The sequence below is a fragment of the Rhizobium atlanticum genome (genome assembly GCF_030182485.1).
Classification (GTDB): Bacteria; Pseudomonadota; Alphaproteobacteria; order Rhizobiales; family Rhizobiaceae; genus Rhizobium.
The window spans coordinates 57,076-287,761 of record NZ_JAQJCJ010000004.1 but is presented as its reverse complement, the minus strand read 5'-3'; the positions used below and the strand labels follow the sequence as shown (position 1 = coordinate 287,761).

207 protein-coding genes, 1 tRNA gene, 1 other RNA gene and 3 pseudogenes (2 of these 212 running past the window's edge) are annotated in these 230,686 nt (G+C 61.5%); 114 read left to right on the top strand and 98 right to left on the bottom strand.

Going from position 1 to position 230,686, the window contains the following annotated elements:
• The 10 genes from glmM to ybgC all read right to left on the bottom strand — a co-directional run.
• Positions 1 to 264, bottom strand: partial view of a phosphoglucosamine mutase gene (gene glmM / locus PH551_RS08600; protein ID WP_011426682.1) — the 5' end (the start) only. Its footprint begins 1,089 nt before the window's first position; the window shows 264 of its 1,353 coding nt (coding positions 1-264); it begins with the start codon at positions 262 to 264; its stop codon lies beyond the left edge, outside the window.
• 240 nt (positions 265 to 504) lie between these two features.
• Positions 505 to 2,436, bottom strand: coding sequence for an ATP-dependent zinc metalloprotease FtsH (gene ftsH / locus PH551_RS08595; RefSeq protein WP_085779317.1), 1,932 nt, complete (start codon positions 2,434 to 2,436; stop codon positions 505 to 507).
• A 97-nt stretch (positions 2,437 to 2,533) separates the two neighbouring features.
• Positions 2,534 to 3,997, bottom strand: a complete 1,464-nt coding sequence (gene tilS / locus PH551_RS08590; RefSeq protein ID WP_285192655.1) for a tRNA lysidine(34) synthetase TilS — start codon at positions 3,995 to 3,997, stop codon at positions 2,534 to 2,536.
• Positions 3,998 to 4,008: 11 nt separating this feature from the next.
• On the bottom strand, positions 4,009 to 4,995 hold the full coding sequence (gene ybgF / locus PH551_RS08585; protein ID WP_285192654.1) for a tol-pal system protein YbgF: 987 nt from the start codon (positions 4,993 to 4,995) through the stop codon (positions 4,009 to 4,011).
• Positions 4,996 to 5,155: 160 nt separating this feature from the next.
• Positions 5,156 to 5,692 carry a peptidoglycan-associated lipoprotein Pal gene (gene pal / locus PH551_RS08580; RefSeq protein ID WP_011426686.1) on the bottom strand — a complete coding sequence of 179 codons (537 nt, stop codon included), beginning with the start codon at positions 5,690 to 5,692 and terminating at the stop codon, positions 5,156 to 5,158.
• Positions 5,693 to 5,844: 152 nt separating this feature from the next.
• Positions 5,845 to 7,155 carry a Tol-Pal system beta propeller repeat protein TolB gene (gene tolB / locus PH551_RS08575; RefSeq protein ID WP_221157189.1) on the bottom strand — a complete coding sequence of 437 codons (1,311 nt, stop codon included), beginning with the start codon at positions 7,153 to 7,155 and terminating at the stop codon, positions 5,845 to 5,847.
• 21 nt (positions 7,156 to 7,176) lie between these two features.
• On the bottom strand, positions 7,177 to 8,313 hold the full coding sequence (locus PH551_RS08570; protein WP_285192653.1) for a hypothetical protein: 1,137 nt from the start codon (positions 8,311 to 8,313) through the stop codon (positions 7,177 to 7,179).
• 8 nt (positions 8,314 to 8,321) lie between these two features.
• Positions 8,322 to 8,777, bottom strand: coding sequence for a protein TolR (gene tolR / locus PH551_RS08565; protein ID WP_008536277.1), 456 nt, complete (start codon positions 8,775 to 8,777; stop codon positions 8,322 to 8,324).
• Between the two features lie 18 nt (positions 8,778 to 8,795).
• Positions 8,796 to 9,515, bottom strand: coding sequence for a protein TolQ (gene tolQ, locus PH551_RS08560; RefSeq protein WP_004671617.1), 720 nt, complete (start codon positions 9,513 to 9,515; stop codon positions 8,796 to 8,798).
• Positions 9,516 to 9,878: 363 nt separating this feature from the next.
• Complete coding sequence (gene ybgC / locus PH551_RS08555; protein WP_085779323.1) at positions 9,879 to 10,334, bottom strand: tol-pal system-associated acyl-CoA thioesterase; 456 nt, start codon at positions 10,332 to 10,334, stop codon at positions 9,879 to 9,881.
• 162 nt (positions 10,335 to 10,496) lie between these two features.
• On the opposite strand from ybgC, the gene PH551_RS08550 reads away from it, so the two are divergent.
• From PH551_RS08550 to PH551_RS08525, 6 genes are all read left to right on the top strand, one after another.
• Entirely contained in the window at positions 10,497 to 11,717 is a 1,221-nt protein-coding gene (locus PH551_RS08550; RefSeq protein ID WP_285192652.1) for an NAD-dependent epimerase/dehydratase family protein, read from the top strand.
• Positions 11,718 to 12,090: 373 nt separating this feature from the next.
• Positions 12,091 to 12,915, top strand: coding sequence for a glycosyltransferase (locus tag PH551_RS08545; protein WP_285192651.1), 825 nt, complete (start codon positions 12,091 to 12,093; stop codon positions 12,913 to 12,915).
• Complete coding sequence (locus tag PH551_RS08540; protein ID WP_285192650.1) at positions 12,912 to 13,832, top strand: NAD-dependent epimerase/dehydratase family protein; 921 nt, start codon at positions 12,912 to 12,914, stop codon at positions 13,830 to 13,832. The genes PH551_RS08545 and PH551_RS08540 overlap by 4 nt, the downstream gene beginning before the upstream one ends.
• A 131-nt stretch (positions 13,833 to 13,963) precedes the next feature.
• Positions 13,964 to 14,551, top strand: a complete 588-nt coding sequence (locus tag PH551_RS08535) for a 5-formyltetrahydrofolate cyclo-ligase (protein WP_285192649.1) — start codon at positions 13,964 to 13,966, stop codon at positions 14,549 to 14,551.
• Between the two features lie 3 nt (positions 14,552 to 14,554).
• Positions 14,555 to 15,379 carry a TIGR00282 family metallophosphoesterase gene (locus PH551_RS08530; protein ID WP_221112575.1) on the top strand — a complete coding sequence of 275 codons (825 nt, stop codon included), beginning with the start codon at positions 14,555 to 14,557 and terminating at the stop codon, positions 15,377 to 15,379.
• 101 nt (positions 15,380 to 15,480) lie between these two features.
• Complete coding sequence (locus PH551_RS08525) at positions 15,481 to 16,326, top strand: MBL fold metallo-hydrolase (protein ID WP_285192647.1); 846 nt, start codon at positions 15,481 to 15,483, stop codon at positions 16,324 to 16,326.
• Positions 16,327 to 16,358: 32 nt separating this feature from the next.
• Here PH551_RS08525 and PH551_RS08520 read toward each other — a convergent pair whose 3' ends face one another.
• Positions 16,359 to 16,862 carry a pyridoxamine 5'-phosphate oxidase family protein gene (locus tag PH551_RS08520; protein ID WP_285192646.1) on the bottom strand — a complete coding sequence of 168 codons (504 nt, stop codon included), beginning with the start codon at positions 16,860 to 16,862 and terminating at the stop codon, positions 16,359 to 16,361.
• 140 nt (positions 16,863 to 17,002) lie between these two features.
• On the opposite strand from PH551_RS08520, the gene PH551_RS08515 reads away from it, so the two are divergent.
• Positions 17,003 to 17,437 carry a DUF6636 domain-containing protein gene (locus PH551_RS08515; protein ID WP_285192645.1) on the top strand — a complete coding sequence of 145 codons (435 nt, stop codon included), beginning with the start codon at positions 17,003 to 17,005 and terminating at the stop codon, positions 17,435 to 17,437.
• A gap of 116 nt (positions 17,438 to 17,553) precedes the next feature.
• A complete protein-coding gene (locus tag PH551_RS08510) occupies positions 17,554 to 18,300 on the top strand; it encodes a YebC/PmpR family DNA-binding transcriptional regulator (protein ID WP_285192644.1) in 747 nt (248 codons plus the stop codon).
• A gap of 68 nt (positions 18,301 to 18,368) precedes the next feature.
• Here PH551_RS08510 and PH551_RS08505 read toward each other — a convergent pair whose 3' ends face one another.
• Positions 18,369 to 19,370 (bottom strand): LLM class flavin-dependent oxidoreductase, encoded by a 1,002-nt coding sequence (locus PH551_RS08505; protein ID WP_285192643.1) that lies wholly within the window; start codon positions 19,368 to 19,370, stop codon positions 18,369 to 18,371.
• 123 nt (positions 19,371 to 19,493) lie between these two features.
• A complete protein-coding gene (locus PH551_RS08500) occupies positions 19,494 to 21,809 on the bottom strand; it encodes a methyl-accepting chemotaxis protein (protein WP_285192642.1) in 2,316 nt (771 codons plus the stop codon).
• Positions 21,810 to 22,038: 229 nt separating this feature from the next.
• Here PH551_RS08500 and ruvC point away from each other — a divergent pair, with 229 nt between their 5' ends.
• From ruvC to PH551_RS08460, 8 genes and pseudogenes are all read left to right on the top strand, one after another.
• Positions 22,039 to 22,548, top strand: coding sequence for a crossover junction endodeoxyribonuclease RuvC (gene ruvC, locus PH551_RS08495; RefSeq protein ID WP_097597323.1), 510 nt, complete (start codon positions 22,039 to 22,041; stop codon positions 22,546 to 22,548).
• A 54-nt stretch (positions 22,549 to 22,602) separates the two neighbouring features.
• Positions 22,603 to 22,866: an AbrB/MazE/SpoVT family DNA-binding domain-containing protein gene (locus tag PH551_RS08490; protein WP_085779335.1), complete on the top strand. Its 264-nt coding sequence runs from the start codon at positions 22,603 to 22,605 to the stop codon at positions 22,864 to 22,866.
• Positions 22,847 to 23,263, top strand: a complete 417-nt coding sequence (locus tag PH551_RS08485; RefSeq protein WP_285192641.1) for a type II toxin-antitoxin system VapC family toxin — start codon at positions 22,847 to 22,849, stop codon at positions 23,261 to 23,263. Before PH551_RS08490 ends, PH551_RS08485 begins: the two co-directional genes overlap by 20 nt.
• A gap of 13 nt (positions 23,264 to 23,276) precedes the next feature.
• On the top strand, positions 23,277 to 23,891 hold the full coding sequence (gene ruvA, locus PH551_RS08480; protein ID WP_285192640.1) for a Holliday junction branch migration protein RuvA: 615 nt from the start codon (positions 23,277 to 23,279) through the stop codon (positions 23,889 to 23,891).
• An 82-nt stretch (positions 23,892 to 23,973) separates the two neighbouring features.
• On the top strand, positions 23,974 to 25,014 hold the full coding sequence (gene ruvB, locus PH551_RS08475) for a Holliday junction branch migration DNA helicase RuvB (protein WP_064694410.1): 1,041 nt from the start codon (positions 23,974 to 23,976) through the stop codon (positions 25,012 to 25,014).
• Positions 25,015 to 25,917 carry a metallophosphoesterase gene (locus PH551_RS08470; protein ID WP_285192639.1) on the top strand — a complete coding sequence of 301 codons (903 nt, stop codon included), beginning with the start codon at positions 25,015 to 25,017 and terminating at the stop codon, positions 25,915 to 25,917. It abuts the gene before it with no gap.
• 7 nt (positions 25,918 to 25,924) lie between these two features.
• Positions 25,925 to 26,431 (top strand): annotated as a pseudogene (locus PH551_RS08465) (NUDIX hydrolase).
• 38 nt (positions 26,432 to 26,469) lie between these two features.
• Positions 26,470 to 27,033, top strand: a complete 564-nt coding sequence (locus tag PH551_RS08460) for a DinB family protein (protein ID WP_285192638.1) — start codon at positions 26,470 to 26,472, stop codon at positions 27,031 to 27,033.
• On the opposite strand, the gene PH551_RS08455 is transcribed toward PH551_RS08460, so the two are convergent.
• From PH551_RS08455 to PH551_RS08435, 5 genes are all read right to left on the bottom strand, one after another.
• A complete protein-coding gene (locus PH551_RS08455) occupies positions 27,030 to 28,412 on the bottom strand; it encodes a virulence factor family protein (RefSeq protein WP_285192637.1) in 1,383 nt (460 codons plus the stop codon). The genes PH551_RS08460 and PH551_RS08455 overlap by 4 nt on opposite strands.
• A complete protein-coding gene (gene mprF / locus PH551_RS08450) occupies positions 28,409 to 31,012 on the bottom strand; it encodes a bifunctional lysylphosphatidylglycerol flippase/synthetase MprF (RefSeq protein ID WP_285192636.1) in 2,604 nt (867 codons plus the stop codon). Before mprF ends, PH551_RS08455 begins: the two co-directional genes overlap by 4 nt.
• Positions 31,013 to 31,233: 221 nt before the next feature.
• Entirely contained in the window at positions 31,234 to 33,348 is a 2,115-nt protein-coding gene (locus PH551_RS08445; RefSeq protein ID WP_285192635.1) for a mechanosensitive ion channel family protein, read from the bottom strand.
• Positions 33,349 to 33,549: 201 nt separating this feature from the next.
• Positions 33,550 to 34,581 (bottom strand): phosphogluconate dehydrogenase (NAD(+)-dependent, decarboxylating), encoded by a 1,032-nt coding sequence (gene gnd / locus PH551_RS08440; RefSeq protein ID WP_285192634.1) that lies wholly within the window; start codon positions 34,579 to 34,581, stop codon positions 33,550 to 33,552.
• 112 nt (positions 34,582 to 34,693) lie between these two features.
• On the bottom strand, positions 34,694 to 35,176 hold the full coding sequence (locus tag PH551_RS08435) for an SRPBCC domain-containing protein (protein ID WP_085779345.1): 483 nt from the start codon (positions 35,174 to 35,176) through the stop codon (positions 34,694 to 34,696).
• Between the two features lie 55 nt (positions 35,177 to 35,231).
• On the opposite strand from PH551_RS08435, the gene PH551_RS08430 reads away from it, so the two are divergent.
• The 4 genes and pseudogenes from PH551_RS08430 to PH551_RS08415 all read left to right on the top strand — a co-directional run.
• Positions 35,232 to 35,567, top strand: coding sequence for an ArsR/SmtB family transcription factor (locus PH551_RS08430; RefSeq protein ID WP_085779346.1), 336 nt, complete (start codon positions 35,232 to 35,234; stop codon positions 35,565 to 35,567).
• Between the two features lie 76 nt (positions 35,568 to 35,643).
• A complete protein-coding gene (locus tag PH551_RS08425) occupies positions 35,644 to 36,180 on the top strand; it encodes a helix-turn-helix transcriptional regulator (protein WP_285192633.1) in 537 nt (178 codons plus the stop codon).
• Between the two features lie 98 nt (positions 36,181 to 36,278).
• Positions 36,279 to 37,262, top strand: coding sequence for an NAD-dependent epimerase/dehydratase family protein (locus PH551_RS08420; protein WP_285192632.1), 984 nt, complete (start codon positions 36,279 to 36,281; stop codon positions 37,260 to 37,262).
• Between the two features lie 37 nt (positions 37,263 to 37,299).
• Positions 37,300 to 37,478, top strand: a pseudogene (locus PH551_RS08415) (esterase-like activity of phytase family protein); the annotation flags it as partial.
• 83 nt (positions 37,479 to 37,561) lie between these two features.
• Here the strand turns inward: PH551_RS08415 and ssrS are convergent.
• From ssrS to PH551_RS08400, 3 genes are all read right to left on the bottom strand, one after another.
• Positions 37,562 to 37,720: non-coding RNA, 6S RNA (gene ssrS, locus PH551_RS08410), on the bottom strand.
• A gap of 69 nt (positions 37,721 to 37,789) precedes the next feature.
• A complete protein-coding gene (locus tag PH551_RS08405; protein WP_285192630.1) occupies positions 37,790 to 38,167 on the bottom strand; it encodes a cell division protein ZapA in 378 nt (125 codons plus the stop codon).
• A gap of 16 nt (positions 38,168 to 38,183) precedes the next feature.
• Complete coding sequence (locus PH551_RS08400; protein ID WP_011426717.1) at positions 38,184 to 38,459, bottom strand: DUF4164 domain-containing protein; 276 nt, start codon at positions 38,457 to 38,459, stop codon at positions 38,184 to 38,186.
• Between the two features lie 332 nt (positions 38,460 to 38,791).
• Between PH551_RS08400 and tkt the strand changes: the two genes are divergently transcribed.
• The 8 genes from tkt to PH551_RS08360 all read left to right on the top strand — a co-directional run bounded on the left by tkt (position 38,792) and on the right by PH551_RS08360 (position 48,508).
• Positions 38,792 to 40,765, top strand: a complete 1,974-nt coding sequence (gene tkt, locus PH551_RS08395) for a transketolase (RefSeq protein WP_285192628.1) — start codon at positions 38,792 to 38,794, stop codon at positions 40,763 to 40,765.
• A gap of 84 nt (positions 40,766 to 40,849) precedes the next feature.
• Complete coding sequence (gene gap / locus PH551_RS08390; protein WP_221157199.1) at positions 40,850 to 41,860, top strand: type I glyceraldehyde-3-phosphate dehydrogenase; 1,011 nt, start codon at positions 40,850 to 40,852, stop codon at positions 41,858 to 41,860.
• A gap of 129 nt (positions 41,861 to 41,989) precedes the next feature.
• Positions 41,990 to 42,304, top strand: a complete 315-nt coding sequence (locus PH551_RS08385; RefSeq protein WP_285192627.1) for a hypothetical protein — start codon at positions 41,990 to 41,992, stop codon at positions 42,302 to 42,304.
• Between the two features lie 165 nt (positions 42,305 to 42,469).
• Positions 42,470 to 42,646, top strand: a complete 177-nt coding sequence (locus PH551_RS08380) for a hypothetical protein (RefSeq protein WP_198175465.1) — start codon at positions 42,470 to 42,472, stop codon at positions 42,644 to 42,646.
• Between the two features lie 400 nt (positions 42,647 to 43,046).
• Complete coding sequence (locus PH551_RS08375; protein WP_085779352.1) at positions 43,047 to 44,921, top strand: potassium/proton antiporter; 1,875 nt, start codon at positions 43,047 to 43,049, stop codon at positions 44,919 to 44,921.
• A gap of 70 nt (positions 44,922 to 44,991) precedes the next feature.
• On the top strand, positions 44,992 to 46,194 hold the full coding sequence (locus PH551_RS08370) for a phosphoglycerate kinase (protein ID WP_285192626.1): 1,203 nt from the start codon (positions 44,992 to 44,994) through the stop codon (positions 46,192 to 46,194).
• A 222-nt stretch (positions 46,195 to 46,416) separates the two neighbouring features.
• Entirely contained in the window at positions 46,417 to 47,442 is a 1,026-nt protein-coding gene (locus tag PH551_RS08365; RefSeq protein WP_085779354.1) for a class I fructose-bisphosphate aldolase, read from the top strand.
• Between the two features lie 142 nt (positions 47,443 to 47,584).
• The gene (locus PH551_RS08360; RefSeq protein WP_285192625.1) at positions 47,585 to 48,508 is read left to right on the top strand and encodes a PhzF family phenazine biosynthesis protein; all 924 of its coding nucleotides are present in this window, start codon (positions 47,585 to 47,587) and stop codon (positions 48,506 to 48,508) included.
• A gap of 28 nt (positions 48,509 to 48,536) precedes the next feature.
• On the opposite strand, the gene PH551_RS08355 is transcribed toward PH551_RS08360, so the two are convergent.
• Entirely contained in the window at positions 48,537 to 48,701 is a 165-nt protein-coding gene (locus PH551_RS08355; protein WP_285192624.1) for a hypothetical protein, read from the bottom strand.
• Positions 48,702 to 48,874: 173 nt separating this feature from the next.
• On the opposite strand from PH551_RS08355, the gene PH551_RS08350 reads away from it, so the two are divergent.
• The 3 genes from PH551_RS08350 (at position 48,875) to rcdA (ending at position 51,413) form a co-directional block, all read left to right on the top strand.
• Positions 48,875 to 50,155, top strand: a complete 1,281-nt coding sequence (locus tag PH551_RS08350; RefSeq protein ID WP_097597302.1) for an MFS transporter — start codon at positions 48,875 to 48,877, stop codon at positions 50,153 to 50,155.
• A 160-nt stretch (positions 50,156 to 50,315) separates the two neighbouring features.
• The gene (locus PH551_RS08345; protein WP_285192622.1) at positions 50,316 to 50,507 is read left to right on the top strand and encodes a DUF1192 domain-containing protein; all 192 of its coding nucleotides are present in this window, start codon (positions 50,316 to 50,318) and stop codon (positions 50,505 to 50,507) included.
• Between the two features lie 390 nt (positions 50,508 to 50,897).
• Positions 50,898 to 51,413, top strand: a complete 516-nt coding sequence (rcdA, locus tag PH551_RS08340) for a protease adaptor protein RcdA (protein ID WP_085779357.1) — start codon at positions 50,898 to 50,900, stop codon at positions 51,411 to 51,413.
• Between the two features lie 135 nt (positions 51,414 to 51,548).
• On the opposite strand, the gene rpmE is transcribed toward rcdA, so the two are convergent.
• On the bottom strand, positions 51,549 to 51,770 hold the full coding sequence (gene rpmE / locus PH551_RS08335; protein ID WP_003566413.1) for a 50S ribosomal protein L31: 222 nt from the start codon (positions 51,768 to 51,770) through the stop codon (positions 51,549 to 51,551).
• 192 nt (positions 51,771 to 51,962) lie between these two features.
• Between rpmE and PH551_RS08330 the strand changes: the two genes are divergently transcribed.
• The 5 genes from PH551_RS08330 (at position 51,963) to PH551_RS08310 (ending at position 57,080) form a co-directional block, all read left to right on the top strand.
• Complete coding sequence (locus tag PH551_RS08330) at positions 51,963 to 53,765, top strand: ABC transporter transmembrane domain-containing protein (RefSeq protein ID WP_285192619.1); 1,803 nt, start codon at positions 51,963 to 51,965, stop codon at positions 53,763 to 53,765.
• 140 nt (positions 53,766 to 53,905) lie between these two features.
• Positions 53,906 to 54,898 (top strand): Bug family tripartite tricarboxylate transporter substrate binding protein, encoded by a 993-nt coding sequence (locus PH551_RS08325; protein ID WP_285192618.1) that lies wholly within the window; start codon positions 53,906 to 53,908, stop codon positions 54,896 to 54,898.
• Positions 54,899 to 55,043: 145 nt separating this feature from the next.
• Positions 55,044 to 55,232 (top strand): YegP family protein, encoded by a 189-nt coding sequence (locus tag PH551_RS08320; RefSeq protein ID WP_064694384.1) that lies wholly within the window; start codon positions 55,044 to 55,046, stop codon positions 55,230 to 55,232.
• A gap of 251 nt (positions 55,233 to 55,483) precedes the next feature.
• Positions 55,484 to 55,822, top strand: a complete 339-nt coding sequence (locus PH551_RS08315) for a YciI family protein (RefSeq protein WP_085779360.1) — start codon at positions 55,484 to 55,486, stop codon at positions 55,820 to 55,822.
• Between the two features lie 7 nt (positions 55,823 to 55,829).
• Complete coding sequence (locus PH551_RS08310; RefSeq protein ID WP_285192617.1) at positions 55,830 to 57,080, top strand: RNA polymerase sigma factor; 1,251 nt, start codon at positions 55,830 to 55,832, stop codon at positions 57,078 to 57,080.
• Here the strand turns inward: PH551_RS08310 and PH551_RS08305 are convergent, their stop codons facing one another.
• From PH551_RS08305 to PH551_RS08245, 13 genes are all read right to left on the bottom strand, one after another.
• Positions 57,081 to 58,112 (bottom strand): peptidoglycan -binding protein, encoded by a 1,032-nt coding sequence (locus PH551_RS08305; protein WP_085779362.1) that lies wholly within the window; start codon positions 58,110 to 58,112, stop codon positions 57,081 to 57,083.
• Positions 58,113 to 58,115: 3 nt separating this feature from the next.
• The gene (locus PH551_RS08300; protein ID WP_097597296.1) at positions 58,116 to 59,219 is read right to left on the bottom strand and encodes a MotA/TolQ/ExbB proton channel family protein; all 1,104 of its coding nucleotides are present in this window, start codon (positions 59,217 to 59,219) and stop codon (positions 58,116 to 58,118) included.
• Between the two features lie 112 nt (positions 59,220 to 59,331).
• Positions 59,332 to 60,132: an inositol monophosphatase family protein gene (locus PH551_RS08295; protein WP_285192615.1), complete on the bottom strand. Its 801-nt coding sequence runs from the start codon at positions 60,130 to 60,132 to the stop codon at positions 59,332 to 59,334.
• A 199-nt stretch (positions 60,133 to 60,331) separates the two neighbouring features.
• Entirely contained in the window at positions 60,332 to 61,429 is a 1,098-nt protein-coding gene (locus tag PH551_RS08290; RefSeq protein ID WP_285192613.1) for a protein-glutamate methylesterase/protein-glutamine glutaminase, read from the bottom strand.
• A gap of 8 nt (positions 61,430 to 61,437) precedes the next feature.
• Positions 61,438 to 62,292 (bottom strand): CheR family methyltransferase, encoded by an 855-nt coding sequence (locus PH551_RS08285; RefSeq protein ID WP_285192612.1) that lies wholly within the window; start codon positions 62,290 to 62,292, stop codon positions 61,438 to 61,440.
• Positions 62,293 to 62,321: 29 nt separating this feature from the next.
• The gene (locus PH551_RS08280) at positions 62,322 to 62,804 is read right to left on the bottom strand and encodes a chemotaxis protein CheW (RefSeq protein ID WP_285192611.1); all 483 of its coding nucleotides are present in this window, start codon (positions 62,802 to 62,804) and stop codon (positions 62,322 to 62,324) included.
• A complete protein-coding gene (locus PH551_RS08275) occupies positions 62,801 to 64,606 on the bottom strand; it encodes a methyl-accepting chemotaxis protein (protein WP_285192610.1) in 1,806 nt (601 codons plus the stop codon). Before PH551_RS08275 ends, PH551_RS08280 begins: the two co-directional genes overlap by 4 nt.
• 205 nt (positions 64,607 to 64,811) lie before the next feature.
• Positions 64,812 to 66,734: a HAMP domain-containing methyl-accepting chemotaxis protein gene (locus PH551_RS08270; RefSeq protein WP_285192608.1), complete on the bottom strand. Its 1,923-nt coding sequence runs from the start codon at positions 66,732 to 66,734 to the stop codon at positions 64,812 to 64,814.
• A gap of 265 nt (positions 66,735 to 66,999) precedes the next feature.
• Positions 67,000 to 68,703: a methyl-accepting chemotaxis protein gene (locus PH551_RS08265; RefSeq protein ID WP_285192607.1), complete on the bottom strand. Its 1,704-nt coding sequence runs from the start codon at positions 68,701 to 68,703 to the stop codon at positions 67,000 to 67,002.
• 29 nt (positions 68,704 to 68,732) lie between these two features.
• On the bottom strand, positions 68,733 to 69,242 hold the full coding sequence (locus tag PH551_RS08260) for a chemotaxis protein CheW (protein ID WP_285192605.1): 510 nt from the start codon (positions 69,240 to 69,242) through the stop codon (positions 68,733 to 68,735).
• Entirely contained in the window at positions 69,239 to 71,278 is a 2,040-nt protein-coding gene (locus PH551_RS08255) for a chemotaxis protein CheA (protein WP_285192603.1), read from the bottom strand. Before PH551_RS08255 ends, PH551_RS08260 begins: the two co-directional genes overlap by 4 nt.
• Positions 71,275 to 71,643: a response regulator gene (locus tag PH551_RS08250; RefSeq protein ID WP_085779372.1), complete on the bottom strand. Its 369-nt coding sequence runs from the start codon at positions 71,641 to 71,643 to the stop codon at positions 71,275 to 71,277. The genes PH551_RS08255 and PH551_RS08250 overlap by 4 nt, the downstream gene beginning before the upstream one ends.
• Entirely contained in the window at positions 71,640 to 71,969 is a 330-nt protein-coding gene (locus tag PH551_RS08245) for an STAS domain-containing protein (protein ID WP_285192600.1), read from the bottom strand. Before PH551_RS08245 ends, PH551_RS08250 begins: the two co-directional genes overlap by 4 nt.
• Before the next feature lie 339 nt (positions 71,970 to 72,308).
• Between PH551_RS08245 and PH551_RS08240 the strand changes: the two genes are divergently transcribed.
• A complete protein-coding gene (locus tag PH551_RS08240; protein ID WP_285192599.1) occupies positions 72,309 to 74,048 on the top strand; it encodes a chemotaxis protein in 1,740 nt (579 codons plus the stop codon).
• A gap of 18 nt (positions 74,049 to 74,066) precedes the next feature.
• Here the strand turns inward: PH551_RS08240 and PH551_RS08235 are convergent, their stop codons facing one another.
• On the bottom strand, positions 74,067 to 75,149 hold the full coding sequence (locus PH551_RS08235; protein WP_285192597.1) for a tetratricopeptide repeat protein: 1,083 nt from the start codon (positions 75,147 to 75,149) through the stop codon (positions 74,067 to 74,069).
• Between the two features lie 10 nt (positions 75,150 to 75,159).
• Positions 75,160 to 75,813 (bottom strand): thiamine phosphate synthase, encoded by a 654-nt coding sequence (locus PH551_RS08230; protein ID WP_285192596.1) that lies wholly within the window; start codon positions 75,811 to 75,813, stop codon positions 75,160 to 75,162.
• A gap of 107 nt (positions 75,814 to 75,920) precedes the next feature.
• On the opposite strand from PH551_RS08230, the gene PH551_RS08225 reads away from it, so the two are divergent.
• Both PH551_RS08225 and PH551_RS08220 read left to right on the top strand, forming a co-directional pair.
• The gene (locus PH551_RS08225) at positions 75,921 to 76,685 is read left to right on the top strand and encodes a sulfite exporter TauE/SafE family protein (RefSeq protein ID WP_285192594.1); all 765 of its coding nucleotides are present in this window, start codon (positions 75,921 to 75,923) and stop codon (positions 76,683 to 76,685) included.
• A gap of 70 nt (positions 76,686 to 76,755) precedes the next feature.
• The gene (locus PH551_RS08220; RefSeq protein WP_285192593.1) at positions 76,756 to 77,016 is read left to right on the top strand and encodes an ArsR/SmtB family transcription factor; all 261 of its coding nucleotides are present in this window, start codon (positions 76,756 to 76,758) and stop codon (positions 77,014 to 77,016) included.
• Positions 77,017 to 77,216: 200 nt separating this feature from the next.
• Here the strand turns inward: PH551_RS08220 and PH551_RS08215 are convergent, their stop codons facing one another.
• Positions 77,217 to 77,390 (bottom strand): YdcH family protein, encoded by a 174-nt coding sequence (locus tag PH551_RS08215; RefSeq protein ID WP_008533139.1) that lies wholly within the window; start codon positions 77,388 to 77,390, stop codon positions 77,217 to 77,219.
• Positions 77,391 to 77,618: 228 nt separating this feature from the next.
• Here PH551_RS08215 and PH551_RS08210 point away from each other — a divergent pair, with 228 nt between their 5' ends.
• From PH551_RS08210 to PH551_RS08185, 6 genes and pseudogenes are all read left to right on the top strand, one after another.
• Positions 77,619 to 77,822, top strand: coding sequence for a YdcH family protein (locus PH551_RS08210; protein ID WP_010028538.1), 204 nt, complete (start codon positions 77,619 to 77,621; stop codon positions 77,820 to 77,822).
• 16 nt (positions 77,823 to 77,838) lie between these two features.
• Positions 77,839 to 78,333 carry a 5-(carboxyamino)imidazole ribonucleotide mutase gene (gene purE, locus PH551_RS08205; RefSeq protein WP_064811306.1) on the top strand — a complete coding sequence of 165 codons (495 nt, stop codon included), beginning with the start codon at positions 77,839 to 77,841 and terminating at the stop codon, positions 78,331 to 78,333.
• Positions 78,330 to 79,406 (top strand): 5-(carboxyamino)imidazole ribonucleotide synthase, encoded by a 1,077-nt coding sequence (locus PH551_RS08200; RefSeq protein WP_285192586.1) that lies wholly within the window; start codon positions 78,330 to 78,332, stop codon positions 79,404 to 79,406. Before purE ends, PH551_RS08200 begins: the two co-directional genes overlap by 4 nt.
• Before the next feature lie 165 nt (positions 79,407 to 79,571).
• On the top strand, positions 79,572 to 79,697 hold the full coding sequence (gene ykgO, locus PH551_RS08195; protein ID WP_003582204.1) for a type B 50S ribosomal protein L36: 126 nt from the start codon (positions 79,572 to 79,574) through the stop codon (positions 79,695 to 79,697).
• A 107-nt stretch (positions 79,698 to 79,804) separates the two neighbouring features.
• Entirely contained in the window at positions 79,805 to 80,419 is a 615-nt protein-coding gene (locus tag PH551_RS08190; protein ID WP_097597281.1) for a tetratricopeptide repeat protein, read from the top strand.
• 110 nt (positions 80,420 to 80,529) lie between these two features.
• A pseudogene (locus PH551_RS08185) lies at positions 80,530 to 81,558 on the top strand (alpha/beta fold hydrolase); the annotation flags it as partial.
• 84 nt (positions 81,559 to 81,642) lie between these two features.
• Here the strand turns inward: PH551_RS08185 and PH551_RS08180 are convergent.
• Complete coding sequence (locus PH551_RS08180; RefSeq protein ID WP_285192585.1) at positions 81,643 to 82,359, bottom strand: SDR family oxidoreductase; 717 nt, start codon at positions 82,357 to 82,359, stop codon at positions 81,643 to 81,645.
• Between the two features lie 114 nt (positions 82,360 to 82,473).
• On the opposite strand from PH551_RS08180, the gene PH551_RS08175 reads away from it, so the two are divergent.
• The 3 genes from PH551_RS08175 to PH551_RS08165 all read left to right on the top strand — a co-directional run bounded on the left by PH551_RS08175 (position 82,474) and on the right by PH551_RS08165 (position 86,247).
• Positions 82,474 to 83,340 carry a helix-turn-helix transcriptional regulator gene (locus tag PH551_RS08175; protein ID WP_285192584.1) on the top strand — a complete coding sequence of 289 codons (867 nt, stop codon included), beginning with the start codon at positions 82,474 to 82,476 and terminating at the stop codon, positions 83,338 to 83,340.
• 75 nt (positions 83,341 to 83,415) lie between these two features.
• Complete coding sequence (gene ggt / locus PH551_RS08170) at positions 83,416 to 85,152, top strand: gamma-glutamyltransferase (protein WP_285192582.1); 1,737 nt, start codon at positions 83,416 to 83,418, stop codon at positions 85,150 to 85,152.
• A 120-nt stretch (positions 85,153 to 85,272) separates the two neighbouring features.
• A complete protein-coding gene (locus tag PH551_RS08165; protein WP_285192580.1) occupies positions 85,273 to 86,247 on the top strand; it encodes a threonine ammonia-lyase in 975 nt (324 codons plus the stop codon).
• Between the two features lie 54 nt (positions 86,248 to 86,301).
• Here the strand turns inward: PH551_RS08165 and PH551_RS08160 are convergent, their stop codons facing one another.
• Positions 86,302 to 87,198, bottom strand: a complete 897-nt coding sequence (locus PH551_RS08160; RefSeq protein WP_285192579.1) for a LysR substrate-binding domain-containing protein — start codon at positions 87,196 to 87,198, stop codon at positions 86,302 to 86,304.
• A gap of 117 nt (positions 87,199 to 87,315) precedes the next feature.
• Here PH551_RS08160 and PH551_RS08155 point away from each other — a divergent pair, with 117 nt between their 5' ends.
• From PH551_RS08155 to PH551_RS08145, 3 genes are read left to right on the top strand one after another with little or no spacing between them, the layout of a single operon-like run.
• Positions 87,316 to 87,735, top strand: a complete 420-nt coding sequence (locus PH551_RS08155; RefSeq protein ID WP_285192578.1) for a tautomerase family protein — start codon at positions 87,316 to 87,318, stop codon at positions 87,733 to 87,735.
• A complete protein-coding gene (locus tag PH551_RS08150) occupies positions 87,732 to 88,133 on the top strand; it encodes a cupin domain-containing protein (RefSeq protein ID WP_285192577.1) in 402 nt (133 codons plus the stop codon). The genes PH551_RS08155 and PH551_RS08150 overlap by 4 nt, the downstream gene beginning before the upstream one ends.
• Positions 88,130 to 88,681, top strand: a complete 552-nt coding sequence (locus PH551_RS08145) for a DUF4865 family protein (RefSeq protein ID WP_285192576.1) — start codon at positions 88,130 to 88,132, stop codon at positions 88,679 to 88,681. The genes PH551_RS08150 and PH551_RS08145 overlap by 4 nt, the downstream gene beginning before the upstream one ends.
• A 2-nt stretch (positions 88,682 to 88,683) precedes the next feature.
• On the opposite strand, the gene PH551_RS08140 is transcribed toward PH551_RS08145, so the two are convergent.
• The 3 genes from PH551_RS08140 to PH551_RS08130 form a co-directional block, all read right to left on the bottom strand.
• Positions 88,684 to 89,316, bottom strand: a complete 633-nt coding sequence (locus tag PH551_RS08140) for a LysE family translocator (protein ID WP_285192574.1) — start codon at positions 89,314 to 89,316, stop codon at positions 88,684 to 88,686.
• Between the two features lie 126 nt (positions 89,317 to 89,442).
• Positions 89,443 to 90,882, bottom strand: a complete 1,440-nt coding sequence (gene pyk, locus PH551_RS08135; RefSeq protein WP_285192707.1) for a pyruvate kinase — start codon at positions 90,880 to 90,882, stop codon at positions 89,443 to 89,445.
• Positions 90,882 to 91,367 carry a DUF1036 domain-containing protein gene (locus tag PH551_RS08130; RefSeq protein ID WP_011426762.1) on the bottom strand — a complete coding sequence of 162 codons (486 nt, stop codon included), beginning with the start codon at positions 91,365 to 91,367 and terminating at the stop codon, positions 90,882 to 90,884. Before PH551_RS08130 ends, pyk begins: the two co-directional genes overlap by 1 nt.
• A gap of 198 nt (positions 91,368 to 91,565) precedes the next feature.
• On the opposite strand from PH551_RS08130, the gene PH551_RS08125 reads away from it, so the two are divergent.
• The 3 genes from PH551_RS08125 to PH551_RS08115 all read left to right on the top strand — a co-directional run bounded on the left by PH551_RS08125 (position 91,566) and on the right by PH551_RS08115 (position 93,041).
• A complete protein-coding gene (locus tag PH551_RS08125; protein ID WP_285192706.1) occupies positions 91,566 to 92,354 on the top strand; it encodes an N-formylglutamate amidohydrolase in 789 nt (262 codons plus the stop codon).
• A gap of 26 nt (positions 92,355 to 92,380) precedes the next feature.
• Positions 92,381 to 92,686 (top strand): DUF1244 domain-containing protein, encoded by a 306-nt coding sequence (locus tag PH551_RS08120; protein ID WP_285192573.1) that lies wholly within the window; start codon positions 92,381 to 92,383, stop codon positions 92,684 to 92,686.
• 91 nt (positions 92,687 to 92,777) lie between these two features.
• Positions 92,778 to 93,041: a DUF2312 domain-containing protein gene (locus PH551_RS08115; RefSeq protein WP_285192572.1), complete on the top strand. Its 264-nt coding sequence runs from the start codon at positions 92,778 to 92,780 to the stop codon at positions 93,039 to 93,041.
• A gap of 159 nt (positions 93,042 to 93,200) precedes the next feature.
• Here the strand turns inward: PH551_RS08115 and PH551_RS08110 are convergent, their stop codons facing one another.
• Together PH551_RS08110 and PH551_RS08105 are read right to left on the bottom strand one after the other, a co-directional pair.
• Positions 93,201 to 95,042 carry a peptidoglycan L,D-endopeptidase MepK gene (locus tag PH551_RS08110; RefSeq protein WP_285192571.1) on the bottom strand — a complete coding sequence of 614 codons (1,842 nt, stop codon included), beginning with the start codon at positions 95,040 to 95,042 and terminating at the stop codon, positions 93,201 to 93,203.
• A 178-nt stretch (positions 95,043 to 95,220) separates the two neighbouring features.
• Entirely contained in the window at positions 95,221 to 96,765 is a 1,545-nt protein-coding gene (locus PH551_RS08105; RefSeq protein ID WP_285192570.1) for a sigma-54-dependent transcriptional regulator, read from the bottom strand.
• Positions 96,766 to 96,972: 207 nt separating this feature from the next.
• Between PH551_RS08105 and PH551_RS08100 the strand changes: the two genes are divergently transcribed.
• The 10 genes from PH551_RS08100 (at position 96,973) to PH551_RS08055 (ending at position 108,381) form a co-directional block, all read left to right on the top strand.
• Positions 96,973 to 98,829, top strand: a complete 1,857-nt coding sequence (locus tag PH551_RS08100) for a M3 family oligoendopeptidase (protein WP_285192569.1) — start codon at positions 96,973 to 96,975, stop codon at positions 98,827 to 98,829.
• A gap of 292 nt (positions 98,830 to 99,121) precedes the next feature.
• The gene (locus PH551_RS08095; RefSeq protein WP_285192705.1) at positions 99,122 to 100,228 is read left to right on the top strand and encodes an aminodeoxychorismate synthase component I; all 1,107 of its coding nucleotides are present in this window, start codon (positions 99,122 to 99,124) and stop codon (positions 100,226 to 100,228) included.
• On the top strand, positions 100,225 to 100,854 hold the full coding sequence (locus tag PH551_RS08090) for an aminotransferase class IV family protein (protein ID WP_285192568.1): 630 nt from the start codon (positions 100,225 to 100,227) through the stop codon (positions 100,852 to 100,854). The genes PH551_RS08095 and PH551_RS08090 overlap by 4 nt, the downstream gene beginning before the upstream one ends.
• A 2-nt stretch (positions 100,855 to 100,856) precedes the next feature.
• Positions 100,857 to 101,141 carry a YciI family protein gene (locus PH551_RS08085; RefSeq protein ID WP_285192567.1) on the top strand — a complete coding sequence of 95 codons (285 nt, stop codon included), beginning with the start codon at positions 100,857 to 100,859 and terminating at the stop codon, positions 101,139 to 101,141.
• 166 nt (positions 101,142 to 101,307) lie between these two features.
• Complete coding sequence (locus PH551_RS08080; RefSeq protein WP_183698754.1) at positions 101,308 to 102,759, top strand: homospermidine synthase; 1,452 nt, start codon at positions 101,308 to 101,310, stop codon at positions 102,757 to 102,759.
• 170 nt (positions 102,760 to 102,929) lie between these two features.
• The gene (gene omp10, locus PH551_RS08075; protein ID WP_085779399.1) at positions 102,930 to 103,298 is read left to right on the top strand and encodes an outer membrane lipoprotein Omp10; all 369 of its coding nucleotides are present in this window, start codon (positions 102,930 to 102,932) and stop codon (positions 103,296 to 103,298) included.
• Between the two features lie 282 nt (positions 103,299 to 103,580).
• A complete protein-coding gene (locus tag PH551_RS08070; protein ID WP_285192566.1) occupies positions 103,581 to 105,590 on the top strand; it encodes a 5'-nucleotidase C-terminal domain-containing protein in 2,010 nt (669 codons plus the stop codon).
• 123 nt (positions 105,591 to 105,713) lie between these two features.
• Positions 105,714 to 106,748, top strand: a complete 1,035-nt coding sequence (hemH, locus tag PH551_RS08065; protein WP_285192564.1) for a ferrochelatase — start codon at positions 105,714 to 105,716, stop codon at positions 106,746 to 106,748.
• A 142-nt stretch (positions 106,749 to 106,890) separates the two neighbouring features.
• Complete coding sequence (locus PH551_RS08060) at positions 106,891 to 107,922, top strand: SPFH domain-containing protein (protein WP_285192563.1); 1,032 nt, start codon at positions 106,891 to 106,893, stop codon at positions 107,920 to 107,922.
• A gap of 3 nt (positions 107,923 to 107,925) precedes the next feature.
• A complete protein-coding gene (locus tag PH551_RS08055) occupies positions 107,926 to 108,381 on the top strand; it encodes an NfeD family protein (protein WP_285192562.1) in 456 nt (151 codons plus the stop codon).
• On the opposite strand, the gene PH551_RS08050 is transcribed toward PH551_RS08055, so the two are convergent.
• Positions 108,382 to 109,377, bottom strand: a complete 996-nt coding sequence (locus PH551_RS08050) for a KpsF/GutQ family sugar-phosphate isomerase (RefSeq protein WP_285192561.1) — start codon at positions 109,375 to 109,377, stop codon at positions 108,382 to 108,384.
• Positions 109,378 to 109,517: 140 nt separating this feature from the next.
• Between PH551_RS08050 and PH551_RS08045 the strand changes: the two genes are divergently transcribed.
• Positions 109,518 to 111,050, top strand: coding sequence for an outer membrane beta-barrel protein (locus PH551_RS08045; RefSeq protein WP_285192560.1), 1,533 nt, complete (start codon positions 109,518 to 109,520; stop codon positions 111,048 to 111,050).
• Positions 111,051 to 111,106: 56 nt separating this feature from the next.
• Here the strand turns inward: PH551_RS08045 and galU are convergent, their stop codons facing one another.
• Positions 111,107 to 111,994, bottom strand: coding sequence for a UTP--glucose-1-phosphate uridylyltransferase GalU (gene galU, locus PH551_RS08040; RefSeq protein WP_085779406.1), 888 nt, complete (start codon positions 111,992 to 111,994; stop codon positions 111,107 to 111,109).
• 204 nt (positions 111,995 to 112,198) lie between these two features.
• Between galU and PH551_RS08035 the strand changes: the two genes are divergently transcribed.
• Together PH551_RS08035 and PH551_RS08030 are read left to right on the top strand one after the other, a co-directional pair.
• Entirely contained in the window at positions 112,199 to 113,422 is a 1,224-nt protein-coding gene (locus PH551_RS08035) for a lytic murein transglycosylase (protein ID WP_285192559.1), read from the top strand.
• Between the two features lie 64 nt (positions 113,423 to 113,486).
• Positions 113,487 to 114,704: an SGNH/GDSL hydrolase family protein gene (locus PH551_RS08030; RefSeq protein ID WP_285192558.1), complete on the top strand. Its 1,218-nt coding sequence runs from the start codon at positions 113,487 to 113,489 to the stop codon at positions 114,702 to 114,704.
• A 21-nt stretch (positions 114,705 to 114,725) separates the two neighbouring features.
• Here PH551_RS08030 and PH551_RS08025 read toward each other — a convergent pair whose 3' ends face one another.
• From PH551_RS08025 to gltB, 3 genes are all read right to left on the bottom strand, one after another.
• Positions 114,726 to 115,352: a hypothetical protein gene (locus PH551_RS08025; RefSeq protein WP_285192557.1), complete on the bottom strand. Its 627-nt coding sequence runs from the start codon at positions 115,350 to 115,352 to the stop codon at positions 114,726 to 114,728.
• 214 nt (positions 115,353 to 115,566) lie between these two features.
• On the bottom strand, positions 115,567 to 117,021 hold the full coding sequence (locus tag PH551_RS08020; RefSeq protein WP_085779410.1) for a glutamate synthase subunit beta: 1,455 nt from the start codon (positions 117,019 to 117,021) through the stop codon (positions 115,567 to 115,569).
• Between the two features lie 220 nt (positions 117,022 to 117,241).
• Entirely contained in the window at positions 117,242 to 121,963 is a 4,722-nt protein-coding gene (gene gltB / locus PH551_RS08015; protein WP_285192556.1) for a glutamate synthase large subunit, read from the bottom strand.
• A gap of 539 nt (positions 121,964 to 122,502) precedes the next feature.
• Between gltB and PH551_RS08010 the strand changes: the two genes are divergently transcribed.
• Entirely contained in the window at positions 122,503 to 123,555 is a 1,053-nt protein-coding gene (locus PH551_RS08010; RefSeq protein WP_285192555.1) for a threonine aldolase family protein, read from the top strand.
• A 41-nt stretch (positions 123,556 to 123,596) separates the two neighbouring features.
• Here PH551_RS08010 and PH551_RS08005 read toward each other — a convergent pair whose 3' ends face one another.
• The gene (locus PH551_RS08005; RefSeq protein WP_097597251.1) at positions 123,597 to 124,451 is read right to left on the bottom strand and encodes a LysR substrate-binding domain-containing protein; all 855 of its coding nucleotides are present in this window, start codon (positions 124,449 to 124,451) and stop codon (positions 123,597 to 123,599) included.
• A 92-nt stretch (positions 124,452 to 124,543) separates the two neighbouring features.
• Here PH551_RS08005 and PH551_RS08000 point away from each other — a divergent pair, with 92 nt between their 5' ends.
• Positions 124,544 to 125,548: a bile acid:sodium symporter family protein gene (locus tag PH551_RS08000; RefSeq protein WP_285192554.1), complete on the top strand. Its 1,005-nt coding sequence runs from the start codon at positions 124,544 to 124,546 to the stop codon at positions 125,546 to 125,548.
• A 71-nt stretch (positions 125,549 to 125,619) separates the two neighbouring features.
• On the opposite strand, the gene PH551_RS07995 is transcribed toward PH551_RS08000, so the two are convergent.
• The gene (locus PH551_RS07995; RefSeq protein ID WP_097597249.1) at positions 125,620 to 126,090 is read right to left on the bottom strand and encodes an Hsp20 family protein; all 471 of its coding nucleotides are present in this window, start codon (positions 126,088 to 126,090) and stop codon (positions 125,620 to 125,622) included.
• A gap of 398 nt (positions 126,091 to 126,488) precedes the next feature.
• Here PH551_RS07995 and PH551_RS07990 point away from each other — a divergent pair, with 398 nt between their 5' ends.
• The gene (locus tag PH551_RS07990) at positions 126,489 to 127,463 is read left to right on the top strand and encodes an alpha/beta fold hydrolase (protein WP_285192553.1); all 975 of its coding nucleotides are present in this window, start codon (positions 126,489 to 126,491) and stop codon (positions 127,461 to 127,463) included.
• A gap of 68 nt (positions 127,464 to 127,531) precedes the next feature.
• Here the strand turns inward: PH551_RS07990 and hisN are convergent, their stop codons facing one another.
• Together hisN and PH551_RS07980 are read right to left on the bottom strand one after the other, a co-directional pair.
• Positions 127,532 to 128,305, bottom strand: coding sequence for a histidinol-phosphatase (hisN, locus tag PH551_RS07985; RefSeq protein ID WP_085780191.1), 774 nt, complete (start codon positions 128,303 to 128,305; stop codon positions 127,532 to 127,534).
• Positions 128,306 to 128,572: 267 nt separating this feature from the next.
• Positions 128,573 to 129,454, bottom strand: a complete 882-nt coding sequence (locus PH551_RS07980) for an N-formylglutamate amidohydrolase (protein WP_085779417.1) — start codon at positions 129,452 to 129,454, stop codon at positions 128,573 to 128,575.
• 188 nt (positions 129,455 to 129,642) lie between these two features.
• On the opposite strand from PH551_RS07980, the gene cpdR1 reads away from it, so the two are divergent.
• The 5 genes from cpdR1 (at position 129,643) to PH551_RS07955 (ending at position 132,797) form a co-directional block, all read left to right on the top strand.
• Positions 129,643 to 130,005 (top strand): response regulator CpdR1, encoded by a 363-nt coding sequence (gene cpdR1 / locus PH551_RS07975; RefSeq protein ID WP_003542883.1) that lies wholly within the window; start codon positions 129,643 to 129,645, stop codon positions 130,003 to 130,005.
• Positions 130,006 to 130,089: 84 nt separating this feature from the next.
• Positions 130,090 to 130,164, top strand: a tRNA-Val gene (locus PH551_RS07970).
• A gap of 100 nt (positions 130,165 to 130,264) precedes the next feature.
• A complete protein-coding gene (locus PH551_RS07965; RefSeq protein WP_085779454.1) occupies positions 130,265 to 130,546 on the top strand; it encodes a hypothetical protein in 282 nt (93 codons plus the stop codon).
• Positions 130,547 to 130,946: 400 nt separating this feature from the next.
• On the top strand, positions 130,947 to 131,990 hold the full coding sequence (locus tag PH551_RS07960; protein WP_285192548.1) for a porin: 1,044 nt from the start codon (positions 130,947 to 130,949) through the stop codon (positions 131,988 to 131,990).
• A 312-nt stretch (positions 131,991 to 132,302) separates the two neighbouring features.
• On the top strand, positions 132,303 to 132,797 hold the full coding sequence (locus PH551_RS07955) for a hypothetical protein (RefSeq protein WP_183698729.1): 495 nt from the start codon (positions 132,303 to 132,305) through the stop codon (positions 132,795 to 132,797).
• 6 nt (positions 132,798 to 132,803) lie between these two features.
• Here PH551_RS07955 and PH551_RS07950 read toward each other — a convergent pair whose 3' ends face one another.
• The 3 genes from PH551_RS07950 to PH551_RS07940 form a co-directional block, all read right to left on the bottom strand.
• A complete protein-coding gene (locus PH551_RS07950; protein ID WP_285192547.1) occupies positions 132,804 to 133,529 on the bottom strand; it encodes a hypothetical protein in 726 nt (241 codons plus the stop codon).
• Between the two features lie 148 nt (positions 133,530 to 133,677).
• A complete protein-coding gene (locus PH551_RS07945) occupies positions 133,678 to 133,857 on the bottom strand; it encodes a hypothetical protein (RefSeq protein ID WP_085779457.1) in 180 nt (59 codons plus the stop codon).
• A gap of 59 nt (positions 133,858 to 133,916) precedes the next feature.
• Entirely contained in the window at positions 133,917 to 134,147 is a 231-nt protein-coding gene (locus tag PH551_RS07940) for a hypothetical protein (protein ID WP_285192546.1), read from the bottom strand.
• Positions 134,148 to 134,496: 349 nt separating this feature from the next.
• Here PH551_RS07940 and PH551_RS07935 point away from each other — a divergent pair, with 349 nt between their 5' ends.
• Positions 134,497 to 135,588 carry a DUF475 domain-containing protein gene (locus PH551_RS07935; protein ID WP_285192545.1) on the top strand — a complete coding sequence of 364 codons (1,092 nt, stop codon included), beginning with the start codon at positions 134,497 to 134,499 and terminating at the stop codon, positions 135,586 to 135,588.
• A 114-nt stretch (positions 135,589 to 135,702) separates the two neighbouring features.
• Here the strand turns inward: PH551_RS07935 and PH551_RS07930 are convergent, their stop codons facing one another.
• From PH551_RS07930 to PH551_RS07910, 5 genes are all read right to left on the bottom strand, one after another.
• Positions 135,703 to 135,873, bottom strand: coding sequence for a hypothetical protein (locus PH551_RS07930; RefSeq protein WP_285192544.1), 171 nt, complete (start codon positions 135,871 to 135,873; stop codon positions 135,703 to 135,705).
• A gap of 156 nt (positions 135,874 to 136,029) precedes the next feature.
• Positions 136,030 to 137,547, bottom strand: coding sequence for a tripartite tricarboxylate transporter permease (locus PH551_RS07925; protein WP_011426797.1), 1,518 nt, complete (start codon positions 137,545 to 137,547; stop codon positions 136,030 to 136,032).
• 87 nt (positions 137,548 to 137,634) lie between these two features.
• Positions 137,635 to 138,126 carry a tripartite tricarboxylate transporter TctB family protein gene (locus PH551_RS07920; protein WP_285192543.1) on the bottom strand — a complete coding sequence of 164 codons (492 nt, stop codon included), beginning with the start codon at positions 138,124 to 138,126 and terminating at the stop codon, positions 137,635 to 137,637.
• Positions 138,123 to 139,067 (bottom strand): Bug family tripartite tricarboxylate transporter substrate binding protein, encoded by a 945-nt coding sequence (locus tag PH551_RS07915; RefSeq protein ID WP_020922265.1) that lies wholly within the window; start codon positions 139,065 to 139,067, stop codon positions 138,123 to 138,125. The genes PH551_RS07920 and PH551_RS07915 overlap by 4 nt, the downstream gene beginning before the upstream one ends.
• Positions 139,068 to 139,359: 292 nt before the next feature.
• Positions 139,360 to 140,406 carry an ABC transporter substrate-binding protein gene (locus PH551_RS07910; protein WP_285192542.1) on the bottom strand — a complete coding sequence of 349 codons (1,047 nt, stop codon included), beginning with the start codon at positions 140,404 to 140,406 and terminating at the stop codon, positions 139,360 to 139,362.
• A gap of 322 nt (positions 140,407 to 140,728) precedes the next feature.
• Here PH551_RS07910 and PH551_RS07905 point away from each other — a divergent pair, with 322 nt between their 5' ends.
• The 14 genes from PH551_RS07905 (at position 140,729) to PH551_RS07840 (ending at position 164,741) form a co-directional block, all read left to right on the top strand.
• Positions 140,729 to 142,597, top strand: coding sequence for a TPR end-of-group domain-containing protein (locus PH551_RS07905; RefSeq protein ID WP_097597240.1), 1,869 nt, complete (start codon positions 140,729 to 140,731; stop codon positions 142,595 to 142,597).
• A 93-nt stretch (positions 142,598 to 142,690) separates the two neighbouring features.
• Positions 142,691 to 143,368, top strand: coding sequence for a response regulator (locus tag PH551_RS07900; RefSeq protein WP_085779464.1), 678 nt, complete (start codon positions 142,691 to 142,693; stop codon positions 143,366 to 143,368).
• Complete coding sequence (locus PH551_RS07895; protein WP_285192541.1) at positions 143,365 to 144,747, top strand: sensor histidine kinase; 1,383 nt, start codon at positions 143,365 to 143,367, stop codon at positions 144,745 to 144,747. The genes PH551_RS07900 and PH551_RS07895 overlap by 4 nt, the downstream gene beginning before the upstream one ends.
• A gap of 110 nt (positions 144,748 to 144,857) precedes the next feature.
• The gene (locus PH551_RS07890) at positions 144,858 to 148,181 is read left to right on the top strand and encodes a transglutaminase family protein (protein ID WP_285192540.1); all 3,324 of its coding nucleotides are present in this window, start codon (positions 144,858 to 144,860) and stop codon (positions 148,179 to 148,181) included.
• 37 nt (positions 148,182 to 148,218) lie between these two features.
• Positions 148,219 to 150,636, top strand: a complete 2,418-nt coding sequence (locus PH551_RS07885) for a circularly permuted type 2 ATP-grasp protein (protein WP_285192539.1) — start codon at positions 148,219 to 148,221, stop codon at positions 150,634 to 150,636.
• Positions 150,633 to 151,520, top strand: coding sequence for a transglutaminase family protein (locus PH551_RS07880; protein ID WP_285192704.1), 888 nt, complete (start codon positions 150,633 to 150,635; stop codon positions 151,518 to 151,520). The genes PH551_RS07885 and PH551_RS07880 overlap by 4 nt, the downstream gene beginning before the upstream one ends.
• Before the next feature lie 114 nt (positions 151,521 to 151,634).
• Entirely contained in the window at positions 151,635 to 152,870 is a 1,236-nt protein-coding gene (locus PH551_RS07875) for a pilus assembly protein (protein WP_285192538.1), read from the top strand.
• A gap of 271 nt (positions 152,871 to 153,141) precedes the next feature.
• Entirely contained in the window at positions 153,142 to 155,604 is a 2,463-nt protein-coding gene (locus PH551_RS07870; protein WP_285192537.1) for a glycogen/starch/alpha-glucan phosphorylase, read from the top strand.
• Positions 155,601 to 157,808, top strand: coding sequence for a 1,4-alpha-glucan branching protein GlgB (gene glgB / locus PH551_RS07865; protein WP_285192536.1), 2,208 nt, complete (start codon positions 155,601 to 155,603; stop codon positions 157,806 to 157,808). The genes PH551_RS07870 and glgB overlap by 4 nt, the downstream gene beginning before the upstream one ends.
• Before the next feature lie 18 nt (positions 157,809 to 157,826).
• Positions 157,827 to 159,089, top strand: a complete 1,263-nt coding sequence (gene glgC, locus PH551_RS07860; RefSeq protein ID WP_285192535.1) for a glucose-1-phosphate adenylyltransferase — start codon at positions 157,827 to 157,829, stop codon at positions 159,087 to 159,089.
• Positions 159,090 to 159,092: 3 nt separating this feature from the next.
• Positions 159,093 to 160,535: a glycogen synthase GlgA gene (gene glgA, locus PH551_RS07855; protein ID WP_085779473.1), complete on the top strand. Its 1,443-nt coding sequence runs from the start codon at positions 159,093 to 159,095 to the stop codon at positions 160,533 to 160,535.
• Between the two features lie 6 nt (positions 160,536 to 160,541).
• Complete coding sequence (locus PH551_RS07850; protein ID WP_085779474.1) at positions 160,542 to 162,173, top strand: alpha-D-glucose phosphate-specific phosphoglucomutase; 1,632 nt, start codon at positions 160,542 to 160,544, stop codon at positions 162,171 to 162,173.
• 13 nt (positions 162,174 to 162,186) lie between these two features.
• Positions 162,187 to 164,163, top strand: a complete 1,977-nt coding sequence (glgX, locus tag PH551_RS07845) for a glycogen debranching protein GlgX (protein ID WP_285192534.1) — start codon at positions 162,187 to 162,189, stop codon at positions 164,161 to 164,163.
• Between the two features lie 89 nt (positions 164,164 to 164,252).
• Positions 164,253 to 164,741 carry a MaoC family dehydratase gene (locus tag PH551_RS07840; protein ID WP_285192533.1) on the top strand — a complete coding sequence of 163 codons (489 nt, stop codon included), beginning with the start codon at positions 164,253 to 164,255 and terminating at the stop codon, positions 164,739 to 164,741.
• A 16-nt stretch (positions 164,742 to 164,757) separates the two neighbouring features.
• Here the strand turns inward: PH551_RS07840 and PH551_RS07835 are convergent, their stop codons facing one another.
• The 5 genes from PH551_RS07835 to PH551_RS07815 form a co-directional block, all read right to left on the bottom strand.
• Entirely contained in the window at positions 164,758 to 165,156 is a 399-nt protein-coding gene (locus PH551_RS07835; RefSeq protein ID WP_285192532.1) for a VOC family protein, read from the bottom strand.
• A 30-nt stretch (positions 165,157 to 165,186) separates the two neighbouring features.
• Positions 165,187 to 165,735 carry a sarcosine oxidase subunit gamma gene (locus PH551_RS07830; RefSeq protein WP_285192531.1) on the bottom strand — a complete coding sequence of 183 codons (549 nt, stop codon included), beginning with the start codon at positions 165,733 to 165,735 and terminating at the stop codon, positions 165,187 to 165,189.
• The gene (locus PH551_RS07825; protein WP_285192530.1) at positions 165,728 to 168,721 is read right to left on the bottom strand and encodes a sarcosine oxidase subunit alpha; all 2,994 of its coding nucleotides are present in this window, start codon (positions 168,719 to 168,721) and stop codon (positions 165,728 to 165,730) included. The genes PH551_RS07830 and PH551_RS07825 overlap by 8 nt, the downstream gene beginning before the upstream one ends.
• Positions 168,718 to 169,059 carry a sarcosine oxidase subunit delta gene (locus tag PH551_RS07820; RefSeq protein WP_085779479.1) on the bottom strand — a complete coding sequence of 114 codons (342 nt, stop codon included), beginning with the start codon at positions 169,057 to 169,059 and terminating at the stop codon, positions 168,718 to 168,720. The genes PH551_RS07825 and PH551_RS07820 overlap by 4 nt, the downstream gene beginning before the upstream one ends.
• A gap of 109 nt (positions 169,060 to 169,168) precedes the next feature.
• Entirely contained in the window at positions 169,169 to 170,422 is a 1,254-nt protein-coding gene (locus tag PH551_RS07815; protein WP_085779480.1) for a sarcosine oxidase subunit beta family protein, read from the bottom strand.
• A 307-nt stretch (positions 170,423 to 170,729) separates the two neighbouring features.
• Here PH551_RS07815 and PH551_RS07810 point away from each other — a divergent pair, with 307 nt between their 5' ends.
• A complete protein-coding gene (locus PH551_RS07810) occupies positions 170,730 to 171,779 on the top strand; it encodes a FecR family protein (protein ID WP_483315410.1) in 1,050 nt (349 codons plus the stop codon).
• Between the two features lie 6 nt (positions 171,780 to 171,785).
• Here the strand turns inward: PH551_RS07810 and PH551_RS07805 are convergent, their stop codons facing one another.
• Positions 171,786 to 173,957, bottom strand: coding sequence for a CHASE2 domain-containing protein (locus tag PH551_RS07805; protein WP_285192702.1), 2,172 nt, complete (start codon positions 173,955 to 173,957; stop codon positions 171,786 to 171,788).
• A 330-nt stretch (positions 173,958 to 174,287) separates the two neighbouring features.
• Here PH551_RS07805 and PH551_RS07800 point away from each other — a divergent pair, with 330 nt between their 5' ends.
• The 5 genes from PH551_RS07800 to PH551_RS07780 all read left to right on the top strand — a co-directional run bounded on the left by PH551_RS07800 (position 174,288) and on the right by PH551_RS07780 (position 179,828).
• Positions 174,288 to 175,838 (top strand): adenylate/guanylate cyclase domain-containing protein, encoded by a 1,551-nt coding sequence (locus PH551_RS07800; RefSeq protein WP_285192701.1) that lies wholly within the window; start codon positions 174,288 to 174,290, stop codon positions 175,836 to 175,838.
• Between the two features lie 156 nt (positions 175,839 to 175,994).
• Entirely contained in the window at positions 175,995 to 176,207 is a 213-nt protein-coding gene (gene rpsU / locus PH551_RS07795; protein WP_003585885.1) for a 30S ribosomal protein S21, read from the top strand.
• A 134-nt stretch (positions 176,208 to 176,341) separates the two neighbouring features.
• The gene (locus tag PH551_RS07790) at positions 176,342 to 177,208 is read left to right on the top strand and encodes a tetratricopeptide repeat protein (protein ID WP_085779483.1); all 867 of its coding nucleotides are present in this window, start codon (positions 176,342 to 176,344) and stop codon (positions 177,206 to 177,208) included.
• Between the two features lie 425 nt (positions 177,209 to 177,633).
• Positions 177,634 to 179,286: a sensor histidine kinase gene (locus PH551_RS07785; protein ID WP_285192529.1), complete on the top strand. Its 1,653-nt coding sequence runs from the start codon at positions 177,634 to 177,636 to the stop codon at positions 179,284 to 179,286.
• A gap of 59 nt (positions 179,287 to 179,345) precedes the next feature.
• The gene (locus PH551_RS07780) at positions 179,346 to 179,828 is read left to right on the top strand and encodes a DUF992 domain-containing protein (protein ID WP_285192528.1); all 483 of its coding nucleotides are present in this window, start codon (positions 179,346 to 179,348) and stop codon (positions 179,826 to 179,828) included.
• Between the two features lie 30 nt (positions 179,829 to 179,858).
• On the opposite strand, the gene PH551_RS07775 is transcribed toward PH551_RS07780, so the two are convergent.
• The 6 genes from PH551_RS07775 to PH551_RS07750 all read right to left on the bottom strand — a co-directional run bounded on the left by PH551_RS07775 (position 179,859) and on the right by PH551_RS07750 (position 186,658).
• Complete coding sequence (locus PH551_RS07775; RefSeq protein WP_285192527.1) at positions 179,859 to 181,253, bottom strand: NAD(P)(+) transhydrogenase (Re/Si-specific) subunit beta; 1,395 nt, start codon at positions 181,251 to 181,253, stop codon at positions 179,859 to 179,861.
• A gap of 7 nt (positions 181,254 to 181,260) precedes the next feature.
• The gene (locus tag PH551_RS07770) at positions 181,261 to 181,659 is read right to left on the bottom strand and encodes a proton-translocating transhydrogenase family protein (protein ID WP_085779487.1); all 399 of its coding nucleotides are present in this window, start codon (positions 181,657 to 181,659) and stop codon (positions 181,261 to 181,263) included.
• Positions 181,659 to 182,807: a Re/Si-specific NAD(P)(+) transhydrogenase subunit alpha gene (locus tag PH551_RS07765; protein WP_285192526.1), complete on the bottom strand. Its 1,149-nt coding sequence runs from the start codon at positions 182,805 to 182,807 to the stop codon at positions 181,659 to 181,661. Before PH551_RS07765 ends, PH551_RS07770 begins: the two co-directional genes overlap by 1 nt.
• 207 nt (positions 182,808 to 183,014) lie before the next feature.
• Entirely contained in the window at positions 183,015 to 183,239 is a 225-nt protein-coding gene (locus tag PH551_RS07760; protein WP_011426827.1) for an aa3-type cytochrome c oxidase subunit IV, read from the bottom strand.
• A 224-nt stretch (positions 183,240 to 183,463) separates the two neighbouring features.
• Positions 183,464 to 184,216, bottom strand: a complete 753-nt coding sequence (locus PH551_RS07755; protein WP_085779489.1) for an N-acyl amino acid synthase FeeM domain-containing protein — start codon at positions 184,214 to 184,216, stop codon at positions 183,464 to 183,466.
• A 138-nt stretch (positions 184,217 to 184,354) separates the two neighbouring features.
• The gene (locus PH551_RS07750; RefSeq protein ID WP_285192525.1) at positions 184,355 to 186,658 is read right to left on the bottom strand and encodes a putative bifunctional diguanylate cyclase/phosphodiesterase; all 2,304 of its coding nucleotides are present in this window, start codon (positions 186,656 to 186,658) and stop codon (positions 184,355 to 184,357) included.
• Positions 186,659 to 186,975: 317 nt separating this feature from the next.
• Here PH551_RS07750 and PH551_RS07745 point away from each other — a divergent pair, with 317 nt between their 5' ends.
• Together PH551_RS07745 and PH551_RS07740 are read left to right on the top strand one after the other, a co-directional pair.
• Positions 186,976 to 187,515, top strand: a complete 540-nt coding sequence (locus PH551_RS07745) for a TRAP transporter small permease subunit (RefSeq protein WP_085779491.1) — start codon at positions 186,976 to 186,978, stop codon at positions 187,513 to 187,515.
• A gap of 20 nt (positions 187,516 to 187,535) precedes the next feature.
• On the top strand, positions 187,536 to 189,029 hold the full coding sequence (locus tag PH551_RS07740; RefSeq protein WP_085779492.1) for a TRAP transporter large permease: 1,494 nt from the start codon (positions 187,536 to 187,538) through the stop codon (positions 189,027 to 189,029).
• An 81-nt stretch (positions 189,030 to 189,110) separates the two neighbouring features.
• Here the strand turns inward: PH551_RS07740 and PH551_RS07735 are convergent, their stop codons facing one another.
• Complete coding sequence (locus PH551_RS07735; RefSeq protein ID WP_064804998.1) at positions 189,111 to 190,217, bottom strand: TRAP transporter substrate-binding protein; 1,107 nt, start codon at positions 190,215 to 190,217, stop codon at positions 189,111 to 189,113.
• A gap of 289 nt (positions 190,218 to 190,506) precedes the next feature.
• Between PH551_RS07735 and PH551_RS07730 the strand changes: the two genes are divergently transcribed.
• Complete coding sequence (locus PH551_RS07730; protein ID WP_221112653.1) at positions 190,507 to 191,286, top strand: gamma-glutamyl-gamma-aminobutyrate hydrolase family protein; 780 nt, start codon at positions 190,507 to 190,509, stop codon at positions 191,284 to 191,286.
• On the opposite strand, the gene PH551_RS07725 is transcribed toward PH551_RS07730, so the two are convergent.
• The 3 genes from PH551_RS07725 to PH551_RS07715 all read right to left on the bottom strand — a co-directional run bounded on the left by PH551_RS07725 (position 191,283) and on the right by PH551_RS07715 (position 193,948).
• On the bottom strand, positions 191,283 to 192,266 hold the full coding sequence (locus tag PH551_RS07725) for a 2-hydroxyacid dehydrogenase (RefSeq protein ID WP_285192524.1): 984 nt from the start codon (positions 192,264 to 192,266) through the stop codon (positions 191,283 to 191,285). The genes PH551_RS07730 and PH551_RS07725 overlap by 4 nt on opposite strands.
• A gap of 27 nt (positions 192,267 to 192,293) precedes the next feature.
• On the bottom strand, positions 192,294 to 193,316 hold the full coding sequence (locus tag PH551_RS07720; RefSeq protein ID WP_020922290.1) for a LacI family DNA-binding transcriptional regulator: 1,023 nt from the start codon (positions 193,314 to 193,316) through the stop codon (positions 192,294 to 192,296).
• Between the two features lie 119 nt (positions 193,317 to 193,435).
• Complete coding sequence (locus PH551_RS07715; RefSeq protein WP_285192523.1) at positions 193,436 to 193,948, bottom strand: MarR family winged helix-turn-helix transcriptional regulator; 513 nt, start codon at positions 193,946 to 193,948, stop codon at positions 193,436 to 193,438.
• Between the two features lie 85 nt (positions 193,949 to 194,033).
• Between PH551_RS07715 and PH551_RS07710 the strand changes: the two genes are divergently transcribed.
• From PH551_RS07710 to cysE, 4 genes are all read left to right on the top strand, one after another.
• Entirely contained in the window at positions 194,034 to 194,822 is a 789-nt protein-coding gene (locus tag PH551_RS07710) for a creatininase family protein (RefSeq protein ID WP_285192522.1), read from the top strand.
• 145 nt (positions 194,823 to 194,967) lie between these two features.
• On the top strand, positions 194,968 to 196,056 hold the full coding sequence (locus PH551_RS07705) for a CobW family GTP-binding protein (protein WP_285192521.1): 1,089 nt from the start codon (positions 194,968 to 194,970) through the stop codon (positions 196,054 to 196,056).
• Positions 196,056 to 197,045, top strand: a complete 990-nt coding sequence (locus PH551_RS07700) for a WD40 repeat domain-containing protein (protein ID WP_285192520.1) — start codon at positions 196,056 to 196,058, stop codon at positions 197,043 to 197,045. Before PH551_RS07705 ends, PH551_RS07700 begins: the two co-directional genes overlap by 1 nt.
• 178 nt (positions 197,046 to 197,223) lie before the next feature.
• Positions 197,224 to 198,042, top strand: coding sequence for a serine O-acetyltransferase (cysE, locus tag PH551_RS07695; RefSeq protein ID WP_285192519.1), 819 nt, complete (start codon positions 197,224 to 197,226; stop codon positions 198,040 to 198,042).
• Here cysE and PH551_RS07690 read toward each other — a convergent pair.
• The 3 genes from PH551_RS07690 to odc2 all read right to left on the bottom strand — a co-directional run bounded on the left by PH551_RS07690 (position 198,039) and on the right by odc2 (position 201,154).
• On the bottom strand, positions 198,039 to 199,142 hold the full coding sequence (locus tag PH551_RS07690; protein ID WP_285192518.1) for a serine hydrolase domain-containing protein: 1,104 nt from the start codon (positions 199,140 to 199,142) through the stop codon (positions 198,039 to 198,041). The genes cysE and PH551_RS07690 overlap by 4 nt on opposite strands.
• 191 nt (positions 199,143 to 199,333) lie before the next feature.
• Positions 199,334 to 199,924 (bottom strand): GNAT family N-acetyltransferase, encoded by a 591-nt coding sequence (locus tag PH551_RS07685; RefSeq protein WP_285192517.1) that lies wholly within the window; start codon positions 199,922 to 199,924, stop codon positions 199,334 to 199,336.
• Positions 199,925 to 200,020: 96 nt separating this feature from the next.
• Entirely contained in the window at positions 200,021 to 201,154 is a 1,134-nt protein-coding gene (odc2, locus tag PH551_RS07680; protein ID WP_085779503.1) for an ornithine/lysine decarboxylase, read from the bottom strand.
• A gap of 532 nt (positions 201,155 to 201,686) precedes the next feature.
• On the opposite strand from odc2, the gene PH551_RS07675 reads away from it, so the two are divergent.
• From PH551_RS07675 to PH551_RS07665, 3 genes are all read left to right on the top strand, one after another.
• Positions 201,687 to 202,580 carry a LysR family transcriptional regulator gene (locus tag PH551_RS07675; RefSeq protein WP_064805022.1) on the top strand — a complete coding sequence of 298 codons (894 nt, stop codon included), beginning with the start codon at positions 201,687 to 201,689 and terminating at the stop codon, positions 202,578 to 202,580.
• 130 nt (positions 202,581 to 202,710) lie between these two features.
• Positions 202,711 to 203,352, top strand: a complete 642-nt coding sequence (locus PH551_RS07670; protein WP_097597208.1) for a DUF1007 family protein — start codon at positions 202,711 to 202,713, stop codon at positions 203,350 to 203,352.
• Positions 203,346 to 204,422 (top strand): nickel/cobalt transporter, encoded by a 1,077-nt coding sequence (locus PH551_RS07665; RefSeq protein WP_285192516.1) that lies wholly within the window; start codon positions 203,346 to 203,348, stop codon positions 204,420 to 204,422. The genes PH551_RS07670 and PH551_RS07665 overlap by 7 nt, the downstream gene beginning before the upstream one ends.
• Position 204,423: 1 nt before the next feature.
• On the opposite strand, the gene PH551_RS07660 is transcribed toward PH551_RS07665, so the two are convergent.
• The 4 genes from PH551_RS07660 to PH551_RS07645 form a co-directional block, all read right to left on the bottom strand.
• The gene (locus PH551_RS07660; protein ID WP_085779506.1) at positions 204,424 to 204,630 is read right to left on the bottom strand and encodes a hypothetical protein; all 207 of its coding nucleotides are present in this window, start codon (positions 204,628 to 204,630) and stop codon (positions 204,424 to 204,426) included.
• A complete protein-coding gene (locus PH551_RS07655; protein ID WP_085779507.1) occupies positions 204,627 to 205,322 on the bottom strand; it encodes a GNAT family N-acetyltransferase in 696 nt (231 codons plus the stop codon). The genes PH551_RS07660 and PH551_RS07655 overlap by 4 nt, the downstream gene beginning before the upstream one ends.
• 75 nt (positions 205,323 to 205,397) lie before the next feature.
• Entirely contained in the window at positions 205,398 to 206,117 is a 720-nt protein-coding gene (locus PH551_RS07650; RefSeq protein ID WP_285192515.1) for a tellurite resistance TerB family protein, read from the bottom strand.
• Positions 206,118 to 206,229: 112 nt separating this feature from the next.
• Positions 206,230 to 206,868 carry a 2-dehydro-3-deoxy-phosphogluconate aldolase gene (locus PH551_RS07645; protein WP_085779509.1) on the bottom strand — a complete coding sequence of 213 codons (639 nt, stop codon included), beginning with the start codon at positions 206,866 to 206,868 and terminating at the stop codon, positions 206,230 to 206,232.
• 155 nt (positions 206,869 to 207,023) lie between these two features.
• Here PH551_RS07645 and PH551_RS07640 point away from each other — a divergent pair, with 155 nt between their 5' ends.
• From PH551_RS07640 to trhO, 3 genes are all read left to right on the top strand, one after another.
• A complete protein-coding gene (locus tag PH551_RS07640) occupies positions 207,024 to 207,512 on the top strand; it encodes a CYTH domain-containing protein (RefSeq protein ID WP_285192514.1) in 489 nt (162 codons plus the stop codon).
• A complete protein-coding gene (locus tag PH551_RS07635; protein WP_285192513.1) occupies positions 207,490 to 208,398 on the top strand; it encodes a CHAD domain-containing protein in 909 nt (302 codons plus the stop codon). The genes PH551_RS07640 and PH551_RS07635 overlap by 23 nt, the downstream gene beginning before the upstream one ends.
• 87 nt (positions 208,399 to 208,485) lie before the next feature.
• Positions 208,486 to 209,415 carry an oxygen-dependent tRNA uridine(34) hydroxylase TrhO gene (gene trhO / locus PH551_RS07630; protein WP_285192512.1) on the top strand — a complete coding sequence of 310 codons (930 nt, stop codon included), beginning with the start codon at positions 208,486 to 208,488 and terminating at the stop codon, positions 209,413 to 209,415.
• A gap of 25 nt (positions 209,416 to 209,440) precedes the next feature.
• Here trhO and PH551_RS07625 read toward each other — a convergent pair whose 3' ends face one another.
• Together PH551_RS07625 and PH551_RS07620 are read right to left on the bottom strand one after the other, a co-directional pair.
• Positions 209,441 to 211,654, bottom strand: coding sequence for a bifunctional diguanylate cyclase/phosphodiesterase (locus PH551_RS07625; RefSeq protein ID WP_285192511.1), 2,214 nt, complete (start codon positions 211,652 to 211,654; stop codon positions 209,441 to 209,443).
• Between the two features lie 81 nt (positions 211,655 to 211,735).
• A complete protein-coding gene (locus PH551_RS07620; RefSeq protein ID WP_285192510.1) occupies positions 211,736 to 213,130 on the bottom strand; it encodes a GH1 family beta-glucosidase in 1,395 nt (464 codons plus the stop codon).
• A 269-nt stretch (positions 213,131 to 213,399) separates the two neighbouring features.
• Here PH551_RS07620 and PH551_RS07615 point away from each other — a divergent pair, with 269 nt between their 5' ends.
• The gene (locus PH551_RS07615) at positions 213,400 to 213,801 is read left to right on the top strand and encodes a DoxX family protein (protein ID WP_097597199.1); all 402 of its coding nucleotides are present in this window, start codon (positions 213,400 to 213,402) and stop codon (positions 213,799 to 213,801) included.
• A 73-nt stretch (positions 213,802 to 213,874) separates the two neighbouring features.
• Here PH551_RS07615 and PH551_RS07610 read toward each other — a convergent pair whose 3' ends face one another.
• The 5 genes from PH551_RS07610 to PH551_RS07590 form a co-directional block, all read right to left on the bottom strand.
• On the bottom strand, positions 213,875 to 215,062 hold the full coding sequence (locus PH551_RS07610; RefSeq protein ID WP_097597198.1) for a Gfo/Idh/MocA family protein: 1,188 nt from the start codon (positions 215,060 to 215,062) through the stop codon (positions 213,875 to 213,877).
• Between the two features lie 195 nt (positions 215,063 to 215,257).
• Positions 215,258 to 216,310 (bottom strand): sugar phosphate isomerase/epimerase family protein, encoded by a 1,053-nt coding sequence (locus tag PH551_RS07605; protein WP_285192509.1) that lies wholly within the window; start codon positions 216,308 to 216,310, stop codon positions 215,258 to 215,260.
• Between the two features lie 248 nt (positions 216,311 to 216,558).
• On the bottom strand, positions 216,559 to 217,506 hold the full coding sequence (locus PH551_RS07600) for a substrate-binding domain-containing protein (RefSeq protein WP_183698640.1): 948 nt from the start codon (positions 217,504 to 217,506) through the stop codon (positions 216,559 to 216,561).
• Positions 217,507 to 217,592: 86 nt separating this feature from the next.
• Positions 217,593 to 218,597 (bottom strand): ABC transporter permease, encoded by a 1,005-nt coding sequence (locus PH551_RS07595; RefSeq protein WP_085860497.1) that lies wholly within the window; start codon positions 218,595 to 218,597, stop codon positions 217,593 to 217,595.
• Between the two features lie 75 nt (positions 218,598 to 218,672).
• A complete protein-coding gene (locus PH551_RS07590; RefSeq protein WP_097597196.1) occupies positions 218,673 to 220,199 on the bottom strand; it encodes a sugar ABC transporter ATP-binding protein in 1,527 nt (508 codons plus the stop codon).
• A 256-nt stretch (positions 220,200 to 220,455) separates the two neighbouring features.
• Between PH551_RS07590 and PH551_RS07585 the strand changes: the two genes are divergently transcribed.
• On the top strand, positions 220,456 to 221,487 hold the full coding sequence (locus PH551_RS07585; protein ID WP_285192508.1) for a LacI family DNA-binding transcriptional regulator: 1,032 nt from the start codon (positions 220,456 to 220,458) through the stop codon (positions 221,485 to 221,487).
• A 61-nt stretch (positions 221,488 to 221,548) separates the two neighbouring features.
• On the opposite strand, the gene xylA is transcribed toward PH551_RS07585, so the two are convergent.
• The 5 genes from xylA to PH551_RS07560 form a co-directional block, all read right to left on the bottom strand.
• On the bottom strand, positions 221,549 to 222,859 hold the full coding sequence (gene xylA / locus PH551_RS07580) for a xylose isomerase (RefSeq protein ID WP_085779520.1): 1,311 nt from the start codon (positions 222,857 to 222,859) through the stop codon (positions 221,549 to 221,551).
• Between the two features lie 195 nt (positions 222,860 to 223,054).
• Positions 223,055 to 224,509, bottom strand: coding sequence for a xylulokinase (gene xylB / locus PH551_RS07575; protein ID WP_085779521.1), 1,455 nt, complete (start codon positions 224,507 to 224,509; stop codon positions 223,055 to 223,057).
• A 20-nt stretch (positions 224,510 to 224,529) separates the two neighbouring features.
• Positions 224,530 to 225,552: a LacI family DNA-binding transcriptional regulator gene (locus PH551_RS07570; RefSeq protein WP_285192507.1), complete on the bottom strand. Its 1,023-nt coding sequence runs from the start codon at positions 225,550 to 225,552 to the stop codon at positions 224,530 to 224,532.
• A 205-nt stretch (positions 225,553 to 225,757) separates the two neighbouring features.
• On the bottom strand, positions 225,758 to 227,359 hold the full coding sequence (locus PH551_RS07565; protein ID WP_285192506.1) for a DHA2 family efflux MFS transporter permease subunit: 1,602 nt from the start codon (positions 227,357 to 227,359) through the stop codon (positions 225,758 to 225,760).
• A gap of 26 nt (positions 227,360 to 227,385) precedes the next feature.
• Entirely contained in the window at positions 227,386 to 228,600 is a 1,215-nt protein-coding gene (locus PH551_RS07560; RefSeq protein WP_285192505.1) for an HlyD family secretion protein, read from the bottom strand.
• 151 nt (positions 228,601 to 228,751) lie between these two features.
• On the opposite strand from PH551_RS07560, the gene PH551_RS07555 reads away from it, so the two are divergent.
• The 3 genes from PH551_RS07555 to PH551_RS07545 form a co-directional block, all read left to right on the top strand.
• On the top strand, positions 228,752 to 229,432 hold the full coding sequence (locus tag PH551_RS07555) for a TetR/AcrR family transcriptional regulator (RefSeq protein WP_285192504.1): 681 nt from the start codon (positions 228,752 to 228,754) through the stop codon (positions 229,430 to 229,432).
• Positions 229,433 to 229,539: 107 nt separating this feature from the next.
• A complete protein-coding gene (locus PH551_RS07550) occupies positions 229,540 to 230,376 on the top strand; it encodes an AraC family transcriptional regulator (protein ID WP_285192503.1) in 837 nt (278 codons plus the stop codon).
• Positions 230,377 to 230,483: 107 nt separating this feature from the next.
• Positions 230,484 to 230,686: the start of a TerC family protein gene (locus PH551_RS07545; RefSeq protein ID WP_085779527.1), read on the top strand. Its footprint extends 547 nt past the window's final position; only the first 203 of its 750 coding nucleotides appear in the window; its start codon is at positions 230,484 to 230,486; its stop codon lies beyond the right edge, outside the window.

Here is a 230,686-nt window from a genome sequence, read left to right as displayed (position 1 = left end):
CGTCAGCATGGCGACGGCAGGCGTCGGGATCGGGCCGAGAATGAAGGCGTCGAGGCCCGCAGCCGTAAAGCCTGCCACCATCGCATTCTCAAGCATATAGCCGGAAAGGCGCGTATCCTTACCGATGACGACGCGATGACGGTGGTTGCCCCGGCGGAAGATCGTGCCGGCGGCGATGCCGACCCGCATGGCAAGATCCGGCGTCATCGGGAAGACGTTGGATTGACCGCGAATACCGTCCGTACCGAAATAGCGTCTTTTCATCTGCACTCCTGCGCTTTGGCGCGCCATTCAAGGCAGCGCATCGTTCCAAGCAAATCCGGCTTCAATGGATTGTCGTCAGTCCAGGAGCGTGATTTATGCTTGCTTCTCTTCAGCGGAATGCCACAAATTGTGGCAATCGGCACGTAAATTAGCGAGAAAAATGATTATATCCCGTTACCAATGAAAAAGGCCGGATCTCCCATCGCGGAAATCCGGCCTTTTTCGAGATCGTGTCGCAGCTCAATGCGGCTGCGGTTCAAGGCCGCCTTCGGGCTCATCGCCCTTGGTGGCTGGCCGCACCCCAGCCTTCGGAACGGCCGATCCGCGGCTCGGCGGCGAATCGTCGCCGAGGTCGCGGGAGGGCTTCTCGCCCCGGATCAGCGCCTTGATCTCATCGCCGGTCAGCGTCTCGTACTCAAGCAGGCCTTCAGCAAGCGCGACGAACTCATCGTGCTTTTCCGTTAGGATCGTGCGGGCCTGGTCGTAGGCTTCGTCGATCAGGCGGCGCACCTCATTGTCGATCTTCTGCGCGGTCGCTTCCGAAACATTCTTCGACTGCGAGACCGAGTGACCGAGGAAGACTTCCTGCTGGTTCTCGCCATAGGCGACCTGCCCGAGCTGGTCGGAGAAGCCCCACTGCGTGACCATGGCGCGGGCAAGCTTGGTCGCCTGCTCGATGTCGGAGGAGGCGCCCGATGTGATGTTCTCCTTGCCGAAGGTGAGCTCCTCGGCGACGCGCCCGCCCATCATGATGCAGAGGCGCGAGACCATCCATTTGTAGCTCATCGAGTAGCGATCGCCCTCGGGAAGCTGCATGACCATGCCGAGCGCACGGCCGCGCGGAATGATCGTCGCCTTGTGCAAGGGATCGGCAACAGCAACGTTCAGCGCGGTGATGGCGTGGCCGGCCTCGTGATAGGCGGTGAGCTTCTTCTCCGCTTCGGTCATTGCCGAGGAACGGCGCTCGGCGCCCATCATGATCTTGTCCTTGGCGTCCTCGAACTCCTGCATGGTGACGACGCGCTTGTTGCGACGGGCAGCCATCAGGGCGGCTTCGTTGACGAGGTTCATCAGATCGGCGCCGGAGAAACCGGGCGTGCCGCGGGCGAGAACCTTCAGATCGACATTCGGCGCCAGCGGAACGTTGCGGGCATGCACTTTGAGAATGCGCTCACGGCCGACGATGTCGGGATTCGGCACGACGACCTGGCGGTCGAAACGGCCGGGGCGCAGCAGCGCGGGATCGAGAACGTCAGGGCGGTTGGTGGCAGCGATCAGGATCACGCCTTCATTCGCCTCGAAGCCGTCCATTTCGACGAGCAACTGATTCAGCGTCTGCTCGCGTTCATCATTGCCGCCGCCGAGACCGGCGCCGCGATGGCGGCCGACGGCATCGATTTCGTCGATGAAGATGATGCAGGGCGCATTCTTCTTCGCCTGCTCGAACATGTCGCGCACACGGCTTGCACCGACGCCGACGAACATCTCGACGAAGTCGGAACCGGAAATGGTGAAGAAGGGCACGTTGGCTTCGCCGGCGACCGAGCGGGCGAGCAGCGTCTTACCGGTGCCAGGAGGGCCGACCAGCAGCACACCGCGCGGGATCTTGCCGCCGAGACGCTGGAACTTCTGCGGATCACGCAGGAATTCGACGATTTCCTCGAGATCCTGCTTGGCCTCGTCGACGCCGGCGACGTCTTCAAAGGTAACGCGGCCATGCGCTTCCGTCAGGAGCTTGGCCTTGGATTTGCCGAAACCCATCGCGCCGCGCGAGCCGCCCTGCATCTGCCGCATGAAAAACAGCCAGACGCCGAGGATGAGAAGCATCGGCAACAACGTGCCGAGATAGCTCAAAAAACCCGAAGAACCATCCGTTTCAGGACGGGCGGACACCAGCACATTCTTCTGCTGCAGGCGATCGAGCAGGCTGTCGTCGATGACAGGCGAATAGGTCTGGAAGGTGGAGCCATTTTCAACATAGCTTCCGGAGACCCGGTTGCCCGTGACCACGACTTCCTTCACACGGCCCGCATCAACCTCACGCAGAAACTGCGAATAAGGGATATCGCGGGAGCCCGTCTGCGCCGGCGCCGTCTGAAACATGCTGAAAAGGGCGATCAGCAAAAGCGCGATGATCGCCCACAATGCGAAATTACGTAAGTTAGGGTTCATTGAACTCCCCAGCACTGCAACAGCCGCCTCATGGCGACCGTCTTATTAGGTTCTAACATAGGGTTGCGCCGCGCCATTGCCAAGGCAATCCCCCAAGTCAGATGGTTTTTCCGTCAATACTTCTTAAAGGCAGCCCCGCATAGGGCGCCATCGCGAAAACCGCCGACAGCCTGTCGGCAAAGATGAAATCAAATCGTGTCAAAAAGCGGTCGAAGGGTGCGAAATAAGGCGTCAGTTCAACCATTGAAGCGGATTCTGGAGATAAATAGGCTCCATCTGAGGATAAGGCAGGCGCCGACGCGATTGCGCGTTTCCATGCGGATGTGGGAAACTCCCTGCCGCGCCCTCCCTCGTTCCTGTGCTCGTCACAGGGATCCAGCGCGCCCAAGCCCTTGGACGCAGAAGACTCGTTACGCATCGGTGAGTCATTCACCGCGCCGACGCGCGGTGGCTGGATTCCTGTGACGGGCACAGGAAGGAGGGAGGAGCGCGCGGCCTGAGCTTCCACCCTCATGGTCGTTCCTGACCGGTTTTCAACACGGAACCTGCCATCCCAAACCCCCGTCTCCCCCGACTGCAATATCAGCGGCACCATCCCTCGGTACTCGCGCGCCAGATAAAGCCCGTCGCGCCTCAGATCGAACACCACTCTGCCGGCGGTCATCCGTCCCGGCGCGCTGCTGCCGGCGGCGAATGCGAGAATACGTTCCATCTTCACCCTGCCCGGCGCGAATGGCTGCCCGCCGAATACCGCCGTCAGGCGGCCGAGCGTATAGTCGAGGACCGCAGGGTCCCGCCGCAACCCGCCAGGCATCACCTGCCCAAGCACGCCGCCGTGAAGCTGGAAATGGCGATCCAGCCATTCGGCGGCTCGAGACGAGAGAGTGAGCCGCTCCGCCCAGGCGGCGCGTATATCCTTCTCCACAGATGTATGGGCCGAAAGTTGCCGGCGCATCCGCACACGCTCGTAATTCGTATCCTCATTGCTCGGATCGTCGATCCACTGCACGCCCCGCGCCCGCAGGAAAGCGCGGATATCCATCCGAGTGGAAAATAGAAGCGGGCGCAAAATCCAGAATCGCCGGTCGAAAAGCACGGCATCGGCAATACCGGTCGAAACCTGCTCCGTTCGCATGCCACGCATGGCAAGCGTTTCGCGCTGGTCGTCCAGCGTATGGCCGGTGACGATGAGGTTGGCGCCGAGCGCTTCGGCTGCCTCGGCTAGAAGGCTGTAACGGGCCTCGCGTGCCGCGGCCATGATGCCGGTTTTCGGTTTTTCGCCCTGCCATGTGGCGCTCATATGGGGAATGCCGAGGGCTGCACAGAGGGCTGCGACCTCTCGCGCCTCGTCTGCGGAACCGGCACGCAGCGCGTGGTCGACGGTCGCGGCACAAAGGGAAATTTCAAGATGGGGCGCGGCCTTCACGACTTCATCGAGGAGGAGAAGCAGGCCGGTGGAATCGCTGCCGCCAGAGATCGCGACGAGAATGCGCGCAGGACTTCGAAGCGATGCGAGAAACTGGCGGATCGCCTGTCGAGGCGATGCGGCGTCCGGAGACATTCCGGAAGACCTCAGCAGGCGAGGCGTTTCTGTTCGCTCGCAACCTTGCTTATGACGGCGCGTGACGCCTTCGGATAACGCTTCGAGACTTCGCGCAGGGTCGCGCAGGCGGTTTCCTTGTTGTCAAGGGCAGCAAGCGACATGCCAAGCTTCAACAGCATTTCCGGCGCCTTTTCTGAGCTGCCGTATTTCTGATGTGCGTTGAGGAAAGTCTTGGCCGCCTCGTTATATTTGCCCTGCGAATAGAGCGCTTCGCCGAGCCAGAAATTGGCGTCCGCCGCGCGTGCGCTGCTCGGGTAACGTGCGATGTACTGATTGAATTCCTGCTCGGCCGTGCCGTAATCGCCCGAGAGCACGTGGCCATATGCTGACTTGTACTGATCCGCCTCGCCGCCGAGCGAGGCCGTCTGCTGCGGCGTGCCGCTGTTGGCAGTGGGAACCGGGCCGGAACCGATGGTGGCTTTTTCATCGACGCTTCCGCCGATCGCATTGCCGTTCTGGTCGAACTCGATCGAGCCGAGCTGCTTCGGCGGCTGGCCGAGGCCGGTATTGGCAGGCACATCGGTGGAGGGAGCCGTTTCGGCCCCCTGCGGTGCTTGAATCACTCTGGCGACGTCGTCGCTGCCGGACGCTGCCGGAGCGGGATCGATCTCGCTCTTTTTGACCGGAGCCTTGGCGCCGCCACCGCTACCGGTTTTTTCGAGCTGCTGGAAGCGGAATTCATTGTCTTCCTGCTGCTTTCGGATCGTCTCCTGCATCTGCAGAAGCTGAAAGCTCATCTCCTCGATTCGGCCATTCAGCTGCCGCATCTGCTCTTCGAGCTGCTGCACGCGGATTTCCGCGTCTCCGCTCTGCACCTTGACGACGGGCGGGGCCGGCTGCTGTTCCGCGGATCGGCCGCCGAGATGCAGCCCGAAGAACGAGGCCGAATAAGCCGCCCGTTCGCTCCCGGTGATAGCCGCCAGGCACAGCATGCCTGCCACGACAAGTTTCTTCATATGTATCGTCCTGTCCCAGTGATTCTTCGCGCCATGAGGCACGAACAGGAGATTTTTCCAATTGCTGTCAAAAAGCAACGGAGTCTGGCCAAAGTGTGGTCAAAAAGAAAGGCGGCCCGCTGCGGGACCGCCTCTGCGAAAACGAATTATATCCCGAAGATTACATGCCGGCGCCGCCGAGCACGGTGACCGCGCGGCGGTTCTGCGACCAGCAGGAAATATCGTCGCAGACGGCGACCGGACGTTCCTTGCCGTAGGAGATCGTCTTCATGCGCTGTGCCGGAACGCCGCGCGAAGCGAGGTAGTCCTTGGTGGCAGCAGCGCGACGGGCGCCGAGTGCGAGGTTGTATTCGCGGGTGCCGCGTTCGTCGGCATGGCCTTCAACGGTGATCTGGTAGTTCGGGTAACGACCGAGCCACTGTGCCTGACGGTCGAGCGTCTGAGCGGCATCGGCGCGGATCGACGTGGAGTCGGTATCGAAGAAGATGCGGTCACCGACATTGACCGTGAAGTCCTGGGTCGAGCCCGGCGTCGCGGCGCCTGCGCCGAGACCCATGTCGCCGGCGCTGTTCGGCATGCCGCCATTCTTCTTGTTCGCGCAGCTTGCAAGCGCGAGACCGGCCAGAAGCGCGATCATGACAGGGTTGCGGGCGAAATTCTGCATACGGCTCATTGCCGGGGTATGAATTCGGCTCATGGCCGGTCTCCTTGCGAGTTCATCAGGGTTTCCGGACAGTAACCGCACTCGGTTAACCGCCCCTCAAAGATTATGGTTAACAGTTTACTGATTTGTCCCGTGTCGCCCGGTTTCCACGACTTTGAGGCGACATAAAGGCAGTGATGCACTCGCTACTCCAGCAGCGGCGACCAGGCCGGATCGGATGCATAGCTCGGCGTCTTGACCAGCTGCTCGTTATAACCAGTCAGATCAATCGAATAGAGTTGCGGGCCACCCGCGCCTGCCGCTTGGCGGAAGAACATCAGCACACGGCCGTTCGGCGCCCAGGTCGGGCCTTCATTGTGGAAGCCAGACGTCAGGATGCGCTCGCCCGAGCCATCTGGCTTCATCACGCCGATCGAGAACTTGCCGCCGGACTGTTTGGTGAAGGCGATGAGATCGCCGCGCGGCGACCAGACCGGCGTCGAATAGGAGCCGTCACCGAAGGAAATGCGGGTCTGGCCCGAGCCATCGGCGTTCATCACGTAGATCTGCGGCTTGCCGCCGCGGTCGCTTTCGAAGCTGATGCGGGCACCGTCAGGCGAATAGGAGGGCGAGGTGTCGATCGCCGCCGTCGAGGTCAGCCGCGTCGTCGTGCGCGAGCGCAGGTCCATCGTATAGATGTTGGAATTGCCTTCCTGCTGGAGGCTCATGATCACCTTCTGGCCATCCGGCGAAAAACGCGGCGAGAAGGTCATGCCGGGGAAGTTGCCAACGACTTCACGCTGCCCGGTTTCGAGCTGCAGCAGGTAGACGCGCGGCTGCTGGTTGGCAAAGGACATGTAGGTGACTTCCTGCCGGCTCGGTGAGAAGCGCGGCGTCAACACGAGATCGCTGCCGTCGGTCAGCGTCCGCACGTTGAAGCCGTCCTGGTCCATGATCGCCAGCTGACGCTTGCGCTGCTGCTTGGTGCCGGATTCGGAGACGAAGACGACGCGGGTGTCGAAATAACCCTCTTCACCGGTGATCTGCTTGTAGATCGCGTCGGCGATAATGTGAGCCACACGCCGCCAGTTCTCCGGCTGCGTATAGAACTGCTGACCGGTCATCTGCTGGCCAGCGAACGTATCCCAGAGACGGAATTCGGCGCGAAGGCGGCCATCCGCTTCCTGCGTGACACGGCCGGTTACCAGCGCCTGGGCGTTGATGACCTTCCAATCTTCGAACCGCGGCGCGGCATCGGGATTGGAAATCTTCTCAATGAAGGCACTCTTGTTGATCGGCGCGAAGAGGCCGGAACGCTGCAGGTCGGCTGCAATCACCTGCGAGACCTGCGCGCCCATATCGCCCTGCAGGAAGTCCGTCACAGCAATCGGCAATGGCTGGACGTTGCCCTTGTTGATGTTAATCTCGACCAGCGCATTCGCCGGTGTCGCGAACGCAGCAATGGTCATGAGACCGGCAGCGACGGCGATCGCGCGGAAGAAAGAACATTTGTTCATGGAGTAAAAGCCTTTCAGCATTTAAATTCCCAGATCACTCGGGTCGAAGTTAACGACGACTTCGCTCCAGGCATCGTATTTGTCTTTTGGAAGGGAGGAGAAAGGTGCCGATTTCATGATGGCGCGATAGGCGCCGCCGGCGAGCGCCCGGCGCGTCGACTCGTTATCACCACCGACTGCCTCGACCTCCGGCTCGCCGACAATATTGCCATCCTGGTCGAGGTTCATGTGGACCTTGATGCGAACGTCGCTCATGCCTTCCATGCCGGGAATGACAGTCCAGTTGCCGGCGATGGCGCTCTTCAGGGCGTCCATCTCGCTCATGGACAGCTTGGAACCGCCATTGCTCTTCTTGGCTCCCAGCGATGCCTCCTGCGTCGAGCGCTTGGCGCCGCCGGCGGAAGGGTCGGTTTTGTTCAGCAAGGCGGAAATCTCATCCGCATTGAAGTCGCTCTTCATCGACGAAGCCGATTTAGCGATTTCCTGCTTCTTGTCGGCCTTCTTCTTGTCCGTCGGCTTTTCGGCGGTCTTCGGCTCGTCCGCAGGCTTTTCCGGCAGTTTTTCCGCAGCCTTCTGCGGCTCGGGCGGCTTTAGCTGCGGCTTGACAACAGGCGTCGGCACCTTATCCGGTAGCGCTTCCGCATCCGGGTTCGGCGGCTCTTCAGGCTTGGCCTGCTCTTCCGGCGGCTTTTCCTCCGGCTTCGGCGGCGTCATTTCGGCAGGCTTCGGCGGCGGAATAGAGGCGACCTCCTTCGGCTGCTCGACCTCAGTCTCTTCTTTGTTGACTTCCTTGACGTCGTTCGGCTTGGGATCGGTCTTCGGCTGTGGTTTCTCGCTCGAATTCGCCGCCGCAGCTTCCGTATTGCTCGGCTTCGCGTTCGGAACCGGCGGCGTCTTCAGGTCGACATTGTTGTCGCCGGCATTCTCGGCCGGCTGCGCGATCGGCGGCCGTGTCGTCGGCACGGGCGCGGACGTCTCCTTCTTCGGAGCTTTCTTGTCGCCCTGCTGCATCTGGGTGATCGATTCCACCGGCACGAGATCGACCGGCATCGCCTCGAAATCCTCGACCTTGAAGGATTCTGGCGCACTCAGCGACACCATCGCCCAGGTGAGCACCAGGCAATGCAGAACAGCAGATGTGACGACGCTGGTCTTCATCTTGAACGCTATTGGTCCTTCTTCTGCTGCGTCACGAGGCCGATATTCTTGAAACCGGCCCCCTGGATGCGAGCCATGACGTCGGCGATGACACCATAAGGCGCCGTTGCGTCGCCGCGCACGAAGATGCGTTCATTGTAGCCGGTGGTAGCGATCGCCTCGAGCTTGGCGGCGATCTCGGCGGCCGGGATCGGAGTTTCCTGCAGGTAGACTTCGCCGCTGTTCTTGACTGAAATCGTGATCGGCTGCGTCTCGGAATTCAGCGCCTTGGCCTGCGTTTCCGGCAGGTCGATCGGTACGCCGACGGTCATCATCGGTGCCGCGACCATGAAGATGATCAAAAGCACGAGCATGACGTCGACAAGCGGCGTCACGTTGATTTCGGAGATCACGGCCTTGTTCCGACCGCCGCGACGGCGGCGTCCGCCGCCTCCGCCGCCATTGCCTCCAACAGCCATACCCATGTGAGAATACTCCGTTGGTTACTGCGCGGCAGCGCGGGGCTGCAGCTTCTCGTCGATCTGGCGCGAAAGGATGGCGGAGAATTCGTCCGCGAAACCCTCCATGCGCGCCGAGAGCTTGCCGGCATCGGCAGAGAACTTGTTGTAGGCGATGACGGCCGGAATAGCGGCGACGAGGCCGATCGCGGTGGCGAGCAATGCTTCAGCGATACCGGGTGCGACCACCGCGAGGTTCGTCGATTTCGAGCCAGCGATCGCCTGGAACGAGGTCATGATGCCGACGACCGTGCCGAAGAGGCCGATGAACGGGCCGGCTGAACCGATGGTGGCGAGTGATCCCAAACGGGCGCCGAGATATTCGGTTTCACGGGCGAGCGTCACGTCCATGGCGCGGTCGATACGCATCTGCAGGCCGATCGGCGAGCGGGCGCCGCGTTCGAAGGACTTCTTCCATTCGCGCATGGCCGCGACGAAAATCGACGCCAGGCCGGTATTGTTGCGTTCGGACAGCGAACGATAGAGCTCTTCCAGCGACTGGCCCGACCAGAAAACCTGCTCGAACTTATCGAACTGGCGCCGTGCGCGGCCATAGGCCAGATACTTGTCGATAACGATCGCCCACGTCCAGACCGAGGCCGCGATGAGCCCGAGCATGACGAGCTTGACGACGATGCCGGCCTGCATGAAAAGCGACCAGAGGCTGACGTCCGTCGTGGCTGCTGCCAATCCTACTTGTTCCATTGATCCAAAATCCCCGAATCCAAACGCCCGGCGCTGGACCGGGCGGCACAAAATGATCTCGCAAGAAGTGTCCGGGACCGCCGCCCAAAGCCCTGGTCAAGCTTCCAAGCTCTTCTTCCGCCTTCTTGCCGTCAAATTTGGTCAAAGGAAGGCGTGCACCGCACAAACTCCGACTTTCCCAGTAAGACACTATTATGGTTAATAGATCGTTAGTGCCGGACGATGACAGCAAGCCTGTGTTCGGAAGGTTTTGTTCCATGGATTACTTGACCGGAGCATGGTCCGGCTGCCGAAAGAGCGCTCATCCTGCGGCGCGGGAATTCCTTCACATAAAGTTCAAGTTTTAACAAGGCCGATTCGGAACTACAGCGGCCGGCTGCCTTCCAGGAACTTTGCCGCCAGTGTTTCCGGCAGCCGCCGCGGCCGCCCCTTGGCGTTGATGACGGCGATGATCACCTTGGCTGCAATCAGCAGAGTTTCGCCTGACCGGATCTGCTGGTTGAGCACCATCTTGGCGCCTCCGGCCTTTTCAGTATGCGTCAGGATCGTCAGCACGTCATCCATGCGCGCGGGGCTCTTGAAGTCGATCTCCATGCGGTGGACGACGAAGACGAGGCCTTCTTCATCGGCGCTGACGAGCTCGCGCTGCTCGACGCCGAGGCAGCGCAGATAATCGGTGCGGCCGCGCTCGAGGAAATGCAGGTAACGGGCGTGATAGACGAGGCCGGAGAAATCCGTATCTTCATAATAGACCCGCTGAACGAGGCGATGCCCGGCCTCCGTCAGCTCTCCCGAAATGGAAAAAGGGCGTTCGGTCATAATTTTCTCCAAAGTGAGGTACCCTCTTTGGCGCAACGCTTGCCGGCAGGCAAGCATTGAATGTTGGGCCGTCCGGCATTGAATGCGCCGCCGGCAGGCATTGAATGACTGTCATAATTCCTAACTATTCCCGATAATAGCGACCGATCAGGAGATGATGCGATGAAGATTGCGGTTATGGGCGGAGACGGTTTCATTGGTTGGCCCACCTCGCTCCACCTTTCCGATGCCGGTCACGACATCCATATCCTCGACAATCTCTCGCGCCGCTGGATAGACACCGAACTCGGCGTGCAGTCGCTCACCCCGATGGATTCGATCCAGGAGCGCACGCGCATCTGGCACGCAGAAACCGGACGCCGTATCCACTTCAATCTGATCGATCTCGCTAGGGATTACGAACTTCTGAAGAAATGGCTTTCGGAACACCGGCCGGACGCGATCATCCATTTTGCCGAACAGCGGGCCGCGCCCTATTCGATGAAGAGCGACCGCCACAAGAACTACACGGTCAACAACAATGTCAGTGCCACGCACAACCTCCTGAACGCGCTGACCGATCTCAATCTCGACGCCCACCTCATCCATCTCGGCACCATGGGCGTCTATGGCTATTCGACGGTCGGTGCAGCCATCCCCGAAGGCTATCTGCCGGTCGGCGTTGAAACCGTGGACGGCGAAACGGTCAGCCAGGAGATTCTCTACCCCTCTAATCCGGGCTCGATCTACCACATGACCAAGTGCCTGGATCAGCTTCTCTTCCAATTCTACGCCAAGAACGACGGCTTGCGGATCACCGACCTGCACCAAGGCATCGTCTGGGGCACGCATACCGAGCAGACGCGCCGCCACGCGCAGCTGATCAACCGTTTCGATTACGACGGCGATTACGGCACGGTGCTGAACCGTTTCCTCATTCAGGCAGCGATCGGTTATCCGCTGACGGTGCATGGCACCGGTGGGCAAACCCGCGCCTTCATCCACATCCAGGATTCGGTGCGCTGTATCGAGCTGGCGCTGAAGAACCCGCCCGCCCGCGGCGCCCGCGTTGAGATCTTCAATCAAATGACGGAAACCCACCGGGTGCGCGACCTGGCCGAGATGATCGCCAGGATGAGCGGCGCCAAGATTGCCTGGCTGCCGAACCCGCGCAAGGAGGCTGCCGAAAACGAGCTGATCGTCCGGAACGAAAAGTTCCTCGACCTTGGCCTTGAACCGACCACGCTGGAAGCCGGGCTGCTGGGCGAAATCGTCGACGTGGCGAAGAAATTCGCCTATCGCGTCGACCGCTCTCGCGTGCCGGCCGTCTCCGCCTGGACTAAAGACATTGCCGCGACGCTCAATCACGATCCGGAAGGCAAGCGGCTGAAGTCTGTGTCGTGAGCGCTGAGATGACGAACGCCAGAGGGTTATCGGCCAACCCGAAAACTCCCCCACATCACGTCAGTTCAACCAAGGGCCGGCATCTCATTTGGACTCGCCAAAGAGGAAAGGTCGCGGCTTGCTCCCACTTCTCCCCAGCGGGGGTCCAAAGGACGGGTCGAGACCCGCGGCTCGGCCCCGGGCGGTGGCCCGCAGGGGCCACACGGCACGCCATACATTGCCTTTTGCTCGCGCTCATAGCATTCGCTCCTGTCGTCGCTCACCCCCTCAACCGCCTGCCGGCACCTTCTCCCAGCTGGGGAGAAGAGACGCGTAGCAACGCCTTGCCGTCTCTCTTTCGCCGAAGCGAGATTTATCGGGGCAGTCAAATCCGATGAGCCGCTCGCCCGTCGTCGCCTACGTCACCCTCGTCACCAATGCTGACTACGCTATGGGCGCCACCGCCCTGGCGAAGTCGCTTCGCCGAACCGGTACCAATGCCGATATCGTCGTCCTGCACACCGGCGGCGTCGATGTGGCCGCCCTCGCTCCGCTGAACGCGCTCGGTTGCCAGCTCGTTGAGGTCGAGCACTTGCCGCTCTCCGATGCCTTCAACGAGCGCCACGCCCGCGGCCATCTCCACTCCGCCGCCCCCTTCACCAAAGGCCGCAAGCCGGAGTTCCATTCGCCGCTCGACAATTTCTGCAAGCTCAGGCTCTGGCAGCTGGTGAAGTATGAGCGCTGCGTCTTCATCGATGCCGACGCCCTGGTGCTGAAGAACGTCGACAGGCTCTTCCTCTATCCGGAATTTTCTGCCGCTCCCAACGTCTATGAAAGTCTCGCCGACTTTCGCCGCCTGAATTCCGGCGTCTTCGTCGCCACGCCGTCGCATGACACATTCGGGAAAATGCTCGAAAGGCTCGACAGGCCCGAGGCTTTCTGGCGACGCACCGACCAGACCTTTCTGCAGACGTTCTTCCCGGAATGGCACGGCCTACCGGTCTATTTCAACATGCTGCAATATGTATGGTTCACCATGCCGGAGCTTTGGGACTGGAAGAGCATTTCGATCGTGCACTATCAGTATGAAAAACCGTGGGAAAAGGATCATCCAAAGGCAAGACAACTACAACCATTGATCGACCTGTGGCACAATATACACGATCATGGCGACTTGCCTCAGATCACGGCGCTGGGAAATCCGGAAGGGACGGCATGAAAGTATTGGTATCCGGGGGAACGGGTCTCGTCGGCCGGTACGTCGTCGAGGAGCTGTTGGCCGCCGGCTATCAGGTGATTGTCGGCGGACGCCGGGCGCCGCTGCCGCGTTTCTTCTCTCGCCCGGTCGAGTTCGCAGCACTCTCCCTCGATTCCGACAAGGATCAGATCGACGTCTTCGACGACGCTTACTTCTTCGTGCACGCCGCCTTCAGCCATGTTCCCGGCAAATATCGCGGCGGCGAGGGCGACGATCCCGAGAGCTTCCACAGATTGAACCTCGACGGCACCGTCCGGCTCTTCGAAGCGGCCAAACGCGCCGGCACGCGCCGTTGCGTCTTCCTGTCCAGCCGCGCTGCCTATGGCGACCAACCGCCGGGAACCGAGCTTGTCGAAACGATGCTTCCAAAACCGGAGACGCTCTACGGCCAGGTGAAACTCGACGCCGAAGGCGCGCTCAGCCATCTCTCGACGCCGGGTTTTGCCGGCGTAAGCCTGAGGGCAACCGGTGTCTATGGCGATCTCCCACCGAACAAATGGGATGGCCTCGTCGCCGATTATCTCGCCGGCCGGCCGGTCGCTGCTCGCGCCGGGACGGAGGTTCATGGTCGCGACCTCGGCCGCGCGGTGCGGCTGATGCTGGAGACGGAAAGCACCCGCATCTCGGGCGAAGTCTTCAACATATCGGACATAACAGTCGACACGCACGACATTCTCGCGGCTATCCGCCGTGAAACGAGCTGTCCCCACGCTTTGCCGCCCCCCGCCGACAAGGCTGCCCTCAATCCGATGAACACGGCGAAAATCCGTGCGCTCGGCTGGCTGCCAGGTGGAGCTCCTCTGTTCGAGGAAACGATGCGGTGGCTGGCGGCCGCCTTGCCGGAGTCGCCGCGGCACGAATCTGCGCAGTATCGATAGGCATCCTCGTCTGACGATCGGTAACCGCACGGTGATACGACGTGAAACGGGTGCAGCCCTGTCGCCGCCGGCATTTGCATCGGGTCTCCAGCCGGCTATGCTCGGTTAGACCTCTCAATCCGGCAGATCGAATGACCGCAAAAGAACTGAAAGCGCAGCTGCGCAACGAACGGCTGGCCGCCCGCGACGCCATCGCTCCTGAAGAGCGCATCTCCAAAAGCCTTGCAATGGCCGATCACGCCGGCGAGGCGGTCGCCTTCGAGCCGGGCACGATCATCTCCGGCTTCCTGCCGATCCGGTCGGAGGCCGATCTCAGGCCGCTGATGTCGCGCTTTGCAGCACGCGGCGCGCGGCTCTGCGTGCCGGCGATCCTCGACAAGCAGACCATCGTCTTTCGCGAATTGGCGGAAGGCGCACCGCTTGTCGCTACCGGTTTCGGCACGGTCGGCCCAACCGAGCATGCAGCCGTTCTCGATCCCGAGATCATGCTGGTGCCGCTTTCGGCCTTCGATGTCAGAGGCCATCGCATCGGCTACGGCGCCGGCTACTACGACCGCGCCATCACCCGGCTCAGAGAGAAAGGCCTGCATCCCAAGCTGATCGGCATTGCATTCGACTGCCAGGAAGTGGCACATGTGCCCGACGAGCCGCATGACATAAGCCTGGATGCCATCCTGACAGAAAGCGGCCTTCGCTTTTTTGCCTCTTGGATTGGATAGGGAATGCGGCTGCTTTTTTTGGGTGACATGGTCGGCAAGACGGGACGCACGGCGGTCTGGGACCGCCTCCCCGGCCTGATCTCGGACCTCCGGCTCGATTTTGTCGTCGTCAACGGCGAGAATGCCGCCGGCGGTTTCGGCATCACCGAGGACATCTTTCTCGAAACGATCAATGCCGGCGCCGATGTGGTGACGACCGGCAATCACGTCTGGGACCAGAAGGAAGCCGTCGCCTTTGCCGGGCGGCACGATCAATTCCTGCGGCCGGCCAATTATCCGCAAGGCACGCCAGGGCGCGGCTCCGGCCTTTTCTATGCCAGGAACGGTGCGCGCGTGCTCGTTGCCAATGTCATGGGCCGCGTCTTCATGCATCCGGAACTCGACGACCCCTTCAAATCGGCGGAAGCGATCCTCGATGCCTGCCCGCTGAAAGAGCAGGCCGATGCAATCGTCTTCGATTTCCATGCAGAAGCGACCAGCGAGAAGCAATGCTTCGGCCATTTCGTCGACGGCCGCGCCAGTTTCGTCGTCGGCACCCACACCCATGTGCCGACCGCCGATGCGCAAATCCTGAACGGCGGCACCGCCTATATGTCGGATGCCGGCATGTGCGGCGACTACGACTCCTCCCTCGGCATGGACAAGGAGGAGCCGCTCAACCGCTTCATCTCCAAGATGCCGAAGGGCCGCATGGAGGCGGCAAGCGGCCCGGCGACGATCTGCGGCGTCGGCGTCGAGATTTCCGATGCCACCGGACTGGCCGAAAAGATCGCGCCGCTTCGGCTCGGGCCGCGTTTGTCCGAGACGGTGCCGGAGTTCTGGCGGTAATCCAGCCGCTCCAACACGCAATTGTGAGCATCGCGGCTCTGGACCGCTGCGACCTCATGACGCATCCTCCGCCGCTCAATGAAAGCGCCGGAGGAGGTGGCATGAAGCCGCATTATCTTATCCTCGCTATCACATGCCTGACGGCCTTCGCCGCATCAGATCCCGCCGAGGCACAGGAGCAGCGCCAGCGAGCCAGCCAATGCCACGTGATCGCCGAGAATATGCCCAGGGCGACCTTCGCCAGTTTCTCCGTCGCCCCGGCGCCGATGCCGGCTGTATCCGAAGGCGAGAATGTTAGATTCACCTATCTCGGCCATTCCACCTTCGAAATCGAGACACCCGGCGGCATCATTATCGCGACGGATTATAATGGCTGGTACAAGCCGGCGACGACCCCCGATGTCGTCACGATGAACAAGGCTCATACGACTCACTTCACCCTGACGCCTGAGCCCGACATCAAGCATGTGCTCCACGGCTGGAGCGACGTGCCGGGCGAGAAGGCCAGCATCAATCTCGTCGTCGGCGATGCCTATATCCGCAACGTCACGACCGATATCCGCTTCAGCTACGGCCTCGGCGGCTCCCAGGAGGATGGAAACTCGATTTTCATCTTCGAGATTGCCGGTCTCTGCATCGGCCATCTCGGCCATCTGCACTACGAGCTGACTGATAGCCATTATACCGAAATCGGCCGCCTTGACGTCGTCATGGTGCCCGTCGACGGCGGCCTGACCATGGGTGCCGACAGCATGAGCCGCGTCATCAAGCGGCTACGCTCGTCGCTGATCCTGCCGATGCACCGCCGTGGCCCGCCGGTCAATGCCTTCGTCTCGATGTTCGGTAAGGACTTCGATATCACTTATGCGCCTGATGACAGCCTCACCGTTTCCATGCGCACGCTTCCCAGGAAGCCGCTGATCTATGTGATGAAGGGCGTGCAGTAAAAGCCCGGCGGGCCCCCTCCAAACCTTGCTGATCAAGCAAATTGCAGGTGGCGTTTGACGCCGACCTCGGGCATTTTGTCGTCGTCGAGATTGGCCTTGGCGATCTCCCAACCGAATTTTAGCGTGCTGCCTGTCGAAACCCAGATCTCGGCATCATCGACATGGAGAGAAAGCATGGTGAGTTTCGGGTCTTTCTTGCCGCCGTCATACCAGGCCGCCACCATCGAACTCCAATATTCCTCGATCTTGGACGGGTCGGGGCGTACCTCGATGACGCCGGAAAGGCAGGCGTGATAATCGTGATCCTTGCCGATGACGCAGAAGTGCGCGCGGCTACCGGGTCTGATGGCGCGCACGATGTCGGCGTCGGTTTTTGTGTAGAACCAGATCGTGTTGGTGGTGGGATCGGCATGCGGCGCCATCGGCTGCATGTGCATATCAAGCCCGGAAATTCCGAGCATGCCGGCATGAACACCGTTGACCTGATCCCAAAGCTGACGTGCTGGTTGCTCCCGCGCCTCGCTGAGACTTGCCATGACCGTTCCTTTCCGTTGGGTGGAGTTCGGTTGAAACGTCATCCTCCTGCCTTTGTTCCGTCCGCCAGCAGCGGGCGGCGCCGTCTTTTCAGCGCAGGGAATAAGCAATAGTGCAGCACCTGACCGGCGGAGGATCAACAATGCGAGCAGGACATTCGATTCTGACTTTGATCTTCTGCGCAGCCTGTGCACCTGCCTGCTTTGCAGCGGAAAAGACGTTCAAACCCGACCAGAACGGTCAGATCGTCTTCGTCACACCCACAAGAAATATCGGCTGTGTCTATACGCCAAAGGGCGGCGTCGAAATGTATGTGCCAGAAGACGGCGGGCCGGAACTTGCTTGCGATCGCATCGAGCCGCTCTACGTCCGCCTCATCCTCGGTGCGAGCGGCAAGGCCTATACCTTCAAGATGGTCGGAGACACCGCCTGCTGCAGCGACGAGCATGTGCTCGACTATGGAGATAGCTGGAAGGGCGGTCCTTATTCCTGCACCTCCGGCACCGAAGGAATGCGTTGCCGACGGCAGGACGGGCATGGTTTCTTCGCTAGCCGCAAGCGGCTGAAGGTTGACTGAGAACGGCAGCAACCCCGTGCATCATGCGACAAATCCACTGCTTTTTCCTTGAACGGGTGCCGTTTCGCTCTTATAAGGCGGCCCATTCCGAACAATGAGACGTGAACAGGGGTGCCATGGCTGGCCATTCACAGTTTAAAAACATCATGCACCGCAAAGGCCGTCAGGATGCCGTGCGGTCGAAAATGTTCTCCAAGCTTGCGCGCGAAATCACCGTTGCCGCCAAGGCCGGCCTGCCCGACCCGACGATGAACGCCCGTCTTCGCCTGGCAATCCAGAATGCCAAGGCGCAGTCCATGCCAAAGGACAACATCGACCGCGCCATCAAGAAGGCAGCCGGCGCCGACGGCGAAAACTATGACGAAGTCCGCTACGAAGGCTATGGTCCGGGCGGCACGGCGATCATCGTCGAAGCCCTGACCGACAACCGCAACCGCACCGCCTCCAACGTCCGCTCGATCTTCACCAAGGCCGGCGGAGCTCTCGGTGAAACCGGTTCCGTTTCCTTCTCGTTCGATCATGTTGGCGAAATCACCTACAAACTTCCCGTAGGCGACGCCGACAAGGTAATGGAAGCCGCGATCGAAGCCGGCGCTGATGACGTCGAGACCGACGAAGAGGGCCATTACATCACCTGCGCTTTCGAAGCCCTTGGCGAAGTGTCGAAAGCCCTGGAGGCAAGCCTCGGCGAAGCCGAAACCGTCAAGGCTGTCTGGCGCGCCCACAACAACGTGCCGGTGGACGAGGAAAAAGCACAGTCGCTGATGAAGCTCATCGACTCCCTCGAAGACGACGACGACGTGCAGAACGTCTATTCCAACTTCGAGGTCTCAGAAGAGGTTCTGGCGAAGCTTTCAGCTTGAGCCGCTCAACAATCGGAACCCGGCCTTGGCGCCGGGTTTTGCCATTTCTGGCGACTGCTCGGAAAATCTTAAGCGGCCGCCCGCATGAAGTTCCCAAGGCCTGCAAATAATTCCACCGACTTCAGCCGCGCCTCGATGTCATGGATCGGCATCGAGATGATCACCTCGTCGGCCTTCGTTTCCTTGAGAAACTCCGCCAGTTTCGCCTCAGCCGTCGCCGGCGAGCCCACCACGGCATAACGCAGCGTGTGTTCGACGTTCATCTTCTCCATCGGCGACCAGAAGCTCTCCATATCGGTGACAGGGCGCGGGAACGGGCCGCGGACATTGCGGCGTAGGTTGACGAACTGCTGCTGGGCGGAAGTGAAATGGTAGCGCGCCTCCTCGTCCGTCGCCGCCATAGCGCCCATGACGCCGACCATTACATAGGGCTTGTCAAGCGCCGCCGAGACCTGGAAGCGGTCGCGATAGATCGCGATGGCGTCGAGCAGCATGTCAGGGGCAAAATGCGAGGCGAAGGCATAGGGAAGCCCGAGAATCGCCGCAAGCTGCGCGCTGTAGAGGCTGGAGCCGAGCAGCCAGATCGGGATATGCGAACCATTGCCGGGCACCGCAAGGATCGCCTGGTTCTCGACCGGAGTGCCGAGAAGCTGCTGCAATTCCACCACGTCGTTCGGGAAACTGTTCGCGCCGGCCTCGAGGTTGCGCCGCAGCGCCTGCGCCGTGCGCATGTCCGTTCCCGGCGCCCGCCCGAGACCAAGATCGATGCGGCCGGGAAAGAGCGCCTCCAGCGTGCCGAACTGCTCGGCGATGACGAGCGGCGAATGATTGGGCAGCATGATGCCGCCGGAGCCGATGCGGATGCGTTTTGTCGCAGCCCCGACATGGCCGATGACAATGGCGGTCGCAGCACTGGCGATGCCCGGCATGCCATGATGCTCGGCTAGCCAGAAGCGCTTGTAACCGAACTCTTCAGCCTTCTGAGCCATCCGCGCGGAGCTTTCGAGCGACTGGCGCACGGTGCTGCCTTCGGCAATGGGAGAAAGGTCGAGTATGGAGAAGGGAACCATGGAAACCTGCCGGGCAGTTGAAGGATCCCGTCTATGTAGGTTGGCGCCCGCCCCATTCCAAACCGTGCACGCAAACAAAGGGCCGCGCGAAGGCGGCTCTCGTCGAATATTGCAAGCGATGCCTCACCGGTGACGGCGCAACACATGCACCTCGGCGCTCGATCTGTGGTGCCCCTGCGGCAGCGTGAAATTGCCGAGTTGGCGGTCCATTTCCAGAGCTTCCGTCGCCAGGCGGTGGATCGCTGCCGTTGTCTCCTCGACCATTGAGGCGTTCTGCTGCGTCATCGCGTCGAGTTCGGCCACTGCATTGTTGATCTCGCGCAGCGTATTGGCTTCGTCGCGGGTCGATTCCATGATCTCATTGATCTGGCCGTTGATCGCCTCTACATGGGCGCCGATGCCGGTAAGGGCAACGCCGGCCTTCTCGACCAGCGCGACACCGCTTTCGACCTCATGCGTGGACTTCTGCAGCAGGCTGGAGATCTCCTTTGCCGCACTCGATGAGCGCTGGGCGAGCTCCCGGACTTCCATGGCGACGACGGCAAAGCCCTTGCCCGATTCCCCCGCGCGGGCCGCCTCAACGCCAGCGTTCAGCGCCAGAAGATTGGTCTGGAAGGCGATGTCGTCAATAACCGATATGATGGTGTTGATCTGGCGAGATGAAGTCTGGATCGCCTCCATCGCCGCAATCGTCTCACGCATGATCTGGCTGGAGCCGGTCGTCTCCTTCTTGGCGTCTCGGGCGATACGCTCAGCCTGCTCTGCCCGCTCGATCTGACGGCGAACGGACTGGGTAATGGCGCTGATCGCATTCGCCGTCTCGGTGATCGACCCGGCTTGACGTTCGGTGCGCCCGGCAAGCTCGTCGGCGCCGGTGCGCATCTCCTCGGAGCCGGCACGCACCGCCATCGAGTTGCCGCCGATCGCCGTCATGGTTTCGCTGAGCGTTGCGAGCGCCTCGTTGAAATTGACGCGCAGACTTTCGAGCTCGCTCGGGAAGCGGGTGTCGATCTGGTAGGCGAGATCGCCGCTTGCCAGATGATGCAGACCCTCGTCGAGCGCCTCCACCACCTGCTGCAGCGACTTCGCCTCGGCCTCCCGTTCTGCGAAATTCTGCTGGCGCTCCTGCTCGGCCTGCAGGCGTGTCTCTTCGCTCGCCGCTTCGAGTTCGCGGCCTTCGATCAGCGACTGCCGGAAGCGGGCAAGCGCGTTGGCCATCGTGCCGATCTCGTCCTTGCGGTTCAGGCTGCCGATCTCGCTGTCGAGCTTGCCGTCGGCGACGTCGCGAGTCACACCGGCAAGCCGCGCCAGCGGCGAAAACAGGAAATTCGTGACGAGTCCGGTTGCGACCGCCATGACGACGAGCACACCCAAGCCAATCATCGTCAGCAAAGTGGCGATTTCGATCGAGCCGGCATTGAGCTCGCTGAGCAGCACGCTCTCGACCACGAGAAAGCGGTCGCCACGATAGTCGATACCGCGGACGTAGGCACGGGCCGCGCCATCCGCCCTGTCAAAATCGGCCACGGTCATCGCGGAGCTGGCAAGCGCGTCCTTGATGAAGGTGAAGGGGGAGGCATCGAGCGTCGCCAGCTTACCGCCGGCATCAAGGGCGATAGCGGAGCCATCGCTGGAGACGACCGCAGCCCGCGCGGTGCTGCCCTGGACGACGCCCTTGGCAAGGATGCTCGAGATGATGTCGTCGCGCACCTTGAACAAGATAATGCCCTTGGCCGCTCCGAGCTTGACGATCGGCACGGCATAGAAGATCGCGGGCTTGCCGCTTGCCGCATTGACACGGAGGCCGGAGAAGCCCGTCGGTGCGGCGTCATCCGTCGCCTTGTCGGTATTGTCGAGCGCCTTGGCGAAAGCGACGCCGGCGCCGGTTGTCTTCCAGGCGTCCGACTTCAGATTCTCCGCGAAGTCGTCGTCCTTCTTGTAGGAATAGAGTACGCTACCGTCGAGATCGGCGATCAGCAGATCGCTGAAAGCGGTGTTTTCGAGGTCACGGGCAACTTCGCCCTGCGTCTGCTCATGGTTTGAATAATAGAACCCGCTCGGCCCTTCCGGCTTCATCAGCTTCTCGCGCTGGTCGGCCGGGTTGGGATTGCCCGTGATAAAAACCTTCTTCAGCTCGGCGCGGGCGTCCCCCGAAGTCTTCTGGATTGTCTTCCAACCGCTCTTCAAGCTGGTGATCGACATCTGCAGCGCCTCGATGCGCGCGATGGAATTGGCTTGGTTCTCGAGCTGCGCCAGTTGGTCCTGCAGCATGTCGCCACGGAAGATCAGCACGCTCTCCTTGGCCTTCAGCGCCTGCTCGTCGGAGATGCGGCTGCTGGCGAAATAGGCGAGCACATCGATGACCGCGATCGACAGCACGGTCATCAGGATGAATGTGGCAATGACCTTAAAGGACAGGGATTGAAATCTCTGAGCCATATACGACGAACCCTCTGAACGGCGCCTGCCAGCCTGGGCGCGCGGCCGGCTGACCTCAACAGAATATCGGGGGGCTTATTCTTGCGGAACGAAGCCCCACGCACATTCGACGAACAAGAATTCAGGCATCTCTTTTAATTCGCGGTAAATGGCGCATCCGAAAACAACGATGTTTTTGTTTTGTTCACATATCGATGGCACTTATTTTGCAATCGCTATAGGTTGAACCATGCAAAATACGATTCGCATCATCGGTATCGATCCCGGTCTTCGTCGCACTGGCTGGGGAATCATCGACACATTAGGCAATTCCCTGAAATTCGTGGCCTCAGGCACGGTGACCTCAGATGGCGAGATGGATCTCGCCTCCCGCCTCTGCCAGTTGCATGATGGGTTGGCCGACATCGTCCATAGCTACCAGCCGGATGAAGCCGCCGTCGAACAGACCTTCGTCAACAAGGACGCGGTGGCGACCCTGAAGCTCGGCCAGGCCCGCGGCATCGCCATGCTAGTGCCGGCGCGCGCTGGATTGCCGGTTTCCGAATATGCCCCGAACGCGGTGAAGAAGGCGGTCATCGGTGTCGGTCACGGCGAAAAGCAGCAGATTCACATGATGTTGAAGATCCTGATGCCGAAGGTCGAATTCAAAGGTAACGACGCCGCCGACGCCTTGGCGATCGCAATTTGTCATGCTCACAATCGCGGCGGCCACCGGATGCGTCAAGCGCTGGCCGGATAATTCGTTCTTGACTTGTTCTTTTCTCCTGGTAAGTAATACCGCGGAGGTATTACCATGCGCGTGACCGAAAAAGGCCAGGTGACCATTCCCAAGGACATCAGGGATCGCTTGAAGATCGGCCCGGGGTCCGAGGTCGATTTCATTGCGGATGAAAAGGGCGCCCGCCTCGTCGTTCTGTCCAGCCGCACGGAATCATCGCAGGACGATTTTGAATCCTGGCTCGGCAGCATGAGCGGTACTTTCGACACCAACGGCATGACCACCGATGAATTCATGGAATGGCTGAGGGGACCACGCGATGATCTCAGTCCTCGTTGATACGAACATCTTCATCGATATCTTCGGCCCGGACAATCCTTTCAGGCAATGGTCCGCACGCGCATTGAGCGCATTGCGCCCGGAATCACAATTCATCATGACACCCGTCGTCTGGGCGGAGCTGGCAAGCATGACCCCGCGCGAGGAAACTCTTGCGTTTCTGCTGTCACGGTTAAACCTGATCCGCGAGGCCCTGCCGTTTTCCGCCGCTTACCGGGCCGGCATGGCGCACGCACAGTACCGGAGGAGTGGCGGCCCGCGCGAGCGCACCCTGCCGGATTTTTTCATCGGTGCGCACGCCGTCGTTCGATCGCATCGTCTTCTGACACGCGATGGCGCGCGCTACCGCTGCTATTTCCCGGAATTGGACATTATTTCTCCCGAAACGCACCCTTGAGAGACCGCGACCCATGATCGGCAAGCTGAAAGGCACTATAGACGAGATCGGCGAAGACTACGTGCTCGTCGATGTGCACGGCGTCTGCTACGTCGCCTATTGCTCGGCCCGAACGCTGTCGAAGCTCGGCTCGGCCGGCGAGGCCTGCGTACTGTTCATAGAGACTTATGTTCGCGAGGATCAGCTGAAGCTCTTCGGCTTCATGACCGCATTGGAGCGGGAATGGTTCAACCTGCTGCAGAGCGTCCAGGGCGTCGGCGCCAAGGTGGCGCTCGCCGTGCTCTCGACGCTGACCCCGAGCGAACTCGCCAATGCGATCGGCCTGCAGGACCGCGCCGCAGTGTCGCGCGCACCGGGCGTCGGCCCGAAAGTGGCGATGCGTCTCGTCACCGAACTGAAGAACCGGGCGCCGGCCTATGCCGGCGAGGCGATCAATATCGCCCTCAAGCAGGAACTCGGCGAAGGTGTCGCCGCCGCACCCGTTGCCGATGCGGTTTCCGCGCTGACCAATCTCGGCTACAGCAGAGATCAGGCTGCGAATGCCGTCGCCTCGGCATTGAAAACGGCTGGCGAAGGCGCAGACAGCGCCAAGCTGATCAGGCTCGGATTGAAAGAACTGGCACGGTGACGACCGGAAAACCTAGGAATGGATGTCGAGGCAGCCGACTTTTGGTGTATTGCTGTAACAGGTTTCAAAACGGAATGAGAGCATGAGCGAACCCGCCCGCCTGATATCGCCGGAAAAGCGGGGTGAAGACCTTGATGTCACCCTACGCCCGCAATCGCTGGACGAGTTCACCGGCCAGGCTGAGGCGCGCGCCAATCTGAAGATCTTCATCGAGGCGGCCAAGAACCGCGGCGAGGCGCTGGATCATGTGCTGTTCGTCGGCCCGCCCGGCCTCGGTAAGACGACGCTGGCGCAGATCATGGCGAAGGAGCTCGGTGTCAACTTCCGATCGACATCCGGTCCTGTCATTGCCAAGGCCGGCGATCTCGCCGCCCTGCTTACCAACCTCGAGGAGCGCGACGTACTCTTCATCGACGAGATCCATCGCCTCAACCCCGCGGTCGAAGAAATCCTCTATCCCGCTATGGAGGATTTCCAACTGGACCTGATCATCGGTGAAGGCCCTGCCGCTCGCTCGGTGAAGATCGACCTCTCGAAATTCACGCTTGTCGCCGCCACTACCCGCCTCGGCCTGCTGACGACACCGCTGCGCGATCGTTTCGGCATCCCGGTACGTCTCAGCTTCTATACCGTCGAGGAACTGGAGCTGATCGTGCGCCGCGGCGCGCGGCTGATGAACCTGCCGATGACCGAAGAAGGCGCCCGCGAGATCGCCAGGCGGGCCCGCGGCACGCCGCGCATTGCGGGCCGGCTGCTGCGGCGCGTGCGTGATTTCGCCGAAGTGGCAAGGGCCGAGGCCGTCACCCGCGAGATCGCCGACGAAGCGCTGACCCGCCTGCTGGTCGACAATGTCGGTTTCGACCAGCTCGACAAACGTTACCTCAACATGATCGCAGTCAATTTCGGCGGCGGACCGGTCGGTATCGAAACCATCGCCGCCGGCCTTTCGGAACCGCGCGACGCGATCGAGGACATTATCGAGCCCTACATGATCCAGCAGGGTTTCATTCAGCGTACGCCGCGCGGCCGCGTTCTGACCGCAATCGCGTGGAAACATCTGGGAATGCAACCGCCCAAGGAGATGGAGGCTGCGCAGTTCCGGCTGTTCCAGGAGGACGACTGAGTGATCACCCGCCGCGGATTTTTCAAGGTTCTTGGCGGGGGTGTCGCAGGCGTCATGGCGCTCGGCGGTTATGCCTTCGCCTATGAACCGCTGGCGCGGCTCGGCATCGCCCGCTACCGACTGACGCCGCCGGGATGGACATCGGGGCTGAAGCTTCGCGTTGTCGCACTCGCCGATATCCATGCCTGCGAACCCTGGATGTCGGCAAACCGCATTACCTCGATCTGCCACCGGGCCAATGAACTCGAAGGCGACGTGACCGTCCTGCTCGGCGATTACGCCTCGGGCATGAACATGGTGACGCAGTACGTGCATTCGAGCCAATGGTCCAAGGCGCTGGCCGCACTCCAGGCACCACTCGGCGTCCACGCAATCATGGGCAATCACGACTGGTGGGAAGACAGGACCGCCCAGAAGACCGGCGGGATGGAAACCTTCGGGCACCGGGCTCTTGCCGATGTCGGCATCCCTGTCTACAGCAACCGCGCCGTCCGGCTCGAAAAGGATGGCCGCGGCTTCTGGCTCGCAGGGCTCGAAGATCAGCTGGCGCTGCTCCCGGGCAGGAAATGGGGTCGCACGCGCATGACCGGCCTCGACGATCTCGATGGAACGATGGCTCAGGTCACCGATGACGCGCCCGTCATCCTGCTTGCCCATGAGCCCGATATATTTCCCCGCGTGCCCGAGCGTGTCTCGCTGACGCTCTCGGGTCACACCCACGGCGGACAGATCCGGTTCTTCGGCCGTTCACCAATCGTCCCCTCGCGCTACGGCGATCGCTACGCCTATGGCCATATCGTCGAGGAGGGGCGTAATATCATCGTTTCCGGTGGGCTCGGCTGCTCCATTGCTCCTGTCCGCTTCGGCGTACCACCGGAAATCGTCGTAATCGATCTCGGATAAGAACGACATGAGCAAGCGCACTCCCATCCGCCTGACTCAGGGTGCTGCGCGTTTAAACTACCGTATTGCCGGCCTCGGCTTTCGCGATGGGCACGTACTTGTTCATCGCGCCGTGCACGAGCCCTTCTGGACCTTTCCGGGCGGTCGGGCGGAAATCGGCGAGACGTCGGAGGAAACGCTGAAACGCGAGATGATGGAGGAGCTTGGCCTCAAGGTCACCGTCTTGCGCCTGCTCTGGATCGTCGAGAACTTTTTCCACTACGAACAACGCGACTGGCATGAACTCGGCTTCTATTATCTGATGGAAATCCCGGCGGAATTTCCCTTTCAGCCGCATGAGATCATCCATCGCGTCGAAGATGGCGACAACCATACCTAATTCAAATAGGTGCCGGCAACGCGCGCGGCCCTGACCGCGCTCGACATCCCGCCCTATTTCATCGCTGATGAAATCGAGAACCTGCCCGGGGCACCACGTCATCTCGTCTGGCGCGACGGCAATCTCGATGACTGACGCAAACATTCCGGAGTGCTGAAAGAGGAAAGCCGCCGATGTCGACCTTCGATCCCGCCAGGGCGTTTCGCAAGCTTGCCTATAACAACGCCCTTGCCAACCACCGGCTGCTTCACGCCTGCGCGGCGTTGAAGGCGGGCGAATTCGAAGCGCCGCGCACGAGCTTCTTTCCGTCGATCAAGGAGACCCTGAATCATATCATCACCGTCGACTGGTTCTATGTCGACGGCATGGAAGGTGGCACGCTCGGCTTCCAGGCTTTCGAGGTGGACGAACCCTTCGACGATGTCGAGTCACTGACCCAAGCGCAGGCAAAGGTCGATCAGCGCCTGATCGACCTTTGCGAAGTCCTGACGCCGGAAAGGCTGATCTCGATCGTCAGTCTCCATCGCGGCGATCGTATTCAGCAGGAGCGGACGGACGACGTGCTTGCCCACCTTTTTCAGCATCAGACCCATCATCGCGGCCAGGTCCATGCGATGCTTGCCGGCACCAGCGTTGCCCCGCCGCAACTCGACGAATTCATCGTCGCCGATGATGCGCGGTTTCGCGGCAGGGAACTCGCCGAACTCGGCTGGAGTGAAGAACGGCTGATGCGTTAATCCTGCAGCCGTCTCTTCAGCCCATCGATGATTGACTTGGTGAGAAGATCGTAGTTCTCATCAAAATGATGGTCGCCGGGCAGTTCGACCACTTCGGCGCCGCTATTTTTGAGTGCCGGACAAGCGACATCATCGTCATCTTCCTTGCCGTAGATGCACTGCACCAACTTCGGATCGACGTTCTTCAGGTCGCTGATCGGATCTCCCCCTGCCCCTTCGGTCTTCTGGCCGAGCCAGCCGAGAACGGAGATGACGTAATCAACTTGGTGCGAGAGCGACAGCAGCGACAACTGCACCACGGAGGACTTCTCGGCCGGTTTGAGAAGCTGATAGGTGGCGGGCACGACATCGGCGCCGAAAGAGTAGCCGACGAGCAGAACATGCTTCACCTTCCACTGCTTACGATAGAAATCGATGATCTTCGAAAGATCGTTGGCTGTCTCCTCGGGCTTGCGCTCCGACCAGAAATAATGAAGTGAATCAACGCCGACGACGGGAATGCCTTCTTTTTGCAACGTGCCGCCGACCTCCTTGTCGATGTCGCGCCAACCGCCGTCGCCGGAATAGATCACGGCCATCGTATCAAAGGCAGGCGTTGCTTCCAGCACCGCCAGCGGCAGGCCGAGCGGATTGCCGAAGGCGCCGGAGGCAGTGACGAGGTCATCGAGCGTGTCGCCGAATACCGTCTGTGCATCGTCTGTGGAATCGCGGATCTCGATCTCGGAATGGGCTTTCTGTAGCGCCTCGGCATGCGCCCGGCCGTCCTTGTCAGCTTTAGGCGTGAAAACTGATATGATCGGATCCGGCAGGGCGCCGTCGCTGAGGCCATAGACCGTGCGTTGGCCGATCACCTTCTTGGAAGCCGGCGTGCAAAGCTCCTTGGTTAGCGGAATGCCGGCCAGCGGATCGACCGCAAGCGTCTGACCGATCGTCGCATCCGGCGTCTGAGCCGCGATCGCCAAGGCCAAGGCGCCGCCCTCGCCGATGCCGGCGACGATCGGCAGGTGATAGGCATTGTTGCCGGTCGCGCGTTGAACCTGCTGGCTCAGCGATTCGATATCCGAGACCATGTAGATGCAGCCGTCGTTGAGGCTGACGTCGTAGCGGCTGAGCGCCTGCATATAAGAGGGAAAGTCGACGCCGATGACGACAGCGCCTTCGGCGACCAGCCTGTCGGCCTCGGCCTTCTCATAATCGCCCCAGCCGGCGGCATCCGAGATCAGCATCACGGTGCCCTTCACCTCCCCTTCCGGCAGGAAGATGTGCGGCGATGGGATGAGCCCACTTTCGAAGCTCTGCGTGGTTTCCTCGGCGGCATCAGCCGGCGCGGCCGCGAGCATGCAGACGCATGCCGTGGCAAGAAGGATTGTCCTGATCATTTTCTCACTACCCCTTTCAATCCGCCCCCGATCAGAAATGTCGCGTCCATCAACGCGATCATCGGATTGCCTCCTCCGGAAACCGCAAGATAGCGCGGTTGCCAGTGCGGATGAAACTTGGATTTGAATGCCCGAAGGCCTTTGAAGTTATAGAAGCGCTCGCCGTGCTCGAAGATGGTGCTACCGATACGGTCCCAGACGGGCGCTGCTTCGCGTTTCGACATGCCGGAGAGAGGCGCCATGCCGAGATTGAAGTGGGTGAAACCCTGGTTACGCAGATATTCCATGATCTGCACGAAGAGAAAGTCCATTGAGCCCTTCGGCGCGTCCGGCGAGAAGCGCATCAGATCGATCGTGCTCTCCTCCCGGGATTCGGTGACGAGGATATTGGCGAAGGCGACGATCTTGCCGTCCTTCTTCAGGATGCCGACCGGTTGCGAGGAAACGTAATCGGGATCGAAGGAACCGAGCGAGAAGCCTTTTTCCTTGGCATTGTGATGTTCGAGCCAGGCCGTGGAAACGGCGGCGAGATCATCGATGATATCAGGCACGTCCTCGGCCTCTACCACCGCGAATTCCAGCCCGTCGCGCTGGGCTCGGCTCGCCGTCTGGCGAAGGTTCGCCCATTTGCCGCCCTTCATTTCGAAGGTCCGGAGGTCAACCACCGCCAGTTCGCCGAGCTTGAAGGCGCGGAGGCCGGCATCGGCGCAATGGGAAAGCAGCGCCGGCGAAATCTGGTAGAAGACGGCGCGGCAGCCGGCAGCGCGCGCCGCTTCGACGAACCGCCAGACAAGTTCCTGCACGGCGCGATGATCGCCAATCGGGTCGAACAGTGCGATCCATGAGCGGCCCTGCCGGCCGTACATGATGAAAGCGTCGCCCTTTTCCGAAAACATGATGCTCTTGTCGCCCATGCGCACCAGATTGGCATCGGCATTGCCCTGCTTCCTGACAATGTCGACGGCACGCGTCAGCGCCTCCTCTGTCGCCGGCTCGGGCCGGAAAGCAGCCGGTCGGAGCAGGCTGAAAATGGCGATCGCCGAGGAGATGATGGTGATGCCGAGCAAGGCGCGCAGTCCCCGCGGCGCCTCGGCGGTGAATTCGAACTGCCACCAGAGTTCGTTGCTGTATTCGACATCGCGATAGACGAAGAGCAGGATGACGACGGCGCCAACGACGATCACGGCGATCGCCATCAGCCAGGATGCCGTCATCGCCTGGTTGAGCAGCGATGCATGCCGGGTGAAGAGCCGCCGGCTAACGAAGAGCCCGAAGATGAGAAAGGCGAGAAAGGCTGCTTCGACGAGGGCAATCGCCTTCAGAAGCGACAAGGTCAATGCGGCAACGGCCGAAAACACGGCCACCCACCATGCGCCGTCGAGCCTCTGACCGAGGCCGCGCGCCGCGACCACCAGCGCGAGCCCGAGCAGGCTGGAGAGGAAGTGCGCCCCTTCGACCATCGGCAACGGCAGATAGTTGGAAAGAAATTCCAGGTTCTGGTCCGGCGTCGGCGTGACGCTCGAAAACACCAGCATGACGCCGAGCAGCAGCGCCAAGGTTGACAACAGCTGCGGCATCAGCCGTCCGCCGATACGGCGGACGCTGGAGGCGGCGGGGTGATCGACGAAACGGCGCAACTCCGCCGCCGAGACCGCGAGCACGGCGATCAACAGCGGCAAGACATGGTAGATCAGCCGGTAGAGCACCAGCGATCCCAGCACCGCGTCGATATTCACCGCGCTGCCGAGCGAAGCGATGATCACGGTCTCGAACACGCCGAGCCCGGCCGGAACGTGGCTGAGCACGCCGAGACCGACGGCGATCGCATAGACGGCGAGGAAGACCGGCCATCCAATCGCCGTCTGCGGCAAGAGCACGTAGAGCACCGACGCGGAGGCGGCAATATCGAAGGCGGTGACCAGAAATTGGCGCGACCAGGTGCGCGAGTCCGGCAGGCGGATTGCCACGGCCCCGAAATCGAGCACACGACCCTCGCGGCCGCTGATCATTACAGCCCCGAGAATGGCGATGATCGAGCCGGCAATCAGCCGCAGAAGAAATGGACTGACACCGACCAGCGGCCCGATCTCGCTGGCGATGATGATGAGGGCGATCGACGCGACGGCCGCCAGCCCAAGGCCGAAGGAGAGCGTGACGAAGGCGATGATGCGGCCGATATCTTCCGGCGAGAGCCCGAGGCGCGTATAGGCGCGATAGCGGATCGCCCCGCCCGACAGTGCGCCGAAGCCGGCGGTGTTGCCGACGGCATAGGCGCTGAATGCCGTCAGCGCCACATGCGGAAAGGGCAGCTTCTTGCCGATATATTCGATCGCATTGAGATCATAGAAGACCAGCGAAAGGAAACTCAGCGCCGTGAAGAACAGAGCAAGCAGGATCGCGCTCGGCCTCGTCGCAGCCAGCGCTGCGACGACATCGTCATAGCGCACCTCGTTGGTAAGCTGCATGATCGCGTAACCGACGAGACAGAAGACGATAAGCGTCGCTGCCGCAGTGAGCGGCGTTCTGTAACGTCTGAAAAGCGTGCGAAAAGAAAACCCGTCCGTCGCCTCGATCTCTTCCAAATTGCCGTGACCCGACATCTCTTACCTGCGCAGTTTCCAATTCGACGGGAATCATTTTTCGAAGACGTAACATGACGGGCATAGAAGCTCTATGAAGCCATGCCGACGCTACCCAACCCCGCCGCCTGCGCCTCAATCATCTTCAATTGGGGCGAATTTGCGCAGGAATACCTGATGGCACATTGCATTTTCGTAAGCTTGAATGCCTTGCGGCGGTAATGAGGTTCAGGTGGCGGCATTCATGCAGCCGGTTCGCCGTTGGCTCGCATATGAGAAGCGTAACGCGCGACGGCAGCCTCCAAATCGGCCTCTCGATCGCCCGCCACCTGCACCGTCGGCACGGCGAACTCGATGCCGCTTTCCTTGAAGGCGTTGCGGATCATCGCCAGTGCGTTGCGTCGGATGACGAATTGCTCGCCGGGCTTCGTCATCATCGACAGGCGGATCTCGATTGCGAATTCTCCGAATTGCTCGACGCCCTTCATCTTCAGTGTCTCGATGATGTGCGGGCCGAATTCCGGGTTTTCGAGCAGTGTCTGGCCGATCTGCTTGATCACCTTCTTCGCCTTAACGAGATCGGTGTCGTATTTGACGTTTAGGCTGATCTTGTCGATCGTCCAGTCGCGATTCAAGTTCTTCACCGCGCCGAGTTCGCCGAACGGCACTGTTGTCAGCGGCCCGCGATGATGTCTGAGCTTCACCGATCGCAGGCTGAAGGCTTCGACGACGCCCTTGTGGCTGCCGCTTTCGATATATTCGCCGACGCGGAAAGCATCGTCCCAGAGATAGAACATGCCGCTGATGACGTCCTTGACGATCGTCTGGGCGCCGAAGCCGACGGCAACGCCGACGACCCCGGCTCCGGCAATCAGCGGCCCGATCTCGATGCCGAGGCCGGAGAGCACCATCAGAACCGCGATGACAGCGATAACCACGGCAAGGATATTGCGGAAGATCGGCAGTAGCGTCTGGATCCGCGCATGTTTCGCCTTTTCCTCGTCCGTCGCGGTACCATCCAGGGGTGAATCGAGCAGCTTGCCGTCAATATAGGCTTTGACGACGTGCCAGAGCAGATCAGCCGCAAGCAGGATGACAATGCCTCCGATGACGCCGCGAGCGATCTTGTCGACCATCTTGTCGCCGGCAGCCATCGTGTCAGCGCCGACACCAAGCAATCGACCGAGCCAGATTGCCGCGATTGCGATGATCAGCGCACGCACACCGCGATCAAGCAACACGGTGGCGATGCGGCGCGTGGCAAGGAAACTCGCCTCGGTCTGCCGCAGCGATTTCACCGCGATCGTCGCGACGGCGAGCACCCGCGGCAGCATCAGCACATAGATGCCGAGCCAGAGCAGCCAGTTGAAGCCGGTGACCCAGAGGCCCCAGAGCAGCAGGAAATAAACGGTGAGCGTCCAGGAAATCTCGTGACCGCGCTTCTCGTCCTTATGAGGCCGCGACCAGACCGCCTCGATGGCGATCAGCAGCAGTCCAATGCCGAGAATGTACCCCACAAACAGCCGGGCGCTCGGGGAAAAGCCGAGCGGCTCCATCGACTGAATGGCCGCCCAGCCAAAGATAAAATAGATGACGAAGGTTGCAGAGCGGCGATACCAGAAGAGTGCGACGGCACGTCCCGGCATGGTCGGCGCGGGGACGCCCTGCCGTTCTTCCTCGGCTCGCGCCAGTCCGATGAGATCGACCAGCACACCACCGAGGCAGATCGTGAAACGCTGGACGATCAGCGCAACGACACAGACGATCGCGATACTCTGGCTGAGCGGCGGCCAGTAGAGGCTGAGCAGCGTCAACACAGTCGCCGCCGCGAAGATCAGTGCCGGGATGACGCGTGGCGCCAGATGCATGCCTGCCATCTGAGCCAGACGGCGACGGCGGCGGCGGAAGGCATAGCGGGCAATGCTTTCAATGATCGCGCCCAGCAGAAAGATCGCCAGGAACTGGGCGATCATGCGAACCCGGCCAGTGGCGGCGATTTCGCCGAAAAGCAGCGAGGATGCATTGCTAATCTGCAAGGGCAGCGTCATCGCGGCATCGGAAATCATCGAGACATGACGACGGGCATGCTGCAGCAAACCCGACAGGACGGACATCTGGTTTTCGGCCGCTGTATCGCCCGCGGGCGTCGCCGCCATCTGGGTCGACATCCATTGCTTGACCTCGGGCGTCTGCATGAGCTGCATCATCTCACGCACCTGGGCCGGCGGGTTGGCCGCGGCTGGCGCTTGCGCCGGCTGGGCCTGGGCAAAGCTGGGCGAAGCCACGGAGAAAAGCGCAATGAATGCCAATATGCCCGATATGGCGGCCGTCAAGCCTCTTGCCCTGTCACGCTTCACGACCGCCCTCCAACGAAGTGTCGGCGCTTGCACGAAACGAGGCCGACATCTTGCAATGGATACTCGCGACTGCTGCCGCCAGCAAGCGGTAGAAAAACCATGCCGATGGCTGGGAACAGCCGCGGCTGTCGCCTGCCCGAGCCACGCCTTCAATCCGCCATTTACGGGGCGACGGTCGCCTTGGACTCAGTGAAGGGAGCCTCAGGATTTCGAAGCCGGCTTTTCCACGTGGCCTCCGAAACCCGCCCGCATTGCCGACAGCACCTTGTTGGCAAACTCGTCATTGTCGCGCGAGGAGAAGCGGCCGTAGAGCGCCGCACTCAGCACCGGCGTCGGCACGCTTTCATCGATTGCCGCCATGATCGTCCAGCGGCCCTCGCCGCTGTCCGAGACCCGGCCGGCAAATTTCGAAAGTGCGGGGTCGGCATGCAGTGCATCGGCGGTGAGATCAAGCAGCCAGGAGGTGATGACGCTGCCGCGGCGCCAGACTTCCGCGACATCCTGCAGATTGAAGTCGTATTGGAAATGTTCGGGATGTGCGAGCGGCGCAGTTTCCGCATCGGCATCATGCGAAGCGGCGCCGATATTGGCATGTTTCAGAATGTTGAGGCCCTCGGCATAGGCGGCCATCAAACCGTACTCGATGCCGTTATGCACCATCTTGACGAAATGGCCGGCGCCATGCGGCCCGCAATGCAGATAGCCCTGTTCCGCGGTGCTGGCTGCAGCCGCTTCGGCGCTGCGGTTCGGCGAGGCTTCCGTCGTACCGGCGCCGGGCGCCAGCGTTGCGAAAATCGGCGAAAGGTGCTGGACGATGCCCTTTTCGCCGCCGATCATCAGGCAATAGCCACGCTCCAGGCCGAAGACGCCGCCGCTGGTACCGACGTCGACATAATGAATGCCCTTGGTGATCAGCTCAGCGCCGCGGCGGATGTCGTCATGATAGTAGGAATTGCCGCCATCAATGACGATATCGCCGTTCTGCAGCAGCGGCACCAGGCTCGCCAGCACCTTGTCGACGATCGCCGCCGGCAGCATCAGCCAGATCGCACGCGGATGCGTGAGCTTCGAGACGAATTCCTCCAGCGAAGCGCTGCCCGTCGCGCCGAGTCCTGCCAAATCGGCAACGCTTTCGGGCCTGGTGTCGTAGACGACGCATTCGTGACCGCCCCGCATCAGGCGCTGGACCATATAATTGCCCATGCGGCCCAAACCGACCATACCAAGCTGCATAATGAATCTCCTGGAAACCGAGATGAAGTATCGACTCCGGAAACTAGCACCCGCAGTGTGACAGGCAAGCAAAGTCTGGCGATGGGCCGCCGATCTCCTCGAGACAGCCTCGTCAGACATCCGGGGCGCTGGCCGGCTCGCCCTTCATCTCGCTGAGATACATGCCGTCGCGCAAATTGATGCCGTATTCGACGAAGGCCTTCATGCTGCAAAGCATCTGCGTCCAGCCTTCGCAGTTGAGATAGGTGCCGCGCCGGCCGGCCTCGTCCTCGCGCCAGCCGTTCTCGGCAATCGTCACCAGCGTGCCGCCGTCCTCCAGCGGCTTGAAATTCATTTCCACCAGCGTCTTATACCTTGTCTTGTCCTCAGCAGTGCCGCCGTCCCAGCGAAGCACGATGCGGCTTTCCGGCACAAGCTCAACAACCTCGACCGGCGCATCCTTCCACCAGGTTACTGTCGTGCCTTGAACGAGCGGGGCGCTCGCCCCGCCGATCGTGGTGAAATAGCTGCTGAGCTTCTTCGGGTTGACGACGGCATCGAACACTTCGGCAACAGGACGGCCGATCCGGCCGGAAACGCGGATTCCGAGAGACATGGCACTTCTCCTCTTCTCCATTGTGCCTGATGCCATTATGTTATAAAAATATAACATGTCAAGCGAATCAACCGACAACTCTGTCTTCAAGGCGCTAGCGCATCATCGCCGCCGCGAGATTCTCGACCTGCTCAAGGACGCGCCCCGCACCACCGGAACGCTTTGCGAAATGTTTCCGGAAATGGACCGCTGCACGGTGATGCAGCATCTGAAGGTGCTTGAGGAAGCGGATCTGATCATCGTCAGAAAGGAGGGCCGCGAACGCTGGAACCACCTGAACAGCCTGCCGATCAAGCATATCTACGACCGCTGGATCAGCGCCTATGCAGGTCATGCCCTGTCGATCCTCGATCAGCTAAGAAGCGATCTCGAAGACCAGCCGGAACAATGATCCGGCGTGAGGATCGGCTTGCCTTCCGGCCCGCCGAACTCCTATCCTGGCAGAGATGCATGGGAGCTCACGACAAATGACGATATCAGGAGCCGGCATACGCCGCATGCGGTTGCTGCGCAGCATGAAGCAGCAGCACCTTGCGGAACTCCTCGGCGTCAACCAGGCGACCGTCTCGCGCTGGGAGCGCGGCCAGCTTGGACCCTCGCCCGAACAGGCCGTCAAGCTGGAGCGGATCTTCGCCTCGCCGCAACATGCTGCGGCCGACGCGGCTTTAAGGCGCCTGGTCGAGGATTCCGTCCGGCCTGTACATCTGATCTGCGATAGCACCCATCGGCTGCTATCTGCCTCTCGCTCGCGGCAGGCGGAATGGCGCGCCCCGCTCAGCACTTTTGTCGGCCGCTCTCTTTTCTCTTACGCTTCCACCGAGATCGCGGCCGCCGAACAGTCTCTGGAGGTAAGAGGCTGGCACGAGGGCAGGCTGCTGTCGTTGACCTTCGATACCGGCGCCAACGGCAATGCACGCATGCCGATTGCCCCCGGCCGCGTCACCTGGGAGCGGATCAGGCTTTCCGACGGCAGCGCTGGCCGCCTCGTCACCACAATCCGCTGAGCCTGCAGCTTTCCTGCATGCCCATGCATAATTTATGCGTTGTCCCACGACACCGGTCTTTATAGCGTCCGCCGCCGACACGGTCAGGAGAGGATGCGATGACGATATTGGTGACGGGAAGCGCAGGCCATCTCGGCGAGGCGCTGATGCGCAGCTTGAGAGCTCAGAGCCGGTGGGCGCGGGGCATCGACATCAAGCCATCGGCTTTTACCGATATGGTTGGTTCCATCGGTGACCGAGGCTTCATCCGGCGGGCGATGTCGGGCATCAGCCATGTCGTCCATGCCGCGACACTCCACAAGCCGCATGTGGCGACCCACGGCAATCGCGATTTCCTCGACACCAATGTCGGCGGCACGCTGAACCTGCTTGAAGAGGCGACCGCCGCGGGCGTTGCAAGCTTCGTCTTCACCAGCACCACCAGCGCCTTCGGTGCCGCATTGACGCCGGCCGCCGGCGAACCTGCCGCGTGGGCCACCGAGGACGTGCCTCCTATAGCGAAGAATATCTACGGCGTGACGAAGCTCGCCGCCGAAGGCGTCTGCGAACTCTTCGCCCGCAAATTCCGCCTGCCTGTCGTCATCCTCAGAACATCGCGTTTCTTTCCCGAAAGCGATGATGATCCCGAGATTCGCAACAGCTATTCGGCGGAAAATGCGCAGGCCAACGAGTTGCTTCATCGCCGCGTCGATATCAGCGACGTGGTCGGCGCCCATTTGCTGGCGCTCGAAAAGGCACCGGCGATCGGCTTCGGCCGCTATATCATCTCGGCCACGACGCCGTTTCTATCGGGCGACGTTGCTGAGCTCAGGCGTGACGCGCCTGCTGTCGTCGAGCGGCTGTTTCCAGGTGCAAACACGCTTTACGCCGAACGCGGCTGGAAAATGTTCCCGACGCTCGATCGCGTCTACGTCAACGAACGCGCAAGGCGCGAACTTGGCTGGCAGCCGCGCTATGATTTCCGTTTCGTGGTCGACTGCCTGCGCGAGCGCCGGGAATGGCGAAGCCCATTGGCGATCGACGTCGGCTCCAAGGGCTATCATGACGAAGTCTTCGCTGAAGGACCCTATCCGGTCGCCTGAGATAAGACGCTGAATGCCGGGATCGCAAAGCGTCATCGAAGCCATGGGCCTTGCAAGCGTTCTCAATCCGCAGTCGCCGGACGATTACTTCCTGTTTGTCGCCAACGACAACGACTTCCTCACACAGGATGGCTTCCAGGTGGGCGCAGCCTACAAGGCGGACGCGGCGCCGACGTCGACACGATGTTCCAGGTCTTCCAGGTCACCCTTCCCTGAAGAAATAAGGACATCTTGAAAGGGGCGGACGTGCAACTCACGTTCGCTCCTGCATCCGGCGCCCTGCCAACGATAAAGAGAAAGTGCGATCCACGACGACCGATGGATGTTTACGATCCTGGGCGCCTACAAACGTAGGTGGGCACCGTGTGTCCAGGCCCACGAGCCCGGACAGGGACAGCTCCCTTTGGATCGAGTATGGCCCCAGGGATTGTGGTTCCTGTCGAGAGGCGCAGACCGCATCGCGATATATAAGGTCGTTTGCATCGGCGCGCCAGTGGCGACCGCAGCCCGACTCTATTTAATTGACATCAATTGAGTTCGGGGGCGGCCCGGCCATTCAGCTTGTCGGTGATGCCGCGAATGCGGCTCGACACCTCGCCGAGCGCCGCCGCGAGGCTTTCCTCGGTGCGGGCAGTCGCGGCAAGCACGGTGTCGCGGTTGCCGCGCAGCGAGTCGAGCTCGGTTTCCAGCTCCGCGATGCGACGTGTCAGCTCGGCAATCTCATCCATGATCATGATACCGGCCATGACGGTGATCCGGAGATCGCCGATCTCACCGAACTGGCCCTTGAGATGGCCGACATAGCTGTCGAAACGGGTGGCGAGGTCGGTCAGATGATCCTCCTGCCCTTCCTCGCAGGCCATCCGATAGGCCTTGCCGTCGATCGTTACCGTCACCTGCGCCATATCAAATTCTCTCTCATCAGCGGTCCAGAACCGCGCGGATCGTCTCCATGGCCGTCACCAGCCGCCGCGATACCTCACGATTGACCTCTTCCAGCCGGTTGGCGCGAAACTCGGCCTGATCGAGCTCCTGGGCTAGACGGGAGCGGTCGGCATGCACACGTCGCACCTCGCCCTCGATCTCACCCTGCTCTCGCTGCCGCTCAATGCGCATGTCGACGGCGTTTTCGAGGCTCGAAATCGCCTGTCTCAACTCGTCGAGCGCTGCTTCCATGGTTTTGCCTGTGGGCATCATGCCTTTCCGATTCCCGTGCAGGACCTGCGAATCGGCCACATCTGCCGATCTTTTGATTTCAAGAGGATATGCAGCTCGCCAACGGCCCGTCAATAAATCCCGTCACCCGGCGGCCTGCCTATCTGTGGATGAACGTTTGGGCGGGCCCGCCGTGCCGCTTTGGTCTTTTGTAAAGTTGCGCGAGCAAATGTCAAAAAATTGCCGCAAGCCGCTGGGTTTTGCCCCGCCATTGATTGACTCGCCAGCCCCAACTGCTATGTGTCAGCCGCTTTCACTCGATGGTCTTGGAGGCTCGAGGCCATCTCCCGACACCCGGAGCTTGCAGAAAAGCCATGACCTCTCTCCAACAAAACGACCGGATGGCGAACGCGATCCGTTTCCTCGCCATGGACGCCGTGGAAAAGGCGAATTCCGGCCACCCTGGTATGCCGATGGGCATGGCTGATGTGGCGACGGTCCTGTTCACCAAATATCTGCGCTTCGACCCCAAGAAGCCGCATTGGCCAAACCGCGACCGCTTCGTGCTGTCAGCCGGCCATGGCTCGATGCTGCTCTACTCGCTGCTGTATCTGACCGGTTATCCCGACATGACGATCGAGGACCTGAAGCAGTTCCGTCAGGTCGGCTCCAAGACCGCCGGCCACCCTGAATACGGCCACGCAACCGGCATCGAGACCACCACCGGGCCGCTCGGCCAGGGCATCGCCAATGCGGTCGGCATGGCGATCGCCGAACGCAAGCTGCGTGAGGAATTCGGTGCGGACCTCCAGGACCACTACACCTACGTGATCAATGGCGACGGCTGCCTGATGGAGGGCATCAGCCATGAAGCCATCGCCCTTGCCGGCCACCTCAAGCTCAACAAGCTGATCCTCTTCTGGGACAACAACTCGATCACCATCGACGGAGCCGTCTCGCTGTCGGACTCGACCGATCAGATCGCCCGCTTCAAAGCCGTTCACTGGAACACGATCGAGATCGACGGCCACGATCAGGCCGCCATCGCCGATGCGATCGAAGCCGCTCACAAGTCCGATCGTCCGACCTTCATCGCCTGCAAGACGGTGATCGGCTTCGGCGCCCCGAACAAGGCCGGCAGCCACAAGGTTCACGGCAGCCCGCTCGGTGCCGATGAGATCGCAGCCACCCGCAAGGCGCTGAATTGGGAGTACGAGCCCTTCGTCATCCCCTCCGATCTTCTCGATGAATGGCGCGCAGCCGGCACCCGCTCCGACAACATCGTCAAGGCATGGGAAGAAACGCTTGCCAAGTCGCCTTCCAAGGCCGAGTTCACCCGCCGTTTTGCCGGCGATCTGCCCGAAGGTTTCGACAAGGCGATCGACGATTACAAGAAGAAGCTCGCAGAAACCAAGCCGACGGTTGCCACCCGCAAGGCATCGGAAGACGCGCTTGAGATCATCAACGGTTTCGTGCCGGAAACGCTCGGCGGTTCCGCCGATCTGACGCCGTCGAACAACACCAAGACCAGCCAGATGGTCTCCATCACCCCGACGGACTTCAAGGGCCGTTATATGCACTGGGGTATCCGCGAGCACGGCATGGCATCTGCCATGAACGGCATTTCGCTGCATGGCGGCCTCATTCCTTATGGCGGCGGCTTCATGATCTTCTCGGACTATTGCCGCCCGCCGATCCGCCTCTCGGCTCTGATGGGCATTCGCGTCATCCACGTCCTGACCCATGACTCGATTGGCGTTGGCGAAGATGGCCCGACTCACCAGCCGGTCGAGCAGATCGCCGGGCTGCGCGCCGTTCCGAACCTGCAGGTCTTCCGTCCGGCCGACGCCGTCGAGACGGCGGAATGCTGGCAGATCGCCATGAAGAGCAAGAACCGCCCGTCCGCGCTGGCTCTCACCCGCCAGAACCTGACGACCGTCCGCACAGAGTATAATGCGAAGAACCTCTGCGAACTCGGCGCCTACACGCTTGCAGGCAATGCCGATGCCAAGGTGACGATCTTCGCTTCGGGCTCCGAGGTCGAAATCGCCGTTGCCGCCCGCGCAACTCTGGAAGCCAGGGGCGTTTCGGTGCGTGTCGTCTCGGTGCCCTGCACGGAACTGTTCTTCGAGCAGCCGGACGCCTACCGCAAGGACGTGCTCGGCAACTCACCGGTCAAGATTGCCGTCGAAGCCGCCGTTCGCGAAGGCTGGGACGCCTTCATCGGACCGGAAGGCAGCTTCATCGGCATGAAGGGTTTTGGCGCGTCTGGTCCGGTCAAGAACGTTTACAAGCATTTCGGCATCACCGCCGACGCTGTCGTTGCGGCCGCCGAAGCAAAGCTTTAATGAGAGCGCCTTGAGGCGCTCTCCATCTCCTCAATTCCAGGCCGCCCGGCCTATCGGGCCCTATTCTATCGGGAGTGAATGAACATGACAGTCAAGGTTGCCATCAATGGTTTCGGCCGCATCGGCCGTAACGTCCTCCGCGCTATCGTCGAATCCGGCCGTACCGACATCGAGGTCGTCGCCATCAACGACCTCGGTCCGGTCGAGACCAATGCGCATCTGCTGCGTTACGACTCGATCCACGGCAAGTTCCCGGCCGAGGTGAAGGTCGAAGGCGACACGATCATCGTCGGCGGCGGCAAGCCGATCAAGGTCACCGCGATCAAGGATCCGGCAACGCTGCCGCACCGCGAGCTCGGCGTCGATATCGCCATGGAATGCACCGGCATCTTCACCGCCCGCGACAAGGCTGCCGCCCACCTGACGGCCGGCGCCAAGCGCGTCATCGTCTCGGCTCCCGCCGACGGCGCTGACCTGACTGTCGTTTTCGGCGTCAACCATGACCAGCTCACCAAGGAACACATGGTCATCTCCAACGCCTCCTGCACCACCAATTGCCTGGTGCCGGTCGTGAAGGTTCTCGACGACGCCGTCGGCATCGACCACGGCTTCATGACGACGATCCACTCCTACACCGGCGACCAGCCGACGCTCGACACGATGCACAAGGACCTGTATCGCGCCCGCGCTGCCGCCCTCTCCATGATCCCGACCTCGACGGGCGCCGCCAAGGCAGTCGGCCTCGTGCTGCCGCACCTCAAGGGCAAGCTCGACGGCACCTCGATCCGCGTTCCCACCCCGAACGTCTCGGTCGTCGACTTCAAGTTCGTCTCCAAGAAGGCCACGACAGTCGGCGAAATCAACGAAGCCATCAAGGCTGCCTCCAACGGCAAGCTGAAGGGCATCCTCGGTTACACCGACGAGCCCCTCGTCTCCCGCGACTTCAACCACGACAGCCACTCCTCGATCTTCGCAACCGATCAGACCAAGGTCATGGAAGGCAATTTCGTGCGCGTCCTGTCCTGGTACGACAACGAGTGGGGCTTCTCCAGCCGCATGTCGGACACGGCCGTGGCCTTCGCCAAGCTCATCTGAGCGCCCGACTATCGAAAATCGCAGACGGCCCGGGAAACCGGGCCGTTTTGTTATAGGCGTCCGAAGCCGGTGATGGCATTGTTGATAACCCCGGAGCCGCAGTCGCACCCGGGGAGATAAGAGGGATGGATGGATTATTTTACCGTTGAAATCGCCGGTCGCGCCGTTGCCAGCTTCCGTTCGAAAAACCATGAGGAAGCGACGCATTTCTTCAAGGCAGAAGATTTTCGCGACGACCTGACCATCCTTGAGTCCGAGGGCAAGCCCCTGTGGGACCGCAAGGCGACGCTCAGCCTGCGAAAGGCGACTGCTGAAGAAGCAAGCGAAGTCGAGCACGCCTATGAATTCGACGACGATCCGGAAAGGACCATCGACGACGAGTTCGTGGTTTTCCTGGTCCCGGTCGAAGAACTGACCGACGAGGGTGAGGACACCGAAGACTGACAGTCGATATGTATCGGCCTTCCAAGTTTAAAAGCCAATCTCGAAGCGACGATTTCGCTGCGGCCGCGGGACGGAATCACGGTTGGCAATCCCCTGCCCAAGCGTGATAAACTGAAGGGTGCATCACGTTGCACAATGGCTGAATGATCCAAGCGGAGGCGATAAATGGCAGAGGTGCAAAAACGCTTGCCCCACAGCACCCTCAAGCGGCGGCAGCGGTTTCACCCCAAGCGGGACGTCCGACCTGCCGTGCTGGCAAAGGCCAATCGTCTGGTCGTCCGGGTCGCCGCGTTCATCGGTGTTGCGTTTCTCGCCGTCATCATACTTCAGGCGGTGTTTTGATAGCGGAGCAATGGCCGGCCACATAGCCACAGTCGGCTCATCCCCGCAGACTATTCGCTTCATCGGGCAAAGCCAAACCGGCCGCGCGGAGGAATGTGTCCTATACTATTGCGATCTATGGGTAGCTGCTGGAAAAATCGATCGTACCTTCTTTCGCCCTGCTCTTGCCTGATTTTCTTATACATTCTTTGTAGAGAGTTTCTCCCGTAGCATTTCCGTGTCGGTGTCCGGCAGCCGTTCAGCAGCATGATGCAGCACGAGACGAGGTTAAGCCGCAAGGCCTACCCTTCTATGCCGGTTTGCCGTTTACTGATGGATCGACGTGGAATGGAGGGGTTGAGACAGGCGGATCGGTCGGGGGTGGCCACATCCGCGAAGGATTCGATAGAAAGGGGTGGGCATGGAAGCGTTCTATATTGTGGTGCTGGTCGCGACGGCGCTCGTGCTTCTTGCCGCTTTTTCGAGCCTGCTCGCCTTCCGCTTCGGCGCCCCGCTGCTGCTGCTCTTCCTGATGATCGGCCTTGCCGCTGGCGTCGACGGGCTCGGCATCGAATTCAGCAACAACTATCTCGCCTATATTCTCGGCTCTATTGCTCTCGCGGTCATCCTGTTCGATTCCGGCTTCGGCACGCCGATGCAGGCCTTTCGGCTCGCGGCCGTGCCTTCTCTGACGCTCGCCTCGGTCGGCGTTCTGATCACCGCCTCCCTCTTTGCCGTCGCTGCCATGTGGCTGTTGAACTTCACCTGGCTCGAAGGCCTGCTGCTCGGTTCGATCGTCGCATCGACGGATGCCGCCGCCGTCTTCTTCCTGCTGCGCATCGGCGGCATCAACATCCGCGATAAGGTGCGCTCGACGTTGGAAGTCGAATCCGGCACCAACGACCCGATGGCGATCTTCCTCACCATCGCCCTTGTCGAGGTCCTGGCGAGCGGCGAGCGTTATGCCGGCATCAATATCGGCATGCTCGCCATGTTCGTGCAGCAGATGGGGCTCGGCGTAATCCTCGGCCTGCTCGGCGGCATGATGATCGTGTTGATCGTCAGCAAGCTCGATACAGATCGTGGCCTCACGCCGATCTTCGTGCTGGCGCTTGCACTTCTCGTCTTCTCCTTCGCCGGCGCAGTCGGCGGCAGCGGCTTCCTCGCCGTCTATGTCGCCGGCATCTACGCCGGAAACCGGAGAATGCAGGCGCTCGGCACCATCAAACGCTTCCAGGACGGCATGACCTGGCTGGCGCAGATCATCATGTTCCTGGTGCTCGGCCTGCTCGCCACTCCATCACAATTTCCCGCCATCGTCATACCGGCCATCCTGCTTGCCCTCTTCCTGATCTTCATTGCCCGACCACTGGCAATCTGGCTGTCGCTGCTTCCATTCGATTATACGCAGCAGGAGATCGGTTTCGTCGCCTGGGTTGGCCTGCGCGGCGCCGTCTCCATTTTGCTTGCTATCATGCCCATCCTCGGCGGCCTGGAAAACGGTCAGCTCTTCTTCAACACCGCCTTCATCATTGTGTTGGTTTCCCTGCTCGTCCAGGGCTGGACGATCAAGCCAATCGCCAAGAAGCTCGGTCTGATCATTCCGCCGCGCATCGGCGCCGTTGACAAGGTCGAGGTCGATCTTCCGGGCGCTGCCAACCATGAGCTTCTCTCCTACCGTGTCATCAAGGATAGCCCGGTTTTGCGCGGCGAGCGCATTCCGCGATGGGCTACCCCTTCGCTTGTCATTCGCGACGGCAAGTCAATGCGTTATCAGTATGCCGGGCGGCTGCGCGAAAACGATCTGATCTATCTCTTCATCGTGCCGAGTTATTCCCGGCTGCTCGACCGGCTCTTCGCCAGCCGGGCGCCGGTGGACGAGGATGATGCCGAATTCTTCGGCGCCTTCGCGCTCTCGCCTGCCCGTCCCGCCGCCGATCTCGATGCCGCCTATGGGCCCGGCCTGCTCAACGAATCCGAGAAAGGCCTGACGATCGCGGAACTGATGCGGCAGCGCCTCGGCGGCAAGGCCGATTATGCCGATCGCGTCCGTCTCGGCTCGATCATCCTCATCGTCCGCGATCTCGACGAGCACGACCATATCACCTCCGTCGGCATGTCTCTCGAAGCGGTCGAACCCGCCACCACCCTGCCGATCTTCATCAACCTCAAGGACATTATTCAGCGCATCCGCGACCGGTTGAAGGGACGCCGCAACCGCGAAGCGGCGGTCCCCGAAACCATGCCGAAAACATCGGTCGGAGGCGAGAAAGCCAGACGCGAAAACGGTCGCTGAACGCCTTGCGTCTCGAATGATCCTTGCTATGGTCGGCGCGACTTCCGCCAACCAAGACTGGATCTTCCCCATGCCTTCTTTCAAGACCCTCGACGATCTCTCCGACATCAGCGGCAAGCGCGTGCTCATCCGCGTCGACCTCAACGTCCCGGTCAAGGACGGCAAGGTTACTGATACGACGCGCATCGAGCGGGTGGCGCCGACGATCCTCGAACTATCGGGCAAGGGCGCCAAGGTCATCCTGCTTACTCATTTCGGCCGGCCAAAGGACGGTCCGTCGCCGGATCTGTCACTGTCGCTAATCGCCCCTTCCGTCGAGGAAGTGCTCGATCATGCCGTGCTGACGGCCTCCGACTGCATCGGCGAGGCCGCCGCCTCCGCCGTTGCCGCAATGAAGAATGGCGATATTCTGCTGCTGGAAAACACCCGCTTTCACAAGGGCGAGGAAAAGAACGATCCTGACTTCACCAAGGCGCTTGCCGCCAATGGCGATATCTATGTCAACGACGCCTTCTCCGCCGCCCACCGCGCCCATGCTTCCACCGAAGGCCTTGCCCACCACCTGCCGGCCTATGCCGGCCGCACCATGCAGGCCGAGCTGGAGGCGCTTGAAAAAGGTCTCGGCAATCCCACCCGTCCCGTCGTCGCAATCGTCGGCGGCGCCAAGGTTTCGACCAAGATCGATCTTTTGATGAATCTCGTGAAGAAGGTCGATGCACTCGTCATCGGCGGAGGCATGGCCAATACCTTCGTCGCCGCGCGTGGCACCAATGTCGGCAAGTCACTATGCGAGCATGATCTCGCTGAAACCGCCAAGCAGATCATGATCGAGGCCGCGACATCAGGCTGTGCCATCATCCTGCCGGAAGACGGCGTCGTCGCCCGCGAGTTCAAGGCGGGTGCCGCCAATGAGACGGTCGGTATCAACGCAATTCCCGCCGATGCCATGGTGCTCGACGTCGGGCCGCAATCCGTTCAGGCCATCAATGCCTGGATCGAGCGCGCCTCGACGCTCGTCTGGAACGGTCCGCTCGGCGCCTTCGAGATCGAGCCCTTCGATGCAGCAACGGTTGCTGCCGCAAAATACGCCGCCGAGCGCACGGCGGCCGGCAAGCTGACCTCCGTAGCCGGCGGCGGCGATACCGTCTCAGCTCTGAACCATGCCGGCGTTGCCGACGACTTCACCTATGTCTCCACCGCAGGCGGCGCTTTCCTCGAATGGATGGAAGGCAAGGAGTTACCCGGCGTCGCCGTTCTCAACGCCGATAAATGACGCTAAGCGGATTTGGCAGATTTTACATGTGGATAGACCGCGGCGGCGAGAAGCCTTCCGCGGTCTTTTGCTCAAGCGCCGGAAAAATTCCCAGTCTTTCAAACGATTGAAACGATTTCAATCGTTTCAGTGACTTAGCCTTCCATTTTCCTCCCTATAAACTTCTGTTATCGCCGTCCTATATTCTTAAACCGCCGATGTTTCATGCTGTGGAGAGAACGAATGAGCGAACGACTGGAAGACATTGCAGTGCAGATGGTTGCAGGCGGCCGGGGACTGCTTGCGGCTGATGAATCGACCTCCACCATCAAGAAGCGTTTCGACACGATCAATCTCGAATCGACCGAAACGAGCCGTCGCGATTACCGCGAGATGCTCTTCCGCTCCGACGAGGCGATGAAGAAATATATTTCCGGTGTCATCCTCTTCGAAGAGACGCTCTTCCAGAAGGCCGCAGACGGCACGCCTTTCGTCGACATCATTCGCGCTGCTGGTTCCATTCCCGGCATCAAGGTCGATACCGGCGCCAAGCCGATGGCCAAGTTCCCGGGCGAAACCATCACCGAAGGCCTCGATGGCCTCGGCGAGCGCCTTGCTCGCTATTATGAGGCCGGCGCCCGTTTCGCCAAGTGGCGCGGCGTCATCGCCATCTCCTCGACGCTGCCGACCCGCGGCTCGGTCCGCGCCAACGCTCAGGCGCTTGCCCGCTATGCGGCCCTCTGCCAGGAAGCCAAGATCGTTCCGATCGTCGAGCCGGAGTGCTTGATGGACGGCAAGCCGGGCGACCACAATATCGACCGCTGCGCCGAAGTCACCGAATCCACGCTGCGCATCGTTTTTGAGGAACTGGCCGAAGCCCGCGTCAGCCTCGAAGGCATGATCCTGAAGCCGAATATGGTCATCGACGGCAAGAACGCCCGCAAGGCCTCTGTCGCCGAGGTCGCGGAGCGCACCGTGCAGGTGCTGAAGCGCACGGTCCCATCAGCGGTTCCGGGCATCGCCTTCCTCTCCGGCGGCCAGTCGACCGAAGAGGCAACCGCACATCTTTCCGCCATCAATGCCACGGCCGACCTGCCCTGGTTCGTCACCTTCTCCTACGGCCGCGCCCTTCAGGACAGCGCGCTCAAGGCCTGGAACGGCAAACCGGAAAATGTCGCCGCCGGCCAGCGCGAATTCACGCACCGCGCCGAGATGAACAGCCTTGCCGCCAAGGGCAGCTGGCAGAAGGATCTGGAAAAGGCAGCCTGATTATAATGGGCCTTTAATCGCCTGCAGGAAGGGGCGGCAACGCTATGTTGCCGCCCTTCCTCATTGTCTCGGCGACAAGATACCGCTTCGCCTGACGAAAAATCGTGATTATTCATAAAGGCCCGCCGAAACAGGAGCCGCTATGGATACCATCCCTTACGTCACCGTCGATGTCTTCACCTCCACGCGTTTCGAGGGCAATCCGCTTGCGGTCATTTCCGATGCGTGCGGGCTCAGCGATGCAGCGATGCAAATGATCGCCACCGAATTTAACTATTCCGAAGTGACCTTCGTCCTGCCGCCGGAGGATCCTCGCAATTCGGCCCGTGTCCGCATCTTCACTCCGACGATGGAGATACCATTCGCCGGTCATCCGAACGTCGGCACCGCCTGTGTACTCGGCCGGCAGGCGGAGATCTTCGGCAAGCCCGTTGGCGAGAAGCTGCGTTTCGAGGAACAGGCTGGCATCGTCGAAGTCGCCCTCAAACGCAGCGGCGGAAAGGTCGCGGCCGCCGCCATCCGCGCGCCGCAGCCGCTGACAATCGGCGATGTCATTGCCGAGGAAACTATCGCCCGCTGCATCGGGCTCGAACCCGGCGCAATCGTCAAGACCAACCACGCCCCGGTCTTTGCCTCGGTCGGTCTGAACTTCGCCATTGCCGAGTTGAGCGGGCTTGAAGCGCTGGCCGCCGCCCGACCGGACCTTGCCGGATTCCAGGCGGCTGCCGGCCACCAGACGACGAGCGGCCATGACTTCTCGCTCTTCGTCTATGTCAGGACATCCGAAGATCCGTGGAATATACGCGCTCGCATGTTCGCGCCGCTCGATAACGTGCCCGAGGACCCCGCGACCGGCAGCGCTGCCGCAGCCCTCGGTGCCTATCTCGTCACACTGACGGCGGAGGCCGACATGAACGTCCGCATCACCATCGAACAGGGCGTGGAAATGGGCCGCCGCAGCATCATCGCCCTTGATGTCACGAAGTGCGATGGCACCGTCACTGACGTCGTCATCTCGGGAAGCTGCGTTTCCGTGATGCGCGGCGAAATCATCCTGCGGGACTAACGCCCGCATCGAAGCTCGAATCCGAGGCTTACATCAGGAAGTCGCGCAACAGCAGCGCCACTGCCCATATGCCGAAGGCGATCAGCGCGATCTTCCAGAAATCCATCCGCCGCCGGAGGCCGGGAAGCCCGAGCGGCTTGATCAGCTGTATCGCCATGGCAAGGATGAGCAGCAAGGCTATCAGCTTTGTCATGCTTTATTTTTTCCGTTTTTCGGAATGTCACAGGACGGACATTTTTCCGCGCGAACAAGAGGATCTCGACACGCCGTAAAGACATTCCGGGGCACAATCAATCATCTTGAGACTGGGCTGACTGAGGTCGTGCCTTATGTCCATCGTAAATCGTTAAGACCGAGTCTGGGGAAATGAAGAGAAATCTGCTGTCTGTCGCTGCGCTGCTGTTTGGCACGCTCTTCCTTTTCATGGGCAATGGTCTGCAGGGTATCCTGCTTCCCGTGCGCGGCAATCTCGAAGGCTATGCCACGACGACGCTCGGCCTGCTCGGCACCTCATGGGCGGGCGGCTTCGTCATCGGCTGCCTGGTGGCGCCGAAACTGGTGCGCCGCGTCGGCCATGTCAGAGCCTTCTCCGGCTTCATCTCGATCATCGCCATCATCGCACTGGTCAGCGGCATCATCATCGATCCGTTCTGGTGGGTGATCCTGCGTGCGGTGACTGGCTTCTCCACCGCCGGCACGTCCATGATCATCGAAAGCTGGCTGAACGAGCGCGCCAGCAACGAGAGCCGTGGCGCGATTTTCTCGCTCTATATCGGCATCACCCTGCTCGGCGTCGTCGGCGGCCAGATGATGATCCCGCTCGAAGATGTGCGCACGCCGGTGCTGTTCATGATCTGCGGCATCTTCTATTGCATCGCGATGCTGCCGACGACGCTTTCGACCGCGGCCTCACCACAGCCGCTGAAAGCTGTGCGCCTCGACCTGCCGGCGCTCTACCGCAATTCGCCCGTGTCCTGCCTCGGCATTCTGCTCGTCGGCATTGCCAACGGCGCTTACGGCACGCTCGGGGCTGTCTTCGGCGCCGGCGCCGGCCTTTCCGACACCAGCATCGCCGTCATGATGAGTTCCACCATCTTCGCCGGCGCGATGATGCAGCTGCCGGCCGGCCGGCTTTCTGATCGCATCGACCGGCGCTACGTGCTCGCCGCCCTGTCGGCGATTGCCGCCATCGCCGGCTTGCTGATCTTTCTGCTTCACCCGACATCCCCTGCCTTGCTGATCGGGCTCGTTGTCCTCTACGGCGCGGTGGCCAACACGCTCTATCCGATCGCTGTGGCTCACGCGAACGACTTCGCGGCGTCGGAGGATTTCGTCAAGGTCTCCGGCGGTCTGCTGCTGCTCTACGGCATCGGCACAGTCATCGGCCCGACGCTCGGCGGCCCGGTCATGTCGGCAATCACCCCGCATGCGCTTTTCCTGGTCACTGCCGTCGCTCATGTGCTGATCACCGTTTACGCCATCATCAGAAGCCGCATCCGCGCGGCCGTCCCAGTCAGCGACCGCGACGCCTATACGACGATCCCGACCGGCACTTCGCCGATGCTGACGCCGCAGAGCATGTCGCTGGCCGATCGCGGCACAGGCAAATCTCCCGAAAGCAGCGATCCTGCTGTAAAGTTCGGTTAGGCCCTCTCTACAAAAGCCGCACTGCGGTTTTCGCCATGGCTCGGGAAAAATAAAAATGGGGAGGGCGAGGCTGGATTTGGGCCGAATCGACCTAAATTCCGATTCCGTGTCGGCCGCATTTTTCGGCATTATGCTGCCGGCAGCAAAAGGAGGAGAACCGATGAGCTTTATCGATGACGACCGACCGCAGAAGAAAACCGCCCACGAGATCGGCGCCGATCTCTCCATGCTTTCAGTGGATGAGTTGAAGGCGCGAGTGGAATTGCTGAAAACCGAGATTACCCGGCTCGAAGCCGAAGCTAACCGCAAGGCATCCGGGCGGCAGGCCGCTGAAAGCTTCTTCCGCTCGTGATCCGCTAAAAGCCTCCGAAAACAAGAGCATGGGCAGGAAAATGAGCCAGCCTCAAGTCTTCATTCGGCACAATGTTAATAAAATATTAAGCTTTATGAGGTATTACTGTACTCATCCAGACTTTCTCTGGATCTCAGACAGTTTTCCAAGCGGTGAATTGGTCTGATTTTTCTCCCTGTTTTACCTTGAGAGCCGCTTTTGCGGCTCTTCTTTTTGCTGCGGCCGGCGCATTTCCATGAAACTGTGGAGATTAACCCTTTCTTAAGAAACGGCTTGCGCATTTGCGCTAATGATACCATCTTAAAGTCATAAAGACCGGACGCGGAAACTTTTCCGTCAACCCCGGCGTTACCTGACCATAAGTAGCTGCGTGCAACAGGGACTATTGCGATGTCGGAAGTTGGATTGAACACGATCAGTTTTGCGGGCCGCGCGGCTGCATCCTCTCAGTTCAAGGCACTCTATGGCGAAGGCATGTCGCTGGTCGAAGAGACCGCCGCCTATCTTGACGGCCAAGGCCGCGCAGCCTCCAAGGTTCTGCCGCGCATGGCATCCGTCCTCTACGCCGCGGAATCGATGCGGCTGACCACCCGCCTGATGCAGATGGCCTCGTGGCTGCTGTTGCAGCGCGCCGTCAACAATGGCGAGATGTCGCGCGACCAGGTGCTGGCCGAGAAGAACAAGGTCCGCCTCGACGGTTTCAACGTCGACCGCGCAGCACCCGGCTGGGGCGATCTGCCGGAATCGTTCCGAGACCTCGTCGAGCGCTCCCTGCGCCTGCAGAACCGCATCGCGCTGCTGGATCGCGAAATCTATCGTCCGGCCGAAGCCGTGATCGTTCATGACAATCAGAACAGCGTCCAGGCGCAGCTTTCGCTGCTGCAGACGGCCTTCGGCAACAACTGACCAGAGCTGCTAAATCCATTTGGGCCGGCTGCGCAGTGCGCGGCCGGTTTTTTGTTGCCGCTGCGCATCGTTCCGCCAACGCAAAAAAGCCCGGCAGAACCGGGCTCCTTGCGAAACGTCGTCAAGCAGAAGCGATTAGAGACCGAGGCCGCCGAAACGCTTGTTGAACTTGGAAACGCGGCCGCCGCGGTCCATGAGCTGCTGGTTGCCGCCCGTCCAGGCCGGATGCGACTTGGAATCGATTTCGAGGTTCATGACAGCGCCTTCCGAACCCCAGGTCGAGCGGGTTTCGTATTCGGTGCCATCGGTCATGACTACCTTGATCATGTGATAGTCGGGATGGATGCCTGCCTTCATAACAATCTTCCTGCGATACCGGAGTTCAATTTGCCGCATGCAGTTGCGGCCACCGAACCGATTGAATAAATGAAGCCGCAGTCGTGATGGCTACGGCTTCCCATTAGGATGCGGTGCCTATACATGAAGGACGCCGGGATAACAAGAGCCAACAGGCCGCATTAGCGGGTCCTGCAGGCGATCGGAGACGATTTGGCAGATCAGGCACGGGCTGAGGAAAACAGAAGGCGGTCGCTGCGGCCACTCGGCAGGCTGATGCCTTATGTCATGCGTTATCGCGGGCTGGTGGCCGGCGCGCTGATTTCACTGGCGCTCGCCGCCATGACCTCGCTGGCGTTGCCGCTCGCCGTGCGCCGCATGATCGACCACGGCTTCACCCAATCCGACGGCAGCTTCATCAACAGCTACTTCGCTATGCTGATGGTCATGGCCGTCGTGCTCGCGATCGCGAGCGCGTTGCGTTATTATTTCGTCATCACCATCGGCGAACGCATCGTCGCCGATCTTCGCCGCGACGTCTTTAACCATGTGACACGGCTGTCGCCCTCCTTCTTCGACGTCAACCAGTCCGGAGAGATCGTCTCGCGGCTGACCGCCGATACGACGCAGATCAAGTCCGCCGTCGGCGCCACCGCCTCGGTGGCGCTTAGGAATCTCATTCTCTGTCTCGGCGCCTTGGGCATGATGGTCGTCACTTCGCCGAAACTGTCGAGCCTCGTCATCGGCGCGATCCCGCTGATCGTCTTCCCGCTCGTCGCCTTCGGCCGCTCGGTGCGCAGGCGCTCCCGCGCCGCTCAGGACACGCTTGCCGAAGCGTCCGCCTTCGCCAACGAGACGATCGCCGCGACCCGTACGGTACAGGCCTTCAACGGCGAGGACGCCGCAGCGAGACGTTACGCCGGCGCCGTCGAATCCGCCTACGAGGCCGCCCGCGCCGCCATCCGCTCGCGCGCACTCTTGACCGGCATCGCCATTACGCTGATCTTCGGCAGCGTCGTCGCCGTGCTTTGGGTCGGCGCCCACAGCGTGCTGGCCGGCACGCTGTCTGCCGGCACGCTCGGCCAGTTCCTGCTTTATGCCGTCATCTCCGCGGGATCGCTCGGCGCGCTGTCGGAGGTCTGGGGCGAACTCTCGCAGGCGGCCGGCGCCGCCGACCGGCTGACCGAACTCCTCGACGAGGTGTCGCCGATATCAGCCCCCGCCAACCCCGAGGCTCTCCCTTCGCCCAGCCGCGGCCGCGTCGAGTTTTCCGACGTGCATTTCGCCTATCCCTCGCGCCCCGGCAAATCGGCCCTGCATGGCTTGGACTTCGCTGTCTCGCCGGGCGAAACCGTCGCGATTGTCGGCCCCTCCGGCGCCGGCAAGACCACAGTCTTTTCGCTGCTCTTGCGCTTCTACGATCCGCAGCAGGGCAGCGTGGCGATTGATGGTGTCGATGCGCGGCTGGCGACACCTGACGAGTTGCGCCAGCGCATCGCCATCGTGCCGCAGGACGTCACCATTTTCGCCGCATCGATCCATGATAACATCGCTTTCGGCCGCCCTGGTGCATCGCGTGAGGAAGTCCGCGCCGCAGCGCTTGCCGCCCAGGCCGACGAATTCATCGCCCGGCTGGATAACGGCTATGAGACCGAGGTCGGCGAACGAGGCATCACCCTCTCCGGCGGCCAGCGACAGCGCATCGCCATTGCCCGCGCCATCCTGAAGAACGCGCCCGTGCTGCTGCTCGACGAAGCGACCTCAGCGCTTGACGCCGAAAGCGAGACGCTGGTGCAGAAGGCGCTCGACGGCTTGGTTGACGGTCGCACGACACTGGTCATCGCCCATCGCCTGGCGACGGTGCTGAAGGCCGACCGAATCCTCGTCATGGACAAGGGCCGCGTCGTCGAGGAAGGCACGCATCAGAGCCTGATCCGCCAGGGCGGCATCTATGCCCGGCTGGCGCGCCTGCAATTCGACGCCGCCAATGAGGATGTGCTCGCTCCTGCCAAATAACCGGTACGCGCTTCTCCACCGATAGCGACTAAAGTCTCAGGCCGACCACACCTCCCTGCGGTTGTCTTTCCCGCCTCCTGCCCTACCCTCTTCATGCCCCTGGGTGGGGATTGCTGTTGAAATCGCGGGAGGAGATAGGAATGGCGCTTTCCGACATGACGCGACGCACGGGGCTCGCGCTCGTTCTTGGCCTGACTGCAATGCTGGGGCTCGGCAGCTCTGCTGTTGCTGCAGATTTTCCCGATCGTCCGATCACCATGGTCGTGCCCTTTGCGGCCGGCGGCTCGACCGATGTCGTCGCCCGTATCGTCGCGCAGAAGATGTCGGAGGATCTCGGCCAGCAGGTGATCGTCCAGAATGTCGCCGGCGCCGGTGGCAATCTCGGGGCCGGCAACGTCGCCCGCGCCGAGCCTGACGGCTACACCATTCTGATGGGCACCGTTGCGACCCACGCCCTCAATCCGCTGATCCTCAAATCGACGCCCTACGACCCGGAGAAGGATTTCGCGCCGGTCTCCCTGCTCGTCGTCGTGCCGAACGTGCTGGTCGTCAATCCGGAATTGCCGGCAAAAACGGTGCAGGAACTGGTCGCGCTGCTGAAAGCCGAGCCCGATAAATACAGTTACGCCTCGTCCGGCAACGGCACGCCGCTGCATCTCTCCGGCGAACTCTTCAAGTCCATGGCCGGCGTCAGCATGCAGCATATCCCCTATAAGGGCGCCGGTCCGGCATTGAACGATGTCATCGGCAACCAGGTGCCGATCATGTTCGACAACCTGCCCTCCTCCTCCAGCCACATCAAGGCGGGCACGCTGAGGGCGCTGGCGGTGACCACCGCCGAGCGCGCGCCCTCCTTCCCCGATGTGCCCACGATCGCCGAGTCGGGCATACCGGGCTACGAGACCTATACCTGGAACGCGCTTTTTGCCCCAGCCAACACGCCGGGCGAGGTGGTGACGCGCCTCAACGCCTCGGCGAACAAGGCGCTCAAAGACCCGGCCGTTGCCGAACGCATGAAGGAATTCAGCGCCACCATCGTCGGCTCGACGCCCGAGGAACTTGCCGCCCACGTGAAGGCTGAGCTCGCCAAATGGGGGCCGGTGGTCAAGGGCGCAAACATCCAGATGGAATGATGCGAGGACATTTGCCGGGCATCTTCCGCGCAGCGCTGATTAGCACCAGTTGAACTCAATCCTCATTAAGGCAGTGGAAAAGCTCGGCATTTTGATCTAGCCTCCTCGACGCTGATGGTGCAATTCAGCGTTTCGGGAGACATCCATGTATAAATTCGAAGTCTACAAGGATAAATCAGGCGAATTCCGTTTCCGCTTCAAGGCATCGAACGGGGAAACCATGTTCAGCTCCGAGGGTTACAAGGCGAAGGCGTCCGCCCTGAATGCCATCGAGTCCATCAAGAAGAATACCTCCGGCGCCGAGATCGTCGACCAGACGAAGGCCGAAGCCTGAGCGGCATGGCACGGGCGGCATCAATGCCGCCCTGCTTTTTCGCGCCCTCGAGCGGCGCTGGTGTCTTAGAGACCGGGTCGCCTGTTTGTGATTTCCGGCGCGATTTTTCTTTTTCAAATATTTTTTCAAAGCCATGTCGAAACGACCGGCGATCGCGCCTCATTGTCTCGGAACGGCTAGCCGCTCCACCAGGCTCGACGGCTTTCGCCAGCGGCCTGGATCAACGCCAACAACGATATCAGGAGTTTTCCATGCAATATGCCCTCATCATTCGCGAAGCGCCGGAGGATTTCGCCCGCCGTAGCGATCCGGCCTATCGCGACGGCTGGGTTGCTTACACCCAGGCGCTTGTCCAGGCCGGGATCATGACCGGCGGCGCGGGGCTGACAGCCCCCGAGACCGGCACGGTCATACGCCGCAAGGGCGAGGATCACGATGTCCAGGACGGTCCCTATCCGGAAGGCAAGGAGCAGCTCGGCGGCTTCTATCTAATCGAGGTCCCGGACATCGACACCGCGCTTGAATGGGCTACCCGTATTCCTATCTCCGACAAGGGTTCGGTCGAGGTGCGCCCGCGCCTGCAGATGTGAGGCGGCAATGCCGCCCGATGCCGGACGCGCCGCCGAACAAGTGGCGCGACAATCCTATGGCAGGCTGATCGCCTTTCTCGCCGCCCGCTCGCGCGACGTGCCGGCGGCAGAAGACGCATTGTCGGAAGCGCTGGCTTCGGCCCTGCGCGTCTGGGCGGAGCGCGGCATTCCCGCCAATCCGGAAGCCTGGCTGCTGGTGGCCGCCCGCCGCAATCTGATGCAGGCGGCCCGGCACCGCACTGTCGAGGCCAACGCACAAACGACGATATCCGTCGCCCTCGAGGAAGCGGAGGCACGAATGAACGAGGCCGGCAATTCCGTCTTTCCCGATGAACGGCTGAAGCTACTCTTCGCCTGCACCCATCCTGCCATCGACAGCTCCGTGCATACGGCGCTGATGCTGCAGGCGATTCTCGGCATCGAAGCCAGAACCATCGCCCGGGCCTTCGTCGTTTCAGCGGAAGCTATGAGCCAGCGGCTGGTGCGGGCCAAGGTGAAGATCCGTGATGCCGGCATTCCCTTCACCATACCACCTCGGCCCGCGCTGCCTGGGCGGCTTGCCGCCGTGCTTTCAGCGGTCTACGCCGCCTACGGCCTCGGATGGGATGGTCTCGATGGCGAGGAAGCGCACCATTCGCTTGCCGGCGAAGCGATCTGGCTCGGCCGGGCGCTTCTGACGGTACTTCCGGATGAGCCGGAAGCGATCGGCCTCCTCTCGCTGATGCTTCACTGCGAAGCCCGCCGTAGCGCCCGGCGCGACGGCAACGGGCGCTATGTGCCGCTGGACGAGCAGGATCCGGCCGGCTGGGACGCCACCATGACCGCGGAGGCGGACGCGCTGCTGCGCAAGGCCGGAAGCTTCAACCGTTTCGGCCCCTATCAGTGCCAGGCGGCGATTCAATCGGTGCATGCGGCGCGCCGCCTTTCGGGAGTGACCGACTGGCAGGCGCTGACGACGCTCTATGCCGCGTTGCTGACGATGAAGCCGACGCTCGGCGCGCGCGTCGCCCAAGCGGCGGTGATCGGCCGGGCTTTAAGCCCCGCCGAAGGCCTGGCCCTGCTCGACAGGATCGATCCGCGCGCGATCGCTGCCTATCAGCCCTACTGGGCCGTACGTGCCTTTCTTCTGGCACGAGCGGGCGACGATGCGGCCGCCGCCGATGCCTACATGACGGCGATCGGCCTCAGCGACAGCCCCTCTGTCCGAGCCTTTCTCGTCGATCGGCTCGCCGAAGCGCGGCGGACGACATCAGGCTGATCATTTCTCGGTGAGCTTCAGCTCGATGCGGCGGTTCGTGGAACGGGCGTCCGGGGCATCGCCGGGTGCGATCGGCTGAAATTCGCCGAAGCCCGCGGCAACGAGCCGGTCCGCCGGCACACCCTGGCCGATCAGGAATTTGACGACCGAAATCGCGCGTGCCGAGGAAAGCTCCCAATTGTCGCGATAGCGGCCCGTTCCCGCAAGCGGCACATTGTCGGTATGGCCGTCAACGCGCAAAACCCAGTTGATCTCCGGCGGAATTTCTTTGGCGAGGTCGAGCAACGCCGCGGCAAGCTTCGCCATCTCCCCCTGCCCTTCAGGGTTGAGATCGGCGCTGCCCGAGGGAAACAGCACTTCGGACTGGAAGACAAACCGATCGCCGACGATACGAATGTTCTCGCGATCCGAAAGGATTTCACGCAGGCGACCGAAGAAGTCGGAGCGGTAGCGATTCAGTTCCTGCACGCGCGCCGCCAGCGCCACGTTGAGGCGACTGCCGAGATCGGCGATCTTGGTCTGCGAGACCCGGTCCTTCTCCTCGGATGCCTGCAGCGCCGCTTCGACCGCGGCGATCTGGCTGCGGAGTGCGGCGATCTGCTGGTTCAAGAGTTCGACCTGGCTCAGCGCCCGTTCGCTCACCTGCTTCTGCTCGTCGAGCTCCTGCGTCATGGCGCCGATCCGCTTTTGAGCCGCATCCTGGCCGCCCGAGCCGGCGTTCAGCAGCGCCTGAAGCCGTGAGCGTTCCCCTTCGGCAGTCGCGAGCGAAGCCTGCAGGTTGGCGACAGAATCCTGGAGATCCTGATTGCTACCCTTTTCGAGCGCCAGAAGCTGCGTCAGCTCGTTGATTTGGCTATTGAGCCGATTGAGTACCTCGTCGCGCCCGGTGATTTCGCGGCTTAGGATGAACTGCCCGACGACGAAGACGGTCAGCAGGAACATGATCGAAATGAGCAGCGTCGACAACGCATCGACGAAGCCCGGCCAGTAATCCACCGTGCGTTCGCGGCGGCGGTTGCGGGCAAGTGCCATGGCTTACTTGCCCTCGCTCTTTTCTGCATGGCTCGTGCGCTCGCGCAGCCGCTCGGACCGCTCGCCGCCCCGCTCCTGCAGGCCGATGCGCTCGGCCAGCCGGTCGAGCGTCCGGCGCATGGCTTTCGCCTCGTCCTGCTGCGCCTCGATCCAGTCACGCAGCATCTGCTGCTCGTTGCGCATATTCTTGACCAGACCCTGAATGCCTTCGGCAAGGCTTGCCATGGCAGCGACAGAGCGCTGGTTGCCGACACCGCCTTCTTCGGAGACCTTGCGCAGATACTCGGAAAGTGCGCGCATGTCGTCCGAGGAAGACCCGGCAACGGCGTCGAGCGCCGGCGCAAGATCGGAGCCGACATCGGTGACCGAGGAGAGCCAGTTTTCCAACTCCGTATAGAAGCGATTCTGCGCGCGCCCGGCCTGCAGGTCGAGGAAGCCGAGAATGAGCGAACCGGAGAGGCCGAGCAGCGACGACGAGAAGGCCTGCCCCATGCCGGAAAGCGGCATGGAAAGTCCCTCCTTCAGCGCCGAGAGCACGTCTCCCGTGCCGTTCGAGCCGGGATCGAGCGACTGGATGACGGCACTGATCGAGCCGATTGTGCCGATGAGACCCCAAAACGTGCCGAGCAGGCCGAGGAATACCAGGAGGCCGATCAGGTAGCGCGAAACGTCACGCGATTCGTCGAGGCGGGTGGCGATCGAATCCAAAATCGAACGCAGCGCCGTCGTCGACAGCGCCACCGAGCTCTTGCGGCTGCCGATCAGCGCCCGCATCGGCGCAAGCAGCCGCGGGTTACGGTTGACCTTATCCGCGCTGCCGGCAGCGCGGAAGGAGTTGAACCAGCGCACTTCGGGGCGAAGCGCCAGCACGTGATTGAAAACAAGGACGATTCCGACTGCGAGAACGCCGAGGATCAGGCCGTTGAGGCCCGGATTGTGCATGAAGGCTGTTTGCGTCTGCCGAAAGAGGATCGCGGCAATGAACCCGACAATGACGAGGAAAAGCAGCATCGTCCAAAGGAAGGGCATGGGGCTCGAGAGCCTGTAGGTATAACCGCCGGCCGTCTTTTCGGTGGAGCCGATCTCCGCCACATTCACATTTTCCATAGGTCCAGCAGCCTCCGAACTCATTGCTGGCGGAGACTAGAGCAACATTGTGCCGAATTGAAGTATGCCGTGGCGAAAACCGTGACTTTACAACAGCCGGATTTTTATGCGCTCACTTGGCGGGAATCGGCCGCCTGATGACCTCGATCAGCGCCTTATGGACAAGTTCGTTGCCGGCGACGATCGCACCGCCCTCCAGAATGGCCGTTCCGCCATCCCAGTCGGTGGCGAAGCCGCCGGCTTCGCGGATGAGCAGGATACCGGCTGCCATGTCCCAGGGCGCAAGCTCCGCCTCCCAGAAGCCGTCGAAACGTCCGGCGGCGACATGGGCGAGATCGAGGGTCGGTGCGCCCAGGCGGCGGATGCCGGCCACTTCGCCCATCACGTGGCGCAGTTCGACCAGGAACTTGCCGTGATTGCGCTTGCCGAGCGCGGGCACACCGCAACCGATGACGCAATCCGACAGCACGCGGCGCGCAGCGACGCGCAGGCGCCGGTCGTTGAGGAAAGCGCCGCCGCCGCGCTCGGCAGTATAAAGTTCGTCGGTCGCCGGATTGAAGACGACGGCGGCAACGATCTCGCCATTGCGCTCGAGCGCAATCGAGACAGCGAAGGCCGGGATGCCATGCAGGAAGTTCGTCGTGCCGTCGAGCGGGTCGACGATCCAGCGATGCGCGCCATCGGTGCCCTTGATCTCTTCGCTTTCCTCGCCGAGGAAGCCATAGGTCGGACGCGCCTTCATCAGCTCTTCCCTGACGATCTTCTCGGCCTTGCGGTCGGCGGCGGAAACGAAATCGCCCGGTCCCTTCACCGAAACCTGCAGGTTCTGCACTTCGCCGAAATCACGTCCCAGCGATTTTCCTGCCTTGAGAGCAGCCTGAACCATGACATTGAGAAGAGCTGAACGGGCCATCGGCGCATTTCCTTGGGACTGATACGGGACGCGCGCTGCCAGGGGCGGGAAATGTCCCTGAACATGTATGACAGGCAGCGCCAGCAAAGATTGGCGGCCTCAAGACCACAAAATCGCGGAAATTTCAAGGGGAGGCACGCATGGCTGCCCGCAGGCCGGAAAAGCATGGCCTTATTTGCCATCGGATCGAGAACCGGCCTCAGAACTTCTGCTGCGTTATCAGGACTTCGCGGGCGATCTGATCGAGCGGCAGAATGCGGTCGACGCCGCCTTTTGCAATCGCCTCCTTCGGCATGCCGAAGACAACCGAACTCGCCTCGTCCTGGGCCACGGTATAGGCGCCGGCTTCATGCATCTCCAGCATGCCGCGCGCACCGTCGTCGCCCATACCCGTCATGATGATCCCCATGGCGTTCGAGCCGGCCGAGCGCGCCGCCGAACGGAAGAGCACGTCGACGGAAGGCCGGTGGCGGGAGACCAGCGGCCCGGTCTTCACGCTCACATAATAGCGCGCACCCTGGCGTTCGAGCAGCGTGTGCTTGTCACCGGGCGCGATCAGCACATGGCCGCGCAGCACCGGATCGCCGTCGGCGGCCTCCTTGACCTCGACCTCGCAGAGCCCGTTCAGGCGCTTGGCGAAGGCGGCTGTGAATTTCTCCGGCATATGCTGGACGATCACCATGCCGGGCGCATTGGCCGGCAGCTCCTCCAGGAACTCGCGCAACGCTTCGGTTCCGCCGGTGGAGGCGCCGACGCAGACGACCATCTCCGTCGTCTTCGCCATGGCGCGGCCCGTTGGCGGCGGCAGCATGGCATCGGCCGTCAGCTTCCTGGCCGGTCCCTCGGCGGAAGCGGAACGAATGGTTCCGGCGGCACGGCGCGCGATGGAAAGTCGCGCGTGCGAGGCGCTCTTGACGACTTCGCGAATGCGCATCGCATCATCGGCAAGACCGTCGGCGGCGCCGATCTTCGATTTCAGAATGACGTCGACGGCGCCCGCCTCCAGCGCCTGGATGAGCGTTTCCGAGCCCGCTTCCGTCAGCGACGAACACATCACGACCGGGATCGGCCGCTGCGACATCAGTTTGCGCAGGAAGGTGATGCCGTCCATGCGCGGCATCTCCACGTCGAGCGTGATGACGTCGGGAATCTCCTCCTGCAGCCTCCGCGCCGCCACGAAAGGATCGGACGCCACTGCCATGATCTCGATATCAGGATCCTGCTCCAGCACATGAGCCAGCGTCTGCCGGACGCTGGCGGAATCGTCGATGATGAGAACCCGGATTTTCTTGCGCATGAATGCCTCTAGATACGCTGAAACACCGTATTCGAGACCTGCTTCAGCGGCAGGTCGAAGCCGGTGATCGATTCGGAATGACCGATGAACAGATAGCCACCCTTCGCCAGGCAATCGCAGAGGCGGCTGAGCACGCCCGCCTGGGTCTGCTTGTCGAAGTAGATCAGCACGTTGCGGCAGAAGATGACGTTCATCAAGTCGCCAACCGGATATTTGTCGTCCATCAGGTTCATCCGTGCAAACCCCACTCTGCTGCGCAGCTTCGGGCTTATGCGCACCTCCTTGCGGCCAGACTGCTTGGCGACCAGCACATATTTGCGCTGCAGGTCGCGCGGCACGGGCGCAATCAGGTCTTCCGGATAGATGCCGTGACGCGCCGTCTGCAGCACGTCGGTGGAAAGATCGGTGGCAAGCACGCTATAGGAAACATCCCTGCGGCCTTCCGCGAATTCCGCCAGCACCATTGCCATCGTATAGGGTTCGGCTCCCGTCGAGCAGGCCGAGCTCCAGGTCCGGATGGTGCGCACACCGCTATTGGCGATCGCCGGCAGCGCCACGGTCTGCATATATTCAAAATGCTTGGCTTCCCGGAAGAAGTCGGTCTTGTTGGTCGTCACCACGTCGATGAGGTAGACGGTTTCCTGTGCAAGCCCATCGTGATTGAACAGAAAATCGCAATAATCGTCGAAGGTCGAATGGTTGGTCGCGCGAAGGCGGCGCCTCAGCCGCCCCTCGAGCATCGTCAGCTTGGTAGGCGGCATCTTGATGCCGCTATAGTCGTAGATGAACTGGGCAAGCTTGTCGAAATTGCGCTTGCTGATCCGGTCGCCCGGCAATTGGGTTTCCACAGCTGCCATACTCATAGAACGCAGAACTCCGATTTGATGCGGCGTCAGGCTGCCGATTGCAGTGCCGAGGCGTCCTCGCGCGACAGGAGTCGTGCAAGATCGATGATGACAACGAAGCCGTTTTCACGGCGAACGACGCCGGCGATATAATCCGAACGCCAACGCACGCCGATGTCGGGCGCCGCCTCGATCTGGTCGCGCCGGAACGGAGTGACCTCGAAGACGCGGTCGGCGACGAGGCCCAGAGTCAGGAGCCGGTTTTCCATCGGCACGTCGAGCACCAGCACCCGCGTGTGCGGCGTCGGCACGGTCTTGGTCATGCCAAGCTTCAAGCGAAGATCGATGGTCGGCACGCCTTGCCCGCGCACGTCGCGCAGGCCGAGCAGATAGTCGGGACCGTTCGGAATCTTGAAGGCTTCCGCATAGTCGAGGATTTCACGTACGACCTCAACCGGCACGGCGAAAATCTCGTCGCCGAGGCTGAAGGTCACGAATTGCGCTTCCAGAGATGTGGTAGCCATGATCATGCGCTTTCCTTGAATTCAGCGTCCCCATCATCGGGGCCGCCCATGGAGAGATCGAGAGCGAAACCTTTCACCCGCGCCTGTTGACCGGCAACGCTGTTGGCCGGTTTCTTGGCGGCAGGCTTGCGGGCGGAGCCCTGAGCCGGACTGCGGACCGTCATTCTGGCGGCCGGCGTGCGGGACTGGCGGTTGCCGGCCGCATCGACGTTGAAGAAGGCGATCGAGGCCTGCAGTTCCTCGGCCTGGGAGGCAAGTTCCTCTGAGGTCGCAGACATCTGCTCGGAGGCACCGGCATTCTGCTGCGTCACCTTGTCGAGCTGCTGGATCGCTTCATTGATCTGGGCCGCACCGACGTCCTGCTCGCGGCAGGCGGCGCTGATCTCGGCCACGAGTTCGGCCGTCTTACGAATGTCGGGCACCAGGCGGCCGAGCATGTCGCCGGCTTCCTGGGCAGCCTTAACGGTATCGCCCGACATAGAGCTGATTTCGGCCGCCGCCGACTGGCTGCGCTCAGCAAGCTTGCGCACCTCGGAGGCGACGACCGCAAAGCCCTTGCCATGTTCGCCGGCGCGCGCCGCTTCGACGGCGGCGTTCAGCGCCAGCAGGTCGGTCTGGCGGGCGATTTCCTGGACGATGCTGATCTTGTCGGCGATGGTCCGCATCGCCTGCACCGCGCGCGAAACGGCTTCGCCGCTCATTTCCGCATCCTTGGCCGACTGGCGAGCGATCTTTTCTGTCTGGGCGGCATTGTCGGCATTCTGCTTGATATTGGCGGCCATCTCCTCCATTGAGGCGGAAGCCTCTTCGGCGGAGGCTGCCTGTTCGCTGGCACCCTGTGACACCTGTTCGGAGCTTGCCGAAAGTTCCTGGCTGCCGGCCGAGACGTTCTCGGCGGCCGAGATCGCATCGGCGACGACGCCGCGCAGCCGTTCGACCATCTGTTCCAGCGCGATGCCCAGTGTATCCTTCTCCGATAGCGGCTTCGGCGAGACCCTCAGGTCGCCGCCGGCGATTTGCGTAGCGATGTCGGCGGTGGCTCGAAGATTATCGGTCATGACATTGATTGTATTCACGAGATCCCTGATCTCGTCATTACTCTTGATCTCCACCTTCTGGTTTAGGTCGCCGATGGCGACGGCATTGGCAACGTCCATGATCTTGCGCAGGCCGCTGTTGACGCCGAGGCCTATCCACAGTGCAGCCGCGAAAGCGATAACTGACGCACCAACCGCAATGACGATCAGCATGTTCTTGGTAGAGCCATAGAGGACTTCAGTGTCGTCATCAGCCTGTATCATGGCCTTTTGCTGCAGCGATACAAGCGCCTCGAACACCTCTTCCAGTTCCACGACGACAGCGCGAACCTCTCCTGACGAAAGCGCTGCGGCCCCTGCCCTGTCACCGCTTTCTTGGCTTGCGGCAACTCTGGCGGAACCTTCGCTGAAGCGCTTGGCCAGCTCGATCAGCCTATCCCAGTTGGGTTTGCCCTCGGTGGTTGCGAGCTGTTGACCGCTGGTAGCGAAGGCGAGCATATCATCCGCGCTCTTTGCCGAGTTCTGATAGTTCTTGACCGCTGTTTCGGGATTCATTTCCAGAAGGGCATTCTTCTGCCAGCGAACCGCATTGAGCTCGGCCGTCTTGGCCTCCAGAGCCAGTTCGAGGCTTTTTGCAGGACCGGAGATAAGGCTGCCGACAGCGTCGTTCAGCGAACTGAGACTGATGATGCCATAAATCGCGCTACCCACCAGCAATAGTATGACGACACCAAATGCGGCTGCGAGTTTGAGTTTGATCGTGATACGCATCTCAATATTCCTCTCTGAGAGCGAAGGAATGATGTGGACCGGGCGCGCGGCGTCATGCAGCAAAGAAAGTCCGGCAGGCGAAGACAGGTAAGAAGAATTGGCGGACTTCCGTGGCGACGCCCCCGGGGCGCCGGAATTGCGTCGCGGGCCGTGCTGGCTGGCCCACGACAGTTGCAAGGGAAAGCCGCCTATTCTCTGGGAAGCGTCATGCGCTCTCCCTGAAATCGTCGTCGCCGGCGTCAGGGCCGCCCATCGACAGGTCAAGGGCAAAGCCCTTCACGCGGGCCTGCTGGCCTGCAACGCTGTCGGTTGCCGGCTTCTTGGCCGCCGGCCTGCGAGCGGCAGGGGCCGGGCTACGAACCGTCATCTTGGCGCCCTGTGTGCGATCGCGGCGCCCACCCGCTATATCGACCTTGAAGAAGGCGATCGAGGTCTGCAGTTCTTCCGCCTGCGAAGCGAGCTCTTCGGACGTCGCCGACATCTGTTCGGAGGCGCCGGCGTTCTGCTGCGTCACCTTGTCGAGCTGCTGGATCGCCTCATTGATCTGGGCTGCACCGATATCCTGCTCACGGCAGGCAGCACTGATCTCGGAAACGAGTTCCGCCGTCTTGCGGATATCAGGCACCAGGCGCCCCAGCATTTCGCCGGCTTCCTGGGCGGCTGTCACTGTGTCGCCTGACATGGCGCTGATTTCGGCAGCGGCCGACTGGCTGCGTTCGGCAAGCTTGCGCACTTCCGAGGCCACTACGGCAAAACCTTTACCATGCTCGCCGGCGCGTGCGGCTTCGACGGCAGCGTTGAGAGCCAAGAGGTCGGTCTGACGGGCGATCTCCTGCACGATGCCGATCTTCTGTGCGATCGTGCGCATGGCATCAACCGCTCGGGCGACGGCTTCGCCGCTGGCTTCCGCGTCCTTGGCCGACTGCCGGGCGATTTTCTCGGTCTGGGCGGCATTGTCGGCATTCTGCTTGATGTTGGAGGCCATCTCCTCCATCGAGGCGGAAGCTTCTTCGGCCGAAGCCGCCTGCTCGGTAGCGCCCTGCGACACCTGCTCGGAACTCGATGAGAGCTGCTGGCTGCCAGAGGAGACGTTCTCGGCGGCCGAAATCGCGTCCGCGACCACACCGCGCAACCGCTCGACCATCTGCTCCAGCGCAAGGCCCAGCGCATCCTTGTCGGAAAGCGGCTTCGGAGACACGGTGAGATCGCCATTGGCGATCTGGTTGGCAATCCCCGCCGTGGTCCTCAGATTGGCGATCATGCTCTGCATCGCAATCCCGAGCGAGTCCTTGTCCGAGAGAGGCTTGGCATCGGTGGTCAGATCGCCCGTGGCGATCTGGTCGGCAAGGGCGGCGGTCGCGCGCAGATTGGCGGTCATGGTGTTGACCGTCTCGATGAGGTCCTTGATCTCGTCATTGGTCCTGACATCGACTTTCTGATTGAGATCGCCGATTGCCACGGCGTTTGCGACGCTCGTGATCTTTCTCAGACCATTGTTGATGCCGAGCGTGATCCATAATGCGGCGCCGAGCGCCACAAGCACGGCGAGCCCGGATGCTGTGGTGAGGATGAGCTTGGTGGAATTGTAAAGATCGCTGTTCGACTGATCGGTCGCTTGCATGCCTTTACGCTGGATCTCGGTGAGGGCTGCGATCGCATCGCCCATGTCGCCGGTCATCGCCCGGAGATCGCCAAGTGAAAGCGCCAGGGCGCCTGCCTTGTCACCCCTGACATCGAGTTGCTGCAGCTCGGCGGACTTCTCGCGGAATTTCCCGCCAACGCTCCGCAGCTTCTCCCAATGCGGCTTCCCTTCCGGAGAGGCGATGGCCAAGCCGGCGTCGACAGCGTCGAACATGGCCTGCAGATTCTGATCGGCCTCTTTGTAGAAACCGGCGGCCGCGTCCGGATCGGTGGAAAGCAGCGCGTTCTTCTGAGCCCGAATGGCGTTAACTTCGGCGATGTTTGCATTCAGCGCCAGTTCCAGCCGGCGCATCGGGCCGTTGATCATGTTGCTGCTCGCCTCGTTCAATGTGCCGAGGCTGAAGCTTCCATAAACCGCAATGCCGATCAGCAGCAGCGTCATGATCCCGAAAGCGAGACCTAATTTCAGTTTGATAGTGAAACGCATGTGATACCCCATTTTATGCGCCAAAACGATTGAATAGAGAGACGTTCCGATCCGGGAACGCCGAACTTCAGAGTGACGTGTCTGAAAGAGGGAAAGCGACTGCATTCACTTCCCGGCAGCCGGACATCTATCGTCGCAGCGCCAACGCCTACACGCGTTGGGGACATTCCGCCTCGGGCCACCGGAGCGGCCCGAGATTTCCGATGAGGGCGGAGGCGGCTCAGCTGCCTCGCCGGCGGAACGCTATGCGCGCCCCGGGAAGCGCCTACGCGCTTTCCCGAAAATCGTCGTCACTGGCGTCCGGACCGCCCATCGACATATCGAGAGCAAAGCCCTTGAGACGCTGCTGCTGAGCCGAAACCGTCTGACGGCGGCCCTGGCTTTGGACCTGCGCCGGAGCCTTGCGGGCCGGGGCCTTCACCACCTTGGCTGAGCCGTTCGCCGGCATCTTCTGGGCGCCGGACAGCGCGCTGCCCGTCGTATCGACCTTGAAGAAGGCGATCGACGTCTGCAGTTCTTCCGCCTGGGAAGCGAGCTCCTCGGAGGTTGCCGACATCTGCTCTGAGGCGCCGGCGTTCTGCTGCGTCACCTTGTCGAGCTGCTGGATCGCTTCGTTGATCTGCGAGGCACCGATATCCTGCTCACGGCAGGCGGCGCTGATCTCGGAAACGAGTTCCGCCGTCTTGCGGATGTCGGGCACCAGGCGGCCGAGCATCTCACCGGCATCAGCAGCGGCCTTGACGGTATCACCGGACATCGAGCTGATTTCGGCCGCCGCCGACTGGCTGCGTTCGGCAAGCTTGCGCACTTCCGAGGCGACCACGGCAAAACCTTTACCGTGTTCGCCGGCGCGTGCGGCTTCGACTGCGGCATTGAGGGCCAGCAGATCGGTCTGACGGGCGATCTCCTGCACGATGCCGATCTTCTGGGCGATCGTGCGCATGGCGTCGACAGCGCGCGTTACCGCTTCGCCGCTGGCTTCGGCGTCCCTGGCCGACTGGCGGGCGATCTTTTCGGTCTGGGCGGCGTTGTCGGCATTCTGCTTGATGTTGGCGGCCATCTGCTCCATCGAAGCGGAGGCCTCCTCGGCGGACGCGGCCTGCTCCGTGGCGCCCTGCGACACCTGTTCGGAGCTCGCCGAAAGCTGCTGGCTGCCGGACGAGACGTTCTCCGCGGCCGACAGCGCATCGGCGACGACGCCCCGCAGGCGTTCGATCATGATGTTGACATTGCCCAGAAGCTCGCCGATTTCGTCATGGCTGGTGATATCGGCCATTTTCGTCAGGTCGCCTTCGGACACTTCGCGAACCACGGTGTTGGCGCGGCCGAGGCCTTTGCTGATCGTGCTGGCGATCCACAAGGCCGTGATCGCGGCAACCAGCAGTGCAACGACAGCGACGGCAATCATCGTCATGCGTGTGGTCGCATACTGCGCGTCGGCATCGGCGTCGGCGGTCTTCATGCGCTGCTTCTCAAGCGCAAGAATTTCGGCGAGTGTCGAGTCAATATCGTTGGCGGCGGCACGCGCCGTCGTGATGGAGATAGTGTTGGCACCGTCCGCATTGCCGGCCTTCAGATAGTCGCGGATCTGGTCGTCGGCTGCGTTGAAGGCCTTGGAAAGCTCGGCAATACGCGCCCAACGCGCCTTGCCTTCTTCCGTGGCAAGCGCCAGAACCTGGTTGAAGGCATCGCTGAAATCCTTACGAGCCGCGTTGCCCTTGTCGGTCGCACGGGCACTTTCTTCGGAAGTACGGGCGGTGAGCAGGTTCTTCTGTTGGCGGATGGCTTCGAGCTGCGCGATGTTGATCTGCTGCGCAAGGTCGAGGCGGGCTGCCGGGCCGGCAAGAAGATTTCCGATGGTATCGTTCAGTGATCCAAGGCTGAAAATGCCGTAAGCGGCAGTGCCCAATAACATGAGAATAATAAAGGTGAACGCCGTCACCAGTTTCGTCTTGATTGTCAGTCTCATCGTCCCAACCCCTCTTGGATTACGTGCCGTCAACTGACGGCCCCAGCTGCGTCATGTCGCGATGAAAAAATCGCCTGCAGATTCGGGAGAATGATGAACTCTCCACCCCTCTTCACCAGGCAGTTGATGTAGTCGGCCCGCCAGCGCATGCCGACGCTCGGTGGCGCCTCGCTCGCGATCTTTGCGAGCGTCGTCACCTCGTTCACCTTATCGGTTCTGAGGCCGACGAGCGTCGGCTCGCCCTGCAGATCGATCTCAATGACGATGAAGCGGCTGTCGATCGTCGCCTCCGTCGCCTCCATCCCGAAAGCGAGACGCAGGTCGGCGAGCGGAATGACCTTGCCGCGGAAGTTGATGACGCTGGCGACGAAGGGCTGGCTGCCCGGCACCGCCGTCTCCGGAAGCAGATCCAGGATTTCCTGGACGATGACCGCCTCCAGCGCAAAAGTCTCGCCGTTGAGATCGAAGGTCAGGACCTCGACTTCCTCGGCATAGCTCCAATGATTGTCGAAACGTTCGGCTGTTGCTGCTGCACTCATCCTGCTACCCGCAATTGCGCCTCCTGTTGCTGACCCGCGGCAACCAGGTGCCCGACGTCGAGAATGAGGGCGACGCTGCCGTCGCCTAGAATGGTGGCGCCTGAAAAAGTCGCCACGTCGTTGTGCAGTTTCGACATCGACTTGATGACAGTCTGATGGTCGCCGATGATCTGGTCGACGACGAGGCCCACGCGCTCCGTGCCGGTCGAGATGACGACGACCTTCTGGTGCACGTCGGGCTTCGTGCCGGTGCGGAAAAGATCCCGCAGGCGCAGGAACGGCACCAGGCTGTCGCGTAGCGAGATGAAGCTGCGGCCGCGCGAGCGCAGATCCTCCTCGAGCGACAGTTCGAGGCATTCCTCGACGGCCGAAAGCGGGATGACGTAACGGCCGGTACCGACACGCACCAACAGACCGTCGATAATGGCAAGCGTCAGCGGAATGCGCAGCGACACTTCCGAACCCTGTCCGGGCACACTGACGATATCGATCGCGCCGCGAAGCTCTTCGACCGTCTTCTTGACCACGTCCATGCCGACGCCGCGGCCGGACAGATTGGTGATCGCCGCCGCCGTCGAAAACCCGGGAGCAAAGATCAGTTGCAAGAGCTCGGGGTCCGAAAGCGGCTGGCCCGGATGGATGAGGCCGGAGGATTCCGCCTTGGCGCGGACCCGTTCACGGTTGATGCCGCGGCCGTCGTCCTTGATCGAGATAATCACCTCGCCACCGGCCTGACGGGCCGAAAGTGTTACCGTGCCGGCCTTGGCCTTGCCGGCGGCAAGGCGGTCGGCGGGCACTTCGAGGCCGTGATCGATCGAGTTGCGCACCAGGTGCACCAGCGGATCGGCCAGCCGTTCGATCACCGTTTTATCGACCTCGGTGCTCTCGCCTTCCGTCACCAACTCGATCACCTTGCCGGTCTCGCGGGCAAGATCGTGGACGAGGCGGCGGAAACGGGAAAAGAGGGTCGCAACCGGCACCATGCGCAGCACCATCATCGTGTCGCGCAATTCGCCGGACAGACGTTCGATTTCTTCCGAGACGGAGCGCAGTGCGATATCGATGCTGGCGCTCGCGAGCTGGCTGAGGCGCGATTGCGCGATCACGAGCTCACCGACGCGGTCCATCAGTTCGTCCAGGCGCTCTGCCGGAACGCGCACGTTCTCGGCAGCCTTCGCCTGGCTGGCGGCGGGTGCCTCACGCTTGACGGGAACCGCTTCGACGGGACGAAATTCCGGCACGGCGGCCGCCGGGACAGGCGGTGGTGGTGCTGAGGCGGCAGCGGCAGGCACCAGCATTGTTTCAGCCGGAGCGGCCGTTGCCGCTACCGTGCCGTCGATCTCCTCGACGCTGAGTTCCATGTCGTCGAGCACGAAGATGAAGACGTCGTCGATCGCTGAACGGTCCTGCTCGCTAATCAGCGTCACATCCCAGGAAATATAGAGTTCCGTCGGCGTGAGCTCATCGAGGGGCGGAATGGCCGAAGTGTCGGCGCGCACGGTGCATTCGCCGAGATCGCGCAGTTCGTCCAGCAGGCCGAGCGGATTGGTGCCGTTGGCCATCGAATTGGCCGGCAGGCTGAAACGGATGCGCCAGCTGTTCCTCGTCTTTTTCGTCGACGCCTCCTGCACGGGCGCTGCGACGGTGGCTGGCGCCGCAGCCTTTGCGCCGACGGCGGCCTGCAGCTGTGCCAGAAGCTTGTGCCCGGTGTCGCCATGATCGCCGTCGGGCTGATCGACGAGGGCACGCATATGGTCCTGGGCGGCGAGAACGGCGGCGACGAGTTCGCTGGTGGCCGCGACCTCGCCCTTTCGAACGCGGTCGAAGGCCGTTTCGCAATGATGGGTGAAGGCGGCCAGCGCCTCGAAACCGAACATCGCGCCCGATCCCTTGAGCGTGTGAAGCCCGCGGAATACCGCGTCGACGAGATCCCTATTGTCGAGTTGGTGCGTGAGGTCGAGAAGGCCGGTCTCGATCGCTTCGAGGCATTCGGCAGCCTCCGTGCGGAATACGGCGACGGGGTCGAGCGTACTCATCTTCCGAGAACCTTCTTCACGATCTTAACGAGATTTTCCGGATCGAACGGCTTGGTCAGCCAGCCGGTCGCGCCGGCAGCCTTGGCACGTGCCTTGAGGTCGGCGTCAGATTCCGTCGTTAGAAAGATAATCGGAACACCGGCCTGCGCCGGCAGCTTGCGCAGTTCCTCGATCATCGTCAGCCCGTCCATGACAGGCATGTTGAGATCCGTCACGATCAGATCGAAGCTGCTGCCCTTGGCCGCAATGAGGCCTTCCGCCCCGTTGACCGCTTCGGTGACGCTGTAGCCGGCATTGGTCAGCGTGACCTTTGTGGTCAGGCGGATGCTGGCGGAATCGTCTACCGTCAGGATGTTGGCACTCATAATGTCACCTCTTTATGCAACCAAAACTTTAAGTCTTCATGATCGAAGGATTCGATGAAACCGGAACGCTCAAGTACGTTCAACACGGAGCCGCTGGCGGGAGAAGAAAGGTTGAGCGTCTTTCCGGCGGCTTTTGCCTGACGGCGGGCCGCTTCCATAAGTTGGATGAAACTCAGATCAGCTTCAGCATCAGCAGGAATGCTAAAGAGGATGGTATCTTTACTACCAAATGCGTCATTGATCTTGGTGTGTAATTCAGCCGCGTGCCGAATGTTTAGCACGTCTGGCAAAGTTATAGATTCACAATATTGACTCTGAGTATCCAATGCAGCCTCCTAGGCCCGAGAAATACTTTCGACCCTAAGAGGACTCTCACGACAGCGTTAATGCAGCGTAAACAGAGGTTGTAGAAAACCGACGTGAAGCGCATTCCGCGACTCCTAATTCTTATCGAGAATAAGTTGTATCCTTCTCTCTAAGCTCGGAAATAATAGAATAAGAACAAAACCTTAAATGATCTCACTTGCCATGCGCCGCACCGAATGCCTTGTCTCACACCTTTCATTAATCACAACGCAGGCGAGTCTGGCGCGTTTACCGGACATTTCCATCCTGCCCGTAGAAATAGAGTCAAAATGGCCTGCGTTTTAAGAAAAGGTATAAATGTGGCACACGCTCTGGTAACATCCAACGCTGCAGCCTACACATCGGGGCGGGAGATCAGTCAGATCCTGGAATCCGCCCGCAGCCAAGTCGAGGAGCGTTTTCTCGAGGGCGGGTCGGTGCTGCTGTCGGTGATGGATGTCCTCAACCGCCTGCTGAATTCGCTCGAAAGTGTCGCCAAGGCACTTGATGACAACGAGGCGAGCGATACCAGCGCCGATCTCCGCGCCACGGTGGAAAGCCTGACTGCATTGCCGGTCACCGAAGAAAATCGCCAGCAGGCGCTCATCTCGCTGGCGCAAACCGGCAGGGAACTGCGCAAGCACGTCGCCGATATGCAGGAGACGATGCGTTATCTCAGAACCTTTGCCGTGACTGTAAAGATCACCGGCGCCGGCCTTGCCGAATTCGCCGGCTTTGCGCAGGAGATTTTGGAACGTATCTATTCGGGCACCGATGAGGTGAATCGCTTCGCCGCCCATCTCGACAGCCTCGAGAAAGAGGTCAAACTCGCCGCTTCCTTCGGGGCTAACGTCTCCAGGAGCTACGCCGATACCGTTCCGGCCGTCGCCGGAGCCCTGCGCGACGATGCCGCCAAGATCGCCGAACACCGCAAAAATCTCGGCATCCTCGCCCGCGAGGTCGGCGCGATCGCACGCGGCGTCCAGAGCAAGGTCAGCTCGACTCTATCAGCCCTGCAAATCGGCGATATCACCCGTCAGCGTATCGAACATGTACAGGCAACCTTTTCGCTGCTTGAAGATTTCTTCGCCGGCGAAGATGGCGCCGGGCTCGACGCCGGTGCGCGCCAGCGTCTCCAGAATGTCGTTCACCATCTGACAGCGGCGCAGATGAGCGACATGTGCGTCAATTTCCAGCGGGATTCGGAGAACGTCGTCAAGACGATTGCGAGTTTCGACCACGACATGCGGGAAATCCTCAAGCTGCGCGATCAAATGGGCACCGAAAGCGGCGAAGCCGGCGGCAATTTCATGCGCGCACTGGAATCCAGCGTTTCTGCCGCCCACGAGATCGTCAAGCAGGTCGACACGGCAAGCCGGCAGGCTGACCAGGTAAGCCATACGACAATCGGCACGGCCGCCAAGCTTTCCGAAGCCATCGTCAACATTCGCGTCGTCAGGACCGACATCCATTACATGGCCTTGAACACCAATCTGCGCTGCAGCCGGCTTGGCGAGGAAGGCAAATCGATCAACGTCGTCACCGCCGAGCTGCGCATCTTCGCCGGCAAACTCGATGAATCCGCCGACGCCATCGTCAACGGGCTGCCGGCGCTCGAAGCCGCCGCCGGGCGCGTGGCTCCCACCACGGCCACCGCCGGCGGACTGGGCGAGAGCCTGACCTCGGCCGTCGGCAACATCCGTTCCGCGGCCAATGTCATGGAAAACGAGCTGAAGGTGCTCGCCGAGAACGGCCGCGAGGTCGCCGCCAAGATCGGCCTGCTGATCGGCAAGCTCGACTTCCAGCACGAACTCGGCGATGTCCTTGCCCGCTGCGCCGATGCGCTCGAAGGCGTCGCCGGCACCGATGTCGCCGATATCTCCGATCTCGCGGAGGTCATCGCACCGCTCGACCGCAAGATTTTCAAGCTCTATACGATGGTCCAGGAGCGCAACATTCATCGCGACATCATCCCGGCAAGCGAGGAGAGTATTTCAGCGCTTGCCGAGACCGCTAAAGCCGAAAACGACGAGGATCTTTTCGCCGACGCGCTTTTCTAGAGCATAAAACCGCGGCGGCTATCGCCGCCGGAATTTGTTGGCGGCATCTATAGCCGCCTTCTGCTGATCGTCCTCGATGCCGAGATAAAAATCCTCCAGGGCCGGATCGGCAAGCCCCGCACGGCGCGACAGCACATACCATTTCGCCGCCTCGATCGGGTTCGGCGGCGTGCCGATGGCGTTGATGTAGAGATGGGCGAGCTTGTTCTGCGCAACGACATTGCCGCCATTGGCGGCAAGTTTCAGCCATTCGAAACCCTTGACGTAATCCTTCGGGCCACCAACGCCGTTGACGAGCCAGATGCCGAGATCGAGCTGGGCCGTGTCGAAGCCGGCACGCGCTGCGCGCGCCATCCACTCGCGGGCGAGCTGCTTCTTTTCCTGCGGCAGGTCCTTCAGCGTTCCATAGATCTGCGCCACGGCATATTGCGAATCGGCAATGCCCTGCTCGGCTGATTTCTCGTAGAACGGCAGCGCGAGCTTCAGCCCCTTTTCGCCGGGATTGTCGGCGACGAGGATCTGCGCCCAGTTGAATTCGGCTGAAGGATTGCCGGCTTCGGCGGCCTTGCGCATATAGTCGTCGGCTTTGGCCTTGTCGCGCGGCACACCCTGGCCTTCCATCAGCATCAGGGCATATTTGAACATCGCCGCAGGATCGCCGCCTTCGGCCGCCTTGCCATACCAGAAGGCGGCGTTCTTCACGTCCTTCTTGACGCCGAGACCCTGCGAGAGGATTTCGCCAATCAGCGTCTGCGCCGCCGGATCGCCGAGCTGGGCGCGCGGCAGCGCCTTGTCCATCGCGGTCAGATAGTAACCGCGCTGAAAGGCGCCGTACGCCTCGTCAATCGGCCCTTTGTAGTCCTTCTCCGGCGGAAGGTCGGGCAGCTTCGCGCCCATGCGGTCGAAAACGCCGACGCCATCCGAGGGCTTCACATCCCCGTTGGGGAGCCGGTCGGTGCGAAAGCTTGACGCCGGCGCGGTGCCTGGCTGGCTGATGACGCTGTCCGGTGCCTGCGCCACGGCGATATCAGACCCGCCCGCAGTGAGGGCGACTATGCTGGCAAGCAGATATTTCAAAGGGCGGGCGGGCAGGATCGGCATGAGCGGGATTTCAATCCTCAAACCGTGGCGCTTTTTCGTCAAGCAGAGCATTGATCTCGGCAACGATGGACGGCGCTCGGCCGGGCTCCCCGAATACCGCCAGCCGCAGCGCCACGAACTCTGCTCCGGTCTCAGCGACGGCAAGAGCCGACGCCGGATCGGTGCCGCCCATGACGATGCAGGGGATTTCGATCATTGACGCCCACCATTCGCCGAGCGCAAGGTTCTTGGGATGCGCCTCCGGCTTGATATCCCCGTCGAGCTTGCCGAAGAAGATATAATCCGGCCTGACTTCGCCGATCTCCAGCGCATTGTGCCGGTCGCTGGCATTGCCGCCGCCGACGATCAGCTTCGGAGCGTGTTTGTCGATCGCCTCCGACAGTGCCTGGGCGTTGTCGGTAATATGCAGGCCATCCGCCTTCGCCCGTCCCGCCACGCGGCTGTCGCCTGCAATCAGCGCGGCGGCCCCCGCATCCTGGATCACCGGCACCAGCTTTTCGGCATGTTTCTGGAAGGCGCCGTCGTCGAGCCCGTATTGCGGCACGATGACGGAGGCGACATCGCCGCCCTTCAGCGCTTCGGCGACGATCTTTGCCTGTTCATCGGCGTCGGCGATATCGGGGACGATGAGCACCAGGCGGCAGCGGTTTTCGGCTTCGGTCATGAGGTCTTTCCGTTTCCTGCGAATTCCTTCTCGAAAGGACGGATCCGCACTCGTTTTGTGTGAGTAGTTCCGTTAGAGGAGGCTTGCAAGAGGAGGACGTCGAAAGCATGCCGCAGGACTTGTCATTCTACTACGCCGCCGTGCCCGCGGTTCTGCTTGTCGGCCTAGCAAAAGGCGGCATGGGCGACGCTTTGTCGCTGATCGGCCTGCCATTTCTCGCCCTGGTCGTCTCGCCGCTCGAAGCCGCGGCGATCCTGCTGCCGATCCTGGTCTTCATGGACATGATCTCGCTCGTCATCTGGCGCAGGCATGGCGATTGGGCGACGCTGAGGATCATGCTGCCGGGCGCAATTTTCGGCATTGCCCTCGGCTGGGCGACCTCGGCGCTCGTTCCCGGCAACGTCCTTCGCGTCGTCATCGGCGCGGTGACGATCCTCTTCTGCCTCCGCTATTTCTGGAACAATTTCGGCCCGGGTGCCGGCAAGGTGGTTCCGCCGCGTGGCCAGCGGCCGGTGGCCGCCGGCCTCTGGGGCGCCTTCTCCGGCTACGGCAGCTTCGTCGCCCATGCAGGCGGCGCCCCCTTCCAGATCTATGCTTTGCCGCTCAAACTTCAGCCACGCGAATATACCGGCACCAGCGTGCGTTTCTTCGCGATCCTCAATGCCATCAAGCTGGTCCCCTATTTCGCGCTCGGCCAGCTTGACACGCAGAATCTTGCGACTTCGGCGACGCTGCTGCCTTTCGCGCCACTCGCTACCCTTGCCGGCGCCTGGTGCGTGCGGCGCATGAAGCCGGAGATATTCTATCCTTTCATGTATGCCATGGCCCTGATCGCCGCCTTTCTGATCGCGCGCGAGGGCCTTAGCGGCTGACAAAGGCCACGCTACGCTGCAATGCACAATTTCCTTGCCGGAAGGGCCGGTTTGACGTAGCTTTTCCAGCATGTCGAACACGGACCCTTTCTCGGCGATTGCTGATCCGAACCGGCGGTTTCTGCTGGAGGAATTGCGTCGCGCTCCAAGGACGGTCAACGAGCTCGCCGAAGGGCTGCCGATCAGCCGCCCGGCGGTCTCGCAACACCTAAAGGCGCTGCTCGACAGCAATCTGGTCTCGGTGACCTCGGAAGGCACGAAGCGCATTTACACGGTCAACATCCGAGGCTTCGACAAGCTCAATTTATGGCTGGATCAGTTCTGGGCCTGATGCGCGTCCCCGCCGTGGGACACGCTGCGATCACATGAAACCACTCGAATATGCCCTCGTGAAAGCGCCAGCCGCAATGCCTCAAGCATCGGACTGGCGCAAATCTGGTATGAGATCACCGGATCTTGCTGATTTTAGGCGGAATGGATGGATTTACCTCTTCTAACGCAAGATGATCGACCGGCGATCTCCTGGGAGGATTAATGGACGGATGACTTGAGACGCTGAATCTCGTCCTTGATGCGCAGCTTGCGGCGCTTGCATTCGGCAATTTCGGTATCGGAGATAGAGGGAGCTGTTCTGAGCGCGTGCAACTCCTCCTCGAGTGCTACGTGCTTTTTCTGGAGTGATTCAAGATGAGCTTCAACTGTCATTTGACCCTTCCTTCCTCTTACCCTCCCCGACCATCATCGTCGGGGATCAAGGTGTCAACGGGGCGGACTGTGACATATTTTTGACGGCTTGTCGAAGGCCAAAAGATGAAGAAGAGATGGCAAATTCATGATCAAGACTAACTAGCCGTTACCCGTATTTGGTGATAGGAGCTTGCGGAAATCATCGGCAGATCGGACAAGGTCCGAGGACGATAACGGGGAATGCATATGGCCGATCAGGAACAGGCGGAAATCAGGCTCATGGTGGCGCGTCTGCGCCAGGAGCATGAGGATTTCGACGCTGCGATAAACGCCATGATCGAGACCGGATGCGACGCTCTGCGAATCCAGCGCATGAAGAAGAAGAAGCTCGTCATCAAGGACAAGCTCTCCAAGCTGGAAGACCAGATCGTTCCCGATATCATTGCCTGAAAGGAACGGTCGCAGGATGACAGATAGACCACTCGTCGCCATCATCATGGGCAGCCAGTCCGATTGGGAGACCATGAAGAACGCGGCTGACACGCTGGAAGCGCTGGAAATCGCTTATGATGCGCGCATCATCTCAGCGCACCGTACGCCCGAGCGAATGATGAATTTCGCCAAGGGCGCACGTGCGGAAGGTTTCAAGGTCATCATCGCCGGCGCCGGTGGTGCGGCGCATCTGCCGGGCATGACCGCATCGATGACGCCGCTGCCGGTCTTCGGCGTCCCGGTTCAGTCGAAGACCATGTCCGGCCAGGACAGCCTTCTTTCCATCGTGCAGATGCCGGCCGGCATTCCGGTTGGGACCCTCGCCATCGGCAAGGCGGGTGCGGTCAACGCCGCTCTTCTCGCGGCCGCCGTGCTGGCCCTTTCCGACGAAGAGATTGCCGACAGGCTCGACGAATGGCGCGAGCGCCAGAGTGCTGCCGTCGCCGAATATCCAATGGACGACCAATGACCATAGGAACGATCGGCATTGTCGGCGGCGGCCAGCTCGGCCGCATGCTGGCCATCGCCGCCGCCAGATTGAATTTCCGCACTGTCATCCTCGAGCCGCAGCTCGACTGCCCCGCCGCCCAACTGGCGAACCGGCAGATCGTCGCCGCCTATGACGATCCGGCGGCGCTGGCCGAGCTGGCAGACGCCTGCGACGTCGTCACCTACGAATTCGAGAATGTGCCCGTCGCAGCCGCCGAAGCGCTCTCGGCAAGCATCGCCGTCTATCCGCCTGCCAAGGCGCTCGAGGCCGCCCAGGATCGGCTCGTCGAAAAACGCTTCCTCAACGGCTGCGGCATATCAACCGCTCGCTTTCATGCAGTCGACAGCCAGGCCGATCTCGAAACCGCACTGAAAGATTTCGGCGGCCAAGGCGTGCTGAAGACCCGCCGTCTCGGTTATGACGGCAAGGGGCAGAAGGTTTTCCGCTCGCCCGCCGACAATCCTGACGGCGCCTATGCCGCGCTCGGGGCAGTGCCGCTCATCCTCGAAAGCTTCGTCGCCTTCGAGCGAGAGGTCTCGATCATCGCCGCGCGTGCCGCGGATGGGACGGTCGTCTGCTTCGATCCCGCCGAGAATGTCCACCGCAACGGCATCCTCCACACCTCGACCGTTCCGGCCGCAATCTCGGCGACGACTTCGGAGGTCGCTCGTCAATCGGCGGAAAAGATTCTCGCCGCGTTGAACTATGTCGGCGTGATCGGCATCGAATTCTTCGTGCTCGCCGATGACAGCCTGGTCGCCAACGAGATGGCGCCGCGCGTCCACAATTCCGGTCATTGGACGGAAGCCGCCTGCGTGGTCAGCCAGTTCGAGCAGCATATCCGCGCTGTCGCTGGCCTGCCGCTCGGCAATGGCGAGCGGCACTCCGACTGCGTCATGCAGAATTTGGTCGGTGACGATATCCTTGCCGTCCGCGACTGGCTGCAGCGTCCCGACACGCTGGTTCACCTCTATGGCAAGAGCGAGTGGCGCCTCGGCCGCAAGATGGGTCATGTCACGACATTGGCGCCGAAATTGCCGGTTTCGGGATGAGAAAACGGCCGTGCGGCTTGGGAAAAACACCGTCACGTGGTTGACACGCTGGAGGTGACGAGGTATCTGCACCCCCACCTAAAGAGCGCGCCCCGACGGCGCGCTTTTGATTGTTAAAGTTACGGGCGAATGTGAATTCCCCCATAGAGATCGCGGATCAGAAAAATGAAGATCAAGAATTCGCTCAAGTCGCTCAAGGCACGTCACCGTGACAACCGTCTGGTTCGTCGCAAGGGCCGCATTTACATCATCAACAAGCTGAACCCGCGCTACAAGGCTCGTCAGGGCTGATTGCGCGAATCCGGATCGTGCGCCGCTCAGAGTGCGGCAACGGACATCCGGGGGTCGCTGCGGTGATCACGGCTAATTTGTTTGATCTTCGGCGCTGGCGGACTAATATGTCCGCCATGCGCTTTTTTGCTTTGACGTCAGCGGTGCTGCCGCTCGCCTTCATCCTCTCCACCTCCCCGTTTCCGGTCGCCGCGGCGGAAAAGAACGTCATTGTCGAGCGGAGGGATGCCACTAGTTCGCCGAAGCAGCGTCTCGATCAGCTCTTCAGTCAGCTGAAACGCGAGCGTGATCCTGATAAGGCCAGCAGCATCGCCAATGAAATTCGCCTGGAGTGGAATGATTCCGGCAGTGCGACCGTGAACCTGCTGATGCAATGGGCCGACAAGGCGATCGAGGAAAAACGCAATCCCGCCGCCCTCGATTTCCTCGACGAGGCGATTGCCCTCAAGCCCGATTACGCCGAGAGCTGGAATCGCCGCGCCACGCTGAATTTCATCATGGGCAATTACCGCAAGTCGATGTCCGACATCGAGCATGTGCTGGATATCGAGCCACGCCATTTCGGCGCGCTCTCCGGCATGGCCGCGATCCTCAACAATTCCGGCAATGATCAATTGACCCTGAAGGCCTGGGAACGGTTCCTCGATATCTATCCCGCCGATCGCACCGCGCAGGAGCAGGTCAACATGCTTGCGGAAAAACTGGCCGGCAATCGAACCTGAAGCAGGATCGCCGAGCTTGACCTGCGCCCAGAGCGCGCAATTTTAGAACTGTCGAGGGAATTTGACACGATCGTCCCCCGCAAAATCCATCGATCGTCGCCGTTAAGATCATGCTTGCCGAAGTTTCCGCTCTTCTCGCCCCGCTCGCCGCCATCATCGGCTACTCCTCTTATAAGGCGCGGCAATTCGAACAGACCTATCCGAATATCGGCGAGTTAACGGATGTCGGCGGCTACCGCATGAACGCCGTCCATGTCGAGCGTCCCGAAAATGCAGACCTGCCGGCGCTCGTCTTCATTCACGGCGCCAGCGGCAATCTGCTCGATCAGATCGTCGCTTTTCGCGCACTGCTCGAAGGCCGGGCGGAAATGCTGTTCGTTGATCGTCCCGGTCACGGCTATTCGGAACGCGGCGGACCTGAGAACGCCCTACCCTCGGGCCAGGCCGATGCAATCGCCCGACTGATGGAAAAGCGCGGCATCGAGAAGGCGATCATCGTCGGCCATTCCTTCGGCGGCGCGATCACCGCCGCCTTCGGCCTGCGCCACCCGGATAAGACCGCCGGCCTGCTCTTCCTCGCGCCGGCCACCCATCCGTGGCCCGGCGGCATCGACTGGTATTATCATGTGGCGACCGTGCCGATCATCGGTTGGCTCTTCAACCACGCCGTCGTCGTTCCGCTTGGACTGAGCCGGCTGGAGCGCGGCACGCTGAATGTCTTCCGTCCCAATCCACGCCCTGCCGACTACATCGAAAAAACCGGCCCGTCGCTGGTGCTGCGGCCGCGCACATTCCACAACAATGCGGCCGATTTCAAAAGACTGCTCGCCTATGTGAAGGAGCAGTCGCCGCTCTATCCGCAGATCACCGCGCCGACCGTCATCATCACAGGCGACCGCGACGAGATCGTCTGGGAACACCTGCATTCGCGTGGCCTTGCCCGCGATATAGCAGGCTCCGAACTCGTCACGGTCCGCGGCGTCGGTCATAAGCCGGATTATCTCGCCACCGACGTCGCCATCGCCGCCATGGAAAAGATCGCCGGCAAGCCGCGCGACCTCCAGTCGGCCGCCCGCAGAGCCGAAGAGAGGCTCGCCGCCCCATCACGCGACCGAGCGGCCGAAACTCCGTGGTCTCTGATCAGGCGCCCGGGATGGTGCGTGACATCTCGGGACTCGAACGTCCCGCTGGCAAGATGTTCGGCGGGGCGATCGCAACCTCCCTCAGGTGCCGAGCCGCACACCGCCGTCGCAGGTGACGACATGACCGCTCATGAAGCCGCTTTCGATCAGGAATGCGATCGCCTGCGCGATATCCTCCGGCCTGCCGACACGGCCGACCGGCGTGCGGCCGGCGAAATCCGTGAAGACGCTGCTGCGCTGCTCGAATGGCAGGAAATGCCACCAGGGCGTATCGATGACCCCGGGTGAGACTCCGTTGACGCGCAGCGGCTTCAGCTCGACGGCTAGTACCGGTACCATCGCCTCAATTCCGGCATTGATGGCGGCAAGCCCTGCCGTGCCGGGCATCGCCGCTTGGGCGCTGACCGCTGAGACGAAGGTGATGCTGCCGCCCGGTTGAAGGAAGGGTAGTGCCGCCTGTGCCGCCGCCGCATGCGGAATGAGTTTGGTCTGAAATCCGGCGAGCAGATCCGCCATATCGAGCGTTGCGAAGGGACCTGCGCCATGGCCGCTGCCCATCGCCAGCACGAGATGGCCGAAGGTGCCGATGCCGGCAAAAACTCTTGCTAGGCTTGAAAACTCCGTCGCATCGAGCACGACGGTGCGCAGATCGCCGACTAGCGAAGCTTGTGCGGCCGCGAGTTTTTCGCCGTCGCGGCTTGCGATGGTGACCGCGTATCCCTGTTTCAAAAGTAAGTTTGCTGTGGCAAGGCCGATGCCGGATGAACCGCCGATGATGACCACATGCTGCAAAGTCATGATGCTGCTCCTTGAACTCATTGATCCGCAGGCGGGGATCACCTGCGACTTTGGCACCATGCGCCCAATGAAAACGGCAAACAGTTCCAATTTTATCCTGGTATCGATACTGATATGATCGGACCCATGGATCAGAAAACCGACGTCTTCGAAGCCCGCCGCCGCGAATTCGCGGCCTTCCTGCGTTCACGCCGCGAGCGGCTGGCGCCATCTGACGTCGGCTTACCGGAAGGCATCCGCCGACGCACTCCAGGCCTGAGGCGCGAGGAACTCGCCATGCTCGCAGGCGTCGGCACCACCTGGTACACATGGCTGGAGCAGGCCCGCAACGTCCGCCCCTCCCCACAGGTGCTAAACGCCCTTGCCGATGCCCTCCGCCTCGACGATGCCGAGCGCCGGCACCTCTTCACCCTCAATAATCGCCAGGCGGTACAGGCGATGTCGACAACACCCGAACACGTCGACGAGTCGCTGCAGCGCGTGCTCGCCAATCTGACCCATCAACCGGCCTATGTGCTCGGCCGGCGATGGGATGTGCTCGCCTGGAACCGCGCAACCGATGTGCTCTTCGGTGGCTATGACACGCTTGAGCGCGACGAGCGCAACATCATGCATCGTCTCTTCGTCGACCCTGCACATCGCCGGCTGCTCGTTGATTGGGAATCGGTTGCCCGCGTCTCCCTCGCGATGTTCCGGGCCGACAGTGCTCGTTATGCCGGCGATCCGGATTTCGAGCGGCTGATTGCACTGCTCATGCAGGCAAGTGACGAGTTCCGCAGTTGGTGGCAGCGCCACGAGGTGATCAGCCCGCTATCCGGCATCAAGCGCATCGATCATCCGGTCATGGGCCGCATGTCCTTCGAACACACCGGCCTGGCGCTGACGAACCGGCCCGAGATGAAGCTCATCGTCTACACGCCGCTCGATGACGACGATACCAACAGCAAACTCGCCAAACTGCTGGATCTGGATCCGGCATAAAGCCTGCCCCTCGCATTGCCGCGGACCGCAGCAGCCCCATATGTCTTTCCGTTGTTGTCCATAGGAGGGGAAATCATGGGCCGCCTGCATATCGGGACGATCTCCGTCATATCGGCATTGTCGCTAACTCTGACGACGGCCTTCGCGGCCTCGCCCGCACCGGTCGAAGCCGAACACGGGATGGTCGTCACCGCCCAGCATCTGGCGACCGATGTCGGCGTCGAGGTGCTGAAGAGCGGCGGCAACGCCGTCGATGCAGCGGTCGCCGTCGGTTATGCACTGGCGGTCGTCTATCCCTCGGCCGGCAATCTCGGCGGCGGCGGCTTCATGACCATCCGCCTGAAAGACGGCACCAAGACCTTCCTCGATTTCCGCGAACGCGCGCCGCTCGCCGCGACAAAGACAATGTATCTCGATGCTAAGGGCGATATCGTGCCGCGGGCCAGCCTTGATGGCTATCTCGCCGTCGGCGTTCCGGGCTCCGTCATGGGTTTCGAGACGGCTCGCGAGAAATACGGCACCCGCTCACGCCAGGATCTGATCGGGCCGGCGCTCCGCTTCGCCAAGGAGGGCTACACGCTGGAACAGGGTGACGCGGCGATCCTTGCCGGCAGCGCCAAGCGCCTTGCCAAGGACGAGACGGCGGCGAAGATTTTCCTGAAATCGGACGGCAAGCCCTATGGCTCCGGCGAAAAGCTTGCGCAGCCGGATCTCGCTGCAGTCCTGGCGGCCATTTCGGAAAAAGGACCGGACGCCTTCTATAAGGCTTCCCCCGCCGAGGCGATCGTAAAAGCGAGCCAGGCCAAGGGCGGCATCCTCGCCAAGGAGGACTTCGAGCAGTATGCCGTGCGCGAGCTGAAGCCGATCGAGTGCAATTACCGCGGCTACGACATCATCTCCTCGCCGCCACCCTCTTCCGGCGGCGTGATCATATGCGAGATCCTCAACGTCCTCGAAGGTTATCCGCTCTCCTATCTCGGCTACGCCTCGGCTGAAACCGTGCATGTGATGGTCGAGGCGATGCGCTACGCCTATGTCGACCGCAACGCGGCCCTCGGCGATCCCGATTTCGTCAACAATCCGGTCGAAAAACTGCTCGACAAGAGCTACGCCAAGGAGATCGCAGCAAAGATCGATCCCTACAAGGCCGGAACTTCGGCCAACCTGGAACCGCTCGGCGGCAAGGAAAGCAACGAGACGACCCACTATTCGATCATTGACGACGAGGGCAATGCGGTTGCCGTCACCTATACACTGAACGGCTCCTTCGGCGCAGCGGTCGTGGCACCCGGCACCGGCATTCTGCTCAACAACGAGATGGACGATTTCACCTCCAAGCCGGGTGTGCCGAACCTTTATGGCCTCGTTCAGGGCGAAGCCAACGCCATCGCTCCGAAGAAGACGCCGCTCTCCTCGATGAGCCCGACGATCGTCACCCGCGACGGCAAGCCCTTCATGGTGATCGGCAGCCCCGGCGGTTCGCGCATCATAACCATCACGCTGGAGGCGATTTTGAATGTCGTCGATTTTGGCATGGATATCAGCCAGGCGGTCAACGCACCGCGGTTTCATCACCAATGGCAGCCCGACAAGGTCTATCTCGAGCCCTATGCGCTCTCGCCGGATACGGAAAAGACGCTTGCGGCAATGGGCTATAGCTTCGACGGCGGCAACGGCGCGCCGCTCTGGGGCCAGGCCGCTGGCATCCTCGTCGGCGGCAAAAACCTTGCCGCCATCGAAAAGGGCGGCGGCGCTCGTTACAACGGCGCCATGGACGCCCGCGCGACAGAAGGCTCGGCGGGCGGCTATTGACGGTCGGCGAGCCGCCGGGCATTGCGCATGGTCATTCATGTCACGGTGACAAAGTCACCGTTCACAAAGCGTTTGCCCCGTCCTATGCATGAGCGACGCCGCAAGCAGGACGATTCTCGAATGGTCAGCATTGAAATGATTGTTGCCGCCCGCGCTCGACTGCGCGGTCTCGCGCGCCGCACGCCGCTTCTCTCCTCCCCCTTCCTGGACGAGATCGCCGGCCGGCGCCTGTTCGTGAAGGCGGAATGTCTGCAGCATTCGGGTTCCTTCAAGTTTCGCGGCGGCTGGTCTGCCGTCTCCGGGCTCGACCCGGCAGTACGCGCACGCGGCGTCATCGCCTTCTCCTCGGGTAATCATGCGCAGGGTGTCGCGCTTGCCGCCAAGCTGCACGGCGTGCCCGCGGTCATCATCATGCCGAGCAATGCGCCGAAGCTGAAGATCGCCAATACCCGCGCCTTCGGCGCCGAGGTCGTACTCTACGACCGCGCCAACGAGGATCGCGACGAAATCGGCGCCCGGCTCTCCGCCGAGCGCGGCCTGACGCTGATCAAACCTTTCGACGAACCGCTTGTCATCGCCGGTCAGGGCACGACTGGTCTCGAAATATCCGAACAGGCGGCAGAAGAAGGTATAACTGAAGCCGAGGTGCTCGTTCCCTGCGGCGGCGGCGGACTGACGTCAGGCATCGCGCTCGCCCTCGAAGCCAGCGCCCCCGGCTTTCGCGTCCGTCCCTGCGAGCCTAGGGACTTCGACGATACCACCCGCTCGCTCGCCTCCGGCAGGATCGAACGCAACGCCTCCATGTCGGGTTCGATCTGCGATGCGATCATCACACCGGAGCCGGGCAAGATCACCTTCCCGATCTTGCAGCGCCTCGCCGGCGCCGGCATCGTCGTCACCGACGACGAAGCGCTGCGCGCCATGGCGCTGGCCTTCGTTAGATTGAAGATTGTCGTCGAGCCGGGCGGCGCCGTGGCGCTGGCTGCCGCCCTCTTCCACGGCGAGGCGCTGGAAAGCGATACCGTGGTCGCCGTCACCTCCGGCGGCAATGTCGATACCGACATCTTCGCTATGGCTTTGGAACGCTTCGGCTGAATAACAGGGCGGATTCATTGATCGGGGCCTGCGCTCGCAGAGGCAATCGAGAGATCAGCCTGCCGTCCCGTGCAGCGCGCCATGCACGGACTGTAGAACCAGTTCGCCAAGCCGCGCCGCAGCTGGTTGCAGCTCAGCTTCGGCTCTATGCAGCACCAGGCCGAGCTTCGGCAGCTCAGGCAGGCCGATTGCCTCTGGCGCGAGCGCCCGGACCTTCGCCGGCAGGCCGATCGGTGTGCGGATGGTCAAACCGAGACCCGCCGCCGTCGCTGCCCAGAGGCCGCCGAGACTGGGGCTGACGAATGCGAGCCGCCAGGAGATTCCCGCTGCGTCGAGCGCCTTGGTCGCCGCACTGCGCAACAGGCACGGCGCCTCCAGCGAGGAAAGCGGCATCGGCTCGCCGCTTGCCGCATGCCAGCCGGGCTGTCCCTCGGCAGGCCCGATCCAGCACATCGGCACTTCGCCGATGCGCTCGCAATGCGCCGTCAATTTCCCGTCGCTCCAGGCGAGTGCCAAATCGAGCTTGCCTGAGGTGACCCGCTCGAGAAGTTCGGCATTGCGCACCACCCGCGCCTCGATGCGGACTTTCGGGTGGGCCCGCGCGAAACGGCCGAGCACCTCAGGCAACAAGCTCTCGCCGAAATCCTCCTGCAGACCCAGTCGCACCCAGCCTTCCAGCTCGATGCTGTGCACGGCCGCCGCCGCCTCGTCATTGAGCTCCAGCAACCGTCTGGCATAACCGAGCATCGTTTCGCCGGCATCGGTCAGCGCCAGCCCGCGACCCGCCTTGCGGAAGATTGGGGTGCCCGCCTGTTCCTCCAGCTTCTTCAGCTGCGCGCTGACCGCTGACGTCGAACGCCCAAGCTTTTCCGCCGCCTTGGCGAAATTGCCGAGCTCCATGCCGGTCGAAAAGGTCCGCAGCACATCGAGATCGAAGATCGTTCGCCGCATCGTATTGTTCCAAATTTTGGGATATTTGATCCATAAAATTTTGATTTTCAGCATCATCCTGTGCTGCGATGATGCTGTTGTCAAGGCCGCCCGACGGCCCGAACCATGGAGATCCCAATGCCCTTCGTTCGCATCTCTCTTCGCAAAGGCAAGTCACAGGAATATCTCGCAGCGCTTGCCGACAACGTCCAGCGCGCACTGGTCGAGACCTTCGACGTGCCCGAAAACGACCGCTTCCAGGCCATCCATCAGCATGATGAGAATGAACTGATCTTCGACCGCAGCTATCTTGCCGGCCCTCGCTCGGACGATTTCGTCTATATCTCAGTCACGATCGGCCGGCCGCGAACGGGGGAGATGAAAGCAGCGCTGTATCGGCGGCTCGCCGAGCTGCTGACCCAATCGCCGGGCCTTCGGCCGGAAGACCTGATGATCGTCGTCAGCACCAGCGCGCCTAAGGACTGGTCCTTCGGCAACGGAATCGCCCAAATGACCGATCCAGACTGGCGGCTGCAGATAGCCGGAGGCCGGCAATGAGCGCTGCGAACCCGAAATCGATGACCGTCAGGCGACCTGGTAAGGTGGCCCGCTCGCCCGAAGGCGTGGCAACCGCGCCCTTCTGGGTTGAGATGCTGCTCGAAGGCACCGACGGCGAAAATACCGCGATGCGTGCCACGCTCGATCCGGGCACCATCACCCGCTGGCACACCCATCCCAAGGGGCAGTTGCTCTATGTCCTTGCGGGACAGGGCCTGGCACAGAACGAGGGCGGCTTGGTTGAGGAATTGCGTGCCGGCGATGCGGTCTGGTTTGCGCCCGGCGAACGCCACTGGCATGGCGCCGCCGCTGACAGCCCGCTCACCTATATCAGCATCCAGCCGGCGGAAAATGGCAGCTTTGTCGAATGGCTGGATCCAGTGGAGGCACGGCCATGATCGCTATGCAATACAGCTTTACCCTGCCGGCCGATTACGACATGTCGATCATCGATCGCCGCATCCGCGACAAGGGGCGGTTGCTCGACGGCTTCCCCAATCTCGGTTTCAAAGCCTATCTCAGCGCCCGCATCGGCGAATTCGGCAGCCGCGACAACCTGTATGCGCCCTTCTACCTCTGGCGGAGGCCGGAACGGGCAGGCGACTTCCTCTGCGGCACGGGTTTCCAGGCGCTCACCAGTTCCTTCGGCTGGCCGCAGGTAAAGACCTGGATCGTATGGAAGGCGCAAATCTCGCCCGATATCGCCGCTGCCGCGTTCGCAACCCGCAATATCCTGCAGACTGAAGCCCATGCACCGCTTGCCGATCTCCGGCGGGCCGAAATCGCAGAGGCCGAAGCCGATCTGGCGGCAGGCGCACTCGCCTCCGTCTCCGGCTTCGAACCGACGACATGGACCCGCATACGCTTCAGCTTGTGGCGGGAGCCTCCCGAGATCGGCGATGACGCGCAGACCTACCGCGTCGGCCATATGTCCTTGGCCCGATGAGTTTAGGCGGTGGCCCGACGGTAAAAGGCAAGCGATCCCGCAAGGGCGAGCAGCGCGCCGCCGCATGCGCGTTCCAGCCATAAGGCGCCTGACGTTTTCAGGAAACGGACCGCCTGCGAGCCGAAGAAAGCGTAACCGAACATGATGATGAAATCGAGCACAGCGAAGACAAGGGCGAGCAGCAAATACTGCGCCGTCTGCGGCTGGGTGGGCTCGATGAACTGCGGCAGAAAGGCGGAGAAGAAGAGATATCCCTTCGGGTTGGTCACCGCGACCATGAAACTCTTCAGCCCGATCGAAAAGGTCGATCTCGCGGCCGCCTCATCGGACTTCAGCGCCGCGTCGATCGTGCCCTTCGAGCGCAAGAGCATGATGCCGAGAAAGGCGAGATAGGCGGCACCCGCCCATTTCAGCATCGAGAACCAGAATTCCGATGCCGCAAGCAGCGCGCCGAGTCCGACAGCCACAGCGCCGATCAGGACGAAATCCGAAAGAACCGCGCCGACCATGCCGGCGACCGCGCGGCGCAGCCCATGCCGAGAACCATTTGTCAACGCCAGCAGCACTGTCGGTCCTGGTGTGGCGATACCGACGAAGGAAACGGCCGCGAAAGCCAAAAGAGTGACGATATCCATGATGATCCCTCCAAACCCGAGGATCGAGACTTGCATGCGCCGCATCCCTTGGCAATGCCTGGTCACATGAACGAAAAAAGCCTGCCGCCCTTTTAGGCAGCAGGCTTCATCACAGATGCGATCGGATCAGACGCCGCTCTGGCCGTCCGAACCGATATAGGCGATGCGCAGCATGTTGGTGGCGCCCGGCGTGCCGAGCGGCACGCCGGCCGAGATGATGATGCGATCGCCCGGCTTGCCGAAACCTTCGTCGGCGACGATGCGGCAGGCGCGGTTGACCATGTCGTCGAGATCGGTCGCGTCATGGGTGACGACGCAATGAAGGCCCCAGACGATGGCAAGCCGGCGCGCCGTCTTGATGATCGGCGACAATGCCAGGATCGGCACCTGCGGGCGCTCGCGCGAGGCGCGGAGACCCGTCGTGCCCGACGAGGTGTAGCAGACGATCGCCGACAGCTTCAGCGTTTCGGCGATTTGACGGGCGGCAAGCGAGATCGCATCGGCGCCGGTTGCTTCCGGCTGGGCGCGCTGAGCATAGATGATGCCGGGATAATGCGGCTCGCGCTCGATGGCCGTGGCAATCGAGGCCATGGTCGAGACGGCTTCGACCGGATAGTCGCCCGAGGCCGATTCGGCCGAGAGCATGACGGCATCGGCGCCTTCGAAGACGGCGGTCGCGACGTCTGATACTTCGGCGCGTGTCGGCACCGGCGCTGAAATCATCGATTCCAGCATCTGCGTGGCGACGACAACCGGCTTGCCCGAACGGCGGCAGGCACGGATCAGCTGCTTCTGAATGCCTGGAACCGATTCGAGCGGCATTTCGACGCCGAGATCGCCGCGGGCGACCATCAGAGCGTCGGAAAGCTCGATGATCTCCTCGATGCGCTCGAGAGCCTGCGGTTTTTCGATCTTCGACATCAGGCCGACGCGGCCGCGGGCGATCTTGCGCACTTCGGCAAGGTCGTCTGGACGCTGGACGAAGGAAAGCGCCACCCAGTCGACATCGTCGGTGGCGAGCACAGCGTCGAGATCGGACCGGTCCTTGTCGGTCAGCGCACCGACGCCGAGCAACGTGTCGGGAAGGCTGACACCCTTGCGGTCGGAAATGCGCGTGCCGGACACCACCGTCGTGACGATGCTCTTGCCGTCGCACTTGTCGGCGCGCAGGCAGAGCTTGCCGTCATCGATCAGCAGACGGTGGCCAGGTTGTACCGATTCCAGGATCTCGGGATGCGGCAGGTAGACGCGTGTGGCATCGCCGAGCGCTTCATTGTTGTCGAGCGTGAAGGTCTGGCCGGGTTTCAGATCGACCTTGCTGTCGGTAAACTTGCCGACGCGCAGCTTCGGTCCCTGCAGGTCGGCGAGAATGCCGATCGGCCGGCCTGAACGCGCCTCGACCGAGCGGATGCGCTGGATGAGCGTTCGCATCAGGTCGTGGCTCGCATGGCTCATATTGATGCGGAAGACATCGGCACCAGCCTGGTGCAGCTTCTCGATCATCGATTCCTCGGCGGAGGCGGGCCCGAGGGTGGCGAGGATTTTAACTTTGCGATTACGCTTCATCAATTCTGACTTTCTTGCGTCCCTGGGGTGTCGGAGAGTTGAACCATCCAGCTGCCCTGGCGGCCCGTGTCATATTCCTTGAATCCCATCTTCTGGTAGCCCCGGGCATAACAATCCTGCACGCCCGAGATCTTGAATTCGTTTTCCGCCACGCACATCTGCACGTCCCCCGTCCACCGTCCTCCCCGGGCGGCGTCCTCTGCGTAGAGGTAATAATAACGCGACTGCAATTCTCCCTCGATCAGCGTGGCGCAAGTTGTTGCCGGCACCTGCCACCAGCCCTCCGTGATCCAGCCGTCTTTGGCTCTGTATCCGATCGCTACCCCAACCAGATTTTGCGTTCCGTTGCACACGCGAAAGTCGGCGCGTGCGGCATCTGCGATGAAGAACGGCATGGCGGCTGCAAGAGCAAACAGGGCGAGTCGGACCAGCGGTCCGGACCGCGTGAGGAAACTTGGCGCGGCTTGAATCAACACGGCTCCCAAATAGCTCCACGGTTATTCATATCCGTGCCTTCTTGCGCCGCCGCCATCCGAAAGTCAACGCAATGCTAATCGATTATATTCCCTTTCATAACGGTCCGCAAAGGTTCATATCCGCTGTCGCCGCCCGTCGCGCTTGAACCGGTCGCGGGCTCATGCAATCACTGGGCGCGACTGGCAATGAGCAACGGCAATTCCTTCATGGACGACTTCCAATCCTTCGAAATTCTACCCGGAAAACATGACAAAGGCATGGTGATCCTCGCCGATCACGCGATGAACCGCCTTCCCGCCCGGTATGAAAGGCTCGGCCTGCCGGAGTCTGCCTTCGCCCGCCACATCGCCTATGACATCGGCATCGAGCGCCTGACGCGCCAGCTTTCAGCGAGGCTCGGCATACCGGCAGTGCTCGGCGGTTTCTCGCGGCTGCTGATCGACCCGAATAGAGGGGAGGACGACCCGACCCTGATCATGAAGATCTCGGACGGCGCCGTCATACCAGGCAATCACCCGATCACGCCGCAGGAGTGGATTTATCGGATCGAAGCCTTTCATCGCCCCTACCACGAGGCCGTGGCAGGCACGATCGACGCGGTGGCGAATAGCACCGGCAAGGCACCGCTGGTGCTATCGCTGCACTCTTTCACGCCGGCATGGAAGAGCATTCCCCGACCCTGGCACGCCGCCGTTCTTTGGGACAGCGACCGGCGCGCGGTCGGCCCGCTGCTCGACATGCTGCGCGCCGATCCCGATCTCGTAGTCGGCGACAACGAACCCTATGACGGCGCTTTGAAGGGCGATACCATGTACCGCCATTGTATGGTGACAGGAATCCCACATGCCCTGCTCGAAGTGCGTCAGGATTTGATCGCGGATGAAGCCGGCATATCGGCATGGGCCGAGCGCCTGGCGCCGATTTTTGCAGCGATGAATGCGGATCCGGCCATGCACGAATACGACGTCCATCCGTCGCGCACCGGCCCCTATTGAGGCCCACGGAATGAAAGGAGAGCGAGATGACTGCGCTCAGCAAGGAACAACAGACCGAATTCGAAGCCGCCGCCTTCCGTCGTCTGATCGCGCATCTTCGTGACCGCAGCGACGTCCAGAACATCGATCTGATGAACCTAGCCGGCTTCTGCCGCAACTGCCTGTCGAACTGGTATCGCGAAGCCGCCGAGGCCGAAGGTGTTCCGGTCAGCCGGGACGAATCGCGTGAGATGATCTACGGCATGCCCTACGAGGACTGGAAGAACCTCCACCAGAGGGAGGCCTCGCCTGTGCAAAAGGCGGCATTTGAGCTGAACAAGCCACACAAATAGTCCGCTTGGCCTTTAACAGGCTTGACCGTGACGCCGCTTCGCGGCAGTCACGTGCATCCCGAATTGATCACCGAAAAATCAGGAGAACACGATGTCTGATGCTCATGGCGTCGCCCGCGATCAGCTTCGCGCTTTCATCGAGCGCATTGAACGGCTGGAAGAAGAAAAGAAGACCATCGCCGACGACATCAAGGACGTCTATGGCGAAGCGAAGGGAATGGGCTTCGATACCAAGATCCTGAAGAAGGTCGTGGCGCTGCGCAAGAAGGACGAGCAGGAGCGCATCGAGGAGGAAGCCATCCTCGACACCTATCTGCACGCGCTCGGCATGATCGAAGCGCCGCCGGAAGGATGATTCGCCGACGTCGCTGCTTCGATAAAAGCCGTCGGACCTTCCGGCGGCTTTTCTTTTGCGCCGGATCTTGCTGGCAAACCAACTGTCCAGCCAATCGAATAGTCACAAGAAAACCGCCGGATCGCTCCGGCGGTTTTCGGTCTGACGCGATCAGCAAGCTCAGTTCGTATTGAACTTACGCACTTCCATGAAGTTGACGGCGTTGCCGCTGAAACGGGCCGGGTCAACTGAGGCGGTCTTGACGTTGAAGCCCTCGGCATAGACAGCGGTCGGTTGGGCGCGCATCGTCTGGCTGACGAAGCGCGGCGCCTTGACCTGTTTGGACGCCATTTCGAGACGGGCATTGGTCAGCGCCCACTGTGAGATCATCTTCTGCGTCAGCTTCGGCTCGGTACGCACAGTCGCGCGGCTGGCATCGGCTGCGGCGGCTTCCTTCTGCGTCGGACGGCGGCCCTTGACCGGGAGGGGCTGCGGCGCGGGGCTCTCGGCAGCCGGGGCGTCGAAAGCATCGCCGAAGCTTGCCGACTTCGTCGCCGGCGCCAAGGAAGCGAGCTGCAATGACGGCTTTTCGGCGGGCGCCTTTTGCGGCATCGCGGCGGCGATTGCCTGCTCCACGCTCATTTGAGGCTCATGCGAGGCGACCTGGCTTTGCGTATCCTTGTTCTGCTGCTCGAGCGCGGCGGCGATGGCAGGAGACAGGCCGCCATCCTGATCGGCCTCGTCTGCCTCCGCTTCGGGATCGGCATCCGCCGCAGCAAGCAGATTTTCAGCAACGGCAGGGCGCTCGACCGGAGTGGGAACTGGCATTCCGTTCTGCATGTTCGGATCGATCGACGCGACCTCGGCGTCACCCGGCGCGCGGCGCTGACCGAGAAGCGAGGGAACGGGAATGCTGTAGGCGCTGAGATCGGCGAATTGCTGTGGCTGGGCCTGATCGGCCGGAAGCGCCGCGACGAGGGCCTGCTGCGCGGCGTTACCCGAAGAGGGCGCCACCAGTGCGCTGGCCATTTCACTGCCGGCCGGCTGGTTGCTGAAAGCCGGGCGAACCTGCGGCACCGGCGCGTTCAGGGCTGCGACTTCGGTCTGCTGCGGCTCGGCAGGAGCAGGCTCCGTCTTCGGCGGCGTCGCCTTGGCGACAGCAACGGGAGCCGAATCGTCGGAATCATCTTCCTGTTCGTCAGCCCCGCCGCCAAACAGCGCCTCAAACAGCGTCTTATGCTTCGGCGCCGATTCGGAAGCACTGGCGATCTCGATCTGCGTGCCGCTGACGCGGCGCTTGTAGTCGGCCATCGCTTGCTGATAACCGGGCAGCGGCTTGCCGTCGGCCGGAATATGAATAGTGTTGCCGTTCGGGAAAAGCCGGACAAGCTCGTCGCGGCTCATACGCGGCCAGGCGCGAACGCCGCCGACATCCATGTGCACGAAGGGCGAACCGGATTTCGGATAAAAGCCGACGCCGCCGATCTGCATCTTCATGCCGATGGCCCTGAGCGTCGCAAGCTTGACGTCGGGAATGAAGAAGTCCATCGCCTTGCCGAGCATGTGCTGGCTTTTTTCGGCGACGCCGGAATTGCGCGAGCGGCCGCGCAGCATCTCGTTGGTTGCCGGCGAACGGAAACCGCAGACGACGTTGATGTAGTCCCGCGAACCGCTCTGGCGGTAGACTTCCCAGATCAGGTCGAACAGGCGCGGATCCATCTTGGTCGGCTGGTTCTTGCGCCAGTCACGCAGGAACCGGTTCAGCTGCTCCAGACCCTTTGGGTCGAACTTGCCGTTACGCTTGTAGGTAATGACGGCTTTTTCGCCGGTATGGATGAAATAAAGCTTGAGGCTGCGGGTTTCGCCCGCTGCTTGGGAAGGCGTACCGACCAATACCGGCGAGGAAACCGCAAGCGCAAGAAGGGCGGCCGCCGCCGTCCTCACTGCCTTTCCGCAAATGTCGGCGCACAAAGAACGCCAGCTCAAGCGCGAAGGCTTGGAATTCCCATTCAGATTCGGCAACTCGATCCCCGTCAGACAGACAATGTCCCGTACTGTCCCAGATGACTGTCAAATGCGGTCACACGATGGCAAAAATGCCACACATGATCAACCTTTTCTTTACATAGTGAACGAGCCACTAACAAGTGGTTTATGATCAGTAACAAATCGTGGTTGCCCGAGTCTTAATAAATAAGGCCTAAGCCGCATCTTTCTGGGGATTATCGGGATCTATGCCGTAATCTTTGAGCTTGCGATAAAGTGTGGACCGGCCGATGCCAAGTTTGCGCGCCACTTGACTCATCTGCCCACGATAGAATTTGAGCGCGAATCGGATGAGCTCCTCCTCAACGTCGGCAAGTTTGCGTACATCTCCGGAGGGATTGACACTGGCAATGGCGTTTTCGGAAGTCTCCGACAGGCGGTGATGCACCTCACTTGGCATCGGCGCCCGGTATTCCTCGCCATAGGCTTCATCCGGGTCGAGGCCGGTATTGTCGGCAACGAGCGCCAGGTGGTCAACCACTTCATATTCCGGAAGCTGGGCGGCGATTTGCGGGAAATCCGCCTCCGTCAGCTCCGGCCCTTCGGCGAGAACGACCGCACGGAAGATCGCATTTTCGAGCTGGCGGATGTTGCCCGGCCAATCATAGGCGGTCAGCAGTGCCAACGCGCCTGAATTCACGGTCATGCGGCGGCCGCTCTTCTGCTCGCTGGAGAAGCGGTCGGTAAAGACGCGCACCAGATGCGGGATGTCTTCCTTGCGCTTGCGCAGAGCCGGAATGGTAATCGGGAAGACGTTGAGGCGATAATAGAGGTCCTCGCGGAAATGCCCGCTCTTGACCTCTTCGATCAGATCCTTGTTGGTGGCGGAGATCAGCCGGACATTGACCTTGTGCGCGGTGCGCGCGCCGACCGTCTCGATCTCGCCCTGCTGCACGGCCCGCAGGAGTTTCACCTGCACCTCGAGCGGCAGGTCGCCGATCTCGTCGAGGAAGATGGTGCCGCCATCGGCTTCCATGAATTTGCCGATGTGACGTTCGGTCGCGCCGGTAAACGCGCCCTTCTCGTGGCCGAAGAGGATGCTTTCGACGAGGTTGTGCGGGATCGCCCCGCAATTGACGGTGACGAAAGGCTTGTTCGAGCGGTCGCCGCCGGACTGGATAGCGCGGGCCACCAACTCCTTGCCGACGCCGGATTCGCCTTCGAGCACGACCGGGATGTTCGATTGCGCCGCCCGCTGGGCCAGATCGATGACGCGGATCATCGCCGGGCTGGCCGAAACAATGTCGTCGAAGCCGACGGAGCCCGAGCGGGACCGGCGTCCGGCCCGCGCCTTCACCTCGCGCTGGTCTAGCTTCATCGCGTTGGAGATCGAGGTGGCGATGCGTTCGGGCGACACCGGCTTGACGACGAAATCGAAGGCGCCGGCACGCATCGCCTGCACCACGGTCTCGATGCCGCCTTGGCCCGTCTGGACGATGACCGGGATCTGCGTGCCGAATTCGTGAAGCGCATCGAGAAACTCGAGGCCGGTCATCTCGGGCATCATCAGATCGAGCACGATGACATTGAAAAGGCCGCTGTCGCGTTTGACCATTTCCAGGCCGATGCGGCCGTTTTCGGCCTGGTGCACGACATGGCCGTGACGCTCGATTGCGTTCTTGAGCAGACGGCGTTGCACCGGGTCGTCCTCGACCACGAGGATTTGCCCTGCTCCCTTGAGCTCATTGTAACCGGTCATTGTCGCTCCACTTCATGCGAAACCATGAAGCGCACTCTGGCAGAAAGGCTTGAACATCCAGTTTTGAGAAATAATTGCATTTTAACGATTGCGAAGGCCCGATTTCGTGCCGAAGCGAGGCCTTTTATGCGCCGAAAGACCCTTGATGCGGGGCCTTCTCGCGCTTATTCAAGCAGACCTGTCATAAAGTGGAGAGGAATTGCGCCCATGAAAATCGAGCCCCTGCACGCCGGGTTTTCTTTCTCGCCAGCAACGCCAGCCGGGGCAGCGGCCGATCCGGCGCTCGGCGACCTGCCGGTTTGGAAGCTGCAGGATCTTTATCCCTCCGCCACGTCCACCGCCTTCGTCGCCGACATGGAAAAGGCCGGCAAGGCCGCGGTCGCTTTCGAAGAAAAGTGGAAGGGCAAACTCGCCGAAGCAGCGGCGAAGACCGGCACCGAAGGCATCGGCGCGGCGCTGAAGGAATATGAGGCGCTTGACGACATCATGGGCCGCCTCGGCTCCTTTGCCGGCCTCACTTATTTTTCCGACACCACCAATCCGGCAAACGGCAAGCTCTACGGCGACGTCCAGGCCAAGATTACCGAATTCTCGGGCCATCTCCTGTTCTTCGCGCTCGAGCTGAACCGGATCGACGACGCCGTGATCGACGCCTGCATGGCCAATGACCCCGATGCCGGCCATTATCGCCCCTGGCTGATCGACCTGCGCAAAGATAAGCCCTATCAGCTCGATGACAGGCTGGAGCAGCTCTTCCTCGAGAAGTCGATGACATCGGCCTCCGCCTTCAATCGCCTCTTCGATGAAACCATGGCGGAGCTTCGCTATGAGATCGATGGCGAGAAAGTGCCGCTCGAGGTGGCGCTGAACATGCTGCAGGAGAAGGATCCGGAAGTGCGCCGCAAGGCGGCCATGGCGCTCGCCGAAACCTTCAACGCGAATATCCGCATCTTCACGCTGATCACCAATACGCTTGCCAAGGACAAGGATATCTCCGACCGCTGGCGCGGCTTCGAGGATATCGCCGACTCCAGGCATTTGGCAAACCGCGTCGAGCGAGAGGTTGTCGACGCCTTGGCCGCAGCCGTCCGCGAAGCCTATCCCCGCCTTTCGCACCGCTATTATAGAATGAAGGCGAAATGGCTCGGCATGGAGCAGATGAATTTCTGGGACCGCAACGCGCCCCTTCCGGAAACGTCGAGCGCCGTGATCTCCTGGTCCGACGCGAAGGACACGGTGCTATCGGCCTACGGCAATTTCGCCCCCGAGATGGCCGATATCGCCAGGCGCTTCTTCGACGAGCAATGGATCGATGCCCCGGTTCGCCCCGGCAAGGCGCCTGGCGCCTTCGCTCATCCGACGGTTCCCTCGGCCCACCCTTACGTGCTCGTCAATTATATGGGCAAGCCGCGCGACGTCATGACGCTTGCCCATGAACTCGGCCACGGTGTCCATCAGGTTCTCGCCGGCGCGCAAGGCGCGTTGATGTGCCAGACGCCGCTGACGCTGGCCGAAACCGCGTCGGTCTTCGGCGAGATGCTGACCTTCCGCGCGCTCCTGGAAAAGACGACCGACAGGCGCGAGCGCAAGGCGATGCTTGCCCAGAAGGTCGAGGACATGATCAACACGGTCGTGCGCCAGATCGCCTTCTACGAATTCGAGCGCAAGCTGCACACCGCCCGCAAGGCAGGCGAACTCACCGCCGACGACATCGGCGAACTCTGGCTCTCCGTCCAGTCGGAAAGCCTCGGGCCGGCGATCAATATTTCAGAGGGCTACGAGACCTATTGGGCCTATATCCCCCACTTCATCCATTCGCCCTTCTATGTCTACGCCTATGCTTTCGGCGATTGCCTGGTCAATTCGCTCTACGCCGTTTACCAGAAGGCCGAGAAGGGCTTCCAGGAAAAGTATTTCGAACTGCTGAAGGCCGGCGGCACCAAGCATCATTCTGAACTCTTGAAGCCTTTCGGCCTCGACGCCACCGATCCGTCGTTCTGGAGCCAGGGCCTGTCGATGATCGAAGGGCTGATTGATGAGTTGGAAGCGTTAGACAAGGGGTGAATTCTCGTCGCCAGGAGCGGAGAGGCAGCAATGAGTCTCTTCTCCCCTCGGGGGAGAAGGTGCCGGCAGGCGGATGAGGGGGCGACATAGCAGAAGCTGTCCTTCGCATCTGCTCAGGACGTCGCTCCGCCCCCTCATCTGCCCTTCGGGTATCTTCTCCCCCATGGGGAGAAGAGGGAAGTATCTCACCCTCCCCATCTCACCTCGAGCAATGGAGAGCAGAACAAATTGAAAGTGTCGCGTGGCCGACCAACCCTATATCCTTTTTCGCGACGACACGACCGACGAGGTGATGCTTTTCGCCAAGCCGGCTGAGATCATCGTCGCTCGGACGCGCAGCGAATTCTTCGCGGGCCTTGTCCGCATGGAAGAGGCCAAGGCCGAGGGCAAATGGCTTGCGGGCTACATGGCCTACGAGGCCGGATATCTCTTCGAAGAAAAACTCGCTGCCTTCGCCGGAGAAGGTCGCGAAACGCCGCTCCTCTGTTTCGGCGTATTCGATGCTCCGCAGCCGGACACACACCCGCTCGCCCAGCCGAAACAGCGTCTCGAAAACGAGGAATTCCTCACCGCACCGAAGGCCGGCTGGGATTTCCCTATATATAAAGAGCATTTCAACCGCCTTCACCAGCACCTGAGGCTCGGCGACGCCTATCAGGCAAACCTCACCATGCCGGTCAAAGCCCGCTGGAGCGGCGATCCTCGTGCCGCCTTCTGGTCGCTGATCGAACGCCAGCCTGTGAAATACGGTGCACTGATCAATCTCGGCGGCCCGATCATCCTGTCGCGTTCACCCGAACTCTTCTTCCGCACCGATGAGCAAGGTTGGATCGAAACCCATCCGATGAAAGGCACGGCAAAACGCGGCGCTACCGCCGCCGAAGATGCCGAAATCATCGCGGCCATGCGGGCAGATATCAAGACGCAGGCCGAAAACCGCATGATCGTCGATCTCCTGCGCAACGACATCTCCCGCATCACCGAGGTCGGCACGCTCGATGTACCGAAGCTCTTCGACGTGGAGACCTATCCGACCGTCCACCAGATGGTCAGCCATGTGCAGGCAAGACTTCGCCCCGGCCTTTCGATCCGCGATATTTTTGCCGCCCTCTTCCCCTGCGGATCGATCACCGGAGCGCCGAAGATACGGGCGATGGAAATCCTCCACGCGCTCGAAGATAGTCCCCGCGACGCCTATTGCGGTGCGATCGGCATGATCTCGCCGACCGGCGCCATGCGTTTTTCCGTCGCCATCCGCACCGTCACGCTTTTTGGCGGCGGCAGGGCGGTCTTCAATGTCGGCGGCGGCATCGTCTTCGATTCCACCGCCGAGGCGGAATATGAGGAATGCCTGCTCAAGGCCCGCTTCGCCGTTGGCGACCAGTGGATCGCGCGATGACCGATTTCTCGCTGATCGAGACACTGCGCTGGCAGCCCGGCGACGGCTTCATCCGCCTGCGCCTGCATCTCGCCCGGCTTTCACGCTCCGCCCGCCGCCTCGGCTTTCCGCAGCCGCTCGGCGCGGAGGCGAAGCTCGATAAAGCCGTCAGTGAGGCAAAGGGCCCGCGGCGCATCCGCATGACCTTCAACGCACAAGGCCGCATCGAGGTGACGAGCGCGCCCTTCGTCCCGTTGGCGCCTGATACAGTCTGGACCGCCCGCCTCGCCGCAACGCGCCTCGATTCCTACGACCGGCTGCTGCGGGTCAAAACCACGCGACGCGCCGTCTACGAAACCGCGCGCTCCGAATATGCTCAGGCGGAAGCCGACGAAGTCATCCTGTTGAACGAACGCGACGAGGTCTGCGAGGGAACCATCACCTCCATCTTTCTCGACGACGGAAGCGGTATTTTACGCACTCCGCCGATCTCCTGCGGCCTGCTCGCCGGCGTGCTGCGCACGGAACTCATCTGCGCGCGCAAGGCCCGCGTCGGTCGCTTGAGCCTTGCTGATCTCGAAGCCGGCACGCTTTATGTCGGCAACTCGCTGCGCGGCCTGATCCGCGCAAACCTCCTCAGGAATTGACCATGTTCATTCTCTCCCTCACCTACGTTAAATCCAGCGACGAAGCCGACAGGCACATGGAGCCGCACATGGCCTGGGTGAAGGACGGTTACGCCAAGGGCTGGTTCCTCGCGTCCGGCCGTAAGGTGCCGCGCACCGGCGGCGCGATCCTCGCTATCGGCGACCGTGCCGCAATCGAAGCCTATGTCGCCGCCGACCCCTTCACCGTCCACGGCGTCGCCGAATACGAAATCACCGAACTTGCGGTAACGACGACGGTCGAAGGATTGGAAATCCTGAAGCGGTGATTTTCGGTCAGGGCATCTTGTCGCGCCGATATTTGGCCTTTCCCCGTCAACGCTCTTTATTGTGACGGCGTTTTGTGGTTAGAGCCGGTCACTTCGCAATTTCTGCGGCAATCTCACAAGAATTCTTCAGGCTGAGCGCCTTCGTCCCCTTCCACAGGAGAAAAGAATGACGGAACAGAACTATCCGGTATATGCCGAAATTACCGGTCCGATCGTGATGATCGGCTTTGGCTCCATCGGCCGCGGCACCCTGCCCCTGATCGAGCGCCACTTCAAATTCGACAAGAGCCGGATGGTCGTCATCGACCCGCGTGAAGAGCCCTCCGATATGGAGATCCTGAAGAAGCACGGCGTTCGCCACATCAAGGAATATGTTACCAAGGACAATTACAAGGAACTGCTGAAGCCCCTGCTGACGAAAGGCGAAGGCCAGGGCTTCTGCGTCAACCTCTCGGTCGACACCTCCTCGCTCGACATCATCAAGCTCTGCCGCAAGCTCGATGTTCTTTATATCGATACGGTCGTCGAGCCCTGGCTTGGCTTCTATTTCGACAAGGGCATGAGCAATGCCGACCGCACCAACTATGCGCTGCGCGAGACGGTGCGCAAGGAAAAGGCGAAAAACCCCGGCGGCGCCACCGCCGTCTCCACCTGCGGCGCCAATCCGGGCATGGTCTCCTGGTTCGTCAAGCAGGCGCTCGTCAACCTCGCCAATGATACCGGTGTTAAATTCGAGGAACCGGACCAGCACGATCGCGAAGGCTGGGCCAAACTGATGAAGAAAGTCGGCGTCAAGGGCGTCCACATCGCCGAGCGCGACACCCAGCGCACCAAACATCCGAAGCCGCTCAACGTCTTCTGGAACACCTGGTCCGTCGAAGGCTTCATCTCCGAAGGCATGCAGCCGGCCGAACTCGGCTGGGGCACGCACGAGCAGTGGATGCCGAAGAACGCCAAGAAGCACAAGAAGGGCAACAAGGCGGCGATCTACCTGGAGCAGCCGGGCGCCAACACCCGCGTGCGCACCTGGTGCCCGACCCCCGGCCCGCAATACGGCTTCCTCGTCACCCACAACGAATCGATCTCGATCGCCGATTACTTCACGGTCCGCGACAAGGACGGCGAAGTCACCTTCCGTCCGACCTGCCATTATGCCTACCATCCCGCCAACGACGCCGTGCTCTCGCTGCATGAGATGTTCGGCAACGGCGGCACCCCGCAGCCGGTCCACCACGTTCTCGACGAGGACGAGCTCGAGGACGGCATCGACGAACTCGGCGTCCTCCTCTACGGTCATGAGAAGAATGCCTACTGGTATGGTTCGCGCCTGTCGCTGGAAGAAACCCGCCGCATCGCGCCTTACCAGAACGCCACCGGCCTGCAGGTGACCTCCGCCGTTCTCGCTGGCATGGTCTGGGCGCTGGAAAACCCGAAGGCCGGCATTGTCGAAGCCGACGAGATCGATTACAAGCGCTGCCTCGACGTGCAGATGCCCTATCTCGGCCCGGTCGAAGGCCACTATACCGACTGGACGCCACTAGACGGCCGTCCCGGTCTGTTTCCTGAGGATATCGACACCAAGGATCCCTGGCAGTTCAGGAACATCCTCGTTCGCTGACATTGTCAGTGCAACTTTGAAGATGCCCGCCGCGAGGCGGGCATTTTTGTAACGCTGGCTGTATAAATGCCGTCCCCACTGCTCCAAGCCTTGCCATCATGGCAGACGCACGCCATGTTTTGCCCAAACTTGGCGGGTGACCGCCACGCCGATTCGCCGGGAGAAGCCTTATGAAAATCAGAACTGGTCTCGTTCTTGTCGGTGCAGCGGCCGCTCTTGCCTCCTGCGTTTCGCCGGAGCCACGGCCATTGCCGGTTGCAGCCACGCCCGCCGCCAACGGCGTTGAAGGCAGCTGGAGCGATCCGAACGGCATCGTCTCCACGTTCCAGGGCGGTACCTTCACCACCCGCACGACCGATAGCAACCAGCTTCTTGCTTCCGGCACCTATATCAATACCTCGCCGACACTGGTCGAGATCAACATGACCTCGCTGGTGCGCAAGACACAGTCCAAGGTTAATTGCGCCCTCGTCAATCCTACCCAGCTCAACTGCACTTCGGATTCCGGTGCACAATTCACACTTTCCCGCCGCGGCTGAAAAGAGCGGATGCGCTGACGGTCTTGTGCTGGTTACCGTGCGAATCTCTTTCTGGTCACCTTGTCCTGCTGATGCTGGTCTCATCTCGAAGGCGATGACGCCCGCTTAAGAGGCCGCTTTTTTGTGCCGGTCCTCTTGGAAAGAATCCCTTCTGATCCAGCTTTCCCTTGCGGTGGTGAATCGTCTGATGGAACATCTGCTCGCCGGGAAACCGACCCGGCGGACTTTGGAAGGGATTGGCGTGGATCAGGGGGATCTTTCGCCTCAATCAGGAGAACAGGGATGACGAAGTCTTTCAGCTTCGGTCTTTTGACCGCGTCCATGCTGGCGCTGAGCGCGGGCGCCGCCTTTGCCGATTACGAACTCAATATTCTTCACATCAACGATTTCCATTCACGCATTGAGTCCATCAACAAATTCGATTCTACCTGCTCGGCCGAGGAGGAAGGCAAGAAGGAATGCTTCGGCGGCGCCGCCCGCCTGAAGACCGCGATCGACCAGCGCCGTCAGGCGCTGTCAGGCAAGAATGTTCTTCTCCTGAATGCCGGCGACAATTTTCAGGGCTCGCTCTTCTACACCACCTATAAGGGCGCGGCCGAAGCCGAATTTTTGAACCTAATGAAGTTCGACGCCATGACCGTCGGCAACCATGAATTCGACGACAGCGAGGACGGGCTCGCGACCTTCCTCGACAAGGTGCAATTCCCCGTCGTGACCGCGAACGTCAAGGCGAGCGCCGCCTCAAAGCTCGGCGACCGCATCAAGCCTTCGCTGGTGCTCGATGTCGGCGGCCAGAAGATCGGCATCGTCGGCGCCGTCACCAATGATACACCCGAACTGTCCTCCCCCGGCCCGAATGTCACGATCGAAGATGACGTTCAGACGATCACATCAGCCGTGCAGGACTTGAAAAGCAAGGGGGTCAACAAGATCATCGCGCTGACCCATGTCGGCTATCCCCGCGACCTGGCGTTCATCGCCAAGATCCCGGACGTTGATGTCGTGGTCGGCGGCCACTCCCATAGCCTGCTCTCCAATACCGACCCAAAGGCTGAAGGCCCGTATCCGACGATGGTCGACAACCCCGGTGGCTATAAGGTGCCGGTCGTCCAGGCCGCCTCTTACAGCAAATATCTCGGCGACGTCGTCGTCAATTTCGACGATAACGGCGTCGTCAAGGATGCCAAGGGCGACCCGATCCTGATCGACTCGGCCTTCACGCCCGATCCGGCCGTCGTCACCCGCGTCGCCGAACTGGCAAAACCGATCGAGGAACTGCGCAAAAAGGTGATTGGCTCTTCCGAAGGTCCTATCGAGGGCGACCGCAAGGTCTGCCGCGTCAAGGAATGCTCGATGGGCAATCTGGTCGCCGACGCCATGCTCGACCGCACCAAGAACCAGGGCGTCACCATCGCCTTCCAGAACGGCGGCGGCCTGCGCGCCTCGATCGACGGCGGCGATGTCACCCAGGGCGAAGTCATCACCGTCCTGCCCTTCCAGAACACGCTCGCCACGTTTGAAGCGACCGGTGCGGACGTCGTCAAGGCGCTCGAGAACGGCGTCAGCCAGATCGATCAGGGCGCCGGCCGCTTCCCGCAGGTCGCCGGCCTGAAGTTCTCGTTCGACCAGTCGAAGCCTGTCGGCAGCCGCGTCAGCGATGTCCAGGTAAAGGATGGCGACAACTTCGCGCCGATCGATCCGGCCAAGACCTACAAGGTCGCCACCAACAACTTCATGCGGGCCGGCGGCGATGGCTATTCTATCTTCAAGGAAGGCAAGAACGCCTATGATTACGGCCCGGATCTCGCCGATGTGACCGCCGCATATCTGGCCGCTCATTCGCCTTACAAGCCCTTTACCGACGGCCGCGTCACTGAACTCGGTGCGACTGTAGCGCAGGCGCCCGCTGCCGAACCGGCGGCTCCTGCTCCAGCACCGGCAGCACCTGCGCCGGCAACTGAGCCCGCCCCTGCTCCGGCTGCACCTGCTCCGGCTGCCGAGCCTGCACCTGCGACACCGGCCGCCCCCGCACCAGCCACTGAGCCTGCCCCTGCCGCGCCAGCGCCGGCAGCTCCCGCGCCTGCGACGGAACCGGCTCCGGCTCCGGCAGCCTCCGCGCCGGCCGCAACGACGCCCGCCACCCACGTCATCGCCGCGGGCGATACCTTCTGGGATCTCGCCGTGGCCTTCTATGGCGACGGCACGCTGTGGCGGAAGCTTTCGGATGCCAACGGCAAGCCGAACCCGCATCACCTGATGGTCGGCAAGGAAATCCAGGTTCCGGCAAAGTAAGACGATTTGTCTCGACGCCATCGGCCGGTCCGGGGTTTCCCGGGCCGGCTTTTCTTTCTATAGGGTGAACCATGATCCAGCGGCTGCGTATGAGCCGACAGGACAAAGAGCGTTGGGGCCAGAATGACAGCAGATACTTCACTCCGTCCAGTCGACCATCCGGCCGTAAAATCTGGTAAGATCGGTGTGCTGCTGGTCAATCTCGGTACGCCCGACGGCACCGATTATATGTCGATGCGCCGCTATCTCAGGGAATTCCTCACCGATCGCCGCGTCATCGAATGGTCGCGCTGGAAATGGTATCCGATCCTGTTCGGTGTCGTGCTCAACAGACGCCCGCAGAAGGTCGGAAAGGCCTATGAGCTGATCTGGAACAAGGAGAAGAACGAAAGTTATCTCCGCACCTACACCCGCAACCAGTCGGAACTGATGGCCGAGCGCCTGCGCGATCTCGAAAACGTCAAGGTCGACTGGGCAATGCGCTACGGCACGCCGTCGATCGCTTCGCGCATCGACGCGCTGAAGCAAGACGGCTGCGACCGGATCGTGCTCTTCCCGCTCTACCCGCAATATGCGGCGGCAACGACCGCCACGGTCAATGACAAGGCCTTCCAAAAGCTGCTCTCGATGCGCTGGCAGCCGGCGTTGCGCACGGTGCCCGACTATCACGACGACGAGACCTATATCGAGGCGCTTGCCCAGTCCGTCGAAAGACATCTTTCGACGCTCGACTGGAAGCCGGACATGCTGCTTGCCTCCTTCCACGGCATTCCGATGTCCTATTTCAAGCAGGGCGACCCCTATTACTGTCAATGCCAAAAGACCGGCCGGCTGCTGCGCGAACGGCTCGGACTGACTCAGGAAAACTTCATGGTCACCTTTCAGTCCCGCTTCGGGCCGGAAGAATGGCTGCAACCCTATACCGACAAGACGGTGGAAAAGCTCGCCCAGGACGGCGTCAAGCGCATAGCCGTCATCAATCCCGGCTTCGTCTCCGACTGTCTGGAAACTCTTGAGGAGATCGCCGAACAGGCGGCCCACTCGTTCCATGAGAACGGCGGCGACAAGTTCACCCATATCCCCTGCCTCAACGACAGCGAAGACGGCATGAGGGTGCTGGAAAAGGTGGTCCGCCGCGAGTTGCAGGGCTGGGTCTGAGAACACGCTAGAGACCTTGCCTAGAACCTCCTTTTCACCTGGAGGTGGTGCTGCGCGTGTCATTTCTTCCTCGCAAAGAACATGCTAATTCACCACATGAGTTGTGAGGCGCTTGCGCATGCGCCGATGGGAGGAATTTTTCATGCTGTTCGGCGGCTTCGACATCGTCGTGATCGTGCTCGTCATCTTCGTCATTCTGGTGCTCTTTGCCGGGATCAAGACCGTGCCGCAGGGCTATCGCTACACCATCGAGCGCTTCGGCCGTTATACCCGCACGCTGGAGCCAGGCCTTAACCTCATTACTCCCTTCATCGAACGCGTCGGGGCGCGGATGAACGTGATGGAGCAGGTGCTGAACGTGCCGACCCAGGAAGTGATTACCAAAGACAATGCCTCGGTTTCGGCCGATGCCGTCGCCTTCTTTCAGGTTCTGAATGCTGCCCAGGCCGCATACCAGGTTTCCCATCTCGAAAATGCCATCCTCAATCTCACCATGACCAACATCCGCTCGGTCATGGGCTCCATGGATCTCGACGAACTGCTTTCCAACCGCGACGCGATCAATGACCGGCTGCTGCGCGTCGTCGATGAGGCGGTGCAGCCTTGGGGCATCAAGGTCACCCGCGTCGAAATCAAGGACATCCAGCCGCCGCGCGACCTCGTCGATGCGATGGCCCGCCAGATGAAGGCCGAGCGCGAGAAGCGCGCCCAGGTGCTGGAAGCCGAAGGCGCCCGCAACGCGCAGATCCTCAGGGCCGAAGGCGCCAAGCAATCCGCGATCCTCCAGGCCGAAGGCCAGCGTGAAGCCGCCTTCCGCAACGCCGAAGCCCGCGAGCGACTGGCCGAGGCGGAAGCCAAGGCGACGAAAATGGTCTCCGAAGCGATTGCCGCCGGTGACGTTCAGGCGATCAACTATTTCGTCGCTCAGAAATACACCGAAGCGCTCGCCTCGGTCGGCTCGGCGCCCAATTCCAAGATCGTGCTGATGCCGATGGAAGCCTCTTCCATCCTGAGTTCGCTCGGCGGCATCGGCGCCATCGCCCGCGAAGTCTTCGGTGATGCCGGCAATCCGCCGCCGCCTCCCCCGCCGCGTCCGCGTCCCGCGCCGATCCGCTCTACGCCGCCGATCAATCCGCCTGCCCCCAATCCCTTCAATCCGGATCAGGAGCGATAAGCCATGCTGGCGAAGATCATCGCCGAACTCGGTCCATGGAACTGGTGGGTTGCGGGCCTCGTGCTGCTCGCCGCCGAAATGGTCGTGCCCGGTTTCTTCCTCGTCTGGATCGGCCTCGCGGCCTTGATCGTCGGCGCACTGTCGCTGCTCTTCTGGGACAGCGCCTTTTGGGTCTGGGAACTGCAAGCGATCCTTTTTGCGGTTCTGGCCGTCGCCACGACCTTTGCCGGCCGCCGGCTGATCCTGCGCAGCGCCGAGACCGACGAGCCCTTCCTCAATCAGCGCGGCGCAAGTCTTGTCGGACGCACCGCCACGCTGCAGGAGCCGATCCGAGAGGGCCGCGGCCGCATCCGCCTCGACGATACGCTATGGCAGGTAATGGGGCCCGATTTGCCCGTGGGAACACAGGTTAAGGTCATCTCGTGTCATGGCCGCGACCTGCGAGTCGAACCGGTCTGATCAGGCGACGCCGATCCGCAGCAGGTCGTGGAAGTGCACCAGCCCGATCGGCCTGATATCCTCGTCGATAACGATCAGGGCACCGATGTGGTGCTGGTTGAGCAGCGCCAGAGCCGCCGTCGCCAGCACCGTCGGTTTCACCGTCTTCGGCGTCGTCGTCATGATGTCGTCGACGGCAAGCTCAGCAAGATTGCGGCTCAGGTTCCGAGCCATGTCGCCTTCGGTGACGATGCCGCAGAGCCGCCCGTCCTCGTCGAGCACGCCGACGCAGCCGAAATGTTTGCGCGATAGCACCGTAATCGCCTCCGGCATCGGCGTGCCCTTGGAAACGAGCGGCAGCTTCTCGCCGGTATGCATGATATCGGCGACATGCATCAGGCTCGCACCCAGCTTGCCGCCGGGATGAAAAACGTGGAAGTCGGTGGCGGTAAAGCCCCGCGCCTCCAGGAGTGCGACCGCCAAGGCATCGCCGAGTGCAAGCTGCATCAGCGTCGAGGTCGTCGGCGCCAGCCCGTTGGGGCAGGCTTCCTGTTCGTTCGGCACCAGAAGCACGATGTCCGCGGCCGTCGCCAGCGAGGACGCTTCGCTGCAAGTGATCGCGATCAAGGGGATCGAGAAGCGCCTCGTGAAGGAAATGATGCTCTTGAGTTCGGCGCTTTCGCCGCCTTTGGAAATCGCCAAGACCACGTCGTCGCGCGCAATCATGCCGAGATCGCCATGATTGGCTTCGGCCGCATGCACGAAAAAGGCGGGGGTGCCGGTCGAGGCGAATGTCGCCGCGAGTTTGGCACCGATATGGCCGCTCTTGCCGACACCAGTGACGATGACGCGGCCGGAGATGTCGCCGATGATCTCGACGGCGCGGGTGAAAGAACCGGCCAGTCCGTTGTCAAAGGCCCGTTCGAGCGCTTCAAGACCGCGTTTTTCGGTCTCTATCGTGCGTTTTGCCGACTCGAGCACGCTGTTTTCAACGAGTTTGATCGCTCTTCTGTTCATGGAGATGCGTTAGACCTTTTCACTTTCCAAGTCCACCCCGCACCATTTCCGAACTGTGAACAGCGCCCGCCCGTGGCAACGAATGATTAACCACAAGGCTTTACCTTTGAGTAAGAACCGAAAGCATGTCAGGCGAGTGAATGGGTCAGCCAAAACAGACGAGCAGTGTGACGCCGCTCCGCGCGATGAGGCGTGTCGTCTGCTTTACTGCGTTCGGCACACTGCTGTTCGGCCAGACTGCAGCACTCGCGCAGTCCGCCTCACAGCAGCCTGTCGCTAGCCGCTCCGCCAGCCCGGACAATCGCACTACGAACAATGCCGCAGCCGGTTTCGATGACGAAATCAGCGTTTCTGCCACTCCTGTGGCAACGGGTGCGGCGGGAGATCCGGACGATACCCAACAGAGGCCCGCCATACCGGACGCGCAATCCGGTGACGACATTACCGGCTCCATTCTCGATGAGGACATGCGCCGACTGAACACCCGTGAAGCGCGGATCGACGAGACGCCGCCGATCCGCAGGGCTGGCGAAAATGCCTCGACGGCAGAAACACCCGGTATTCCGATCGGCACTTTCGTGCTCCGCCCGAGCGTGACCCAAAGCATCAATACCGAGACCACCAAGGACGGCAATACCAGGCAGCGGCGCGCTTTCCTCGAAACGGACGCAGCCGCGACGCTCACCTCCGACTGGGGACGGCACCAGCTGACCGTGACCTCGGAAGGCGCCTGGCAGAGGAATATCAGCGGTGAAGGCGAGGAGCAGCCGTCATTCAAGGTCAACGGCGATCTCCGGCTGGACCTTCCCGACGACACGGTCGCGCATCTCACGGCCGGCTATAATTTCTACCGCGAGGATACGGACGATCCCGACGCCATCGCCGATGCCACACAGCAGTCCGACGTGCAGGAGTTCACCGCCGGCGCCTCCGTCCAGCGCGATTTCGGCATCTTGCGCGGCACGACGGCGCTCGCCCTGAACCGTTCGATCTATTCCGACGCCACGCTTGCGAACGGCACGACCGTGGCGTTGAGCGATCGCAACCAGACGACCGGCACGCTGCGCGGTCGCGTCGGCTACGAGCTGTCGCCGGCGCTCATCCCATTCATCGAGGCCACGATCGGCCGTACGATCTACGACGAGACGCGCGATTCCGCCGGTTACGAGCGCTCAAGCCATAGTTATGGCGCCAAAGCCGGCGTCGAGGTCGACCTCGGCGAAAAGCTGAAGGGTGAAGTCGGCGTCGGCTACGAAAGGGCGGATTTCGAAGACAGCCGGCTGACCTCGATCGATACGGCCACGCTCGATGCGAGCCTGCTCTGGTCACCGATCCGCGGCACCGACGTCAATCTCGACCTGCAGACGAGCATCCAGCCCTCGACCACCGCTGGCGAGAGCGGCTACGTCTCGCATGCGCTGACGACGACGGTCACCCACCAGCTGCGCGACAATCTGGTCGGAACCATGATCGGCGGCGTCATATGGCGCGACTATCCCACCGACAGCACAATTAGCGACGAGCTCGTCTATACTGCGGCGACCGGCCTGACCTGGAACATCAACCGCTATCTCGATCTCACCAGCACGCTTGGCTACGAACTGACGACGCGCAAGGACGGCGACGACTCGCGGCAATGGCGCGCGGGGGTCGGCCTCAAGCTGAAAAGATAAACGCCGCGCTTCGATGGAAGGCGCGGCGGTTATCAATGACAAGTCTGAGTGAAGCCTTACTTCAGCCCTGCGAGCAGTTCCTTGAAGCCGCCTTCGACAGACGGACGGATATCAGCACGTTCGAGGGCGTAGGCGACGTTGGCCAGGATGAAGCCGTCCTTGGCGCCGCAGTCGTAGGTCGTGCCGCGGAAATGGTAGCCGGCGAAATCCTGTTCCTTCAGTAGCTTCAGCATGCCGTCGGTGAGCTGGATCTCGTTGCCGGCGCCACGTTCCTGAGTTTCGAGGATCTTAAAGATCTCCGGTTGCAGGATGTAGCGGCCGTTGATGAAGAAGTTGGACGGCGCCGTTCCCTTGGCAGGCTTTTCCACCATGCCGGTGATGCGGAAGCCTTCGCCGATCGCTTCGCCGACGCCGACGATGCCGTATTTATGAGCCTGATCGGGTGCACATTCCTCGACGGCGATGATATTGCCGCCGCTCTGGCTGTAGAGGTCGATCATCCCCTTCATGCAGCCCTTGTCGCCCTTCATGATCATGTCCGGCAGCAGCAGCGCAAAAGGTTCGTCGCCGACGATTTCGCGGGCGCACCAGACGGCGTGACCGAGGCCGAGCGGTTCCTGCTGACGGGTGAAGCTTACCGTTCCTGCCTTCGGCAGTTGCTCGGCAAGAAGGGTAATTTCCGCTTCCTTGGCGCGCTCGCGCAGCGTCTGTTCCAGCTCGAAATGGATGTCGAAGTAGTCTTCGATAATGTGCTTGTTGCGTCCGGTAACGAAGACCAGATGCTCGATTCCGGCTTCGAGCGCCTCATCGACGACATATTGAATGATAGGCTTGTCGACAACGGTCAACATTTCCTTTGGAACAGCCTTCGTTGCCGGCAGGAACCGCGTTCCCAACCCTGCCACCGGAAAAACTGCCTTACGAACTTTATTGTGATGCGCCACACAGGCCTCCTGCTTTGACTAAATCGCCTTTTAAATAAAGCCGTTCATGTCTGACTAGTATAGAATTGCTACTGTTTTGCAATGGTGACCGCCGCGGGCCGCCATGGTAAAGAATTTGTTGACTCCGTTCCTGTAGTCTCGGGTCTGGGCGGACATGATGCCCCCTGCTGCACCGAAAACTGAAGATGACGGATACGACTGTCGATGATCCAGAATCACAAAAACTCCCTTCGTGGCCTTGCTCTCGCCCTCGTTGTCGCCGCCCAGGTGGGGCTGGCCCCCGACAACGCGAAAGCCGATTCCCGGTTCCAGAAATGGATCGCGGACTTTTACCAAACAGCCGCTGAGAGTGGCATCAGTAAGGCAACTTATCAAAAGGCCTTTTCCGGGGTGAGCGAACCCGACCCGACCGTGCTCGAAAAGGCGGCCTATCAACCGGAATTTACCTCGAAGATCTGGGATTACGTTGATTCCCGCGTTAACCCCTACACCGTCAGGATCGGCCGCGAGATGGCCGTCAAGCATGCGCGGACGCTCAACGCGATCGAGCAGCGCTTCGGCGTCGACAAGACCATTCTGCTCGCGATCTGGTCGATGGAATCGAATTACGGCGCGATTCTCGACAAGGACGACCGGCTGCACTATGTGCCGCGCGCACTGGCAACCCTTGCCTATGCCGATCCGAGCCGCGCCAAATTCGCCAAGAAGCAGCTGGTTGCCGCGCTGAAGATCCTCCAGAACGGCGATGTGCCGGCACGTCAGATGACCGGCTCCTGGGCCGGCGCCATGGGCCACACTCAGTTCATCCCGACAAGCTATTTGCTCTACGCTGTCGATGCCGACGGCAATGGCCATCGCGATATCTGGAATTCGGTGCCGGACGCGCTGGCGACCTCGGCCAATCTCCTGATGAAGAACGGCTGGGATACTGGCAAGACCTGGGGCTACGAGGTCGTCGTCCCCGCGGCAGCCGCCAAGCAGATCGGCAAGACCCATACGCTCGCCCAATGGGCGGAGCTCGGCCTGAAACGGCCGAATGGCAAGGCCTTCCGCGACGGCGGCACCAAAGCCGTATTGAAAATGCCGGCCGGAGCCGGCGGCCCCGGCTTTCTGATGACGGCAAACTTCTTCACCATCAAGAACTATAATGCGTCGGACAGCTATGCGCTTGCCGTCGGCCTGCTGGCCGACCAGATCGCCGGCTATGGCGGCATGCAGCAGCGCTGGCCGCGTCCCGACGGCGCGCTCGACATCACCGAGAAATTCGAGCTGCAGACTCGTCTCAAGACGCTCGGATATTACAATGGCGAGGTCGACGGCAATTTCGGCTCAGGTTCGAAAGCGGCGATATCGGCCGTGCAGGAGCGAATCGGCATGCAGCCGGACGGCGAGCCCTCGTTGCCGCTTCTGAACGCGCTTCGCCGCTAGAAGCGGCCCAACCGTGACCTACATAGCGGGGGTAGAAGCTGGCTTGCCCTCTGCGGAACTGCCCATGATGAAGAAAACTGACCGGACCCCTAAAATCCGCTGGCTCATGCTCGCATCGATGGCGGCTTCGCTTTGTCTCGGCGCTGTTGCGCCGGTGACTGTCGCGCAAGCCCAAGAGCAGCGCTATCAGCGCCGATCGATCTTGGATTTCTTCCTCGGCAGGCGCTATCTCGACGACAGCCCGCAGGCTCCTGATGTGCCGCAGCCGAGACGCCAGCAGCGCAAGCGCCCGCCGCCAGCCCAGAAAGCCGTGATCAATACCCGCACCGCATCGCCTGTGCGCCCGCCCGTGCAGGAAGAGCCGGTCGTGCAGAAGCTTGGCGACGCCCGGAAAATCCTGATCGTCGGCGATTTCCTTGCCAGCGGCCTCGGCGACGGGCTCACCGCCGCCTTCGAGACTTCACCGGGCGTCGTCGTCGAAGCCCGCGGCAACATTTCCTCAGGCCTTGTCCGCGACGACTATTACGACTGGCCGGAACAGTTACCGAAGATGATCGACGAGCTGAAGCCGGCAATGGTCGTCGTCATGATCGGCGCCAATGACCGCCAGCAGATGGTAACCGACAGCGCGAAGGAGAAGTTCCGCACCGACGGCTGGCTTGCCGAATATCGCCGTCGTGTCCTTTCTTTCGGAAAGGAAGTCACCAGCCGCAAGATACCGCTGCTCTGGGTCGGTCTTCCTGCCTTCGAATCCGATCAGATGACGGCCGATGCTGTCCAGATGAACCAGCTCTATCGTAACCAGGTCGAGAGCATCGGCGGCGAATTCGTCGACATCTGGGATGGCTTCGTCGACGAAAACGGCACCTTCATCGTCACCGGTTCCGACGTGAACGGCCAGCAGGTGCGCCTGCGCACCTCCGACGGCATCAACCTTACGCAGGCCGGCCGGCGTAAGCTTGCCTTCTATGTGGAAAAGCCCGCCCGCCGGATTCTCGGAACCCAGGCAAGCCCCGATCTGGTGCGCCTCGATGAAAGCAACCTGCCGGGCCTCGGCCTTGCCACCAATCCGGTCGAGCATACCGTGCCGATCAGCCTCTCCGATCCCAATCTTGATGGCGGCGCCGAGCTCCTGGGAGCAAGGCCGCCACCAGTGACGCTGACGAAATCGCCGCGCGATCTCCTGATCGAGCAGGGCGAGATGACGCCGGCACCTGTCGGTCGCGTCGACGACTATCGCATGCCGGCGGCCAAGACGCCGGCCGAAGTCTCGGTGAAATAGAAACTAGGCGAGGCGGCCTTCTTATGCTGCCTGCGGCCAGCTCAGATAATAGTAATTCGAGCCGATCAGCCCGAAGAAGGCATGGCTGGCATTCGTCTGGTCGACATAGCTGCCGTTCTCCTTGACGAAGGCCCCGTCGCTGCCGCGCTCCAGATGCGCATCGAGGAAGTCGCTCCAACCGCTGACATCGATCGCCTCGCCGGCCTTGCTTTCGGTGTCGGCCTCGTCCGGATCATCGATGTCCCAGGTAGGGACCGACACGCCCTGCGTCGGATCGGAGATGGTGAGCGTGCCTGCTTCGAGCGCAGCCAGCATATCGTGAGCCTTGCCGCTTTCGCCTTCGGCCGCAGCTGCTTCCTGCAGCTGCTGCTTCAGCATCGATATGAAGGAGGCGCTGGTCACATCGGCGCTGTCGCCAGTCGTGTCAGTCTCATCTGAGGTGTCGTCCTTGGACGAAAGCGCGCCGAGCAGCCCCGACAGCGCCTGATTGGAAAGAAGCGACGCCGAGCTCGAATCGAGTCCATAGCTGCTCAGAATGCTCGCCGCCGACGAACTCTGCGTATCCTCTGAGCTTTCATCGGAGCTACGAAGATTCTTCAATGCGTATTGGGCCGAAACCATCCTGGTATTATCGAGTGCAGAAACCATTTGAATAATCCTTGTCGATCATTCGCGGCGGCTCCTCCTGAGCCCGCGTCAGGCATAAGCCTCACCCTCCGGCATTGCTTCAAGCTTGCGCCTCAGCCCGGCGCGTCAAGCGGTCGCACCGGCGAAAAGAGGTCCCGCCGGATGCGCCGCGCACAATAAAAAACTCCGCCGGAAAGGCGGAGTTCGTGTCTTCGTCAGCCTATATGAGGTGCGATCAGTTCGGCAGGACGGTCGAGCCCATCAACGCCTCGTCGATGGCGCGCGCTGCTTGGCGGCCTTCGCGGATCGCCCAGACCACCAGCGACTGGCCGCGGCGCACATCGCCCGCCGTCCAAAACTTGTCGACCGAAGTCTTGTAGTCGCGGTCGTTTGCGACGACGTTGGTCGAGCCGCGCTTGTCGGTGTTGAGCGTCAGCTTGCCTTCGAGCTCCTTCAGCACGCTTGTCGTGAACGGGCCGCGGAAACCGATGGCGATGAAGGCGAGATCGGCGCGAATGACGAATTCCGTACCGGCGACCGGCCGCCGGCGCTCGTCCACCTCGCAGCACTTGACGCCGGTCAGCACGCCGTCCTCGCCGATGAATTCGAGCGTCGCAACCTGAAATTCGCGCACTGCGCCCTCAGCCTGCGAGGAGGACGTGCGCATCTTCGTCGCCCAGAAGGGCCACACAGCAAGCTTGTCTTCCTTCTCAGGCGGCTGCGGCCGGATGTCGAGCTGGGTGACCTTGACGGCGCCTTGGCGGAAGGCCGTGCCGACGCAGTCCGAAGCCGTATCGCCGCCACCGACGACGACGACATGTTTGGCGCCGGCAAGGATTGGGTCCGACGGCCAGCCGACGCTGTCGATGTTTTCGCGCCCGACGCGGCGGTTCTGCTGCACCAGATAGGGCATCGCATCATGCACCCCCGCAAGGTCGGTGCCCGGAATGCCCGCCTCGCGCGGCGTCTCGGAGCCGCCGCAGTAAAGGACGGCGTCGTGTTCGGCCAGCAATTGTTCGACCTTGACGTCGACGCCGACATTGACGCCGCAATGGAAGGTCACGCCCTCGCCCTTCATCTGCTCGACGCGACGGTCGATGAAGTTCTTCTCCATCTTGAAGTCGGGAATGCCGTAGCGCAGCAAACCGCCCGGCTTGGTCTCACGCTCGTAGACATGCACGTCGTGGCCGGCGCGACCGAGCTGCTGGGCGGCAGCCATACCGGCGGGGCCGGAACCGATGACGGCGACCTTTTTGCCGGTATGGACCGTCGCCGGCTGCGGCCGGATGAAACCGAGTTCATAAGCCTTGTCGGCAATCGCCTGCTCGACTGTTTTGATGGCGACCGGCGCATCCTCGAGATTCAAAGTGCAGGCTTCCTCGCAGGGGGCGGGGCAAACGCGGCCGGTGAACTCCGGGAAGTTGTTGGTGGAATGCAGGTTCTGGATCGCCGCTTCCCAGTTGTTGTTGTAAACGAGGTCGTTCCAATCGGGAATCTGGTTGTGAACCGGGCAGCCTGTGGGGCCGTGGCAATAGGGGATGCCACAGTCCATGCAGCGCGCCGCCTGTTTCTGCACTTCCGGGTCCGACATCGGGATCGTGAACTCGCGGAAATGACGGATGCGATCCGACGCCGGCTGGTACTTCGCCACCTGCCGGTCGATTTCCAGAAATCCTGTTACCTTACCCATTTCTTCGTCCCTTACCCTCATGACCGCCTCACCCGCGGCCAGTTTCTGTCGTCAGTCCCGGTATCCCGGGCGGGTTGCTTCTCTTGACCGTCATTGGAACATATCCCCTGAAACATCCGCGCGATCCAGGCGGCCTACACCGGCATGATCGTCACGGGTCATCGAGACGTTTCCGACATCGGCCATCTGCGCTCGGCAGGCGGCCGATATCCGGCGCAAATCACTCCGCGGCTATACCCATCCGGCTACGCTCCATTTCCTCGAGCGCACGGCGGTATTCCACAGGCATGACCTTGCGGAACTTCGGACGGTAGTCGGCCCAATTGTCGAGGATCTGCTTGGCGCGGGCGGAGCCCGTATAGTGCAGATGGTTGGAGATCAGCTGGTAGAGACGCTCCTCGTCATGACGCGTCATGTCGCCCGAGACGTCGACGCGTCCCTTGTGCATGAGATCGCCGCCGTGATGATGCAGCTTCTCCAGCATGTCGTCCTCCTCCGGCACCGGCTCGAGTTCGACCATCGCCATGTTGCAGCGGCTGGCGAAATCGCCTGTTTCATCGAGCACGTAAGCGACGCCGCCGGACATGCCGGCCGCGAAGTTGCGGCCAGTGCCGCCGAGCACGACGACGACGCCGCCGGTCATGTATTCGCAACCATGGTCGCCGACACCTTCGACTACGGCGATCGCACCCGAATTGCGAACGGCGAAACGTTCACCCGCAACGCCGCGGAAATAGCATTCGCCCTCGGTCGCACCGTAAAGCACGGTGTTGCCGACGATGATCGAGTTTTCGGCGACGATCCGCGAATTCTCCGGCGGCCGGATGATGATCTTGCCTCCCGAAAGCCCCTTGCCGACATAGTCGTTGCCGTCGCCGATCAGGTTGAAGGTAACGCCGCGCGCCAGGAATGCGCCGAAGCTCTGCCCCGCAGTGCCGCGAAGCGTCACGTTGATCGTGTCTTCCTTCAGCCCACGATGGCGGAAGCGCTTAGCGACTTCCCCGGAAAGCATTGCGCCCGCCGAACGATCGACGTTCTTGATGCCGACCTCGAAGGCGACGGGCGTCTTGTCGGTCAGCGCCGGCTGTGCGAGCTCGATCAGCTTGCGATCGAGAATATCCTCGATCGGGTGCTGCTGCCGGCTCGTCCAGAAAGTCTCCTCCTTGGCAGCCTCGACCTTGTGGAAGATGCGGCTGAAATCGAGGCCTTTCGCCTTCCAGTGCGCTAGCATCTCGTCCTTCTCCAGGAGCTCCGAAGCGCCGATAATGTCGTCGAGCCGGGTGAACCCGAGCGAGGCGAGGATCTCGCGCACTTCGTTGGCGACGAAGAAGAAGTAGTTGATGACGTGCTCCGGCGTGCCCTTGAAGCGCTTGCGCAGCACCGGGTCCTGCGTCGCCACTCCCACCGGACAGGTGTTGAGATGGCACTTCCGCATCATGATGCAGCCGGCCGCGATCAGCGGCGCGGTGGCAAAGCCAAACTCGTCGGCGCCCAGCAGCGCCCCGATGATGACATCGCGGCCAGTCTTGAGGCCGCCGTCCACCTGCAGCGCGACTCGCGAACGCAGGCCGTTCAGCACCAGCGTCTGCTGGGTTTCGGCAAGGCCGATCTCCCAGGGGCTGCCGGCATGCTTGAGCGAGGTCAGCGGCGAGGCACCCGTGCCGCCGTCGAAGCCGGCGACCGTGATATGGTCGGCCCGCGCCTTGGCGACACCGGCGGCGACGGTACCGACGCCGACTTCGGAGACGAGTTTGACCGAGACGTCGGAGGTCGGGTTGACGTTCTTCAGATCATAGATCAGCTGTGCCAGATCCTCGATTGAATAGATGTCGTGGTGCGGCGGCGGCGAGATCAGGCCGACACCCGGCGTCGAGTGGCGGGTCTTGGCAACGGTCGCGTCGACTTTATGACCCGGAAGCTGGCCGCCTTCGCCGGGCTTGGCGCCCTGCGCCACCTTGATCTGCAGCACGTCGGCATTGACCAGATATTCGGTGGTGACGCCGAAGCGGCCCGATGCGATCTGCTTGATCGCCGAGCGTTCCGGGTTCATCGAACCATCGGAGAGCGGCATGTAGCGGTCGGATTCCTCGCCGCCTTCGCCGGTGTTCGACTTGCCGCCGATCCGGTTCATGGCGATCGCCAGCGTCGTATGCGCCTCTCTGGAGATCGAGCCGAAGGACATCGCCCCGGTCGAGAAACGTTTGACGATATCGGCGGCCGGCTCGACCTCGTCGATCGATACCGGCTTACGTCCGAGCGCCTCGGCGCTCTTGATGTTGAAGAGCCCGCGGATCGTGTTCATCCGCAGCGCCGAGTTGTTCACCATTTCGGAGAATTCGCGGTAACGATCCTCGGCATTGCCGCGCACGGCATGCTGAAGGGCTGCAACCGCGTCCGGGGTCCAGGCATGGCTTTCGCCGCGCATGCGGTAGGCATATTCGCCGCCAATATCGAGCGTTGTCGCCAGCAGCGGATCCTTGCCGAAGGCTGCGGTGTGGCGGGCAACGGTCTCTTCAGCGATCGCCTCGAGGCCGATGCCTTCGATCATCGTCGCGGTTCCGAAGAAATACTTATCGACCAGTTCCGACGACAGGCCGATCGCATCGAAGATCTGCGCGCCGCAATAGGACTGGTAGGTCGAGATGCCCATCTTCGACATCACCTTGAGGATGCCTTTGCCGACCGCCTTTATGTAGCGGTAGACGATTTCGGATGCATCGACTTCCTTCGGAAACTCGCCCTTGGCATGCATGTCGAGCAGCGTGTCGAAGGCGAGATAAGGGTTGATCGCCTCTGCGCCGTAGCCGGCGAGCAGGCAGAAGTGATGCACTTCGCGCGGCTCCCCCGTCTCGACGACGAGGCCGACGGAGGTGCGAAGCCCCTTGCGGATCAGGTGATGGTGCACGGCAGCCGTCGCCAGCAGCGCCGGAATGGCGATTCTGTCGGGACCGATCTGGCGGTCGGAGAGCACGATGATGTTGTAGCCGCCCTTGACGGCCGCCTCCGCGCGCTCGCAGAGCCGGTCGAGCATTTCGGGCATGCCAGCCGCGCCGCGCTCGATATCATAGGTGAAATCGAGCGTCTTGGTGTCGAAGCGGTCTTCCGTATGGCCGATCGAGCGGATCTTTTCGAGATCGCCATTGGTCAGGATCGGCTGGCGCACTTCGAGGCGCTTGGCGTTCGCCATGCCCTCGTGGTCGAGAATGTTCGGGCGCGGGCCGATGAAGGAGACCAGGCTCATGACGAGCTCCTCCCGGATCGGATCGATCGGCGGGTTCGTCACCTGCGCGAAGTTCTGCTTGAAATAGGTATAAAGCAGCTTCGGCTTTTCTGACATTGCCGAGATCGGCGTGTCCGTGCCCATCGAGCCGATCGCTTCCTGACCCGTCGTCGCCATCGGCGACATCAGGATCTTGGTATCCTCGGTCGTGTAGCCGAAGGCCTGTTGGCGGTCGAGCAGCGACACGTCGCGGCGCAGCGCCCTCGGCTCCACCGGCTTCAGGTCTTCGAGGATGAGCTGGGTGCGGTCGAGCCAGTTGCGATAGGGATGCGCCGTTGCAAGCTTCGACTTCACCTCGTCGTCCGAGATGATGCGGCCTTCTTCCATGTCGATCAGCAGCATCTTGCCCGGCTGCAGGCGCCACTTCTGGATGATTTTCTCCTCAGGAACCGGCAGGACGCCGGCCTCGGATGCCATGATGACGCGGTCGTCTTCGGTCACGAGATAACGCGCCGGCCTGAGGCCGTTGCGGTCGAGCGTGGCGCCGATCTGCTTGCCGTCGGTGAAGGCGACGGCAGCCGGTCCGTCCCACGGCTCCATCAGCGCGGCGTGATATTCGTAGAAGGCCTTGCGTTCGGCCGCCATCGACTGGTTGCCGGCCCAGGCTTCCGGGATCAGCATCATCACCGCATGTGCCAGCGAGTAACCGCCGCGGACCAGGAATTCCAGTGCATTGTCGAAACAGGCCGTGTCCGACTGCCCCTCGTATGAAATCGGCCACAGCTTGGAGATGTCCTCGCCGAACAGCGGTGAGGAGACCGACGCCTGGCGCGCCGCCATCCAGTTGACGTTGCCGCGCAGCGTGTTGATCTCGCCGTTATGGGCGACCATGCGGTAGGGATGCGCGAGCTTCCACGACGGGAAGGTATTGGTCGAAAAGCGCTGGTGCACGAGAGCGACCGCGCTTTCGAAACGCGGGGCCGACAGGTCCTTATAATAGGCACCGACCTGATAGGCCAGGAACATGCCTTTGTAGACTACTGTCGCCGATGACAGCGACACTGGATAGAAGTTGCTCTCCTCGCCGTCGAACTCGTCGTAGATGCGGTTTGAGATGACCTTGCGAAGGGTGAACAGCCGACGCTCGAACTCGTCGTTGTTTTCGGCGTCTTCACCGGCGCCGATGAAGACCTGCACGTGATGCGGCTCGGTCGCGGCGATATCAGGCGCCTTGGAAAGCGACGAATTGTCGACCGGCACGTCGCGGAAGCCGATGAAGACCTGGCCTTCCTCGACGATGACGTCCCTGATCACCTTCTTGAAGTGCTCGATCTGCTTTTCGTCGCGCGGCATGAAGATATGGCCGACGCCATATTCGCCAACTGGCGGCAGGGTGATGCCCTGCGCCGCCATCTCCTCGCGGAAGAAGCGATCGGGAATCTGCACCAGGATGCCGGCGCCGTCGCCCATCAGCGGGTCGGCGCCGACGGCGCCGCGATGCGTCAGGTTCTCGAGAATGAAGAGGCCGTCCTTGACGATCTGGTGCGACTTTTCGCCCTTCAGATGCGCGACAAAGCCAACGCCGCAAGCGTCATGCTCGTTGGCAGGATCGTAAAGCCCCTGCTTCTTCGGCAGGCCGGAAGCGGATTTGGACGTCTTGGCCGTCGCGCGCGCCTCTGCAGCGGCAAACCGGTCAAATTCCATGGATGGCGTCTTCGTCATCGTCTTTCCTCCTGTCGAAGCCCGCGGGGCCGCGGGCGGCTTTCGTCTTGCGTCGCAACCTGAAAGTAGGTCCGTCGCATGACAGCGCTGTTGCATGGTGAAGATCGGCCGCAGACATCTGCTTCTTGAGGAAAGCAAACCGTCGCGTTCCGCGCCTGCCATTCGCCCCCGTGCGCCAGCCGGAGGGCTGACGCTCGGAAGAACTATAGCGTGAAAGCCCGTCGCTGCCAGGGTTTTCGGCGCCTCTTCGGCCACTAAGGCCAGAATAGGACAGCAACACTGTCCTAATTCATCAGCTCTATGCCAGAAACCTTCTCCGTCCGCAAGAGCGTCGCGCCAAAAATCGTCATTTTGAGACGGAAGATTGCCAGAAAAACCCAAGCAGCGAAATAAAATTACGCTACGAAGCCTGATTATTTTTATTAATTGCGTACTTCAATTTTCGTGATGTGTCAGCGCCGCCAACCTTGATCCCGTGAAGCTTTGGCGTAAGGTCCGCTGCGAACCTCCCAGCTCCTTCCACTCCCCAGGTCTCCGCTATGTTCTTTGCTTCCGATAATTGGGCCGGCGCCCACCGATCCATTGCCGAACGCCTGCTGAGGGAATCGGCCGGATTTGCTCCGGCCTATGGCGCCGGCGACCTCGACAAAAAGGTCGAGGCTCGTTTCTCCCAGATCTTCGAACGTGAGGTTTCCGTTTTCTTCGTCGCCACCGGCACGGCCGCCAACTCCCTGGCGCTGGCGAGCGTTCAGCGTCCCGGCGGGATTACCTTCTGCCATTCGGAAGCGCACGTGATCGAGGATGAATGCGGCGCGCCGGAATTCTTCTCCGGCTCCGCCCGCCTCGTGGCCGTCGACGGTGAAGCCGGCAAGATTGATCCGGCGAAGCTTTCGGCAAAGATCGCCCACTTCCCCGAGGACGCCCTCCGTCAGGGCCGGGCCAGTGCTGTGACCATTACCCAGGCGACCGAGATCGGCACCGTCTATTCCCTGCCGGAGATCGGCGAGATTGCCGCAATATCGAGGAAGCGCAACCTGCCGCTCCACATGGATGGCGCCCGCTTCGCCAATGCGCTGATCGCGCTCGGCGCCGCGCCGGCGGAGATGACCTGGAAACGCGGCGTCGACATGCTGTCCTTCGGCGGTACCAAGAACGGCTGCTGGTGCGCGGAAGCGATCATCTTCTTCAATCCGGATCAGGCAAAGGAAATGCCCTTCATTCGCAAGCGCGCCGCCCAGCTTTTCTCCAAGTCGCGTTTCATTGCTGCCCAGTTCGACGCCTATTTCGAAAACGGTCTCTGGCTCGATCTCGCCCGCCATTCGAACGCCGCTGCCGACCGGTTGCGCGCCGGAATTGCCGCCAGCAGCGCCGGGCGCCTCGCCTGGCCGACCGCTTCCAACGAGGTCTTTGCCGTCATCAGCAAGAGTGCTGCAAGAACCGCAGAGGAAAAAGGCGCGAAATTCTACGAATGGCCTGTGCCTGCGGCAACCTCGGAACTCGTTTCCGAAAGCGAAACCCTGATCCGCCTTGTCACCAGCTTCGCAACCACAGAAGCCGACGTGGATGGTTTCCTGAGGTGTCTGGCTGCCTGAGCGCCGATCGGTAGGGCTTGCCGACCGGTGACGGCGACGGGTCATGCGGACCTCAGCCCCCTTACTTTTTGCAGAATATCGTCGGACAGCGCCGCGACCAGCACCTGATCCGCGCCCTTGCGCGGCACCAAGACGAATTCCACGTCCTCGAGCACCGGCAGTTTCCCCGCGGCGATCTCTTTCAGTCCGGCGGGAGCCATACTGCGCGGCTGCACCAGCACACCCATTCCCGCCCGCGCTGCTGCCGTCAGCCCGCTCAGGCTGCCGCAAGTGCAGACGATTCGCCACGGCACGCCATTGCGCCCGAGCGCTTCCAGGGCGATCGCCCGCGTGACGCTCGGTGGCGGAAATGCGATCAGCGGCAGCGGGCCGGAGGCGAGTACTCGTTCAGGATCGCGCGCCAGCCAGACGAGCGGCTCGCGATAGACCAGCTTTCCGCGCCCATCGCCAAGTCGGCGCTTGGCAAGCACCAGATCGATTTCGCCATTGTCCTGCATTTCGTAAAGAACGCCGGAGAGCGCCACGGTCAGCTCCAGGTCCACAGACGGATGCAACCGAACGAAATCCTCCAGCACCGCAGGTAGCTGGCTGGTGACGAAATCCTCCGACACGCCCAGCCGGAGGCTGCCGCGCAGGCTGGTGCTCTTGAACAGCGCCTGCACTTGCCCCTCGATCGAAAGCATGGCGCGCGCACGCGAAAGCAGCGCCTCGCCATCACCGGTGAGCATCACCTTGTGCGTGTCGCGCGCGAGCAGCTTGCGTCCGAGTGCCGCCTCCAGCCGCTGGATATGCTGGCTGACCGTCGATTGCCCGAGGCCCAGCCTTTCCGCGGCAAGGGTGAAGCTGCCCATCTGTTCGACGGCGACGAAACTGCGCAACTGCGAGAGGTCGAGCATAGGAAATCCAGAATCTCAATAACTGTTATTTCTTGCATCCTGGATCATAATGGAGGACAGAACAATGGTTACTTTATTGCTGCGAGACCGCGATGCGCCGCTTTCTGCCCGATACATTCACGATCCTGCTCGTCTGCGCCGTCATCCTCGCCTCCCTTTTTCCGGCGAGCGGCAGTTTTGCGGATTATTTCGGCATCGCCACCGATCTTGCCATCGCGGCGCTGTTTTTCCTGCACGGCGCGCGCCTTTCCCGTGACGTCGTCATCGCTGGTCTGCTGCACTGGCGGCTGCATCTGATCATCCTGCTGACGACCTTCGGCATCTTCCCACTGCTCGGGCTTGGGCTCGGCTTCATCCCCGACACGATCCTGCCACGGCCGCTTTATCTCGGCATTCTCTTCCTCTGCGTGCTACCGTCGACGGTGCAGTCGTCGATCGCCTTCACCTCGATGGCGGGCGGCAACGTGCCCGCCGCGATCTGCTCGGCCTCGGCCTCGAACATTTTTGGCATGTTCCTGACGCCGCTGCTGGTCGGCCTGCTCTTTTCCGTCGGCGGCCATGGCGGCTTCTCCTTCGATGCGCTTCAGCAGATCCTGCTGCAGTTGCTTGCCCCCTTTATCGCTGGCCAGATCCTGCAGCCCTGGATCGGCGATTGGATTCGCGCCAAGAAGAAGATCCTGATGCCGGTCGACCGCGGCTCGATCCTGATGGTGGTCTATCTTGCCTTCTCGACGGCGGTCGTCGAAGGACTGTGGCACACTTTCTCGATTGCCGACATCGCCGTCGTCGTCGTCGCCGACGTCGTGCTTCTGGCCTTTGTCCTTGTTTTGACGATGTTCGGTAGCCGCTGGCTGGGCTTCGACAAGGCCGACGAGATCACCATCACCTTCTGCGGCTCGAAGAAGAGCCTGGCAAGCGGCGTGCCGATGGCAAACGTCATCTTCGCCGGCCAGTCGATTGGCGCGATCGTGCTTCCCTTGATGCTCTTCCACCAGATCCAGCTGATGGTCTGCGCCGTCATCGCCCAGAAATATGCCGCCGCAGCAGCCCGGCGCGTAACGGAACAGCAGATGAAGGATGCCGCAAGCCCGGCCTGAACAATAAGATGAACGGCAACAAAAAAGGCGCCCCGATCGGGGCGCCGTCCGGTGTCCCAGAGGGACAGCTGTTAACCGTTAATGACCTGCGCCTCGATCGCCTTCGGAGCCTCGACCGGCTCGGCGGCAATCGCGATCTTGCGGGGCTTCATGGCCTCGGGAATGTTGCGCAGAAGGTCGATGTGAAGCAGGCCGTTCTTCAGCGAAGCGGCTGACACCTCGACATGATCGGCGAGCTGGAAGCGGCGCTCGAAGGCGCGCTTGGCAATGCCGCGATAGAGGAATTCGCCGCCTTCGGCGGTTTCCTCGTTCTTTTCACCCTTCACGGACAGCACATGGGCATGAGCTTCGATCGAAAGCTCGGTCTCGTCGAAACCGGCGACCGCCATGGTGATGCGATAGGTGTTTTCACCGGTGCGCTCGATATTATAGGGCGGATAGGTCTGCGCCTGCTCCGGCTGAGCAAGGCTGTCGAGCATGGTGAAGAGCCGGTCGAAACCGACTGTCGAACGATAGAGGGGAGAGAAGTCTACGTGACGCATGATGTCCTCCTAGGGAAGCGACGTGTTGCGGTAAATGCCCCTGAAACCCCATCTTGGCAGTCTCGGGACGGTTGCGCGGGCCCTTTTGGCACCCGCAGAATGGAGATGGTGATGCGATTCGAGGAGTTCAAGACCTTTTCGAAATCACCTCGACCAGCCGTGAACCCCGCGTGAACGGCCGGTTCGGAAGGCGTTCAGACATGCCTGTGTAGAAATGACGATGTCGGGTGACACTGGCCCCGATGGCTGAAGTGCATCGTCCCTTCTTCTTCAGTCTAAACTTGGGCCGGCCGCGAGCGCCCTCGCGCTCCCGCCGGCCCTTTTCCCCTGCTTTCCAAGCCGGGCGCCATGCGCTATCCGTGATAGGGAAGCATTCAGCAGCGGCGCATTGGTAAGTCATGGATCAGGTTCTCTATTCGACGCCCGATAATCCCGCCCCGGAAAACCGCACCGAAGGGTTCTTTGAAACCCATGACGGCCACCGGTTGCGTTACGCCGTTTTCCGCTCCGGTGGCCAGGTCGCCAAGGGCACGGTCGTCATCATCCATGGCCGCAACGAATATATCGAAAAATATTTCGAGACGATCCGCGACCTGACAGGCAAGGGCCTCTGGGTCGCGACCTTCGACCTTCGTGGCCAGGGTGGTTCGTCGCGGCTCCTGACGCGCCGCAATCACGGCCATATCCGCCGCTTTTCCGATTACGAGCGCGACCTCGACACCTTCCTCGAAAAGATAGTGCTGCCGGATACCCGCCTGCCCTTCTACCTGCTCGGTCATTCCACCGGCGGACTGATCGCGCTATCGGCCGCCCCCTATCTCACCACCCGCATCGATCGCATGGTGCTATCGGCTCCCTTTATCGGCCTGACCGGCCAGTCGGCCTCGCCCCGCGTCATCCGCGCCCTCGCCGGCGCGCTGACCGCCAGCGGCCTCGGCTTCATGCCGCTGACCTCGAAGCTGAAGGAGCCCGATTTCCGCGACAATCCGTTGACCTCGGACGAAACACGCTTCGAGCGCAATGTTGCGATGATGAAGGCTCATCCGGAACTGACGCTCGGGCCGCCGACGGCCCGCTGGCTGACCGAAGCCTTCCGGACCATGGACCGGGTCACCTCGCCCAACCATCTCTTCTCGATCACCATTCCGACCATCGTCATCGCCCCGACACGAGACGGCGTCGTGCCCTACACGGCGCAGGAGCGGCTCTCGCGTTATTTCCGCGCCGGCCAGCTGGTGCCGATCAACGGCGCCCGCCATGAGATCTTCCAGGAACGGGATATCTATCGCGCCGCGGCGCTGGCCGCCTTCCACGCCTTCATTCCCGGCAGCGATGCCGAAGAAAACCGTGATGTCGCCGCCCTCGGCACATAAGCCGGGGCAACCTAGCTGACTGGCATCGGCCTTTCCGACCCGGGGCATCGGCTTTGCCGAGCCCGGCTTCAGCGCTGCAGGATGGCGATTGCCTGCTCATAGACCGCGCGGCTGCCCGCGGCGATGATCGAGCCGCCATTTTCCGGCCGTCCGCCGTCCCAGGTGGTGATGATGCCGCCCGCCCCCTCGATGACCGGAATAATGCCGCCGACGTCATAGGGCTTCAGCCCGTTTTCGATGACGAGATCGATATGACCGGCGGCAAGCAGCGCATAGGCATAACAGTCGCATCCATAGCGGAAGAGCCGCACCTGCGCCTCGATCTCCCGGTATTTCTCCATCTCGCCGCCGGTGAAGAGATGTGGCGAGGTCGTGAACAGGATGGCGCTCGAAAGTGCCTCGCACTGGCGGGTCACCAGCCGTCGCTCACCCTCTGGCCCGATATAGATCGAGCCGTTCTCGTCGGCAAAATAACGTTCGCCGGTAAAGGGCTGCTCGATCATGCCCATGATCGCCCGGCCTTGCCTCTGCAGACCGATCAGCGTTCCCCAGACCGGCACGCCCGATATGAAGGCGCGCGTGCCGTCGATCGGATCGATCACCCAGACATAGTCCCGGTCGAGCCCGACATCGCCATGCTCCTCGCCGAGAATGCCGTGGTCGGGGAAATTCTCCTCGATCAGCGCCCGGATTGCGAGCTCGGCCGCCCGATCGCCTTCCGTCACCGGATCGAAGCCGGAAGAAAGCTTGTTCGTGACATCGAGGCCGGAGCGGAAGCGCGGCAGCGTCTCGGCGCGGGCGACCTCCGCCAGACGATTGAAGAATGAACGGTCAGGAAGCATGGTGACACCGTTTGGCTGGCGGGAATGCGCTTTCATAGCGAAAACGAGCGGGAATGCAAACGACGAGGGCAACTTCGGGCGGATTGCCCAAAGATATCGCAGCGCAATATATTGCTTGACATTTGTGCAACGCAATAGTAGCGTCGTCATTACAGTCTTCTGACTGTAAATACCCTCCTTGGGTGTTTCCTCCCTAGACTTAGCCGCGCTGACAAGCGCGGTTTTTTTTGGCCTGGGGAGGCAAGCCGAGATCAGGAAATTGCAGGTTTACTCGGCGGCCAACGCCCGATCGCCGGCGAATTTTTCGACATGATCCGCCATCTGCCGCATGAAGGCCGCGACGGCGTCGGCCACCGCGGCGAAATCCTCGCGCTTCTCCAGCGTCACCTCGTCGACATAGATCGCCCGGTTCACTTCGATCTGCAGCGCGTGCAGACCGCGCGAGGGACGGCCGTAATGTTCGGTGATGAAGCCGCCGGCGTAAGGCTTGTTACGGATCGCAGCAAAGCCCATTTCCTCGAGGATGGCGATGGCGGCGCGCGAAAGTTCGGCCGAAGCGCTGGTGCCGTAGCGATCGCCGATGATGAAATCGGGCCGCCCGGTGCAGCCCGCGACCCGAACATTGCCGGGCATCGAGTGGCAGTCGATCAGAACGCCGAAGCCGAACTGCACATGGGTGCGGGCGATCAGCCGTCGCAGCGCCGCGTGGTAAGGCTTGTAGACTGCCTCGACCCGATCGAGCCCCTCCTGCACCGGCAGCCGCCGTGCATAGATCTCCATGTTCTCGGCAACGATGCGCGGAATGGTTCCAAGCCCGCCGGCGACCCTCAGCGAATTGACATTGGCATAGGGCGGCAGCAGCCCGTCGAACATCCTTGGATCAAGCTCGTAGGGCTCACGATTGACGTCGAGATAGGCCCGCGGAAAATTGGCGGCGAGCAGTGGCGCGCCGAGTTCGACGGCCGAGCCGAACAGCTCGTCGACGTAATGGTCCTCGGAACGGCGGATCGCTATGCCTTCCAGCCTCGACTGCGCGATGAATTCCGGTGGATAAACGCGGCCACTATGGGGGGAGTTGTAGACGAAAGGGATGGTCTGCGACACGGGCTCATGAACCTCAAAAAGCTCGTATTCGCGGATTTCCGGCACTTCTGGCCCTCTTTACCATGTCATGAACTGACTGCTTCGCCCATGTTGCCAGTTGCCCGGCCGCAAGTCCATACTATGTAGGAGGGATGGCGGTCGCGCATAGGCAATTCACCGGTTGTTTACCGGACAAAGACTAGTGTAAACGGCTGGCAGCCCACCCAAAACCTATTGATTAGCGGTCTGGATTGATGACTCAGAAGATACTTCTCGCCGAAGACGACAATGACATGCGCCGTTTCCTGGTGAAAGCGCTGGAAAAGGCCGGCTACAAGGTCCTTTCTTACGACAACGGCGCCAGCGCCTATGACCGCCTGCGCGAGGAGCCGTTCTCTCTGCTCCTGACCGATATCGTCATGCCCGAAATGGATGGCATCGAGCTGGCTCGCCGCGCCACCGAACTCGACCCCGACCTGAAGGTGATGTTCATCACCGGATTTGCCGCCGTGGCGCTGAACCCCGATTCGAAGGCGCCGAAGGATGCCAAGGTCCTTTCCAAGCCTTTCCACCTGCGCGATCTCGTCGATGAGGTCAATAAAATGCTTGCCGCGTAAGGCTTGTCGGGCGGCGCGTCACAAAACTGAAAAAAGCCTATTGACGGCTCCAAAGGTTTTGTGATCTATGCGCCGCCATCGGATGGGCGTGTAGCTCAGCGGGAGAGCACTACGTTGACATCGTAGGGGTCACAGGTTCAATCCCTGTCACGCCCACCATCCTAATTCGCTGAAAAGCAAAGGCCTTTCGAGAAATCGAGAGGCCTTTTTTGCATAGTGGCCCGCAGGTTCGATAGACCTGCCAATAGGAGTTCTCACCGTGGCGCAGGTCATTAAACGACGCAAAACTCTCGTCGTGTCCAACGACAAGATTTCGCTGGCAAAAGGTGTCAGCCTTCCCCAGGGACGCTACCCCGTCACTGCCGAATATGTCGTATCTCACCTGCGAGGAAGGCCGGTCGAGCAGGCTGGCCGGGTAATACTCCATCTGACACGGCAGAACCTCCTGGACTACGGCGTTGATCTGTCCGGCAGCGCGATGTTGGGCAGCGACATCGACGTGAGCGGCAATGTGGCGCGCAAGGAAGCTATTCTGGAGTGATTTGCAGAGCATGGATGGTTGACCACTGTCCTTGCCCCACAGGGCTGCATGCAGATGGCGGCCGCGGCGCGCCCTCATATGAGGACGCGCTCATTCGAGCAATAATTGCATACAATTGCTGAGTGCTCAGCCACTCGTTGTTCGCAATCCAAAAGTATGATTTTTGTGACAAACAGATGACGAGTTTGTGACAAAAAGCGTGTTATTTCAGCAACATAGCTGTGAAGCCTGTTATCATGATCGATAATCACATTGCAGCGCAACAACCCCTATGTAACTTCCGCGGCGAGGCAGACACCTTGCCAAAAAGGTGCCGCTTCGATCACACGGGGTGAAGACATGTAGGGACTGCCGATGGCAACGGTCTTCATCCTTCTGCATCTGAACTGGAGGTTATTTCATGAACATCAAGAGCCTTCTTCTCGGCTCCGCTGCTGCCCTCGCAGCAGTATCCGGCGCTCAGGCCGCCGACGCTATCGTTGCTGCCGAGCCGGAACCGGTTGAATACGTCCGCGTCTGCGACGCTTACGGCACCGGCTACTTCTTTATCCCGGGCACCGAAACCTGCCTGAAGATCAACGGTTACATCCGTTTCCAGGTGGACGTTGCTCCGAACGCCAGCTCGATCGGCGCCGGCGGCGGCGGTTCTGTCGCCAACGACTCGGATTGGGACGCCCGTACGCGAGGCCAGGTTCAATTCACGGCCAAGAGCGACACCGAATATGGTCCGCTGACCGGCGTCATCGTCATGCAGTTCAACGCTGACAACGCTTCGGCCCAGAAGGCCCAGCTCGACTCCGCTTACATCGACATCGCCGGCTTCCGCGCTGGTCTGTTCTACAGCTGGTGGGACGACGGCCTCTCCGGCGAAACCGACGATATCGGCTCTCCGGTCACGCTGCACAACTCGCTCCGCTATCAGTACGAAACCGACGCCTTCTACGCCGGCATCAGCGTCGACGAGCTGGAAGACAGCCCGTTCTACAACGGCGAAACCGCTAACAACGTCGGCGTTGCAGTCGGTCTCGGCGGCAAGGCCGGTATCTTCAGCTACCAGATCACTGCCGGTTACGACACCGACAACGAAGAAGGCGCCGTCCGCGCCATGGGTACGGTTGCTGTTGGTCCGGGCACGCTCGGCCTCGCAGTTGTCTACGCATCCAACCCGAACGCCTACTACAACAAGGCTGAATGGGCGATCGCTGCCGAATACGCCATCAAGGCGACTGACAAGCTGAAGATCACCCCGGCTGTTCAGTATTACGACAACTACGGCGTCACCGCCGGCGAGTTCAACGACGACGTCAGCGCCTGGAAGGCCGGCGTCACGATCGATTACCAGATCGTCGACAACTTCTCGGCAAAGGTTTCTGTTCAGTACCTCGATCCGGACAATGCCGACGACGTGACCTCGGGCTACTTCCGCCTGCAGCGCGCGTTCTAATCAAGGCTGCCGGTCCGACCGGCAGCTATTCATTCCTGATCCGACTGACCTCCGATCGGGAAAGAATGGGCCTGGACTTCCCTGCCTGGGCCCATTCCCCTTGAGCAGACGTGCATCCAAAGCGGCAGGCGCTCGACCAGCGCCGCCATTATAGCGCCGTGCGTCCTATCGGACGCAAAAGGATGCTCTAAGCACGGCCGGCCGCCAGTACTATCTTTGTGCTGCAGCGGTAGCGGAACCAAATCCGGACACAGAGCCATGCTAGGATGAAGCGGTGATTCGCCTCGCCAGGACATGGGATTTGAGATCGAAATGAAATTATCCGCGCTTGTCGCCGCCGGCCTTGTTGCCGCGGTCCTCGCCTTGCCAGCCGCTGCTGCGCCCGCCTCCCCGCCAGAGACATTTCCCGGCGCGCCCGGCGTCATTACGCTTTCCGGCAAATGCGCCAAACTGGTTGTCGCCAAGTTCGACGCCACGAAGGGCTGCAAAAACGAGCTTGCCAGCGTCACCCTGGCCAACGGCTCGGTGACCTTCATCTTCACTTCAGATGGAAAGGCGCTCGGTTTCCAGGGCGATGGCAGCGGCATCAAGCCGGCCTCCAACGGCAATGCTCGCCTGCCGCTGAGCCTCGTCACGACGGGCGTCGGCAACAAGATGACCGGCCAGGTCAAGGTCGCCGGTTTCTGCACCTTCGGCAATCCCTACGCCGGCAAGCCGATCGCGATCGAATGTACCGCCGAAAGCAAGGACTCCTCCTTCACCGGCAGCTTCCGTACCGGCGGCAAGCTGGTGAAAAAGGGAAAATAGCTGCCGTCAGGCGGCACACCACGCGCCGCCGGCAGCCCCCGGCTTGCGCGCCAGCCCTTCCTTGATCAGCTGTGCGCCAAAAGAGCGTCCGTCGCGCGAGACGATCCGCGGCGCGCCTGGGGACTCCGTCTTTCCGGCCGCATCGATGGTGAACGGGCCGGCGTTCAGAAGCGCCAGCAGGCGCAGCTTCGCGGCAAAGGCCACCCTGCGTTCGTCATCGCAGCGCGCCTGGTCGGCCACCGGGCTTGCCATATCGGCAATGACGATCTTTTCGCCCTTGTACCAGAAAACGCCGCCGTCGCCGACGCAATTGATGTGCGCGCCCTGCCCGCAATAGCCGAAGGCGCCCGTCGCCGTCTGCTGAGCTCCGGGAGAGGCCGGGGCCGGCACCGCCTTGATCGCCTGGATGGCCGGCGTCGGGATTGCGGCCGGCGGCAGCGGCGGCGCCTGTAGCGTCGTCGGCGCGGCTCTCGGCGTCGGTGCGGCAAGCGCCACCTGCTTCGGCGGCACATCCTTCCTGGCGACAGGTCTCGGCTCCGCCATTTCGCGTACGATCGGCGTCGACTGCCGTTCAAGCAGCGGCTGAAGGCTCTTCCAATTGTCGTGAGCCACGATGCCGCCGACCGCGGCAATGGCGATCACCGCCCAGGGCAGCAATCCGCCACTGCTGCGTGCTCTGCTCTTTCCTCTCGCCGGCGCCTTGCGGCGGCCGCGTGTCGCTGTCTTGGCCATCTTTCCGAATCCCGTGAGGCCGGGATTATCGCTGCCCAATCCTTTCCGAAAGGTTGGCGAGGGCCGTTATCTTTGACGCGGGCCGATGCGCTAGACGACAAAACGCCCGGCATCGCCGGGCGCCTATCTCCAGAGGTTTGTCTTTCGCCTAGTCCGGACGTTGAGCTGAAGACTCGTTTTTTCCGGCCGATGCGGCGCCGCTGATGGGGGAACCGATCGGCTGTTTGCGTTTACCGATCTCGATGCGGTTGTCCGCCCCCTCGCGGATGGCCTGCCATTCATTTTCGTGCCGGATAACAATATCCCGGGGCACAAAGTTCATTGTCATGTGCTTCTCACCCTGTGTTTCAAATCAACTGTCAGCGCGCCGAAAAGCCCTCGGAGCCGCTATTTCTTCGTTCTCGTATGAGCTTTGATGTCGGGGCCTCCTTTGGAGAGGTCCGCACCGCTCACATGTGCCGGCACGTGAATGTCGTGATAGACGCCGGGCGTCAGCGTCAGATCGACGTGATGCGGCGGCAGCACCTGTGCCTTCTGCATGCGGTTCGGCTTTGCCCGCTTCATGCGGTCGGATGCCTCTGTGCGTTTGTCGGGAATATGGGTCGAAGTGTGCATCATCGGCGTCCTTTTCAGCTCAACCAGGGTTTAACGAGGGGAGGCGCGGATGGTTCCCGAAATTATGCGGTTTTCCGTGGGGCGTTTGGCCTTGACTGGTTTGGGAAGTAGATTACCTAAGGCCCATCCCGCAGCCTTCCAGACATCGGCTACGGGAAACATTGGTGCCGGGCCCCTCTGGCGAGAGTTTTTACGGCGCTCTCGTGATGTCGGTACCGCCTGCAACTCAGCCGGCGGATTTTTCATCGATGAAAAAGCTCACCATGCCTCGTCAGCATGCCCGTTGTGGCATGCGGCGTTTTGACAAAATCTCCACCCTCTCCAACAAGCTGTGCGGCCGCGAGGTGCGGCCATGAACCAGCCCCAGACCACTAAATCCTCGCTCGGCTATTTCCGCTGGGCGTTCATCGTCACGGCTCTCGGCCTTGTTCTCGGCGCCGTGCTTGGTTGGCAGACGACCGGCACGACCGGCGGCATGGCGACCGTCTTCTTCATCTGCACCGTGCTTGCGGTGCTGGAGATCTCGCTCTCCTTCGATAATGCCATCGTCAATGCCAACAAGCTGAAGGAGATGACGCCGGTCTGGCAGAAACGATTCCTCACCTGGGGCATCATCATTGCCGTCTTCGGAATGCGCATCGTCTTTCCGTTGGCGATCGTCGCGATCGCGGCACGGATCGGCCCCTGGGACGCTCTGGTGCTCGCCGCCCGCGAGCCCGAGGAATATGCTCGCATCATGAACGATGCGCATCTGCCGATCGCAGCCTTCGGCGGCACCTTCCTGATGATGGTCGGCCTCAGCTATTTCTTCGACCATGAGAAGACGATCCATTGGCTTCGCGGCCTTGAAAAGGTGATGGCGCGCTCGGCCACAATCAGGGGCATCGAGATCGCTTTCGTGCTGGCGCTGATGCTTGTCTTCTCCTGGCTGATCGGCGGCGAGGAAGCCAGCATCTTCGTCCATTGCGCCATCTACGGCCTGCTCACCTTCCTAGCCGTCGAGGTCGTCGGCGAACTGCTCGATGCGTCGCAGCAGACGATGAGCGCTGCCGCCAAGGGCGGCCTCGGCGCCTTCATCTATCTGGAGGTACTGGATGCCAGCTTCTCCTTCGACGGCGTCATCGGCGCCTTCGCCTTGACGCAGAACCTCTTCGTCATCGCAATCGGCCTCGGCATCGGCGCCATGTATGTGCGCTCGATGACCATCATGCTGGTCGAGAAGGGTACGCTTGCCGAATACCGCTACCTCGAACATGGCGCCTTCTACGCCATCCTAATCCTCGCAGTGATCATGTATGCGCAAACCTTGGTGCATATTCCCGAAGTGATCACCGGTCTCGGCGGCGCGGCACTGATCGGCCTGTCGCTCTGGTCGTCCATTCGCTACAACAGGCGCGAGCGGGCAGAAGATCACGCCGGCCGGCGGGAGGAACTGCACGTCTGACGTGGCAGACAATTACGGGTCGCAACGCGCCTCAGCGTTGCGGCTACTCCGACATAAATAAAGCCCGCGACCATCCGGTTGCGGGCTGTTTCATTCCTGCATGCCTTGAGCGGCTTAGCGGATGACCTGAGCGAACGAAGCCGGATCAATGCCAAGCTCCTTGAGGTCGTGGGCGCGCGGACGACGGCCGGCTTCGACAGCGGCGCTGACGGCGTTGGCGGCGCTCAGTGCAGCAAATGCACGGCCCAGGAAGCCGGCGTGGACTGAATTGCGGATGGCGGACATTGTCCTGTTCCTCTTGCTTTATGATTGACCACTCATAGATGGCGGTGCGCTGTCACATCTACAATGCACGGAAAATCACCGCAGCCATGCAAAAAGAAGAGGCCGGCGCATGGTACCATGGCCGGCCTCCAGGCAGGGTAAGGTTGTCTTTTTCTTCTAGTCTTCGTTTGCCGCCAGCTGCGACAGCACCTGGCCCCGACCGCGGATGCGCAGGATCAGCGGGATCAGGAAGGCAGCCGCCGCAACGATGAGAAGGCCTGCCGCGATCGGTGACATCACCAGCGTCGTCACGTCGCCCTGGCTGATCGCCAGCGCGCGGCGCAGCTGCTGCTCGGCCAATGGCCCGAGGATGAGGCCGACGACGGCAGGTGCGATCGGATAGCCGAAGAGCCGCATCACATAGCCGAGCAGGCCGAAGGCGAGCAGCATGCCGAGCTCGAACACGGAAGGGTTGGCGCCGATCGTTCCGAGCGTCGCAAACAGCAGGATGCCGGCATAGAGCCATGGCTTCGGAATGGTCAGCAGCCGCACCCAGAGCCCGATCATCGGCAGGTTGAGGACGAGCAGCATCGCATTGGCGATGAGCAGGCTGGCGATCAGTCCCCAGACGAGCTGCGGATTGGTGGCAAACAGGAGCGGCCCCGGCTGCAGCCCGTATTGCTGGAAGCCGGCGAGCATGATCGCCGCCGTCGCCGTCGTCGGCAGGCCTAGGGTCAGGAGAGGCACCAGCGTGCCGGCGGCTGACGCATTATTCGCCGCCTCCGGTCCGGCCACGCCTTCGATCGCGCCATGGCCGAATTCTTCCGGGTTCTTCGCCAGCCGCTTTTCGGTCGAGTAGGACAGGAACGTACCGATTTCAGCGCCGCCCGCCGGCATCGCGCCGATCGGGAAACCGATCAGCGTGCCGCGAAGCCAGGGCTTCCAGGAGCGCGACCAGTCCTGTGCATTCATCCAGAGCGAACCCTTGACCGCCTCCACCTGCTCCGCGACCCGGTTGCCCTGCGCTGCTATATAGAGCGTCTCGCCGATCGCGAACATCGCCACCGCCAGCGTCGTCACTTCGACGCCGTCGAGCAGGTCGGGGATGCCGAAGGAAAGCCTGGCCTGCCCCGTCTGCTGGTCAATGCCGACCATGGCGAGCGCGAAACCGATGAACAGCGCGGTCAGGCCTCGAAGCGCCGAATCTCCGAAGGCCGAGGAGACGGTGACGAAGGCGAGCACCATCAGCGCGAAATATTCGCGCGGCCCAAAGACCAGCGCCAGCTTGACGATGTAGGGCGCGATGAAGGCGAGCCCGAGCGTGGCGATGAGGCCGGCGACGAAGGAGCCGATCGCTGCCGTCGCCAATGCGGGTCCGCCGCGCCCGGCCCGCGCCATCTTGTTGCCTTCGAGCGCGGTGACGATCGATGCGCTTTCACCCGGCGTGTTGAGCAGGATCGACGTCGTCGAACCGCCATACATGCCGCCGTAATAGATGCCGGCGAACATGATCAGCGAGCCGCCCGGATCGAGCTTGTAGGTGGCCGGCAGCAGCAGCGCCACAGTGAGCGCCGGGCCAATGCCGGGCAACACGCCGACGGCCGTGCCGAGCGTCACGCCGACCAGCGCATAAACCAGGTTCATCGGCTGCATCGCAACCAGGATACCCTGCCATAGGAATTCGAATGTGCTCATCTTGGTGTCCCAGGCGGCGTTCCCGTCCGTGCATTCGCAATCGGTCGCCGCGAAAAATCAAAAGAGCTGACAGCGCGTCCCGCGCTGTCAGAAGAACAGATGTTCGAGCGGGCCGGCCGGCAGCGTCAGCTGCAGGAGCTGCGAGAAGATCGCCCAGACGATGAAGCTGAAAACGATGCCGATCGGCAGCGAGATCCAGAGCTTGCGTTTGCCGAAGCCGCGTGCGGTCAGTGCAAACAGAATACCGGTCGCAATCGAGAAGCCGGCAACGCGCAGAAGCAGCATCTGGCAGGCAAGACCCGCGACGATCCAGATGACGGGCGCCACTTCTTGCTTTTCTCGTTCCGGAAACTCGCCGCGCCAAGCTTCGGCGGCAGTCCAGACGCCAAGACAGAAGAGCCCGAACGCCACAACCTCAGGCACCGTCGCCGGACCGATGCGGGCGTACTGTGCGATCGTTTTCAGATGCGTTGCATCCCAGGCCATCACACCGGCGATGGCGAAGAGAAAAACGGCAATGATGAACGCCGCCCGATCAGGGCGACGCTCGGTTGCCGAGGAGGTCTTATCCTCGCTCATTGAACAAGTCCGATCTCTTTAAGAATGCCCTCTGTGGCGGAGACGTCCTTTTCGAGCTGCGCCTTGAAGGCGTCGCCGGACAGATAGGTGTCGGCCCAGCCTTTGGTCTTCAGCGTTTCCTGCCAGGTGGCAGAGCTGTGCAGCTTCTCGAAATCGGCGGTGATCTTGGCAACTTCGTCGTCCGACAGGCCAGGGGCTGCGGCGACCATGCGCCAGTTCTGGATGCTGACGTCGGTGCCGGCCTCCTTCAGCGTCGGGGCGTCGACGCCGTCGATACGCTTGTCGCTGGAGACGGCGAGGAGACGCAGCATGCCTGCCTTCACCTGCGATTCGAACTCGCTGTAGCTCGAAACGCCTGCTGTGACCTGGTTGCCGAGAATGGCTGCGAGCGCTTCACCGCCGCCGGAGAAGGCGACATAGTTGATCTTCGTCGGGTCGACGCCGGAAGCCTTGGCGATCAGGCCAGCGGTGATGTGGTCGGTGCCGCCGGCCGAGCCGCCGCCCCAGGAAACCGAACCCGGATCCTTCTTCAGCGCCGCGACCAGATCGGCCATCGTCTTGATATCGGACGAGGCAGGAACGACGATGGCTTCATATTCGCCGGTCAGACGGGCGATCGGCGTCACGTCCTTAAGTGTCACCGGCGACTTGTTGGTGAGGATGGCGCCGACCATGACATAGCCGCCGACGATCAGCGAATTCGGATTGCCGGCAGCCTGGCTGGCAAACTGCGCAAGGCCGATGGTACCGCCAGCGCCGGGGACGTTCTGGACCTGTACGTTGCCGGCGATCTTCTCCTGCTGCAGCGCAGCCTGCAGGGAACGGGCCGTCTGGTCCCAGCCGCCGCCGGGAGCGGCCGGCGCGATGATGGTGTAGTCGGCAGCATAGGCCGGCAGCGCGATGGCGGCTGCAAGAATGGTTGCGATGAACGTATGCTTCACGATGTGTCCTCCGTGGGCGGTTGAGCGAACCGCCTGTTATTCTCGAGTGAATCGGAAGGGGTGGCCGGCCAGCGGACGCAGTTGTCCTGAATGACGAGCGGAATGCCTCCCAAACTTCAATTCTCCGCCTCCACGGAGAAGAAGTAGCCAAAGCCACCACAACAACCTGTCATCTAGCTGACATCGGCCAGATATCCAGAAGGAGAAGCCGCTTTTTTGCCGTAATTGGGCCAGCAGCCCGCCGAGGTGTAACAGATATTGAGGTCATGAACGGGCCAAAAGCTGGCCTTCTTCACTGTGCCCGCAGAACCTCGTTCCAGTGCGCGATCAGCCGCGCACGCTTTACCTGATCGAGATAGACCATCAGCCCGGGACTGACCGGCACCGGCCGAAGTTGGGCGCCGAGCAGTTCCTGCAGCGTATTGGCAGTGTTCTCCCCCGCCACCTCCGGGCTGACGGCCGGGATCTGCAGCTCGCGCGCCATGATCGTCTGGCCCTCCTTCGACATAAAAAAGGCAAGGTAGCGGCGGCCGAGCTCCGGCTCGGCTGCAGCCTGCGGCACCAGCCCGATGCGCGACATCACCACCGTATAGTCCTTCGGCAGCACGATGCCGACATCGGGGTGCCGCGAAGCCCAGTCGGCGGCGTAGGAACCGAGAATATTATAGCCGAGCACGAAGCGCCCGTCGGCGACGCGTTCGAGGATCGCCGAGCTCGTCGAGTAGAGCTTGACGCCGGCCGCGCCCATCGCGCCGATCACCGACCAGATGTCGCCGAATTGCTCCTGGTCGCGCGCCATGAAAAGAAAGCCGACGCCCGATCGCTCGATATCGTAGGTGCTGATCCGGCCATAGACCGCATTGCCCTTGCGCTTCAGATAGTCCACGAATTCCGCCCGCGAGCTCGGCACCGGCTCGTGCGCAAAGCTCGGCTTGTGATAGACGAATACCGCCGGCTCGAAGGTCAGCGCATAGGCGGTGTTGCGCCAGTTCGCCCATTTCGGCCAGGCCGCACTCATCGGCAGATTGCTGACCTGCGCATAGCCGTCGTTGGAAAGCTTCACCTGCAGGTCCATCGCCGAGGAAAAGGCAAAATCCGCCGTCTTCTCGCCGGCATCCGTCTCCCCGACAATTCGGTCGTAGATTTCGCCGGTCAGCATGTCCTCGTATTTGACCGCGACGTCAGGATTGGCCTCCTGGAAACCCCGGATCATCGGCTGCGCCAACGGCTCGTCGAGCGAGGAATAGACCGTCAGCACCGGTGCGGCGGCATCGCCCGACTTCGCCGGAAAGAAGGCTTGGTCCGCCAGGACGCAACCCGGCCAGAACGCCAGCAGCAAAATGCAAATTCTCCTCATGCAGCAACAATGCCTGAGCGAACAGAGAGGAGCAAGGACGCTGGATCGAAGCTGCCGACCGGGAAACATCGATCCGGACAATAATGTCGCTTTCCTCAACGGGAACGGCCTCTTCACCACAAAGGATTAGCGATCAGTTCTATGCTTCACCCCTTTAGAGTATTGATGAAGAACCGCGACGATATATGGTCGCGCTGCCGCGTCAAAACGTCGAAGCCGCCCGAACTTGTTTTCGGGGACGACTCTACGCGACAAAAACTCTAGAAAAAGCTAGACTATCCTGGGAAGATCCATGGGAGGGGTCATGGAACGACGACTGAGCGCTATTCTCGCTGCGGATGTCGTCGGCTACAGCCGACTGATGGGCATGGATGAGTCAGGCACCTTGCAGGCGCTGAACCGCCATCGCTGCGAGCTGATTGACGTTCGGATTTCCGACTACAAGGGCCGGATCGTCAAACTCACCGGCGATGGCATCCTTGCCGAATTCCAGAGCGTGGTGAATGCCGTCGCCTGCGCTGCCGAAATACAGCGCAGCATGTCGGCCCGCAACGAGAACGTGCCGAAGGACGAGCGCGTTGAATTCCGCATCGGCATCAATCTCGGCGATGTCGTGGTCGAGAACGGCGACATATTCGGCGACGGCGTCAATCTTGCCGCAAGGCTTGAGCGTATCGCAGCACCGGGCGGCATCGCCGTGTCGGCCTCCGTGCGCGACCAGGTCGGCTCGCGCCTCAATCTCGGCTTCGAGTTCATCGGCGAGCACATGCTGAAGAATATCAGGCAGCCCGTTCAGGTCTACACCGTCACCTTGGCGCCGCCCTCCTCCACCAGGCTGGTGGCTGAGAACCGCAATACCTGCTTCATTGCCGTGCTGCCCTTCACAAATATGAGCGGTGACGCCGATCAGGATTATTTTTCCGATGGCATCACCGAAGACATCATCACCGATCTTTCCAAGATCTCGAGCCTGCACGTCGTGCCGCGCAACACCATCTTTACCTACAAGGGCATATCGGTGAAGTTGAAGCGCCTCGCCCAGGAACTCGGTGTGCGCTATGTGCTCGAAGGAAGCGTACGGATCTTCGACAAGCGCGTACGCATCTCCGGCCAGCTGATCGACACTGCCAATGGCGACCATCTCTGGGCCGAACGTTACGACCGCGACCTTACCGACATCTTTGCCATCCAGGACGAGATCACACAGGCGATCGTCAGTCAGCTGAAGGTGCGCCTGCTGCCGGAGGAGAAGAAGGCAATCGCCAACGAACCGACGGCCAATGTCGAGGCTTATACCTATTATCTCAGGGGTCGCCAGCTCTCCCACACCTGGACAAAATCCTACCTCGAGCTCGCAAGGCGCATGTTCTGCAAGGCGGTAGAACTTGACCCCGATTATGCCCGGGCCTATGCCGGCATCGCCGATTGCGACGCTGCGATCCGCGACTGGGCGCCCGACGATGTGCCGCTGAGGCGCATTCTCGATATGAGCGCACGGGCCCTTCAGCTCGACCCCGATCTTCCCGAGGCCCACGCCTCGCATGGCTTGGCCCTGCATCAGAGCGGTCTCGATGATCGTGCGGCGGCTGCCTTCGAACGTGCCCTCACGCTCGACCCGAACCTTTTCGAGGCGAATTTTCATTACGCCCGGTTCTTCTTCATGCGCGGCAACTTTGCCAAATCCGTTCAATATTTCACCCGCGCCGCCGAAATCCGCCCTGACGACTACGTCTCGCCGATCCATCTGATGTCGGCCTACCGCTCCCTCGGCCGTCCGGTGGATACGGAAAACTGGGCACGACTCGGCCTGCTGCGCGCCGAACGTGCGCTGAATCTCAATCCCGAAAACTCCGGCCCGGCCCATCGCGGCGCGCTGGCGCTTGCCCATCTCGGCGATGCGAAGCGGGCGCGCGACTGGGCCGCCCGGGCGATCGCCATCGATCCCGACGACATTGTCGCCCAGTACAATCTTGCCTGCGTCTATTCCGTCCTCGGCGATACCGACCGAGCAATCGACCTGCTCGAGAAGCTGCTGCCGCACAGCTCCGTCTATCATATCAAATGGTTCGACAATGATTCCGACCTCGACAACATCCGCGAGGATCCCCGCTTTCGGAAATTGTTGGCGATCGCAATGACGGAACGTGAACGGGTCGAGAGGACCGGGAGCTGAAATCTCGTCCCCCGCCATTCACCGAATTTTGAAAATCGCTATGACATCGCTCAGCCACCTCTGTAATCTCCTTTGAAAACAGAGGGAACATCCGTGCGCATCCTGCTCACAGAAGATAATATCGCGTTGGCCGACGGCCTGTCGGCGATTTTGCGCGGCACGGGCCATGCCGTCGACGTCGTGCATGACGGCGCATCCGCAAATGCGGTTATCGCCGCGGAAAATTTCGATCTTGTCATTCTCGACCTCAACCTGCCCGAGATGGACGGGCTCGACGTGCTGCGCGCCATGCGCGCCCGGCAGAACCAAGCAGCCGTCCTGATCCTGACGGCGCGGGGCACGCCGGAAGAACGGGTGAAGGGTCTCGATCTCGGCGCCGACGATTATCTGATCAAACCGTTCGATATTACCGAATTCGAGGCCCGCGTACGCGTGCTGCTGCGCCGCCAGGCCGGGCTGCGTTCAGCGACCGTCGGTTTCGGCGGCATTTCCTTCGACCTCAATTCCCGCACCTTTTCATCAGGCGATACCCCGCTTGATATTCCCGCCCGCGAACTCGGCTTGCTCGAAATCCTCTTCATGCGGGCCGGCAAGGTCGTGGCCAAGGAGGCGATCATCCAGTCGCTGACGGCCTTCGACGACGATATTTCCGCAAACGCGATCGAGCAATACGTCAGCCGGCTGAGGAAACGCCTCTCGCCGCACGGCCTGACGGTCAAGACTGCCCGCGGCATCGGATACTATCTCGACAAGCTGCCCGGGGCCTCATGAAAGCCGCCTACTCCCTCAGGCGCCGGCTGCTCTTCTGGCTGCTGATCTCGACCGCCGTCATCGGCACGCTGGCGCTCGCCGATACCTATCGCGAAGCGGTCCAGACGTCGAATATCGTCTCCGACCGCGTGCTCGCCGGCTCTGCTCTGGCAATTGCCGAACGCGTCGTCGTCGCCGAAGACGGGACATTGCAGGTCGACATTCCCTATGTCGCTCTTGAAATGCTGACCTCGGCGGCGCAGGACCGGGTCTTCTACCGTGTTGACGGCCCTCCGGGTCAATTCATCACCGGCTATCAATCCCTGCCGGTCCTGAAGAAAACGCCCGGCAATGCCGCGGCCTTTGCCGACGACAGCTTCCGCGGCGAACCGATCCGCATCGCCACTCTCGAGCGCTCGGCCTCGACGGGCATCCGCTCCGTGCCCTTCGTTGTGACGGTCGCCGAAACCACCATCGCCCGTCGGCAATTGACGCAGGCGATTCTCGTACGTTCAGCGCTGCGTCTCGCCTTCATGATCCTAGGCGCGGCGGTGATCGTCTGGATATCGGTCACGGTGGCGCTCCGCCCGCTCTACAAGCTCGGCGACGCTATCGGCGAACGCAGCCCTGACGATCTGCATCCGATCGAACAAACCGTGCCGAGCGAAGTCGAGCCGCTGGTTGATACGGTGAACTCTTTCATGGTCCGCCTGCAGTCGGCCCTCGATGCGCTGCGCAATTTCACCGGCAATGCCAGCCATCAGTTGCGCACGCCCTTAGCGATCATCCGCACCCAGCTCGCCCTTTCCGCCCGCGCCGGCGCGCTCGATGAAGCCCATGCGGCGGCGCTGAAGGGAGACCAGGCCGTGGCGCATGCCGAGCGCATCCTTACTCAGCTTCTCCTGATGGCGAAGATCGATGCCGCCACGGCCAAGGAGGCGCTGACCGCCTCCGCCATCGACCTTGCGGCAATCGCTCAGGAAATCACCGGCGAGCAGATCCCAGCGGCCGCCGTCGCCGGTATCGATCTCGGCTTCGAAGGCGAAAGCCCGGCCATGATCCGCGCCGAGCCGCTGCTGATCGGCGAGATGCTGCGCAATCTCGCCGGCAACGCCATCGCCTATGCCGGCAAAGGGGCTGAGGTCACCGTCCGCATCATCGCAGCCGCCGACACGGTTCGCCTCGAAGTCGAGGACAATGGTCCCGGTATTCCCAGCGAGAAGCTGGAGGCGGTCCGCAGGCGCTTTTCGCGCGGCAATGATTCCGGCGCGCCCGGCGCCGGCCTCGGCCTGCCGATCGTCGAAGAAATCGCCAATCTTTTCAACGCCGCCCTGACGCTGGAACCGGGCGCGGGCGGCAAGGGTCTGAAGGCGGCGGTCACCTTCGCCAAAGCGGCGTAAAAGCCGCCGGGTCCTCGACGTTCGGCCCTTGCTTTCTTTCGCTGCATTGCACACACTGACTTCGGGAACAGCAAGCCGCACAATGATGCGCGCCGGATAAAAAGAGAAATATGTCGATCAAAGCCAGCATCTATCATCTGACGCATTATACCTACGACAAACCGGTCCGCCTCGGCCCACAGATCATCCGGTTGAAACCGGCCTCGCATTCGAAGACGCGGGTGCTCAGCCACTCGTTGAAGGTCTCGCCCTCCAACCACTTCGTCAACCTCCAGCAGGACCCCTACGGCAATTACCTCGCCCGCTACGTCTTCCCCGATCCCGTGACCGAGTTCAAGATCGAGGTCGACCTGGTCGCCGACATGACGGTCTACAATCCCTTCGATTTCTTCGTAGAGGAGGAGGCGACAAAGTGGCCGTTCGACTATCCTGAAACCATCCGTGAGGATCTGTCGATCTACATGACGCCGGAGCCCGCCGGCCCGCGTCTCAAGGCACTGCTGCCGACGCTCGATTGGTCGCCGGGCCAGCCGACGATCGATATGGTCGTCGGTTTGAACGCCCGCCTGCAGCGGCAGATCGGCTATGTCATCCGCATGGAAGCCGGTGTGCAGACGCCGGAAGAGACGTTGGAAAACGCCAAAGGCTCCTGTCGCGACACCAGCTGGCTGCTCGTCCAGATCCTGCGCCATCTCGGCCTTGCCGCGCGCTTCGTCTCCGGCTACCTCATTCAGCTGACGCCTGACCTGAAGGCGCTCGATGGCCCCTCCGGGACCGAAGTCGATTTTACCGACCTGCATGCCTGGGCCGAGGTCTATCTGCCGGGTGCCGGCTGGGTCGGCCTCGATCCGACCTCCGGCCTCCTGACCGGCGAAAGCCATATCCCGCTTGCAGCGACGCCGCATTACCGCAACGCTGCCCCCATTTCCGGCGGCTATTTCGGCGAGGCCGAAACCGAATTCGCCTTCGATATGAAGGTCTCGCGCGTTGCCGAGCATCCGCGCATCACCAAGCCCTTCTCCGATGACAGCTGGAACGAACTCAACGAACTCGGCGAGAAAGTCGATCGTATCCTCGAAACCGAGGATGTGCGCCTCACCATGGGCGGCGAGCCGACCTTCGTTTCGATCGACGATTTTCAATCCGCCGAATGGAACACCGAGGCCGTCGGCCCGACCAAGCGCGAAAAGGCGGACGCGCTCATCCGCCGGCTTCGCACCCGCTTCGCCCCGAACGGCTTTCTGCATTACGGCCAGGGCAAATGGTATCCGGGCGAAAGCCTGCCGCGCTGGACCTTCTCGCTCTACTGGCGCAAAGATGGCTTGCCGATCTGGTCCGATGACAATCTCGTCGCCACCGAGGGCCGCAATTATGAGGTCACGGAGGATGATGCCGGCCGGCTGCTCACGGCGATTGCCGGCGAGCTGGATGTGTCCCCGGAATATGTCGCGCCGGCCTTCGAGGATCCCGCCGAATGGCTCACCAAGGAAGCGAACCTGCCGGAGAATGTCGATCCGGCGAATTCCAAACTCAAGGACGCCGAGGAGCGCAGCCGTATCGCCCGTGTCTTCAATCGCGGACTGACCCGCCCGACCGGTTATGTCCTGCCTGTTCAGGCCTGGAACGCGCGCGCCAGCGGCCGCACCTGGACGAGCGAGAAATGGTCGACGCGGCGCGGCCGCATCTTCCTCGTGCCGGGCGACAGCCCGGTCGGCTATCGTCTGCCGCTCAATTCCCTCGCCTATATCCCGCCCTCGCAATATCCCTATATCAACCCGCTCGATCCGTTTGTGCAGCGCCCGGAACTGCCGGATTTCGCCGAGGATAGCGGGCGTCCGCTACAGGCCGCGCACTTCCAGCCCTTCACCGGCCAGCAACCGGCGGCACCTCAATCGTTGAACGAGATCGGCGGCCACGTCCGCACCGCGATTTCCGTCGAGCCGCGCGATGGCCGCCTCTGCGTCTTCATGCCGCCCACAGAAACGCTCGAAGATTATCTCGATCTCATCGCCTCGACCGAACGAGCGGCCGCCGCTCTCGGTCTCGCCGTTCACATCGAAGGCTATCCGCCGCCGCAAGACGAGCGCATCAACGTCATCCGCGTCGCCCCGGATCCCGGCGTCATCGAGGTCAACATTCATCCGTCCTCGACATGGAAAGAAACGGTCGACATCACCACTGCCATCTACGAGGAGGCCCGCCAGAGCCGTCTCGGCGCCGACAAGTTCATGATCGACGGCCGCCATACCGGCACCGGCGGCGGCAACCATGTCGTCGTCGGCGGAAGCAATCCGAACAACAGCCCCTTTCTGCGCCGCCCGGATTTGCTGAAGAGCCTCGTGCTGCACTGGCAACGCCATCCCTCGCTTTCCTACCTCTTCTCCGGGTTGTTCATCGGCCCGACCAGCCAAGCGCCGCGCATCGATGAAGCCCGCCACGACAGCCTCTACGAGCTGGAAATCGCACTGGCGCAGATCCCGGCGCCCGGCCGCGGCCAGCAGCCTTTGCCCTGGCTCGTCGACCGCCTGTTCCGCAACCTCTTGATCGACGTGACCGGCAATACCCATCGCGCCGAAATCTGCATCGACAAGCTCTTCTCCCCCGATGGCCCGACGGGCCGCCTCGGCCTGGTGGAGTTCCGCGGTTTCGAAATGCCGCCGAATGCCCGCATGTCGCTGGCCCAGCAGCTGCTGGTGCGTGCGCTGATCGCTCGCTTCTGGATGAAACCGGCCGACGGCAAGTTCGTGCGCTGGGGAACCTCGCTGCACGACCGCTTCATGCTGCCGCATTATGTCTGGGCAGACTTCCTCGATGTGCTGGCGGACTTGCGTCAAAACGGCTTCGATCTCAGCCCTGAATGGTTCAAGGCCCAACTCGAATTCCGCTTCCCCTTCTGCGGCGAGGTCGACTATGAAGGATCGAAGCTGGAACTGCGTCAGGCGCTGGAACCCTGGCACGTCATGGGTGAGCAAGGCGCGATCGGCGGCACGGTTCGCTATGTCGATTCGTCCGTCGAACGCCTGCAGGTACGCTTCGAAACCAGCAATACCGCGCGCTACACCGTCACCTGCAACGGCCGCGTCCTGCCGCTGACGCCGACCGGCACGTCGGGCGTATCGGTCGCCGGCGTTCGCTACAAGGCATGGCAGCCGGCTTCGGGCTTGCATCCGGTGCTGCCGATCAGCACACCTTTGACTTTTGACATTTATGATACATGGTCGAAGCGTTCGATTGGCGGCTGCATCTATCATGTTGCCCATCCGGGCGGCCGGACCTATGACACCTTCCCGGTCAACGGCAACGAGGCGGAAGCAAGGCGGCTGGCCCGCTTCGAGCCGTGGGGGCATACGGCGGGCGGTTTCATCCCGCGCGCCGAGACGGGTTCGCCGGAATTCCCGCTGACGCTGGATCTGAGGCGGCCTGCCGGCATTTGAGACCCGGGGGCAGAGGCCGAGGGTGAGGTTGGGTTTGATGGGTAAGAGACCGGCAGTGGAGCGCAGGCAAGAGGCGGAGAGCAGCATCGGCAAGGATGCGGCCTTCGGCTATGCGCCGCTTCCCGGCACCGCCGACGAGATGGTCGACAATAAAGGCGCGGTCCGCCCCGTCTGGCAGCGTTTCCTCTCGCATCTCGGCGCAATGTCGGAAAAGGATCTCGCGGAGCGTTTCGCCCGCGCCGACCGCTACCTCAGAGACGCCGGCGTCTTCTACCGTGCCTATGGCAGCAAGGGAGCCGGCGAACGCGCCTGGCCGATCTCGCATATCCCGGTGCTGATCGACGAGCGCGAATGGCAGGCGCTGTCGGCAGGCCTCGTCCAGCGCGCCGACCTCCTGGAGGCGATCATTGCCGATATCTACAGCGAGAACCGGCTGGTCGAGGAAGGATTCCTGCCGCCGGCGCTGATCGCCGCCAATCCCGAATTTCAGCGCCCGCTGGCCGGCATCCGGCCGGCATCCGGCCACTATCTGCACTTCTGCGCCTTCGAAATCGGCCGCGGGCCTGACGGCAATTGGTGGGTGTTGGCAGATCGCACCCAAGCTCCCTCCGGCGCCGGCTTCGCGCTTGAAAACCGCGTCGCGACGACCCGCGCCTTCTCCGACATCTATGCCGAAACGCCCGTCCACCGCCTCGCCTCGTTCTTCGGCGCCTTCCGCGATGCGCTGCAGGACATGAAACATTCAGGCGACGACCGCATCGCCGTCCTGACGCCAGGTCCTGCCAACGAGACCTATTACGAACACGCCTACATTGCCCGCTATCTCGGCTTCATGCTGCTCGAGGGCGAGGATCTCGCCGTCGTCAAGGGCCGCGTCATGGTCCGCACCGTCGCCGGCCTGAAGCCGATCGGCGTGCTCTGGCGCCGCCTCGATTCGGCCTTTGCCGACCCGCTGGAGCTGAACCAGAATTCGCATATCGGCACGCCCGGTCTCGTGGAAGCGCTGCGCGCCGAAAGCGTCACCATCGTCAACGCGCTCGGCACCGGCATTCTCGAAACCCGGGCGCTTCTCGCCTTCATGCCGACCATCTGCCGGCATCTGCTCGGGCAGGATCTGAGACTGCCGTCGATTGCCACCTGGTGGTGCGGCCAGAAGGAAGAGCGCGAGCAGGTCGCCAAGAATATCGAGAAAATGGTAATCGGCCCGGCCTATTCCCGTGCGCCTTTCTTCGACGACAACGGCGAATCCGTGCTCGGCTCGTCGCTGCGGGCAACGGCCAAAGATTCCATCGCCAACTGGCTGAATTCGGACGGTCAGAAACTGGTCGGTCAGGAAGTCGTCACGTTGTCGACGACGCCCGCCTGGGTGAATGGCAAACTCATGCCGCGGCCGATGTCGCTGCGCGTCTTCGCTGCCCGCACGGCAAACGGCTGGCAGATCATGCCCGGCGGTTTTGCCCGCATCGGCTCCGGCGCCGACGTCTCGGCGATCGCCATGCAGTCCGGCGGAGCAGCCGCCGACGTCTGGATCGTCAGCGACAAGCCGGTCGAGCGCCACACCCTGCTGCCGGCCGAAGGCAGCTTCACCCGCAACATGCCGGGCAGCCTGCCGAGCCGGGCGGCCGACAATCTGTTCTGGCTCGGCCGATATATCGAACGCGCCGAAGGGGCGTTGCGGATCCTGCGCGCCTGGCATGCGCGTTATGCCGAAGCCGCCGATCCGAGCCAGCCGCTGCTCGCCGACGTCTCCGCCTATCTCGCGGCCGTCGATATCGATACCGCCGAGCCCGTGCCCGAGAGGCTCCTGCGCAACATCGACAGCGCCGTCTATTCCGCCAGCAACATCCGCGACCGCTTCTCGCCCGATGGTTGGCTCGCCCTCAACGATCTCGCCAAAACCGCCCGCCGCTTTCACGCCACCGTCACTGCCGGCGATGACGCCAGCCATGCGATGACGATCCTCCTGCGCAAGCTCGCGGGCTTCGCCGGCCTCGTGCACGAGAACATGTACCGCTTCATGGGCTGGCGTTTCCTCTCCCTCGGCCGCTATATCGAGCGCGGCCTGCACATGACGCGCCTGCTCGGCCACATGTCCGGCCCGGAAGCGCCCGACGGCGCGCTCGACATGCTGCTCGAGATCGGCGACAGCGTCATGACTCACCGCCGCCGCTACAACGTCAATACAGCAAGGCTGACCGTCACCGACCTGTTGGCGCTCGACCCCCTCAATCCGCGCTCGGTCCTCTTCCAGGTGAACGAAATCCATCATGAGGTCGAGCAATTGCCGAACGCCTTGATCAATGGGCAGATGTCGCCCTTCTACCGCGAGGCGATGCGGCTTCATTCCGGTCTGGCGGTAATGACGCCGGAGGGCATGGGGATAGAGGTCTACCAGCGGCTCGAACGCGAGTTGGAGCAGCTTTCTGATCTGCTCGCCCAGACCTATCTCGGCTGATGGCAGTGCTTTACGATCTCTCGCTCCGCATGAGTTACAGCTACGACGTGCCGGCCTCCGGCGCTCGCCATATCATGCGATTGATGCCGCTGTCGCTGAGCAACCGGCAACGCCTGGTCGCCGGCTCGATCACTGTTTCGCCGACGCCGGACGAGCAGTCTCATTTCGTCGATTTCTTTCAGCATCCCGCCACCTCCTTCATGCTGCGGACGCCGCATGAGACGCTCGACATTCGCATGCAGGCCCGTGTGCAGGTCGAAAGCCAGCCGATCGCCGCCGATTTCTCGCCGCTGCTTGCCGACCTGCCGGAGGAAATATCCGGCGTCTGGTCACTTGCGCCGGATTCGCCGCATCACTTTCTTGGCGACAGCCCGCGCCTGACGCAGACGCGCGAGATTGGCGATTACGCACGAAGCTGCGTCACGCCCCAGCTGACAGCCATGCAGATCGCCCATGCGCTCTGCGCCCGCATCAATAGGGATTTCACCTACGATTCCGACGCAACCGCAGTAGACACGACCCCGCTCGAAGCGTTCAGGCTGAAGCGCGGCGTCTGCCAGGATTTCACCCACGTCATGATCCTGGCGCTCAGAAGCCTCGGCATTCCGGCCGGCTACGTCTCCGGCTTCCTGCGCACCATTCCGCCCCCCGGCAAGGAAAGGCTGGAAGGAGCGGACGCGATGCATGCCTGGGTGCGGGTCTGGTGCGGCGAGACGATCGGCTGGATCGAACTCGACCCGACCAACAACATCCCCGCCGGCATGGACCATATTGTGGTCGCCTATGGCCGGGACTATTCCGACGTCGTCCCCGTCATCGGCGTCTTGAAAAGCTATGGCGGCCAACGCGCCGTTCAGGCGGTCGACGTCATTCCGCTGAAATGATCCCAAAATTGGAAAAATCAGCCAATTCGTTAAAATTCTATTGACGCCGTAAGGACTGCATAAAGAAGCAGCGTGCGTAAATCACCTCACAGGGTTTCCAGTTGGGTGAACATGATGAGCACCTCCATTTTGCGTCCCTGCCTGCGTCGCATGTTCAGCGATCGAGGCGGTAATTTCGGAATTATGACGGCGATTTTGGCGCCGGTTCTTCTCGGCGCCGCCGGCTTGGCGATTCAGGTCGGAGATATGCTGCTCTCCAAGCAGCAATTGCAGGAGGCGGCCGATTCGGCGGCGCTTGCCACCGCCACCGCGCTAGCGAATAGCACGATCCAAACCTCTGAGGCCGAAGCCTTTGCGCGGAATTTTGTCGCCGGGCAAATGGCGAATTATCTGCAAAGCGGCGTCGACATTAAAAGCGCGACTGGCGTTACCGTGCAGACAAACACGTCGGGAAATTCGACATCCTATCAGGTAACGGTTTCGCCAAGCTACGACCTGAAGGTCAATCCGCTGATGCAAGCGGTCGGTTTCACCACGCAACACCTTTCGACGTCCGGCACGACGGTCGGCGGCCATTCGCAGACTCAGGGCTCCATCTCGATGTATTTGGCGCTCGATAAATCGGGATCGATGGGAGAGGATACCGCGACCGTTAATAAGGATGTTCCGACGGAATCATACACCTACGACTGCAACCTTCACTACAACAGCAAGAATGATAAGTGGGTTTACGACAAATGCACCGGTAGCCGCACAAATTACTACACCAAGATCGAGGCGCTTAAGATCGCCGCCGGCAATCTCTTCGGCCAGCTGAACAGCGCCGATCCCAACGCCCAATACGTGCGCACTGGCGCAGTATCTTACGATATCGTTCAATATACACCCAGCACTCTTGCCTGGGGAACTTCTGGGGTCTCGAGCTATGTCAACGCACTTCAGGCGAATGGCGGCACGAATTCGAGCGGCGCGATGAACACGGCCTATTCGTCCCTGACGGCAAAGAATGCTGCGGGGAATGACGCCGAAGATTCCGCCCATAAGCTGAAGACTGGCCAAATACCCAAAAAGTACATCGTCTTCATGACCGACGGCGACAATAATAACGATAGCAGCGGCGGCCGTTCATATGACACACTGACCAAGGCAACATGCGACACTGCCAAATCCAAGGGCATCGAGATCTATACGATCGCCTTCATGGCGCCGGCGGGCGGACAGGCCTTGCTGCATTATTGTGCCTCCGACGACTCCCATTATTTCCAGGCCGAAAAAATGGAAGACCTCCTCGCAGCGTTCAAAGCGATCGGAGCGAAGGCCTCCGCACAGATGACGCGCCTGACGAATTGAGATGCCGGCGAGGAACCGAATGAAAAGCCGCGCCGGAACAAACCGGCGCGGCTTTTCATTATCGATAGCCCACCCGTCCGATCGGGAAAGGCGATTGAAATCAACCCTCCTCGGCGATCTGATTATGAAGCTTTCGCAATTTTTTCGTTTGTCCAAATCCTTTGTTGCAAGTGCTTCCTAACGATGCATAAACTGTCGCAAGCGCAGGCGACAAATCGATTAAATCAGGCATAACAGCCTGATACCAAATTAAAATTGGCGAGATCTGACCATGAATACCGTTTCCAAGCCGGTTATCCCCTCTCCCGCTCCCCGCAGCTCAAGGCCGGAAATTCTCGCTGAGGAAATCATCGAACGTCTGACCTATCGCATCGGCAAGGATGCCAAGGTGGCAAAGCCGCATGACTGGCTGACGGCGACGATCCTGGTGGTGCGCGACCGTATCATCGACAAATGGATGGCCTCCACACGCGAGGTCTATGCGACCGGCGCCAAGCGCGTCTATTATCTTTCGCTCGAATTCCTGATCGGCCGGCTGATGCGCGATGCCGTGTCCAATCTCGGCCTGATGGAAGAGGTTCGCGATGCGCTGGCCTCGCTCGGCGTCGACGTCAATGTCATTGCCGGCCTGGAGCCGGATGCAGCGCTCGGCAATGGTGGCCTCGGCCGCCTCGCCGCCTGTTTCATGGAGAGCATGGCGACGGTCAATGTTCCGGCTTATGGCTACGGCATTCGTTACGTCCACGGCCTATTCCGGCAGCAGATGGCCGACGGCTGGCAGGTGGAGCTGCCCGAGAACTGGCTCGCCCACGGCAATCCCTGGGAATTCGAGCGCCGCGAGAGCTCCTATGAAATCGGTTTCGGGGGCTCTGTCGAATTCATTACCACCCATGACGACCAGCCGCGCTACGTCTGGAAGCCGGCCGAGCGCGTCATCGCCGCCGCCTTCGACACTCCGGTCGTGGGCTGGCGGGGAAAACGAGTCAACACGCTACGCCTCTGGTCGGCGCAGCCGATCGACCCGATCCTGCTCGATGCCTTCAACGCCGGTGACCACATCGGCGCGCTGCGCGAAAGCAACAAGGCCGAAAGCCTGACCCGCGTCCTCTATCCCGCCGACGCCACCCCTGCCGGCCAGGAACTGCGCCTGCGCCAGGAGTTCTTCTTCTCGTCTGCATCGCTGCAAGACATTCTTCGCCGCCACCTGCAGCAATATGACGATTTCACCTCGCTGCCTGACAAGGTGGCCATTCAGCTGAACGACACCCATCCGGCCGTCTCGGTCGCCGAACTGGTGCGCCTGCTCTGCGACGTGCACGGTATGGATTTCGACCAGGCTTGGGATATTACCCACCGCACCTTTTCCTACACCAACCACACGCTTCTGCCCGAAGCCTTGGAAAGCTGGCCGGTTCCGCTCTTCGAGCGCCTGCTGCCGCGCCACATGCAGATCGTCTACGCAATCAATGCCAAGATCCTGCTTGATGCCCGCAAGGGCAAGAGCTTCTCCGACAGCGAAATCCGCTCGATTTCGCTGATCGAGGAAAGCGGCGACCGCCGCGTGCGAATGGGCAATCTCGCCTTCATCGGCTCGCACTCGATCAACGGCGTCTCGGCCCTGCACACCGACCTGATGAAGGTCACGGTGTTCGCCGACCTGCACAAGCTCTACCCCGAGCGCATCAACAACAAGACCAACGGCATAACGCCGCGTCGCTGGCTGCAGCAGTGCAATCCCAGCCTCACCGGTCTGATCCGCGAGGCGATCGGCGATGAGTTCCTCGATGACGCCGAGAAGCTGCGCCCGCTCGAGGCGCATGCTTCCGACCCGAGCTTCCAGCAGAAGTTTGCCGCAGTGAAGCGGGCCAACAAGGTGGCCCTTTCCAATCTCGTCGCCAGCCGCATGGGCGTGAAGCTCGATCCGTCGGCGATGTTCGACATCCAGATCAAGCGCATCCATGAATACAAACGCCAGCTTCTGAACATCATCGAAGCCGTCGCGCTTTACGACCAGATCCGCTCGCATCCGGAACTGGACTGGGTGCCGCGCGTAAAACTCTTCGCCGGCAAAGCGGCGCCGAGCTATTACAACGCCAAGCTCATCATCAAACTGATCAACGACGTCGCCCGCACCATCAACAACGACCCGTCGGTGCGCGGCCTGCTGAAGGTCGTCTTCGTGCCCAACTACAATGTCTCGCTCGCCGAGGTCATGGTTCCCGCCGCCGACCTTTCCGAGCAGATTTCGACCGCCGGTATGGAAGCCTCCGGCACCGGCAATATGAAGTTCGGCCTCAATGGCGCGCTGACGATTGGCACGCTCGACGGCGCTAATGTCGAGATGCGTGACAATGTCGGCGAGGATAACATCGTCATCTTCGGCCTTAGGGCCGACGAGGTCGCTAAGGTCCGCAGTGATGGCCACAATCCCCGCGCCATTATCGAAGGCTCCCGCGAACTCTCCCAGGCGCTCTCAGCCATCGGTTCTGGCGTCTTCTCGCCCGATGACCGTAATCGCTACACGGCGCTGATCGACGGCATCTATTCGCATGACTGGTTCATGGTCGCCGCCGATTTCGACGCTTATGCCCAGGCCCAGCGCGACGTCGACCAGATCTGGACCAACCAGGCGGCCTGGTACACGAAGACGATCAACAATACCGCACGGATGGGCTGGTTCTCCTCCGACCGTACGATCAGGCAATATGCAGACGAAATCTGGAGAGCCGGATGAAAACGCCGAAAACCCTCCCTGAAGTAAAGCTTTCCTGGGAAATTTCGGCAGATGAAATCACGGCGATCCTTGCCGGCTCGCATTCCAATCCCTTTGCCATCCTAGGTGTGCACCAAGCCGGCGAGGCTTTCGTTGCCCGGTGCTTCATCCCGGGTGCCGAGGAAGTGACCGCCATGACGCTCGATGGCGGCATCATCGGCGAATTGAATCAGCTCCACGCCGACGGGTTCTTCGCCGGGCCGGTTTCGCTCGCGAAGCTGCAGCCGGTGCGCTACCGCGCCCGGCGCGGTGACGCCGAATGGGCAGTCACCGACCCCTACAGCTTCGGGCCGGTGCTTGGGCCGATGGACGATTATTTCGCCCGTGAAGGTTCGCATCTGCGCCTGTTCGACAAGATGGGCGCGCATCTGATCAAGCATGACGGCGCGCAGGGCATCCACTTCGCGGTCTGGGCGCCGAACGCCCAGCGCGTTTCCGTGGTTGGCGATTTCAACGGTTGGGACGGCCGCCGCCATGTCATGCGCTTTCGCGCCGACAGCGGCATCTGGGAAATCTTCGCTCCGGATGTGCCGCTCGGCGTCGCCTACAAGTTCGAGATTCGCGGCCACGACGGCGTGTTGCTGCCGCTGAAGGCCGATCCCTTCGCCCGCCGCAGCGAGCTCAGACCCAAGACCGCCTCGATCGCCGCTGCCGAGCTGGAGCAGGTCTGGGAGGATGAGGCCCATCTGAAGCACTGGCGCGAAACCGACAAGCGCCGACAGCCGATCTCGATCTATGAGGTGCATGCCGGCTCCTGGCAGCGCCGGCAGGACGGCACCATGCTGTCCTGGGACGAACTTGCCTCCAGCCTCATCCCCTATTGTGTCGACATGGGTTTCACCCATATCGAATTTCTGCCGATCACCGAGCATCCCTACGACCCCTCCTGGGGCTACCAGACGACCGGCCTTTATGCGCCGACCGCCCGCTTCGGCGAGCCGGAAGGCTTCGCCCGCTTCGTCAACGGCTGCCACAAGGTGGGCATCGGCGTCATCCTCGACTGGGTACCGGCGCATTTCCCGACCGACGAACACGGCCTCGGCTGGTTCGACGGCACGGCGCTCTACGAGCACGAAGATCCGCGCAAGGGCTTCCATCCGGACTGGAACACGGCGATCTACAATTTCGGCCGCACCGAAGTGGTTTCCTATCTGGTCAACAATGCCCTTTACTGGGCCGAGAAATTCCATCTCGACGGCCTGCGCGTCGATGCCGTCGCCTCGATGCTCTACCTCGATTATTCCCGCAAGCACGGCGAATGGATTCCGAATGAATATGGCGGCAACGAGAACCTCGAAGCCGTCCGCTTCCTGCAGGACCTCAACACCCGCATCTACGGCCAGCACCCCAACGTCATGACCATCGCCGAAGAATCGACCTCCTGGCCAAAAGTCTCGCAACCCGTGCATGAAGGCGGGCTCGGCTTCGGTTTCAAATGGAACATGGGCTTCATGCATGACACGCTGAGCTATATGAAGCGCGACCCGGTGCACCGCAAACACCATCATAACGAGCTCACCTTCGGCCTCCTCTATGCCTATTCGGAAAATTTCGTCCTGCCGCTGTCGCACGACGAGGTCGTTCACGGAAAAGGCTCGCTGATCGCCAAGATGCCGGGCGATGACTGGCAGAAGTTCGCTAATCTGCGCGCCTACTACGCTTACATGTGGGGCTATCCCGGCAAGAAGCTGTTGTTCATGGGCCAGGAATTCGCCCAGTGGAGCGAATGGAGCGAGGATCGGTCGCTCGACTGGAACCTGCTGCAATATCGTATGCACGAGGGCATGCGGCGCCTGGTGCGCGACCTCAACTTCACCTATCGCAGCAAGCCCGCCCTGCATGAGCGTGACTGCGAGGGCGACGGCTTCGAATGGCTGATTGCCGACGACGGCGAGAATTCCGTCTTCGCCTGGCAGCGCAAGGCGCCGGGCCAGAAGCCGATCGTCGTCATCATCAACTTTACTCCCGTCTACCGCGAGAACTACTTGTTACGCCTGCCTTCCGCAGGCCGCTGGCGGGAGATTCTGAATACCGATGCCGAAATCTATGGCGGTAGCGGGAAGGGCAATGGCGGGCGCGTGCAGGCCGTCGATGCCGGCGGCAATATCACCTGCTCGATCACGCTGCCGCCCTTGGCGACAATCATGCTTGAACCTGAAAATTAAGACTGGTGGGAGGAGAAAATGGTAGAGAAGCGTATTCAGCCACTTGCCCGCGACGCAATGGCTTACGTTCTGGCGGGCGGCAGGGGGAGCCGTCTCAAGGAACTCACCGACCGGCGTGCCAAGCCCGCCGTCTATTTCGGCGGCAAGGCACGCATCATCGATTTCGCGCTGTCCAACGCGCTGAATTCGGGCATTCGCCGCATCGGCGTCGCGACGCAATACAAGGCGCATTCGCTGATCCGCCACATGCAGCGCGGCTGGAACTTCTTCCGCCCGGAGCGAAACGAAAGCTTCGACATCCTGCCTGCCTCGCAGCGCGTTTCCGAAACGCAATGGTATGAAGGCACCGCCGACGCCGTTTATCAGAACATCGATATTATCGAGGATTACGGCGTCGAATACATGGTCATTCTCGCCGGCGACCATGTCTACAAGATGGACTATGAATACATGCTCCAGCAGCATGTCGATTCCGGCGCGGACGTGACGATCGGCTGCCTGGAAGTGCCGCGCATGGAAGCGACCGGCTTCGGCGTCATGCATGTCAACGAAAAGGATGAGATCTTCGCTTTCATCGAAAAGCCGGCGGATCCCCCCGGCATTCCCGACAAGCCGGATTTCGCGCTCGCCTCGATGGGCATCTATGTCTTCCACACCAAGTTCCTGCTCGATGCGCTACGCCGCGACGCCGCCGACCCGACATCGAGCCGCGATTTCGGCAAGGATATCATCCCCTATATCGTCAAAAACGGGAAGGCCGTCGCCCACCGCTTCGCCAAATCCTGTGTCCGCTCCGATTTCGAGCACGAGCCCTACTGGCGCGACGTCGGCACGATCGACGCCTACTGGCAGGCCAATATCGATCTGACGGCCATCGTCCCGGAGCTCGATATCTACGACAAGTCCTGGCCGATCTGGACCTATGCCGAGATCACCCCGCCGGCGAAGTTCGTCCATGACGACGACGACCGCCGCGGTTCGGCCACCTCCTCGGTTGTGTCAGGCGACTGCATCATCTCAGGCGCCAGCCTCAACAAAAGCCTGCTCTTCACCGGCGTCAGGGCCAATTCCTTTTCCAAGCTGGAAGGGGCGGTCATCCTGCCGAATGTGAAGATCGGACGGCGGGCGCAGCTCAAGAACGTCGTGATCGACCATGGTGTCGTCATTCCCGAAGGGCTGGTCGTCGGCGAGGATCCCGATCTCGACGCCAAACGCTTCCGGCGGTCGGAAGGGGGCATCTGCCTGATCACCCAACCGATGATCGACAAGCTGGATATCTGACGTATGAAAGTTCTTTCGGTTTCGTCCGAAGTCTTCCCCTTGATCAAGACAGGGGGTCTGGCCGACGTGTCAGGTGCCCTGCCAATTGCTCTGAAAGCCTTCGGGGTCGAGACCAAGACCCTCCTGCCCGGCTACCCCGCCGTCATGAAGGTCATTCGCGACCCTGTCGTCAGACTCGAATTCCCGGACCTGCTCGGTGAGCGGGCGACCGTGCTCGAGGTTGAACATGAGGGTCTCGATCTGCTCGTCCTCGACGCGCCCGCCTATTACGAGCGGCCGGGCGGTCCCTATCTTGATCCGCTTGGCAAGGATTATCCCGACAATTGGCGCCGTTTCGCCGCCCTGTCGCTTGCCGCTTCCGAAATCGGCGCCGGACTGCTGCCCGGCTGGCGGCCTGATCTCGTCCACACCCACGACTGGCAGGCGGCGCTGACCTCGGTCTACATGCGCTATTATCCGACCCCGGAACTGCCGAGCGTGCTGACAATTCACAATATCGCCTTCCAGGGCCAGTTCGGCCCGGAGATTTTTGCCGGTCTGCGTCTGCCAGGTCATGCCTTTGCCATGGACGGCATCGAATATTACGGCACCGTCGGCTTCCTCAAGGGCGGCCTGCAGACTGCCCATGCGGTCACGACAGTCAGCCCCACCTATGCCGACGAAATTCTGACGCCGGAATTCGGCATGGGGCTCGAAGGCGTCATCGCCACCCGCATCGACGATTTGCATGGAATCGTCAACGGCATCGACACCGATGTCTGGAACCCGGCGACCGACCCCGTCGTCCACACCCACTATGGCCCGACGACGCTGAAGAACCGCGAGGAAAACCGCCGCTCGATCGCCGAGTTCTTCCACCTCGACAATGACGATGCGCCGATCTTCTGCGTGATCAGCCGCCTCACCTGGCAGAAGGGCATGGATATCGTCGCCAACGTCGCCGACCAGATCGTCGCCATGGGCGGCAAACTCGTCGTGCTTGGCTCCGGCGAAGCAGCGCTCGAAGGCGCGCTGCTTGCCTCCGCCAGCCGCCATCCCGGCCGGATCGGCGTGTCGATCGGCTATAACGAACCGATGTCGCACCTGATGCAGGCCGGCTGCGACGCCATCATCATCCCGTCGCGCTTCGAACCCTGCGGCCTCACCCAGCTTTACGGCCTGCGTTACGGCTGCGTGCCGATCGTCGCCCGCACCGGCGGATTGAACGACACCGTGATCGACGCCAATCACGCCGCACTTGCGGCGAAAGTGGCAACCGGCATACAATTCTCACCCGTGACCGAAACCGGCATGCTACAGGCAATCCGCCGTGCGATGCATTTTTACGCGGACCGAAAACTCTGGACCCAATTGCAAAAGCAAGGCATGAAATCGGATGTCTCCTGGGAGAAGAGCGCCGAACGCTACGCTGCCCTCTATTCAAGCCTCGTCTCGAAAGGCATGTGACCTAAAATGATCAAGTCCGTACCCACCACGCCCTATCTGGACCAGAAACCCGGCACGTCGGGTCTGCGTAAGAAGGTTCCGGTCTTCCAGCAGCCGAATTATGCCGAGAATTTCATCCAGGCGATCTTCGATTCGCTGGAAGGCTATCAGGGCAAGTGCCTCGTCATCGGCGGCGACGGACGTTACTACAATCGCGAAGTCATCCAGAAGGCGATCAAGATGGCCGCTGCCAACGGCTTCGGCAAGGTCATGGTTGGCAAGGGCGGCATTCTGTCGACGCCGGCCGCCTCCCACATCATCCGCAAGTACAAGGCCTTCGGCGGCATCATCCTCTCCGCCAGCCACAATCCCGGCGGCCCGACCGAAGACTTCGGCATCAAATACAATATCAATAATGGCGGCCCGGCGCCGGAGAAGATCACCGACGCGATCTATGCGCGCTCCAAGACAATCGACAGCTACAAGATCGCCGATTTCGCCGACGTCAATCTCGACCGCATCGGCAAGGACGAGCTTCCCGGCGGCATGATCCTCTCGGTCATCGACCCGGTCGAGGACTATGCCGCGCTGATGGAAGAACTGTTCGATTTCGGCGCCATCCGCAATCTGATCAGTCTCGGTTTCCGCATCGCCTTCGACGGCATGAGCGCCGTCACCGGACCCTACGCCAAGGAAATCTTCGAAAATCGTCTTGGCGCTCCCCTCGGTTCGGTGCGCAATTTCATGCCGCTGCCGGATTTCGGCGGTCATCACCCCGACCCGAATCCGGTTCACTGCAAGGAACTCTTCGATGAGATGATGGGCGAGGACGCCCCCGATTTCGGCGCCGCGTCCGACGGCGACGGCGACCGCAACCTCATTATCGGCCGCGGCATCTTCGTCACCCCTTCCGACAGCCTGGCGATCCTTGCCGCCAACGCCAATCTCGCCCCCGGCTATTCCGGCGGTCTCGCCGGCATCGCCCGGTCGATGCCGACATCGGGCGCGGCCGACCGCGTCGCCGAAAAGCGTGGCATCGGCATGTATGAGACACCGACCGGCTGGAAATTCTTCGGCAACCTGCTCGACGCCGGCATGGCGACGATCTGCGGTGAGGAAAGCTCCGGCACGGGCTCCAATCACGTCCGTGAGAAGGATGGCCTCTGGGCCGTGCTGCTGTGGCTAAACATCCTTGCCGTGCGCGGCGAGAGCGTCGCCGACATCGTCACCCAGCACTGGCAGACCTACGGCCGCAACTATTATTCGCGCCACGATTATGAAGGCCTGGACACCGACGCGGCGAATGGCCTGATGGACAATCTCCGCAGCCAGCTTTCCACCTTGGCCGGCAAGAACATCGGCAGCCTGAAGGTCGAGAAAGCCGACGACTTCGCCTACCACGACCCGATCGACAAGTCGGTGAGCGAGCATCAGGGCATCCGCGTGCTCTTCGAGGGCGGCTCCCGCGTCGTCTACCGTCTCTCCGGCACCGGCACGTCTGGCGCAACCTTGCGCGTCTATATCGAGCGCTACGAGCCGGATTCGACTCGTCACAACATCGAAACGCAGGAAGCGCTCGCCGATCTGATTGCGGCCGCCGAAAGCATTGCCAGCATTCGTGAGCGCACGGGACGCGATGAGCCAACCGTGATCACCTGATCCGGGGCGGGACATGCGGGACAGCAATTCGGCGCGGGGTGCGATCGTCTTCGAGACCGGCGTCGAATTTGCCGTGTGGTCGCATCACGCCACGCAGATCGAACTCTGCCTCTTCGAAGGTGACGGCAACAGGGAATTTGCGCGCCTGCCGATGGCTCGCGATGGCAACCACATCCATCGCCTCTTCGTCGACGGCCTCGGTCAAGGTGCCCGCTACGGCTATCGTGCCGACGGCATCTATGCGCCCGACAACGGCCTCTGGTTCGACCCGTCCAAACTGCTGATCGATCCCTACGCCAAGGAAATCGACCGGCCGTTCCGCTACGATTCCCGCCTCGGGCTCTACGGCGAGGACAGCCAGGATCTGATGCCGAAGGCGATCGTCACCACCGACACCCCAGCCGCAATCGACAAGCCGCTCTTCAAACCGGGCGGTTTTATCTATGAAGTGGCGGTGCGGCCCTTCACCATCCTTCACCCCGATGTGCCGGAAGCCGAACGCGGCACGGTCGCAGCCCTTGCCCATCCCTCCGTTATCGCGCATCTGAAGCGGATCGGGGTCGATGCCATCGAACTGATGCCGATTACCGCCTGGATCGATGAGCGCCATCTGCCGCCGCTCGGTCTCACCAACGGCTGGGGCTATAACCCAGTCGGCCTAATGGCGCTCGATCCGCGGATCGTCCCCCGCGGCATGGCGGAACTGCGCAGGACGGTCGCCGCTCTCCATGCCGAAGGCATCGCCGTTATCCTCGATCTCGTCTTCAACCATACCGGCGAGAGCGACCGCTATGGCACGACGCTGTCGCTGCGCGGCCTCGACAACCTGCATTATTACCGCCACGCCCGAAACAGCCCCGGCGAACTGATCAACGACACCGGTACCGGCAACACGATCGCCTGCGACCATCCCGAGGTCAGGCGCCTCGTCATCGACAGCCTGCGGCATTTCGTGCTCAACGCCGGCGTCGATGGTTTCCGTTTCGATCTCGCCCCGGTGCTGGGCCGCACCGCGAGCGGCTTCGAGCGCGACGACGGAACGCTCGCTGCGATCCTTGCCGATGATCTGCTTGCCGACCGCATCATGATCGCCGAACCCTGGGATATCGGTCCGGGCGGTTACCAGCTCGGCAACTTCCCGCTGTCCTTCCTCGAATGGAATGACAGGGTTCGCGACGATCTGCGCTGTTACTGGCGTGGCGACCAATGGAAGACCGGCTCGCTCGCAACGGCGCTTGCCGGTTCCTCCGACATCTTCTCCCGCAACGACGGCAAAGAGACGCGCAGCGTCAATTTCCTCGCCGCCCATGACGGCTTCACACTGATCGACCTCGTCTCCTATGCCGGCAAGCACAATGACGCCAACGGCGAGCACAATCGGGACGGTCACAACGAGAACCATTCCTGGAACAACGGCGTCGAAGGCGAGACCCTCTATCCCAGTATCCGCAAGCGCCGGATCAACGACGTCATGGCGCTGATCTCGACGCTCTTTGCCACCCGCGGCAGCATCATGCTGACGGCGGGCGACGAGGGCGGCCGCAGCCAGCGCGGCAACAACAATGCCTATTGCCAGGACAATGAGATCACCTGGCTGGACTGGAAGGCGCTGAACGAGGATCTTATCGCCCACACCGCTTTCGTCGCAGGACTGCGCCGCCGCTTTACCGTCTTTTCCGAAACGGGCTTCCTTTCCGGCAACGGCGACGTCGAATGGATCTCACTCTCCGGAGAACCGATGACCGTTACGGAATGGGAGACTCCGTCGCTCTCGACCCTCGGCATGCTGCTTACCACAGGCGACCGCTCCTCGCGCGGCAAACAGACCCGGCTTGCCGTGCTTTTCAATCGTTCCGAGAGCCGCCAGCTCTTTACGCTCCCGTCAGAGAATGAGCCGGGCTGGCGCCAGTTGACGCCGGAGGGAGCGAAGAAGGCCGGTGCCAGCGTGACCGTCGAGCCACGCTCCGTCGCCTTTTTCGTAGAAAAATGATCGCCTCCCCCAACTCACTCAAATCCTTGTCGCAATCGTCATGAATGCACGATAAGGCTTTGCCCGGCGGCTTTTCTCACGAGGAATTCATGGTCACGGAAATTTCACTCTCCGACGTGCGGGGATTGATCGGCATGGAATCGGGTCTTTCGGATTGGATCACCGTCGATCAGACAATGATCGACGCCTTTGCGGGGGCGACCGACGACCATCAGTTCATTCATGTCGATCCCGAGCGCGCCGCCGCTGAAAGCCCCTTCGGCGGCACGATCGCCCATGGTTTCCTGACGCTGTCCCTGCTGTCGGCGATGAACTACAACTGCCTGCCGAGGGTGCGCGAGCAGACCATGGGCATCAACTACGGCTTCGACCGGGTCCGCTTCATGACCCCCGTCAGGAGCGGCGCCCGTGTTCGCGGCCGCTTCCTGCTCTCCGACGCCCGCTTCCGCGGCGGCGGCATGCTGATGACCACCTATGACGTGACGATCGAAATCGAAAACGAGAAGAAGCCGGCGCTGACGGCAAGATGGATCACCATCATCCAGTTCGATCCCAAGGACCGCCCGGAAGACGCGTAGGCAATCGCGGCTCTTGTTATTCCGGTGAGTTGATCACCGCTTCGAGAGCATGTCCGTCCGGATCGATTACGAAGGCAGCATAATAATGCTCGCCATAGTGGGGCCTCAGACCTGGAGCGCCGTTGTCACGGCCGCCATGCGCGATTGCCGCGGCATGAAATCCGTCAACCGCCTGGCGACTTGGTGCGGCAAAGGCCAGATGAAAACCCGAACGCGGCGGACGCTGGCCATCAGGCCGATGTTTGATCGCCAACTTGTCCCCGCCGCCAGGAAGGCCATAGCCGACCGCCTGCCCTACCTGCCCCGGCCTGATGTCGTCCCAGACCCTGACATAACCGAGCGCGGCGAAAGCGGCATCGTAAAATGCCGCCGACCGCTCGATATCGGAGACGCCGAGGGAAGCATGGTGCAGCATTCTCTATCCCTGAGCAAAATTGTCGCGATCTCAATGTGCGGCATCTTCCGCCGCCTCGGCCAGCAGCCCGAAGACGTAATCGGAAAACGACCGCCAGCACTCCACCCGGAACGTGTCTTCTTCCGTGCGGAAAAGTACGATCTCCGCTTTGCCGAAGACCGTGCGCGAGGCCGCGCCGACTGGAAAGGACGACAGCGACAGGTCCTGCGGGCAGCCGGCCGCAAGCGTCGCCTCCGCACCCGGCCCGGAGACGATGACCGCCACGTTGCGGTGGGAAACGTCGGTCGCCGAATGCAGCGCGCCGGCGCTGGAACATGCCGCCATCAGATCGCCACCGGCCTCATCGATCAACAGCCACTCGTCCGGCCCGAGCCAGAGCGCCGAGCGCGCACCGGCGCGGCCGGACGTCTTCGGCGTGGTCGGCACAGAGAGGCCGAGAGCCAAAGAAAGTGCTTTGAGCGACCCCGCCGGCGCGCGTAGCGCCACGCGGCTTGCCGGCGGTACGACGGCCAGACGCACAGTGGCGGAGCCGCCGAGACGGCCGGCCAGCGCCGGCTTGCGAATTGCGACATCAGCCATGGATGCGGCCTCCTTCCTTGTCAAAGAATACCAGATCCGTCACTTCGACGGCGATCGTCCGGTCCGGCATCGGCACATAAAGCGTCTCGCCCATCCGCGCCCGGCCGCCCGCGACCAGAGCGAAGGCGATCGACCTGCCGCAATTTTCCGACCAATAGGCCGATGTGACATGGCCGAGCATCGTCATCGGCTTCGGCTCGTTCGGGCTAGCGACGACCTGCGCGCCCTCTTCGAGCACCAACTTCGGATCCTTGGTAACGAGGCCGACGAGCTGCTTGCGTCCCTCCTTGACGAGGTCCGGCCGCTGCAGCCCGCGAATGCCGACGAAGTCCTTCTTCTTCTTCGAAACGGCCCAGGCGACGCCCGCGTCGTCGGGGGTCACGGTCCCGTCCGTATCCTGGCCGACGATGATATAGCCCTTCTCAGCGCGGAGGACGTGCATGGTCTCAGTGCCGTAGACGCAGGCGCCGAGCGGTTCGGCATTGGCCCAGACCGCTTCGAGCACCGACTGGCCGTAGTCGGCCGGCACGTTGATTTCGAAACCGATTTCTCCCGTGAAGGAAACGCGGAAGAGCCGCGCCGGTACGCCGCAGACCGTGCACTCGGCAACGCTCATATGCGGGAAGGCCTCGTTGGAAAGATCGACCCCTTCGACGAGAGGCTCGACGATCTCGCGCGCCTTCGGTCCCTGGACGGCGATGACAGCCCATTGTTCGGTCACCGAAGTCAGCCACACCTTCAGATCGGGGAATTCCGTCTGCAGGTAATCTTCCATGTGATGGAGAACACGCGGCGCTCCGCCTGTCGTCGTCGTCACGTGAAAACGATCCTCTGCCAGACGCCCGACGACGCCGTCGTCATAAACGAAGCCGTCCTCACGTGTCATGATGCCGTAGCGCGCCTTGCCGGGCTTCAGCGTGTCCCAGGCATTGGTGTAGATCAGATTGAGGAATTTCGCCGCATCCGGGCCTACCACTTCGATCTTGCCGAGCGTAGAGGCATCGAAGATGCCTGCCGACTCGCGGGCCGTCCGGCACTCGCGCGCGACCGCCTGGTGCATGTTCTCGCCCGAGCGCGGATAGAACCAGGCGCGCTTCCAGTTGCCGACATCCTCGAAAACGGCGCCTTGCGCTTCTTCCCAGTCGTGCAGCGGCGTCTTGCGCGTCGGATCGAACAGCTTTCCGCGTGAATGGCCGATCAGCGTACCATAGGTCACCGGCGTATAGGGTGCGCGGAAAGTCGTGAGACCGACCCGCGGGATTTCCTTGCCGAGCATTTCGGCGGCAATCGCCAGGCCATGCATATTCGAAAGCTTGCCCTGATCCGAGGCCATGCCGTTGGTCGTAAACCGCTTGATATGCTCGATCGAATGCATGCCTTCGCGCACGGCAAGGCGGATATCTTTGGCGCAGACGTCATGCTGGAAATCGATGAAGGCCTTGGCGTTCGTCTTCGGTCCGGCGCCTTCGGCAGCGCCGATCATCCCGCCCGTCCAGTCATACGGCTGCTCGGCCGAAATCGTGATTTTCCCGCCGCCGCTCTTGCCCGCGGCCTGCGCCATCAGTTCGCCTGCGGCAAGCGATTCCTCGACCGTTCGCTGCAGGTCGTCGGTGCCGTTACAGGCTCCGACCGAAAGGCAATCCTGCGCATAGGTGCCGGGCAGGAAACGCTGGCTTTCCGCTTCGAAGGCCACCTTGCCGCGGGACTGCGAGAACAGATGCACGGATGGCGTCCAGCCGGCCGAAACCAGAAGCGCATCGACCGGGATCTTGCGCGGCGAACCGCCGCCGTTGCGCGCTACTGTCATCGATGAGATGCGCAGCCGCCCCGCCGTATTGATGACCGACTGGCCGGTAAGAACATCTATGCCGAGTGCACGCGCCTCCGCCAGCACTTCAGCACCCGGCGCCTGCCTGCAATCGACGATAGCGGCGACCGAAACACCGGCCCGCTTGAGATCGAAAGCCGCCTCATAGGCAGAGTCGTGCGCCGTGTAGATGCCGACATTGTTTCCGACGGCGACACCGTAATGATTGAGGTACATCCGCCCCGCCGAGGCGAGCATGATGCCGGGCCGGTCGTTGTTGGGAAATACCATGTGCCGCTCGATCGAGCCGGTGGCGAGAATCACCCGCTTGGCCCGGACCTGCCACAGCCGCTCGCGCGGCAGATCACGCGAAGGCTTGGCCATGTGATCGGTGACGCGCTCGGCAAGGCCGACGAAATTATGGTTGTAGTAGCCGAAGGCGGTCGTGCGGGTGAGCACTTCGACATTGTCCATCGCCTTCAGCCGCGCCACGGTCTTCTGCGCCCAGGCGTAACCATCCTGTCCGTCGATCCTGATGCCGGCATCGTAGCGCAGCGCGCCGCCGGCTTCCGCCTGCTCGTCGCAGAGGATCACCTTCGCGCCGGTCTCGGCCGCGGCCAGCGCTGCCGAAAGCCCGGCCACCCCGGCGCCGACCACCAGCACGTCGCAATGGGCGTAGCGGCTGGCATAATGGTCCGGATCTTCTTCCGTCGGCGCGACGCCGAGACCGGCAGCGCGGCGGATGAACGGTTCGTAGACATGTTTCCAGGCGGAGCGCGGCCACATGAAGGTCTTGTAGTAGAAGCCGGCGGCGAAGAACGGCGACATCAGGTTGTTGACCGCACCGACGTCATAGGCAAGCGAAGGCCAGCGGTTCTGCGACTGGACGATCATGCCGTCGAAGATTTCCTGCACCGTAGCGCGGACGTTCGGCTGCTTGCGCGCCTTATCACGCGCGACATCGATCAGCGCGTTCGGCTCTTCGGCGCCTGCCGAGAGGATGCCGCGAGCCCGATGATATTTGAACGAGCGGCCGACGAGATGAATGCCGTTGGCGATCAGCGCCGAAGCGACGGTATCGCCTTCCAGCGCCGTATAGCTCTTGCCGTCGAAGCTGAAGCGCGCGGTCTTTGCAGGCGTCAGACGCCCCTTCCCGGCGATACGATTAGCACCGCTCATTGGGCCTCTCCTTCCACCGCTTCATAGGTCTCGACAGGGCTATGCTGTTCGGCCTCGGCACCGATCCGCGGCTTCGGCTCGCCCGCCTTGTAGGTCATGATGAACTTGTCGCTCACCGTATCGCGCGCCGCGTTGAAGAACCGGCCGCAGCCGTGAATATGCCGCCAGCGCTCGAAGATCAGCCCCTTCGGGTTGTCGCGCAGGAAGAAGTATTCTTCAAATTCCTCGTCCGAGACCGAGGCGATATCAGCGGGCCGCACAATATGCGCGTCACCCGCACCGCGGAATTCGAGCTCGGAACGCTCTTCCTGACAATAAGGGCAATGGATCAGCAGCATGTGAGATTTCCTTCTCCTCCCCTTCTCCCCAGCAGGGAGAAGGTGCTTTCAAGGCGGATGAGGGCGTGAATAACCAAAGAAGCGGGCATCTGAGCGAACATGTTCATCATCAGTGCGCCACCGCCGCAGCCGCCGCTTCATCAATCAGCCGGCCGCTGCGGAAGCGTTCCAGCGTCAGGCCGGCATTGAACTTGTGCGCTTCATCGCGGGCGATGAGGTGCGCAAAGAGATTGGCCGAGCCCGGCGTTGCCTTGAAGCCGCCGGTGCCCCAACCGCAATTGACGTAAAGCCCGGGAACCGGCGTCTTTGACTGGATCGCCGAACGGTCCGGCGTATTGTCGACGATGCCGCCCCATTGCCGCATCATCTTCACGCGCCGGAACATCGGAAAGAGTTCGCAGATGGCGTCGAGCGTATGCGTGATGATCTGCAACCCGCCGGTCTGGGAATAGGAATTATACTGGTCGGTACCGGCGCCGATGACGAGCTCGCCCTTGTCGGACTGGGAGATGTAGGCATGCACCGTGTTCGACATGACGACGCAGGGGAAGATCGGCTTCAGCGGCTCGGAGACCAGCGCCTGCAGCGGGCTCGACTGCAGCGGCACGCGCACATCCGCCATCTTCATGATTGTCGAGGTATGGCCCGCGGCCGATACGCCGACCTTTCTGGCGCCGATGAAGCCGCGCGAGGTCTCGACCCCGGTCACCCGTCCGTCAGGACCGCGCCGGATACCAGTCACTTCGCAGTTCTGGATGATGTGCACACCCCGATCGGAGGCTGCGCGCGCATATCCCCAGGCCACCGCATCGTGCCGCGCCGTGCCGCCGCGACGCTGCAGTGCCGCACCGTTGATCGGATAGCGCGCGCTGGCGGAGATGTCGAGCGGCGGACAATAAGCCTTGGCCTGCTCCGGCGTCAGCCATTCATTGTCGATGCCGTAGAGCCGGTTGGCGTGGATGTGTCGCTTGAACGACTGCTGGTCGTGAATATTGTGCGAGAGCATCATCACGCCGCGCGGCGAATACATCACATTGTAGTTGAGCTCCTGTGAAAGCCCTTCCCAGAGCTTCATCGAATGCTCGTAAATGTGCATGCTCTCTTCATAGAGATAGTTCGAACGGATGATGGTGGTATTGCGCCCGGTGTTGCCGCCGCCGAGCCAGCCCTTCTCGAGCACCGCCACATTGGTGATGCCGTGCTCCTTCGCAAGATAATAGGCGGCTCCCAGGCCATGTCCGCCAGCGCCGATGATAACGACGTCGTATTCGGCGCGCGGCTCCGGCGAAGTCCACTGCTTCTCCCAACCTCTGTGGCCGCGAAGGGCCTCCCGCGCCACGGCAAAAACCGAATATTTCCGCATCCGCCTTCTTCTCCTTCGGGCAAGGGCTGTACTCGCGCCCATACAAATCGCAAATCCAAATGCGGCACAACGGCTGTTTTGCGACGCGCGAGAGCTTCACTTTTGACACTGAACGACATCGTGTCGAAAACTGAGCAATTTGCGATGGTGTTAAGCGCCGCTTCCCAAACTCGAACGAACATCATCCTGCAGGATCTTGCGAAGGTCCGGCCTTCCCCTTGGCGGCAGACCTGACTAGCCCAAGAGGGTGAAAAGACAAGCAGTTAGTATGATGTTAATTTTTCCCCGTTGCCGGGATTGGTGTATCATGTGCATACGGGGGCGGCTTTTATTCCAGGCGCTTTTCATTGCGCTATGCGGCTTCCGGCTGGCAACTGCCGCCGAGCCGGTCGGCCAGGCTGTGGTCATCAAGACCGAGGTGACTGGACAAGCAGGCCCGATCGAAGTCAACACAAGCGTTCACCGCGACGAACGCATCAAGACTTCGCAGTCTGGGCTGGGCCAGTTTGTATTTAGAGACGGCACCAAACTTGCGGTCGGCTGGGGGTCCTCCGTCGTCATCGACAGATATGTTTTCGACGACACCCAATCGGTCAAGCAACTCACCATCAAGGCCGCCAAGGGGACCTTCCGCTGGGTAAGCGGCACTTCGAAGTCCTCGGCCTATCAAATTCTGACGCCTGCAGGCACGATCGGCGTGCGCGGCACCGCATTCGATTTTTATGTCGGCCCTGACGGCACCACGGCCGTCGTCCTGTTGAACGGCGCGGCCCGCTTTTGCGGCCCCGGCGGCTGCCGGCAGCTGCAGCAACGCTGCGACTGCGTTATCGCCAAACCGAACGGCGACATGACGGCGGCCCGACGAGTGGAGCGTAACGTCCTCCAGAAGCTTGGAAATGAGCGCGCTCTGCCCTTCCTCTCCGGCAACCAGCGGCTTTCGGGTGGCCTCGGCCTGCTCGGCGGATGCAATATGGCTTCGCTGGTGCCGGAAAGAAGCGAACGAGACCGGCCGCCGCCGGCAATTGCACCCGCTCCGCAAAGACAGGATCCGCCACAGAGAGAGGCCGAGCCACAAAAGGAGCGACCGCAGAAGCCGGAAATGCCGCACCACGACAAGCCCCATCATGATAGACCCGACCACGATAAGCCGGACAGGCCCGATAAGCATGAGGGTCATGGCCGGCATGACGAGGACGGCAAGCCGGGAAATCACGGTCTGGATCATCGGGGGCACGACCGCCAGCATGATGGAGGTCGCGATCACCATCATGATCATGATGGTGCTGGTGATGGTGATGGTGATGGTGACAATGATCGGAACCACCATAGGAGCCGCGATTTCAATCGCGGTCGTTGAGGCCGGTCAGTCTGCGGCGCTCTCTTCGACCGCCCTCGGCACTTCGCGAAAATGATCGGTCCTGCCCGATACACGCTCGTAGAATTCCGCCAGACCGCCGAGCACTTGCACGGCCCTGAGCTTTGACGCGCCGATAAGCTTCCGGCTGTTCCGCGAATGCGATTGCAGGGCCTGCATCAGTTGCTTGTGGGCGAGCTCGAGCGCGGCGAATTCTTGGGATGCTGCGACGCGTTCATCGCCGACGACCGCAAGGATCTGCGTCCGGCTGCTCTTCCCTTTGAGCGAGAGGGCGCCGGCCTCGATCACCGCCATCCCCTGCACGGAGCGAGCCGTGCTGTCGGAGATGAGGATATCGAAGCCGACCTCCTTGCAGGACGACTCGATGCGGGCCGCGACGTTGACCGCATCTCCGACAGCCGAATAGTTGAAGCGGGTTTTGGCGCCCATATTTCCGACACAGGCAACGCCTGTATGGATGCCGATGCCGATGCCGACCTCCTGATCGGGTCCGAAGCCGAAGGCGTCGCCGGCGTTCAGTTCGGCGAGTGTCTCGCGCATGGCGAGCGCCGTGCGAACCGACTTGATTTCGTGATCCGCTACATCAACCGGCGCATTCCAGAATGCCATGATCGAATCACCGATAAACTTGTCGAGAGTACCTTCGTTAGCCACGACATGGCGGCTCAGCGCGTCGAGCAATGTATTCAGGAAGGCAACGACATCAGTCGGCGCCAGCCGTTCGCTGATTTCAGTGAAGTTCCTGACGTCGACGAACATTACCGTCAGTTCCCGGTCATCTCCACCGAGGCGCAAGGCATCGCGGTTATGCTCGATGCGATGCAGCAGAGACGGAGAAAGATAATGTCCGAAGGCGCGCCGCACCTCGCGCCTTTCCCGGTCGATCACCAGAATGCGGAACGAGGTTGCGGCAAAATGGATAACCGATCCGCTGACGATCGGAGCCAATGGATCGAGAAGAAGCCCCGCATAAAGAAAGGAGAGCCAGGAGGCCACGAGCGCCATTGCGGTAATGAGCAGGCCGCAGACCAGTGCGACGGCGGGACTGACGAAGGTCGTTACCACGACGAGCAGGCATCCGAGCACCGCGATCGTGAGAATTTCCAGCCCGTCCGCCCAGTCGGGCCGCGACAGGAAATGGCCGGAGAGAATCTGTTCGACGACCTGCGCATGCATCGAAACGCCGGGAACGTTCTCGCCGAGCGCCGTGACGCGGATGTCCTGCAGGCCTGCCGCCGAGGTGCCGATGAAGACGATGCTGCCGTCAATGGCGGCGGAGATCTCGGGAGAGGCGCCTCCGGCGGCGAGTACCTGGCGGGCGGAGATATAGCGCTCGGCTCGGTCGGGGCTGACATAGAGCCAAAATTCGCCCGCCGCCGTCAGCGGCACGACGAAATCGCCGATCTTTGCCGATGTCATCACGCCGGCGCGATCGGGCGCGCCGGCCAATACATACGTCGATACACCTTGCGCGACGCGCAGCGCCTCGACCGCGAGATTGGGATAGAGCTGCACGCCGTCGGTCAGGAACAACGGCACCGCCCGCACCACCGGCGAAGGATTGCCGGGATTGAGGCTGATGTGGCCGAGCCCTGCGGCATTGGCTTCCAATTGCGGCCTGAGCGGCGTCGATGCCGCAAGATAGGGCGGAGCCGAGACGGGGCTTTCCCCGGTGAAAGCAAAACCAGCCTTGACAGGCGGCCGGTAACTGCCCTCGTTGGAAAGGCCGAAACCGAGCACGACGGGTTTGCCGGAGATCGAGCGGGCAAAGATCTCGTCATTGTCGGGAAGCTTCTCTGCCAGGGACGGATCAACCCCCGCCACCTCGCGCACGACGTTGCGCGGCGACAGCCGGTCCGGCTCTGAAAAGAGAACGTCGAAGGCGATGGTCGCAGCGCCCATGTCAGAAAGCCGGTCCACCAGCAGAGCCAACCGGTCCCGTGGCCACGGCCATTGGCCGAACTCGCGCAGCGACGCCTCATCAATGTCGATCACATGGACCGGCATGGGCTCGAATGTCCGCGGAAGCAGGCGTTGGTACTCGTCGAAGGTCACCCCACGGATCAGCTTGAAGATCCCGGGATCGTCTGCCCGCAGCATCGTCAGCGCAGCCACGATCACCAGTCCGACAACGACACCGATTTGCTGCACGCGTGTCATCATCTCAACCGGTGTCCCTCTCCCAAACGACAGGCTACGCCGCTTTCTGCCCGGACGCCATTCACTCATGCGCCCCGACGCTTCTTTTCGCTTTCCAGCCTTCCGCTTCCTGCCGGTCGGCGCAACGGCATCTTCAAATTTGGCGACGCCGTCGTTTCGACCACGCTTTTGCTTGGACGACACGGCTTCGATCTTGTCGGACGCGCGGTGAAATGTTCTTGTAACGGCGCGAAGCGCGAATGCTTTTATATGGAAGAGTGAGGGGCTCCCGTGATTTCCGAAACCGCCGTGCGCCGCAGCGGCTATTGGCTGATCGTCGTCGTGCTGGCGATGCTTGCAGGACTGCCGCTTGCCGTCTGGCTCGACATCAGCGACCTCTCCGGAAATACCCTCAGACGCCAGGCGCGCGATATGAGCTCGCTGATATCGAGCATCCGCTCCTACTATTCCGCCAATGTCGTCGGACGCGTTCTGGCCGCGCACGCCAGCGGCGCGACCGCAGGCACGGTCGTGTCCCACAACTACGCCAATATCCCCGGCGCCATCCCGCTGCCGGCGACACTTTCGCTGGAACTCGGCGACGTCATAAAAGAGCAGCAGGCCAACATCACATACCGCTTCGTCTCCGATCTGCCGTTCAAAAGTCGCGCTTCCCACGAGCTCGACGATTTCGAGAAAGGAGCGCTTGTCGCACTGCGCGCCAATCCACAGCAGACGTTGAGCGACCTCACCCGCGTCGGATTGACCGATACCTTGCGCTTCGTCACGCCGGTCGTCATGGGCCAGGCTTGCGTTGCCTGTCACAACAGCCACCCGGAAAGTCCGAAGACCGACTGGAAGGTCGGCGATGTGCGCGGCATCCAGGAAGTGGTCATCAAGCAGCCCTATGCAAGCAACGTCTTCGCCTTCAAATATCTGCTCTGCTATTTCCTTTTTGTCGCCATCATCGGCCTCAGCTTCATTCTGCTGCAGCGCCAGCAGGCCCGCGCCATCCATGGCGCCAACCGGGATCTCGAAGCGGCGAACGAATTTCTGGCGAGCGTTTCCCTGAAGATTTCACGTTATCTCTCGCCGCAGATCTACAAGAGCATCTTCAGCGGACAGAAAGACGTCGTCGTCCATACAGAGCGCAAGCGCCTGACGATTTTCTTCTCCGACATCAAGGATTTCACCGCGACCACCGAGCGGCTGCAGCCGGAAGCGCTGACGGATATGCTCAACGAATATCTGACCGAAATGTCGAACATTGCCCTCGCCCATGGCGGCACGGTGGACAAGTTCATCGGCGACGCCATGCTGGTCTTCTTCGGCGACCCGGAAACGAAGGGTCCGGAGGAAGATGCGAAAGCCTGCCTGCGCATGGCCGTCGACATGCAGCGTCGCCTCGGCGAACTCAAGGACAGATGGCGCAGAAACGGCACCGAGGAACCTTTCGTCGTGCGCATGGGAATCAACAGCGGTTATTGCAACGTCGGCAATTTCGGCAGCAACGATCGCATGGACTATACGATCATCGGCGCGGAGGCCAATCTCGCAGCCAGGCTGCAGTCGATCGCCCAGGGCGGAGAAATCGTCATCAGCTACGAAACCTATGCGCTGGTGAACGAGATCGTCGACGCCCATCCCTTGCCGCAGATCACCATGAAGGGCATCCAGCGCGAGGTCGTGCCCTATGCCGTTGACGGGCTGAGGCTCGGCGCCGACCACAAAAGCCGCGTTCTCAGCGAACATCTCTCGGGTCTCGACCTGCATCTGGATATGAGCCGGCTGGAGCCTGCCGATCGACTCCGGGTCAGGACGGCGCTCAAGGAGGCAATCGCCGCCCTGGACGAGGCCCCGCCGGAAGCGGCTCGCTTGAGACAGGATGCCGGGCAGATATGATTTTTCCAACTGCCGCCGATATCCATCTGGACTTCCCCTACTCGATCTGCTATCCCGCATCACCAATCGCAAGGCCGCGGCCGCGCGAACGTTATATTTTTGCCCCTGGCGCTGCGCTGCCTCAGGCATCAACCAAACCAAAGGAACGTGATTCTCGTGCAGGTACTTGTCCGCGATAACAATGTCGATCAGGCTCTCCGCGCTCTCAAGAAGAAGATGCAGCGCGAAGGCATTTTCCGCGAAATGAAGATGCGCGACTACTACGAGAAGCCTTCGCAGAAGCGCGCTCGCGAAAAGGCCGAAGCTGTTCGCCGTGTTCGCAAGCTGGCCCGCAAGCGCGCCCAGCGCGAAGGCCTGGTCGCACGGTAAGCGTTGCCGTCGTTTTTTCGACGTTTTCAGATGTATTGTGGCGGGGGCGATGGGTTCGCCGCCGCCTTTTTAGTTTGCCGCTGAAGATCGCATATCCAGAAATCGGATATGCCGCATGGGGAAAGCGAGCCCGAATGGCTGATACCACCTTCAATCCGTCCCGCGCCTGGCGCTTTCAGAAATCCGCATTCCTGCCGGCTTTGACGCTGGCGGCCATGGTCGGCCTTGCCGGCTGCGAGACGACCAACACCACGGATGCCGTAATCCGCATCGATAAGGCGCAGGGCTCGGAAGAGAACATCGCGTCGCTGACGGCTGTTATCAACGCCAATCCGAGGGATCCCGAAGGGTATAATGTCCGCGGTTCCGCCTATGGCCGCAGCGGCCAGTTCCGCCAGGCGCTGAACGATTTCAATACAGCATTGCAGATCAACCCGCGCTTCTTCCAGGCCTATGCCAACCGCGCGCTCGTCTATCGCAACATGGGCCAGCAGCAGCAGGCGATTGCCGACTACAATGCCGCTCTGCAGATCAATCCGAGCTACGACGTCGCCTATATCGGCCGCGGCAATGTCTATCGCATGGCCGGACAGGACGATGCAGCTTTCAACGATTTCAGCAAGGCGATCCAGCTCGGCACGACCGATGGCCGCGCCTATCACAATCGTGGCCTGATCTATCAGAAGCGCAATCAGCAGGATAAGGCAATCGACGATTTCTCGAAGGCCATCTCGCTCGCCCCGAATTCGCCCGAGCCCTATAATGGCCGCGGCATCTCCTACATCGCGCTGAATGACGACGACAACGCGTTTGCCGATTTCAATCACGCGATCGATCTCAACGGCAATATCGCCGAATCCTGGGCCAACCAGGCTCTTGTCTACGAACGTCGCGGCGACAAGGCCAAGGCAGCCCGCTCCTACCGCCATGCGGTCGGGCTTGACCCGAAATACCAGCCGGCGCGCGATGGTCTCGCCCGAGTGGGCGCTCCAGCCGGCTAAGTATGTGAATTGGGGCGGCCGGGCCATCGGATGCCCAGAACCTTGGCGTTGCAGGAAATCTCCGGCAGAACCGCTTTATCGATGACCGGGCCCGGTGCGCGTGCAGCAACGGGTGGCCGGAATAAGCTGTCATGAAGGCGCCGCATCGCTTTGAAAAGAGAGACGGAAAAACCGCCACCGTCTTCCGTGGCATGTTATACGATGTTGCAACCTGCTTTTGCTCCCCCTAACATGCGGCTGCTTCGATAGCCCGCTATCGGGGTGTGCGAAAACATGTTGAGGGCGGTTTGCGAGAGATGCGGATCTTTGCTTTCCTGACCGCAGACGAAAACTGTTGCAGACAGCGCGCACAGCAGCGCCGCACATCTTTCAAGACGCACAAAGGACGCGGCAATATCGGGACTTGTGGCGGCGGCGCGCAATAAATGAAGATCGTGGCGCTGTTTTTTCCCAAAGCTTCGATCGGCACCTATCTGGTTGCCATGGCGGTGGCGATCGCGTTGCCGATCTTCGCCTTCGTGACGCTGCTTCTGCTGCAGTTGGAGGACAACCAGCGCTCCACGCTAAAGCGCGAGACGGCGCAGGACGCGCTTGCCCTGTCGCGCATCATCGATCGCCAGCTTCAGGATATGGCGACGACGTTGCGGCTGCTGTCGAGCTCCCCGGAACTCGAAAACCGCGATCTCGCCTCCTTCCATCAGCGCACGGAAGCAGCTCTGCGGAACAATGCGCTCTACGTCCAAGCGGTCGACGCAACTGGCCAGCAACTGCTGAACACACGCCGACCTTTCGGCGCGGAGCTCGGAAAGACGACAAACATCGCCGCCCTCGATGCCGCAATGAAATCCGGTCGCATCGAAGCGTCGGATGTGGTCCGCGGCAGAACCAGCGGCGACTGGGTCTACAATGTCATCCTGCCGAGAAAGAACAATCCCGTTTCCGCCCTCATCATCACACAGGATGCCCAGGATCTCGGCCGGCTCGTAACGACCCAGGGTCTAGCCCCTGGATGGTCGGCGGCTGTGCTTGATCAAAGTGGTCACGTGGTCGTTGCCGCCGGCCCGACTGCCCTCGAACCCGGCACGCCCTTCGATCCGCGCATCCTGCCGGCGCTCGGTTTTTCCCGGGGCGTGTTCGAAGACAAGACGATCCTGCCGCACATGCTTCTCGGTTATGCACAAATTCCCGGCTGGTCCTGGAAGACGGTGATCTGGGGGCCGGTGGCGCAGGCGTCGATTCTCAGCACCTGGCGTTTCCTCATCATCGGAGGAGTTGCCCTCGTGCTCGTTGCCGTACTGGCCGCCTATGCCGTCGCGAGACAGGTCCGCACCACCATTCGCGAGATTGCCGACATGGCGAACCGCATGGGTCAGGGCCACATCGTCTCACCGGTTGAAACAAGCGTCATCGAGGCGAACCAGGTGGCGATCGCTCTTTCGAACGCCTCATTCGATCGCAGCCAGACCGAGGACCGGCTGCGGTTCGTCATGCATGAACTCGTCCATCGTACCAAGAACCTTCTCACGCTTGCTCAGGCCATGATGCGCCAGCTGGCCAAACAGGCCGACAGCGTCGAAACCTTTCAGGCTGCCGTCGCCGACCGCCTTGAGGGGCTGGCGCGTTCAATAGAGCTCCTGACGAGCGAGCAATGGGGAGGCGTGTCGCTCCGGCGGGTCGTTGATATCCATCTGCAGGCCTTCCCGCAATCGCGCGACCAGATCGAAATCACAGGCGAAGATTTCGTCCTGAAGCCGGATGCGGTGCAGAACCTGGGCCTTACCCTGCATGAGCTCGCCACCAATTCTGTGAAATATGGTGCGCTCTCCGTCCCGCAGGGGCGCGTCCGCTTCGACTGGCACGATGTTAGGGACGAAGGCAAGCCGGATGCCCTGCTCCGCTTCACCTGGGAGGAGCGCGGCGGCCCGGCGGTCACCGAGCCGTCGCGCTCGGGCTTCGGCACGACCGTCATCAAGGCGCATGCCGCTGCCGCCTTCCGTGGCACGGTGCAGGTCGATTTCCGGCCTGAAGGCCTGTTATGGGTACTCATAGCCCAGCGCGCCACGCTGGAGCGGGAATAACCCTGGAACAATCGCCACCTCAACCCGTTTCGGACAGGTCGTTTTCAAGGAGAAGGACCATGTTCAAGCAAACGATGATCGCCACCGCGGCTCTGACCGCGGCTGCCTGGGTAAGCCCGGTGAGCGCGGAAAATTATGTGACGCTTGGCCGTCTGGTCTGCGGATCGGATGGCGGTCAGGGTCTGATCGTCACCTCGCAGAAGAACCTCATTTGTACCTATACACCGGCAGCCGGCGGCGCCAAGGCGGTCTATGCCGGCAAAATCGAGAAATTCGGCCTCGATATCGGCCAGACGGGCAAGAGCGTGATGATCTGGCAGGTCCTGGCAAAGACCGGCACCGATATGCCGCAATTCGCCCTTGCCGGCGAATATTACGGAGTCGGCGCTGATGCGAGCATCGGTGCGGGCGCCGGCGCCAAAGTGATCGCCGGCGGCACCAATAAGGCTTTCATGCTGCAGCCTCTGAATGTTCAGGCCCAGGAAGGGCTGAACCTGGCGATCGGCGTCGAGAAGATGACGCTGGTGCCGGGCGAAATATGAGAAAGCCGCCCCGAAGGGCGGCTCATCGGCTCAATGCGCGATCGCCTTGTTGATATCCTCGGTCATTTTCTTGGCGTCGCCGAGCAGCATCATCGTGCCGTCCTTGTAGAACAGCGTGTTGTCGATGCCGGCATAACCCGAACCAAGCGAGCGCTTGACGAAAAGGCAGGTCTTCGCCCGATCGACGTCGAGGATCGGCATGCCGTAGATCGGCGAGGTCTTGTCGTCGCGCGCAGCCGGATTGGTGACGTCATTGGCGCCGATTACATAGGCGACGTCGGCCTGGGCAAATTCCGAATTGATGTCCTCGAGCTCGAAGACCTCGTCATAGGGAACATTGGCTTCGGCCAGCAGCACGTTCATATGGCCGGGCATGCGGCCTGCGACCGGGTGGATCGCATATTTCACCTCGACGCCGTTCTTCTTGAGATTATCGGCTAATTCGCGCAGCGCATGCTGAGCCTGAGCGACCGCCATGCCGTATCCCGGCACGATGATGACCTTCGAGGCATTGGCCATCAGATAGGCCGCATCCTCGGCGGAGCCGAGCTTGACCGTCCTGTCTGACGTGTCGGTCCCGCCGGACGCCGTCTCGCCGCCGAAACCGCCGAGAATGACAGAGATGAAGGAGCGGTTCATGCCCTTGCACATGATATACGACAGGATGGCGCCGGAGGAGCCGACGAGCGCTCCGGTGATGATCAGCGCCAGATTGCCGAGCGTGAAGCCGATGCCGGCCGCAGCCCATCCGGAATAGGAGTTCAGCATCGAAACGACGACGGGCATGTCGGCGCCACCGATCGGCACGATCAGCAGAACACCGAGCGCCAGCGACAGTGCCACGACCGCCCAGAAGTCGAAATGGCTTTCGGTCGCGGCAAGGCCGATGATGAAGAGCACGATCAGCGCCAGCAGGGTTGCATTGATCAGGTGCCGGTAGGGCAGCAGGATCGGCTTGCCGGACATGCGTCCGTCAAGCTTCAGGAAGGCGATGATCGAGCCGGTGAAGGTCAGCGCCCCGATCGCCACGCCGAGCGCCATTTCGATGCGCGCCTCGGTGTGGATATGGCCGATCTCGCCGATACGGAAAGAAGCTGGTGTATAGAGCGCCGAGGCAGCCACCAGCACGGCGGCAAGCCCGACCAGCGAGTGGAAGCCGGCGACGAGCTGCGGCATCGAGGTCATGGCGATGGTGCGGGCGACATAGGCGCCGACGCTGCCGCCGATGGCAAGGCCGAGGATGATCAGCACGAAACCGCCGAAGTTGGGCGTCGCCAGCACCAGCGTCGTCAGGATGGCGATACCCATGCCGATCATGCCGAAGAGATTGCCCTTGCGGCTGGTGGCCGGATGGGAGAGGCCGCGCAGCGCCAGAATGAAGAGAACGCCGGAAACGAGGTAGAGGAAAGCTGCGATACTGGTCATCGATCCCTCACCTGTCCTTCTTGCGGTACATCGAAAGCATGCGCTGCGTGACCAGGAAGCCGCCGAAGATGTTGACCGAAACCAGCACCAGGGCGACGAAACCGAAACCGGTCGCAAGACCGCTTGTGGAGATGCCGACCGCCAGCAGCGCGCCGACGACGATGACCGACGAGATCGCGTTGGTCACTGCCATCAGCGGCGTATGCAGCGCCGGCGTCACCGACCAGACTACGTAATAGCCGACGAAAATCGACAAGACGAAGATCGCCAGCTGGAAGACGAAGGGATCGATCGCCCCGCCGGTCGCCGCACTTGCCGCTTCCGGAGCCTGCGCGGCTGCAGTGGCAACGGCCGTCACCGCTTCGTTCAACTGCTGCAGCGCTCTGTCCATTGCTTCACTGGCCATCACATGTCTCCCTTCTTCGCGCCGCCGAAGGCGGGATGAACCACGTCGCCGGCATAGGTCAGCATCGTCGCCTTGACGAGCTCGTCGTCGAGGTTGACGACGACTGCCTTCGTTTCCTTGTTGACCATCGTCTCGAGGAAGGTGACGAGGTTCTTGGCGTAAAGCGCCGAGGCGCTGGCCGCGACCCGGCCCGGCATATTCGCAAAGCCGATCACGCTGACGCCGTCGACGTCGGCGACCTCGCCGGCAACGACCCCCTCGATATTGCCGCCGCGCTCGACCGCGAGGTCGACGGCGACCGCACCCGGCTTCATCGAGGAAAGCATGGCGCGCGAAACGAGCCGCGGCGCCGGCCGGCCGGGAATGAGAGCCGTGGTGATGACGATATCCTGCTTGGCGATGTGTTCGGCGACAAGGGCTGCCTGCTTCGCCTGATAGTCTGCGGACATTTCCTTGGCATAACCGCCGGCCGTTTCCGCCGCCTTGAACTCCTCGTCCTCGACGGCGATGAACTTGGCGCCGAGTGAGGCGACCTGCTCTTTGGCGGCCGGGCGCACGTCGGTCGCCGAGACTGCGGCACCCAGGCGGCGCGCGGTGGCGATCGCCTGAAGACCGGCGACGCCGGCGCCCATGACGAAGACCTTGGCCGCCGGCACGGTGCCTGCCGCCGTCATCATCATGGGCATGGCGCGGTCGTAGACCGCCGCGGCCTCGATGACGGCCTGGTAGCCGGCGAGATTGGCCTGAGAGGAGAGCACGTCCATGGACTGCGCGCGGGTGATGCGCGGCATCAGTTCCATGGCGAAGGTCGAAAGCCCGGCGCTTGCGAGTGCGGCAATCGCCTCGTCATTGCCGTAGGGGTCCATGATCGCGATGACAACGGCGCCGCTCTTGTAACCCGCGATTTCCGATGGGCTCGGGCGGCGCACCTTCAGCACCACGTCGGCGGAGGCTGCATCGGCAAAACTGCCGATCCTGGCGCCTACGGCCTCGAATTCGGCGTCCGGAATGCGCGAAGCCGCACCGGCGCCGGCCTCGACGACGACGTCGAAACCGAAACCCTTCATCTTCTTCACGGTCTCGGCGGAGGCCGCGACACGCGTCTCCCCGTCCGTGGTTTCCCTTGCAACGAAAACAATATTGCCCAACTGCCCCCTCCTCCGGGTCAGCCAGACCGCCGCAGGCTCGCCTGCGCAGGCCAAGCACCTAATTCACAAGGCTTCGGAGAAGCCTCCCCTCCCCTTAGAGCGCCTGCGTCCCCCCGGACGCACAAAGACGCTCCAACTCCCTTGAATAGACACATCGTGTTTGTCGAAAATCGAATTGCGATTTTCAGGCCGATGCGCCAGCCGCGATCAGCGGAACAGGAAGATGCCGGCGGCGAGAAGAACGATGAAGACGAAGAGACCGCCGAGGAGGCCGGCGCCGCCGAAGAAACCGGCGGTCATCGCGAGCAGGAGAACGACGAGAAGCATCGTGCCGTATTTCGTGCCGGCAATGAACATGTTGTAGGTCTGCTCATGTTCCTTGTAATCCATCGGCGCGCCGGTCTCGACCGGTCCGGTATGATGTTCGGCCATAAATATCGTCTCCCTGAAATGCTTTTGCGCTGCCTGATTCCCTCTTAGGCCGAGGGAAGTCCCTGCCTGCACGAATTACACAATGACAGGCGAAAGCGCAATGCATGAGAATGCCGCAGCCGCGGGTTCCAAGCCACCTTCTTCCGCAAGGAAAAACGTGAGGGCGCCGGCTGCGGATCTCCTCACTGCTGCATAACCTCTCCTCATTCGCAGAGCAGGAGAAATTACAGCGGCAGGTCGGTTCCGAGTTCACCTTGCGGCACGAAGCGCGCCGTCGGGATGATGGTAAGCGGCGGCAGCGTATCGTGGGGATTGCGCGAAAACATCATGCGCTGTTCGCTGGCGCTGGAGATGAAGAAGGGATAGCGCGTCAACAGCTTGCGCCCGACCTCCACCACATTCGTCGCCATCAGCGTCACATCAACCCCGTAACTCTCCGCCAGTCGGCCGGGCACAATAGTATCGGCATAGAAGACCCGCTTATAGAAGGCGGCATGCGGGGGCCGAACGGACTGAATAACGCGGTCAGCCCGGAAATACGCTGCTGCGACGATGGCGGGTCTCAGCGTCAGGTAGGGAACCCAAGGCATGTTGGCGGTGAGCTCCGGGTCCGCCGCGAAACGCGCCGGGTCGATCAAGGTTAGCCCGGCGTCCAGAAGCTCATCCATCGCCTCGGGAAAGGCCTCTCCGGACCGGCTGATACGATGCTCCGGCGTCACATAATGAATTCGGATCGTACTGACCAGTTCGCCATAATAGTAGAGACCGAAGATATAGGCATGGCTGTCGAAATCGACATCGTCCAACAGGCCTTCCGGGGCAAGCGACAGCGCGCCGTGGGCCTTGTAGGCTTTGTAGCGCAGCCGCTCCACCTCCTCCATGTCTTCGCTGCTTTCGACACGGCGATATTCGACATGATCCAGAATTTCCAAAATTTTCGTACTGAAATCACTACGCGTGAACAGTGTGTCTGACATATTTTGATCCACTCGTTAACGGATCATTAATCATACGTCAGTGAGGTTTAGGCAAGAAAATCCGATAATTCGGGCCGTTTATAAAGTATTAAGGTTAACGGCGGGGTATCACAAGGAACATCGGCGGCTACCGAAGGCTCAGGCGACCTTGTTGCGGCGACGTTGGACGACGCGGCGGCCGACGCCCTGTTGCAGGAGTGGGATGTTCTGGGAAGGCACCGGCCGCGAGAAAACATAGCCCTGTACCAGATCGGTGCTGCGGTGTTTGTTGAGCAGAGCGAGCTGCTCGTCAGTCTCGACACCTTCGATGACGATCTTCAGACCGAGTTCCCGGGCGAGATTGACCGTCCCTCGCAGCAGCTTGAGGCGGCGAGTATCCTCGACGATATTCCGCACGAAGGAGCGGTCGATTTTGACGATATCGAGCGGAAGCGTGTCGAGATAACTGAGGCTGGAGAAGCCGGTGCCGAAATCGTCGATCGCAATCGTGATGCCGCGGGCTCTGAGTTCCGCCAGGATCGCGCGCACAGCCTGCGGCTCGTCGATCAGGCAGCTTTCGGTGACTTCGAGATGCAGCCGCGCCGCGTTGAGCCCGGAATGGGCAAGCGCGTCGGCGACCACCGACAAAATGTCGGCATCGCGCAAATCCCGTGCCGAGAGGTTAACCGAGACGGCGATGTGCTCCGGCCAGGTCATGCATTCGCTGCAGGCCTGCGACAGCACGAAACGGGTGATGTCGGAGATGATGCCCATATCCTCGGCGAGCCGAATGAAGACGTCGGGCGGGATCGAGCCCTTCTCCGGATGCACCCACCGCGCCAACGCCTCGGCGCATTCGATGCGCGAACCGTCAGCCCGGAACATCGGCTGAAAGACGAGGTGCAGCGCCTGCGCCGCGACCGCCTCGCGAAGATCTGCTTTCAGCTTCTGCTGCTCGATATAGCGCCCGTCCATCTCGCGCTCGAAGCCTGATATGCCGCCCTTGAAGCGAGACTTGCTCTCGAACAGCGCAAGATCCGCCTTGACACTCCATTCGTCCATCGCAAAAGCGGAACTTTCGAGAATGGCGTAACCGGCACTAAGCGAAATGAGGAAGGTCAGCTCGTCGACTTCATAATGGCCCTGGATCCCAGCGTGCACGCGACGGATCTCGAGATCGAGTGAGGCCGGCTCCTTCGCATGCGGGAAGAACAGGATGAACTGGTCGCCCATCAACCGGCCGAGGATGGCGCTGCCACAGACCTGTTTGATGCGGGCGGCGATGGCGCAAAGCAGATGGTCGCCGGTGACGTGACCGCGCATGTCGTTGACATGTTTGAACTCGTCGATATCGAGCACCATAAAGCCAAGCGGCCCCGATTTCCTCGGATTCTTGGCGAGATACTCCTGCACCAGCTGGCCGAAATATTCACGGTTCGGCAGGCCGGTCAGCGCATCGAAGCGGACCATATGCATGATCTTCTGCTCGGCCTTCACACGGCTGGATACGTCTTCGAAGATCAGCACCGCGCCACCGTCAGCTCTGCGGCTGGCGGAGAATTCGAGAGACAGGGCCTCGGGAAAGTGAATGAGCGTGCGCGACAAGTTGCCTTCGGCCACCTGGGTGAGCTGGCGCAGGATGAGCTCCGGCTGTGAGGCGTCCATGAAGCTGTAGCGTGCGCCATAGCGCAGCACGGCGCCAAGATCGCGGTCCTTCAGCCGCTCCGGCGCGCCGATTTTCAGCAGTTCGCAGGCCTTGCGGTTGACGACCTGGATGCGGTTTTCGTCATCGACCATGACGAGGCCATGCGGCATGTTGTTGAGCGCCGTGTCGAAACGGTCGGCGATGATGGTGATTTCCCGGCGCGCGATAACATTCTCGTACAGAAATTCGCGCACGCCGTTCGCCATCGCCCGCGTCGTCAGCCAGAAGGGGATGAGAAAGATCGACAGCACGCCGCGATAGAAGTCGAGCGCCAGCAGGCTGCCGACGATCATCGGCAGGCAGCAGAAGGCCGTCTGGAGGTCGACTGCGAAGCGCGAGCCGTAGTTGCGCCCGACAACGGAAACCATGGTCGCCATGGTGACGGAAATGCAGGCAAGCTCCGCAAAGGAATCGTGCACGACGAAGATAGCGTAGCCGCTGGCGATGCCGAGGAGTGCGGTGGTGCAGGATCCGGCGCCAACAAGAATCCGCTCCCAACGCTCGATTCCCCCGCGCGACAGGCTCTGCTTGTCGACATGATCGAACTGCCGGAAGATGGCCATGCGAGCGCTGAAGACCAGAAGGAAGGCAACCGACAGCAGGATGTAGATGGAGTATTGCGTCTTGGCAGCCACAGCAAGGCACGTCGCGACATGAACGATCACGCCGACAAGAAGCGTCATGCGGTTCCCGGAAAGGGAGCTCACAAACGACAAATACACATCAATAGGGACCCTGTTCGGGTTATCTGGCTTCATCCACACTTTCCCTGTGCGCGGGGATTCTAAGCCCAACCCTTTAAAAATTGATTTCAATCGAATCAAACATTTGGTCAAATTTTCTAAAACCAGCGGATGAACACCGCAGCCTACGCGAGATCATGCATCCTCCTGGCGAGAATAAGGAAATAATTTATCCACGCTTAGGTTGTTAAAACATCGACTGCCGCCTGCTGCGACTTAGACTATGCTCTAACCAGAGGCATTTATCCTTCCAATTTCAAAAGCCGTGGTCTACACCGATTCGAAAGAGGGAAAGCTGCCGAAAAATGGCAGGACAAGAACAAGGGAAACGAATGTCGACACTTTTGGCGGCAAGCCGGCTGATTGATTCGATCAGTCGGATCATGGGCAAACTTTCCGAATATATGGTCCTGTTCTGCTGTCTCATCAGCGCCGGTAATGCCATCGTTCGCTACACCTTCAACTACAGTTCGAACGGCTGGCTTGAGATCCAGTGGTACCTCTTTGCCTTCGTCGTCATGCTCGGCGCCTCGCATGCTCTGCGCAACAATGAGCACGTTCGTGTCGATCTGATTTATGGCGCAGTGTCCGACAAGGCGAAGATCTGGATCGACATTGTCGGCCTCATCCTGTTCCTCATTCCCGTCTGCGTCTTCCTCACCTGGCTCTGCTGGCCCTTCTTCGCGCTTTCCTACCGGCAGGGGGAAATATCGGCCAATGCCGGCGGGCTGATCCGCTGGCCCGTAAAGCTGATCCTCGTCGCCGGCTTCGCGCTGCTTTCCCTCCAGGGCGTTTCCGAGCTGATCAAGCGGATCGCAGCGCTGACCGGCCAAATCAGCATCGACACCAAATACGAAAAGCCACTGCAGTAGCGCTCCCGGGAGGAACGGATTTGTTTGATTTCGGCATCATTCCGCCGGCCATGTTCCTGGGCATGGTCATCTTCATGCTCTACGGCTTTCCGGTCGCCTTTTCACTCGCCGCCGTCGGCCTGTTCTTCGGCATCATCGGCATCGTCACCGGCCATTTCAGCGAAGCCTTTCTGCAAGCGCTGCCGCTGCGCTTTTTCGGCATCGTCTCCAACGACCTCTTGCTCGCCATTCCCTTCTTCACCTTTATGGGCGCGATATTGGAACGCTGCGGTCTTGCCGAGGATCTGCTCGAAGGCACCGGCAAGCTCTTCGGCGGCGTTCCCGGCGGCCTCGCCTATGCCGTCATTCTCGTCGGCGCCGTGCTCGGCGCCATCACCGGCACGGTAGCCGCCTCCGTCATCACCATGGGGGTGATCTCGCTGCCGATCATGCTGCGCTACGGCTACAGCCCGCGCCTTGCCACCGGCGTCATCGCCGCTTCTGGCACCATCACCCAGGTGATCCCGCCCTCGCTCGTGCTCGTCGTTCTCGCCGACCAGCTTGGCAGATCGGTCGGCGACATGTATCTCGGCGCCATCGGCCCCTCGATCCTGCAGGTGACGATTTTCGTGCTCTTCATCCTGGTGATGTCGATCATCCAGCCGAAATCGATGCCGCCGCTGCCGAAAGAGGTGCGCGGCGACTTCAACTGGGCGCTTTTGGCGAAAGTCCTGATGGGCATGGTGCCCTCAATCGTGCTGATCTTCCTCGTGCTCGGTACGATTTTTATGGGCCTTGCGACACCGACGGAAGCCGGCGCGCTCGGCGTCGTCGGCGCCATGGCGCTGGCAGCCATGAACCGCCGTCTCACCTGGCCGCTAATCCGCGAAGCAATGACATCGACCACGCATATTACATCAATGGTGGTGATGATCCTGGTCGGCTCCACCTGCTTCAGCCTTGTCTTCCAGGGCATGGATGGTTCGCGGTGGATCGAGCACATGCTGTCGGGCATCCCCGGCGGGCCGGTCGGTTTCCTGATCTTCGTCAACATCTTCATCTTCGTGCTGGCTTTCTTTCTCGATTTCTTCGAGATCGCTTTCATCGTCATTCCAATGCTCGCGCCCGTTGCCTCCAGCCTTGGGATCGACCTGATCTGGTTCGGTGTCCTGATCTGCGTCAACATGCAGACCAGCTTCATGCATCCGCCTTTCGGCTTCGCGCTGTTCTACCTCCGCTCGATCGCCAGCAAGGACGTCAAGACCTCCGATATCTACATGGGCGCCCTGCCCTGGGTCGGCATGCAGATTATTCTGGTTGCGATCGTGATCTTCTGGCCGCAATCGGTCACCTACTGGCTTGACCATGGCCCCAAGGTCGATCCGAACTCGATCAAGATCGAAGTGCCGGGATTTGGCGGCCAGCTCGGCCTGCCGCCGGTGGGCGGCGGCGGCAACGGCTCGCCGCAGATACCGGGCCTCACCCTGCCGCCGCTGAACGGCCTGCCGGGAGCCCCGCCCGCGCCTGCCAAATAGCCAAACAAAAATAAACCCCGGATCAACGAACCGGGGTTTTTCTTGCATTCGCCTAAAGCGTCGATGTCGGTCGCGGAAAGCCTAAAGCTTCCCGGCCCGCTGCTGGATCATCATGAACGTATCGAAGGTGTATTCCGAAAGCTGCATCCACAGATAGGCGTCGCGCTTGAAGGCGGTCTGATCCTCGTAGATCTTCTTGAAATACTGGTTATTGGCCGAGATTTCGCCGTAGATGCCCATTGCCGCCTGGAAGCAGGCTTCCATGATCTCCTGGCTGAACGGGCGCAACGTCGCACCCTCGGCAACGAGTTGTTTCAGCGCCGTCGGGTTTTTCATGTCGTATTTCGCCAGCATGTTGGTGTTGGCGAAGGCGCAGGCGTCGGTGAGCGCTGCCTGATAGTGCTTCGGCAGGTTGCTCCATTTATCCAGATTGAAGAAGGCGTGCACCGTCGGGCCGCCTTCCCACCAGCCCGGGTAATAGTAGTACTTCGCCACCTTGTGGAAGCCGAGCTTCAGGTCGTCATAGGGGCCGACGAATTCCGCCGCATCGATCGTGCCCTTTTCGAGCGCCGGGTAGATGTCGCCGCCGGCGATCTGCTGTGGGACGACGCCGACCTTCTCCATGATGCGTCCGGCAAGGCCGGCAATGCGCATCTTCACGCCCTTCAGATCGTCAAGCGTGTTGATTTCCTTGCGGAACCAGCCGCCCATCTGTGCGCCGGTATTGCCGGCCGGCAGGGCATACATGCCCTGCGTGGCGTAGAACTCGTTCATCAGCGTATTGCCATTGCCTTCGTAGAACCAGGCGTTGGTCAGGCGGCTGTTCAATCCAAACGGGATGGCTGTTCCGAAGGCATAGGCCGGATCCTTGCCGACGAAATAATAGGAGGTGGTGTGGGCTGCCTCGACCGTACCGGCGGCCACCGCATCGACAGCCTGCAGGCCCGGCACGACTTCACCGGCCGCGAAAGGCTGGATGGTGAAATTGCCGTCGGTCGCAGCGGCAACATGCTTGGCGATGTCTTCGGCACCGCCATAGATCGTATCCAGGCTCTTCGGAAACGAAGACGTCATGCGCCAAGCGATCTTCGGATTCTCTTGCGCGATCGCAGGCGCCGCCAGCGCCGTTGCCGCAACCGCGCCGGCACTGGCGGTTCCCGCCTTCTTGAAAAACGAACGACGATCCATCAAAAAACCTCCCGTACAGATGGCACTGCGCGGCCAATCCATCCCTACCCGCAGCGAGGGCAGAGCTAAGCATGGAGGGGGCCGCGATTCAAGCTTTAGTCTATTAACCTTTGGCATCAGGATAGCAATAGGTAGCGCGCAAGGCGTCCATCAAAATCAGCAGCTTAGCGCGAGCCCCGGAGCCGCGGCGCCGTTTGCGGTGCAATTGGTCCTCGGACAAAGCCAGGCGTTGACTCCACCGCCGTTCTGGCGGCAAAAACGACGAGCAGAAGATTTTACCGGTGCAAACATGACGAAACCAATCGTTGCCATTCCTGCCGATATCCGCAGCTTCGACGGCGCGACCTGGCATGCCGTGCAGCATCAATATGTCGGTGCCGCATTGAATGCGGCCGGCGTCATGGCCTTCGTGATCCCCGCCTTCGAGGCAGGCTACGATCCCGACGCGGTGCTCGACCGCGTCGATGGTCTGCTGGTATCAGGCTCGGCCAGCAATGTGCATCCCTCGCTCTATGGCGCCGAGGCGACTGACAGGGACGGCCCCTTCGACCCCGCCCGCGACGCCACCAGTTTGCCGCTGATCCGCCGCGCCATCGACCGCGCCATCCCGCTGCTTGCCATCTGCCGCGGCATTCAGGAACTGAATGTCGCTCTCGGCGGCTCGCTGGCAAGCGAGATCCATGAGCAGCCCGGCATCTGGGATCATCGCCGGCCGGAAGGGGTCGACCGTGACGGCATGTATGCCATCCGCCAGACCGTCCATGTCAAGGAAGGCTCCTGCATAGCAGGCATTCTCGGTTCAGGCGATATCCGCGTGAATTCGCTGCATCGCCAGGCGATCGCCAGAACCGCACCGCGCCTGCAGGTGGAAGCCATCGCCGAAGACGGCACCGTGGAAGCCGTTTCCGTCATCGATGCCAAGGCCTTCGCCGTCGGCGTGCAATGGCACCCGGAATATTGGGCCGAAACCGACAAGGCGTCGAACAAGCTGTTTGCCGCCTTCGGCGACGCCGTCCGCAGCTACGCCGGCGGCAAACGTCCGGTTATCACAGCACCGGCGACCGCCTAGGAGGCAGTCGAGCTCAGCCGCGCTGAATTTTTTTGCGGCGTCTCCGGCACCGGCGTCAGCGCTGCCCCTTTCTCGAACCAGGCGATGAGATTGTCGGCAACCAGATCGGCCATCGCCATGCGCGTGGGCACCGAGGCCGAGGCAACGTGCGGCAGCAGCACCGCATTGGCCGGTTCCAGCAGGCCGGACGGCACGCTCGGCTCTTCGTAGAAGACGTCGAGGCCGGCCGCACCGAGCGCGCCTGATGCGAGGGCGGCACTCAGCGCCTCTTCGTCGACGGTCCAGCCGCGGCCGACATTGACGAGAACCCCATCCGGACCGAGAGCGGCCAGGACATCGGCGTCGATCGTCTTATGCGTCTGCGGCGTCTTCGGAACGATGGCGATCAGCGTGTCCACCGCCTCCGCCAATCCCTTCAACGTCGGGTGATAATCGTAGGGCGCCTCCGCATGGCGCGAACGCGTGTGATAACTGATCTTCACCTTGAACGGTTCCAGCCGCTTGGCGATCTCGAGCCCGATGCGGCCTAGGCCATAGAGCCCGACATGGCGGCCCTTGAGCGAGAAGCGTGACAGCGGATAAGCCGTGCCCGGCTTCCAATTGCCGGCACGCAGCCAGGCTTCAGCCCGCGGCAGCTCGCGGATCGTGTTCAGGAGCAGGCCGATCGCCGTATCGGCAACCTCGTCGTTCAAAACGTCTGGCGTATTGGTGACGACGATGCCCTTTTCGACTGCACGCTTCACATCCATGCCGTCATAACCGACGCCGAAACTGGCGATCATTTCGACACCAGGCAACTGGTCCATCCAGGCGCCGGGAAAAGCGCCGGAGACGGCAACGCCGCGGATGCGGCCGGCGGTCTCGCTGTCGAGCGCCAGCTTTTCCTCGCGGGCGACAGCAATGATCTCAAAACGATCCTTCAGCCTTTCGAGAACACGCTCGTGTATCTTCCCAGGAACGAGAATGGCGATGCGGGACATGGCTTTTCCTCTTGGACGGGGTCTGGTTCAGGCGCGGGGCCGATGGGGGCTGGTCGACTGGCGGATGCGCATTTCCGGCTTGATGAGATGCATGCCGTCAGGTTCGTGGCTGCCGGCAAGACGATCGAGAAGTGCGCGCGCAGCCAGACGGCCGACTTCGGTCTGGCCGTTCCAGACGGTCGTCAACGCCGGCGTGGCGATCGAGGCTTCCTCGAGATCGTCATAACCGGTGACGGAAATATCGCGGCCCGGCACCAGACCGGCGCGGGCAATGCCGTTCATCAGGCCGATCGCGACGAGATCGTTCCAGCAGACCGCCGCCGTCGGCTTCTGCGGCAGCGAGAGGAAATGCACCGCCGCCTCGAAACCGCCCTGCTTCGAGCGGGGCCCGGGAATGCGCAGATTCGGATCGACTTCGATGCCCGCCTTGCGCAGGGCGTTGACATAACCCTGGTAGCGGTCGCGGCCGGTGGATGTCTGGTCCGTACCGCCGATCATGGCGATCGAGCGGTGACCGAGACCGATCAGGTGATTGGTGGCGAGCGAGATGCCATAGCTGTCGTCACCGCGATAGGTCGGCAGCTCCAGACCGTCCATAGAGCGGGCTACGAGGATCGCCGGCATGCCGTTCTCTTCCGCCAACTGCAGATCTTCCGGCGGGGTACCGATTGCCGGCGACATGATGACGCCGTCGCCGCCGAGCTGCAGAAGCGTCTCGATGAAGGTGCGCTGCTTTTCGACATTGTCATAATGATTGGAGAGAATGAAGGTATGGCGGCTGCGGTCGAGCTCGCTTTCGATCGCCTTCAGGATTTCGCCGTAGAAAGGGTTCATGATGTCGTGCACGACGACACCGATGATGCCCGAGCGTGAGGTGCGCAGGCTGGCGGCACGCCGGTTGTAGATATAGCCAAGCGCGCGCGCCTGCTCCTTGATCTTCTCCCGCGTATTGCCGGCCACCAGCGGGCTGTCGCGCAAGGCGAGCGATACGGTCGCTGTTGAAATGCCGAGCGTTTCGGCGATTGTCGATAGCTTGATCTTCTGGACCACGTGTCCTCCTCCAGGCAGCACGCAAGACAGCAAGACCGCACGGCAACCGGCGCGGTCCCCTTAAAATGTTTAATTAAAAGATTTAACCGGCGGAGGCAATTCGTCTTTCAGGAGAAATTTCAGTCTTCGTCCGGTTCGTCGATAACGTGCGCTTCGGCTTGCAAATTGGCGTCGATCGCCTTCAGCAGGCGAACCAGATTGCGGATTTCCTTTTCTGAAAATTCCTGCGTCGCCAGTCTGTCACAGGCCGAGGCCGCCATTTCGATCGCCCGCACGCTGTCACGGCCGAGCGCAGTGAGATAGACCTTGGTGAGGCGCGCATCCTCGGCATCGGGCTTGCGCTCGAGAAAGCCCTGCGCCTCCATGCGGCCGATCGTCCGCGTCATCGTCGGCGCCTTAACCCCGAGCTTTTGCGCAAGGCCGCCCGCCGTCATACCGTCGCTCTCGGCAAGCGAGAGAATGACGCCGTCCTGGCCGGCATAGAGACCGCTTTCGAACAGGTTGCGCGAGAGCACCGTGCGCATCGAACGGGCCGCCTGGGTGAGCGCCGGAGAAAGATCGACGAGCGTGTACTCCGTCTGGTCCTTCTTCTTGGACTTGCTCTTCTTGCCGTCCTTATGCTTCTTTCCCATAGCCATCCCTTTGATCTTTAAGCCCCGACGCCGCTGCGATATGACATTGCCCATGATCTCGTCATAAACAAGAGGCAACGACCGGATGATGACGCCTTCGCCCCGCTTCGACGACAGCGGCTCGGTCCGTGCCTCCGGCGCAGGCCGCCCGATCGCCCTGCTGCCGCTCGGTGCCCATGAGCAGCATGGCCCTCACCTGCCCTTCGAAACCGACACGCTAATTGCCAATGGCATCGCCAGAAGATTGAAGAAGGCCCTGCCAGCCGGACTGTCGGTCACCTTCCTGCCCACCGAATCGGTCGGCTATTCCGTAGAACATATCGATGTTGAAGGAACGAAGACGCTCGCCTTCGACGAAGCGGTCAACCGCTGGCTCGGCATTGCCGAAGGGCTGGCGAAGAGAGACATTCGCAAATTCGTTATGCTGAACGCCCATGGCGGCAATTCGCCTCTGATATCGGTCGTCGCGACCGAGGCGCGGGTCCGCTTTGCCATGCTGGCGGTGGCGACGAGCTGGACCCGCTTCGGCCTGCCAGATGGCGTGATTGCGCCGGAGGAAAAAGCGATCGGCATCCATGGCGGCGATATCGAGACCTCGGTCATGCTGGCGCTTCACCCCGACAAGGTAGACATGGCAAAGGCTGAGGATTTTTCCTCGCGGCAGACGGAATTCGCCACCCGCTTCAAGCACCTGCGCGCCTACGGCCAGCATGCCTTCGGCTGGAAGATGTCGGACATTAACGAACAAGGCGTGGCTGGCAATGCCGCGGCTGCGACGGCCGAAAAGGGCGAGGCGTTGATTGCTCATGCGGTGAAGGGGCTGGTGGAACTTTTGGAGGATGTCGATGCATTCGACGTCGGCGAACTCCGTTGAAAAAGCGATCGTCTGCATCGGGCGGCGACGTGATCTTATAACATATAAAATCCTTTGAACTGCGGTGCCCATGCCATTATATGAGACCAACCGCTCAAAGGCCGATCCCTAGCCGTTCGGCCGTACGCCTAATTTAGAGGTTCTCATGACCGACGCGATCTCCACCCAGAAGCCTATTCCCGTCACCGTGCTCACAGGTTATCTCGGTGCCGGCAAGACGACCTTGCTCAACCGCATCCTCTCCGAAAACCACGGCAAGAAATATGCGGTCATCGTCAACGAGTTCGGCGAAATCGGCATCGATAACGACCTGATCGTCGAATCGGATGAAGAAATCTACGAGATGAACAATGGCTGCGTCTGTTGCACGGTGCGCGGCGACCTGATCCGCGTCGTCGAAGGTCTGATGCGCCGCCCCGGTCGTTTCGACGGCATCATCGTCGAGACGACGGGCCTTGCCGATCCGGTACCCGTCGCTCAGACTTTCTTCATGGACGACGACGTGCGAGCCAAGACCGAGCTCGACGCCGTCATCGCGCTTGTCGACGCCAAGCACCTGCCGCTGCGCCTGAAGGACAGCCGCGAGGCCGAGGACCAGATAGCCTTCGCCGATGTGGTCGTCATCAACAAGAGCGACCTCGTCACCGCGGAAGAACTGGATGTGATCGAAGACATCGTCCGCGCCATCAACCCGGCCGCCCGCGTCTACAAGACCAGCCGCTCCGGCGTCGACCTCGCCCGCGTGCTCGATCAGGGCGCCTTCAACCTGGAACGCGCACTCGAAAACGATCCGCATTTCCTGGAACACGACCATGACGACCACGTCTGCGGCCCGGACTGCGATCACGACCATCATCATCATGATCATGATCATCACCATGATCACCACGGGCACGATCATCATCATCATGGCGCCATGTCGGCGATCCACGATGTGACAGTGCAGTCGGTGTCGCTGCGCGGCGGCCAGATGAACCCCGAACGCTTCTTCCCCTGGATCCAGAAGATCACGCAGATGCAGGGCCCGAACATTCTTCGCCTCAAGGGCATCATCGCCTTCAAGGACGATCCCCAGCGTTACGTCGTCCAAGGCGTGCACATGATCATCGAGGGTGATCACCAGCGTCCGTGGAAGGAGGGCGAGAAGCATGAAAGCCGTCTCGTTTTCATCGGCCGCGATCTTGACCGCGAAAAACTCGAGGCTTCGTTCAAGGCCTGCGAGGCAGCTGCCTGATGCCGACAGTTGCACCGCTTGATCTCGACGGCCACGTTCTGGCCGTCGAATTTTTAGGTGATGTTCCCTTCTTCGCAAGCGCAAACGGCACGTTTCACCGGCTGGACGGCGGCGAGAGGGTTTCAGAAGCCCATCAGGGCATGCTCACCGCGATCCGCGATCCCTATAGCGACAGCCTGATCTCGGGCGGCGAGGACGGCAAAGTCCTGCGCGTCGCGGCGGACGGCAGCGTCTGCGAACTCGCGACCGCGCCGCGCAAATGGATCTCGCAGGTCGCGGCCGGCCCCCAAGGCGCCATCGCCTATTCCTACGGCAAAAGTTCGCTCGTGCGCCTTGCCGACGGCACGACCAAGGAATTCGCAGAGGAGCGCACGGTCGAAGCCATCGCCTTCGCGCCGAAGGGTCTGCGCATCGCCGCCGCCCGTTACAACGGCGTGTCGCTCCACTGGGTCGGCATGAGCGCCAAGCCGGTCGATCTCGAATGGAAAGGCGCGCATACCGGCGTGACCTTCTCGCCGGATGGCAATTTCCTCGTCACCTCGATGCAGGAAAACGCGCTGCACGGCTGGAAGCTCGACAGCAAGCCCGGCGCCGAGGCCCGGCACATGCGCATGACCGGCTATCCCGCCAAGGTGAAATCCCTCTCCTGGTCGATCAAGGGCAAATGGCTCGCCTCCTCGGGGGCGCCGGCTGCCATCGTCTGGCCTTTCCAAGGCAAGGACGGGCCGATGGGCAAGGCACCGCTGGAGCTCGGCACCCGCGCCAATATCATGGCGACCTCGGTGAAGTTCCATCCGCTGGAGGATATCCTCGCCATCGGCTTCGTCGACGGCATGATCCTCGCTGTACGCGTTGCCGACAACAAGGAAGCGCTGCTGCGCCGCCCCGGCAAGGGCGCGATTACAGCCATGAGCTGGAGCGCAAACGGCAAACTGCTGGCCTTCGCCTCCGAAGCCGGCGATTGCGGCGTTGTCGACATCTCGGCCTGAGCCCTTGGCGGCGCCTGAAATCGTCGCGCTTGGCGCTGCCCATATACGGGCGCCGGCTTAACCGAACTGGCTGGAAGATCGGATGCCAAAGCCTTAGAATACCGGACTTGTCGATCTTGCCTGGACGCATGAAGATCGGCGCAGCTATTGCCTGGCCGTGACTGACAGAGGAAATGCAATGCCGATATCGACCGGCCTCGGCTTGGCCGAGCAACAGCCGCAATCCTTGGACGGCGTATCCATCTGGGCCGTGATCCGCGCCGAGGCGGGCGAGCTTGCGGCGCGCGAGCCGATATTGCGGCGGCTGCTTGCCGAGCAGGTGACGGACGCTGCCGGCAGCCATGAGCTTCTCGCCCGCGTGCTGGCCGCGCGGCTCGCGGTGGCGCGAGTTGAAACGAGCGATCTGTTCGATCTCATCCTGTCCACGCTTGATAACGACATCATGCGAAAAGTCGAGGCCGATCTCGCCGCCGTGCGCGAGCGCGACCCGGCCTGCACGACATTTCTGCACGCGCTTCTGAACCTCAAGGGCTTTCATGCGCTGCAGACGCATCGCATCGCCCATGCGCTCTGGAGCGCAGGCCGCCCAGAGATCGCCACCTGGCTCGCCAATCTCGCCTCGCTGGTCTTCGGCCCCGATATCCATCCGGCAGCGCGGATCGGCGCTGCCATCATGCTCGACCACGGCTCCGGCATCGTCATCGGCGAAACGGCTGTCATCGAGGATGAAGTATCGATCCTGCAGAACGTCACGCTCGGCGGCACCGGCAAAGAGACGGGCGACCGTCATCCGAAGATCCGCCACGGCGTTATGATCGGCGCAGGCGCTAAGATTCTCGGCAATATCGAAATCGGTGCCTTCAGCAAGATCGCCGCCGGCAGCGTCGTGCTGAAGCCGGTCCCCGAACATTGCACGGTCGCCGGCGTTCCGGCCACTGTCGTGCGCATCCACCGCGGCGATGAGATCCCGGCCGAGACGATGGATCAGAATATTTAAGCTTTCGGGAGACCCCTCGTTTCGCCATGGGGCCTGGTTTGCCAGAATCCTTCGATTTCGGCCCGCCGCTGCGGTGAAGCCGCCCGCACTGCGCCAATGATGTCGGCCAGCAAACCATGCAGCAGATCCCGGTAGCCGTTTCGGGCCGAGGGACCGCTCTCTTCGGACGTCATGACGACGGTCAGATCGAGCGCCGGCACGATGTAGAGCATCTGGCCGCCATAACCCCAGGCGAAATGCACCTGCTCGCCGCCGATTTCACGCGTGAACCAGCCATAGCCATATTCGTCGCCGGAGAAGCGCGAATTGGTGCGATGCTGCCACGATTGCGCGATCCAGTCGGCAGGCACCACCTGCACTCCCTGCGTCGTACGCCCGCCATTGCGATAAAGTTCGCCAAAGGCAAGCAGGGACCGGGCGCTCATTGCCATCTGATTGCCACCGAGATAGATGCCCTGTGGGTCGCGCTCCCATGCGCCGATGCGGAAACCCTCGACCGGGCCGAGCCATTCGCGCGCCAGCGCCAGGGTCGACCGGCCGCTGACTTTGGTCAGAATGGCCGAAAGCAGATGCGTGGATGCGGTGGAATAGAGCATCTCCCTGCCGGGCTGATCGACGAAAGGCTGCGAGAGCGCAAAGCGCACCCAGTTGCGCGAGGAGACCCAGCGGCCATAATTCGGCCCGGACATACGGTCGAGCCCCGCCTGCATGGAGAGAAGATTGCCGATGGTGATGTCGTTGAGGCGCGGGTCGGGCGATGAGGGAAGATCGGCCTTCAGGATCGGCGCGATCTTCTGGTCCGGCCCAGCAAGCAGTCCTCTGTCGATCGCGATACCGACGAGGGACGAAATGATCGATTTCGAAGCGGATTTGATATTGGTCGATTCCGACGGCGAATGACCACGGAAGCCGCGTTCGATGAGCACGCGTCCGTCGCGAGCGACGACCACCGTCTTGAGCGGCCGCAGCGCCGGATCGCTCGCCGCTTGGTCGAGCCGCGGACCAAGCCCGGCGGCGGACGCCGTGCTCTGGGCGGACGCCAGGCCTGTTGCGCCAAACGGCAGGCAGAAGAAAAGGAGAAGGGAAAAAATACGGCTCATGCGGCCGAAGATAGGATATCGCCGCAGTATCTTCGCGTGCCCATGGCACTTTTCACGCGATCGTGTCTGCTGGTGAGCCGCTACCTGCGCCTCATCCTCTCGGCTGGAAAGACAATCCGCGCCGCAACCACGACAGGGGCGCGGATAATACCGGGAGGGAAAATTCCCTATCCCACCGGCGGGCGCGCAGCTCAAGTTGCGCGGCGAACCGGCGCGCTGGCCAGCATGCGTCCCGAGGGAACGATCATGCCGGCCGCGCCGTCAAGCCAGCCTTCGGTGAGCTCAAGCGCGAGAAAGCGCGAACGTTCGAACGGACCTGGCATGACAAGATGGCGTGCCTTTTCGGCGAAGAAGCCGAAACGCTCATAATAGGCGGCATCGCCGACAAGCAGGACGGCGCCATGCCCGCGGTTCTTCGCCTCGAGAATTGCCGCGCGCATCAGGGCCGAGCCGACGCCCTTGCCGCCGTGACGGCAATCGACGGCCAGGGGGCCGAGCAGCAGCGCGTTGATCGGCGTGCCTTCGGCGTTGACGCCGGCCTCGACGTTCCAGAGCCGTACCGTGCCGATCAGATGGCCGTCGCGATCACGCGCGACCAGCGCAAGTCCTTCGGCCGGAATGCGGTTGCGACGGATTTTCTCCGACGATTTCTTGCGGCGGTCAGTGCCCATGACGCGATCGAGCAGGTTTTCACGCGCGACGACATCCGACGGATTTTCGGCGTCGATGGTGAAAATGGAGGGCGCAAAGAATGCGCGGACAGAATCAAGAACAGCGGCCATCGTGGCCTCTCGCACTCAAAACCGTTTCAGACGGTGACTTCGGAGAATTGTGGATTTGCCGCCCCGGCTGGTTACGGGACTAGCAGAAACAAGACCTTAGATGACGTAGGCCTTCAGCGGCTCGAAGCCGTTAAAAGCGACTGCCGAGTAGGTCGTCGTATAAGCGCCGGTGCCTTCGATCAGCACCTCGTCGCCGATCGTCAGAGACAGCGGCAGCGGATAGAGGTTCTTTTCATACAGCACGTCGGCCGAGTCGCAGGTCGGGCCGGCGATCACGCAGGGCTCCATCTCGTCGCCGTCGCGCTCGGTGCGGATCGGGTAACGGATGGCCTCGTCCATGGTTTCGGCGAGACCGCCGAACTTGCCGATGTCGAGGAAGACCCAGCGGGCGTCGTCATTGTCCGACTTCTTGGAGATCAGCACGACTTCCGCCTTGATGACACCGGCATTGCCGACCATGCCGCGACCCGGCTCGATGATCGTCTGCGGGATCTGGTTGCCGAAATGCGTCCGCAGCGCCTGGTAGATCGACTTGCCGTAAGCTTCCGCGGACGGAACGTCACGCAGATACTTGGTCGGGAAGCCGCCGCCCATGTTGACCATTTGCAGGTGGATGCCCTGCTTGGCCAGTTGCACGAAGACACGCTTGGCATCGGCAAGAGCCGAATCCCAGGCATCGACCTTGGTCATCTGCGAACCGACATGGAAGGAGACGCCGTAGGACTGCAGGCCGAGCTGATGAGCGTAGACGAGAACGTCGACGGCCATCTGCGGAACGCAGCCGAACTTGCGCGACAGCGGCCATTCGGCGCCCTCGCCATCGGTGAGCACCCGGCAGAAGACGCGGGCGCCGGGAGCGGCGCGCGAGATCTTCTCGACTTCCTCGTGGCTGTCGACCGCAAAGAGGCTGACGCCGAGCGCGTGCGCGCGAGCAACGTCACGCTCCTTCTTGATCGTGTTGCCATAGGAGATGCGGGCAGCAGTCGCACCGGCTTCGAGCGCCATTTCGATTTCGGCAACGGATGCGCAATCGAAATTGGAGCCGAGGCCTGCGAGCAGCTTCAGCACTTCCGGAGCCGGGTTGGCCTTGACGGCGTAGTAAATGGCGCTATCCGGCATGGCGTGACGGAAGGCGTGGAAATTGTCTCTGATAACATCGAGGTCAACCACGAGGCAGGGACCGTCGGGACGTCGGGTTGCGAGAAAGTCGCGGATGCGCTGGGTGGTCATTTCAGTTCCCTCTTCCAAATTCCAGAGCTCCGGCAGGAACCGGAGGACAAAGGGCATACGAGAACTCGCATTGGAACCAGCCGGTGGAGACCCCGGAACCATAGCAAGCGCTCGATGCGCGGATAGTGAACCAACGCCGCGGACGCGGTGTAAGTTCGGCTTTGTCTGCCATGGATTGGAGGGAGAGTCCCAACCGCACTTCCGGCAATGATGGTGTGCCTCTTCAGTAACCCCCACTGATGGAAAGCAGGGAGAGAACAAAAAGGCCCGCACCGTCGTTGCTTCAGGCGTCCTCGCATTTTCCGGTTGGCCGGAATAGCGACTGGAGGGGTTAATTCCAGGTACCTTACCGATTTCCTCACCAATTCGAGGGTTCGGCGGACACCCATGGGCACGTGCGACTTTGGGCTGACTGGGAGATAAGAATATTCGCCTTCATAATCAAGCGATTTTTTGATCCTGTGGGCAAAAAAATAATTGAACAGGACGGGCCAATTTGTTCAATGTTCCGAAACAGTTCTAGGAAAGCACTATGGATACCTTGACGCGCATACGCGCCTTCATCGATGTCGTCGAGGCTGAGGGCTTTTCCGCCGCCGCCAGGCGCACCGGCCGCTCAAAGGCGCTGCTGTCGAAATATGTGCGTGAACTGGAAGACGAGCTCGGCGCACTGCTGCTCAACCGCACCACCCGGCAGTTCTCCATGACGGAGGCCGGCCACACCTATTATCGCAGCGCCTCCGATATTTTGAAGGAGATCGACAACCTTGCCGATCTCGTGCGCGAAAACAATGCACAGCTGAAGGGACGATTGCGCGTCTCCGTCCCCCGCACCTTCGTCGACGCCGACGTCGGCCAGTCGCTGATCGATTTCGCCGGCGAGAACCCGGACCTTTCGCTGGAGATTGCCGCCGACGACCGGTTCGTCGACCTGATCGAGGAAGGGTTTGACGTGGCGATCCGCATCAGCAAGCTCGAAGATTCCGGCATGATCGCCCGCAAGATCTCCGATTTCCGCGTCCACCTCTGCGCCACCCCGGATTTTCTCGAGCGCCATCCCGATCTCGAGCATCCAAGCGACATTTCCAATCTTCCCTTTATCGTCGATACCAATTCGCGCACCCAGGGCAGCATCCGCTTCCACAATCCTGACAACACAACCTTCGCCGTCGCCGTCTCCGGGCCGATCGAGGTCAACAGCCCGCACGCGACGCTGCGCGCTGCCCTCGCCGGCATCGGCATCGCCCTTATTCCCGATTTCATCGCCCGCAAGCCGATCGAAAGTGGCGAGCTGGTGACGCTATTCAACGATTACATCCCGACCGACCGCGGCATCTACGCCGTCTATCCGCACCGTCGATACCTGCCGGCCAAGGTGAGGATCTTTGTCGATTACCTGCACAATTGGTTCAAGAAGCATCCTTGAGATCTGCACGGCAGGACCTGTCCGGTCGGACGATGGAGCGGTGCTGATGGGGACTCACCGACAAACCGGTCCCAATTCCGTCCCAATTTCTGGCAAGAACTCGGGTCGAGCGAATAAGGCAGCGGGACGCATGAACAAATCCATACCATTGATCACCGCGCTTCTTTCGCTGGCGCCGGCCGCCGCCTTTGCGCATCCGCACATCTTCGTGGAGGCGCGGCTCGAAGTCGTGGCCGGCGCTGACGGCAGCGTCGAAGAACTGCGTAATGTCTGGCGCTTTGACGAGGTCTTTTCCTCCTCGGTCGTCATGGATTTCGACAAGAACACCGATCTGAAGCTGGAGCCGAACGAACTCGCGCAGGTCGGCAAAACGGTGAAGCAATCGCTTGCCGATTACGATTATTACATGAACCTGACGATCAACGGGAAGAGCATCACCGTCCAGCAGCCGGACATCATCCATGTCGACTATAAGAACGGCCAGCTCCTGATGTTCTTTGCGGTCAAGCCGGCGGAGAAGATGCCGCTCAAGGGCAGGCTTACCTTCGGCGTCTACGATCCGACGCTCTATACGTCGATTGATTTTCCCACAGACAACGAGCTGGCAACGGTGGGCGACGGCTTCAAGGCCTGCAAACACCAGGTGGTAAGGCCGGATGCCGACGAGGTGATCTCGCAAAACAAGCAGTCGCTGACGGACGCCTTCTTCAACGACCCCACCGGCACCAACATGTCCAAACTCTTCGCCACACGGCTGGAGCTCACATGCTGATCAAACGCCCGTCCCTCATCCTTTCCGCAGCACTGCTCGCGCTCCTGACGGCGGCAAGCCTCGCCCACGCGCAATCGCCGCTCGGCATCGGCACGGCCGAACCGAGTTTTCAACCGACAGGCGGACCGTTTGCGCCGCTTTTGCTCTACGTGAACTATGAACAGCAGGCCTTCTACAGGGCGCTGACTGGTGCGCTGAAGGGCATGCGCGAAGATCCGTGGCAGCTGACATCGCTGATCGGCCTTTCCTTCGCCTACGGCGTCTTCCATGCCGCCGGCCCCGGTCACGGCAAGGCGGTCATCTCCTCCTACATGATCGCCAACGAGGTCGAGCTGAAGCGCGGCGTGGTTATTTCCTTCATTTCGGCTTTCATTCAGGGCGTCGTCGCCATGGCGCTGGTCGGCGGCGCCTGGCTGGTGCTGCGCGGCACCGGGATTACGCTGACGACAGCCACTCATGCCATGGAAATCATGAGCTTCATCATGGTCATCCTCTTCGGTGGCTGGCTACTGTTCCGCAAACTGCGTTCGATGGCAAGCCATCTGCCGCGCCGCCGGCTGGTGGCGACGTCGGCCGGTCCGGTGTCCATGATGCTGGAATGGAAGGATAACGCAGCCGAACGCCAGTCCTATGCCTTCAACGGCAAGGCGCAGGCCGTGAACGCCGGCCACAGCTTCGTTCCCGGCATGGCCTGCGAGACCTGCGGCAATACGCACGTGCCCGATCCGGCCCTGCTCGCCGGCGACAGGTTCAGCGCTCGAGAGGCCTGGTCGGCGATCGTAGCCGTCGGCCTTCGACCCTGCTCCGGAGCTTTGCTTGTCATGACGTTCTCGCTGCTGAACGGCCTCTATCTCGGCGGCGCGCTTTCGGTCGCTGCCATGTCGCTCGGCACCGCGATCACGGTTTCCGTGCTCGCGACGCTTGCCGTCACCGCCAAGAGTGCGGCGGTCCGCCTCTCCGGACGCGGCTCGACGGCTTCCGTCTGGGTTGGCAACGCCATTGAAATCCTCGGCGCCCTGCTTGTCGTCCTGATGGGCGCCGTCCTGCTCGGCGCCTCCCTGCAAGGGTAGACTATTTTCCTCTGTGGCGCTGATAGCGCGCCCGCAGCCAGAAGACCGCAAAAAACGCCATGATCAGGCAGAAGCCGACTGTAATCCCCAGCGTCGGCGAGAAATTGCCGATCCATAGAACGATGGTCGGCAGAAAATAGAGGACGATGCCCGCGCCGAGCAGGATGACAGCGGCGGCGATCGCCTGCGAGCGGCTTTCCGGGCTCACGCGAGCCTTTCCTTTTCCAGATCCGCACGAATATCCTGCAGGCGGCGGATCTGTTTGCCGGCCGCGTCAAAATTTTCGGGCGAAAGCCAGGCCTCGAAAGCATCGTTGATCAGCGGCCATTCGGCGTCGATCATCGAGAACCAGGCGGTGTCGCGATTGCGATGCTTGGAGATCATGTGCTGACGGAACACCCCTTCAAAGCTGAAGCCGTAGCGCAATGCCGTCGCCTTGCTCGCCTCGTTCTTGTTGTCGCATTTCCATTCGTAGCGGCGATAGCCGAGATCCTCGAAAACATGTTTGGCCATCAGGTAATGCGCTTCGGTGGACAGCGGCGAACGGCTCATCTCGGGACCATGAGCCACGCCACCGATTTCGACGACGCCGTTTGCCGGGTCGGCGCGCATGTAGTTCGCCATGCCGACGACCTTGCCTGTGGCGTTGTCACGGAAGATATGGGTGAGCCAGCCGGACTTGGTGTCGACGCTTTCCAGCCAGTTGGCGAAATCCTCGATACCGGAGAAGTCGTCTTGCGCGAAATAAAGAAGCAGCCGGTTGATGCCCATGCCGCCGAGCCCGTCCCACAGCGCCTCGAGATGTTCTTCGCGACGATAGGGCTCGACCGTGACGAAACGGCCTTTCAGCGTAACCGGCTTCGGCGCCGGGCAGCCCTTGAAATTTGCAAGATCGCGCATGTTCACTCCCCTATTCCAGAGCCTTCCCCGGGAGGGGATAGGCCAGTCGCCCGATAAAGGCAACCGGCCTGGATGTCACTGTGACAAGGTCGTCTTGGCGGATGACACCGTCGCCTCGATATGGTCGACCAGCTGATCGCCGAGGCCGAGTCGCCCCGCAAGCAGATCGAGATAACCGCGCTCGGCGCGCGAATCCGGATCGATGGTCAGCCGCGAAGCGGTGTAGAGCTCGACGCGCTGTTCTTCCGTGACCGCCGCAGCTACGAGCGCGTCGATATCCGTCGGTGACGCAAGTTCGCCCTCGATGAAAGCGGCGACCTCGCCGCTGACGTCAGCGGCCTTGATCTTGTCCATGATCAGGGCGCGTTCGGCGTCGTCGATATGGCCGTCGGCCTTGGCTGCGGCGATCATCGCCCGGATCAGCACCAGCACGAATTCGTTGCTGCCAGCAGGCGATGCCGGTCCGAAACCGGATTCGACGGGCGGCGGCAGGAGCACCGGATTGTTTGCCGACGGCGCATCCGAGGGGGCCGCGGGCGCTTGGCCCGACTGATAGTTCTTGTAAGCCTGATAGCCGAGGCCGGCGATAGCGGCAAGACCGCCGATCGCCAATGCATTGCCGGCGATACTGCGACCGGCCTTGGTGCCGAGAAGCACGGCTGCGATCGCGCCGGTCTTCATCGGATTGTTCTTTGCCGTCTGCATGGCCTCGCCCGCCCTGTCGCGGACTGAACCGCCGAGACCCGGCACCTGCGAACCCAAGAACTGGTCGAGAAGCTTCTTTGCGTCGAACATTCCTCGTCGTCTCCCTGTTTGAGGCCGGAGGAGAACATAGGTTTGCGACGGCTGAAATACAAATATTGGGCGTGGGGACTGTGCCTGGCGCTCATACCCCGCCCATGCAACCTCAGGCCTTCAGCGCGGCGGCCTCAGCCGCAAGCTTGGTAATGCCGGTCCAGTCGCCGGCTGCGACCAGTTCCTTTGGCGCAACCCACGAACCGCCGACACACACGACGTTCGGCAGCGAAAGATAATCCCTGGCGTTCTTCAGCGAAATGCTGCCGGTCGGGCAGAACAGCGTGCCGGCGAGCGGCGAAGAGAGTGCCTTGAGATAAGCGGCGCCCCCGGCCTGCTCAGCCGGAAAGAACTTCAGCACCTGATAGCCTTCCTCACGCAGCGCCATGACTTCGCTGGCGGTCGCAGCTCCCGGAAGCAGCGGCACGTCGGAATCGGCGGCGGCATCAATCAGCTCCTGCGTCGTGCCCGGGCTGACGATGAACTTCGAGCCGGCCTCGACAGCCGCTTCCCAATGGGCGGCATTCAGGATGGTGCCGGCGCCGACTTCGGCGCCCTCGACCTCGGCGGCGACGGCGCGCACGGCCTCGAGTGCCGCCGGCGTGCGCATTGTGATCTCGATTGCTTTCAGGCCGCCTGCGACGAGCGCGCGGGCCAGCGGCACCGCCGACCTGGCATCGTCAACGATCAGGACCGGAACGACCGGCTGGAGTTTCAGGATGGAAAGGAGCTTCTCTGTTTTCTCGCCCATGGTCGCACGACCTCCTTGAAACGATTGAAATTTGCATTCCGAATAACGCCCTCGCCGAACCTTGTCGAGATAAAACCCGGCTGCGTGAGAAGAAGGGTATGAAATGCCTGGAAATTGGTCTACCGTGCGGCGATCGTCACAAAAGGTTCACCGACATGGCGAAAGAGATCGAGCGGAAGTTTCTTGTACGCGGCGATGGATGGCGTCCCGCCGTCGAGAGCAAGTTTGTCCTGAGACAGGGTTACATCGCCTCGATGGACGACCGTTCCGTTCGCGTTCGCATCCTCGACGGCAGGAAAGCGAAGCTGACGATCAAGATTGGCCGCAGTGCCATCACCCGTGACGAATTCGAATATGACATCCCGATTGCCGATGCCGAGGAGCTGTTGCAGAGCGCGATCGGCGTCGTCATCGAGAAGACGCGCTACCGCGTCCCGCATCAAGGCTTCGTCTGGGAAGTCGACGTCTTTGCCGGTGAGCATCGCGGACTGGTGATTGCCGAAGTGGAGATGACGGCAGAAACTGACAAACCCGTCCTGCCCGCCTGGCTTGGCCGCGAAGTGACCGGCGATTTCCGCTACTCCAACCAGGCCCTTGCCACAGAATACGGGCACGACAGGCATGGCCTATCGCATTCGGCCTGACGCCGATTTCACCGAGGCATTCAGGAGCGTCGCGACTGAGCAGCTGGAAGGTGCCATTACCTTTCTCGAAGAGCGGCCGGACGGTGCGCACGAGGCGATCCATTCCTTCCGAAAAAACCTGAAGCGATTGCGCTCGCTCTACCGGCTCGTCGCGCGCGAGGTGCCGGATTTCCAGAAACAGGAAAATGCAAGACTGCGTGATGCCGCGCGCTCGCTTTCGGCAATCCGCGACGCTGCCGCGCTCATCGGCACCGCCCAATATTTGCAGCATTCAGCCCGCGGGCAAGAGGAAAGCGAGGCGCTCGGCCGGATCGTCACCATTCTCGAGGGGCGCCGCGACTGGATGGCGGAGGCCGAGAGCGGCCTGCAACGGCGGCTGATAGAAGCCCCAGTCGTGCTGAAGGATGCAATCGCGGCTTTGGATGGCATTTCCTTCGATGGCAGCCACCGCAAGAACGCACGCATGCTGGCGAAGAGCTGGCGCCGCACCGCGCGCAAGGCCAAGGCGGCACTTGCCAGATGCCACGGCGATGCATCAGCCGGGGATTTCCATGATCTGCGCAAACGCTCCTATGATTATCGGCTCTACCACGCTCTTTTGCGCGACATCTGGCCGACCGCGATGAAGGCCAAGAGCGATGCGGCCAAGGAACTGGTCGAGGATCTCGGCCACATCCATGACCTTGCCGTACTCTGTGAGCTGGTCGAAGCCGAGCCGCAGCTCTTCACCCGCAACGACGATCTAGCGCATCTTCTTGACGCGATCATCTTCCGCCAGCAGGAAGACCGGCGGCACGCCCTCCTCAAAGCCGAAACCGTCTTCGCCGATGATCCCGATGAGGAATCGGAGCGTATCGAGCTTCTCTGGCTGACGGCTGCGAATTGAGCGATGGGCAGGCGCGATCCTGAAGACGGTAGGCCGCCTGCGCGGAAGGCAATTGCGCGAACGGTCAATTTTCTGTATTTCCCGCCCATGACCGACAGCCTGACACACACCGGCCCGTTCCTGGTAGCGGCGCTCTACCACTTCGTATCCGTACCGCGCTTTGCCACCTTGCAGGCCCCGCTGCAGGCGCTGTGCGAGGAAAACGACATCAAGGGAACGCTGCTTCTGGCGCATGAGGGCATCAACGGTACGATCGCGGGACCGGATGCCGGCATTCACGCCGTGCTCGCCTTCCTGCGTGCCCAGCCGGAATTTGCGAGCCTGGAGCACAAGGAAAGCCGCGCCTCGAAAATGCCCTTCCTGCGCATGAAGGTGAAGCTGAAGAAGGAAATCGTCACCATGGGCGTCGAGAACATCGACCCCAATAAGACTGTCGGTACTTATGTGGCGCCCAGGGACTGGAACGCGCTGATCTCCGATCCCGATACGATCGTCATCGACACCCGCAACGACTATGAGACGGCAATCGGTACCTTTCGCGGCGCGCTCGACCCCAAGACCAAGACATTCCGCGAATTTCCTGATTGGGTGCGCCGGAATACGGGGCTGCACAACAAGCCGAAGGTCGCCATGTATTGCACCGGCGGCATACGCTGCGAGAAGGCCACGGCCTTCATGAAGGCCGAGGGTTTCGACGAGGTCTATCATCTAAAGGGCGGCATTCTGAAATATCTGGAGGAAGTGCCGCAGGAAGAAAGCCTCTGGGAGGGCGCCTGTTTCGTCTTTGATGAGCGTGTATCGGTCGAATACGGCCTGAAGGAAGGCGAGCACCGGCTGTGCCACGCCTGCCGCAACCCGATCACTTCAGAGGAAATTGCCTCGCCGCTTTATGAGGAAGGCGTTTCCTGCAGCCACTGTTATCACACGAGGACAGAGGAAGACCGGCTGCGCTACCGTCAGCGGCAGCATCAGATCGCGCTGGCGAAAAAACGCGGCCAACGGCATATCGGCAGCTGATGAGTTCGCCCCGGTGAGCTCGCCGTCAGGCCGCGCCGAGGCGGCGCCGGGTTGATTGCTCCGCAGTACGAAGCTCGTTCAGCATCTCGGTAATTCGCTCGGCCGCCAGAGGCTTTCCGAACAAATAGCCCTGCAGACAGTCGCAGCCGAACAAGCGCATGGCAACCGCCTGTCCCTCTGTCTCGATGCCTTCCGCCGTCACCGGGATATCGAGCGAGCGGGCGAGCGCCACCGTTGCCTGCAGCATTTCGCGCTGGCGCTTGTCCTCGTTGATGCCCATGACCAGCGAGCGGTCGATCTTGATGCGGTCGAAGCCGAACTGTCTGAGATAGCCGATCGAAGAGAAGCCGGAACCGAAGTCATCGAGCGCCACTTTAACCCCCAGCCCCTTCAGCCGTTCAATCGACTGGCGAGTGCGCTGCGGATTCTGGATCATATAACCTTCGGTGATCTCGAGCGTGATGCGGCTGGCCTCGATCTCCGTCTGCTTCAACACGTAGCGCACATAATCGGTGAAGGCGGGATTGCGGAACTGGCCGGGCGAGACATTGACCGAGACGTTCAGTTCCGGCCACTGCTTGGCCGTTTCGCAGGCCTTGCGCAGCACGAACAGGCCGAGCGATTCAATGAGGCCGCTGGTCTCGGCGATCGGAATGAACAGCTCGGGCGAAACCGGGCCGTGGCCCGGACGGTTCCAGCGCACCAGCGCCTCGACGCCGGTCAGCGCATGCGTCCCCGCATCGACCAGCGGCTGATAGGCAAGCGTCAGGTCACCGCTTTCAATGGCGATTCTGAGATCGAGCTCCAGCGCATTGCGCTGCTGCCGGTCTGCATCCATCGACGGATCGTAAAGCGTCATGCGCGCACGGCCCGCCTCCTTCGCCTTGTACATGGCAAGGTCGGAACGGCGCACCAGTTCCTCGCGATCGATTGCACCGGCAGGCGACATGGCGATGCCGATGCTGGCGCCAACGACGACAACACGGCGACCGATCTCCAGCGGCTCGACGAGAAAATCAAGGATCTGCTCGGCAAGCTGGAGGGCGGCAGCGTTCTCGGCATCGGAGAGAAAGGCGATCGCAAATTCATCCCCGCCGATGCGGGCGAGAACTGCGCCTTGCGGGATCAATACTTTAAGGCCGGCCGCGACCGCGCGGATCAACTGGTCGCCGGTGCCGTGTCCATAGCTGTCATTGACTTCCTTGAAACCGTCGAGGTCGAGATAGAGGAGCAGCACGTTGCGTTTGCTCTGGCGCGCTTCGAGGACAAAACGATCGACGGCGAGCCCGAGGCCGTCGCGATTGGAAAGGCCGCTCAGCCTGTCGCGCAGCGCCTCTTCGCGCGCGCTGTTTTCCTCCGCCTTCAGGCGTCGGCCGGCCAACCAGCCGATGGCCAGCAGGACCACGAAGAAGAGCCCAACGAGACCGAGTGCCTGGATGACCATCGGCCGCACCTGCGCGTAGGCGATATTGCCGGGTGAGCGAGAATTCCAGACGAGCTTGCCGATCGTTGCCCCCAACGGATCGGCGATAGGTACGAGATATTCGGCCGCGAAATTCGGCGGCGCCAGCCTCAGTCCGGCGATCACATAGGTCTGCCCGAGCCCGGCCACCCTGTCGTCATCGAGATGGCGGGCGAAAATAAGATAACGGTGCTGCCCGGCGGGCGCATCAAGCGCGCCGGATTTCTTCCGCACCAATGCCACGCCGACAGCGGCAATGCCGCGTTTGCTGGTGATGAAACCGACCGCCTGGGGCGTCTCGGCCGTGCCGGCCGCCTTGACCACGTCGAACAGTTTCCACAGCGAGGGCGCGAAGAAATCCGCGGGCGGCTCCTCCATCGGCTTGCCATCGCGATAGGCCATGATCGAGTTCTTCGCATCATCGACAAGGATCGCCATGTCGAAAAGCGAGCTGTTGACCGACATCTCGCCGTAGTTGCTGACCGTCCACGCCATGCCATCGGACGCATAGACGTTGGCAGCGGCATCATCCCAAGCGGCATAATCGTCGAGCGTCGCGGCGAGCTGATCCTCGAAGGTCTTCAACGCGCCGATCGTCGTTTCGCGTGAGCGCTCGTCGTCAAGGACATTGGCGTTCTCAGCGACGCGTTCGAGTGCCGTCAACACCATGATGGTGGCGACCGCGACGATGACAGCAAAGGAGAACAGCACGCCCGTGACGGTGATGTGACGGCCTATGGCCGATCCCCTGCCCTGCAATTTTGCGAGTATTTGCATTCCGGCTCCCTGACCAGCGGAGTTTGCCAGTCAAGGGTTCAGAAACGTTTAAGCAACTGCCTGTTGCAGCTTTCCGCCGGTCTATTTTTTCAGTTTGTTCTGCTGAGCCGGCATGTGATTGCCTTTCGGAAATTCTGCCGCAAGTGCGCTATACCATTTGCCGCTCTTCTTCACCGTGCGGACCTGCGTTTGGTAATCGACATGGACGAGGCCAAAGCGCATACGGTAGCCTTCGGCCCATTCGAAATTATCCATCAGGCTCCAGGCGAAATAGCCGCGCATGGGGTAACCGTCCTTGATGAGGTCGGCCACGACGTCGAGATGATCGCCGAGATAATCGAGACGCATCTTATCGTCGACCTCGCCATCGACAACACCAGTATTGTCGCAGGCGCCGTTTTCGGTGATGTAGCATTCCGGCAGGTCATAGCGGCGATAAAGGTTCTCGACTAGGAGCTTCAACCCCGGCGCATAGATTTCCCAGCCGATATCGGTCTTGATGTCGCTTCTCGGCGGCGCTTTCACCGTCCAGGGGAAATCACCTTTTCGTTCGGCATCGTCGACGACGCGCTCGGGCGTGTAGTAATTCAGACCCCACCAATCGAGCTTCTGGCTGATGAGCTTCAGATCGCCGTCTTCGATGACGGGCATGCGGTCACCGAGCGCCTCGACGAATTCCTTCGGATATTCGCCTTTGAAGACGGGATCGAAGAAGGCGCCGTTGTGGAACTGATGCGCGCGTTCGGCGGCGGCAAGATCGGCCGGGCTGTCGGAGCCCGGGATGATCGAGGCGGCGTTGAGCACAAGTCCGACCGGCACATTGGGAGCTTCCGAACGGATTGCCTCGACGCCGAGTCCGTGGGCAAGATTCATGTAATGCATGGCGTGAAGGGCAGCCTGCATATTGCGCTCACCCGGAGCATGGATACCGTAGAGGTGGCTCAGCCAGACGATGCACCAGGGCTCGTTAAAGGTGGCAACGGAATCGAGGCGGTCGCCGAGGCGGCTCATGACAGTCTTGGCGTAACGCTGAAAGGCATAGGCAGTCGAGCGCGCCGTCCAACCGCCATCGCCCGCGAGCAGCAGGGGCAGGTCCCAATGGTAGAGCGTCGCGAAGGTCTTGATCCCGCGCGCCTTGCAGCCGTCGACCAGCCGATCGTAGAAGTCGAGGCCCGCCTCGTTCACCGGACCCGTGCCCTCCGGGATGATACGCGGCCAGGCAATGGAGAAGCGATAGGCTTCGACACCCATCTCCTTGATGAGATCGAGGTCCTGCTCCAGGCGGTTATAGTGGTCGCAGGCAACGTCGCCGTTGTCGCGATTGTAGACGCGGCCGGGCATGTTGCAGAAAGCATCCCAGATGGACGGCTTGCGGCCATCGGCCTTACCGGCGCCCTCGATCTGGAAGGCGGCGGTGGCAACACCGAAGGTGAAATCACCGGGAAAGCGGCTTGCAAGCGTCTTCGCATCGATCATCTGTAAATCCTGTCTCTCAGCATCTGAATTGACCGTGGGGCTCGGATTTAGCCAAGCCGGCAAGCAAAGTACAGGCCCGGCAGCAGAAAAACTGCAACGTTACAGTATAGGCTACCGAGCGGCGGAGACCGCGCAAGCCAGCCGCTTCGACTTGCCGCGTTTTTCGCCTCCGATTGCTCTCATAACGCGAATGTCAGCAGTCGTGACTTGCTGCCGAGCCCATGATCACTACACAGCGAAAGGCATCGCCAAACATGAAAGGAAACCCAATGCTCTCTTCAATCCATCTGCTGCAGCCGCATCTGCTGAGCCTGCTGCGCATCGTCTCGTCGCTTGTGCTTTTCAGCTATGGAACGCAGAAGATCTTGCATTTTCCGGCCGCGGCAAGCGTGCCGCCGATGGGCTCGCTCTCCTGGATTGCCGGACTCATCGAACTCATCCTCGGCTTCCTCGTCCTAGTGGGATTCCAGACCCGCATCGCAGCCTTCGTGCTCTCGGGGCTGATGGCATTCGCCTATTTTATCGGCCATGCGGGCAAAAGCTTTTATCCCGCCCAGAACGGCGGCGTCGCTGCAATCCTGTTCTGCTTCGTGTTTCTCTATCTGGTGGCGGCAGGCGCCGGCCCGCTCAGCGTCGATAACCTGCTGAAGCGTGGCCGCGCTGCTGCCTAATGACCATAAGCAAAACGCCGAGGCGACCTGAGCCCACCTCGGCATTTTCCTCGAGCCACGCCGATCGGTAAACTCAGACCTTGACCCATGCGCCGTTTTTCTTCGAAGAGGCAACGCAGGCTTCGACGAAAGCCACGCCCTTCACGCCGTCATCGACGGTGGGGTAGACCACAGCCTTGTCGACAGCCTTGCCCTTCTTGCGGGCGTTGATCGCATGTGCGGCTTCCGTATAGATCGTCGCGAATGCCTCAAGGTAACCTTCCGGATGCCCCGACGGCACCCGCGAGACACGACCGGCCGCCGCTCCGGCGCCGGCGCCGCCGCGGGTGATCAGCCGCTTCGGCTCGCCGAACGGCGTGTACCATAGATAGTTCGGGTCCTTCTGGGTCCATTCCAGCCCGCCCTTGGTTCCGTAGACGCGAACCATAAGGCCGTTTTCATGGCCGGGCGCCACCTGGCTGCACCAGAGCATGCCCTTGGCCGGCTTTTCCGCGCCCTTCGCCTTGAAACGCAGCATGACATGAGCATTGTCATCAAGCCGGCGGCCGGGAACAAAGCTGTCGAGATCGGCAGCCAGGCTGTCGAGTTCCAGGCCAGTTATGAACGAAGCGAGATTATAGGCATGCGTGCCGATATCGCCTGTGGACCCGCCGACGCCGGACTGGGCCGGATCGGTGCGCCAAGCCGCCTGCTTTTGGCCGGTCTGTTCGACCGCTTCCGTCAGCCAGTCCTGCGGATATTCGGCCTGGACCACTCTGATATCGCCGAGCTCACCGTTCGCGACCATCTCGCGCGCCTGACGGACCATCGGATACCCGGTGTAGTTGTGCGTCAGCACGAAGAGCGCGCCGCTCTCGTCGGCCACCTTCTTCAGCTTCTTCGCGTCCGCAAGGTTCGATGTCAGCGGCTTGTCGCAGATAACATGGATGCCGCGTTTCAGGAATTCCTTGGCCGCGTCGTAATGCACATGGTTCGGCGTGACGATCGCGACCGCCTCGATACCGTTCTTCAGCTTCGCCTCGCGGATCGCCATTTCGCGGTAGCTGGAATAGGTCCGCGACGGGTCGAGTCCAAGGTCGCGGCCGGACTGAACCGCCTTCTCAGGCGTCGACGACAATGCGCCGGCGATGAGATCGTACTGATCGTCGATGCGGGCTGCGATGCGGTGCACCGCACCGATGAACGCGCCCGCGCCGCCGCCCACCATCCCCAGCCGGATGCGCGGCTCGCGTGTCTGTTCCGATGATGCTTCGATTGCCATTCTTGTCCTCCTGAAATTTAACCTGGCGCGGATGCGCGCCCCTCATCCGGCTGCCGCCACCTTCTCCCCGCTCGCGGGGAGAAGGTGATATGCCGCGGTGTTTACGCCCACCTCGACGGCCGGTGCGGCAAGTCCCCTCTCCCCGTCAGAACGGGAGAGGGTTAGGGTGAGGGGCAGCCTCACGGCACGTCTTCTTTAAAGCCCGAGCATCCGCCGATTGGCCGCCTGGTCCGTGCCGCCGGCCGCGAAATCGTCGAAGGCCTTTTCCGTGACGCGGATGATATGTGCGGCCACGAATTCGGCCCCCTCCCGGGCGCCGTCCTCCGGATGTTTCAGCGCACACTCCCATTCGACCACAGCCCAGCCGTCGAAATTATTGGCCGTCATCTTCGAGAAGACCGCACCGAAATCGACCTGACCGTCGCCGAGCGAGCGGAAGCGGCCGGCGCGTTCCACCCAGCCTTGGTAACCGCCATAGACGCCCTGGCGCCCGGTCGGATTGAACTCCGCATCCTTGACGTGGAACATCTTGATGCGGTCCTTGTAGATGTCGATGTTCTCGAGATAGTCGAGGCATTGCAGGATGTAGTGCGAGGGATCGTAGAGCATGTTGGCGCGCGGATGGTTCTTCACCCGCTCCAGGAACATCTCGAAGGTGATGCCGTCATGCAGGTCCTCGCCCGGATGGATCTCGTAGCAGACGTCGATGCCGTTCTCATCGGCATGGTTGAGAATCGGCGTCCAGCGGCGGGCAAGCTCGTCGAAGGCCGTCTCCACCAGACCGGCGGGACGCTGCGGCCAGGGATAGATGAAGGGCCAGGCGAGCGCGCCGGAGAAGGTCGCATGCGCCTTGAGGCCGAGGTTTTTCGATGCCGTCAGCGCCATCTTGACCTGCTCGACCGCCCATTCCTGGCGGGCTTTCGGATTGCCGCGCACCTCGGGGGCCGCAAAGCCGTCAAATGCTTCGTCATAGGCGGGATGAACGGCAACCAGTTGGCCTTGCAGATGGGTCGAGAGCTCAGTGATTTCGATGCCGTTTTCGCGGGCCTTGCCGGCGAACTCGTCGCAATAATCCTTGGAGGTTGCTGCCTTTTTCAGATCGATCAGCTGGCTCGCCCAGGTCGGAACCTGAACGCCCTTGTAACCGATGTCGGCCGCCCATTTGGTGATCGCGTCCCAGGAATTGAAAGGCGCGGTATTGCCCGCGAACTGGCCAAGAAAAAGGCCGGGACCCTTGATCGTCTTCATGTCAGATTCCTCCCTGAATATCGACCGTAAACGTTTCTGAAGAACTTGTAGCACGCATTTCGGCGGGAGCAAGGTGCCTCCTCGCACTTGCCGCCGGATTGGCGCGAGGCCAGATGCGGTATGGCTGCGACCTAATCATGATGGGCTGTGGCGGGCAAGAGGTACGTGCAGCATTTTCGCCGTCCGCCGGGTGAGGGCATAAAAATGCGCCCATCCTTGCGAATGGGCGCGCCTGCCTGATCAAGTGATCAGAACGGAGAATCCGGGAAGTAGAAGTTCTTGGCATTCTCCTTGGTGACGAGCGTCGCGTCGAGGATGTAGTTGCCGTGAACCGGGACCTGGTCGTAGAGTGCCGCCGCCGTCAACTCCATTGCCGTGCCGACCATTGCCGGGGGATAGAGAACGTCGACCGGGATCAGCTTGTCGCCGTCCATGACCTTCTTGACCATGTCCTTGGAGCCGGCGCCGGCGACGACATATTGAATGTCGGTGCGCTTGGCCTGCTCGATCGCCTGCAGAACGCCAACGGCCATATCGTCGTCCTGGCACCAGACGACGTCGATCTTCGGGTACTTCGTCAGGTAGTCCTGCATCACCTTGAAGGCGTCGTCGCGGTTCCAGTTGCCGTACTGGCGGTCGAGAACCTTGACCTTGGAGCCGGCGATACCCTTGTCGAAGCCGTCCTGGCGCTGCTGGTCGATCGGGATCGGCAGACCGCGGATGACGACGACTTCGGCTTCCGGCGTCTTTTCGGCAATATATTTGCCGGCGACTTCACCGAGGGCAGGGTTGTTGCCGGCGACGTAAAGATCACGCACGGAATTGTCGTTATTCGACGGCGCGCGGTCGACAAGTGCTACGAACTTGCCCTTGTCCTTGACCTCCTTGATGGCGTTGACGAGCGGATCCGGATCCGACGGCAGGATGACGAGCGCATCGATGCCTTGCGTATCGAGGTCCTGCACAGCGTTTGCCTGCGTGGCGGCATCCGGCGAGGTCTTGACGATGACGTTCAGGCCCGGATGTTCCGACATCAGCTTCTTGGCAATACGCTCGGCATGGAACACGACGCCGGAGGTCCAGCCGTGATCGGCGGCCGGAATGGACACACCGATCGTGTAGTTCTTGTCCTGGGCGTAGGCTGCGCCGGCAAAAGCCACCCCCGCAACCGCCAGACCCAACATGAGCTTGCGCATGCTATTTCCTCCCAAAAATATCAGGGACTTGTCCAATCCGAGCCGGGTGCCCTGTCAAGCCCGGCCAATCCGAGAAGTTCTTTGTCTTAGGATTTGCGAACCAGCGACCGCTGCACCAGCATGGCGATGATGATGATTGCACCCTGGATCGCGCCGATGAGATACTCGCTGATGAAGTTCGACAGCAGCATGATGTTGCCGACGAGTTCGAGAATGAAGGCGCCGCAGATGGTCCCCCAGACCCGGCCGGCGCCACCCTTGAGCGCCGTGCCGCCGACGACGACGGCGGTGATGGCCTGCAACTCCCACAGGATGCCGGTCGTTGCCGAGGTGGATCCGAGACGCGGCACATAGAGCAGCACGGCAATCGCCACACAGAGGCCCTGGATGACGAAGGCAATGGTGCGCACGCGGTTGACCGCTATGCCCGAATAGCGCGCGACGTCGCTGTTCGAACCGACAGCCACGACATGGCGGCCGTAACGGGTGCGATAGAGGATGAAGGCTGCAATCGCGGTGACGACGAGGATCACCACGATCGGCACGGGAATACCGAGAATATTGCCGAAATAGGCCGGACGGTAGAGCGTCTGGATTTCACTTGAGCGCAAGGTGATCGCGCCGCCCTGCGACAGCCAGGTGGTCAAGCCGCGATAAATGCCCATTGTGCCGAGTGTGGCGATGAAAGGCTCGATCTTGCCGACGGTGGTGATGAGGCCGTTTGCGAGGCCGCAAAGAGCCCCGGCAATCACCGTAAAGACCACGGCGGCCGTCAGCATCAGCACCGGATCGGCAATGACGCCCGAATTGATCAGCAGGATCATCAGGCTGGCAACGAAGGCGACCATCGAGCCGACGGAAAGGTCGAGATCTCCGGCCGAGATCACGAAGGTGGCGCCGACCGCGATGATGGCGATGAAAGCGCAGCGTGTTGCGACGTTGGCAAGATTGGTGATGCCAATGAAATTCGGGTTGACCAGTGCGCCGACAATCAGGAGCAAGGCCAAGGCGGCAAACGGTGCAACCGCGCGCAGATCAACGTCACGCCAGGACCTGCGCCGGATCGCCCTGGTCTCCTCGTTAATACTCATGTCCAAAACCAACCTCCCGTCCCAGTTCGTCTGGGCATCCTCTATTGTCCGCGTCGGCGAAGTCTCGCTCCGGCCTCACGCAGCCACCTTCTTTTTGAGCCCGGCGGCGTAACGCATGATCTCCTGCTCGGAAATCTCGTCGCCCTCGAGCACGCCGACAATCCGTCCTTCGCGCATGACGGCCACTCTTGTGCAGAGCCCGATGACTTCGGGCATTTCCGACGAAACGACGATGATTGACCGGCCGTCGCGGGCGAGCGCCGAAATGAAATGATAGATCTGCTGCTTGGTGCCGACATCGATGCCGCGCGTCGGTTCGTCGATGATGATGATGTCGGGATCGGTCTCCATGACCTTGGCGAGCAGCAGCTTCTGCTGGTTTCCGCCCGACATTCGGCCGGCGACGATATTGGTGTCGCGAACCCTGATGTCGAAGCGGCGCTTGGCTTTCGCCAGTGCGGCCGCCTCGCTGCTCGGGCTGAGATAGCCGTGGCGCGAATGTCTTCCGAGCGATTGCAGCGTCAGATTGGTCGCCATGCCGGAGCGTAACAGCAGACCCTTCGACTTGCGGTCCTTGGTCATATAGGCAAGACCGCAGCGATTGGCCGCGTGCACGTCGCCGGAGGGGACCGCTTGCCCCTTGATGACCACCTCGCCCTCGAGGCGGGGCCGCAGTCCGGCAATCGCCTCCATCAGTTCGGTACGGCCGGAGCCGATCAGGCCGGAAAAACCGATGATCTCGCCCTTGCGTACTTCGAAGCTCGCATCCCTGACATAACCGGTGGACACCGAAGCGACGCTGAGGACGATCTCCTCGTCGACATCAGGCTCGACCTTGGCCGGATAGAGGCTGGAAAGTTCGCGGCCGACCATCAACTGCGCGATCGATTCTCCGTCCAGGATTGATGTCGGCGACGTCTTGATCCATTGACCGTCGCGCAGCACTGTCACCCGATCGGTCAGCTCCATTACCTCGTCGAGCTTGTGGGACACGAAGACGAAGCTCGTACCCTGGTCGCGGAGCTTGCGGACTTGCTTGAAAAGCATATTGGTCTCTTCCCGCGACAACACGGCGGTCGGCTCATCCATGAAGACGACGCGCGCATCGCGGCTGATCGCCTTGGCGATCTCGACCATTTGCTTGTCGGCGATGGAAAGCGTGCTGATCAAGGCATTCTCATCGACATGCGAACCGAGCACGTCGAGAACCTTGCGGGTCTCGGCGCGCATATATTTGCGGTCGAGCACGCCGAGACGCGTGACCTCGCGACCGAGGAAAAGGCTCTCCGTCACGGTCAGATGGTCGGCGAGGTTGAATTCCTGGTGAATGATGACGATGCCGAGCGCTTCCGCAGCGCCATTGGGCGGCAGCACCACAGGCTTGCCGTCGAGCAGGATCTCGCCCGAACTCGGCTGCTCGAAACCCGACAGCACCTTGACAAGCGTGGATTTGCCGGCGCCGTTTTCGCCCATGAGCGCATGGATTTCACCGGCGCGGAGATCGAAGTTGACGCTGAAGAGGACCTGCACGCCGCTGAAGGATTTGCATATGCGCCTGGCGGACAGCACCACGGGTGCAGTGTCGGCGATCTCCACGGTCATTATGCCCTCCCCTAGAGCGCCGCACCCCGGCAACGCTCCATTTGAACTAGCGCACATTTTCCGTCTGAAAACCGCCTTAGGCCTCAAACAGGCACGCGCATGCGGCTCCCATCCGCTTCGAGCCTTATGTAAACCTTTACATCTACCATGTAAAGGTTTACATCGTGGATTAACACAGATCAGTTGACGCTTGCCTTTGACCTCTCGACAAGTCTGTGTAGTGTCGCGGCGAAGACAGCCTTAAGGCAGAGCCCCAGTGTCGAATTCCACGCCCGCAACAATCGAAGATGTCGCCCGGATCGCCGAGGTCTCCATCGCGACGGTCTCGCGGGCGATCCACACGCCGGAAAAAGTCGCCAACTCGACGCGGCTCAAGGTCAATCAGGCGATCGCCATCACCGGTTATACGACCAATGCCATGGCCCGCAGCCTGAGACTCGGCCGCTCCAACATGATCCTCGTGGTGGCGCCCGATATCGGCGATCCCAATTTTTCCAATATTCTCGTCGGACTGGAGAACGAGGCCCGGGCCCACGGCTACGGCGTCCTGATCGGCCACACCCAGAACGATGCCCAGCGCGGTCTGGAATATCTGAAATTCTTCAACTCGAACCAGGCGGCCGGGCTCATCCTCTTCACTGGCATCCTGCCCTTCGGTCATCAGACCATGACGGCGCGGCTGCCGCCGAGCGTCGGGGTTTTCGAACCGGTCTTCAACGGCGGCATTCCCTATGTTGGCGTTGACGATACCGAGGGCGCTCGGAAAGCCGTCGACCTGCTGCTGGCCGAAGGGCATCGCAAGATCGCCTTCATCGGCGATTCCCGCACCCGGCTCGCCTATACCAGGCGCCGTATGGGTTATGATGCCGGTCTCGAAGCTGCTGGCGTCCCGCCCGACTTGAGGATCGTGCTCGAAGGCGACGGCACGATCGAAAGCGGACGGCATGCGGTCGAGCAGCTTTTCATGCGCGACACGCTTCCCACAGCCTTCATGTGCGTGAACGACCAGACGGCGATCGGCGTCATGATCGGGCTCGGCGCGCGAGGCTATGATATTCCGCGGGATTTCTCGGTGACCGGCTTCGATGACGTGCCGCAGGCCGTCTTCATATCCCCGTCGCTGACGACGATCCGCCAGCCGAGGACGGCGATCGGCAAGCAGGCGATGGCGCTGCTGCTGGAGCTTTTGTCCGATGGCCGGCCGGCCGAGACGGAAATCCTGCTGAGGCCGGATCTGGTGGTGAGAAACTCCGTCTCCGCGCCCTCACGCAACTGGTTGAAGCGCTGAACGGAGATAGAATAGCCGACCACAAAAAGCGCCGGCGACCGATGGCCGCCGGCGTCCATCATCAAACGTAACGGTTGACGATATTCTCGAGCAGTTCCTGCTTGCCGGATCTCGGCTGCGGATTGACATCCTTGGTCTCGACCCAGTTGGTGATCTCCTCGAGCGAATACTCGCCGCGGAAGAGCTTCTGCGCCTCGGCCGATTCCCAGCCGGCGTAACGATCGGCGAGCGGCTGCGACAGAGCCTTGTCCTCGATCATCTTGGCAGCCGCCTTCAGGCCACGGGCGCAGCAATCCATCCCGCCGATATGACCGATCAAGAGGTCTGCCGGGTCGAGCGACTGGCGGCGCAGCTTCGCATCGAAGTTGGTGCCGCCGGTCTTGAAGCCGCCGCCTGCCAGAACGTGATAATAGGCAAGCGCCATTTCCGGAACGTTGTTCGGGAACTGGTCCGTATCCCAGCCGGACTGGTAGTCGTTGCGGTTCATGTCGATCGAGCCAAAGATGCCGAGCGCATTGGCGAGCGCCAGCTCATGCTCGAAGGAGTGGCCGGCGAGGATCGCATGGCCCTGCTCGATATTGAGCTTCACCTCGTTTTCGAGACCGTGCTTCTTGAGGAAGCCGTAGACGGTCGCGACGTCGTAATCATACTGATGCTTGGTAGGCTCCTGCGGCTTCGGCTCGATCAGGATCGTGCCCTTGAAGCCGATCTTGTGCTTATATTCGACGACGAGGTTGAGGAAACGGCCGAGCTGGTCGAGCTCGCGCTTGAGATCGGTGTTGAGCAGCGTCTCGTAGCCTTCGCGGCCGCCCCAGAGCACGTAGTTCTCGCCGCCGAGCTTCTGCGTAGCGTCGATGCAGGTCTTGACCGTCGCGGCTGCAAAAGCGAAGACGTCTGGATCGGGGTTAGTCGCCGCACCCGACATGTAGCGGCGGTTGGAGAACAGATTCGCCGTGCCCCAGAGCAGCTTGGTGCCGGTGGCCGCCTGCTTCTCGGCGAAATAATCGACGATCTCGTTGAGGTTCCTGGTGTTCTCGGCAAAATTCTTGCCTTCCGGGCGCACGTCAGCGTCATGGAAGCAGTAATAGGGCGCACCGAGCAGCGAGAAGAATTCGAAAGCGACGTCGGCCTTCAGCTTGGCCGCCTTCATCGAGTCTTCGAACCACGGGCGCAGGAAGGTCTGGCCGCCGAAGGGGTCGCCGCCCGGCCAGGTGAAGGTGTGCCAGTAAGCTACCGCAAAACGCAGATGGTCTTCCATGCGCTTGCCGAGGACGATCTCGTCCGGTTGGTAATAGCGGAAGGCCAGCGGATTGGTGCTGTCCGGGCCCTCATATCTGATCTTCTGGATATCGCCGAAAAATCCGGTGCTCATGTTGGGGTCTCCTTGGGTTCGTCGTTTAGTCTTATCGTTCGTGCCATACAGCCCCCTCATCCGCCTGCCGGCACCTTCTCCCCAATGGGAGAAGAGACTTGCCGCAACGTTGCAGCTCTTTCAAAGCCGTCGCTGCGGGCGCCGCCCTCTCCCCTCGGGGAGAGGGTAGGGTGAGGGGGCCGCTGGCTCAAACTCTCAATGCGCCAGCGACTTGATCGCCGGATAGAGCGCCCGGTAACGCTTGTAAGCATCCTCATAAGCGCCCTTCAGCGCCGCGACCGGTTCAATCGTGCTTGCCGTCATTGGCGGCGTGCAGACGGCGATCGGATCCGCACCCGTCGCCGCGATCAGACCGAGACGAGCGGCGCCGAAGGCCGCGCCGAAATCGCCGTCAGCCGGCAGGTCGACAGGAACGCCGAGCGCAGTGGCGATCGACCCCAGCCAATAGCGGGAGCGCGAGCCGCCGCCGATTGCCGTAACGCGGGAAATGTTGGTGCCGGCAGAGCGCAAAGCTTCGAGATTGTCGCGGATGGCGAAGGCCACCCCTTCTAAAACGGCCTGGGTGAGCACGACGCGGCTGCTTTCATGCTCCAGCCCGAAGAAGGCGCCGCGGATCACGGCGTCATTGTGCGGCGTACGCTCGCCGGAGAGATAGGGCAGGAAGGTGACGCCGGAAGGCGCCTTCACCGTCTCGCCAAGTTCGCCTGTGAGTTCGGCAGCGGATTTGCCGGTCACACCGGAGTGCCAGTTGAGGGCATCCGTGGCCGACAGGATGACTCCCATCTGGTGCCAGGTGTTGGGCAGCGCGTGGCAGAAGGCATGCACGGCGCTTTCCGGCTTCGGCAGATAGGAGCCGTTGGCCGCAAAAAGCACGCCCGAGGTGCCGAGCGAGACGAAGGCCGCGCCGTCGCTGACCGTACCCATGCCGCAGGCCGATGCCGCATTGTCGCCTGCGCCGCCGGCGACGACGACGGTGCCCGATATGCCCCATCGCGCCGCGAGTTCGGACCTTAGTCTGCCGGCCTGATCGGTGCCTTCGACGAGCGCTGGCATCTGCTCCTTGGAAAGGTTGGTGGCAGCAAGTAGTTCGGACGACCAGCCGCGCTTTCCTGTATTGAGCCAGGAGGTGCCCGCCGAATCCGACATTTCGGAGATATATTCGCCGGTCAGCCAAAGGCGTAGATAATCCTTCGGCAGCAGCACCTTGGCAATCTTGGCGAAGACCTCGGACTCATGCTTCTGAACCCATGCGAGTTTCGGCGCAGTGAAGCCGGGGAAGACGATGTTGCCGGTCAGCGCACGGAAGCGCGGATCGGCATCGAGTGCCGCCGCCTCGACATGGCTGCGCGTGTCGTTCCAGAGGATGCAGGGGCGTAGCACCTTGTCGGAAGCATCGAGCAGGGTCGCGCCGTGCATCTGCCCGGAAAGACCGATGCCCTTGACTGCGGCAAACTCCTTTGGATGTTTCGCCTTGAGCCCGGCGACGGCCTCCTCGGTCGCGCGCACCCAGTGAGCCGGTTCCTGTTCCGACCAGCCGGAATGCGGGCGCGAGACATCGAGCGCGCCGTTGGCCGAACCGACGATCTTCTGGTCGCCGTCGATCAGCATCGCCTTGACGCCGGAGGTTCCGAGATCGAGACCGAGATACATGTGGCATTCTCCCTTTGCCGTTACGGCAGATTGTCCTTCAGGAATATGTCGAGCCGAATGCGCTCCTGCGCTTCGATGACGGCGAGCCCGTCCGCCTTGGCCTTCAAAACCCGGATGGCGCTGCGCACTTCGTGACCGGCATTCTGATTGAGTATCGCATCGATCGTGTTGTCGATAAGCGCCGCCCGCGTGTGGGCGGTCAGCTCGTGGGCGATGACCGTCAGCGTCCGGTCGACGGCCTTCTCCTTCAGTGCCCGGATGAGGCCGCGATTGCCGGCGCCGAGGCTATAGACGCCGATAATGTCGGCATTCCCAAGTGCCTCCGCGACGAGCATATGGGCGATCTCCGGATCGTCACGGCCCTCCAGAACCGGAAGGATCGCAAGATCGGGAAACTCCTCTCCCATGACCGAAGTGAACCCTTCCAGCCGCTCGCGATGGTCGCGCACCAGCATGGAGCCGGCGAGCACGGCGATCTTGCCCTTTCGCGGCCCCAGGAACCGGCCGAGCAGACGGGCCGCCGTGCGGCCAGCCGCAATATTGTCGACACCGGCGTAGTGATGGCGCAGCGATCCGGTAAGATCGGACACCAGCGTGACGATGGGAAAGCCCGCACGCACCAGCCTGTCGACGACGGCACGCACTTCAGGCGCATCGGTCGCAACCATTGCGATGCCGCAAGGCTTTTCGCGGGAAAGCCCTTCGAGCACGACGACGAGAGCGGCCGGATCGAAGGCAGGCACCTCGATGGTACGAATATCGGTGCGTTCAGCAGGCGAGCGGAGGATCGCCTGCCGGATTTCGGCATTGAGCCCGTGCATGAAGGAATTGTCGCTGGCCGGGAGGATGAAGACCAGCGGATAAGTGCGACCCTTGGCGAGATTGGCGGCGGCGACGTCCCTGATATAACCGAGTTCGCGGATTGCGGTCTCGACCTTCTCCCGCGTGACATGGCGCACACCAGGACGCTGATTGAGGACCCGGTCGACAGTCGCGAGACTGACGCCCGCCGCAGCGGCGATATCGTGAACAGTTGGCCTCATCGTTCCTCCTGACGAGACCATTAGCGCCAAATTTGATGTACGTAAATCAAAAAAACCAGCGGGGCGATTTCCGCATCATTTTTCCGGTCTTGCCGGCCGCTGGCATCAATTCGATGAGCGATCGCCCACCCGATGACACAGAGGCTGGAAAACCGCAACAAAAAGGCCCTCCGGAGAGGGCCTTTTCGAGGGACGGGGCCGGAGGTCAGTGGCCGCCGCCACCTCCTCCGCCGCCTTGCGGCGCGGGTTTCTTGATCATGGCGACACCCAGGATCATCGCAACGAACAGTGCGGTCAGGATCAGGAACACATCGCTGAAGGAAAGGATGACCGCCTGCTTAGTTGCGAGGCCAACCATCTGCTTGATCGCGACCGAAGTGCCGTCCATGCCGTAACTGGTAAAATTGGCGGCCATGTTGTTCATCTGGTCGATCGCCGCCGAATTGCCCCAGTCCATATTCTCCCGCAATCGCTCGTAGTGCACATCCTGCCGGTTGGTGAGCACGGTGTTGATGACAGCGAGGCCGACGGCGCCGCCAAGATTTCTGGTCAGATTGAACAGGCCGGACGCGCCGCGAATGCGCGACGGCGGCATCGTGCCGAGCGCGATGTTGTTGATCGGCACCATGCACATCATAAGGCCGAAACCACGCAGGATCTGCGGGATGAACAGTTCGTAGAAATCCCAATCCGCCGTCAGGTGGATCATGATGTAGGTGCCGGCGGCGAAGCTGATGAAACCGATCACCATCATCAGGCGCAGGTCCATCTTGGTCGACAGCCGCCCGGCGATCGGCGCGGTGAAGAACATCGCAAGCCCGGAGACGAACATCGTCTCGCCGATCATCAGCGAATCATAGCCGCGGATACGCCCGAGATAGACGGGGTAGATATAGGTAAGACCGTAGAGGCCGATGCCCATGACGAAGGAAAACACCGAGCCGAAGGAGAAATTCCGGTTTGCAAAAGCCTTGAGGTCGACGACGGGAAACTCCACCGTGAAGGCGCGATAGAAGAAGACGATGGCCGCGACGCCGGAGGCGACGGCAGCCAGCGCAATGGAATTGTCGTTGAACCAATCGTTCGAGTTGCCCTCTTCGAGCACATATTCCAGGGCGCCGAGGAAGACGCCCATCGAGATCAGCCCCCACCAGTCGAACTTCTTGAAGAGCGACAGTTCCGGCTTGTCGAAGTCGATGAAGTTCCAGGTGACCAGCGTGACGATGATGCCCGGAACGATATTGACGAGGAACAGCCAATGCCAGGAGAAGGCGTGGCTGAGATAGCCGCCGACGGTCGGGCCGATGGTCGGCGCCAGCGTCGCAATCAGGCCGATGATCGGCGAGACGATGCTGCGCTTCGACGGCGGGAAGATGGTGAAGGCGGCCGCGAAGACCGACGGGATCATGCCGCCGCCGATGAAGCCCTGGATGGCGCGGTAGACGATCATCTGGTCGATATTCGTCGCCGTCGCGGCAAGCGCGCTCGCCATGGTGAAGCCGGCGGCCGAGATGGCGAAGAGATAGCGCGTCGAGATGATGCGCGCCAGCGTGCCCGACAGCGGGATCATGATAACTTCCGCGATCAGATAGGCCGTCTGCACCCAGCCGATCTCGTCGGAACCGGCCGACAGGCCGGCCTGAATTTCGGCAAGCGACGCAGAGACGATCTGGATGTCGAGGATCGACATGAACATGCCGAGCACCATCGCGAAAAAGGCGATGAGCTTCCTCGGATCCATGCGATCTCCGGCGTGGGCGGGCGCTGTCGGAATTGTTCCCGCTGTTGCTGTCGCGCTCCCGGCCATCGGATCATCTCCGCCTTTTTTGAGGCTTACTTGTTCGGCGCCGTGCGAGTATCAACGTCGACGACGACGCTGAGGCCCGCGCGCAGACGGCCGCTGCCGAGCGCATCCTGCGGCAGCGCGATGCGCACCGGCACGCGCTGGATCACCTTGGTGAAGTTGCCCGTGGCATTTTCCGGCGGCAGCAGCGAAAAGACCGAACCGGAGGCCGGCGAGATCGATTCGACGGTGCCGACGATCGGATGGTCGTCATAGGCATCGACATGGACGCTGACCTTCGAGCCTGGAACGAGATGCTGGATCTGCGTTTCCTTGAAATTGGCGTCGATATAAAGCTGGCGCACGGGAACGAGCGCCATCAGGCGCTGGCCGGGCGAGACCAGATCGCCTTCCTGGACGGAACGATTGCCGACGATTCCGTCATAGGGCGCTTTGAGCACGGTGAAGGAGAGGTCGCGGGCGGCCTTGTCACGCTGGATTTCAAGCGTGCGGACGGAACCTTCCGCTTCCCTGCGCTGGGCTTCGAGGATGGCAATATTGGCCTGCGCCGCCACGATATTGGCGTCGCCGCCGGCAAGATTGGCCTTGGCCTGATCGAGTGCGGTATTGGCATCATCGAGATCCGCGGTGGTGCCGACCGACTTTGCCTGCAGGTCGCTCTGGCGCTTCTGCTTGATTTCCGCGCCACGAACCGTGGCTTCGAGGGCAGCCTTCTGCGCCTGGGCCTGCACAAGGCTTGCCTTGGCGCCTTCCATCTGCGCATCAATACGGCTTAGCGAAAGCTGCTCGGTCGCAATCTGGGCATTCGCCTGATCGAGGGCATTCTGGTAGTCGCCGTTATCAAGGGTAGCGAGAACGTCGCCTGCCTTGACTTCCTGGTTGGCGACAACATTCACCTTCGCGACGTAGCCGGTAACCTTCGGCGAGATGGTCGCGATATCGCCTTCGATATAGGCATCGTCGGTCGACACCATGAACCGGCCGTTCATCCACCATTCGTATCCGTACCAGCCGCCGCCCGCAAGCAGGGCAAGCACGACGATCGGCAGCACCGGGCTGCGGCGCTTCTTCGCCGTAGCAGGAGCAGCAACCGGCCCCTGAGCCGGGGCTGACTGTGCGGGAGCAGCCGGCTTTTCCAGGGCTTCCGCCGTCGGCGCCTCGGCAATGACCGCGACCTTTGCCTCTTCGGCTTCGGCGTTTTCGCTGACGATACGCGCGACGTTGCTCTTCTGGTTGCTCGACATGGCCACTCTACTGATCTTGGAGTAATAATCGAACTGAACGGTTCGGTTCAGTTGACATAAACCTGTTTTATCGTCATATCAAGATGTATAGAACCAATCGGTTCGATTTCTTTTAAGGAAAATGCGAAACCGTGAACACGGTTAAGGAGACATGACGCTAAAACCCGACCACGTCGCCGTATTCAGTCCTCCCGCCGCCGGGGGCCGATTTGCCGCGGGCGAAGACCCGGCCAAGCGCCAGCAAATTCTTGCCGGCGCCAAGCGAGTCTTCATGAAAATGGGCTTCGACGCCGCCAGCATGAACGACGTAACGCGCGAAGCTGGCGTGTCCAAGGGAACGCTCTACGTCTATTTCACCAACAAGGAAGAGCTGTTTTCGGCGATGATCGAGACCGAGCGCGCCGCCTTCGTGGCGGCCGTGCGCACGGCCCTTGCCGAGCATGATGACCCCGAATCCGGCCTGTACGAATTCGGGATAAGCTTCGTCACCCACATGACCGATGAGAAGGTCATCAGCGCGATGCGCACCGTTCTCGGCGTTCGCGACCGCATGCCGGAACTGTGTCAACGCTTTTTCAAGGGCCCGGTAAACCTGCGCACGATCATGCGCGATTTTTTGGAACAGCATGTCGCCGAAGGCCGGCTCGAGATCGACGACATCGATCTTGCCGCCGGCCAGTTTCTCGATCTTGCCAGCGGCAGCTTCTTCAAGCTCCGCCTGTTCGGCAGCATGGAAAAACCGCCGACTCGTGAGGAAATCGACCGCGTCATCCGCGGTGCGATCAAGGTCTTCATGGCAGCCTACGGCGCGCGCCGGCACGAGACTGCCTAATCCCGTATCCTTGACTGCCGCTCCCCTTCGGCCAAAACTCCGCAAGGACGATCAAACCCGGCTGCCGGCTTTTCTCTAATGAAGGAGCCGCAACCAGGGGAATGATGATGAACGCCATCGCACGGGCGATCTGGTTCATAGAGAGCCATTTCGAAAGCGATATATCGCTGGAAGAGATATCGGACGCAGCCGGATTGTCGCGCTACCATCTGTCGCGCGTCTTCGGGCTCTTCACCGGCCACTCGATCAGCAGCTACATGAGAGGACGGCGCCTCAGCCGCGCCGTGCCCGCATTGGTCACCGGCTCATCCACCATTCTCGAGGTTGCGCTTTGCGCGGGCTACGGCTCGCACGAAGCTTTCACCCGTGCCTTCCGCGAGCAGTTCGGCATGACGCCGGATGCTGTGCGCAGACAGGGACACGCCCGTAACCTTGTTTTATTGGAGCCGATCCGAATGGATACCGACCACCTCAACGACCTCGAACCACCCCGTTTCGAGACTCTTCAACCAATGCTCTTTGCCGGCCTGCAGGAGACCTACCCTTATGGCGACAATGCCGCCATCCCGTCGCTTTGGCAAAAGTTCAATACCCATTTCGGGCATATTCCAGGCCAGAAAGGCAATGTCGCCTATGGCATCTGCAGACACATCGGCGAGGAGGAGAAATTCCGCTACATGGCCGCAGCCGAGATTTCCGACGCCGGCGACTTGCCCGCGGAGTTTACGACGCTCAAGCTTCCGGGACAGCGCTACGCCGTCTTCACCCATCGCGGCCACGTCTCTGGCATTTCCCTGACCATGAACCGGATTTTCGGTACATGGTGGCCAAGCTCAGGCCTGGAACATGGCGAGACACCTGACATGTTCGAACGTTACGACGAGCGCTTCGATCCCTATACCGGAACGGGCGTCACCGAAATCTGGCTGCCTGTAAGGGAATAAAGATCATATCAGTTTCGTATACCCGCTTGTGGCGCTTGTCCGGACGGCAGGCGCCATTACATTGCGCGCGTCGTTCCATCATGTGACGCCAAAGAGGATATACGCTGATGCAGGATATCATGACGCTCATTCAGGACCCGGCCGCCTGGGTGGCGCTCATCACACTGGTGGTGATGGAAGTCGTTCTCGGGATCGACAACCTGATCTTCATTTCCATTCTGACCAACAAACTGCCTCCTGAGCACCGCGAGAGAGCTCGCCGGATCGGCATCGGCCTTGCCCTCATCATGCGTCTGGCCTTGCTCGGCAC

Coding starts and splice junctions, on each gene's coding strand:
- PH551_RS07820 (WP_085779479.1), bottom strand. CDS start 169,059: ATGCTGCTGATCCATTGCCCTTATTGTCAGGAAGAGCGTTCCGAGCTC.
- PH551_RS07725 (WP_285192524.1), bottom strand. CDS start 192,266: ATGTCCCGCATCGCCATTCTCGTTCCTGGGAAGATACACGAGCGTGTT.
- PH551_RS07815 (WP_085779480.1), bottom strand. CDS start 170,422: ATGCGGAAATATTCGGTTTTTGCCGTGGCGCGGGAGGCCCTTCGCGGC.
- PH551_RS08315 (WP_085779360.1), top strand. CDS start 55,484: ATGCAATATGCCCTCATCATTCGCGAAGCGCCGGAGGATTTCGCCCGC.
- cysE (WP_285192519.1), top strand. CDS start 197,224: ATGCCGATATCGACCGGCCTCGGCTTGGCCGAGCAACAGCCGCAATCC.
- PH551_RS08300 (WP_097597296.1), bottom strand. CDS start 59,219: ATGGAAAATGTGAATGTGGCGGAGATCGGCTCCACCGAAAAGACGGCC.
- PH551_RS07790 (WP_085779483.1), top strand. CDS start 176,342: ATGGCTGATACCACCTTCAATCCGTCCCGCGCCTGGCGCTTTCAGAAA.
- PH551_RS07895 (WP_285192541.1), top strand. CDS start 143,365: ATGAAAGCCGCCTACTCCCTCAGGCGCCGGCTGCTCTTCTGGCTGCTG.
- PH551_RS08220 (WP_285192593.1), top strand. CDS start 76,756: ATGTCGAACACGGACCCTTTCTCGGCGATTGCTGATCCGAACCGGCGG.
- PH551_RS08320 (WP_064694384.1), top strand. CDS start 55,044: ATGTATAAATTCGAAGTCTACAAGGATAAATCAGGCGAATTCCGTTTC.
- PH551_RS08370 (WP_285192626.1), top strand. CDS start 44,992: ATGCCTTCTTTCAAGACCCTCGACGATCTCTCCGACATCAGCGGCAAG.
- ybgF (WP_285192654.1), bottom strand. CDS start 4,995: ATGAAGAAACTTGTCGTGGCAGGCATGCTGTGCCTGGCGGCTATCACC.
- PH551_RS08360 (WP_285192625.1), top strand. CDS start 47,585: ATGGATACCATCCCTTACGTCACCGTCGATGTCTTCACCTCCACGCGT.
- ggt (WP_285192582.1), top strand. CDS start 83,416: ATGGGCCGCCTGCATATCGGGACGATCTCCGTCATATCGGCATTGTCG.
- glgC (WP_285192535.1), top strand. CDS start 157,827: ATGGTAGAGAAGCGTATTCAGCCACTTGCCCGCGACGCAATGGCTTAC.
- PH551_RS07805 (WP_285192702.1), bottom strand. CDS start 173,957: ATGACACGCGTGCAGCAAATCGGTGTCGTTGTCGGACTGGTGATCGTG.
- PH551_RS07610 (WP_097597198.1), bottom strand. CDS start 215,062: ATGGCAATCGAAGCATCATCGGAACAGACACGCGAGCCGCGCATCCGG.
- PH551_RS08095 (WP_285192705.1), top strand. CDS start 99,122: ATGCTTTTCGCCAAGCCGGCTGAGATCATCGTCGCTCGGACGCGCAGC.
- PH551_RS08435 (WP_085779345.1), bottom strand. CDS start 35,176: ATGTCTCTCGGAATCCGCGTTTCCGGCCGGATCGGCCGTCCTGTTGCC.
- PH551_RS08500 (WP_285192642.1), bottom strand. CDS start 21,809: ATGGCTCAGAGATTTCAATCCCTGTCCTTTAAGGTCATTGCCACATTC.
- PH551_RS08505 (WP_285192643.1), bottom strand. CDS start 19,370: ATGGTTCCCTTCTCCATACTCGACCTTTCTCCCATTGCCGAAGGCAGC.
- PH551_RS07920 (WP_285192543.1), bottom strand. CDS start 138,126: ATGAGCGAGGATAAGACCTCCTCGGCAACCGAGCGTCGCCCTGATCGG.
- PH551_RS08030 (WP_285192558.1), top strand. CDS start 113,487: ATGATGAAGAAAACTGACCGGACCCCTAAAATCCGCTGGCTCATGCTC.
- PH551_RS08215 (WP_008533139.1), bottom strand. CDS start 77,390: ATGACAGTTGAAGCTCATCTTGAATCACTCCAGAAAAAGCACGTAGCA.
- hemH (WP_285192564.1), top strand. CDS start 105,714: ATGACAGCAGATACTTCACTCCGTCCAGTCGACCATCCGGCCGTAAAA.
- PH551_RS07715 (WP_285192523.1), bottom strand. CDS start 193,948: ATGGGAAAGAAGCATAAGGACGGCAAGAAGAGCAAGTCCAAGAAGAAG.
- PH551_RS07835 (WP_285192532.1), bottom strand. CDS start 165,156: ATGCTGCACCATGCTTCCCTCGGCGTCTCCGATATCGAGCGGTCGGCG.
- cpdR1 (WP_003542883.1), top strand. CDS start 129,643: ATGACTCAGAAGATACTTCTCGCCGAAGACGACAATGACATGCGCCGT.
- PH551_RS08385 (WP_285192627.1), top strand. CDS start 41,990: ATGGATTATTTTACCGTTGAAATCGCCGGTCGCGCCGTTGCCAGCTTC.
- PH551_RS07750 (WP_285192525.1), bottom strand. CDS start 186,658: ATGAAGCCAGATAACCCGAACAGGGTCCCTATTGATGTGTATTTGTCG.
- PH551_RS07990 (WP_285192553.1), top strand. CDS start 126,489: ATGGATCAGGTTCTCTATTCGACGCCCGATAATCCCGCCCCGGAAAAC.
- xylB (WP_085779521.1), bottom strand. CDS start 224,509: ATGTATCTCGGTCTCGATCTCGGAACCTCCGGCGTCAAGGCGATGCTG.
- PH551_RS07570 (WP_285192507.1), bottom strand. CDS start 225,552: ATGAGGCCAACTGTTCACGATATCGCCGCTGCGGCGGGCGTCAGTCTC.
- PH551_RS08140 (WP_285192574.1), bottom strand. CDS start 89,316: ATGGATATCGTCACTCTTTTGGCTTTCGCGGCCGTTTCCTTCGTCGGT.
- PH551_RS08345 (WP_285192622.1), top strand. CDS start 50,316: ATGAGCTTTATCGATGACGACCGACCGCAGAAGAAAACCGCCCACGAG.
- PH551_RS07770 (WP_085779487.1), bottom strand. CDS start 181,659: ATGGCCAGTGAAGCAATGGACAGAGCGCTGCAGCAGTTGAACGAAGCG.
- PH551_RS08550 (WP_285192652.1), top strand. CDS start 10,497: ATGAAGATTGCGGTTATGGGCGGAGACGGTTTCATTGGTTGGCCCACC.
- PH551_RS08145 (WP_285192576.1), top strand. CDS start 88,130: ATGATCGCTATGCAATACAGCTTTACCCTGCCGGCCGATTACGACATG.
- PH551_RS07550 (WP_285192503.1), top strand. CDS start 229,540: ATGAACGCCATCGCACGGGCGATCTGGTTCATAGAGAGCCATTTCGAA.
- PH551_RS08155 (WP_285192578.1), top strand. CDS start 87,316: ATGCCCTTCGTTCGCATCTCTCTTCGCAAAGGCAAGTCACAGGAATAT.
- PH551_RS08400 (WP_011426717.1), bottom strand. CDS start 38,459: ATGATGCCCACAGGCAAAACCATGGAAGCAGCGCTCGACGAGTTGAGA.
- PH551_RS08375 (WP_085779352.1), top strand. CDS start 43,047: ATGGAAGCGTTCTATATTGTGGTGCTGGTCGCGACGGCGCTCGTGCTT.
- ftsH (WP_085779317.1), bottom strand. CDS start 2,436: ATGAACCCTAACTTACGTAATTTCGCATTGTGGGCGATCATCGCGCTT.
- pyk (WP_285192707.1), bottom strand. CDS start 90,882: ATGAAGCGTAATCGCAAAGTTAAAATCCTCGCCACCCTCGGGCCCGCC.
- PH551_RS08150 (WP_285192577.1), top strand. CDS start 87,732: ATGAGCGCTGCGAACCCGAAATCGATGACCGTCAGGCGACCTGGTAAG.
- PH551_RS07565 (WP_285192506.1), bottom strand. CDS start 227,359: ATGGCCGGGAGCGCGACAGCAACAGCGGGAACAATTCCGACAGCGCCC.
- PH551_RS08380 (WP_198175465.1), top strand. CDS start 42,470: ATGGCAGAGGTGCAAAAACGCTTGCCCCACAGCACCCTCAAGCGGCGG.
- PH551_RS08265 (WP_285192607.1), bottom strand. CDS start 68,703: ATGAGACTGACAATCAAGACGAAACTGGTGACGGCGTTCACCTTTATT.
- PH551_RS07625 (WP_285192511.1), bottom strand. CDS start 211,654: ATGCAAATACTCGCAAAATTGCAGGGCAGGGGATCGGCCATAGGCCGT.
- PH551_RS07655 (WP_085779507.1), bottom strand. CDS start 205,322: ATGCGCGATCTTGCAAATTTCAAGGGCTGCCCGGCGCCGAAGCCGGTT.
- PH551_RS07955 (WP_183698729.1), top strand. CDS start 132,303: ATGAAATTATCCGCGCTTGTCGCCGCCGGCCTTGTTGCCGCGGTCCTC.
- PH551_RS08295 (WP_285192615.1), bottom strand. CDS start 60,132: ATGGCCCGTTCAGCTCTTCTCAATGTCATGGTTCAGGCTGCTCTCAAG.
- PH551_RS08540 (WP_285192650.1), top strand. CDS start 12,912: ATGAAAGTATTGGTATCCGGGGGAACGGGTCTCGTCGGCCGGTACGTC.
- PH551_RS07555 (WP_285192504.1), top strand. CDS start 228,752: ATGACGCTAAAACCCGACCACGTCGCCGTATTCAGTCCTCCCGCCGCC.
- PH551_RS08365 (WP_085779354.1), top strand. CDS start 46,417: ATGAGCGAACGACTGGAAGACATTGCAGTGCAGATGGTTGCAGGCGGC.
- PH551_RS08090 (WP_285192568.1), top strand. CDS start 100,225: ATGACCGATTTCTCGCTGATCGAGACACTGCGCTGGCAGCCCGGCGAC.
- PH551_RS08055 (WP_285192562.1), top strand. CDS start 107,926: ATGCTGGCGAAGATCATCGCCGAACTCGGTCCATGGAACTGGTGGGTT.
- PH551_RS07800 (WP_285192701.1), top strand. CDS start 174,288: ATGCTTGCAGGACTGCCGCTTGCCGTCTGGCTCGACATCAGCGACCTC.
- PH551_RS08310 (WP_285192617.1), top strand. CDS start 55,830: ATGCCGCCCGATGCCGGACGCGCCGCCGAACAAGTGGCGCGACAATCC.
- PH551_RS08255 (WP_285192603.1), bottom strand. CDS start 71,278: ATGAGTACGCTCGACCCCGTCGCCGTATTCCGCACGGAGGCTGCCGAA.
- PH551_RS08530 (WP_221112575.1), top strand. CDS start 14,555: ATGCGGCTGCTTTTTTTGGGTGACATGGTCGGCAAGACGGGACGCACG.
- PH551_RS07600 (WP_183698640.1), bottom strand. CDS start 217,506: ATGCGCAAGCTCATGTTGGGTCTGGCGGTTGCGGGGGTGGCTTTTGCC.
- PH551_RS08035 (WP_285192559.1), top strand. CDS start 112,199: ATGATCCAGAATCACAAAAACTCCCTTCGTGGCCTTGCTCTCGCCCTC.
- PH551_RS08490 (WP_085779335.1), top strand. CDS start 22,603: ATGCGCGTGACCGAAAAAGGCCAGGTGACCATTCCCAAGGACATCAGG.
- PH551_RS07960 (WP_285192548.1), top strand. CDS start 130,947: ATGAACATCAAGAGCCTTCTTCTCGGCTCCGCTGCTGCCCTCGCAGCA.
- gnd (WP_285192634.1), bottom strand. CDS start 34,581: ATGCAGCTTGGTATGGTCGGTTTGGGCCGCATGGGCAATTATATGGTC.
- PH551_RS08570 (WP_285192653.1), bottom strand. CDS start 8,313: ATGAAGACCAGCGTCGTCACATCTGCTGTTCTGCATTGCCTGGTGCTC.
- PH551_RS07780 (WP_285192528.1), top strand. CDS start 179,346: ATGTTCAAGCAAACGATGATCGCCACCGCGGCTCTGACCGCGGCTGCC.
- ruvB (WP_064694410.1), top strand. CDS start 23,974: ATGAGCGAACCCGCCCGCCTGATATCGCCGGAAAAGCGGGGTGAAGAC.
- PH551_RS07595 (WP_085860497.1), bottom strand. CDS start 218,597: ATGAGTATTAACGAGGAGACCAGGGCGATCCGGCGCAGGTCCTGGCGT.
- PH551_RS07930 (WP_285192544.1), bottom strand. CDS start 135,873: ATGTCCGCCATCCGCAATTCAGTCCACGCCGGCTTCCTGGGCCGTGCA.
- PH551_RS08355 (WP_285192624.1), bottom strand. CDS start 48,701: ATGACAAAGCTGATAGCCTTGCTGCTCATCCTTGCCATGGCGATACAG.
- PH551_RS07810 (WP_483315410.1), top strand. CDS start 170,730: ATGTGCATACGGGGGCGGCTTTTATTCCAGGCGCTTTTCATTGCGCTA.
- tolR (WP_008536277.1), bottom strand. CDS start 8,777: ATGGGTATGGCTGTTGGAGGCAATGGCGGCGGAGGCGGCGGACGCCGC.
- PH551_RS07745 (WP_085779491.1), top strand. CDS start 186,976: ATGTCGACACTTTTGGCGGCAAGCCGGCTGATTGATTCGATCAGTCGG.
- glgA (WP_085779473.1), top strand. CDS start 159,093: ATGAAAGTTCTTTCGGTTTCGTCCGAAGTCTTCCCCTTGATCAAGACA.
- odc2 (WP_085779503.1), bottom strand. CDS start 201,154: ATGACCACCCAGCGCATCCGCGACTTTCTCGCAACCCGACGTCCCGAC.
- ybgC (WP_085779323.1), bottom strand. CDS start 10,334: ATGACCGAACGCCCTTTTTCCATTTCGGGAGAGCTGACGGAGGCCGGG.
- PH551_RS08210 (WP_010028538.1), top strand. CDS start 77,619: ATGGCCGATCAGGAACAGGCGGAAATCAGGCTCATGGTGGCGCGTCTG.
- PH551_RS07650 (WP_285192515.1), bottom strand. CDS start 206,117: ATGTTCGACGCAAAGAAGCTTCTCGACCAGTTCTTGGGTTCGCAGGTG.
- rpmE (WP_003566413.1), bottom strand. CDS start 51,770: ATGAAGGCAGGCATCCATCCCGACTATCACATGATCAAGGTAGTCATG.
- PH551_RS07885 (WP_285192539.1), top strand. CDS start 148,219: ATGGGTAAGAGACCGGCAGTGGAGCGCAGGCAAGAGGCGGAGAGCAGC.
- PH551_RS08520 (WP_285192646.1), bottom strand. CDS start 16,862: ATGGCAAGTCTCAGCGAGGCGCGGGAGCAACCAGCACGTCAGCTTTGG.
- PH551_RS07925 (WP_011426797.1), bottom strand. CDS start 137,547: ATGAGCACATTCGAATTCCTATGGCAGGGTATCCTGGTTGCGATGCAG.
- PH551_RS07615 (WP_097597199.1), top strand. CDS start 213,400: ATGCTCTCTTCAATCCATCTGCTGCAGCCGCATCTGCTGAGCCTGCTG.
- PH551_RS08235 (WP_285192597.1), bottom strand. CDS start 75,149: ATGCCGATCCTGCCCGCCCGCCCTTTGAAATATCTGCTTGCCAGCATA.
- PH551_RS07830 (WP_285192531.1), bottom strand. CDS start 165,735: ATGGCTGATGTCGCAATTCGCAAGCCGGCGCTGGCCGGCCGTCTCGGC.
- PH551_RS08070 (WP_285192566.1), top strand. CDS start 103,581: ATGACGAAGTCTTTCAGCTTCGGTCTTTTGACCGCGTCCATGCTGGCG.
- gap (WP_221157199.1), top strand. CDS start 40,850: ATGACAGTCAAGGTTGCCATCAATGGTTTCGGCCGCATCGGCCGTAAC.
- PH551_RS07605 (WP_285192509.1), bottom strand. CDS start 216,310: ATGAAGACGATCAAGGGTCCCGGCCTTTTTCTTGGCCAGTTCGCGGGC.
- PH551_RS08285 (WP_285192612.1), bottom strand. CDS start 62,292: ATGAGTATGGCAGCTGTGGAAACCCAATTGCCGGGCGACCGGATCAGC.
- PH551_RS08010 (WP_285192555.1), top strand. CDS start 122,503: ATGTTCTTTGCTTCCGATAATTGGGCCGGCGCCCACCGATCCATTGCC.
- glgB (WP_285192536.1), top strand. CDS start 155,601: ATGAAAACGCCGAAAACCCTCCCTGAAGTAAAGCTTTCCTGGGAAATT.
- glgX (WP_285192534.1), top strand. CDS start 162,187: ATGCGGGACAGCAATTCGGCGCGGGGTGCGATCGTCTTCGAGACCGGC.
- PH551_RS08405 (WP_285192630.1), bottom strand. CDS start 38,167: ATGGCGCAGGTGACGGTAACGATCGACGGCAAGGCCTATCGGATGGCC.
- PH551_RS08120 (WP_285192573.1), top strand. CDS start 92,381: ATGACTGCGCTCAGCAAGGAACAACAGACCGAATTCGAAGCCGCCGCC.
- PH551_RS08305 (WP_085779362.1), bottom strand. CDS start 58,112: ATGGCACTTGCCCGCAACCGCCGCCGCGAACGCACGGTGGATTACTGG.
- PH551_RS08460 (WP_285192638.1), top strand. CDS start 26,470: ATGTCGACCTTCGATCCCGCCAGGGCGTTTCGCAAGCTTGCCTATAAC.
- PH551_RS08485 (WP_285192641.1), top strand. CDS start 22,847: ATGATCTCAGTCCTCGTTGATACGAACATCTTCATCGATATCTTCGGC.
- PH551_RS08225 (WP_285192594.1), top strand. CDS start 75,921: ATGCCGCAGGACTTGTCATTCTACTACGCCGCCGTGCCCGCGGTTCTG.
- PH551_RS07560 (WP_285192505.1), bottom strand. CDS start 228,600: ATGTCGAGCAACCAGAAGAGCAACGTCGCGCGTATCGTCAGCGAAAAC.
- PH551_RS07850 (WP_085779474.1), top strand. CDS start 160,542: ATGATCAAGTCCGTACCCACCACGCCCTATCTGGACCAGAAACCCGGC.
- omp10 (WP_085779399.1), top strand. CDS start 102,930: ATGAAAATCAGAACTGGTCTCGTTCTTGTCGGTGCAGCGGCCGCTCTT.
- PH551_RS08425 (WP_285192633.1), top strand. CDS start 35,644: ATGACGATATCAGGAGCCGGCATACGCCGCATGCGGTTGCTGCGCAGC.
- gltB (WP_285192556.1), bottom strand. CDS start 121,963: ATGACGAAGACGCCATCCATGGAATTTGACCGGTTTGCCGCTGCAGAG.
- PH551_RS07875 (WP_285192538.1), top strand. CDS start 151,635: ATGAGCACCTCCATTTTGCGTCCCTGCCTGCGTCGCATGTTCAGCGAT.
- PH551_RS07690 (WP_285192518.1), bottom strand. CDS start 199,142: ATGAGCCGTATTTTTTCCCTTCTCCTTTTCTTCTGCCTGCCGTTTGGC.
- PH551_RS07735 (WP_064804998.1), bottom strand. CDS start 190,217: ATGGATCGTCGTTCGTTTTTCAAGAAGGCGGGAACCGCCAGTGCCGGC.
- PH551_RS08455 (WP_285192637.1), bottom strand. CDS start 28,412: ATGATCAGGACAATCCTTCTTGCCACGGCATGCGTCTGCATGCTCGCG.
- PH551_RS08190 (WP_097597281.1), top strand. CDS start 79,805: ATGTCCGCCATGCGCTTTTTTGCTTTGACGTCAGCGGTGCTGCCGCTC.
- ykgO (WP_003582204.1), top strand. CDS start 79,572: ATGAAGATCAAGAATTCGCTCAAGTCGCTCAAGGCACGTCACCGTGAC.
- PH551_RS08180 (WP_285192585.1), bottom strand. CDS start 82,359: ATGACTTTGCAGCATGTGGTCATCATCGGCGGTTCATCCGGCATCGGC.
- PH551_RS08175 (WP_285192584.1), top strand. CDS start 82,474: ATGATCGGACCCATGGATCAGAAAACCGACGTCTTCGAAGCCCGCCGC.
- PH551_RS08430 (WP_085779346.1), top strand. CDS start 35,232: ATGTCAAGCGAATCAACCGACAACTCTGTCTTCAAGGCGCTAGCGCAT.
- PH551_RS08020 (WP_085779410.1), bottom strand. CDS start 117,021: ATGGGTAAGGTAACAGGATTTCTGGAAATCGACCGGCAGGTGGCGAAG.
- PH551_RS07705 (WP_285192521.1), top strand. CDS start 194,968: ATGACCGACGCGATCTCCACCCAGAAGCCTATTCCCGTCACCGTGCTC.
- tkt (WP_285192628.1), top strand. CDS start 38,792: ATGACCTCTCTCCAACAAAACGACCGGATGGCGAACGCGATCCGTTTC.
- PH551_RS07670 (WP_097597208.1), top strand. CDS start 202,711: ATGAACAAATCCATACCATTGATCACCGCGCTTCTTTCGCTGGCGCCG.
- PH551_RS07620 (WP_285192510.1), bottom strand. CDS start 213,130: ATGATCGATGCGAAGACGCTTGCAAGCCGCTTTCCCGGTGATTTCACC.
- pal (WP_011426686.1), bottom strand. CDS start 5,692: ATGAGCCGAATTCATACCCCGGCAATGAGCCGTATGCAGAATTTCGCC.
- PH551_RS08000 (WP_285192554.1), top strand. CDS start 124,544: ATGCGCCGCTTTCTGCCCGATACATTCACGATCCTGCTCGTCTGCGCC.
- PH551_RS08510 (WP_285192644.1), top strand. CDS start 17,554: ATGGCTGGCCATTCACAGTTTAAAAACATCATGCACCGCAAAGGCCGT.
- PH551_RS07950 (WP_285192547.1), bottom strand. CDS start 133,529: ATGGCCAAGACAGCGACACGCGGCCGCCGCAAGGCGCCGGCGAGAGGA.
- PH551_RS08050 (WP_285192561.1), bottom strand. CDS start 109,377: ATGAACAGAAGAGCGATCAAACTCGTTGAAAACAGCGTGCTCGAGTCG.
- PH551_RS08350 (WP_097597302.1), top strand. CDS start 48,875: ATGAAGAGAAATCTGCTGTCTGTCGCTGCGCTGCTGTTTGGCACGCTC.
- PH551_RS08325 (WP_285192618.1), top strand. CDS start 53,906: ATGGCGCTTTCCGACATGACGCGACGCACGGGGCTCGCGCTCGTTCTT.
- PH551_RS08025 (WP_285192557.1), bottom strand. CDS start 115,352: ATGGTTTCTGCACTCGATAATACCAGGATGGTTTCGGCCCAATACGCA.
- PH551_RS08085 (WP_285192567.1), top strand. CDS start 100,857: ATGTTCATTCTCTCCCTCACCTACGTTAAATCCAGCGACGAAGCCGAC.
- PH551_RS08005 (WP_097597251.1), bottom strand. CDS start 124,451: ATGCTCGACCTCTCGCAGTTGCGCAGTTTCGTCGCCGTCGAACAGATG.
- PH551_RS08290 (WP_285192613.1), bottom strand. CDS start 61,429: ATGCGCAAGAAAATCCGGGTTCTCATCATCGACGATTCCGCCAGCGTC.
- PH551_RS08280 (WP_285192611.1), bottom strand. CDS start 62,804: ATGATCATGGCTACCACATCTCTGGAAGCGCAATTCGTGACCTTCAGC.
- PH551_RS07905 (WP_097597240.1), top strand. CDS start 140,729: ATGGAACGACGACTGAGCGCTATTCTCGCTGCGGATGTCGTCGGCTAC.
- PH551_RS08125 (WP_285192706.1), top strand. CDS start 91,566: ATGGACGACTTCCAATCCTTCGAAATTCTACCCGGAAAACATGACAAA.
- PH551_RS07685 (WP_285192517.1), bottom strand. CDS start 199,924: ATGGCCGCTGTTCTTGATTCTGTCCGCGCATTCTTTGCGCCCTCCATT.
- PH551_RS07640 (WP_285192514.1), top strand. CDS start 207,024: ATGGCGAAAGAGATCGAGCGGAAGTTTCTTGTACGCGGCGATGGATGG.
- PH551_RS08250 (WP_085779372.1), bottom strand. CDS start 71,643: ATGAGTGCCAACATCCTGACGGTAGACGATTCCGCCAGCATCCGCCTG.
- rcdA (WP_085779357.1), top strand. CDS start 50,898: ATGTCGGAAGTTGGATTGAACACGATCAGTTTTGCGGGCCGCGCGGCT.
- PH551_RS08105 (WP_285192570.1), bottom strand. CDS start 96,765: ATGACCGGTTACAATGAGCTCAAGGGAGCAGGGCAAATCCTCGTGGTC.
- PH551_RS07785 (WP_285192529.1), top strand. CDS start 177,634: ATGAAGATCGTGGCGCTGTTTTTTCCCAAAGCTTCGATCGGCACCTAT.
- PH551_RS07755 (WP_085779489.1), bottom strand. CDS start 184,216: ATGTCAGACACACTGTTCACGCGTAGTGATTTCAGTACGAAAATTTTG.
- PH551_RS07645 (WP_085779509.1), bottom strand. CDS start 206,868: ATGGGCGAGAAAACAGAGAAGCTCCTTTCCATCCTGAAACTCCAGCCG.
- tolB (WP_221157189.1), bottom strand. CDS start 7,155: ATGAACAAATGTTCTTTCTTCCGCGCGATCGCCGTCGCTGCCGGTCTC.
- mprF (WP_285192636.1), bottom strand. CDS start 31,012: ATGTCGGGTCACGGCAATTTGGAAGAGATCGAGGCGACGGACGGGTTT.
- PH551_RS08275 (WP_285192610.1), bottom strand. CDS start 64,606: ATGCGTATCACGATCAAACTCAAACTCGCAGCCGCATTTGGTGTCGTC.
- PH551_RS07940 (WP_285192546.1), bottom strand. CDS start 134,147: ATGATGCACACTTCGACCCATATTCCCGACAAACGCACAGAGGCATCC.
- PH551_RS07675 (WP_064805022.1), top strand. CDS start 201,687: ATGGATACCTTGACGCGCATACGCGCCTTCATCGATGTCGTCGAGGCT.
- tilS (WP_285192655.1), bottom strand. CDS start 3,997: ATGTCTCCGGACGCCGCATCGCCTCGACAGGCGATCCGCCAGTTTCTC.
- PH551_RS07995 (WP_097597249.1), bottom strand. CDS start 126,090: ATGCGTCACGTAGACTTCTCTCCCCTCTATCGTTCGACAGTCGGTTTC.
- hisN (WP_085780191.1), bottom strand. CDS start 128,305: ATGCTTCCTGACCGTTCATTCTTCAATCGTCTGGCGGAGGTCGCCCGC.
- PH551_RS07635 (WP_285192513.1), top strand. CDS start 207,490: ATGGCCTATCGCATTCGGCCTGACGCCGATTTCACCGAGGCATTCAGG.
- PH551_RS08420 (WP_285192632.1), top strand. CDS start 36,279: ATGACGATATTGGTGACGGGAAGCGCAGGCCATCTCGGCGAGGCGCTG.
- PH551_RS08160 (WP_285192579.1), bottom strand. CDS start 87,198: ATGCGGCGAACGATCTTCGATCTCGATGTGCTGCGGACCTTTTCGACC.
- ruvC (WP_097597323.1), top strand. CDS start 22,039: ATGCAAAATACGATTCGCATCATCGGTATCGATCCCGGTCTTCGTCGC.
- PH551_RS08230 (WP_285192596.1), bottom strand. CDS start 75,813: ATGACCGAAGCCGAAAACCGCTGCCGCCTGGTGCTCATCGTCCCCGAT.
- ruvA (WP_285192640.1), top strand. CDS start 23,277: ATGATCGGCAAGCTGAAAGGCACTATAGACGAGATCGGCGAAGACTAC.
- purE (WP_064811306.1), top strand. CDS start 77,839: ATGACAGATAGACCACTCGTCGCCATCATCATGGGCAGCCAGTCCGAT.
- PH551_RS07945 (WP_085779457.1), bottom strand. CDS start 133,857: ATGACAATGAACTTTGTGCCCCGGGATATTGTTATCCGGCACGAAAAT.
- PH551_RS07825 (WP_285192530.1), bottom strand. CDS start 168,721: ATGAGCGGTGCTAATCGTATCGCCGGGAAGGGGCGTCTGACGCCTGCA.
- PH551_RS08525 (WP_285192647.1), top strand. CDS start 15,481: ATGAAGCCGCATTATCTTATCCTCGCTATCACATGCCTGACGGCCTTC.
- PH551_RS07590 (WP_097597196.1), bottom strand. CDS start 220,199: ATGACCGTGGAGATCGCCGACACTGCACCCGTGGTGCTGTCCGCCAGG.
- PH551_RS07710 (WP_285192522.1), top strand. CDS start 194,034: ATGATGACGCCTTCGCCCCGCTTCGACGACAGCGGCTCGGTCCGTGCC.
- PH551_RS08045 (WP_285192560.1), top strand. CDS start 109,518: ATGGGTCAGCCAAAACAGACGAGCAGTGTGACGCCGCTCCGCGCGATG.
- PH551_RS07700 (WP_285192520.1), top strand. CDS start 196,056: ATGCCGACAGTTGCACCGCTTGATCTCGACGGCCACGTTCTGGCCGTC.
- tolQ (WP_004671617.1), bottom strand. CDS start 9,515: ATGGAACAAGTAGGATTGGCAGCAGCCACGACGGACGTCAGCCTCTGG.
- PH551_RS08535 (WP_285192649.1), top strand. CDS start 13,964: ATGACCGCAAAAGAACTGAAAGCGCAGCTGCGCAACGAACGGCTGGCC.
- PH551_RS08270 (WP_285192608.1), bottom strand. CDS start 66,734: ATGCGTTTCACTATCAAACTGAAATTAGGTCTCGCTTTCGGGATCATG.
- PH551_RS07890 (WP_285192540.1), top strand. CDS start 144,858: ATGTCGATCAAAGCCAGCATCTATCATCTGACGCATTATACCTACGAC.
- trhO (WP_285192512.1), top strand. CDS start 208,486: ATGACCGACAGCCTGACACACACCGGCCCGTTCCTGGTAGCGGCGCTC.
- PH551_RS07665 (WP_285192516.1), top strand. CDS start 203,346: ATGCTGATCAAACGCCCGTCCCTCATCCTTTCCGCAGCACTGCTCGCG.
- PH551_RS07775 (WP_285192527.1), bottom strand. CDS start 181,253: ATGACCAGTATCGCAGCTTTCCTCTACCTCGTTTCCGGCGTTCTCTTC.
- PH551_RS07760 (WP_011426827.1), bottom strand. CDS start 183,239: ATGGCCGAACATCATACCGGACCGGTCGAGACCGGCGCGCCGATGGAT.
- PH551_RS08100 (WP_285192569.1), top strand. CDS start 96,973: ATGAAAATCGAGCCCCTGCACGCCGGGTTTTCTTTCTCGCCAGCAACG.
- PH551_RS07935 (WP_285192545.1), top strand. CDS start 134,497: ATGAACCAGCCCCAGACCACTAAATCCTCGCTCGGCTATTTCCGCTGG.
- PH551_RS08200 (WP_285192586.1), top strand. CDS start 78,330: ATGACCATAGGAACGATCGGCATTGTCGGCGGCGGCCAGCTCGGCCGC.
- PH551_RS08115 (WP_285192572.1), top strand. CDS start 92,778: ATGTCTGATGCTCATGGCGTCGCCCGCGATCAGCTTCGCGCTTTCATC.
- PH551_RS07840 (WP_285192533.1), top strand. CDS start 164,253: ATGGTCACGGAAATTTCACTCTCCGACGTGCGGGGATTGATCGGCATG.
- PH551_RS08080 (WP_183698754.1), top strand. CDS start 101,308: ATGACGGAACAGAACTATCCGGTATATGCCGAAATTACCGGTCCGATC.
- PH551_RS08260 (WP_285192605.1), bottom strand. CDS start 69,242: ATGAGTGCAGCAGCAACAGCCGAACGTTTCGACAATCATTGGAGCTAT.
- PH551_RS07730 (WP_221112653.1), top strand. CDS start 190,507: ATGACGAAACCAATCGTTGCCATTCCTGCCGATATCCGCAGCTTCGAC.
- PH551_RS08165 (WP_285192580.1), top strand. CDS start 85,273: ATGGTCAGCATTGAAATGATTGTTGCCGCCCGCGCTCGACTGCGCGGT.
- PH551_RS08515 (WP_285192645.1), top strand. CDS start 17,003: ATGCGAGCAGGACATTCGATTCTGACTTTGATCTTCTGCGCAGCCTGT.
- PH551_RS08545 (WP_285192651.1), top strand. CDS start 12,091: ATGAGCCGCTCGCCCGTCGTCGCCTACGTCACCCTCGTCACCAATGCT.
- PH551_RS08060 (WP_285192563.1), top strand. CDS start 106,891: ATGCTGTTCGGCGGCTTCGACATCGTCGTGATCGTGCTCGTCATCTTC.
- xylA (WP_085779520.1), bottom strand. CDS start 222,859: ATGAGCACCGGATTTTTCGGCGATATCCAGAAGATCAGATATGAGGGC.
- PH551_RS07870 (WP_285192537.1), top strand. CDS start 153,142: ATGAATACCGTTTCCAAGCCGGTTATCCCCTCTCCCGCTCCCCGCAGC.